General features: G+C 72.0%; 225 protein-coding genes and 6 pseudogenes (1 of these 231 running past the window's edge). 87 read left to right on the top strand and 144 right to left on the bottom strand.

All coding sequences use genetic code 11. The features are described from left to right. The first annotated feature begins 94 nt into the window (after positions 1–94). Positions 95–442, top strand: coding sequence for a DUF1330 domain-containing protein (locus ACZ79I_RS01610; RefSeq protein ID WP_471493337.1), 348 nt, complete (start codon positions 95–97; stop codon positions 440–442). Positions 443–732: 290 nt separating this feature from the next. Here the strand turns inward: ACZ79I_RS01610 and ACZ79I_RS01615 are convergent, their stop codons facing one another. Then, positions 733–2013, bottom strand: a complete 1281-nt coding sequence (locus ACZ79I_RS01615; RefSeq protein ID WP_471493339.1) for a S8 family peptidase — start codon at positions 2011–2013, stop codon at positions 733–735. A 280-nt stretch (positions 2014–2293) separates the two neighbouring features. Here ACZ79I_RS01615 and ACZ79I_RS01620 point away from each other — a divergent pair, with 280 nt between their 5' ends. Next, positions 2294–2812 carry an NUDIX hydrolase gene (locus tag ACZ79I_RS01620; RefSeq protein WP_471493341.1) on the top strand — a complete coding sequence of 173 codons (519 nt, stop codon included), beginning with the start codon at positions 2294–2296 and terminating at the stop codon, positions 2810–2812. Between the two features lie 9 nt (positions 2813–2821). Here ACZ79I_RS01620 and ACZ79I_RS01625 read toward each other — a convergent pair whose 3' ends face one another. Beyond that, positions 2822–3697 carry an LLM class flavin-dependent oxidoreductase gene (locus ACZ79I_RS01625; protein ID WP_471493343.1) on the bottom strand — a complete coding sequence of 292 codons (876 nt, stop codon included), beginning with the start codon at positions 3695–3697 and terminating at the stop codon, positions 2822–2824. A gap of 216 nt (positions 3698–3913) precedes the next feature. Beyond that, positions 3914–4933, bottom strand: a complete 1020-nt coding sequence (locus tag ACZ79I_RS01630) for an aldo/keto reductase (protein ID WP_471493344.1) — start codon at positions 4931–4933, stop codon at positions 3914–3916. A gap of 161 nt (positions 4934–5094) precedes the next feature. Here ACZ79I_RS01630 and ACZ79I_RS01635 point away from each other — a divergent pair, with 161 nt between their 5' ends. Then, a complete protein-coding gene (locus tag ACZ79I_RS01635; protein ID WP_471493346.1) occupies positions 5095–5685 on the top strand; it encodes a TetR/AcrR family transcriptional regulator in 591 nt (196 codons plus the stop codon). Between the two features lie 39 nt (positions 5686–5724). On the opposite strand, the gene ACZ79I_RS01640 is transcribed toward ACZ79I_RS01635, so the two are convergent. The 5 genes from ACZ79I_RS01640 to ACZ79I_RS01660 all read right to left on the bottom strand — a co-directional run bounded on the left by ACZ79I_RS01640 (position 5725) and on the right by ACZ79I_RS01660 (position 11276). After that, a complete protein-coding gene (locus ACZ79I_RS01640) occupies positions 5725–7890 on the bottom strand; it encodes a SpoIIE family protein phosphatase (RefSeq protein ID WP_471493348.1) in 2166 nt (721 codons plus the stop codon). 80 nt (positions 7891–7970) lie between these two features. Further along, the gene (locus ACZ79I_RS01645; RefSeq protein WP_471493350.1) at positions 7971–8762 is read right to left on the bottom strand and encodes an SDR family oxidoreductase; all 792 of its coding nucleotides are present in this window, start codon (positions 8760–8762) and stop codon (positions 7971–7973) included. Positions 8763–8914: 152 nt separating this feature from the next. Beyond that, the gene (locus ACZ79I_RS01650) at positions 8915–9373 is read right to left on the bottom strand and encodes a thioredoxin family protein (RefSeq protein WP_471493352.1); all 459 of its coding nucleotides are present in this window, start codon (positions 9371–9373) and stop codon (positions 8915–8917) included. A 138-nt stretch (positions 9374–9511) separates the two neighbouring features. Beyond that, a complete protein-coding gene (locus ACZ79I_RS01655; protein ID WP_471493354.1) occupies positions 9512–10474 on the bottom strand; it encodes an ACP S-malonyltransferase in 963 nt (320 codons plus the stop codon). Then, positions 10461–11276, bottom strand: coding sequence for an SDR family oxidoreductase (locus tag ACZ79I_RS01660; protein WP_471493355.1), 816 nt, complete (start codon positions 11274–11276; stop codon positions 10461–10463). Before ACZ79I_RS01660 ends, ACZ79I_RS01655 begins: the two co-directional genes overlap by 14 nt. 202 nt (positions 11277–11478) lie before the next feature. Here ACZ79I_RS01660 and ACZ79I_RS01665 point away from each other — a divergent pair, with 202 nt between their 5' ends. Continuing rightward, positions 11479–11724, top strand: coding sequence for a hypothetical protein (locus ACZ79I_RS01665; protein WP_471493357.1), 246 nt, complete (start codon positions 11479–11481; stop codon positions 11722–11724). Continuing rightward, a complete protein-coding gene (locus tag ACZ79I_RS01670; protein ID WP_471493359.1) occupies positions 11721–12842 on the top strand; it encodes an Mrp/NBP35 family ATP-binding protein in 1122 nt (373 codons plus the stop codon). The genes ACZ79I_RS01665 and ACZ79I_RS01670 overlap by 4 nt, the downstream gene beginning before the upstream one ends. Positions 12843–13455: 613 nt before the next feature. On the opposite strand, the gene ACZ79I_RS01675 is transcribed toward ACZ79I_RS01670, so the two are convergent. The 21 genes from ACZ79I_RS01675 to ACZ79I_RS01775 all read right to left on the bottom strand — a co-directional run bounded on the left by ACZ79I_RS01675 (position 13456) and on the right by ACZ79I_RS01775 (position 30966). After that, positions 13456–14088, bottom strand: coding sequence for a Rieske (2Fe-2S) protein (locus ACZ79I_RS01675; protein WP_471493360.1), 633 nt, complete (start codon positions 14086–14088; stop codon positions 13456–13458). Between the two features lie 88 nt (positions 14089–14176). Beyond that, positions 14177–14686 carry a DsrE/DsrF/DrsH-like family protein gene (locus tag ACZ79I_RS01680; RefSeq protein ID WP_471493361.1) on the bottom strand — a complete coding sequence of 170 codons (510 nt, stop codon included), beginning with the start codon at positions 14684–14686 and terminating at the stop codon, positions 14177–14179. A 96-nt stretch (positions 14687–14782) separates the two neighbouring features. After that, complete coding sequence (locus ACZ79I_RS01685) at positions 14783–14920, bottom strand: hypothetical protein (protein WP_471493363.1); 138 nt, start codon at positions 14918–14920, stop codon at positions 14783–14785. A gap of 28 nt (positions 14921–14948) precedes the next feature. Then, positions 14949–15404 (bottom strand): biotin/lipoyl attachment domain-containing protein, encoded by a 456-nt coding sequence (locus ACZ79I_RS01690; protein ID WP_471493365.1) that lies wholly within the window; start codon positions 15402–15404, stop codon positions 14949–14951. 6 nt (positions 15405–15410) lie between these two features. Next, complete coding sequence (gene gcvH, locus ACZ79I_RS01695; protein WP_471493367.1) at positions 15411–15851, bottom strand: glycine cleavage system protein GcvH; 441 nt, start codon at positions 15849–15851, stop codon at positions 15411–15413. Positions 15852–16133: 282 nt separating this feature from the next. Continuing rightward, on the bottom strand, positions 16134–16565 hold the full coding sequence (locus tag ACZ79I_RS01700) for a hypothetical protein (RefSeq protein WP_471493369.1): 432 nt from the start codon (positions 16563–16565) through the stop codon (positions 16134–16136). Positions 16566–16570: 5 nt separating this feature from the next. Further along, positions 16571–18790, bottom strand: a complete 2220-nt coding sequence (locus ACZ79I_RS01705; protein ID WP_471493370.1) for a (Fe-S)-binding protein — start codon at positions 18788–18790, stop codon at positions 16571–16573. Next, positions 18787–19749 carry an electron transfer flavoprotein subunit alpha/FixB family protein gene (locus tag ACZ79I_RS01710; RefSeq protein WP_471493372.1) on the bottom strand — a complete coding sequence of 321 codons (963 nt, stop codon included), beginning with the start codon at positions 19747–19749 and terminating at the stop codon, positions 18787–18789. Before ACZ79I_RS01710 ends, ACZ79I_RS01705 begins: the two co-directional genes overlap by 4 nt. 8 nt (positions 19750–19757) lie before the next feature. Next, positions 19758–20525, bottom strand: a complete 768-nt coding sequence (locus ACZ79I_RS01715) for an electron transfer flavoprotein subunit beta/FixA family protein (protein ID WP_471493374.1) — start codon at positions 20523–20525, stop codon at positions 19758–19760. A 14-nt stretch (positions 20526–20539) separates the two neighbouring features. Continuing rightward, positions 20540–21547 carry a radical SAM protein gene (locus ACZ79I_RS01720; protein ID WP_471493376.1) on the bottom strand — a complete coding sequence of 336 codons (1008 nt, stop codon included), beginning with the start codon at positions 21545–21547 and terminating at the stop codon, positions 20540–20542. Between the two features lie 95 nt (positions 21548–21642). Then, positions 21643–22755, bottom strand: a complete 1113-nt coding sequence (locus ACZ79I_RS01725; protein WP_471493378.1) for a lipoate--protein ligase family protein — start codon at positions 22753–22755, stop codon at positions 21643–21645. After that, the gene (locus ACZ79I_RS01730) at positions 22755–23741 is read right to left on the bottom strand and encodes a radical SAM protein (RefSeq protein ID WP_471493380.1); all 987 of its coding nucleotides are present in this window, start codon (positions 23739–23741) and stop codon (positions 22755–22757) included. The genes ACZ79I_RS01725 and ACZ79I_RS01730 overlap by 1 nt, the downstream gene beginning before the upstream one ends. Further along, complete coding sequence (locus ACZ79I_RS01735) at positions 23738–24223, bottom strand: glycine cleavage system protein H (protein WP_471493382.1); 486 nt, start codon at positions 24221–24223, stop codon at positions 23738–23740. Before ACZ79I_RS01735 ends, ACZ79I_RS01730 begins: the two co-directional genes overlap by 4 nt. Next, entirely contained in the window at positions 24220–25215 is a 996-nt protein-coding gene (locus ACZ79I_RS01740; RefSeq protein WP_471493384.1) for a lipoate--protein ligase family protein, read from the bottom strand. Before ACZ79I_RS01740 ends, ACZ79I_RS01735 begins: the two co-directional genes overlap by 4 nt. 10 nt (positions 25216–25225) lie before the next feature. Beyond that, positions 25226–26542, bottom strand: a complete 1317-nt coding sequence (locus ACZ79I_RS01745) for a (Fe-S)-binding protein (protein ID WP_471493386.1) — start codon at positions 26540–26542, stop codon at positions 25226–25228. A gap of 2 nt (positions 26543–26544) precedes the next feature. Further along, the gene (locus tag ACZ79I_RS01750) at positions 26545–27273 is read right to left on the bottom strand and encodes a hypothetical protein (RefSeq protein ID WP_471493388.1); all 729 of its coding nucleotides are present in this window, start codon (positions 27271–27273) and stop codon (positions 26545–26547) included. Between the two features lie 18 nt (positions 27274–27291). Next, the gene (locus ACZ79I_RS01755) at positions 27292–28356 is read right to left on the bottom strand and encodes an FAD-dependent oxidoreductase (RefSeq protein ID WP_471493390.1); all 1065 of its coding nucleotides are present in this window, start codon (positions 28354–28356) and stop codon (positions 27292–27294) included. Between the two features lie 60 nt (positions 28357–28416). Continuing rightward, complete coding sequence (locus ACZ79I_RS01760; protein ID WP_471493392.1) at positions 28417–29607, bottom strand: heterodisulfide reductase-related iron-sulfur binding cluster; 1191 nt, start codon at positions 29605–29607, stop codon at positions 28417–28419. Then, complete coding sequence (locus tag ACZ79I_RS01765) at positions 29604–30317, bottom strand: 4Fe-4S dicluster domain-containing protein (RefSeq protein WP_381081826.1); 714 nt, start codon at positions 30315–30317, stop codon at positions 29604–29606. The genes ACZ79I_RS01760 and ACZ79I_RS01765 overlap by 4 nt, the downstream gene beginning before the upstream one ends. A 10-nt stretch (positions 30318–30327) precedes the next feature. Next, positions 30328–30711 carry a DsrE family protein gene (locus tag ACZ79I_RS01770; protein ID WP_381081823.1) on the bottom strand — a complete coding sequence of 128 codons (384 nt, stop codon included), beginning with the start codon at positions 30709–30711 and terminating at the stop codon, positions 30328–30330. A 9-nt stretch (positions 30712–30720) separates the two neighbouring features. Next, a complete protein-coding gene (locus ACZ79I_RS01775) occupies positions 30721–30966 on the bottom strand; it encodes a sulfurtransferase TusA family protein (protein WP_381081820.1) in 246 nt (81 codons plus the stop codon). A 129-nt stretch (positions 30967–31095) separates the two neighbouring features. Here ACZ79I_RS01775 and ACZ79I_RS01780 point away from each other — a divergent pair, with 129 nt between their 5' ends. Then, positions 31096–31482: a hypothetical protein gene (locus ACZ79I_RS01780; protein WP_471493394.1), complete on the top strand. Its 387-nt coding sequence runs from the start codon at positions 31096–31098 to the stop codon at positions 31480–31482. Between the two features lie 824 nt (positions 31483–32306). On the opposite strand, the gene ACZ79I_RS01785 is transcribed toward ACZ79I_RS01780, so the two are convergent. Then, positions 32307–33224: a LysR family transcriptional regulator gene (locus tag ACZ79I_RS01785; RefSeq protein ID WP_471493396.1), complete on the bottom strand. Its 918-nt coding sequence runs from the start codon at positions 33222–33224 to the stop codon at positions 32307–32309. A gap of 691 nt (positions 33225–33915) precedes the next feature. Here ACZ79I_RS01785 and ACZ79I_RS01790 point away from each other — a divergent pair. The 6 genes from ACZ79I_RS01790 (at position 33916) to ltaE (ending at position 41743) form a co-directional block, all read left to right on the top strand. Continuing rightward, positions 33916–35271, top strand: a complete 1356-nt coding sequence (locus tag ACZ79I_RS01790; protein WP_471493397.1) for a 4Fe-4S dicluster domain-containing protein — start codon at positions 33916–33918, stop codon at positions 35269–35271. Between the two features lie 29 nt (positions 35272–35300). Beyond that, entirely contained in the window at positions 35301–38168 is a 2868-nt protein-coding gene (locus tag ACZ79I_RS01795) for a molybdopterin-dependent oxidoreductase (protein ID WP_471493399.1), read from the top strand. Between the two features lie 31 nt (positions 38169–38199). Then, complete coding sequence (locus ACZ79I_RS01800) at positions 38200–39324, top strand: Mrp/NBP35 family ATP-binding protein (protein WP_471493401.1); 1125 nt, start codon at positions 38200–38202, stop codon at positions 39322–39324. A gap of 336 nt (positions 39325–39660) precedes the next feature. Beyond that, positions 39661–40014: an ArsR/SmtB family transcription factor gene (locus ACZ79I_RS01805; RefSeq protein ID WP_471493403.1), complete on the top strand. Its 354-nt coding sequence runs from the start codon at positions 39661–39663 to the stop codon at positions 40012–40014. A gap of 227 nt (positions 40015–40241) precedes the next feature. Further along, the gene (locus tag ACZ79I_RS01810; protein ID WP_471493405.1) at positions 40242–40544 is read left to right on the top strand and encodes an ArsR/SmtB family transcription factor; all 303 of its coding nucleotides are present in this window, start codon (positions 40242–40244) and stop codon (positions 40542–40544) included. 89 nt (positions 40545–40633) lie between these two features. Continuing rightward, positions 40634–41743 (top strand): low-specificity L-threonine aldolase, encoded by a 1110-nt coding sequence (gene ltaE / locus ACZ79I_RS01815; protein WP_471493407.1) that lies wholly within the window; start codon positions 40634–40636, stop codon positions 41741–41743. A gap of 117 nt (positions 41744–41860) precedes the next feature. Here ltaE and ACZ79I_RS01820 read toward each other — a convergent pair whose 3' ends face one another. The 9 genes from ACZ79I_RS01820 to ACZ79I_RS01860 all read right to left on the bottom strand — a co-directional run bounded on the left by ACZ79I_RS01820 (position 41861) and on the right by ACZ79I_RS01860 (position 51269). Continuing rightward, on the bottom strand, positions 41861–43303 hold the full coding sequence (locus ACZ79I_RS01820; protein ID WP_471493409.1) for an aldehyde dehydrogenase: 1443 nt from the start codon (positions 43301–43303) through the stop codon (positions 41861–41863). Further along, positions 43296–43496, bottom strand: coding sequence for a 2-hydroxymuconate tautomerase (locus ACZ79I_RS01825; RefSeq protein ID WP_471493411.1), 201 nt, complete (start codon positions 43494–43496; stop codon positions 43296–43298). The genes ACZ79I_RS01820 and ACZ79I_RS01825 overlap by 8 nt, the downstream gene beginning before the upstream one ends. Further along, positions 43496–44296 (bottom strand): 2-keto-4-pentenoate hydratase, encoded by an 801-nt coding sequence (locus tag ACZ79I_RS01830; protein WP_471493413.1) that lies wholly within the window; start codon positions 44294–44296, stop codon positions 43496–43498. The genes ACZ79I_RS01825 and ACZ79I_RS01830 overlap by 1 nt, the downstream gene beginning before the upstream one ends. Continuing rightward, positions 44293–45357 carry a 4-hydroxy-2-oxovalerate aldolase gene (dmpG, locus tag ACZ79I_RS01835; RefSeq protein WP_471493415.1) on the bottom strand — a complete coding sequence of 355 codons (1065 nt, stop codon included), beginning with the start codon at positions 45355–45357 and terminating at the stop codon, positions 44293–44295. The genes ACZ79I_RS01830 and dmpG (ACZ79I_RS01835) overlap by 4 nt, the downstream gene beginning before the upstream one ends. After that, positions 45354–46298, bottom strand: coding sequence for an acetaldehyde dehydrogenase (acetylating) (locus tag ACZ79I_RS01840; protein ID WP_471493417.1), 945 nt, complete (start codon positions 46296–46298; stop codon positions 45354–45356). Before ACZ79I_RS01840 ends, dmpG (ACZ79I_RS01835) begins: the two co-directional genes overlap by 4 nt. Next, entirely contained in the window at positions 46295–47089 is a 795-nt protein-coding gene (locus ACZ79I_RS01845) for a 2-keto-4-pentenoate hydratase (protein WP_471493419.1), read from the bottom strand. The genes ACZ79I_RS01840 and ACZ79I_RS01845 overlap by 4 nt, the downstream gene beginning before the upstream one ends. Before the next feature lie 206 nt (positions 47090–47295). Beyond that, positions 47296–48270: a PEP/pyruvate-binding domain-containing protein gene (locus tag ACZ79I_RS01850; RefSeq protein ID WP_471493421.1), complete on the bottom strand. Its 975-nt coding sequence runs from the start codon at positions 48268–48270 to the stop codon at positions 47296–47298. Between the two features lie 435 nt (positions 48271–48705). Further along, positions 48706–50454, bottom strand: coding sequence for a PEP-utilizing enzyme (locus tag ACZ79I_RS01855; RefSeq protein WP_471493423.1), 1749 nt, complete (start codon positions 50452–50454; stop codon positions 48706–48708). Continuing rightward, complete coding sequence (locus ACZ79I_RS01860; RefSeq protein ID WP_471493425.1) at positions 50439–51269, bottom strand: IclR family transcriptional regulator; 831 nt, start codon at positions 51267–51269, stop codon at positions 50439–50441. The genes ACZ79I_RS01855 and ACZ79I_RS01860 overlap by 16 nt, the downstream gene beginning before the upstream one ends. A 70-nt stretch (positions 51270–51339) precedes the next feature. Here ACZ79I_RS01860 and ACZ79I_RS01865 point away from each other — a divergent pair, with 70 nt between their 5' ends. Both ACZ79I_RS01865 and ACZ79I_RS01870 read left to right on the top strand, forming a co-directional pair. Further along, complete coding sequence (locus tag ACZ79I_RS01865) at positions 51340–52140, top strand: IclR family transcriptional regulator (protein WP_471493427.1); 801 nt, start codon at positions 51340–51342, stop codon at positions 52138–52140. Between the two features lie 72 nt (positions 52141–52212). Continuing rightward, positions 52213–52347 (top strand): hypothetical protein, encoded by a 135-nt coding sequence (locus tag ACZ79I_RS01870; protein ID WP_471493429.1) that lies wholly within the window; start codon positions 52213–52215, stop codon positions 52345–52347. Positions 52348–52827: 480 nt separating this feature from the next. On the opposite strand, the gene ACZ79I_RS01875 is transcribed toward ACZ79I_RS01870, so the two are convergent. The 13 genes from ACZ79I_RS01875 to ACZ79I_RS01935 all read right to left on the bottom strand — a co-directional run bounded on the left by ACZ79I_RS01875 (position 52828) and on the right by ACZ79I_RS01935 (position 64866). Next, on the bottom strand, positions 52828–54249 hold the full coding sequence (locus ACZ79I_RS01875) for an arylsulfotransferase family protein (protein ID WP_471493431.1): 1422 nt from the start codon (positions 54247–54249) through the stop codon (positions 52828–52830). A gap of 371 nt (positions 54250–54620) precedes the next feature. Then, entirely contained in the window at positions 54621–55682 is a 1062-nt protein-coding gene (locus ACZ79I_RS01880; protein WP_471493433.1) for a 2Fe-2S iron-sulfur cluster-binding protein, read from the bottom strand. Positions 55683–55771: 89 nt separating this feature from the next. After that, positions 55772–56686, bottom strand: coding sequence for a catechol 2,3-dioxygenase (locus ACZ79I_RS01885; RefSeq protein WP_471493435.1), 915 nt, complete (start codon positions 56684–56686; stop codon positions 55772–55774). Between the two features lie 9 nt (positions 56687–56695). Further along, positions 56696–57049 carry a 2Fe-2S iron-sulfur cluster-binding protein gene (locus tag ACZ79I_RS01890; protein ID WP_471493437.1) on the bottom strand — a complete coding sequence of 118 codons (354 nt, stop codon included), beginning with the start codon at positions 57047–57049 and terminating at the stop codon, positions 56696–56698. A 10-nt stretch (positions 57050–57059) separates the two neighbouring features. After that, positions 57060–57380, bottom strand: a complete 321-nt coding sequence (locus ACZ79I_RS01895) for a phenol hydroxylase subunit P4 (RefSeq protein ID WP_471493439.1) — start codon at positions 57378–57380, stop codon at positions 57060–57062. 3 nt (positions 57381–57383) lie between these two features. Then, positions 57384–58901: a YHS domain-containing protein gene (locus ACZ79I_RS01900; RefSeq protein WP_471493441.1), complete on the bottom strand. Its 1518-nt coding sequence runs from the start codon at positions 58899–58901 to the stop codon at positions 57384–57386. Between the two features lie 13 nt (positions 58902–58914). Then, a complete protein-coding gene (locus tag ACZ79I_RS01905; RefSeq protein ID WP_471493443.1) occupies positions 58915–59265 on the bottom strand; it encodes an MmoB/DmpM family protein in 351 nt (116 codons plus the stop codon). Further along, entirely contained in the window at positions 59262–60287 is a 1026-nt protein-coding gene (locus ACZ79I_RS01910) for a ferritin family protein (RefSeq protein WP_471493445.1), read from the bottom strand. The genes ACZ79I_RS01905 and ACZ79I_RS01910 overlap by 4 nt, the downstream gene beginning before the upstream one ends. Before the next feature lie 85 nt (positions 60288–60372). After that, positions 60373–60801 (bottom strand): hypothetical protein, encoded by a 429-nt coding sequence (locus tag ACZ79I_RS01915; RefSeq protein ID WP_471493447.1) that lies wholly within the window; start codon positions 60799–60801, stop codon positions 60373–60375. 215 nt (positions 60802–61016) lie between these two features. Then, the gene (locus tag ACZ79I_RS01920) at positions 61017–61850 is read right to left on the bottom strand and encodes an alpha/beta fold hydrolase (protein WP_471493449.1); all 834 of its coding nucleotides are present in this window, start codon (positions 61848–61850) and stop codon (positions 61017–61019) included. A 174-nt stretch (positions 61851–62024) separates the two neighbouring features. After that, positions 62025–63059, bottom strand: coding sequence for a 4-hydroxy-2-oxovalerate aldolase (gene dmpG / locus ACZ79I_RS01925; protein WP_471493451.1), 1035 nt, complete (start codon positions 63057–63059; stop codon positions 62025–62027). After that, complete coding sequence (locus ACZ79I_RS01930; RefSeq protein WP_471504700.1) at positions 63056–64000, bottom strand: acetaldehyde dehydrogenase (acetylating); 945 nt, start codon at positions 63998–64000, stop codon at positions 63056–63058. Before ACZ79I_RS01930 ends, dmpG (ACZ79I_RS01925) begins: the two co-directional genes overlap by 4 nt. 17 nt (positions 64001–64017) lie before the next feature. Then, a complete protein-coding gene (locus tag ACZ79I_RS01935; protein WP_471493453.1) occupies positions 64018–64866 on the bottom strand; it encodes a 2-keto-4-pentenoate hydratase in 849 nt (282 codons plus the stop codon). 120 nt (positions 64867–64986) lie between these two features. Here ACZ79I_RS01935 and ACZ79I_RS01940 point away from each other — a divergent pair, with 120 nt between their 5' ends. After that, positions 64987–65712 carry an IclR family transcriptional regulator gene (locus ACZ79I_RS01940; protein WP_471504702.1) on the top strand — a complete coding sequence of 242 codons (726 nt, stop codon included), beginning with the start codon at positions 64987–64989 and terminating at the stop codon, positions 65710–65712. Between the two features lie 73 nt (positions 65713–65785). On the opposite strand, the gene ACZ79I_RS01945 is transcribed toward ACZ79I_RS01940, so the two are convergent. From ACZ79I_RS01945 to ACZ79I_RS01980, 8 genes are all read right to left on the bottom strand, one after another. Continuing rightward, positions 65786–65947 carry a hypothetical protein gene (locus ACZ79I_RS01945; RefSeq protein ID WP_471493455.1) on the bottom strand — a complete coding sequence of 54 codons (162 nt, stop codon included), beginning with the start codon at positions 65945–65947 and terminating at the stop codon, positions 65786–65788. A 246-nt stretch (positions 65948–66193) separates the two neighbouring features. Then, positions 66194–66865 (bottom strand): hypothetical protein, encoded by a 672-nt coding sequence (locus ACZ79I_RS01950; protein ID WP_471493457.1) that lies wholly within the window; start codon positions 66863–66865, stop codon positions 66194–66196. Further along, complete coding sequence (locus tag ACZ79I_RS01955; RefSeq protein ID WP_471493459.1) at positions 66862–67473, bottom strand: RNA polymerase sigma factor; 612 nt, start codon at positions 67471–67473, stop codon at positions 66862–66864. The genes ACZ79I_RS01950 and ACZ79I_RS01955 overlap by 4 nt, the downstream gene beginning before the upstream one ends. A gap of 428 nt (positions 67474–67901) precedes the next feature. After that, positions 67902–68774: a polysaccharide deacetylase family protein gene (locus ACZ79I_RS01960; protein ID WP_471493461.1), complete on the bottom strand. Its 873-nt coding sequence runs from the start codon at positions 68772–68774 to the stop codon at positions 67902–67904. After that, on the bottom strand, positions 68771–69724 hold the full coding sequence (speB, locus tag ACZ79I_RS01965; RefSeq protein ID WP_471504704.1) for an agmatinase: 954 nt from the start codon (positions 69722–69724) through the stop codon (positions 68771–68773). The genes ACZ79I_RS01960 and speB overlap by 4 nt, the downstream gene beginning before the upstream one ends. Beyond that, the gene (locus tag ACZ79I_RS01970; RefSeq protein WP_471493463.1) at positions 69721–70548 is read right to left on the bottom strand and encodes an SDR family NAD(P)-dependent oxidoreductase; all 828 of its coding nucleotides are present in this window, start codon (positions 70546–70548) and stop codon (positions 69721–69723) included. The genes speB and ACZ79I_RS01970 overlap by 4 nt, the downstream gene beginning before the upstream one ends. A 143-nt stretch (positions 70549–70691) precedes the next feature. After that, on the bottom strand, positions 70692–71417 hold the full coding sequence (locus ACZ79I_RS01975; protein WP_471493465.1) for an SDR family NAD(P)-dependent oxidoreductase: 726 nt from the start codon (positions 71415–71417) through the stop codon (positions 70692–70694). Continuing rightward, positions 71414–72952, bottom strand: a complete 1539-nt coding sequence (locus ACZ79I_RS01980) for an amino acid permease (protein ID WP_471493467.1) — start codon at positions 72950–72952, stop codon at positions 71414–71416. Before ACZ79I_RS01980 ends, ACZ79I_RS01975 begins: the two co-directional genes overlap by 4 nt. A gap of 197 nt (positions 72953–73149) precedes the next feature. Here ACZ79I_RS01980 and ACZ79I_RS01985 point away from each other — a divergent pair, with 197 nt between their 5' ends. Together ACZ79I_RS01985 and ACZ79I_RS01990 are read left to right on the top strand one after the other, a co-directional pair. Continuing rightward, complete coding sequence (locus ACZ79I_RS01985) at positions 73150–74691, top strand: PucR family transcriptional regulator (RefSeq protein WP_471493469.1); 1542 nt, start codon at positions 73150–73152, stop codon at positions 74689–74691. Positions 74692–74931: 240 nt separating this feature from the next. Then, entirely contained in the window at positions 74932–75093 is a 162-nt protein-coding gene (locus ACZ79I_RS01990; RefSeq protein WP_381081730.1) for a hypothetical protein, read from the top strand. 288 nt (positions 75094–75381) lie between these two features. Here the strand turns inward: ACZ79I_RS01990 and ACZ79I_RS01995 are convergent, their stop codons facing one another. Then, the gene (locus ACZ79I_RS01995) at positions 75382–75780 is read right to left on the bottom strand and encodes a hypothetical protein (RefSeq protein WP_471493471.1); all 399 of its coding nucleotides are present in this window, start codon (positions 75778–75780) and stop codon (positions 75382–75384) included. A gap of 181 nt (positions 75781–75961) precedes the next feature. Continuing rightward, a pseudogene (locus tag ACZ79I_RS02000) lies at positions 75962–76357 on the bottom strand (MBL fold metallo-hydrolase); the annotation flags it as partial. Between the two features lies 1 nt (position 76358). On the opposite strand from ACZ79I_RS02000, the pseudogene ACZ79I_RS02005 reads away from it, so the two are divergent. Continuing rightward, positions 76359–76568 (top strand): annotated as a pseudogene (locus tag ACZ79I_RS02005) (TetR-like C-terminal domain-containing protein); the annotation flags it as partial. A 133-nt stretch (positions 76569–76701) separates the two neighbouring features. On the opposite strand, the gene bla reads toward ACZ79I_RS02005, so the two are convergent. The 12 genes from bla to ACZ79I_RS02065 all read right to left on the bottom strand — a co-directional run bounded on the left by bla (position 76702) and on the right by ACZ79I_RS02065 (position 91618). Continuing rightward, entirely contained in the window at positions 76702–77613 is a 912-nt protein-coding gene (bla, locus tag ACZ79I_RS02010; protein WP_471493473.1) for a class A beta-lactamase, read from the bottom strand. 277 nt (positions 77614–77890) lie between these two features. Next, positions 77891–81325 carry a phosphocholine-specific phospholipase C gene (locus tag ACZ79I_RS02015; protein WP_471493475.1) on the bottom strand — a complete coding sequence of 1145 codons (3435 nt, stop codon included), beginning with the start codon at positions 81323–81325 and terminating at the stop codon, positions 77891–77893. A gap of 156 nt (positions 81326–81481) precedes the next feature. Then, positions 81482–82270, bottom strand: a complete 789-nt coding sequence (locus tag ACZ79I_RS02020; protein WP_471493477.1) for an SAM-dependent methyltransferase — start codon at positions 82268–82270, stop codon at positions 81482–81484. 112 nt (positions 82271–82382) lie between these two features. Then, positions 82383–82835, bottom strand: a complete 453-nt coding sequence (locus tag ACZ79I_RS02025) for a flavodoxin family protein (RefSeq protein ID WP_471493479.1) — start codon at positions 82833–82835, stop codon at positions 82383–82385. 135 nt (positions 82836–82970) lie between these two features. Then, positions 82971–83441, bottom strand: coding sequence for an SRPBCC family protein (locus ACZ79I_RS02030; protein ID WP_471493481.1), 471 nt, complete (start codon positions 83439–83441; stop codon positions 82971–82973). Between the two features lie 40 nt (positions 83442–83481). Beyond that, on the bottom strand, positions 83482–83817 hold the full coding sequence (locus ACZ79I_RS02035; RefSeq protein WP_471493483.1) for a DUF6191 domain-containing protein: 336 nt from the start codon (positions 83815–83817) through the stop codon (positions 83482–83484). Between the two features lie 135 nt (positions 83818–83952). Next, positions 83953–84657 (bottom strand): transglycosylase SLT domain-containing protein, encoded by a 705-nt coding sequence (locus ACZ79I_RS02040; protein WP_471493485.1) that lies wholly within the window; start codon positions 84655–84657, stop codon positions 83953–83955. A gap of 747 nt (positions 84658–85404) precedes the next feature. Continuing rightward, positions 85405–86577 carry a S1 family peptidase gene (locus ACZ79I_RS02045; protein ID WP_471493487.1) on the bottom strand — a complete coding sequence of 391 codons (1173 nt, stop codon included), beginning with the start codon at positions 86575–86577 and terminating at the stop codon, positions 85405–85407. A gap of 220 nt (positions 86578–86797) precedes the next feature. Further along, entirely contained in the window at positions 86798–88657 is a 1860-nt protein-coding gene (locus ACZ79I_RS02050) for a GMC family oxidoreductase (RefSeq protein ID WP_471493489.1), read from the bottom strand. Then, on the bottom strand, positions 88654–90015 hold the full coding sequence (locus ACZ79I_RS02055; RefSeq protein WP_471493491.1) for a hypothetical protein: 1362 nt from the start codon (positions 90013–90015) through the stop codon (positions 88654–88656). The genes ACZ79I_RS02050 and ACZ79I_RS02055 overlap by 4 nt, the downstream gene beginning before the upstream one ends. Positions 90016–90044: 29 nt before the next feature. After that, positions 90045–90761: a FadR/GntR family transcriptional regulator gene (locus ACZ79I_RS02060; RefSeq protein ID WP_471493493.1), complete on the bottom strand. Its 717-nt coding sequence runs from the start codon at positions 90759–90761 to the stop codon at positions 90045–90047. Between the two features lie 137 nt (positions 90762–90898). Further along, a complete protein-coding gene (locus ACZ79I_RS02065) occupies positions 90899–91618 on the bottom strand; it encodes a TetR/AcrR family transcriptional regulator (RefSeq protein ID WP_471493495.1) in 720 nt (239 codons plus the stop codon). 180 nt (positions 91619–91798) lie between these two features. Between ACZ79I_RS02065 and ACZ79I_RS02070 the strand changes: the two genes are divergently transcribed. After that, the gene (locus ACZ79I_RS02070; RefSeq protein ID WP_471493497.1) at positions 91799–93016 is read left to right on the top strand and encodes a saccharopine dehydrogenase family protein; all 1218 of its coding nucleotides are present in this window, start codon (positions 91799–91801) and stop codon (positions 93014–93016) included. A gap of 35 nt (positions 93017–93051) precedes the next feature. Here the strand turns inward: ACZ79I_RS02070 and ACZ79I_RS02075 are convergent. Together ACZ79I_RS02075 and ACZ79I_RS02080 are read right to left on the bottom strand one after the other, a co-directional pair. Next, a pseudogene (locus ACZ79I_RS02075) lies at positions 93052–93258 on the bottom strand (RNA-guided endonuclease TnpB family protein); the annotation flags it as partial. A gap of 492 nt (positions 93259–93750) precedes the next feature. Beyond that, positions 93751–93990, bottom strand: a pseudogene (locus tag ACZ79I_RS02080) (MerR family transcriptional regulator); the annotation flags it as partial. A 9-nt stretch (positions 93991–93999) separates the two neighbouring features. On the opposite strand from ACZ79I_RS02080, the gene ACZ79I_RS02085 reads away from it, so the two are divergent. Further along, a complete protein-coding gene (locus tag ACZ79I_RS02085) occupies positions 94000–94287 on the top strand; it encodes a hypothetical protein (RefSeq protein WP_471493499.1) in 288 nt (95 codons plus the stop codon). A gap of 85 nt (positions 94288–94372) precedes the next feature. Beyond that, the gene (locus ACZ79I_RS02090; RefSeq protein WP_471493501.1) at positions 94373–95545 is read left to right on the top strand and encodes an ISAs1 family transposase; all 1173 of its coding nucleotides are present in this window, start codon (positions 94373–94375) and stop codon (positions 95543–95545) included. A gap of 38 nt (positions 95546–95583) precedes the next feature. Here the strand turns inward: ACZ79I_RS02090 and ACZ79I_RS02095 are convergent, their stop codons facing one another. Next, the gene (locus ACZ79I_RS02095) at positions 95584–95868 is read right to left on the bottom strand and encodes a DUF7336 domain-containing protein (RefSeq protein WP_471493503.1); all 285 of its coding nucleotides are present in this window, start codon (positions 95866–95868) and stop codon (positions 95584–95586) included. Between the two features lie 104 nt (positions 95869–95972). Here ACZ79I_RS02095 and ACZ79I_RS02100 point away from each other — a divergent pair. Beyond that, positions 95973–96123: pseudogene (locus ACZ79I_RS02100) on the top strand (IS630 family transposase); the annotation flags it as partial. 185 nt (positions 96124–96308) lie between these two features. Here ACZ79I_RS02100 and ACZ79I_RS02105 read toward each other — a convergent pair. Then, a complete protein-coding gene (locus ACZ79I_RS02105; protein ID WP_471493505.1) occupies positions 96309–96890 on the bottom strand; it encodes a TetR/AcrR family transcriptional regulator in 582 nt (193 codons plus the stop codon). Between the two features lie 169 nt (positions 96891–97059). Here ACZ79I_RS02105 and ACZ79I_RS02110 point away from each other — a divergent pair, with 169 nt between their 5' ends. Beyond that, complete coding sequence (locus ACZ79I_RS02110; RefSeq protein ID WP_471493507.1) at positions 97060–97629, top strand: dihydrofolate reductase family protein; 570 nt, start codon at positions 97060–97062, stop codon at positions 97627–97629. 141 nt (positions 97630–97770) lie between these two features. Here the strand turns inward: ACZ79I_RS02110 and ACZ79I_RS02115 are convergent, their stop codons facing one another. Further along, positions 97771–98307: a DUF4760 domain-containing protein gene (locus ACZ79I_RS02115; RefSeq protein ID WP_471493509.1), complete on the bottom strand. Its 537-nt coding sequence runs from the start codon at positions 98305–98307 to the stop codon at positions 97771–97773. Positions 98308–98396: 89 nt separating this feature from the next. On the opposite strand from ACZ79I_RS02115, the gene ACZ79I_RS02120 reads away from it, so the two are divergent. After that, positions 98397–99113 (top strand): type 1 glutamine amidotransferase, encoded by a 717-nt coding sequence (locus ACZ79I_RS02120; protein ID WP_471504706.1) that lies wholly within the window; start codon positions 98397–98399, stop codon positions 99111–99113. A 102-nt stretch (positions 99114–99215) separates the two neighbouring features. On the opposite strand, the gene ACZ79I_RS02125 is transcribed toward ACZ79I_RS02120, so the two are convergent. Together ACZ79I_RS02125 and ACZ79I_RS02130 are read right to left on the bottom strand one after the other, a co-directional pair. Next, positions 99216–99812, bottom strand: coding sequence for a TetR/AcrR family transcriptional regulator (locus ACZ79I_RS02125; protein ID WP_471493511.1), 597 nt, complete (start codon positions 99810–99812; stop codon positions 99216–99218). A 59-nt stretch (positions 99813–99871) separates the two neighbouring features. Further along, complete coding sequence (locus tag ACZ79I_RS02130) at positions 99872–100570, bottom strand: NADPH-dependent F420 reductase (RefSeq protein WP_471493513.1); 699 nt, start codon at positions 100568–100570, stop codon at positions 99872–99874. Between the two features lie 367 nt (positions 100571–100937). On the opposite strand from ACZ79I_RS02130, the gene ACZ79I_RS02135 reads away from it, so the two are divergent. Next, positions 100938–101717 (top strand): SDR family oxidoreductase, encoded by a 780-nt coding sequence (locus ACZ79I_RS02135; protein ID WP_471493515.1) that lies wholly within the window; start codon positions 100938–100940, stop codon positions 101715–101717. A gap of 79 nt (positions 101718–101796) precedes the next feature. Here the strand turns inward: ACZ79I_RS02135 and ACZ79I_RS02140 are convergent, their stop codons facing one another. Beyond that, a complete protein-coding gene (locus tag ACZ79I_RS02140; RefSeq protein WP_471493517.1) occupies positions 101797–102984 on the bottom strand; it encodes a GDSL-type esterase/lipase family protein in 1188 nt (395 codons plus the stop codon). Between the two features lie 179 nt (positions 102985–103163). After that, the gene (locus tag ACZ79I_RS02145; RefSeq protein ID WP_471493519.1) at positions 103164–103733 is read right to left on the bottom strand and encodes a TetR/AcrR family transcriptional regulator; all 570 of its coding nucleotides are present in this window, start codon (positions 103731–103733) and stop codon (positions 103164–103166) included. 319 nt (positions 103734–104052) lie between these two features. Between ACZ79I_RS02145 and ACZ79I_RS02150 the strand changes: the two genes are divergently transcribed. The 10 genes from ACZ79I_RS02150 (at position 104053) to ACZ79I_RS02195 (ending at position 113786) form a co-directional block, all read left to right on the top strand. Beyond that, positions 104053–105060: a substrate-binding domain-containing protein gene (locus ACZ79I_RS02150; RefSeq protein ID WP_471493521.1), complete on the top strand. Its 1008-nt coding sequence runs from the start codon at positions 104053–104055 to the stop codon at positions 105058–105060. Between the two features lie 181 nt (positions 105061–105241). Beyond that, positions 105242–107629 carry a sensor histidine kinase gene (locus ACZ79I_RS02155; RefSeq protein ID WP_471493522.1) on the top strand — a complete coding sequence of 796 codons (2388 nt, stop codon included), beginning with the start codon at positions 105242–105244 and terminating at the stop codon, positions 107627–107629. 10 nt (positions 107630–107639) lie between these two features. Beyond that, complete coding sequence (locus ACZ79I_RS02160; RefSeq protein ID WP_471493524.1) at positions 107640–108068, top strand: roadblock/LC7 domain-containing protein; 429 nt, start codon at positions 107640–107642, stop codon at positions 108066–108068. A gap of 1 nt (position 108069) precedes the next feature. Beyond that, entirely contained in the window at positions 108070–108438 is a 369-nt protein-coding gene (locus tag ACZ79I_RS02165) for a DUF742 domain-containing protein (RefSeq protein WP_471493526.1), read from the top strand. After that, a complete protein-coding gene (locus tag ACZ79I_RS02170; protein WP_471493528.1) occupies positions 108425–109042 on the top strand; it encodes a GTP-binding protein in 618 nt (205 codons plus the stop codon). The genes ACZ79I_RS02165 and ACZ79I_RS02170 overlap by 14 nt, the downstream gene beginning before the upstream one ends. Positions 109043–109142: 100 nt before the next feature. Continuing rightward, the gene (locus ACZ79I_RS02175; RefSeq protein ID WP_471493530.1) at positions 109143–109892 is read left to right on the top strand and encodes a hypothetical protein; all 750 of its coding nucleotides are present in this window, start codon (positions 109143–109145) and stop codon (positions 109890–109892) included. A gap of 178 nt (positions 109893–110070) precedes the next feature. Then, positions 110071–110607: a (2Fe-2S)-binding protein gene (locus ACZ79I_RS02180; protein WP_471493531.1), complete on the top strand. Its 537-nt coding sequence runs from the start codon at positions 110071–110073 to the stop codon at positions 110605–110607. After that, positions 110591–111583 carry an FAD binding domain-containing protein gene (locus ACZ79I_RS02185; protein WP_471493533.1) on the top strand — a complete coding sequence of 331 codons (993 nt, stop codon included), beginning with the start codon at positions 110591–110593 and terminating at the stop codon, positions 111581–111583. The genes ACZ79I_RS02180 and ACZ79I_RS02185 overlap by 17 nt, the downstream gene beginning before the upstream one ends. After that, positions 111580–113442 carry a xanthine dehydrogenase family protein molybdopterin-binding subunit gene (locus tag ACZ79I_RS02190; RefSeq protein WP_471493535.1) on the top strand — a complete coding sequence of 621 codons (1863 nt, stop codon included), beginning with the start codon at positions 111580–111582 and terminating at the stop codon, positions 113440–113442. Before ACZ79I_RS02185 ends, ACZ79I_RS02190 begins: the two co-directional genes overlap by 4 nt. Then, positions 113388–113786 carry a molybdopterin cofactor-binding domain-containing protein gene (locus ACZ79I_RS02195; RefSeq protein ID WP_471493537.1) on the top strand — a complete coding sequence of 133 codons (399 nt, stop codon included), beginning with the start codon at positions 113388–113390 and terminating at the stop codon, positions 113784–113786. Before ACZ79I_RS02190 ends, ACZ79I_RS02195 begins: the two co-directional genes overlap by 55 nt. A 12-nt stretch (positions 113787–113798) precedes the next feature. Here the strand turns inward: ACZ79I_RS02195 and ACZ79I_RS02200 are convergent, their stop codons facing one another. Together ACZ79I_RS02200 and ACZ79I_RS02205 are read right to left on the bottom strand one after the other, a co-directional pair. Next, a complete protein-coding gene (locus ACZ79I_RS02200) occupies positions 113799–114572 on the bottom strand; it encodes a class I SAM-dependent methyltransferase (RefSeq protein WP_471493539.1) in 774 nt (257 codons plus the stop codon). Between the two features lie 110 nt (positions 114573–114682). Next, positions 114683–115126, bottom strand: coding sequence for an ATP-binding protein (locus ACZ79I_RS02205; RefSeq protein ID WP_471493540.1), 444 nt, complete (start codon positions 115124–115126; stop codon positions 114683–114685). A gap of 235 nt (positions 115127–115361) precedes the next feature. On the opposite strand from ACZ79I_RS02205, the gene ACZ79I_RS02210 reads away from it, so the two are divergent. Next, the gene (locus ACZ79I_RS02210; RefSeq protein WP_471493542.1) at positions 115362–116030 is read left to right on the top strand and encodes a hypothetical protein; all 669 of its coding nucleotides are present in this window, start codon (positions 115362–115364) and stop codon (positions 116028–116030) included. A gap of 36 nt (positions 116031–116066) precedes the next feature. Here the strand turns inward: ACZ79I_RS02210 and ACZ79I_RS02215 are convergent, their stop codons facing one another. Next, positions 116067–116489, bottom strand: a complete 423-nt coding sequence (locus ACZ79I_RS02215; protein ID WP_471493544.1) for a hypothetical protein — start codon at positions 116487–116489, stop codon at positions 116067–116069. Positions 116490–116630: 141 nt separating this feature from the next. On the opposite strand from ACZ79I_RS02215, the gene ACZ79I_RS02220 reads away from it, so the two are divergent. After that, positions 116631–117167 carry a GNAT family N-acetyltransferase gene (locus tag ACZ79I_RS02220; protein WP_471493546.1) on the top strand — a complete coding sequence of 179 codons (537 nt, stop codon included), beginning with the start codon at positions 116631–116633 and terminating at the stop codon, positions 117165–117167. A 3-nt stretch (positions 117168–117170) separates the two neighbouring features. On the opposite strand, the gene ACZ79I_RS02225 is transcribed toward ACZ79I_RS02220, so the two are convergent. The 3 genes from ACZ79I_RS02225 to ACZ79I_RS02235 form a co-directional block, all read right to left on the bottom strand. Then, complete coding sequence (locus tag ACZ79I_RS02225; RefSeq protein WP_471493547.1) at positions 117171–118040, bottom strand: HAD family hydrolase; 870 nt, start codon at positions 118038–118040, stop codon at positions 117171–117173. Positions 118041–118478: 438 nt separating this feature from the next. Beyond that, positions 118479–118901: a multicopper oxidase domain-containing protein gene (locus ACZ79I_RS02230; protein ID WP_471493549.1), complete on the bottom strand. Its 423-nt coding sequence runs from the start codon at positions 118899–118901 to the stop codon at positions 118479–118481. Further along, positions 118898–119326 carry a cupredoxin domain-containing protein gene (locus tag ACZ79I_RS02235; RefSeq protein WP_471493551.1) on the bottom strand — a complete coding sequence of 143 codons (429 nt, stop codon included), beginning with the start codon at positions 119324–119326 and terminating at the stop codon, positions 118898–118900. Before ACZ79I_RS02235 ends, ACZ79I_RS02230 begins: the two co-directional genes overlap by 4 nt. Before the next feature lie 451 nt (positions 119327–119777). Here ACZ79I_RS02235 and ACZ79I_RS02240 point away from each other — a divergent pair, with 451 nt between their 5' ends. Continuing rightward, positions 119778–120281, top strand: coding sequence for a TspO/MBR family protein (locus tag ACZ79I_RS02240; protein WP_471493553.1), 504 nt, complete (start codon positions 119778–119780; stop codon positions 120279–120281). Positions 120282–120312: 31 nt separating this feature from the next. Here ACZ79I_RS02240 and ACZ79I_RS02245 read toward each other — a convergent pair whose 3' ends face one another. After that, entirely contained in the window at positions 120313–121104 is a 792-nt protein-coding gene (locus ACZ79I_RS02245) for a DUF429 domain-containing protein (RefSeq protein ID WP_471493555.1), read from the bottom strand. Positions 121105–121398: 294 nt separating this feature from the next. Here ACZ79I_RS02245 and ACZ79I_RS02250 point away from each other — a divergent pair, with 294 nt between their 5' ends. Next, the gene (locus tag ACZ79I_RS02250; RefSeq protein WP_471493557.1) at positions 121399–122988 is read left to right on the top strand and encodes an MFS transporter; all 1590 of its coding nucleotides are present in this window, start codon (positions 121399–121401) and stop codon (positions 122986–122988) included. 98 nt (positions 122989–123086) lie between these two features. On the opposite strand, the gene ACZ79I_RS02255 is transcribed toward ACZ79I_RS02250, so the two are convergent. Further along, a complete protein-coding gene (locus tag ACZ79I_RS02255; RefSeq protein WP_471493559.1) occupies positions 123087–123944 on the bottom strand; it encodes an aldo/keto reductase in 858 nt (285 codons plus the stop codon). 424 nt (positions 123945–124368) lie between these two features. On the opposite strand from ACZ79I_RS02255, the gene tgmA reads away from it, so the two are divergent. Further along, complete coding sequence (tgmA, locus tag ACZ79I_RS02260) at positions 124369–124560, top strand: putative ATP-grasp-modified RiPP (protein ID WP_471493561.1); 192 nt, start codon at positions 124369–124371, stop codon at positions 124558–124560. A 16-nt stretch (positions 124561–124576) separates the two neighbouring features. After that, the gene (tgmB, locus tag ACZ79I_RS02265; RefSeq protein WP_471493563.1) at positions 124577–125554 is read left to right on the top strand and encodes an ATP-grasp ribosomal peptide maturase; all 978 of its coding nucleotides are present in this window, start codon (positions 124577–124579) and stop codon (positions 125552–125554) included. 58 nt (positions 125555–125612) lie between these two features. Here the strand turns inward: tgmB and ACZ79I_RS02270 are convergent, their stop codons facing one another. Further along, entirely contained in the window at positions 125613–126425 is an 813-nt protein-coding gene (locus tag ACZ79I_RS02270; protein ID WP_471493565.1) for an SAM-dependent methyltransferase, read from the bottom strand. A gap of 253 nt (positions 126426–126678) precedes the next feature. Here ACZ79I_RS02270 and ACZ79I_RS02275 point away from each other — a divergent pair, with 253 nt between their 5' ends. Both ACZ79I_RS02275 and ACZ79I_RS02280 read left to right on the top strand, forming a co-directional pair. Continuing rightward, complete coding sequence (locus tag ACZ79I_RS02275) at positions 126679–127917, top strand: PP2C family protein-serine/threonine phosphatase (protein ID WP_471493567.1); 1239 nt, start codon at positions 126679–126681, stop codon at positions 127915–127917. 119 nt (positions 127918–128036) lie between these two features. Further along, complete coding sequence (locus tag ACZ79I_RS02280; protein WP_471493569.1) at positions 128037–129227, top strand: hypothetical protein; 1191 nt, start codon at positions 128037–128039, stop codon at positions 129225–129227. A gap of 63 nt (positions 129228–129290) precedes the next feature. Here the strand turns inward: ACZ79I_RS02280 and ACZ79I_RS02285 are convergent, their stop codons facing one another. Beyond that, a complete protein-coding gene (locus tag ACZ79I_RS02285) occupies positions 129291–129773 on the bottom strand; it encodes an ATP-binding protein (RefSeq protein ID WP_471493571.1) in 483 nt (160 codons plus the stop codon). A gap of 299 nt (positions 129774–130072) precedes the next feature. Here ACZ79I_RS02285 and ACZ79I_RS02290 point away from each other — a divergent pair, with 299 nt between their 5' ends. From ACZ79I_RS02290 to ACZ79I_RS02305, 4 genes are all read left to right on the top strand, one after another. Then, the gene (locus tag ACZ79I_RS02290; protein WP_471493573.1) at positions 130073–130945 is read left to right on the top strand and encodes a helix-turn-helix domain-containing protein; all 873 of its coding nucleotides are present in this window, start codon (positions 130073–130075) and stop codon (positions 130943–130945) included. Further along, the gene (locus ACZ79I_RS02295) at positions 130942–131193 is read left to right on the top strand and encodes a DUF397 domain-containing protein (RefSeq protein ID WP_381076616.1); all 252 of its coding nucleotides are present in this window, start codon (positions 130942–130944) and stop codon (positions 131191–131193) included. The genes ACZ79I_RS02290 and ACZ79I_RS02295 overlap by 4 nt, the downstream gene beginning before the upstream one ends. 85 nt (positions 131194–131278) lie before the next feature. Next, a complete protein-coding gene (locus ACZ79I_RS02300) occupies positions 131279–132106 on the top strand; it encodes an SAM-dependent methyltransferase (RefSeq protein ID WP_471493575.1) in 828 nt (275 codons plus the stop codon). An 82-nt stretch (positions 132107–132188) separates the two neighbouring features. Beyond that, positions 132189–132449, top strand: coding sequence for a hypothetical protein (locus ACZ79I_RS02305; protein WP_471493577.1), 261 nt, complete (start codon positions 132189–132191; stop codon positions 132447–132449). Between the two features lie 18 nt (positions 132450–132467). On the opposite strand, the gene ACZ79I_RS02310 is transcribed toward ACZ79I_RS02305, so the two are convergent. The 4 genes from ACZ79I_RS02310 to ACZ79I_RS02325 all read right to left on the bottom strand — a co-directional run bounded on the left by ACZ79I_RS02310 (position 132468) and on the right by ACZ79I_RS02325 (position 136311). Further along, positions 132468–132863 carry a hypothetical protein gene (locus ACZ79I_RS02310; RefSeq protein ID WP_471493579.1) on the bottom strand — a complete coding sequence of 132 codons (396 nt, stop codon included), beginning with the start codon at positions 132861–132863 and terminating at the stop codon, positions 132468–132470. 91 nt (positions 132864–132954) lie between these two features. After that, positions 132955–133467 carry a hypothetical protein gene (locus ACZ79I_RS02315; RefSeq protein WP_471493580.1) on the bottom strand — a complete coding sequence of 171 codons (513 nt, stop codon included), beginning with the start codon at positions 133465–133467 and terminating at the stop codon, positions 132955–132957. A 173-nt stretch (positions 133468–133640) separates the two neighbouring features. Then, positions 133641–135158: an MFS transporter gene (locus ACZ79I_RS02320; RefSeq protein WP_471493582.1), complete on the bottom strand. Its 1518-nt coding sequence runs from the start codon at positions 135156–135158 to the stop codon at positions 133641–133643. A gap of 88 nt (positions 135159–135246) precedes the next feature. Continuing rightward, positions 135247–136311 carry an NAD(+)/NADH kinase gene (locus tag ACZ79I_RS02325; RefSeq protein WP_471493584.1) on the bottom strand — a complete coding sequence of 355 codons (1065 nt, stop codon included), beginning with the start codon at positions 136309–136311 and terminating at the stop codon, positions 135247–135249. Positions 136312–136639: 328 nt separating this feature from the next. Here ACZ79I_RS02325 and ACZ79I_RS02330 point away from each other — a divergent pair, with 328 nt between their 5' ends. Then, a complete protein-coding gene (locus ACZ79I_RS02330; protein ID WP_471493586.1) occupies positions 136640–137641 on the top strand; it encodes an NAD-dependent epimerase/dehydratase family protein in 1002 nt (333 codons plus the stop codon). A gap of 364 nt (positions 137642–138005) precedes the next feature. Here the strand turns inward: ACZ79I_RS02330 and ACZ79I_RS02335 are convergent, their stop codons facing one another. After that, complete coding sequence (locus ACZ79I_RS02335) at positions 138006–139118, bottom strand: sensor histidine kinase (protein ID WP_471493588.1); 1113 nt, start codon at positions 139116–139118, stop codon at positions 138006–138008. A gap of 2 nt (positions 139119–139120) precedes the next feature. Next, a complete protein-coding gene (locus ACZ79I_RS02340; RefSeq protein ID WP_471493590.1) occupies positions 139121–139873 on the bottom strand; it encodes a response regulator transcription factor in 753 nt (250 codons plus the stop codon). A 113-nt stretch (positions 139874–139986) separates the two neighbouring features. Here ACZ79I_RS02340 and ACZ79I_RS02345 point away from each other — a divergent pair, with 113 nt between their 5' ends. Genes ACZ79I_RS02345 through ACZ79I_RS02355 form a run of 3 tightly spaced genes read left to right on the top strand, consistent with a single transcriptional unit; the run spans position 139987 to position 142147 of the window. Beyond that, positions 139987–140700, top strand: coding sequence for a glycosyltransferase family 2 protein (locus ACZ79I_RS02345; protein ID WP_471493592.1), 714 nt, complete (start codon positions 139987–139989; stop codon positions 140698–140700). Next, positions 140697–141314, top strand: coding sequence for a TIGR04282 family arsenosugar biosynthesis glycosyltransferase (locus ACZ79I_RS02350; RefSeq protein ID WP_471493594.1), 618 nt, complete (start codon positions 140697–140699; stop codon positions 141312–141314). Before ACZ79I_RS02345 ends, ACZ79I_RS02350 begins: the two co-directional genes overlap by 4 nt. Next, on the top strand, positions 141311–142147 hold the full coding sequence (locus tag ACZ79I_RS02355) for a class I SAM-dependent methyltransferase (protein ID WP_471493596.1): 837 nt from the start codon (positions 141311–141313) through the stop codon (positions 142145–142147). The genes ACZ79I_RS02350 and ACZ79I_RS02355 overlap by 4 nt, the downstream gene beginning before the upstream one ends. A 352-nt stretch (positions 142148–142499) precedes the next feature. On the opposite strand, the gene ACZ79I_RS02360 is transcribed toward ACZ79I_RS02355, so the two are convergent. Continuing rightward, on the bottom strand, positions 142500–143717 hold the full coding sequence (locus ACZ79I_RS02360; RefSeq protein WP_471493598.1) for a molybdopterin-dependent oxidoreductase: 1218 nt from the start codon (positions 143715–143717) through the stop codon (positions 142500–142502). Between the two features lie 113 nt (positions 143718–143830). Between ACZ79I_RS02360 and ACZ79I_RS02365 the strand changes: the two genes are divergently transcribed. From ACZ79I_RS02365 to ACZ79I_RS02385, 5 genes are all read left to right on the top strand, one after another. Continuing rightward, positions 143831–145210, top strand: a complete 1380-nt coding sequence (locus ACZ79I_RS02365) for a hypothetical protein (protein ID WP_471493600.1) — start codon at positions 143831–143833, stop codon at positions 145208–145210. 187 nt (positions 145211–145397) lie between these two features. Beyond that, positions 145398–145970 carry a hypothetical protein gene (locus ACZ79I_RS02370; protein ID WP_471493602.1) on the top strand — a complete coding sequence of 191 codons (573 nt, stop codon included), beginning with the start codon at positions 145398–145400 and terminating at the stop codon, positions 145968–145970. A gap of 460 nt (positions 145971–146430) precedes the next feature. Further along, a complete protein-coding gene (locus ACZ79I_RS02375; RefSeq protein WP_471493604.1) occupies positions 146431–147357 on the top strand; it encodes a UTP--glucose-1-phosphate uridylyltransferase in 927 nt (308 codons plus the stop codon). A 62-nt stretch (positions 147358–147419) separates the two neighbouring features. After that, entirely contained in the window at positions 147420–148298 is an 879-nt protein-coding gene (locus ACZ79I_RS02380) for a DMT family transporter (protein WP_471493606.1), read from the top strand. Between the two features lie 138 nt (positions 148299–148436). Further along, positions 148437–148994, top strand: a complete 558-nt coding sequence (locus tag ACZ79I_RS02385) for an AAA family ATPase (RefSeq protein WP_471493608.1) — start codon at positions 148437–148439, stop codon at positions 148992–148994. Between the two features lie 288 nt (positions 148995–149282). Here the strand turns inward: ACZ79I_RS02385 and ACZ79I_RS02390 are convergent, their stop codons facing one another. Continuing rightward, complete coding sequence (locus ACZ79I_RS02390) at positions 149283–149456, bottom strand: hypothetical protein (protein WP_471493610.1); 174 nt, start codon at positions 149454–149456, stop codon at positions 149283–149285. Between the two features lie 173 nt (positions 149457–149629). On the opposite strand from ACZ79I_RS02390, the gene ACZ79I_RS02395 reads away from it, so the two are divergent. Further along, complete coding sequence (locus ACZ79I_RS02395) at positions 149630–150193, top strand: hemerythrin domain-containing protein (RefSeq protein ID WP_471493612.1); 564 nt, start codon at positions 149630–149632, stop codon at positions 150191–150193. An 83-nt stretch (positions 150194–150276) separates the two neighbouring features. Here the strand turns inward: ACZ79I_RS02395 and ACZ79I_RS02400 are convergent, their stop codons facing one another. Then, the gene (locus tag ACZ79I_RS02400; RefSeq protein ID WP_471493614.1) at positions 150277–150477 is read right to left on the bottom strand and encodes a hypothetical protein; all 201 of its coding nucleotides are present in this window, start codon (positions 150475–150477) and stop codon (positions 150277–150279) included. Between the two features lie 30 nt (positions 150478–150507). On the opposite strand from ACZ79I_RS02400, the gene ACZ79I_RS02405 reads away from it, so the two are divergent. Beyond that, on the top strand, positions 150508–151527 hold the full coding sequence (locus tag ACZ79I_RS02405) for a Ppx/GppA family phosphatase (RefSeq protein ID WP_471493615.1): 1020 nt from the start codon (positions 150508–150510) through the stop codon (positions 151525–151527). A 341-nt stretch (positions 151528–151868) separates the two neighbouring features. On the opposite strand, the gene ACZ79I_RS02410 is transcribed toward ACZ79I_RS02405, so the two are convergent. Further along, positions 151869–153050: a hypothetical protein gene (locus ACZ79I_RS02410; protein ID WP_471493617.1), complete on the bottom strand. Its 1182-nt coding sequence runs from the start codon at positions 153048–153050 to the stop codon at positions 151869–151871. Between the two features lie 72 nt (positions 153051–153122). Here ACZ79I_RS02410 and ACZ79I_RS02415 point away from each other — a divergent pair, with 72 nt between their 5' ends. Beyond that, positions 153123–153917 carry an N-formylglutamate amidohydrolase gene (locus ACZ79I_RS02415; protein WP_471493619.1) on the top strand — a complete coding sequence of 265 codons (795 nt, stop codon included), beginning with the start codon at positions 153123–153125 and terminating at the stop codon, positions 153915–153917. A gap of 63 nt (positions 153918–153980) precedes the next feature. On the opposite strand, the gene ACZ79I_RS02420 is transcribed toward ACZ79I_RS02415, so the two are convergent. The 3 genes from ACZ79I_RS02420 to ACZ79I_RS02430 form a co-directional block, all read right to left on the bottom strand. Then, positions 153981–156368 carry a M4 family metallopeptidase gene (locus ACZ79I_RS02420; protein ID WP_471493621.1) on the bottom strand — a complete coding sequence of 796 codons (2388 nt, stop codon included), beginning with the start codon at positions 156366–156368 and terminating at the stop codon, positions 153981–153983. 264 nt (positions 156369–156632) lie between these two features. Beyond that, on the bottom strand, positions 156633–157118 hold the full coding sequence (locus ACZ79I_RS02425; RefSeq protein ID WP_471493623.1) for a DUF2000 domain-containing protein: 486 nt from the start codon (positions 157116–157118) through the stop codon (positions 156633–156635). A 215-nt stretch (positions 157119–157333) separates the two neighbouring features. Continuing rightward, positions 157334–157825 carry an Lrp/AsnC family transcriptional regulator gene (locus ACZ79I_RS02430; RefSeq protein WP_471493625.1) on the bottom strand — a complete coding sequence of 164 codons (492 nt, stop codon included), beginning with the start codon at positions 157823–157825 and terminating at the stop codon, positions 157334–157336. Positions 157826–158146: 321 nt separating this feature from the next. Between ACZ79I_RS02430 and ACZ79I_RS02435 the strand changes: the two genes are divergently transcribed. Continuing rightward, a complete protein-coding gene (locus tag ACZ79I_RS02435) occupies positions 158147–158356 on the top strand; it encodes a hypothetical protein (RefSeq protein ID WP_381076675.1) in 210 nt (69 codons plus the stop codon). A 193-nt stretch (positions 158357–158549) separates the two neighbouring features. On the opposite strand, the gene ACZ79I_RS02440 is transcribed toward ACZ79I_RS02435, so the two are convergent. The 3 genes from ACZ79I_RS02440 to ACZ79I_RS02450 form a co-directional block, all read right to left on the bottom strand. After that, positions 158550–158816, bottom strand: a complete 267-nt coding sequence (locus ACZ79I_RS02440) for a DUF5133 domain-containing protein (RefSeq protein ID WP_471493628.1) — start codon at positions 158814–158816, stop codon at positions 158550–158552. Positions 158817–158935: 119 nt separating this feature from the next. Further along, entirely contained in the window at positions 158936–159376 is a 441-nt protein-coding gene (locus tag ACZ79I_RS02445) for an Lrp/AsnC family transcriptional regulator (RefSeq protein ID WP_471493630.1), read from the bottom strand. 43 nt (positions 159377–159419) lie between these two features. Then, on the bottom strand, positions 159420–160769 hold the full coding sequence (locus ACZ79I_RS02450; RefSeq protein WP_471493631.1) for a transaminase: 1350 nt from the start codon (positions 160767–160769) through the stop codon (positions 159420–159422). Between the two features lie 222 nt (positions 160770–160991). On the opposite strand from ACZ79I_RS02450, the gene ACZ79I_RS02455 reads away from it, so the two are divergent. Both ACZ79I_RS02455 and ACZ79I_RS02460 read left to right on the top strand, forming a co-directional pair. Then, the gene (locus ACZ79I_RS02455) at positions 160992–162251 is read left to right on the top strand and encodes a hypothetical protein (protein ID WP_471493633.1); all 1260 of its coding nucleotides are present in this window, start codon (positions 160992–160994) and stop codon (positions 162249–162251) included. Between the two features lie 213 nt (positions 162252–162464). Further along, positions 162465–162842: an STAS domain-containing protein gene (locus ACZ79I_RS02460; RefSeq protein WP_471504708.1), complete on the top strand. Its 378-nt coding sequence runs from the start codon at positions 162465–162467 to the stop codon at positions 162840–162842. Between the two features lie 234 nt (positions 162843–163076). On the opposite strand, the gene ACZ79I_RS02465 is transcribed toward ACZ79I_RS02460, so the two are convergent. Next, positions 163077–163553, bottom strand: coding sequence for a MarR family winged helix-turn-helix transcriptional regulator (locus tag ACZ79I_RS02465; protein ID WP_471493635.1), 477 nt, complete (start codon positions 163551–163553; stop codon positions 163077–163079). Between the two features lie 165 nt (positions 163554–163718). On the opposite strand from ACZ79I_RS02465, the gene ACZ79I_RS02470 reads away from it, so the two are divergent. Then, positions 163719–164873: a PP2C family protein-serine/threonine phosphatase gene (locus tag ACZ79I_RS02470; RefSeq protein WP_471493637.1), complete on the top strand. Its 1155-nt coding sequence runs from the start codon at positions 163719–163721 to the stop codon at positions 164871–164873. Positions 164874–165275: 402 nt separating this feature from the next. Beyond that, on the top strand, positions 165276–167045 hold the full coding sequence (locus tag ACZ79I_RS02475) for a PP2C family protein-serine/threonine phosphatase (protein WP_471493638.1): 1770 nt from the start codon (positions 165276–165278) through the stop codon (positions 167043–167045). Positions 167046–167096: 51 nt separating this feature from the next. Here the strand turns inward: ACZ79I_RS02475 and ACZ79I_RS02480 are convergent, their stop codons facing one another. Next, entirely contained in the window at positions 167097–167603 is a 507-nt protein-coding gene (locus ACZ79I_RS02480; protein WP_471493640.1) for a MarR family winged helix-turn-helix transcriptional regulator, read from the bottom strand. A 267-nt stretch (positions 167604–167870) separates the two neighbouring features. Between ACZ79I_RS02480 and ACZ79I_RS02485 the strand changes: the two genes are divergently transcribed. After that, a complete protein-coding gene (locus ACZ79I_RS02485; RefSeq protein WP_471493642.1) occupies positions 167871–168302 on the top strand; it encodes an ATP-binding protein in 432 nt (143 codons plus the stop codon). A gap of 10 nt (positions 168303–168312) precedes the next feature. Here ACZ79I_RS02485 and ACZ79I_RS02490 read toward each other — a convergent pair whose 3' ends face one another. From ACZ79I_RS02490 to ACZ79I_RS02505, 4 genes are all read right to left on the bottom strand, one after another. Next, entirely contained in the window at positions 168313–168492 is a 180-nt protein-coding gene (locus tag ACZ79I_RS02490; RefSeq protein WP_471493643.1) for a hypothetical protein, read from the bottom strand. Between the two features lie 108 nt (positions 168493–168600). Next, positions 168601–169065, bottom strand: coding sequence for an ATP-binding protein (locus tag ACZ79I_RS02495; RefSeq protein ID WP_471493645.1), 465 nt, complete (start codon positions 169063–169065; stop codon positions 168601–168603). A 368-nt stretch (positions 169066–169433) separates the two neighbouring features. Next, positions 169434–169799 (bottom strand): PRC-barrel domain containing protein, encoded by a 366-nt coding sequence (locus tag ACZ79I_RS02500; RefSeq protein WP_471493646.1) that lies wholly within the window; start codon positions 169797–169799, stop codon positions 169434–169436. Between the two features lie 120 nt (positions 169800–169919). Beyond that, entirely contained in the window at positions 169920–170393 is a 474-nt protein-coding gene (locus ACZ79I_RS02505) for a hypothetical protein (RefSeq protein ID WP_471493648.1), read from the bottom strand. A 423-nt stretch (positions 170394–170816) separates the two neighbouring features. Here ACZ79I_RS02505 and ACZ79I_RS02510 point away from each other — a divergent pair, with 423 nt between their 5' ends. After that, positions 170817–171047, top strand: a complete 231-nt coding sequence (locus ACZ79I_RS02510; protein WP_471493650.1) for a DUF397 domain-containing protein — start codon at positions 170817–170819, stop codon at positions 171045–171047. 98 nt (positions 171048–171145) lie between these two features. Next, entirely contained in the window at positions 171146–172066 is a 921-nt protein-coding gene (locus ACZ79I_RS02515) for a helix-turn-helix domain-containing protein (RefSeq protein WP_471493651.1), read from the top strand. Between the two features lie 37 nt (positions 172067–172103). On the opposite strand, the gene ACZ79I_RS02520 is transcribed toward ACZ79I_RS02515, so the two are convergent. Together ACZ79I_RS02520 and ACZ79I_RS02525 are read right to left on the bottom strand one after the other, a co-directional pair. Beyond that, a complete protein-coding gene (locus tag ACZ79I_RS02520; RefSeq protein WP_471493652.1) occupies positions 172104–172922 on the bottom strand; it encodes an SAM-dependent methyltransferase in 819 nt (272 codons plus the stop codon). Positions 172923–173299: 377 nt separating this feature from the next. Then, the gene (locus ACZ79I_RS02525; RefSeq protein WP_471493654.1) at positions 173300–173950 is read right to left on the bottom strand and encodes a DUF4360 domain-containing protein; all 651 of its coding nucleotides are present in this window, start codon (positions 173948–173950) and stop codon (positions 173300–173302) included. Between the two features lie 807 nt (positions 173951–174757). Here ACZ79I_RS02525 and ACZ79I_RS02530 point away from each other — a divergent pair. Both ACZ79I_RS02530 and ACZ79I_RS02535 read left to right on the top strand, forming a co-directional pair. Beyond that, positions 174758–174964: a hypothetical protein gene (locus tag ACZ79I_RS02530; protein WP_471493656.1), complete on the top strand. Its 207-nt coding sequence runs from the start codon at positions 174758–174760 to the stop codon at positions 174962–174964. Between the two features lie 1917 nt (positions 174965–176881). Further along, positions 176882–178585 (top strand): annotated as a pseudogene (locus tag ACZ79I_RS02535) (SpoIIE family protein phosphatase); the annotation flags it as partial. Positions 178586–178628: 43 nt separating this feature from the next. Here ACZ79I_RS02535 and ACZ79I_RS02540 read toward each other — a convergent pair. Continuing rightward, positions 178629–179159, bottom strand: coding sequence for a hypothetical protein (locus tag ACZ79I_RS02540; RefSeq protein ID WP_471493658.1), 531 nt, complete (start codon positions 179157–179159; stop codon positions 178629–178631). A 263-nt stretch (positions 179160–179422) separates the two neighbouring features. Here ACZ79I_RS02540 and ACZ79I_RS02545 point away from each other — a divergent pair, with 263 nt between their 5' ends. Next, complete coding sequence (locus tag ACZ79I_RS02545; protein ID WP_471493659.1) at positions 179423–179923, top strand: hypothetical protein; 501 nt, start codon at positions 179423–179425, stop codon at positions 179921–179923. A gap of 196 nt (positions 179924–180119) precedes the next feature. Here the strand turns inward: ACZ79I_RS02545 and ACZ79I_RS02550 are convergent, their stop codons facing one another. After that, the gene (locus ACZ79I_RS02550) at positions 180120–181544 is read right to left on the bottom strand and encodes a M1 family metallopeptidase (protein WP_471493660.1); all 1425 of its coding nucleotides are present in this window, start codon (positions 181542–181544) and stop codon (positions 180120–180122) included. Positions 181545–181707: 163 nt separating this feature from the next. Between ACZ79I_RS02550 and ACZ79I_RS02555 the strand changes: the two genes are divergently transcribed. Further along, complete coding sequence (locus ACZ79I_RS02555) at positions 181708–182652, top strand: Gfo/Idh/MocA family protein (protein ID WP_471493662.1); 945 nt, start codon at positions 181708–181710, stop codon at positions 182650–182652. Positions 182653–182682: 30 nt separating this feature from the next. Then, positions 182683–183648, top strand: coding sequence for an ATP-dependent DNA ligase (locus tag ACZ79I_RS02560; RefSeq protein WP_471493663.1), 966 nt, complete (start codon positions 182683–182685; stop codon positions 183646–183648). Positions 183649–183664: 16 nt separating this feature from the next. Here the strand turns inward: ACZ79I_RS02560 and ACZ79I_RS02565 are convergent, their stop codons facing one another. The 3 genes from ACZ79I_RS02565 to ACZ79I_RS02575 form a co-directional block, all read right to left on the bottom strand. Then, positions 183665–184036, bottom strand: a complete 372-nt coding sequence (locus ACZ79I_RS02565) for a DUF6479 family protein (RefSeq protein WP_471493665.1) — start codon at positions 184034–184036, stop codon at positions 183665–183667. A gap of 129 nt (positions 184037–184165) precedes the next feature. Further along, on the bottom strand, positions 184166–185476 hold the full coding sequence (locus ACZ79I_RS02570) for an MFS transporter (protein WP_471493667.1): 1311 nt from the start codon (positions 185474–185476) through the stop codon (positions 184166–184168). 160 nt (positions 185477–185636) lie between these two features. Next, entirely contained in the window at positions 185637–186497 is an 861-nt protein-coding gene (locus ACZ79I_RS02575) for a cache domain-containing protein (RefSeq protein ID WP_471493669.1), read from the bottom strand. A 385-nt stretch (positions 186498–186882) separates the two neighbouring features. Between ACZ79I_RS02575 and ACZ79I_RS02580 the strand changes: the two genes are divergently transcribed. Together ACZ79I_RS02580 and ACZ79I_RS02585 are read left to right on the top strand one after the other, a co-directional pair. Then, positions 186883–188079 carry an ABC transporter substrate-binding protein gene (locus tag ACZ79I_RS02580; protein WP_471493671.1) on the top strand — a complete coding sequence of 399 codons (1197 nt, stop codon included), beginning with the start codon at positions 186883–186885 and terminating at the stop codon, positions 188077–188079. Between the two features lie 487 nt (positions 188080–188566). Beyond that, positions 188567–189235 carry an AIM24 family protein gene (locus ACZ79I_RS02585; RefSeq protein ID WP_471493672.1) on the top strand — a complete coding sequence of 223 codons (669 nt, stop codon included), beginning with the start codon at positions 188567–188569 and terminating at the stop codon, positions 189233–189235. A gap of 99 nt (positions 189236–189334) precedes the next feature. Here the strand turns inward: ACZ79I_RS02585 and ACZ79I_RS02590 are convergent, their stop codons facing one another. Next, positions 189335–189565, bottom strand: coding sequence for a hypothetical protein (locus ACZ79I_RS02590; protein ID WP_471505517.1), 231 nt, complete (start codon positions 189563–189565; stop codon positions 189335–189337). A 50-nt stretch (positions 189566–189615) separates the two neighbouring features. Between ACZ79I_RS02590 and ACZ79I_RS02595 the strand changes: the two genes are divergently transcribed. Further along, positions 189616–190242, top strand: a complete 627-nt coding sequence (locus ACZ79I_RS02595; protein ID WP_471493674.1) for an alpha-ketoglutarate-dependent dioxygenase AlkB — start codon at positions 189616–189618, stop codon at positions 190240–190242. A gap of 6 nt (positions 190243–190248) precedes the next feature. Here the strand turns inward: ACZ79I_RS02595 and ACZ79I_RS02600 are convergent, their stop codons facing one another. The 4 genes from ACZ79I_RS02600 to ACZ79I_RS02615 all read right to left on the bottom strand — a co-directional run bounded on the left by ACZ79I_RS02600 (position 190249) and on the right by ACZ79I_RS02615 (position 194411). Next, positions 190249–190842, bottom strand: coding sequence for a TetR/AcrR family transcriptional regulator (locus ACZ79I_RS02600; protein ID WP_471504711.1), 594 nt, complete (start codon positions 190840–190842; stop codon positions 190249–190251). A gap of 155 nt (positions 190843–190997) precedes the next feature. Then, the gene (locus ACZ79I_RS02605; RefSeq protein WP_471493675.1) at positions 190998–192509 is read right to left on the bottom strand and encodes an MFS transporter; all 1512 of its coding nucleotides are present in this window, start codon (positions 192507–192509) and stop codon (positions 190998–191000) included. Between the two features lie 194 nt (positions 192510–192703). Then, on the bottom strand, positions 192704–193393 hold the full coding sequence (locus ACZ79I_RS02610) for a ribonuclease H family protein (protein WP_471493677.1): 690 nt from the start codon (positions 193391–193393) through the stop codon (positions 192704–192706). Continuing rightward, the gene (locus ACZ79I_RS02615) at positions 193374–194411 is read right to left on the bottom strand and encodes an ArsR/SmtB family transcription factor (RefSeq protein WP_471493679.1); all 1038 of its coding nucleotides are present in this window, start codon (positions 194409–194411) and stop codon (positions 193374–193376) included. Before ACZ79I_RS02615 ends, ACZ79I_RS02610 begins: the two co-directional genes overlap by 20 nt. A 177-nt stretch (positions 194412–194588) precedes the next feature. Between ACZ79I_RS02615 and ACZ79I_RS02620 the strand changes: the two genes are divergently transcribed. Next, positions 194589–195593 carry a zinc-binding alcohol dehydrogenase family protein gene (locus tag ACZ79I_RS02620; RefSeq protein WP_471493681.1) on the top strand — a complete coding sequence of 335 codons (1005 nt, stop codon included), beginning with the start codon at positions 194589–194591 and terminating at the stop codon, positions 195591–195593. Positions 195594–195627: 34 nt separating this feature from the next. Here the strand turns inward: ACZ79I_RS02620 and ACZ79I_RS02625 are convergent, their stop codons facing one another. Further along, positions 195628–196491, bottom strand: a complete 864-nt coding sequence (locus ACZ79I_RS02625) for a Cof-type HAD-IIB family hydrolase (RefSeq protein WP_471493683.1) — start codon at positions 196489–196491, stop codon at positions 195628–195630. A gap of 324 nt (positions 196492–196815) precedes the next feature. Next, positions 196816–197250, bottom strand: coding sequence for a protease inhibitor (locus ACZ79I_RS02630; protein WP_471493685.1), 435 nt, complete (start codon positions 197248–197250; stop codon positions 196816–196818). A 375-nt stretch (positions 197251–197625) separates the two neighbouring features. Between ACZ79I_RS02630 and ACZ79I_RS02635 the strand changes: the two genes are divergently transcribed. Beyond that, positions 197626–198177 carry a hypothetical protein gene (locus ACZ79I_RS02635; protein ID WP_471493687.1) on the top strand — a complete coding sequence of 184 codons (552 nt, stop codon included), beginning with the start codon at positions 197626–197628 and terminating at the stop codon, positions 198175–198177. A 49-nt stretch (positions 198178–198226) separates the two neighbouring features. On the opposite strand, the gene grpE is transcribed toward ACZ79I_RS02635, so the two are convergent. After that, on the bottom strand, positions 198227–198760 hold the full coding sequence (gene grpE / locus ACZ79I_RS02640) for a nucleotide exchange factor GrpE (protein WP_471493689.1): 534 nt from the start codon (positions 198758–198760) through the stop codon (positions 198227–198229). A 2-nt stretch (positions 198761–198762) separates the two neighbouring features. Beyond that, entirely contained in the window at positions 198763–200637 is a 1875-nt protein-coding gene (dnaK, locus tag ACZ79I_RS02645; protein WP_471493690.1) for a molecular chaperone DnaK, read from the bottom strand. Between the two features lie 326 nt (positions 200638–200963). On the opposite strand from dnaK, the gene ACZ79I_RS02650 reads away from it, so the two are divergent. Together ACZ79I_RS02650 and ACZ79I_RS02655 are read left to right on the top strand one after the other, a co-directional pair. After that, positions 200964–201140, top strand: coding sequence for a hypothetical protein (locus tag ACZ79I_RS02650; protein WP_471493692.1), 177 nt, complete (start codon positions 200964–200966; stop codon positions 201138–201140). Continuing rightward, a complete protein-coding gene (locus tag ACZ79I_RS02655; RefSeq protein ID WP_471493693.1) occupies positions 201140–201820 on the top strand; it encodes a cyclase family protein in 681 nt (226 codons plus the stop codon). Before ACZ79I_RS02650 ends, ACZ79I_RS02655 begins: the two co-directional genes overlap by 1 nt. 67 nt (positions 201821–201887) lie before the next feature. On the opposite strand, the gene ACZ79I_RS02660 is transcribed toward ACZ79I_RS02655, so the two are convergent. Next, positions 201888–203054, bottom strand: coding sequence for a PucR family transcriptional regulator (locus tag ACZ79I_RS02660; RefSeq protein WP_471493695.1), 1167 nt, complete (start codon positions 203052–203054; stop codon positions 201888–201890). 116 nt (positions 203055–203170) lie between these two features. Here ACZ79I_RS02660 and ACZ79I_RS02665 point away from each other — a divergent pair, with 116 nt between their 5' ends. Then, positions 203171–204340, top strand: coding sequence for a lactate 2-monooxygenase (locus tag ACZ79I_RS02665; protein ID WP_471493697.1), 1170 nt, complete (start codon positions 203171–203173; stop codon positions 204338–204340). Further along, a complete protein-coding gene (locus ACZ79I_RS02670) occupies positions 204337–205314 on the top strand; it encodes a 2-hydroxyacid dehydrogenase (RefSeq protein ID WP_471493698.1) in 978 nt (325 codons plus the stop codon). Before ACZ79I_RS02665 ends, ACZ79I_RS02670 begins: the two co-directional genes overlap by 4 nt. A 9-nt stretch (positions 205315–205323) precedes the next feature. Here the strand turns inward: ACZ79I_RS02670 and ACZ79I_RS02675 are convergent, their stop codons facing one another. The 6 genes from ACZ79I_RS02675 to ACZ79I_RS02700 all read right to left on the bottom strand — a co-directional run bounded on the left by ACZ79I_RS02675 (position 205324) and on the right by ACZ79I_RS02700 (position 212129). After that, complete coding sequence (locus tag ACZ79I_RS02675; protein WP_471493700.1) at positions 205324–207045, bottom strand: RICIN domain-containing protein; 1722 nt, start codon at positions 207043–207045, stop codon at positions 205324–205326. A 312-nt stretch (positions 207046–207357) separates the two neighbouring features. Next, complete coding sequence (locus tag ACZ79I_RS02680; RefSeq protein WP_471493701.1) at positions 207358–207735, bottom strand: toxin Doc; 378 nt, start codon at positions 207733–207735, stop codon at positions 207358–207360. A 4-nt stretch (positions 207736–207739) separates the two neighbouring features. Next, on the bottom strand, positions 207740–207985 hold the full coding sequence (locus ACZ79I_RS02685) for a hypothetical protein (RefSeq protein ID WP_381076766.1): 246 nt from the start codon (positions 207983–207985) through the stop codon (positions 207740–207742). Between the two features lie 196 nt (positions 207986–208181). Further along, on the bottom strand, positions 208182–210275 hold the full coding sequence (locus tag ACZ79I_RS02690) for a ricin-type beta-trefoil lectin domain protein (RefSeq protein ID WP_471493703.1): 2094 nt from the start codon (positions 210273–210275) through the stop codon (positions 208182–208184). A gap of 286 nt (positions 210276–210561) precedes the next feature. Continuing rightward, on the bottom strand, positions 210562–211554 hold the full coding sequence (locus tag ACZ79I_RS02695; protein ID WP_471493704.1) for an alpha/beta fold hydrolase: 993 nt from the start codon (positions 211552–211554) through the stop codon (positions 210562–210564). Between the two features lie 41 nt (positions 211555–211595). Further along, positions 211596–212129 (bottom strand): flavoprotein, encoded by a 534-nt coding sequence (locus ACZ79I_RS02700; RefSeq protein WP_471493706.1) that lies wholly within the window; start codon positions 212127–212129, stop codon positions 211596–211598. Between the two features lie 127 nt (positions 212130–212256). Here ACZ79I_RS02700 and ACZ79I_RS02705 point away from each other — a divergent pair, with 127 nt between their 5' ends. Further along, entirely contained in the window at positions 212257–212811 is a 555-nt protein-coding gene (locus tag ACZ79I_RS02705) for a TetR/AcrR family transcriptional regulator (RefSeq protein WP_471493708.1), read from the top strand. Here ACZ79I_RS02705 and ACZ79I_RS02710 read toward each other — a convergent pair. Next, positions 212802–213086 (bottom strand): hypothetical protein, encoded by a 285-nt coding sequence (locus ACZ79I_RS02710; RefSeq protein ID WP_471493709.1) that lies wholly within the window; start codon positions 213084–213086, stop codon positions 212802–212804. The genes ACZ79I_RS02705 and ACZ79I_RS02710 overlap by 10 nt on opposite strands. 62 nt (positions 213087–213148) lie before the next feature. On the opposite strand from ACZ79I_RS02710, the gene ACZ79I_RS02715 reads away from it, so the two are divergent. Continuing rightward, the gene (locus ACZ79I_RS02715; protein ID WP_471493711.1) at positions 213149–213829 is read left to right on the top strand and encodes a sigma factor-like helix-turn-helix DNA-binding protein; all 681 of its coding nucleotides are present in this window, start codon (positions 213149–213151) and stop codon (positions 213827–213829) included. 56 nt (positions 213830–213885) lie between these two features. Here ACZ79I_RS02715 and ACZ79I_RS02720 read toward each other — a convergent pair whose 3' ends face one another. Beyond that, entirely contained in the window at positions 213886–214101 is a 216-nt protein-coding gene (locus ACZ79I_RS02720; RefSeq protein ID WP_471493713.1) for a ferredoxin, read from the bottom strand. A 12-nt stretch (positions 214102–214113) separates the two neighbouring features. Continuing rightward, positions 214114–215301, bottom strand: coding sequence for a cytochrome P450 (locus ACZ79I_RS02725; protein WP_471493715.1), 1188 nt, complete (start codon positions 215299–215301; stop codon positions 214114–214116). 329 nt (positions 215302–215630) lie between these two features. Between ACZ79I_RS02725 and ACZ79I_RS02730 the strand changes: the two genes are divergently transcribed. Together ACZ79I_RS02730 and ACZ79I_RS02735 are read left to right on the top strand one after the other, a co-directional pair. Next, the gene (locus tag ACZ79I_RS02730) at positions 215631–216263 is read left to right on the top strand and encodes a LysE/ArgO family amino acid transporter (RefSeq protein WP_471493716.1); all 633 of its coding nucleotides are present in this window, start codon (positions 215631–215633) and stop codon (positions 216261–216263) included. Positions 216264–216442: 179 nt separating this feature from the next. Continuing rightward, on the top strand, positions 216443–216889 hold the full coding sequence (locus ACZ79I_RS02735) for a nitroreductase family deazaflavin-dependent oxidoreductase (protein ID WP_471493718.1): 447 nt from the start codon (positions 216443–216445) through the stop codon (positions 216887–216889). 115 nt (positions 216890–217004) lie between these two features. Here the strand turns inward: ACZ79I_RS02735 and ACZ79I_RS02740 are convergent, their stop codons facing one another. Next, entirely contained in the window at positions 217005–218129 is a 1125-nt protein-coding gene (locus ACZ79I_RS02740) for a cation diffusion facilitator family transporter (protein ID WP_471504713.1), read from the bottom strand. A 52-nt stretch (positions 218130–218181) separates the two neighbouring features. Here ACZ79I_RS02740 and ACZ79I_RS02745 point away from each other — a divergent pair, with 52 nt between their 5' ends. Then, positions 218182–218814, top strand: coding sequence for a glutathione S-transferase C-terminal domain-containing protein (locus ACZ79I_RS02745; protein WP_471493719.1), 633 nt, complete (start codon positions 218182–218184; stop codon positions 218812–218814). A gap of 39 nt (positions 218815–218853) precedes the next feature. Further along, positions 218854–219162, top strand: a complete 309-nt coding sequence (locus tag ACZ79I_RS02750; protein WP_471493720.1) for a DUF4235 domain-containing protein — start codon at positions 218854–218856, stop codon at positions 219160–219162. 31 nt (positions 219163–219193) lie between these two features. Here ACZ79I_RS02750 and ACZ79I_RS02755 read toward each other — a convergent pair whose 3' ends face one another. Further along, positions 219194–219586, bottom strand: coding sequence for a VOC family protein (locus tag ACZ79I_RS02755; RefSeq protein WP_471493721.1), 393 nt, complete (start codon positions 219584–219586; stop codon positions 219194–219196). Between the two features lie 134 nt (positions 219587–219720). Beyond that, positions 219721–219743: the final stretch of a hypothetical protein gene (locus ACZ79I_RS02760; RefSeq protein ID WP_471493722.1), read on the bottom strand. The gene runs 1474 nt beyond the window's last position; the window shows 23 of its 1497 coding nt (coding positions 1475–1497); its start codon lies beyond the right edge, outside the window — the gene reads right to left on this strand; the stop codon is at positions 219721–219723.

Below are 219743 nucleotides of genomic sequence, written 5' to 3' on the forward strand. Positions count from 1 at the left end.
AGGCCGGGGCTGCTTACCTGTCAGGTCATCGACCCCGGCCGGACCGGATGCCACGATCACCGGCGTACGGAGCCCGACCGACCGGAAGGACACCATGCCTGCCTACGCCATAGCTCACCTGCGGGAGGCCGCTCCCCACCCGGGGATCGCCGAGTACATCGAGCGCATCACCGCCACCTTCGAGCCGCACGGCGGCCGCTTCCTCGTGCACGCCGCGCAGCACGAGGTGAAGGAGGGCAGCTGGCCCGGACACGTCGTGGTCATCGGCTTCCCCGGGATCACCGAGGCTCGGGCCTGGTGGGACTCACCCGCATACCAGGAGATCGCCCCGCTGCGCTCGCGGCACATCGAGGGCGACATCATCCTGGTCGCGGGCGTCCCCGAGGACTACGACCCGGCCGCCACCGCGAAGGCGATGCGTGAGGCCCTGCGGGTCGAATGACCCTGGGGTCCGGGTCGGCGGCGGGCCACGCAGTGCCCGGCCGTCCAGGGGTCCGCGGAGATGCCCGGCCGCATGCGGTGTCCGCGTCTCCGACGTGGAGGGCCACCTCCCGGCGCAGCCTCGATGAGTCGTGCGACATGTTCGCGTCCTTGCGGTCCGGGCGGTGCGGGGAGCCGGTCGGCCCACGGCCTGTTCCTCCCGAGGGCTCCGCGGTCCGTGACCCGGCGCCAGGAGTGCTCGGCCGCCCGCTCCCCCGGCCCCGGCGGGCCGGCCCGGCCCGCCGGGAACCGTCAGAACGCGGAGACCCCGAGGAGGGGCTCCTTGACGGCGTCCCCGTCCTGCGACGGCCAGATCCAGTCCAGGCTGCCCGCCGACTGCAGAGCGGACTTGACCGTCTGGGGGGACGCGGTGGGGTGGGTGGCCCGGTACAGCGCCGCACCGCCGGCCACATGGGGAGCGGCCATGGACGTGCCGGACATGGTGGCGTAGCCGCCGTTGAGGTACGTCGAGCGGATGCATACTCCCGGTGCGATCAGGTCGACGTCCGGGCCGTAGTTCGAGAAGTCGGCGAAGGTGTCGTCCTGGTCGGTGCGGCACGTCGACCGGCCGAGGCCGCCGGGTTTCCCGTCGAAGTCGGCCAGGGCGCTGACGGTGATCACTTCGTCGTATGCGGCGGGCACGGTCTGCGCCGCGTCGGCGTGGTCGTTGCCGGCTGCCACGGTGTAGGTGACACCGCTGGCGACCGAGTTGCAGATCGCCTGGTGCAGGGCGTCGCCATTGGTTCTGCCGCAGTTGCCGTCGTCGGTGCCGGCGCTGCCCAGACTCAGATTGGCCACGTCGATGCGGTCGGCGTTCTGGGTGACGTAGTCGATGCCGCAGATGACGCTCGAGGTGCTTCCGACACCGAAGGGGCTGAGCACCTGCACCGGCCACAGCCGGACTCCCGGCGCCACGCCGACGACGCCGGTCCCGTTGTCCAGGGCGCCGATGGTGCCCGCCACATGGGTGCCGTGCCCGTGCAGGTCGGAGGGCGGCAGAAGGGGCATCCAGCAGTTCTTCCCTCCGGCGCGGTACACATTGAGGTCCGGGTGGTTCGGATCGATCCCGGTGTCGATGACGGCCACATCCGCATCGACGCGAGTGTCCGCACCGTCGATGGCCGCGGTCGGGCTGAGGTCGGCATCGACCCGGTCCACACCGGTCGGAACCACCTGACCTGTGGCGTGGACCCACTGGTCCTGCTGCACCGACTGCACCTGCGGGTCCTTGGCGAGCGCGGCCGCGGTGCGTGAACTCATCGACGCCACGTAGCCGTGGAGGGCGTGGCGATAGACGTCGTGCACCACGGCGCCCATGGTGGAGGCGTGCTCGACCGCCGCCGTCACCTGGTCGCCCGCGTCCTTGGTGGTCTCCTTGAGTGCAACGATGTACCGCCCGGGGATCTTGTCGGCCTTGACCGCCGCCGTGGTGGCTGCCGGCGGGGACCCGGCCGCGGTCGACGTGGCGGCGGTGCCCGCTGTACCGGCTGCCAGAGCCAGCGCAAGGAGGGTCGCGCCAAAGATGTTGGGCATCCTGGACCTTTCTGAAGAACGTCGGAGCGACGAGACAGCTCAACCGTGATGCGTGGGATGTCCGCATTTCTGCGGTCTCTACTGCTAGCAGGTCCGCGGCAGAGGGCAACGGCCGAAAACCGGCGACGCGTGATTTTCAACCGCCTGTCAGCCGTGTGGCCGTGCGACCTGCTTGCCGTAACGTTTCCTCCTCCGCCCCTTCGAACTGGCCGTCCTTCACTTCGCCATCGAAGACATACGAGCCGGACGTTCGCCGGAGCGGGGCGGGCATCATGTCGAGGTGGCTGCTCCTCCCCCTCCCCCGCTTGCCGTCGACGATCGCGGCAACGCCCTGGTCTCCTTCGCCGTGGGAGCGGAAGACAGGCCGCCAGGTGATGCGCCTCTGCCCGTTGCACTGGTGGCCCTGTGGCGCGGCCATCGCGTCCTGATGGCCTTCAACCGGTTCCGGCGGACCTGGGAACTGCCGGGCGGACGGATCGACCCGGGCGAGACACCCCGCCGGGCGGCCACGCGCGAACTGCTGGAGGAGACCGGCCATGTGCCCGACGGACGGCTCCGCTTCGTCGGCTTCGCGAGCTTCGCCCTCGCGCCTGACCGGCGCGCCGAATACGGCGCCCTGTTCACGGGCCGGGCTGCCGACGTCGCACGGTCGTTCCGGCCCAACGACGAGATCGAGGCCATCCGGTGGTGGGACCTTCGGGAGGCTTTGCCGGGGCCACTGCAGCCGCTGGACGCCTGCCTCGCAGAACTCAGCCGCAACCCGCCGCCGAGCACCCGCCACGGGACGGCCGGAGCTTGAAGTGGCCTGTCAGGCCGACGTACTGATGAGTTCGTCCGTGACCCACCGTGCTGTGCCGGCCGGGTAGGGCGCGGGCAGTCCGAGGACGATGTGCCGGAAGCCGGCTTCGAGCGCGTCGCCGATCGCGTTCCGGGTCAGGCCGGGCTGGTCGTAGGAGACGGGCAGATGGATCGAGCGGGTGACCGAGGCGGGGTCGCGGCCGGTCTCGGCGCAGTAGCGGTCCAGCAGTGCGCTGCGGCCGACGGCGTCGTCGATGTCACCGCCCGGGATGTTCCAGACGTCGGCGTGCTCGGCGACCACGCGCAGCGTCGCGGAGGAACGTCCGCCGATCAGGATCGGCGGATGCGGGCGCTGGACTGGTTTGGGGTTGCCGTACGCCCCGGTGAGCCGGACGTAGGCGCCGTGGAAGTCGAACGGTTCGGGCTCGGTCCACAACCGCCGGATCACCGTGCAGGCTTCGGCGAGGCTCCCCACCGCATGGGCGGTGTCGTGGAAGGGGAGGCCGTGTGCTTCGTACTCGCGCCGGGCCAGGGGGTGGCTGGGGCGCGAGCCGACACCGATGCCGAAGTCCAGCCGTCCGCCGGAGACGATGTCGACGGTCGTGGCGATCTTGGCCAGCAGGGCGGGTGGCCGGAAGCGGTTACTGGTCACCAGCACGCCGAGCCGCAGTCGTCGGGTGTGGGCGGCGAGGGCCGACAGCAGTGTCCAGCCTTCGTAGGCCGGGCCGTCCGGGGGGCCGCCGATGGGCATGAGGTGGTCGAACAACCAGGCATGCTCGATCTCCGGGATCGCGTCCGCCTCGCGCCAGACTCGCAGGACGTCGTGGTAATCGACCTGCGAGGGGGCGGTCATGATGCCGAAGCGAGGCCGGGGTGGGTGTGACATGGAGTCCTTGGTCCTCTCCGTTCCGCACCGGCGGCGCCGAACCGGACGTACTGCCGGGCTTCACACGGAACATGTCTGCGGAAGGGTGCGGGAGTCGGTGCGGTACGTCCGTCCCGGGGCCGCCGAGCGCGCCGGAGAACGGCTTCCGGCCGGCGTCTGCGGGATTCCCGCGGATCCGGGAGCCGCCGGAGGAGGTGGGGAGCCGCCCTCGGACGATCAGCGGCGTCGCAGTGACGGGTCGAGCAGCGCGGGCGGGGTGTCGTACTTCTCGTGCGCGGCCAGGTCGGTGCCGGGAGCGACGATCGCGTCGATCGCGTCGAGCACGTCGGCGGAGAGCACGGTGTCGGCGGCGGCGAGGTGCGAGCGCAGATGCTCCAGCGTGCGGGGACCGATCAGCGCGGTGGTCACGGCGGGGTGCGCGGTCACGAATCCGAGCGCGAGCTGGATCATGGTCAGACCGGCCTCCTCGGCGACCCCGGCCAACCGCTCGACGGCGTCGAGCCTGGCCCGGTTGGCGGGGATGGTGGTGTCGAAGCGTTGCGGCATGAACGTCGAGCGGTTGGTGGTGACGTCCCGGCCCTCACGGACCGCGCCCGACAGCCACCCGGAGGCCAGCGGGCTCCACACCAGCACACCGAGTCCGTACTGCTCGGTCACGGGCAGCACATGGGACTCGATTCCGCGCTGCAGGATCGAGTAGCTGGGCTGTTCGGTGACGTAACGGCTCACGTGGTGTTCCCGGGCGGCCCATTGGGCCTGCACGATGCGGTGTGCGGGGAACGTCGAGGAGCCGAAGCAGCGGATCTTTCCCGCGCGTTGCAGGTCTGTCAGGGCCGACAGCGTCTCCTCGTCGCCGGTGGTGGGGTCCCACCGGTGGATCTGGTAGAGGTCGACGTGGTCGACACCGAGCCGGCGCAGGCTGGCATCCAGTTCGGTGACCAGCCAACGGCGCGAGCTGCCCTGGTGGTTGCGCTCGTCACTCATGGGCATGCCCGCCTTTGTGGCCAGCACGATGTCGTCGCGGCGGCCGGCGATCGCCTTGCCGACCATCTCTTCCGACTCTCCGCCGCCGTACATGTCGGCGGTGTCGATGAGATTGATCCCGGCCTCGAGAGCGGCGTCGACGAGGGCGGTGGCCTCGTCCTGGGTGGTGCGTCCGATCGCGCCGAAGTTCATCGCGCCGAGCGCGAGCGTGCTGACCTGTACACCGGTGCGGCCCAAGGTGCGGTACTGCATGACCGTGTTCCTCCATCGCGGGTGAAGGGGGTGAAGCGTGGCGGCATTGCATGGCTCGTCGGCCCTCTGCTCTGGCATCATGGGCAAACGGAACCGCGTCCCGTTTGACGATACGGAACCGTGTCCCGTTTAGCAAACGCGGTAGTGGAAGGATCGGTGCGGTGAAGGACGACGGCGAGACTGCGGGGCGTGCGGCACGGCCCAGGCGGGCGGACGCCCGGCGCAACGAGAAGACCCTGCTGGACGCGGCCGCCGCGATCTTCGTCACGTCAGGCGTCGAAGCGCCCGTGCGCGACATCGCGGCCGAGGCCGGCGTCGGGACGGCTACGATCTACCGCCACTTCCCGACACGAGCGGACCTGATCATCGCCGTCTACCGGCACCAGGTGGAGGCATGCGCCGAGGCCGGCCCCGCCCTGCTGGCGAGCAGCGCCACTCCGTACGCCGCACTGCGGCAATGGATCGACCTCTTCGTCGACTTCCTGGTCACCAAGCACGGGCTCGCCGCCGTGCTGCAGTCCGACAGCGCCGGCTTCGACACGCTGCACGCCTACTTCCTCGACCGGCTCCTGCCCGTGTGCACCCAACTGCTGGGCGCCGCAGCGGATTCCGGCGAGATCCGATCCGGCCTGGACGCCTACGCGCTCCTGCGCGGCGTCGGAAACCTGTGCATCGGCGCGGACAGCGATCCCCGCTACGACGCACGTCGGCTGGTCGAGCTCCTCGTCGCAGGGCTCCGTCGACCGCGCTGACCCGGCCGGCCCGCGCCGGCGCGCCGGTGCGTTCCGAAGTCAGGCCGCCCCCCGGCCGCGGGCCGCCGTGGAGCGCAGGAGGAGCAGGGCGGTGTCGTCTGTGCGCTCGTTCGACGGCTGGGCTCGTGCGATGAGCCGGTCGGCGAGGGCGTCGAGGGGTCCCGCGCGCCGGGAGAGGGTGTCGGTGAGCGCGGCGGTCACGGCGTCCGTGTCGGTGCCGGGGGCTTCGACGAGCCCGTCGGTGTACAGCACGAGCACGGTGCCGACGGGAAAGGTGATCTCCGTGGTCGGGTAGACGGCCGTGGGCTCGATCCCCAGCAGCAGCCCGGGAGGTATCCCGAGGATCTCGGCACGCCGGCCGGGGCGGCACAGCAGCGGAGGGCAGTGGCCGGCGGTGGCCAGGTGGGCGCGGTGGCGGGCGAGGTCGATGTGTACGTACAGGCAACTGGTGAGCAGCGCGGGGTCGAGCTCGGTGAGCAGCCGGTTCGTCCGGGCGAGGACCTCGCCGGGCGGCGAGCCGGCGACGGCGTAGGCGTGAGTGGTCGTGCGGACCCGGCCCATGTGGGCGCTGGCCGCGACGCTGTGGCCCTCGACGTCGCCGATGACGGCGGCGACGTCGGCGGTGCCGGTGCGGATCACGTCGTAGAAGTCGCCGCCGATGTCCATGCCGTGGCCGGCCGGCAGATAGCGGGCGGCCACGTCCAGGCCCGGGACACGCGGCAGTGTCTGCGGCATCAGACTGGACTGCAGGCCGTGGGCGAGTCGGTGCCGTGCGTCGTAGAGCCGCGCACGGTCCAGGGCCTGGGCGATCAGGCTGCTGAGCGAGATGAGGAAGCCTCGCTCCTCGGCACTGAACGGGTGCGGCCGGTCGTAGCCGAACACGCAGGTTCCGATGGTGCGCCCCGACACGGTCAACGGGAGGAAGGCCCAGGCCGCCATGCCGTCGGGCAGGGCCGCTCGCTCGGGGCAGGACCGGCGCAGCTCTTCCCGGGAGGCGAAGAAGGACGGGACGCCGGCGGTGAGCCCCAGCACACCCGGAGTGCGCGAGGTCAGCGGCGTACCGTCGATGAGGGCGACGACGTCGTCGGGGAAGCCCCGATGCCCGATGACCCGCATGCGCCCGGCATCGGTCACGAGCAGGGCCACGGCCTGGGCGCCGAACGCGAGCAGGAAGCGGTCGGCCAGCAGGTCGACGACGTCGCGCACCCGGACGGCCTCGCTGAGGCCGCTGGCCAGGTACAGCAGATGGTGGATGGTCCCGAGCCGGCCGGGCGCCCCTTCCGGCGTGCCGCCGAGCGGCCGGTCACGGCGAGCGGACCGACCGGCGCGGGCGGGCACGATACGGACGCTGACCCCCGAAGGGTCCGGGTAGAGCTGGAAGAGCAGGGCCCGGCCCAGGGGCTGCACGGCGGTGAAGGACGTCGGCCGCTGGCTGAACACGGCTTCCCGGTACCGGTGCTCGTACAGAGGGTCCTTCAGCCACGGCACGGTCTCCCAGGGGCGCCGGCCCGTCAACTGCGCAGAGTTCCTGCCCAGCAATTCGGCCGCCCTGCGGTCGACGAACGTGATCCGGCCGTCCGGGTCCAGGGCGCAATGGCCTTCGGGAAGCCGATCGACGAACGCCGCCGCGGTCCGGGCGGCCGGCCTGGTCGGTTCGGTCCCCGAGGGGATCAGCAGACGAGGCCGCGCCGAGGGCCGCAGTCCGGCCTCGGCGGCGCGGTGCACCACCCACGCCAGGCTCTCGCCGGCCGCCGTGATCCGCGCGAGCTCGGCCCGGCCGGGGCGGGCGGACCGCTGGGGAGGCCAGACCAGCAGCAGGGCACCGCGCGGCGTGCCGCCGGTGATGAGCGGAACCACGGCCATCGCGAACCGGTGCGGGAACACCAGGGCCGCCTTCGGATATCTGCGGGCGAGATCCTGTTCCGGACCGATCCAGACCATACGTCGCGCTCGCACCGCATCGACCACGGGATCGCCGGCCGACTCCGAACCCGAGGCCGCCGGAAGCCTCAGCCGCGCCACGGGTTCGGCGAACCGTGGCGGCACCCCCGTCCCCACCTCCATGCACAGCACCTGGCCATGGGGCTCCACGAGATAGAGCGCTCCGCCGTGCGCATCCACCTGTCGCATGGCGTCGAGCAGCAGCCCGTCCAGCACGCGGCGCATCAGCGCCGCGTTCGCGTCTCCCGTGATCTTGCCTGGCATCTGAGACGACCACCCGAAGAGGAACGGGCGTAACGGGCATATACACCCACGCCTCACTTAACACTTCCGAGCAATGCATTTCAAGTTGTTGATGCAGTCGCGCCCCCGGAGCCGTGGCGCTCCCTGCCGGTCGCCCTCACCCTGGTCCCGCCGTCGACCAGCAGGTCCGCACCGGTGATCCACTCCGCTTCCTCCGAGACGAGCCAGAGCACGGCCCGGGCGACGTCCTCGGGCTCTCCGATGCGGCCGAGCGGAAGGCCCGCGGCGATGGCACCCTCTCCGCCCTCCCAGAGGAAGCGGGCCATCTCCGTGCGGACGAGGCCGGGCGAGACCGAGTTGACCCGCACCTTCGGGGCCAGCTCACCCGCGAGCTGCTGGGTGAGGTGCAGCAGGGCGGCCTTGCTGGTCCCGTACGCCCCCACGTTCGGACCCACGTGTGCGGCGCCCTCGGTGCAGATGTTGACCACAGCGCCGCCGTGTTCACGCATCCAGGCGTGCCAGGCGCACTGCACGAGCCGCAGCGGGGCCTCCACATTGACGGTGAACGCTTCGCGCCAGCGGTCGGGCGCGGCCTCCATGAGCGGCCCGTAGGGCTGATTGGTCGCGGCGTTGTTGACGACGATGTCGATCCGTCCGAGAGCGCTCAGGCCGAGCTCGGCGAGCTCCCGCAGATGAGCCGGGTCGGCGACACTGCCCGCGAGCCCGACGCCACCGAGTTCCCCGGCGACGCGTCGTACCGCGTCCGGGTCCCGGGCACTCACACACACCCGTGCACCGGCCCCCGCCAGCGCCTCGGCGACCGCCCGTCCGATGCCGCGCGAGGCACCCGTGACGATGGCGGCCCTGCCCTCCAGTCCGTACCGCGACCTCATCCGCACACCGTCTCATGACGGACCGTCAGACAACAGCCGCGGGACACCGCCGGACCGGCGGCGGGGGCAGAGGACGGCCGGGCCGCCGGGGGAGATCGCGGCCGCAGCGGCCGGCGCCCTCGCCGCCGGCGGCGCGGGGATCGGAGCCGGCGTCATCCACCGCGCCGGTCCGGCCCTCGGCATGACCGGCGGGCGCGCCGCTTCGCCCCGGGAATCCTCTCCCCCGGCGGCGCACGGCGCTCCGCGGGAGACGGCCCGCGAGCCGTCATCCGGCGGCGGAGGTCGTCCATGTCCACGGCGCTGACCTTGTCCAAAAGGCTTTCCAGGACGCGCTCGGGCAGCGTGCCGGGTTGCGTGTAGAGCACGATACGATCCCGCACGATCATCAGGTTCGGCACCGAGGCGACCCCGAAGGCATCGGCCAGCCTGGACTGCTCGGTGACGTCCACCGCGGCGAACACCATGTCGTCATGGCGGTCGGAGACCCGCTCGAAGAGGGATGCGAAGACGGCACAGGGCCGGCAGTGCGGGGACGAGAAGCCGATCACCATGGTGTCAGCACTCGAGCCGACCTCGGCGAAGTTGTCGTACGTCAACTCTATGGTCGTCACCCCGACCTCCCCTTCACGAGGCGCCTCTGCCGGCCGTACGGGCTGCCCCGGGGCCGTGAGCATCACCGCACGGACACTTTCGAATACCCCAGGGGGTATTCGAAAGGGGAATCTAGACCACCGATCGCCCCCCGACAACTACCCGTCGCGAGTTCCCCGCGGTGCGGGGCCGTCGACGAACTCGACCGCACAGCCGCGGCGGGCGAGCGAGCCCAGGACCCGGCCCGGGCCCGCCTCCCACAGTTGCTCGACACCCAGCCCCCGTACCGCCTCCAGGGTGTCCGGCCAGAGCACCGGCCGCACCAGGGCCGACTCCAGCAGGGCGCGGAACGCCTCCGGATCACGGTGGGGGCGGGAGTCGATACAGGAGACGACGGTGACCCGGCTCGGGCGGATGTCGAGCGACCGCAGCTCGCGCCGCCAGTGGGGCAGGGCTCCGGCCATGAGCGAGGAGTGGAACCCACCGCCGATCGGAAGCAGCACCCCCCGGGCCGACGAGGTCTCCAGGCGCGCGGCAACCGATGCCACGGCGGCCGGCTCCCCGGAGAGCACGATCTGCCGGCTGCCGTTGATCCCTGCGATCTCCAGCACGCCGTGCCCTTCGGCAGACACCTGCCGGCGCAACCGGTCTGCGGCCGCGAGGTCGAGCCCGATGACGGCGATCATCGCGCCGGGCCGGCGGAGTTGCTCGGCGTGGCAGATCCGCCCCCGGGCGAGGACGAGCCGCAGGCCGTCCTCCGGGCGGACAGCGCGGGCGTAGACGAGGGCCGTGATCTCCCCGAGGCTGTGCCCCACGACGACCGGCACGTCCGCGGCAGGGCCGAACCGGCTGTACGCCGCGACCAGACCGGCGACGTAGGTCGCCGCGGTCGACACCCTGATGTCCGTCAGGTCGAGCTCATCGACCGCGGACGAGCCCAGCCCGGCCAGCATCGCGTCGACCAGGGGGTGCTCCCGGTGGGCGTGCAGGACGGCCCTGATGGCGTCGGCCCGCACTCCCTGACCGGCGAAGGCGATGCCGGGCGAGCGCCGGCCCGCATGGACCGCCGGCGGCGCACCGTCGATCACCGAGACGGCGCTTCCCTCTTCACGCGTGCCCATGGGCCACTCCGTTCGCTGCGGCGGGAGCCACGGCTCCGGCGAAGGGCGCGGCCATGAGCGACAGGCCGCCGTCGGCGACGATCACCTGGCCGGTGATCCAACTGGCCGCGGGCGAGGCGAGGAACACGACGACCCCCGCCAATTCCCGCTCCGTGCCGAACCGTCCGAGAGGTGTCGCGGCGCGCATCGTCTCCCAGGCGGATGCCCGCGGCGCGTACTGCCGGACGGCATCGCCGTCGAGCGGGCCGGCGGAGGCGGCATTGACACGGACGCCCCGCGGCGCGTACTCCACGGCCAGGTAGCGGGTGAGGGCTTCGACCGCGGCCTTCGACGTCCCCACGGCCGCGTACCCGGGAGGCGCCGTGCCGGCCCCGAGCGAGGACAGGTTGACGATCGCTCCGCCTTCGGGCATCAGGGCCGCTCCCTGCTGCGAACACCACAGGGTGCCGCGCAGATTGGTGTCCAGCGCACGTGTCCAGTCCTTGTCGGTGAGGTCGCCCAGCATCCCGAACGCACCGGAAGCGGCGTTGTTGATCAGAATGTCCAGGCGGCCGTGGCGGGCGGCGATCGTCTCGAACATCCGGCCGACCTGGTCCTGGCGGGCCACGCTGCACCGGAGCAACTCGGCGGACAGCCCCCGGTCGGCCAGTTCCCGCAGCGCCTGCTGCGCCGCGGCTCCGGCCCGCAGGTAGTTGATGACCACATGGGCACCACGTTCGGCGAGTTGATCGACCACCGCGCGACCGACCCCGTGCGCTCCCCCCGTCACCAGGGCGATCCGGCCGGCCAAGTCCTCTCCCATGAACCCTCCACAACCGACGGGTGCAGCGTCGCGGCGGACGACAAGGGACGGCTCGTCACATGCCTTGCTGCCACCTATCCGCGATGCTAGCGTCTGCGCATATAAGCATATGCGCGTAGACGCATTTAGACAGTGCCCGCGAACACGCGAATACGCGTCCGTCGCCGGTCACGCCGCAACCGCCTCCGAGGAAAGAGGTCAGATGTTGTCGACCACCCCGCAGGAAGTGGCACTCGAAGTGGGCGGCGTCTCGTTCACTTTGCTTCTGTTTCCCGATCCGAGCGGACTGCGCGGCCAGGTGTGGCACGGCGACGAACGGATCGCCGGACTGCGCCTGTTCCACAGCTCCGATGCCGACCGGCTCGCCGAACTCGCGAGCCGCAACAGCGCCGTGCTCCGCGCGGCCGCACGACTGTCCGGCGCCGCCTCGGGCGGTGGGTCACAGTGACCGACCGCGACGACGTCCTTGAGGCACTGCGCGGTGTCGACGACCCGGAACTGCACCGGTCCGTCGTCGACCTGGGCATGGTGCGCGAGATCATCATCGAGGGCACCGAGGTGACCGTGCGTCTGGCGCTCACGATCGCCGGATGCCCCCTGCGGGAGTATTTCGAGCGCGAGGTGCCGCAGAAGGTGCGTGCGGCCTGTCCCGAAGTGACCGCGGTCCTCGTGGAACTGACCGCCATGACCGAGGAGGAGCGCTCGCGCGTCATCGGCGACGTCCGGGTGAAAGTGCCGCGCGTGGGCGACGCCGAGTCCCGTACCCGCATCATCGCGGTGGGCAGCGGCAAGGGCGGTGTCGGCAAGTCGACCGTCGCCGTCAACCTCGCTGCCTCCCTCTCCGCGCTCGGGCACCGGGTCGGCCTGCTCGACGCCGACATCTGGGGCTTCTCCGTGCCGCAGATGCTCGACGCCACCGGGCGGCCCACGGTGGTCGGCGACCTCATCATGCCGCTGGAGTCCCATGGGCTCTCCGTCCTGTCCATGGGCAACTTCGTGCCCGAGGACGGCCCGGTGGTATGGCGGGGGCCCATGCTGCACAAGGCCCTGGAGCAGCTGCTCGGCGACGTGCACTGGGACGACCGCGACTACCTGGTGATCGACATGCCGCCGGGCACGGGGGATGTGTCCATCTCGCTGGCACAGTTCCTCCCCCGCGCCGACTTCCTGCTGGTCACCACCCCGCACGAAACCGCCGAGCGGGTCGCGCTGCGCGCCGGGCGGATGATGACCAAGACGGGGATGAATCTCGTGGGCATCGTGGAGAACATGGCGGGCTTCGTCTGCGACGGCTGCGGCCACGAGCACGAGTTCTTCGGCAAGGGCGGCGGCGAGCGGCTGGCCGAACTGCTCGACACACCGCTGATCGGCCGTATTCCGCTGGACCCGGCGGTGAGCGCGGCCGGAGGCGACGGCGCACCGGCGGTCATCGCGCACCCGGACTCCACGACCACCAAGAGGTTCACCGAGCTGGCGCACACCGTCGTCAAGCGGTCACCACGTATCCGGCGGGCTCTGCCGTTGCTCACCACCGGGACCGAAGCCCGCGGGTGCGGCTGCGGATAGCGCCGGCGGTTCCGGCCGGAAGATGCCTGCCGGCGCGCCTCGCCTGACACGGAACGGCCGGCCGACGGCGAAGTCTTGCCGTCCGCCGGCCGTTGGCGCCGTGCCGGGAGCCGCGCCGGGCCCGATCGGCCGCGCCTGGCGGCGGACGGGAGCGTGAGCGGATCACGACACGCGCCCGCACCGTCCGTCACGTCCTCCGGGACGGGTGCGTCGCCGCACACCGAGAGGTGAACCAGCGTCACGCGGCCGGTCGCGCACGCCCTGCGGCGCGACCGGCCGCGGAGGAGCACCGGCCCGCCGGGCCGTGTCCGGCACCGGCCCTCGGGGCCGGTGGTGTTCCGCCACGGCCGGTGGCCCATCGGGACCGCGCGGTCCCCGGTCCGCGGAGGCGGCCCCGTGAGTGTCCCGCTGCGGCAGGTCCGGCACCCGATCCGCCGCAGCCGCCCTCTGCGGCCCGCGGAGTCCTGCGCCTTGGTCCCCCGCACCGTACGGACGGCACCGGTCCTCCGCATCACCGCGCGACCGGGCGCGGTCGTGCGGCCACCGCACACCGGAGGGCCGGCTGTCGTGGAGCGGACAGCCGGCCCCGGGGCCCGACGTGGCCGGTCACCGGTCAACGCAGCACCAGGAAGACCTGTCCTCCTTCCTGGACGAGGGTGAACGTGTCGATGTCGGTGTCGGACGGCCCGCGCACCCGCTCGCCGGTGCAGAGGTCGAACTGACTGCCGTGGCCGGGGCATGTCACCACCGTGCCCTCGACCTCGCCCCGGGACAGGGCCGCACCCGCGTGCGGGCAGCGGTCCGCCACCGCGTACAGCCGACCGCCCAGCCGGTACACGGCGAGCGGCCCGACCGGCGAGTCGCCGGTCCGGAAGACCAGGCCGAGACGCCCGGCGGCGTCGGCCGCCTCGAACAGCACGAACCGTCGCGCGCCCCGCCCTTCGGCGTCCTGCTCGGCCAACCGCGCCGCCAGGCGCAGGGGAAGCGCGCCGCGGTTGACCACGAGGTCGCATCCGGCGCGCTGCGCCTCGACCCACCGGCCGGGATCGGGTACCGCCGAGAAGCCTGCGATCAGTGAATCCGGCCAGCGGCCACGCCATCCGCGTACGATCTGCATGGCGTCGGGCTCGTCGATGTCGAGAACGGCCACCTCCGGCTGCCCTTCCACGGGTTCCGTCCGGGACACGGACAGGTTCCGCTCGTCCGCGATCCGGCCGAGCCGGGACGCCAGAGCGGTGCTCCCCATGGCGAGCACCATGGTGGGGACCAGAGGGCTGCTTTCGGATACCAAGGCCGCAACCTCTTCCGTACGGTAGAGCCGTTCGACGGCGGTGTCAGATGAAGAGCTGGATGTCCGCCTTGGCGGCCATGTCGATGAAGCTGGCGGCTCCCAGCGACGGCTGCAGGCCGTCGATGAAGTCCGACGACTTCAGACCGTACAGATCCATGGTCATCTGGCAGGGGTGCATCCGGACGCCGATGGCCATGGCCATCTCCATCAGCTCCGTCGGGCTGGCCACCTTGTAGTCGTTCGCCAGCTTTTTGATCATCTTGGTGCCGGCGCCGCCGAAATGGATCTTCCCCAGTTTGAGGTGGTCCGTGCCGCCCCGGTCCACCAGGGACTCGCCCTTCTGCATCCAGTTGGTACCGGTGATCCGTCTGTCGTTGCGCTGCAGGACCCGCAGGCCCCAGAAGGTGAAGAAGATGTCCACCTCGACATCGGAGGCAGCCGCCGTGGTGGCCAGAATCAAGGTCGGCCACACCCGGTCAAGGTCGCTGCTCCAACAGACCATGGCAAGCCTCTTCGGCTGCTCCTCCATGCCAGGCACCATGCCCTCGGCCATTTCACACCTTCCAGGTTCTCTCTGGTGGACAAAGCTGATCCGCGGAACCACCCGCGTGTGCGGGGTTCCCTGACAAACACTCCGGGGTGGTGAGGTTCAGGCATGCTCCACCAGCCAGCTCACCCCCTGTGCCACGCGGAACACGAGGTATCCGACGAAGACGACGGCGAGGAAGACCCAGAACCTCGATACACGGACCCGGCGGTCTCCCGGTCCTTCCGGAACGGCGCCCATCGGCGTCTCCCTTCTTCTGCGGCTCCGCTCAATTCGCGCAGCGGTAGCACCGGATGTCGTGTTCGGCGATGAACGCCTTGTACTGCTCGAACGCGGTGCGGCCGTCGACAAGACGAGACCGCTCGTCCTCCATGTGCGACGGCCGCAGCCGCGCCATCCAGCCGGCGCCGTACGGGTCCCTGTTGGCCACCGCGATGTCCTCCTCGAACGCCGCTTCGTTGATCGCCAGCAGTTCCCCGGTCAGCGGGGTCGGGAAGGGGCCGACCCACTTGGCGCTCTCGATGACCGCGAGAGGCCGGCCCCGGGTGAAGGTCCTCCCCACGCGCCGCCAGGTGATCTGGACCATCCGGCCGCCCATCGTCTGCGCCACATCGGTCATGCCGAGGACGACCTCGTCGCCCTCGGCCCGTACCCAGACGTTCATCCCCACGTCGTACAGGAGGTCGTCCGGCACCGCGCATCCGTACCAGACCTGGTCGGTCATTGCCCGTCAGCCTCCGTCGCAGACGATTCCCTCGGCATCGAGAAAGCTCTGGTACGCCTCCAGGCCCGCCGCTCCCGTGACCAGGTCGGCCGAGTCGGTCTCCCAGTCGGCGGCGCGGATCTTCGCGACCCAGCCCGCCTGGTAGGGATCGCTGTTGATCAGGCTGGGCGAGCTGACCAGTGTCTGATTGACCTCGACGATCTCTCCGGACACCGGTGCCGGCACCGGGCCGACCCATTTGCCGCTTTCCACCGTCGCGACGTTGCGTCCCTTCCTGACGGTCTTCCCGGCGCCCTTCAGCGTCACCGAGATGATCGTCTTGGCGAGGTTCTGCGCCACGTCGGTCATTCCGACGACGACCAGGCCGTCCTCCTGACGGGCCCACACATGCCGCTCGACGAGGTAGTACAGATCGTCGGGGAGGTTACATTTCTTGACCAGTGCCACCGCTCGGGCTCCTGTTTTCTGTGACTTCGTGTTCTGCCATCAGGTGATGGACGAGCATGTCGAGTGCGACCATGCGGATTTCGCGATCGAATTCCTCGAGAAACGTCGGGTCGCGTTTCCCTTTCCGGAGACTGTGCTCGTACCGGTCTCCGCACACCGGGCACGTCACCTCGTAGAAGTGGTTGCCCCGCCGTTCCGTGGTCTGGACGGCATCGCGGTGCTGGTCACCGAGATGCGCGTGCAGACCCCGGACGGTGCCGTCGAACTCACACCACGGGCACTTCATGCCTTCACCGCTGTCGCCGCCGCGTCCGCGATCCCCTCGACCAGTTCGAGGATCCCCTCGCCGGCCGCGGTGATCGCCACACGGTCTCCGTCAAGTTCCCTGCCGGCCAGGCCCGCCTGCAGCAGATCGTTCACCTTCTCCCAGGCGACGATCCGCGGACAGGCGAGCACCGCGCCGAGTTCCACGGTCGTGGCTTCTCCCTCGCGCAGCCGGGCGAGCACCTTCCAGCCCTCCGGATCGCAGGCCACGCGCAGGGCCCGCCGCACCAGGGCCGCGGCCGCGACCGACACGTCGTCCTCCGGGAGCCGGCCGTCCGCGGGCCCGGCGGCCTCCCAGGACCGGAACACGAAACCGTCGTAGCGGCGCAGCGTGACGGCCAGGGTCTGCAACCGCCTGCCGATGTCGGCCCCGATCGTCTCCGGACTCACGGGCCTCACACCCCGGCGACTTCGGGTACGCCCGGCGACGCCGGCTTCAGCTGCGCCTCCTTGACCAGTTGGATGATGTCGAGCACCGTCATCGCGTCCTCGTTGCCGGTGGTCTTCACCGCGTCCGAGAACATGGTCATGTCCTTCGGACAGGACACGATGAACTTGTCGACCCCGACCCGCACGGCCTCACGGATCCGGTTCTCACTCGGCCGTTCGTCCAGCATGGAGTCGTCCATCCAGATGCGACCGCCGCCGGCGCCGCAGCAGAAGGTGTCCGCACGGTTGCGGGGCATCTCGACGAGTTCGCAGCCGAGCGCCTTCAGCAGCCGCCGCGGCGCGTCCACGACGCCGTTGTAGCGGGCGAGGTAGCACGGGTCGTGGTACGTCACCCGGTAGCCGAGCGGCTCGACCTTGAGGGCACCGGACTCGACCAGGTCGGCCAGCAGCTCCGTGTAGTGCCACACCGTGTACGTCGCACCGCGCTCGGGGTACTCGTTGCGCAGGGTGTTGAGCGAGTGCGGGTCCGTGGTGAAGATCTCCTGGAACTGCGCCGCTTCCAGCGACGCGATGTTCTGGTCGGCGAGCATCTCGAAGAGACCTTCCTCGCCCACGCGCCGCACGTCGTTGCCCGCGTTGCGCTCACCCTCGTAGAGCAGCCCGAAGTCGACGTCCGCGTCGTGGAGGATCGACGCCAGCGCCTGCGAGTTGCCCTGCAGCCGGTCGTCGAAGCTCGCGAAGTCGCCTACGAACCACAGGTACTTCACGGGCTCCTTGCGCGCATCCTTGATCTTGAAGTCGAGGCCCTTGGTCCACCGCGACCGCATCCGCGCCGACTTGCCGAACGAGTTGCCCTGCTTCGACAGGTTCTGCAGGGTCTGCTGCAGGGTGGCGTCCATCGTGCCTTCGTCGACCAGCCCGCGACGCAGCTGGACGATGGTCGGCACATGCTCGATGCCCACCGGGCAGACCTCGACGCAGTGCATGCACGTCGTGCAGGACCACAGCGTCTGGGCCTTGACGACATCGCCGGCGAGGGCGGTGTCCGCACCGGTGGCCAGCGGGCCGGTGGCATCCGCACGGGTCTCCCGGTCGAGCAGCGTGATGCCGGACGACTGGGTGTCCGCCCACTGCCGCAGGTCCAGGATCAGGTCCCTGGGCGAGAGCGGTGCACCCGCGGTACGGGCCGGGCACACCTCGTGACAGCGGCCGCACTTGGTGCACGCGTCGAGGTCGAGGAGTTCCTTCCAGGTGAAGTCGGAGATCTCCTTGTACCCGACGTGCTCCGCGTCCTCGGGGGGCGCGGGCAGCCTTCTGGCCGTGGACCGGTCGTGCACCAGCAGGTTCACACCGTCCACGATCATGTGCATGGCCTTGGAGAAGGGGATGTACACCACGAACCCCAGGGCCAGCAGCGAGTGCACCCACCAGTCGGCCAGGTGCGCCGTCTCGGCCGTGGAGGACGACATGCCCGCCGCTTCGAACCCCCGGGCGAGCAGCCAGCCCAGCGGCGACCACACCTCGAAGGCGGGGAAGTGGCTCCCCAGGATCCGGAACGCCTCCAGCAGGTAGCCGGTGACCAGGATCCCCCCGAACAGGTAGATGAACGCCCAGTCCCCCGCGACGATCCTTGCCCGGGAATAGCCGCCTTCCGGCTTCTCCGCACGGGTGTAGTCCAGCTTGGCGGGCCGCCTGACGCCGCGGCGCAGCGCCATGTACGCCAGGCCCAGTACCGCGGTGAACCCCATCGTGTCGAGAACGACCGAGTACACCAGGTAGAAGGTGCCCTTGAAGAAGCTGACCTCGTGCCCCAGGAACAGCGTCCCGGCCTTCCGGACGATGTCGAAGTCGATCGTCAGGATGACCGTTCCGATGAACAGGGTGATGAAGCCCCAGAAGATGAAGAAGTGCGCGATGCCCGCTGCCCGGTCCCTGCGGAACACCGAGGAGTTGGTGGCGACCGCACCGACCGACCAGTTGTCCTCACGGTGCCCGACGCCCTTCGCGGGCCTGCTGACCAGGGACTGCCACAGGACGGCCTTTCTGCCTGCCGCCCGGCCGCGGCGGTACTTGCGCACCCGCCGCCAGAAACCCCAGAAGAACACGCCCATGGTGACGAAGGCCAGGACGTAGAACGCGATCTCGCCCACGGCGGAGAAGCCCTGGAAGACCTCCCGGGTCTCCTCCGCCGCCGTGACGGGCATGTCCGATGACGCCACGGTCACCCCTGAACCCTTTCGGCCAGTGCGGGAACCAGGTCGAACAGGTCCTCGGTGGTGCCGAAGTGCGCGACGTCGAAGATCGGCGCGTTCTCGTCCGTGTTGCACGCGATGATCAGTTCGGCGTTGCGCATGCCCTCGAGGTGCTCGGGTGCGCCGGAGATCCCGAACGCGAGGTACGCCTTCGGCTTGACCTTGAGGCCGGACTTGCCGACCTGACGGGTCTTGGGCAGCCAGCCGGAGTCGATGACCGGCCGCGAGGCCGACAGCGGGGCACCCAGCGCGTCGGCGAGTTCCTGCACCAGCTCCAGGTTCTCCTGCGACTCGATGCCGCGCCCGGCCGACACCAGGACGTCGGCCGCCGTGATGTTGACGTCGCCGCCCTGCGGTTCGAGGACCTGCCGCAGGGTCGTGGCCAGGCCGCCGAACTCGTCGGGGGCCGGGACCTGTACGACCTCGTGGGCGCCGGCCTCCTGGCCCGCCGCGGACGGGAAGCTGCCGCCCACGACGGTGCAGATGCCGCGCTCGCCGGTGATCTCGACCTCGGCGAGCACCTTGCCGCCCAGGATCTGAGAGGTGGCGACGACCGCGTCCCCCTCGGCCTTGAGGTCGGTGACGTAGGCGGCCAGCGGGGCCTCCCACAGGACGGACAGCGCGGCACCCAGGTCCAGGCCGATCGTGGCGTTGGACAGCAGCAGCAGGCGCGGTGAGCGCTCCCGCAGCACATGCCGCAGTGCGGCCTCGTACGCCTCGGGCACGTACTCCGCCAGCGCGGGGTGGTCGATGGAGACGACGGCGTCGGCGCCTTCGAGCTGTGAGCTCAGGTCGGCGGGTCCGAACACGGCCACCTCCGCCGTGCCGCCCCAGCCGGCCGCGAGTTCCTTGGCCTTGCCCAGGAGCTCGTGGGTGATCTCGGCGATCTGCCCGCCGGTGTGCTCGGCGAGCACAAGAACGTTGCCACTCATGCTTTCCCTCATCCCTTGATCAGGCCGCGCTCGCGCAGCAGCTCGACGATCTTGTCCGCGATCTCGTCGGTGCTGCCGGTGAGCATCTCGGCGTGGCTGGTCTGCTCGGGCCGGTACATGCGTCGCACCGACAGACCCGAGCCCGCGGTCTCCTCCGGGACGGAGACCTCCCGCAGCTCGCCGGCCTGCATGGCCTGACGGATCCGGGTGATCGGGGCGTAGCGCGGTGTCTCGCGGGAGGCCTGGAGGCCGATGACCGCGGGTACCGGCAGCTCCAGCTCGTGCGACCGGCCCCCGGCGAACTCCTGGCGCACCACGAGCCTGCCGTCCTGCGCCTCGACGCCGATCACCACCGAGATGTGGCGCTGGCCCAGGCGTGCGGCGAGCATCGGAGCGAGCTGTCCGTCCAGGTCGTCGGGCGCCTGCACACCGGTGATGACGACGTCGGCCGGCTCCTCGGCGAGGTAGGCGGCGAACGCGGCGGCGCGGGCGTGGGTGTCGGGGCCTCCGCCGTTCAGCTTGACCGCACCGTCCGCGCCCTTGGCGATGGCGGTGTAGAGGGCCTGATCGATGTCGGGGTCCTCGCCGAGGCCGACGGCGACGACCTCGGCGTCACCGGTGGCGTCCTTGATCAGCAGCGCCTCCTCCAGCGCCTGGTCGTCCCACTCGTTCAGCACGAACTTGAGGTATTCACGGTCGATGTCGGTCTCGTCGGGAGTCAGCTCGATCTCCTCGACAAGGTCCGGTACTGCCTTCATCGCAACGACGATGCGCATGTGTACATGTCTCCCTAGCTCAGGACTTCATCGAGACGCATCTGCTGACGGATCTCGACCAGATCGTCCGCGGTCGGAACAAACGGGTAGTCGCGGAAGGGCTCTGCGGGTCGGTAGGAGCCGTAGGGCCTGGTACACCCGGGCTCGCCGTTCTCTCCGGGACATCCGTTGGTGACGAAGGGGATCCCGGTGTCGACGATCGCGTCCACCGTGGTCCGGTCGGCGTCGATGGTGAGCAGGTTTCCCTCGTCGTCGAAGTGGAAGCTGTCCAGGCCGTAGCCCTCGGTCTCGATGAGGTGCTTGGCCAGCTGGACGCGCCGCCACCGCTGGATCGGCGACTTGGGGTGGTCGGCCATCCGGGAGTCCTGCTCGGGGTTGAAGCAGAACAGGTAGGAGAAGATCTCCTGGTCCCGCAGCTGCACGAAGAGCCGGACCAGATCCTCGTCCGCCTCGCCGAGTCCGACGAGGGTGTGCACGTTGACCTTCCACGGACCGAAGATCTCGCGGGAGTCGGTGATGACCTCCCAGTACTTCTCCCACTTCAGCCCACCGGCCGGGACGTCGGTGCGCAGACTGCGGAAGAGTTCCTCCGTCACCGCGTCCAGTCCGATGCCGATCATGTCGACGCCCAGCTCCTTGAAGCGCTCCAGGCGCTCGCGGTTGAGGGTGGGCGGCGCGGCCAGGATCGACAGGGGAGCACGCACGGCCTTCACGATGCGCTCGGTGATGTCGCAGGTGTCACGGTAGGCGTGACCGTGCGTCACCATCGAGATGCACAGTCTCGTCATGCTGCTTTCGAACTCGGCCATCCGCTCGACCAGTTCGTCGGTGCGCACCAGCGGCCACTCGACCCGGATGAACGACTTGTCGTCGTAGGCACCCGGGCGCGTGCGGGCGAGGCCGCAGTAACCGCAGTCCGACTGGCAGCCGTCGCTGTAGTTGAGCAGCAGGTTGATTCCGCCGAAGTCGAAATCGCGGCTGAACCGCCCGGAGCGGAACCGCAGTGCGATCGCGCTCGCCATCGAGATGCGAACCCATTCCGGGCTGGTTTTCCGTTCCGTCGCCTCCGTCGGCGACGGGAGAAGGGGAAGCTGTCGGCCCATCTCGTCTGTGCCTCTCAACTCTGCTCGGGGAAGTAACACGAGCCCGCGGACCGCACGGGCGCGGCGGTGGCCAGCCGTGCCGCCCGCTGTCCGGCGGTCAGGACGGCGGTGGTGATCTGCTCCGCACCGACCTGCAGCGCCTGGTCGGCGCCCGTGGCCGACACGACCTTGGTGACGGTGTCCCTGCTCAGCCGCTGCCAGCGCAGGTCGGACTCCAGCTGCACCACGGCCGCCGGCAGTTCGGCGAAGTCGCCGACGATGACGGCGCTCTTCACCAGGTCTCCGTGTGTGGACAGGTACAGCCGCATCAGTCCGGCCGGCGTCTTCAGCACGGCGGTGCCGCTGCCGTCCGGGACGGCGCTCCGTTCGCCGAGCCAGGACGGCGCCCGGTAGCGTTCCTCGGCGAGCACCGCGGCCCGGGCCAGTTCGCCCTCCTCGGGCACGCTCGGCTCGAACTCGGCTCCGAACGTCCGGGAGAAGCCGTGCCGGATGGAGTCCCGCAGCGCGGCGCCGTCGTAGGACCTGCCGGTCTCCCGGGTCACGGTGGTCACCCGTTGCCGTACGGCACCCGCGGCCTTGTCCGCCAGCTTGGCCGCGGGGATCCGCAGCACACGGAGCATGAAGTCCACGTCGAGGTCGGCGAGGATGCTCGCGTGGAAGAGCATGCCGCCCCGCTCGTCGACGTACAGGCCCAGGCCGGCGATCTTGCGCCCCTCCACCTCCAGGTCGTTCTTGCCCCGGAAGCCGGCGGTGATCCCGAGTTCGGCGAGCCCTGCCACGATGGCCGTCGAGCACTCCTCGATGATCTCCCGGGGGCGTTTGTCGGCGGGAGCGCGGTCGACCAGCGCCAGGCCAAGCTGACCGTCGCCCATGATGATCGCCCCGCCGCCGGTCGGCCGCCGGCTCACCTCGGTGCCGGTGCGGCTGCACGCCTCGAGATCGACCTCGGCCTCCAGGAGCTGGTAGCGGCCGATCAGCGCACACTGGCTGCGGTAGGTGTACAGCCGCAGGGTGGGCGGCCGGTACGGCGCACCGCGCGCATAGCCGTCCATCAGTGCCTCGTCGAGTGCCAGGCCGTCCGCGGCACGTGCGCCGTCGTCCGTGAGGAGGCGCCACCGGGCCGGCATCAGGCCACCTCGACCGTCTGGTAGGAGACGTCGTCGTCGCCGGTCCAGGTCAGTGAGCAGCAGTACTCGAAGAGCCGGGGCTCCAGCCCCCGTGAGCGGGCGTACTCGATCGCGCCGTCCGCCGGGTAGGCGATCCCGTTGAGGCCCAGGTCGACGGCCGCCTGGTCGAGGTCCTTCTTGGCGTCGCCGAGCGGCCGTGCGCAGCCGAGGTTGATGGTGGTCGCGGGGGCCGCCAGCCGCGCGGTACGGAAGAAGTCCGTGACGTCGTCGACGGGCGGGGGCGGGATGTGCGCCATCGGCGTGCCCACCAGGGGCACCAGGACCACCAGGATGATCGTGGACACGGGGTACTTGGTGATGATCTCCAGTGCCCGGTGCTCGCCCAGGAACTTCCCGTAGTGCAGGCCCAGAACGATGTGCGGGATGATGCTCAGCCCGTTCTCGGAGAGCAGCGCCAGCGCACGGTCGAAGTCGGAGACCTTCAGATCCAGGTGGTAGACGTCCCGGATGGTCTCGTCGGCGCCGATGATGTCGAGCATCACCCCGTCGACGCCCGACTTCGCCAACCCGGCGGCAAGTTCGGGGGAGACCACGCCCGAGTGGACGATGACCTTCATCCCGAGTTCCTCGCGGATCCGCGGGATGTGCCGCAGATGCGGCAGCAGCGGGACGCCGCCGCCGCGGGTGGACCCGCCGGAGACCAGCAGGCCCTCGCTGCCCTGCGACTTCAGCCGCTTGGCCAGGGCGAACAGGTCCTCGTCGGCCTTCACCGACACCATGCCCTCAAGGACCTTGGACTGGCAGTGGTCGCAGCTGAGCGCACAGGCCGACCCCGTCACCGACACCGGCAGGAACCGCTGCGGACTGGTCGGTGCCCACTCCGAGGTCTGCCACCGCTTCAGGCCGGGGGCGTAGAAGTCCATGACGTCGGGGAAGTTGGCCCGTCGTATGTCCAGGGCCGTCGTCGACGCTGCCGGGAGACTCATCGTGCGATCACTCCCTTGAGGCGGTACTCGTCGGCCTTGGCGGCGAACCAGGCCGTGATGTCGTCCGGTGCCGAGAGCAGGTCCGCGAGCCTGGCGTCCTCCTCGCCGAGCGACATCTCGATCAGCCAGCCCCCGCCGTACGGGTCCCGTTCGACCAGGCCGGGGTCCCCCAGTGCCTCGTCGTTGACCGTGAGCAGCGTGCCGGACAGCGGGCTGATCAGCGGGCCGACGAACTTCGCCGCCTCCAGCTGGCCGATCGGCCGGCCCCGTACGATCTCGGCACCGGGCTCGATGAACGACAGCTGCGCCAGCGTGCCGTTCGTCTCCACCCCCAGGGCGTCGAAGCCGACCCGCACGGTCCCCGGCCCCGACGGTTTCACCCACATGTGGATGTCCCGGTCGTAGCTGCGGTCCAGTGCAAGCCCGAAGCCCCTCACCTCCACCAGGTCGCTGTGGTGGATGGACTCAACGTGTTCCGTCACAGGCTCTTCCCATCCGATGCCGCGAAAGCCGCGGCGAATTGGCGTCCAAGGTCCCCGTATGCGCCGAGCACGTCCGGCGCTTTCGCCAGCGGGACTCCCGCAAGTGCGTTCTCGGCCTCCCGCATCTCCCCGCCGGGGATGAGGGTGGACAGCCGGGCACGCTCCACCGAGTCGTCCACCACGCTCGCCATGACCAGGGCCTGTTCGTGCTGGGCCGCGAACACCCATACGCCGGCACGCACCTTGACCTCCCGGGTCCGGCGTCGCGGCCGGCGTGCCGGTCCCGCGATCCACTCGTCGCTTGTGAAGCGCTCGTCGAGTTCGACCAGCGCCTCGCGTTCCACTCCGGTGAGGTCACCGGGCTCCGGCTGGAGGCCGAGCGCGGTCGCATAGGCGTCGACCGCGGCTCGCCGGAACGTCTCCGGGTCGGCGGGTGTGGCACTGACATAGCGCCGCATCAGCCGCAGTACCTCCGAGCGCATTCCCTCGTCGGGAAGGCGCAGCACCCTGGCGGCGCGTTCGTGGTCGAACCCCTCGATGAGGTTGCCGCAGACCACCACCGCGTCCTCGATCTGGCCGGCGCCGTGCCCGCAGATCTTGCGGTCTTCGACCGCGATCTCCATGTTGCGGTCCAGCGATGCGTCCACCCCGGCGGCCCGGTAGGCGGCAACCGCCGGAGAGAGCATGTCGTGCAGGGCTCTGACCCGTGACGGCGAGACATCGGCGGCGGGCAGGGCGATCTGGAAGAACAGCTGGTCGCTGTCCAGGTAGACCGGCCCGCCGCCGACCATCCGCCGGTAGACGGGCAGCCCCTGCGCCGCGCAGTACGCGAGGTCCACCTCCTCGATGCTGCGGTGGTATCCGAGGCACACGTACGGCTCGGCGGGCCGAACGAAGGACAGGGTGGGCGGCGCGCCCGCAGACACTCCGTAGGCGATGGCGTGCCAGAGCGTCTGCGAGCGCAGGGCCGAGGCCCGCCCGAAGTCGATCACTCTCAGAGAGCTATGAGGCAGCCGGTCCATGCCCCATCGCCTCGTCGATGATCTCGATGATGTCGCGGATCTTCAGGTGGTCGTTGCCGGTCGACTTCGCGGCGTCCTCGAACCGGGACACCTCGTAGGGGCAGCAGACGACCAGCGTGTCGGCACCGGTCGCGGCCGCCTCGCGGACCCGCCGCTCGGAAAGCCGTTCCGTGGTGTGGTCCCTGGTGAAGCCGTCCAGCCACATACCGCCACCACCGCCGCCGCAGCAGTAGCCGTTCTCCCGGCAGCGGCCCATCTCGACGAGTTCGATGCCCGGGATGGCGTTGATCAGCGTGCGGGGCGCGTCGTACTCGCCGTTGTGCCGGCCGAGGTAGCACGGGTCGTGGAAGGTCACCGTGAGGTTCAGCTCGCGCTGCCACTCGATCCGGTCCACGAGCGGGGCCAGAAGCTGGGTGTAGTGCAGCACCTCGAAGGTGTGCCCCCGCTTCGGGTACTCCTTGACCAGTGCGTTGAAGCCGTGCGGGTCGGGGGTGACGATCCGGTTGAACTCGTACTTGGACAGGGTTGCCGTGACGTCCTCGATGAGCGCGTCGAACAGCCCCTTCTCCCCGGCGAGCCGCTGGGAGTCGCCGAGGGTCTTCTCCTCGTGGCCGAGGATCCCGAAGTCCACCCCGAGCGCGGTGGCCACACGGGCGAACGCCCGGGCGGCCTCCTGCCCGCGGGGGTGGTAGCTCCAGTAGTCCTCGACGTAGAACAGCACGTCGACCGGGGAGGGGTCCTTGGGCAGGACCTTGACCGGCACACCGGCGTCCCGCGTCCACTGGGCACGCTTGCGCGGGTTCTCCCCGAGCGCGTTGCCGTAGCGGAACGTCTTCTGGAAGACGTCCTGCAGTTCCGAGGGCACATTGCCCTCGGTGAGCGCGCCCTCCCGCGCCTCCGGCATGATCTGGATCATGTCGACTTCCTTGGGGCACACCCTCAAGCAGTTCCCGCAGGTGGTGCAGAGCCACAGGTCGGGGTCCTCGAGCAGGTCCACACCGGTCTGGACCTTACGGTGGATCTTGCGCGGACCGTACTCGCCGACGAGGTCGACGGGGCAGACCGGCACGCACTTGTTGCACCCGTAGCACCACTCCAGCGACTCCGTGCCACCGCCGCCGACCATGTCGCGCAGTCTGGCGAAACCGTCCGGACCGTAGTCGCTGAGCACACGCGGCTCGAACATCCGGTTCCACATGGCCGGGAGTTCGACCTCGCGTCCGGAGATCGGTGAGGCGACGACCGCCGACTCCTTCTCGACAGCGGTCGGAGATACCTTGCGCCCTCCGATGGGCATGTTCAAACCTCCAGGTGGTAGACGCCCAGTAGGCGGCGGATGAGATCGGGCATGGGCGGCACCACCTGGTTGAACTGCTCTGTCATGCGCATCCGCAGGATGGTGTACATGTAGACGCCGTAGACGGCGGCAAGGAACACATCGGTGCCGAACCGATTCCGGCCGTCGGTGGTGAGTCCGGCCGATCTACCGAGGTCGTCGACGAAGTCCATGGCCTGCCCGACGGCCGTATAGGTCTCCCCGCGGGACGAACCGGCCGCGAGATCGACGTCCTCGGTGGTGACCAGGCGGAGCGCACCGGTCTCGGTGCGGGGATCCCAGATCCACCGGGTCCACAGCCAGTACCGTTCGGGGGAGGTGAAGTGCAACAGCTCCCCCGGCAGGTCGAAGGCGGTGTCGGGGAACTCGGTGAGCACCGCGTCGAATCGGCCGATGCGCTCCGGCAGCCCGTCCTGGGCGTGCAGCAGGTCGGTGATCGCGGCTGCCAGGCGCTCGGAGGAGACCGATTCGATGATCCGGTCGGCGCTGCGACGGGTCGAGAAGACCCATCGCAGAACCGCCCGCAGTCCCTCGCGGTCGAGTTCTTCCGGTGTCTGCAGCAGCGTCTGCAGGGCCAGGGACTTGCGTTCCAGGTCTCCGGCTATCGCACCCAGTTCCTCGGTGGAGATCCTGTCGACGATCTCGCGCATGAACTCCTGGGCGCTGGGGGTGTCGACGACGGGTCCGAGCATGACGAGCCTCCGCGGGTCTCAGTTGGCGGCGGCCGCGGCCTGGGAACGGACGAACGCCATCGCCTTCATCGCCGCGTTGGAGGCGGACGAGACCGTGTCCTCCAGATCGGCGGGGCCCAGTGCCGCGCCGCAGGCGTAGATGCCGTCGCGGTCCGTGGAGACCGGGTCCAGCGGGGAGCCGGCGGCCTCGATGAAGCCGTACTTGTTCTGCTGCACCCCGAGTACCCGGGCCATGGTGCGGGTGCCGACCGAGGGCTCCATTCCGACGGACAGCACCACCATGTCCATCGGAATCTCCATGGGCCGGCCCATGGTGGTGTCCTCGCCGCGGATGAGCAGGCCGTCGCCCTTCTTCAGGACCTCGGTCACCATGCCCTTGACGTACTGGACGTGGTGTTTCTCCTGCGCGGGCCAGTAGATCTGGCTCTCCCAGTAGCCGTACATCCGCATGTCGATGTAGAAGATGTAGACCTTGCAGTCGGGGAGCAGCTCGCGGACCTCGATGGCCTCCTTGGAGGCGATCCCGCAGCAGACCTTGGAGCAGTACTCGTTGCCGATCTGCCGGTCGCGGCTGCCCACGCACTGGATGAAGCACAGGCTCTTCGGCGCCTCACCGTTCGACGGCCGCACCACCTGGTGCTGCTTGAGCATGGCCTCGAGGTCGGTCAGGGTGAGCACGTCCTCGTACTCGTAGTACCCGTAGAACTGTGTCTCGCGTCCCGGGTCGAAGTGCTGGAACCCGGTCGCGACGATCACCGCGCCGACGTCCACCGACTCCTCGCCGTCCGGTCCTCGCAGTGTCATCGAGTACGAGCCCGGCTCGCCGGCGAACCCCACCACCTCGGTGCTCAGCCGCACCTGGGCGTTCGGGTTCGATGTGACGGCCTCGGCCATGCTCTGCATCTGCGGTTCGGCCTCGGCCCCGTAGGGTGTCAGGCCGGCGTAGTTCTCGGCTACGGGAGTACCGCCGAGGAAGTCGCGCTTCTCGATGAGAAGCACTTTCCCTCCGATGTCAGCGATGCTCTGCGCCGCGCGCAGCCCGCCCGGGCCGCCGCCGACAACGGCCACCGTGTCGAATGCCATCTGTCCTTCCCTCTGCTCTTTCCTGCTCACCGCGGTTCGGCTTGCGCCGTTCCGGCACGGTCAGTTGTCGACGTCGTCCCAGTCGAGGAAGCGCTTCTCGCCGTTTTCGAGCCGCTTGAGGTCCTGCTGGAACTCGGCCCATGCCTGCTGCCAGTCGATGCCCATCTTTTCCAGCAGCGGCCGGTAATCGGCCGAGTGCCAGTGCAGTTGGCACACCTTGTACGGGTGGGCGCCCATCGCCAGAGCGGCGAACTGGGCCTCGCTCATCACGGCCACGCCGACGTTGCGGTCGTGCGCCTTGGCCGCGAACTGGCTCTTGTCGAGGGTGGTCACGCAGCCGGTGTCGTGGGTGAGGACGACATCCGGATCCGCTTCCTCCTTCATCACCTCGATCTTGCGCATGGTGGCGAAGGAACGGGTGAAGTCGCGCTGCACCAGGATGTGGCGGAAGCCGAAGCCGCAGCAGTCGTACCAGGTGGAGTACTCGCGCACATCGGCGCCGAGCCGCTGGGCCAGACCGGTCACCACGGCGGTGCGCTGACCGCCGTAGACCTCCGGGTCGAAGATCGCGTCGCCCTCCACCAGCTTGTAGTAGTGGCAGGCGGGGTGCACGGTGACCTTGACCGCGGACATGTCGCGGACCTGGTGCGCCGCGATCTCATGGCGCAGGGCGTAGAGGTACTCCGAGTAGTGGACGATCTCCTCGGGCAGCACCAGCGGCTTGCCCAGCTTGGCCATGACCTCGCGTACCTCGGCGCGCAGGCCGGCGTGGTGGATCAGCTCCTCACGCACGTCCTTGTAGTGGCCGAAGGAGGTTCCGCAGTGGATCATGGGGAAGGCCCCGGTCTCCGCGGCCGCGGCGAAGTTGCGGACCGCGACGGCGGCCTGTGCGGCGGCGTTGGACGTCGCACTGGCGTAGTAGTTCCACGCCGTGCACGAGGTCTGGTCCTTGGGGTCGATGTAGTCGTACCCCAGCTTGCGCATGATCCAGAAGATCGAGGTGGAGTAGCCGGGAATGTGGCCACACTGCCCGCAGGACTTGTGGTGCCACAGGTTCGCCTTCTGGATGCGCTTCTCCCGGCCGTACTTCGTCGGCACGGTGATGGTGTCACCGGTGATCTTCTGTACGACGAGTTCGCCGGCTTCTTCCAGCTTCAGGAGCTCCGCTCGCGGGTCCAGCAACGAGCGGCGGTCCTCGCCGCGTTCGAAGGTCTGCTTTTTGTTCTTCAGAGCTTCGATCGGAATGGTCATACCTCGATTCCTTCCTCTTCGAGGCGGTCTTCCATGACTTCCTGGAGGATCGCGTGCAGACCGCTGTCGACGTCCTTGATCAGGTCGAGCGACCCGGTGTGCAGCCAGATGAGGTAGAGCTCGACGAGGGTCTTCTCCGCGACGTCCCAACCGGTGGATGTGGTGTGCAGGGTCTCCGAGGGCAGAGCCCGCCGCCACAGGTCGAGGTTGTGCGAGACGTCCGCGGTTTCCGGCCCCCAGTCGGGGAAGGCGTCGGCCTGGAGCATGTCGGGCGAGACCTGGGTACCCGTCGACATGATCTTGTAGATGATGCGGGTGTAGCCCGCCAGCGCCTCTTTCGCCGATGGCAGCCCGTTGTTGACGGCGACCTCGCGCATGATCGTGATGATGCCGCCGGGGTTGTTGCCGCGGGGACAGCGCAGACACGAGAAGCACTGCGAGCAGTCCCAGATGTCTTCCTGCATCTGCTGATAGATCAGCTCGACGTCCTCCCGCGCCGCGGCCTGGGCGATGCGCCGGGGGCTGAAGTCGTAGAAGCGCGCGGAAGGACAGGCCGCCACACAGATTCCGCATTCGTAGCAGCCGTAGAGGTAGCCGGAGTATCGAGGGTCGGCCTTGACCTCGTTGACGAGCCGTTCCTTCTCCGCGTAGGAGACATCGGCGTATCCGGCGACATCCGGCGCCTTGTAGTAAGCGGCCGTGTCAGTCACAGTCCACTCCCTAGAAGCTGATCACTGCGTCGGCGTTGAGAGCGAGATCGTTGAAGGCGGCGCCGCCGATCATCTCGACACCGTCGATGAGGTCTTCGATCTTCAGGTCGTTGAGGTCGAGCGACGGCTGGCAGACCAGCAGTCGGACGCCGAGGCCGGTCGCCTGCTCGATGAAGCGGCGCAGGGGCTGACCGCTGTCGCCCTTGGGGCCGATCTTGTCGACGACGTCACGGCGCAGCAGCGTCGCGCCGTACATCGTGAAATAGATCATCACTTCGGCGTCCATCGCCGCTGCCGAGGCGGCGAGGAAGAACGGTGTCGCAGATCGCGCGGGGTCGTTCACCCCGTGGGTCTGCACGTAAATGATCTTGCTGTCGTACTCGTTGGTCCACATCGCGGCGCCTCACTTCTCCCGGCGCAGAAGGACGTGGAAGACGTCACCGTCCTTGCGGATGTCGAGCAGCGCGTTGCCGGTGCGCTCGGTCCAGGCCCGCATGTCCGGTTCGACTCCCGGGTCGGTGGCCAGCAGTTCCAGGACCTGACCCTGGTTCAGGGCCTTCATGGCCTGGGAGGTCTTGATCACCGGCAGCGGGCACATCATGCCGGCACAGTCGATGACTTGGTCGGGTGCGGGTAGCGGCTCGGCCACAGGATCCCCTCTCGAAGGGCGGGCTCATATTCACAGGTTCGCATATAGTTATATGCGTGCCTGGATCTGTCCAGAGGTCGGACCAGACCTGTCACAGCGATCTGTTCGGACAGCCCGGACCGGAGGACCATGACCATCTCTGACCTGCACTGCGACGTCTGCAAGACGTTCGTCCCCGGTTTGACCGGCAGTTCGGATCCGGTGGACGAACCGGGGCCGGCCGGTGGTGTGCGCTTCGTCTACCACCCCGGCCGACCGCAGTTCCGGGACACCTCGGGGCTGATGTGCGGGCGCTGCTGGGCCGAGGCCGAGCAGTGGCTCGGTGCGCGCCGTTCCCGCCGATGCGCGGTCTGCGGCGCGGCGGTGGAGCGCCACGGCAGCCTGCATGTGCACCGCTTCGACGAAGCGTCGGCCTGGCGCCTGTGCGCGCAGCACTCCGTGGAGTTCCTCAACCGCCTCCGGACGGTCCAACCGAAGCTGGACCCGGCGACGTTCAGGTTCCCGTCCTCCGGGTAGAGGCCGTCCGACGACGGCACTTCCGCCCGTCGGGCGAGGCCGTCCGGTGCCGCGCGGCCCGGTGTGAAGACCGGGCCGGTGGCCGGTTCTTCCCGTCGTGGGGCCGGGTGCCGCGCGTTCCTGTCGTCAGGTCGCCGGCCGCGCCGTGCGGCCGGTCGGCGGCACGGCGTCGGCGGGCGTCTCGAACGGCGTGCGCCGCCTCACCTCCACCGGAGGCGTTCCCCTGCTCGACGCAGATCCCCGGCCAAATGTGACGAGCCCTCAGCCACCGCCCCGCGAGCCCAGTCGTGCGTTTTGCCAGGCCCCGTGGGCCTGAGGCGGGTGACACGGGCGTCGATGCCCGCCGCCGTGCCCGATCCGCAGACCGGCATCGTCTCGCACGGACGGAAAGGGCGCTCTCCGGAACCGCTCCCGGCCCGGACCGGCGGGTCACGTTCCGGGATCAGCGGGTGACACAGGCGTCGATGCCCGCCGCCGTGCCCGATCCGCAGACCGGCATCGTCTCGCACGGACGGAAAGGGCGCTCTCCGGAACCGCTCCCGGCCCGGACCGGCGGGTCACGTTCCGGGATCAGCGGGTGACACAGGCGTCGATGCCCGCCGCCGTGCCCGATCCGCAGACCGGCATCGTCTCGCACGGACGGAAAGGGCGCTCTCCGGAACCGCTCCCGGCCCGGCGGCGGGTCACGTTCCGGGATCAGCGGGTGACACGGGCGTCGATGCCCGCCGCCGTGCCCGATCCGCAGACCGGCATCGTCTCGCACGGACGGAAAGGGCGCTCTCCGGAACCGCTCCCGGCCCGGACCGGCGGGTCACGTTCCGGGATCAGCCGGTCTGCGCGTTCGCGGCGATCGCCGCCAGGTCCCGGGCGGGCCCCTGCAGACGCTGTCCCGCGGGCCAGATCACGCGCAGGTCCCGCGTGAGGTTGACGCCTTGTATGGGCAGGCGCACCAGGGTTCCCGCGGCGAGCTCCCCGGCCACGGCGTTGGAACTGAGCACGGCGGGCCCCATGCCTTCCATGACCGCGCTCTTGATCGCCGTGGTCGAGGACAGTTCGAGCAGGGGTGGGGGCAGCGTGACCGTCGAGGTCCGGTTCAGGGCCGTCTCCAGTGCCCGGCGCGTTCCGGAGCCCTGCTCCCTGCTGATCAAGGGCGTCCGGGCAAGCTCGGACGGCTGGATGGGCTGCTTGCGGCGCGCCCATGGGTGGCGCCGGGCGACCACCAGGACAAGGTGGTCGTGAGCGATGATCTGGGCCTCCAGCCCCGGGGGAAGATCCGGACCTTCCACAAAGCCGAGGTCCGCTTTTCCGTTCAGCATGGCGTCGGCCACGTCGGCGGAATTCCCGGAAACGAGTGCGACCGCGATATGCGGATCCCGCGCCCGGAGTCGGACCAGCCACCGCGGGACGAAATACTCCGCCACGGTAAGACTGGCCGCAACCCGCAGCCGGGCATCCTTCTGCCCGCGCAGTGCCGCGATGCCCGCCTCCAGGTCCCGCGCGGACTCGACCGTCTTGCGCGCCCAGTCCGCGATCAGCAGCCCTGACTCGGTGAGCTGTGAGCCGCGCGGAGATCGCGTGACAAGCGGAATCCCGATGCTGGACTCCAGCCGGTGGATGCGCTCGCTCGCCGCGGGCTGGGAGATGCCGTGGGCCGAGGCGGCACGGCCGATGCTGCCCAGCGTGGCAATGCTGAGCAACAGCTCGAATCCGGACAGCTCGGTCACCCGGCGCGGCAGGGGCATGGCGCAATCCTATGACTCGGCCGAAGGGATCGCGAAACCATCGCGCCCGAGCCGCGCCCGGCGGCGGCCGCGGCGCGGTGCAGGGCGTTAAACCCACCCCTTCCGGACACGGGCACCGCCGGCCCCGACACCGCTCGCCGCCGGCGTGCGCGAGCGCCGCCACATCGGCATGGCGGCCCTCGCGCACGCGGTCAGGAGGGTACGTGTCCCTGTCGGCCCGGTCGGACAGGGAGCGGCTCCGGTGATACCGGCCGCCGGCCTCAGGGATGAAAACACGCCGGTTCCGCGGCGGCGCGCCGGCCGCCCCGACGGCACCGTCGACAGCCGCCCTCAGGGTGTCGAGCCCGAAGACCGGGGGGCAGCGCCGGGAGGCGCGCCGGGCCTTCACGTCCACCCATAGGCGCACCCTATGTGCCCATAGCGCACTGGCGTCTACCGGTCCTCACAGCTCCGAGGCACCCTGGGCCGGACTGAGTCGTGGACTTCTCGGGCGATGTATTAAGCCCCACCCGCATCTGGAGAGCCGTGCATGAAATATGGCTTCGCAATCGATCAACGTACGTGTATCGGCTGTCACGCCTGTACTGTCGCGTGCAAGACTGAACACGAAGTTCCATTGGGGCAGTTTCGGACATGGGTGAAATACGTCGACAAGGGAGAATATCCATCGACCACCCGTGAGTTCGGAGTCATGCGGTGCAACCACTGCACCGACGCCCCGTGTGTGAAGATCTGCCCGACAAAGGCACTCAACAAGCGCGATGACGGGATCGTCGACTTCGACAATTCCCGTTGCATCGGCTGCAAGAGCTGCATGCAGGCCTGCCCGTACGATGCGATCTACATCGACGAGGACACCCACACCGCCGCCAAGTGCAACTTCTGCGCCCATCGCATCGACGAGGGCCTGGAGCCGGCGTGTGTCGTCGTGTGCCCCACCCACTCGATCTGGGTCGGCGACCTCGACGACCCGACGAGCGGCATCAGCCGCCTGGTGAACGAGAACCAGACCGCCGTGCGGTCGCCGGAGCAGAACACCGGGCCCAACGTCTTCTACCTCGGTGCCGACCGCGCGGTCCTCGACCCGCTGAACGCGCCGGTGGACGACACCTACATCTGGGCCAAGCCGGACGAACACCGGCTGGCGACCGCCGGCGACCTGCCCGGTGACCCGGTCACCAACGCCCGCACCACCCTCAACACCGCCCACCCCCGCCCGTGGGGCTGGCGGGTGACCACCTACCTGTGGACCAAGGCGGTCGGCGCCGGCGCCCTGATGGTCACGGCCCTCGCCCTGATCCTCGGGATCGACCTCGACACCGCGAGCCTCGCCACCCCGCCGGCGATCGGCCTGGCCATGGCCGGTATCACCGGTGTCCTGCTGGTGTGGGACCTCAAGCGGCCGGAGCGGTTCCTCTATATCTTCCTGAAGTCGAACTTCTCATCCTGGCTGGTCATCGGCTCGTACTTCCTGCTGGCCTTCGGCGGCGTGGCCACCCTCTGGCTGGCCGCGGTCATCTTTGACGTCGACGGAGCCCTCGACATCCTGCGCTGGCTCGCGATCCCGGCGGGCGCGATGGCCGCCGGCTACACCGCCTACCTCTTCGGCCAGGCCGAGGGACGCGACCTGTGGCAGTCCGCGGTGCTCTTCTGGCACCTGCTCGCCCAGGCGGTCATGGTCGGTGCCGGTGCGCTGGCCGTGCTCGCCCCGCTCGTCGACCTCTCCGAGGACGCCAGCCAGCTGCTGGCCCGCTCGTTCGTGATCGCCATTGCCGCGCACCTGCTCATCACCTGGGTGGAGTTCGGCGGCAAGCACGCCTCGCGCAACGCCTCCGTCGCGGCCCACGTCATCACCCACGGCCGGTACGCCAAGACCTTCTGGCTGGGCGGGATCGTGCCGTCCGTCGTCGCCGGCGCCCTCGCCGCGACCGGCTGGTCCGGTGGCTCGCAGGCCGCCCTCGTGGTCGCCGGGCTGGTGGCGCAGGCCGCCCTCCTCTCCCACGAGAGCGTCTTCGTCCGGGCCGCGCAGGACGTGCCGCTGTCCTGACGGCAGCCGAACCAAGGAGCTTAAGAGCCATGACCACAGCCCCCAAAAAACCCACCGCGAACGGTGGTGCACCCTCCGCGCCCATGCCCGGAGCCCGCACCCACGAGCACCTGCGGAACTACCCGCCGGTCGAGAACTGGGACAACCACGTCCAGTACGACGCCAAGGCGCACTCCGCGGGCAAGAAGGTCCCGCACACCTACTCGCTGATCCCCACGATCTGCTTCAACTGCGAGTCCTCCTGCGGCCTGCTGGCCTACGTGGACCACGACGACCTGTCGATCAAGAAGTTCGAGGGCAACCCGGCCCACCCGGGCTCCCGCGGCCGCAACTGCGCCAAGGGCCCTGCCACGATCAACCAGGTCAAGGACCCCGAGCGCATCCTCCACCCGATGAAGCGGGTCGGCGAGCGGGGATCCGGCAAGTTCGAGCAGGTCTCCTGGGAGGAGGCGCTCAACGACATCGCGGCGCGCATCCGGAAGGCCATCGTCGAGGACCGCAAGGACGAGGTCATGTACCACGTCGGCCGGCCCGGCGAGGACGGCTTCGCCGAGCGCGTCCTGCAGGCGTGGGGTGTCGACGGCCACAACAGCCACACCAACGTCTGCTCCGGTGGCGGCCGTACCGGCTACACCCACTGGATGGGGTATGACCGGCCGTCGCCGGACTACGCCAACGCCAAGACGATGGTGCTGCTCTCCGCCCACCTGGAGACCGGCCACTACTTCAACCCGCACGCCCAGCGGATCATGGAGGCCAAGCAGAACGGCGCCAAGATCGTCGTGCTGGACCCGCGGCTCTCCAACACCGCCTCCCACGCGGACCTGTGGATCGCGCCGTGGCCGGGCACCGAGGCGGTGATCTTCCTCGCGGTCGCCTCCTACCTGCTGCGCACCCGGAAGATCGACGAGGCGTACATCAAGCGCTGGGTGAACTGGGACGTCTACATGCGGCGCCTGCACCCCGACGCGCCGATGGACTTCGAGGTCTTCCTCGAGCGGCTGACCGAGGACTACGCCCAGTACACCTTCGAGTACGCGGCGAAGGAGGCGCACATCTCGGTCGAGCAGGTCGAGGAGCTGGCGCGGCTCGTCGCCGACGCGGGGACCCGGCTGGCCACCCACACCTGGCGCTCGGCTCCCGCCGGCCACCTCGGCGGCTGGCAGATCACCCGCAGCCTGTTCTTCCTGAACGTGCTCACGGGCAGCGTCGGCACCGTCGGCGGCACCCACCCCAACGGCTGGGACAAGTTCATCCCGCACTTCCCGGAGATGCCGGAGGCGAACGAGATCTGGAGCGAGTTCCTGTGGCCGCAGGAGTACCCGCTCACCACCAACGAGATGTCGATCCTGTTGCCGCACCTGCTCAAGGACGGCCGCGGCAGCGGACGGCTGGAGGTCTACTTCAGCCGGGTCTACAACCCGCTGTGGATCAACCCGGACGGGTTCACCTGGATCGACGTCCTCAAGGACGAGAAGAAGATGGGCCTGCACGTGGCCCTCACCCCCACCTGGAGCGAGTCGGCGACCTTCGCCGACTACGTCCTGCCGATGGGGCACGCCTCCGAGCGGCACGACACCATGTCGTTCGAGACGCACGCCTCCAAGTGGATCGCCTTCCGGCAGCCGGTCACCCGGGTCGCCATGGACAAGAAGGGCATCCCCTACCAGGACACCCGGGACGCCAACCCGGGCGAGGTCTGGGAGGAGAACGAGTTCTGGTTCAACCTCTCCTGGAGGATCGACCCGGACGGCTCCCTGGGGATCCGCAAGTACTTCGAGTCCAAGGCCCGTCCGGGTGAGATGATGACCCAGGACGAGTACTACGAGATCCTCTTCGAGCACAGCGTGCCCGGGCTGCCGGAGGCGGCCAAGGAGCTCGGCATGACTCCGCTGCAGTACATGCGGAAGTTCGGTGCCTTCGAGGTGGCGAAGAACGTCTACCGCCTCGACGAGCGCAAGCTGAGCGAGGCCGAGCTGGACGGGGCGTTCCCCGACTCCAAGGGTGTGCTGCGCAAGCCGGTCACCCTGGAGACCCAGCCGCCGCTGGTCGGCGAGGCCGGCGTGGTCGGTGTCGAGCTCTCCGACGGCTCCAAGGTCCAGGGCTGGCTGTCGCCGTCGCGCAAGCTGGAGCTCTACTCCGAGACGCTGGCCGACTGGGGCTGGCCCGAGCACGCCACTCCCGGGTACATCGAGTCGCACGTCGGCCCGAGCAAGATCAACCCGCAGCAGGACCAGTTCGCGCTGATGCCGAACTTCCGTCTGCCCACCCTGATCCACACCCGGTCCGGCAACGCGAAGTACCTCAACGAGATCGCCAACACCCACCCGCTGTGGATGAACAAGGGCGATGCCGACAGGATGGGCGTCAAGACCGGCGACCTGGTCCGGGTGTCGACCGAGATCGGGCACTTCGTGGTCCGCGCCTGGGCGACCGAGGCGATCCGTCCCACGGTCGTCGGCCTCTCGCACCACATGGGACGCTGGATGCAGGACGGGCACCCCGGCAGCCGCTGGGTCATGGGCAAGGTCGACCTCGACCGGTCCGCGGACGGCGTCTGGAAGCTTCGCTACAAGGAGGGTGTCAAGCCCTTCAAGAGCGAGGACCCCGACTCGGAGCGGATCTACTGGGACGACCCGGGTGTGCACCAGAACCTCGCCTTCCCGGTCCAGCCGGACCCGATCTCGGGTATGCACTGCTGGCACCAGAAGGTGACCATCGAGCGCGCCCGCCCCGGCGACCAGTACGGGGACGTCGAGGTCGACGTCAACAAGTCCCGTGAGGTCTACAAGCGCTGGCTCGGCATGACCCGTCCGGGCCCGGGCCCGGACGGCAGCCGTCGGCCGGAGTTCATGATGAGGCACGTCACGCCGAAGCGTTCGGCGTACCGGGCCTGAGCACCAAGGGAAACACAGGAGGAAGACAACGATGGTCCTGCGGCAGTCTCGCATCTCAGCGGACGTCGACGCAGTGCGCGCCGCGCTGTCCACCGTCGAAGACCCGGAGATCCACCGGCCGATCACCGACCTCGGCATGGTCTCGGCGGTCAGAGTGGGACGTCGCGGGACCGTCGACGTCGAGATCTCCCTCACCACCGCGTCCTGCCCGCTGAAGAACACCCTGCGCGACACGGTCGTCGCGGCGGTGCGGGAAGTTCCCGGCGTCAAGGAGGTGAATGTCGCCTTCGGGGTGATGAACGAGCGACAGCGGATGGAAGTCGCGCGCACCCTGAACGACGGGCGCGCGAGCACCCCCTTCTCCAGCCCTGAGTCCACGGTCCGCATCTACGGCGTCGCCAGCGGCAAGGGCGGCGTGGGGAAGTCGTCGGTGACCGCGAACCTCGCGGTCGCCCTCGCGCAGACCGGCAGAACCGTCGGCCTGCTGGACGCGGACGTGTGGGGCTACTCGGTCCCGCAGCTGTTCGGCGTCCGGCGGGCCCCGGTCGCCCTCAACGGCACGATGATGCCCATCGAGGCGCACGGCGTACGGCTGATGTCCACCGGGTTCCTGGTGGAGGACGAGACCCCGGTCGTGTGGCGGGGACCGATGCTGCACAAGGCGCTGGAGCAGTTCCTCGGCGATGTGCACTGGGGCGATCTCGACGTGCTCCTGCTCGACCTCCCGCCGGGGACCGGTGACATCACCCTCTCCCTGGCCGAACTCCTGCCCGCCATGCAGATGGTGGTGGTGACCACCCCGCAGGAGGCCGCGCAGACGGTGGCCACGCGGGTCGGACGGATGGCGCGCAACCTGCGTCTCCCCGTCGCCGGTGTCATCGAGAACATGTCCCGGCTCGCCTGCGGCACCTGTGGATCGCAGACCGCGTTGTTCGGCTCCGGCGGCGGAAGCCGGCTGGCAAAGGCACTCGACACCGATCTGCTCGGCGAGGTGCCGCTCGACCTGGCACTGCGCGAGGCGGGCGACATCGGCGTGCCGGTCGTGGCCGGCACCCCGGACGCGCCGTCGGCACGGGAACTGGCCCGCATCGCCGCCGAGCTGCCCGTCGTGCGCCGCAGCCTGGTCGGCATGCAGCTGCCGCTGTCGGTGGTCTAGCCGCAGCGCAGACCGGCGTCACACATGGCGCACCACTTCCCGGGGGGATGCCGATCGGCTTGACCGGCATTCCCCCGGGAACATTCGCGGTTTCACGGCTGAGGATTTCCACCTGCCGCGGGGTCCTGTACATATTGATTCCTCTTGGTGACAGGACCCTGGCTCCAGCCCCGCCTCCCAGGTAGTGTGTCGGAATGCAGCGTGATGGCTCGAAAAAAGATCACGCGAGGTCATGCGGCTATTGACGGGTTCCCCCTGCAGAGCGGCTGGGAATTCGTCCAGTCCGGCGCAGTGTCCGCGAGCCCGGGCCTGTGCCTGCCCGACAGAGGAGCCAGTGTGGCACAGATCGATCCGGCGGAGATCAGTGAACTGCATGCTCGCGTCTGCAAGGCTCTGGCGGATCCTACGCGCCTGCTGCTGATCAACGAGTTGCGGGACGGCGCGCGTTCGGTGGGCGAGGTGGCCGAGGCGCTGGACATCCCCCAGCCGAATGCCAGTCGGCATCTCTCGATACTGCGCGACCGGGGGGTTGTGACGATCGAGCGGGTGGGAAGCAACAGCTTCTACAGGCTCAGCAGTGACAAGGTGCTGGCTGCCGTGGACCTGCTCCGGGAGTTCATGGCGGAGGAGCTCGGCTGGCGCGACGATGCCCGCCAGGAACCCGGGCCGGAACTCAAACCGATTCGTTGACCGGCCCGGAACCGGTGCCGCCCGTGTGCCGTCGGAGGCTCCAGGGCACATCAGCCGTCGAGATCTACGTCACCCGCCGTCCGGAGGAACGCGCGCACATGACGTTCTCGCAGGTCAAGGCGGTAGTGACGGCATAGGTATGCCATGGCCCCGACTACCCTGGTGATACGCTGGACATGTGATGAGTCTGGGAGAGGGTCACGATGGAGCGCGCTGACGCATCTGAGATGTACCAGCTGTATGCGCGCGTTTGCAAAGCGATCGCCGACCAGAAGCGCTTGTTGATCATCAACGAGTTGCGGGAAGGCCCCCGAACGGTGGGTGAGATCGTCGCCGCTCTCGGAATCTCCCAGCCCAACGCCAGCCAGCATCTCGCGATGCTGCGCGACCGGGGCATCGTCCGTACGCGCCGAGAGGGCAGCAACGTCTACTACACCCTCACGAGTGTGAAGATCCTCCAAGCTGTGGATCTGCTCTGCGAGTTCATGGTGGAACGTACCTCCGGGACCGGGGGCATGCTCGCCGGCTGAACCGGCAGCCGTCCGCGGCAGGGGCAAACCTGCGGACGCCGGCGGCCCCACACTCCGGCGGCCGTCGTGCCGCATGGCAGGGTGAACCCATGCCGACCACTGATGCCACCCATGACACCGATGCCGCCGACGCGAGCGATGTCGCCCAAGAGCAGCCCCGACGGCTCATCGACCTGCGCAGTGACACCGTGACCCGGCCCGGCGAGGCGATGCGCCGGGCGATGGCCGAGGCCGAGTTGGGCGATGACGTCTTCGGCGATGATCCCACCGTCAACGCCCTGCAGGAGCGGATCGCCGGGCTGCTGGGGTTCGAGGCCGCCTTGTTCGTCCCGTCGGGGACGCAGAGCAACCTGTGCGCGCTGCTGACCCACTGCGGCCGCGGGGACGAGTACATAGCCGGCCAGTTCGCCCACACCTACCTGTGGGAGGGCGGGGGCGGGGCCGTGCTCGGCGGCATCCAGCCGCAGCCGCTGCCGCACCGCGAGGACGGGACGCTGGACCCGGCGCTCATCGCGATGGCGGTCAAGCCGGACGACCCGCACTTCGCCCGCACGCGGTTGCTGTGCCTGGAGAACACCACCGGGGGCCGGGCCGTGCCGGTGGACTACCTCAAGACCGCCACGGGCGTCGCCCGCGACCACGGGCTCGCCACGCATCTGGACGGGGCGCGGCTGTTCAACGCGGCGGTCGCCGGCGGGGGCGACCCCTATGAGCAGGCGCGGCTGATCGCCGAGCCCTTCGACAGCGTCTCGGTGTGCTTCAGCAAGGGCCTGGGCGCGCCGATCGGTTCGGCGCTCGTGGGATCACGGGACTTCGTGGCACGGGCACGGCGCTGGCGGAAGGTCCTGGGCGGCGGGATGCGGCAGGCGGGCGTACCGGCGGCCGCGGCGCTCCACGCGCTCGACCACCATGTGACGCGGCTCGCCGACGACCACGCGCACGCCGCGCTGTTCGCCGAGGGCATCAAGGACGTGGCGGGCCTGACCGTGGAACCCGCCCGGACCAACATGGTCTTCGCGGCGCCGGCACCGGGCCTCGGCACCGAGGAGGTGTGCGACCGGCTGGCGCGGCGCGGCCTGCTGTGCGCGGGGTATCCGGGGCAACTGCGTTTCGTGTTCCACCTGGACGTGTCGCGTGCCGACGCGGAACGCGCCGTGGACATCGTGCACGAGGCCTTCGAGGACGCGGCAGCGCGCTGAAGGCGGCGGGGTGACCCACCGTCTCGGCAGGATGCGGACCGACGCGGACCCCGCCGCAGAACCCCTGTGGCTCCCTCCCGGAGCCGGGAGGGAGCCACAGGGGGCGTTGTCCGCCGGTCAGGCTGGGGCGATCTGCATGACGACGGCCTTGGGTTCGGTGAAGAACTCGCGGCTGAAGTTGCCGCCCTCGCGGCCGACGCCGGAGTCGCCGACGCCGCCGAAGGGTGCCCGCAGATCGCGGACGAAGAAGCAGTTGACCCAGACGGTGCCCGCCGTGAGCGCGGCGGAGACGCGATGGGCGCGGTGCAGGTTCTCGGTGAAGAGCATCGCGTTGAGGCCGTAGGGGGTGTCGTTGGCCAGCCGCACCGCCTCCGCCTCGGTGTCGAAGGGCTGGACGACGACCACCGGGCCGAAGATCTCCTCGCAGACCTGGCGGGAGCCGAGCGGCATGTCGACGAGCACGGTCGGCTTGACGACCCAGCCGTCGCCGGGGCCGCCGGTGAGCATCCTGCCGCCCTCTCCCCCGACCGTGTCGACATAGCCGCGGACCTTGGTGTAGTGCTCCCGTGAGGCCAGCGGGCCGAACTCCGTCTTCGGGTCCTTGGGGTCGCCGATCACCAGGGCCTCGGCCGCGGCGGTGAACCGGGCGAGGAACGCGTCGTAGATCTCCCGCTGCACATACAGCCGGCTGCCGGCCAGGCAGACCTGGCCCGCGTTGCGGAAGATGGCCTGGATCGACCAGTCCACCGCGTTGTCCAGGTCGGCGTCGGCGAAGACCAGGTTGGCGCCCTTGCCGCCGAGTTCCAGACTGACCGGGGTCAGATTGGCCGCCGCGGCACGGGCGATGACGCGGCCGGTGCCGGACTCACCGGTGAAGGTGATCCGGTCGACGCGGGGGTCCTCGGTCAGGGCCTGCCCGGCCGAGTCCGGGCCGTAGCCGTGGACCACGTTGAGCACGCCCGGGGGCATCCCCGCCTCCAGTGCGAGGCGCGCCAGGACGGTGGCCGACACGGGGGTGTCCTCCGCGGGCTTGAGGACCACGGTGTTGCCCCACGCCAGGGCCGGCGCGACCTTCCAGGTCTCCAGCATCAGCGGGAAGTTCCACGGCGCGATGGCCGCGACCACGCCGGCGGCCTCGAACCGGGTGTAGCTGTGGTGGCCCGAGTCCATCGGCAGGGCCTCGCCGGTGGCCAGCCGCGCGTGGTCGGCGAAGAAGCGGAAGTTGAGCGCCGAGCGGGCCACGTCGTGCCGCGCCTGGACCAGCGGCTTGCCCATGTCGCGGGTGTCGGCCAGCGCCAGCTCGTCGGTGTGCTCCTCCATCAGGTCCGCCAGCCGGTGCAGGATCCTGCCCCGCTCCGCGAACCCCATCCGCGGCCACGGGCCCTCGTCGAAGGCACGGCGCGCCGCCGTCACCGCGCGGTCGGCGTCCGCCGCACCGCCCAGGGGCACTTCGGCCCATGCCTCACGGGTCCATGGATCGACGGTGTCGAAGCGGGCGCCGTCCAGGGACTCCACCTCCGCCCCGTCGATGACATGCCCGTAGAACTCCGTGTCAGCCATGGGGCGACTCTCTCTCTGCGATCGTCACGTCTCCTGCCGCGAAGTGCGTCTTGGGCACCTCGCGCACCACCACCCGGACGTTCTGCTTCGGCGCGCCCACCGCGCGCACCACGGCGTCGGTGAGCTCGCTGATCAGCGTGCGGAGCTGCTCGGGGGTGCGGCCCTCGGTGAGGGTGATCTCGACCAGTGGCATCAGCCGTCCGCCTCCGTACCGCCGTTGAGGAACACCGAGCCCAGGTGGGTGAAGTGGCAGGCGATCCCGGCGCCGGGCGGCGCGAACACCGCGTCGGTCATTCCTCCGGTCAGCACCACCCAGCCGGGCTCGATGGCCAGGCCGCGGCGGCCGAGGTCGTTGGCCGCCAGTGCCAGGGCCTCGGCCGGGTGGCCCTGGACCGCGGCGCCGGTGGCGGAGTCGACGATCTGGCCGTCCACCTCCACCAGCACCGCCTCCAGTGCCAGGTCGAGGGTCCGCGGGTCAAGGCCGACCGGCCCGGTGACATAGGCGCCGGAGGAGGCGTTGTCGGCCACCACGTCCGGCAGGGTGAACCGGAAGTCCCGGTAGCGGCTGTCGATCACCTCGGCCCCGCCGTGCACCGTGCCGACCGCCGCCAGCGCCTGGGCCGCCGTGACGCCCGGGCCGGCGAGCCGGTCCTTCATCACGAAGACGATCTCCGGCTCCACCCGGGGGTGGATCAGCTTGTGCTGCGGGACCGGCTCCCCGGCGGGCAGCGCCATGGCGTCGGTCAGCCACGCGGTGAGCGGCGAGTCCACGCCCATCCGCTTCTGCTTGGCCCGGCTGGTCAGGCCCAGCTTGACGCCGATCAGCCGCTCCCCGCGGTCCCGGCGGCGCCGCAGCGTCTCGTCCTGGATGCGGTAGGCGGTGGCCAGGTCGAGCTCCGGCCACTCGTCGGTGAGCGGCGGATGGTCGCTGCGGGCGTCCTCGCAGCCGAGCAGCACCCCGGCCGCCCTCCCGACGTCCCAGGTCGTGCTCATCGGCGCACCCCCTGCGCGGCCGGGTCGCCGAGATCCCGCTCCTCGGCGAGCTGCAGGGCGATGTCGATGATCATGTCCTCCTGGCCGCCGACGTACCCGGCCTGCCCGACGCGCTCCAGGATCTCGTGCGCGGGCACCCCGTACCGCTGTGAGGCGCGCTCGGCGTGCAGCAGGAAGGAGGAGTAGACGCCCGCGTGGCCCTGCACGATCGCGGAGCGGTCCATCCAGGGCAGCCGGGGGATGACCGGCTTGACCACGTCCTGGGCCGCGGACATCACGCGCTGGACGTCGATGCCCGCGTTGATGCCCATCCGGTCCAGGGTGGCGGCCAGCACCTCGGTCGGCGCGTTGCCCGCGCCTGCGCCCAGGGCGCACAGCGCGCCGTCGATCTGCCGGGCGCCGGCCTGGTAGGCCAGCACCGAGTTGGCGACGCCGAGGGAGAGGTTCTGGTGGCCGTGGAAGCCGACCTGCGCCTCATCGCCGATCTCGTCGAGCAGCGCCCGCACCCGGGCCTGGGCGTCGGAGAGGACCAGCGCCCCGGCGGAGTCCACCACGTAGACGCACTGGGCACCGGCGTCGACCATGATCCGGGCCTGCTTCGCGAGCGCCTCGGGGCCGGTCCGGTGGGAGAGCATCAGAAAGCCGACGGTCTCCATGCCGAGGTCGCGGGCCGCGCCGAAGTGCTGCACGGACACGTCCGCCTCGGTGCAGTGGGTGGCGATCCGGGCCACCGACGCGCCCACCGACCGGGCCCGCCTGAGGTGCTCGACGGTGCCCAGGCCGGGCAGCATCAGCACCGCGATACGGGCCCGCTCGGCCTCGTCCACGGCGGCCGCGATCAGGTCGAACTCGTCCTCCAGCGAGAACCCGTAGTTGAAGCTGGACCCGCCGAGGCCGTCGCCGTGCGCGACCTCGATGACCTCGACGCCGCTGGTGTCCAGGGCGTGCACGATCGCCCGTACCTGGCCCTCGGTGAACTGGTGGCTCATCGCGTGGGAGCCGTCCCGCAGGGTCGAGTCGGTGATGCGCAGGTCGCGTGGCTTCTCGGCAGGGGCACTCATGCCGACACTCCTTGCTCGGCGAGGCGGGCGGCGGCCAGCAGCTCGCCCACCCGGGCGGCGGAGGCCGTGATGATGTCCAGGTTTCCGGCGTAGTCGGGCAGGTAGTCGCCGCGCCCGCGGACCTCCAGGAACACCGCGACGCGGGCCATCCCGCGCCACTGCGCCCGCGCCGGGTCGTACTGCGGTTCGGCGCGCAGCGTGTAGCCGGGCACGTACTGCCGCACGGCGGCGACCATGGCGTGGATGGACCCGGTCACCTTGTCCTGCAGCGCTCCGGGCTCGGCGGCCTCGGCGGGCACCGAGCAGAACACCGTGTTCCGCATGATCATCGGCGGTTCGACCGGGTTGAGGATGATGATGGCCTTGCCGCGCTCGGCGTTGCCGATCCGCTCGATGGCGGTGGAGGTGGTCTCGGTGAACTCGTCGATGTTGGCGCGGGTGCCCGGCCCGGCGGAGCGGGAGGCGATCGAGGCGACGATCTCCGCGTACTCCACCGGCACCACCGAGGACACCGCCGACACGATCGGCACGGTGGCCTGCCCACCGCACGTGATCATGTTGACGTTCATCGCGTCGAGGTTGAGGTCGAGGTTGACCGGCGGGCAGACGAACGGCCCGACGGCGGCCGGGGTGAGGTCCACGGCCACGATGCCCGCCTCGGCGTACCGGGGCGCGTTGGCCCTGTGGGCGTGGGCGCTGGTCGCCTCGAAGACGATGTCCGGCAGCGGGTCCTGGCGCAGCAGCCAGTCCACGCCCTCGTGACTGGTCTCCAGACCCATCCGCCGGGCACGGGCCAGGCCGTCGGAGGCCGGGTCGACGCCGACCATGAACCGCGGCTGGAGGACCTCGCTGTGCCGCTTCAGCTTGAACATCAGGTCGGTGCCGATGTTTCCGGGGCCCACGATGGCGGCGGTGGCGCGCCGCTTCCCGTTGCCGCTCATGAGTTCTCCTTCGCGAAGCACGCGGTCACCGAGCCGAGGCCGGCGAACGTGGCGGTGAACGAGTCGCCCGGGCGGACGGCGACCGCCGCGGTCACCGAGCCGGGCAGGATCACATGGCCGCTCTCCAGCACGACGCCCCGTGCGCCGACCGTGTTGGCCAGCCAGACCAGCGAGTTCAGCGGGGAGCCGAGTACGGCCCCGCCGGCGCCGGTGGCCACCAGCTCACCGCCTCGGTGCAGCGTGCACCCGGACAGGCGGAGGTCCACCCGGTGCAGCGGGGTGGGCCGGCTGCCCAGCACCACTCCGCCGGAGGAGGCGTTGTCGGCGATGGTGTCCAGGATGCCGATCTTCCAGTCCCTGATCCGGCTGTCGATGAGCTCCAGGGCGGGGGTCACGAAGTCGACGGCGGCGGCCGCCTCGGCCACCGTGACGCCGGGGCCCCGCAGCGGGCGCTTGAGGACGAACGCGATCTCCGGCTCGACGCGCGGCTGGAGGTAGTCCGAGGTACGGATCGGCTGGTGCTCCGGGTGGAACATGTCGTCGAGGAGGTGGCCGTAGTCGGGTTGGCCGACACCCATCTGACGCTGCATCGCCAGGGAGGTGAGGCCCACCTTGTGCCCCTTGATCCGGCCCCCCGCGGCCAGTCTGGAGCGGATCTGCAGGAGTTGGATCTCGTAGGAGTCCTCCAGGGTCATGCCGTCGTACGTTTCACTGAGCGGCTCGACGGGCCTGCGCGAGGCGTACGCGGCCGCCAGGAGGCCGGCCGCCTCGGCCCGGGACACCACTTCCACGTGAGACCTTCTTCCAGTTCGGCACTCGGATGCGGACCGGCGCGGGTTCGGTCACCGCGGCGGTACGGGGCGCGGTGCAGCGGTGCACTCCGGTGGGGTACCGGTGCGGTCCGATGCGGTGCGCCTGCCGACTGACGCTAAGGGGGGCGCGGCGGGCGGCGCCCTTCACGTTCCGTGGTCCGGAACGGTCGCGGGGACGGGGTGGATCACAGGTCGCAGAGGAAGGCGGCCGGGTCCCAGCGGGTGTCGTCGTCCCGCGGGGCGGTGCCGGTCACCGGGCGGGCCTGGAGCAGCCACACCCGGTCCTCGGGGTCGATGGCCCATTCGATGTCCACCGGGTGGCCGAGCACCTCCTCGGCGCGGTAGGCCATCGCGGCCACGCGGGTGAGGTCCTGGCCGGACAGCAGGGGTTCGCGGTGGGCGGGGGTGCCGGGAGCGGCGGGGTCGTGCCGGAGCACCCGGCCGTCGGTGCGGGCGATCTCGGCCCGCTCCGGTGCCGGTCCGCCCGCCACGGCGCCGCCGGCGCCGGGGGCGGCCTCCACCACCGCCCGGTCCCGGAGGCCGGTGACCGGGTGCATCGAGAAGGCCACCCCGGAGACGCGGGCGGGCACCATCTCCATGACGCCGACCCCCATCGCGAGGGCGTCGACCGGCAGGCCGGCGTGCATCCGGTAGGCGAGGGACCGGTGGGTGAAGAGGCTCGCCCAGCAGCCCTGGACCGCGGCCGCCACGGCGTCGGGACCGTGGACACCGAGGAAGCTTTCGAACATCCCGGCGAAGCTGTGGTCCGTGCCGTCCTCCGCGACCGCGGAGCTGCGGACGGCGACGGGGCCGCCGCGGCGGAGGGCGAGGGAGGACAGTGCCCGGACGATCCCGGCGCGCAGGGGCCGCGCCACTGGGGTCTCGCGCAGCAGCCGGCGCAGTCCGGCGGAGGCGTCGGCGAGGGCGGTGTGGTCCAGCGGGTCCGGTACGGCGCCGAGGTGTTCGGGGAGTACGGCGGCCAGGCCGGAGGCCGCCCTGTGGCGGTGGAACGCGTCGGCGGTGACCGCGAACCCGTCGGGCACCCGCAGCCCGGCCCGGGCCAGCAGTGCGAGGCGGGCGAGTTTGGCCCCGGCGACGGCCGCCCCGTCGGGACCGGCCAGGCGGTCGAGCGGGACCACGCAACGGCTCTCGGCGCTCATCGGGCCACCCGCCTCCTTTCCCCGGTCATCACCCTCCGGCAACCGCCGGACACAGCCACGGCCACGCACCGGCTGCCGCCCGCCACCGCCGTCACGGCACGCCGGCCGCCCCTCGTGCCTGCCGTCGCCGGCCGCCGCCGTTGCCGGTCACCGCTGTCATCACCCTCCGGCAACCGCCGGACACCGCCACGGCCACGCACCGGCTGCTGCCCGCCACCGCCGTCACGGCACGCCGGCCGCCCCTCGTCACCGCCGTCGCCGGCCGCCGGCCGTTGCCGGTCGCCGTGGCCGGGCTTCTCTCCGCCGTGGCGCGCGGAACGCCTGCCGAGGGGGTGCCGTTCGGGGCGCCGCCTCCGCCCCGCGGCGGTGGGAAGCCCTGGGGGCAGACGCCGGCGGCGGCACCGGCCCGGCTTTCCGGAACCCTCGACGCGGTCGTCATCGGCGCAGGACCCGGACGGTGCCGTGGGTGCCGTCGACCTCGACTTCGTCTCCGTCGCGGATGGCGTGGGTGGCCGTGCCGACCGCGGTGACGGTGGGGACGCCGTACTCGCGTCCGACGATCGCCGCGTGGGAGAGGATTCCGCCCGCGTCGCACACACAGGCCGCGATCACCGCGAAGGCAGGAGTCCAGTTGGGCGAGGTCGACTCGCAGACCAGGACGTCCCCCGGTCTGAGAAGGTGCAGCGCCTCCGCGTCGGTGAGCACCCGGGCCCTGCCCCGGGCGGTGCCGCGCGCCGCGGGCACCCCGGTGAGCCGGCTGACGGTGCGTGTGGCGTCCGCCCGGATGTTGCCGAGGAAGGTGCGGTCGATCCCGAAGACCTCGGCCAGCACCGGGTCATGGGCGTCCTCGTCGGGCACCGTGCCCAGCGCCTTCGGCAGCGTGGACCGCCGGGCCCGCCACCGCTCGAAGTAGTCCCGCCGCTCCCCCACCAGCCCGCGCAGCGCCGGGTACGCGGAGCGCGCCTCGGCGACCGCGACCAGCTCGGGCCAGAACAGGAACATGGCGTCGTCACGGCGGTCCGCCCCGGCCCGCTCGGCGATCTCCAGGCTCGCCCGGCGCAGCGGCAGCGCGACCCGCAGATCGATCGAGACGTTGTGGTCGTCCTGCCACTTCGGCAGGTTCGCCGCCCGGCAGGACGCGAGGGCCGAGTCGAACACCCGCTGCTCCCGGCCGGTGAGGCGGCCCCGCACCTCGTCGGCGGCGGCGTCGCGCTGCTCCCGGGCCCGGGCCAGCTCGGCGTCGAAGTCGTGCTCGGCGGGCAGCTGGAGAAAAGAGGCGATCATCCCCAGGGCCGGGGAGGGATCCTCCAGCCAACTGGGCAGCGCGACGTCCGAGGTGCCCTCGGTCCGGTGGCCGTACACCTGCAGGAAGTCGCCGAACCGGCCGGCCCACCGCGCCTCCGCTCCCCCGGCCGCGGCCAGGCCGGCCAGCACCCGGTCGCCGGGAGCGGCGGTGAGCCGGGCGGCTGCCAGCCCCGCACGCCGGGCGGCCCCGGCCAGCTCCCACAGCGCCCGGTCGGTCTCCATCACCTTGGTGTGCTCGCCCTGGAGCAGCACACCGACCAGCGCCGGGTCCACGCCCAGTGAGCCGCACAGGCGGCGGAAGGCTACATGGTTGGCCAGCAGCGGGTACATGACCTCGAAGTGGATCTCGAAGGCGCGGCGGTGGAAGCGTCGTGCCTCCCCGAGGTGGCCGACGAGCTCCGCGGTGTCCAGCCGCGCCGGGTCGACCGACCGCAGCCGCTGCCACCACTGCTCGATCTCGTCCTCGCGAGCCGCCCAGATCTCCGGGAACGCGTCCAGGAACCGGTTCAGGCCGGCGCGCAGCCGGGTCGCCCGGGCCCGGCGCTCGAACTCGGAGGGCACCTGGATCGCCGAGGCGTAGGTGTGGGTGCCGACGAGGCGCTGGGTGATCCCGCGGCTGCCGGGCAGCGGCAGGCACTCCGCGGCCAGCTGGGAGGCCCAGCTGTAGCCGTCCTGGTTGGCCAGCAGGCCGAGCGGGGTCAGGCCGCGCGGCCAGTGGAAGTCCAGGAACCAGAAGCGGGACTCGTCCTCCTTGCCGAAGGGCCGGAACGGCTCCACCGCGTAGGCCGACTCGGCGTACTCCGGGCGGAAGCCCGGGTAGCACTCCGCGCCGGCGAACTCGGCCGTGCTGTCCGTGGGCGTGCTCAGGCTCCCAGGCACTGGGCGACCTTGCGGGCGGCGATGGTCACCAGCTGGGCCTGGCGGCCCAGGTCCCTGGCGATCTCGGCCGCGGGGCCGACCAGGGAGATGGCGGCCCGGGACCTGCCGGAGCGGTCCAGCACCGGGGCGGCCACGGAGGCGGCGCCGTCCTTGGCCTCGCCGAGGTTGGTGGCGAAGCCGGTACGACGGACCTGGCCCAGCGCCCGGTCGAACTCCTCCGCGCTGCGGATGGTGCGCTCGGTGCAGGCGGGGAAGCCGGCCGCCTTCCGGGCCGCCGCCAGCTGGGGGTCGAAGGCCGCGATCACCTTGCCGGAGCTGGTGGCGTGCACGGGCCAGCGGCGGCGGACGCGGGCCATCAGCGGGATCGCCCGGATGCTTTCCAGCCGTTCGATCTGGAGCACGTCGACCCCGTCGGCGATGGAGAGGTGCACGGTGCATCCGCTGACCTCGCGCAGCTCCTCCAGCATGGGGAAGGCGGTCCGGCGCAGCTCCACCCGGCTGTGCGCGATCTGGCCGAGTTCGACCAGGTGGAGGCCGAGCCGGTACTGGCGGGTCGCGGGATCCTTCTCGGTCAGTCCGCGGGCGCACAGCGCGCTCAGCAGCCGGTGCGCGGTGCTCTTGGCCACGCCCAGGCGGCGGGCGACGTCGCTGACGCCCAGCTGCTCCTCGAGCGCGAAACACTCCAGTACGTCGAGGGCCGCGCCCACCGACCTCAGGCCACCGTCCTTCAGAGCGCCGTCGGAGCCTTCGGGGCGTTCCCCCACGGTCCTCGCCGGGCCCCGGGCGGACAGAGCCGGTTCGGTGATCGCAGTCATAGGGGGACCTCCACGTTGAGAGCCGCGCAGTGCCTGGACTGTGACTCAAATGTCCCTAACAATGCAACTGATGTTTCCCATTGAGCGGGACGGTCCCGCACCCTCCGTACTGGCCCGTGCCATGTCGGTGCTCGACGCCTTCTCGCCGGCCGACACGACGGTCTCCGTCTCGGAGCTGGGGCGTCGCACGGGGCTGGCCAAGTCGACCGTGCACCGGCTGGCCGGGGAGCTGTGCCGGCTCGGTCTGCTGGAGCAGACGCCGAAGGGGCTGCGGCTGGGGCTGCGCCTGTTCGAACTCGGCCAGTTGGTGCCCCGGCAGCGCGATGTGCGGGAGGCGGCGCTGCCGCTGATGGAGGACCTGCGCGAGGTCAGCCGCGCCACGGTGCACCTGGCGGTGCGGGAGGGGGTGGAGGTGGTCTACGTCGAGATCCTGGGCGGCAAGGCGTCCCCCAGCCTGCCCTCGCGGGTCGGCGGGCGGATGCCCGCCCATGCCACCGGGGTCGGCAAGGCGATGCTGGCCTTCTCTCCGCCCGAGGTGACGGCCGAGCGGATCAAGGCGGGTCTGCCACCGTGCAGCCCGTTCACCATCGTCACTCCCGGTTCCCTGCTGCGGGAGCTGGAGCAGGTCCGCCGGACCGGGATCGCCTACGACCGGGAGGAGTCGGGCGTCGGCACCGTCTGTGCCGCGGCGCCCGTGCTGGGCGCGGGCGGGCTCCCGGTCGCGGCCCTGTCGGTGACCGGCCGGAGCACTCAGCTGGACATCGAGCGGATGGGACCGGCGGTACGGACCACCGCGCTGGCCCTCGGGCGTCAGCTGGTGGCCAAGGGCAGGACCGGAAAGGCCCCCGCCACCCGCAGACAGCCCGCGTGACGGGGGCCGTCGGGCCCTCTCCGGTGCGGCCCGCGGAGGAGGGCCCCTACGACGCTCGTTCGGCATCTCTGTGTGTTCCCGCTCCAGTTCGTCGGCCTCCTTGTCCAGGGCCGTGGCGGTGACCCCGGCCGCAGCGCGGATCCTGTTGCGGGCCGCGAGACCGAGCGCAGCGGCTCCGGCGCGGCGTACGCGCCGGTGCGCGAGTGAGGCGGCGGTTCCACTCTCCCGCGGCGGATGCCGGGTCGGCCGGCTTGCTGGTCTTCAACGGCGACCGGGTGCCCTCGCCGTGCGGGGCCGGCGAGCGCGTAGAAGCCGGGCGAGGCGCACCCGGCCTCCCGCATCGCGGAGGCTGTGCCGGCGCTCCCCGGCCAGGATCTGCGGGCCCGCCCGGACGACGAAGAGGATCATCAGGGCGGGAACGAGGAGAACAAGGTGGATCACGGCACGTCCCGTCGGTCGGCGGCGACTGGTGGGGGCGTTGTCAGGATGCGGCCGCGGGCCGGACCGCGCATGTCGTGGTGCTGGCCGGACCCGGCCGACCGCAGAAGATCACCCCTACGGTCGATCAACGAGGTGGAGGTCACCGCGCGGGCATGGGGCCCCTGGGATCGCCTGCGCGGCCTTGCGGCACACCGCGGCCGCCGGTGACCGGTCGTACGGGGTGCCTCACGGGACGCGCGGCCCGAGTCATGGGGACGGCCGGCCGGAGAGTGTCACGACGCGGGAGACTCCGAGGACCTTGCCCCGCGCATCCAGCGCCTCCACCTTGAAGTACGGTCCGGGGGCGTTCGTGGTGACGGCCGTCTCGAACCCGGACCGGGCGACGTGTGCGGCGACGACGGACAGGGAATCGGGGTCGGGTCCGGCGAGCACCCGCCATGCTCGGGTCTGTGTCGAGCCGTTCCAGGACGCGTGGACGACACGGCTCCCGCCGCTGGATCGTGCCGCCGCTCTCGGGGGGTAGTACGGAGTGCCGGTCCATTCGTTCCGAAAGGCTCGGTAGGAGATGTCGGAGCCCGGCAGCTTCGCCTCGTGGAGCAGGTTCTGCGAGCCGGTGCCCTGGGTGTTCCCCGCACCCGCGTACTCCGAGTAGTAGGGGCTGTGCCCCCAGCCGACGAACGCGTTGCCGTTGGGAAGGACCTGGGTGTTTCCCTGGGTCGCCGACTCCAGCGGCGGCTGGTGGTAGTACGTCCTGTCCACGGTCGCCGTCCGGTTGCGGAAGTCGAGGTCGAGGACCAGTCCGCGCGACACCTGTTCCGGGGCGCCGTCGGGCAGGTCGCAGCAGCCGTTGTCGAACAGGCTGATCCGGTTCCCCGGCCGGAACCGGGCGTCGTGCTGCCAGAAGAAGCCCGCGTTCGGGCCGAAGGTGAAGTCGCTCTTCTTCCCTCCGAGTTGCCAGCGGATCCTGCCGGACTCCTTGGAGACGTCGTAGATCGCCCACATGCTCCGGGACGAGATCAGCCACTGGCCGCGCGGCCCCTCGTCAACCGAGTTGATGTGAAAGGGATCCCACACCCCGCCGGACGCCGGCGCGCTGGAGGCCGGCACCTCGGAATCGGCGGGGTCGAGGTGGTCCAGCGCGTTCCACGCATGCAGAAGTCTTCCCGTGGCGGGGTCGACCTCCTGGATCTCGCTGTCGAGGATGGCCCCGTCCGCGGGCCCCCCGTAGGGCGTGAGGTCCACGGGCACCGGTTGGGAGGCGATGAACAGCGCGGTACCGCTGCGGGTCAGGATGAACTCGTGCTGGTCCGGGTGGTAGCCGTGATGCGCGAAGACCGTCCGGAGCAGTCGGTAGTGCCGGTCGTAGATGTAGTAGCACCCGCCCGGTTCCGGAGCGCCCGGTGGCAGGTTCGTGTACCAGGGCGGCAGGGCGACGCTTCCCTGCCACCAGGTCAGCACCGGCTGTCCCCGATCCCGTCGTCGGGCGTCGTAGTACGTCTGGACCCTGACGTCGGCGTTCTGGAGGTTCGTGGAGGGCAGCGGGCGGAACCAGACGGGATCGCCGGACTCGTCGTTGATCAACGCCCCGGTCTGACCGATCGTCCTGTCCACGCCGTACGGGCCCAGGAAGACGTCTCCGCGGGCCGTTCCCGGTCGGTCCGTCGTCACGGCCACCCTCATGGGGTGCAGGCCCGGTTCGGTGACGAAGCTCCAGACATCGCTGCCCGAGAGGATCGGGGGCGGAGTGGGCCGCGACGGCGGGTAGGGCTCCGTCGCGCAGGGGCGGGGTGGGCGCTGGGGCGGACTCGCCGCAGCCGGGGGTACGCAACCTGCGACGACGCACGCCGCAGCGAGCATGCGGGCCCCAGCGGTGCGACGGACCCTTCTCGGCGTCCTACGGGCCCACGACACACGCGTCGCCATTGCCGACCTCCTTGCCTCCCGGCAGCACACCCGGCGTACCACCTCCCCCACCTGCTGCTGCGGCCCTGCACCCGCGAGCGCCGAGAATGTCATCCAGGCAGCTCAGCTCCTGTGCCTCACCTCTTGATCAGGGGTGAGCGGACGGCGCCCGCCGCCCTGTCGCCCTCGCTGAAGAAGTCCTCCCGGTAGATGTCGCGGGGGAAGAGCCTCTTGCTCATCAGCGTCTTCAGGGCGGCCTCCACCATCGGCGGCGGACCGCAGACATAGCCGACGTGTCCGCGCAGCGAGGCGTGGTCGGCGGCGAGGACGTCGGTGACCAGACCGGTGGCGAAGCCCTCGGCCTCCTCCTCGGACAGACAGGGCCGGTAGCGGAAGCGGTCGGGGTGGCGCTCCTGGAGGCCGCGGAAGAAGTCGACGTCGTAGAGCCACTGCCGGGTGCGGGCGCCCTGGTAGAGGGTGAGGTGGGCGCGGTGGGCGTCGTTCTCCAGGGCGTCCAGGATCATCGCCTTGATCGGCGCCAGACCGGTCCCTCCGGCGACCATCACCGCGGGCTCGTCACGCGAGGTGCGCAGCACGAAGCGCCCGTACGGTCCGCAGAGCGGGATCCGGTCGCCGACGCGCAGGGTGCTGAAGATCCAGCCGTCGGTGGCGGCGCCGCCCGGCGTACGCCGGATGTGGAACTCCAGGGTGCGCGGCCGGGACGGCGGGTTGGCGATCGAGTAGGTGCGGTCCGCTCCGCTGCCGGGCACGGTGAACCTCAGGTACTGCCCGGGGTTGAAGGCGAGGTCGCGGTCGAGTTCGACGGTCAGCCGCAGGGTGTCGAGGGCGATCTCCTCGACCGCGGTGACCGTACCGGTGAAGTCGGTCACCGGATGGACCGGGACGTCCTCGTCCACGTCGACGTCCGCCTCGATCACCACGTCGGACCGCGGACGGGCGCAGCAGGTGAGGGTCTTGCCCTCGTCGCGCTCGAAGTCCATCAGGGCGAACGCGGACGCGTCGCCGTGGTCCACCTCGCCGTCGAGGACCTCCGATTTGCAGGTCGCGCAGGTGCCGTGGGTGCAGGAGTGGGGCAGCCAGACGCCGGCCCGCAGGCAGGCGTCCAGGATGGTCTGGTCCTCCCGGCACTCGACTTCGCGCCCGATCGGTTCCACGGTGATGCGGTGGGTCTGGGTCATGCAAACAACTCCGGGCTGGGGTGGGGCCGTGCGCCCGCGTGGGCGCGGACGCACGGCTGCGCTGGCTGGGGCTCTGTGCCGGGGTGGCCTCAGGTGAGGGCGCTGGTGAAGCGCTCGTTCAGCTCCCGCCCGACGTAGAAGATGCCCTTGGCGAGCTGGTCGGGGGTCCAGGTCACGCAGGGACGGTCCGGGTAGGACCGGTAGCCGCCGGCGAAGACCTCGTTGCGGTTGCCCGAGGGGTCGAAGAAGTAGATCGTCTTGCCCCGGGTGATGCCGTGCCGGGTCGGGCCGACGTCGACGGAGACGTCGTCCATGGCGAACAGGTCGCCGGCGTGCAGCACATCGGCCCAGTCGCCGAGTTCGAAGGCGAAGTGGTGCAGTTTGCCCTGCGGACCCTTGATCACGGCGATGTCGTGGACCTTCTGACCGGCGCTCATCCAGGTGCCGATGTACTCGGCGTCGTCGTCGAGCGAGGTGGCCACCCGCTCCGTGGTGTAGAAGTCCAGCACCTCCGCGAAGAAGCGGTCCATCAGGTTGACGTCCTCCGCGGTGATCAGCGCGTGGTCGATGTTGGGCACGCCGACGCCGACCAGGTGCCGCGGGAACACCTCGGGGTTGACGGTGCCGACCTCGGTGCCGACCAGGGTCATGTCGTGGTACAGCTCCAGGACGTGCTCGGACGGCGTGAAGATCCGTATGCCGTCGCCGACCTCGGGGTTCTCGCCCTTGCTCATCCGCTCCACGCGGCAGCCGAACTGCTGGGCGCGCTTCTCGAACCCGTCGAGGTCCGACGGGTCCTCGACCTTGTAGCCGAGCCTGCCCAGGCCGACCCCGCCCTCGTCGAGGACGACCGAGTGGTGGTCCCACTCGTCCCAGCCCTTGAGCAGCAGCCGTCCGGGCTCCTCCTGGACGGGGTACAGGCCCAGGGTGTCGACGTAGTGGCTCCTGGCGTCGCTGAGGTCGGTGACTCTCGCGTGGACGTATCCCAGGCGCATGACTGCCATGGCTGGCTCCTAATTCTCGGTGCCGGTCCCGCCGGCGGACGTGCTGCTCGGCCGGAACGCCGGCAGCGGGTGGACGGCGCGCAATCTGTCGTTGCGCAGGGTGATGCAGACATCGCCGGTGGGGACGGCGCGGCAGGTCAGGCAGGTGCCCGAGCCGCGCTCGGCCGCGGGCAGGACGGTGTCGGCGACGGGTTTGCGGTATTCGACGTCGCCGGCCACCAGGTCCGCCTTGCAGACCCCGCACCCGCCGCGTCGGCAGCCGATCCGGTAGGCGTAGCCCGCGCGGTGGAGACCGTCGAGGACGGTCTCCCCCTCACGCAGTTCCACGACCACTCCTTCGGGCTGCACGGTCACTGTGGGCATCGGGGCGCTCTCAGCGGTGGAAGGAGACCAGGCTCTTGTGGCCCACGCCGAGGGCGTCGAGCGTCTGGTCGTCGGACGGTTCGACGGGCCTGCCGTCGACGCTCCAGTGCCAGGCGGTGGCCGGGTCGTAGTCGGGGTCGGCGGACGCCCAGGGGTCGACGACCGTGGAGCGGAAATCGGCCCAGGTCATCGCCCTGGGGGTGCGGAAACAGGCGGCGGCTCCGAACCACATGTTGTCCTTCCACCACAGGTGGACCAACTGGTCGTCTCCGTACAGCTCCTGACGGGAGCTCGACGGGAAGTCGTACGGTGCGATCGCGCGGACCGGCATGGCTCAGCTCCCCACCGGAGCGCCGGAGTGCCAGCGCTCCCAGTTCGTGTCGTCGGCGGACCCGGTGTACTCGCCTCCGTCGCCCTCCTGGATGCCGTACCAGGCGAGGACCTCCGGCACCGAGGGGCCACCGCAGTTGCCCTGGTAGATCTGGTGCACCGGCAGCCATGCCTGGACGTATTTCTCGGGCTCGCGCTCGAAGACCCACTGGCAGCCGTCCGAGCAGAAGTCGAACCGCTCGCCCTTGTACTCGCTGCTGCGCTGGCAGATCGTGGTGGGATCGCCCGGCTCGGTGAACAGCATCGGGATCTGGCACACCTGGCACAGCTGGGGCAGCCCCGGGTAGAAGAAGCGCCCGCCGCCGTCCACCACCCGCTGGGCCTTGTCCCACAGCGGCTTGTAGTACTTCTCGAAGGTGTCCGGGTAGTTGGCCGCCAGCCACTCCTGGTCCTCGGCGCCCGGGACCGAGGTGGTGAACGCCGCGGCGAAGCTGAACTGGTGGAGCACCCAGTAGACCTGGTGGCTGAGGGTCTCCTTCTCGTCGATCGCCTGCTGCACGTGGCGCGGCGGGCGGATGCCGTAGAACTCCAGGTCGGGGAAGAGTCCGTTGAGCATCTGCTCCTCGAAGTAGAGCTCGAACGCCTCCTTCCAGCTCATCACCTTGCGCGGCAGCATGTAGTCGAGCATCTGCGCGATCAGCGCGGTGACGCGGTAGCCGCGCCAGAACCACTTGTCGATCCATGCCTGCACGATCGGCACGTTGGCCTCGTCCTGCTCCAGCAGGAACTTGATGGCCTCAAGACCGAGGGTCATGTGCCGGCTCTCGTCGCTCTGCGCCGAGAACCCGAAGGTCATGGTGGGCAGGTCGCCGTTGAAGCTGGCGCCGGACATGAACGGTACGAACAGCAGGTTCGTCAGCAGGTACTCGAAGGAGAAACCGATGGCGATCAGGAACTCGAACGGGCCGGCGGACAGGGCGTCGTCGAAGTAGGACTTCGGGACGCTGAGGTACCACACCCGGTCGTGCATGGTGTTCCAGGAGTGGAAACCGCCGTAGTACTTGTTGTACGTCGACAGGGTGTGGATCTCGGTCTGGGTGTGCCGCAGTTCGTCGACCGACTGGCACAAGGCCGCGAACCGCGGGCCGGGGCCGTTGAGATGGCGGGCGAGGAAGGCGAAGTTGCGGTGCGCCTGGTATTCCAGCGGGGTGACTCCCTGGAGGAACAGCTTCATCGCGTTCAGGTACCTGGCGTCCGACAGGGACAGGTGTCCCTGGCTCTGCGCGGCGCCGTCGAGCACCGCGTACAGCCGCTTGTCCTTCTCGGCCTGGTACTTGTAGTAGGCGTCGACGGTGAGCCGGAAGGGGTCCTCCCACTTCGACCAGTCGTGGATCTTGATGCCCTCGAAGGAGGTGTACGGGAAGACCTTCTCCGGGTCGACGTACGAGGGCTCCCAGTCCAGGTCACGGGTCAGCGCCGAATAGCGCTGTTTCATCGACAGCTTGCGCGGGTTGGCGGCCATGTCGTTGGTCTCCTCAGTGGTCCCAGGCGATGACGATCTCGTCGTCGTCCCACTCGGCGAAGTGGCCGGAGTAGGAGACGATGGCGAGCTGGAACTCGTGGGTCTCCCACGGGCGTCCCAGCCGTTCCTCGACGCTCTCCCGGGTGATCACCAGCCGTCCCGGGGACTGGATCTTCACGAGACCGGGCAGCCGGAGGACCGTGAGATCCCGGTTCACGGACTCGATCGCCTCCACGAGCGCCCGGGTGTCCTCGTTCTCCTGGAGGTCGACGCCGACGTTGCGGACCCTCCGTCCGGCGCCGGGGGCGGCCGTACCGGGGTTCTGCGTGTTGGGGCTTCGGGTGTCGGGCCCGGTGGCGGTCATGCGTTCTGCTCCTTGATCGGCGCGCCGAGGGCGCTCAGGGCGGTCCGGACCGCGGCGGCGGCCTCGTCGACGGCGGCCCGGCAGTCGGCTGCGACCAGGCCGTCCGCGGTGGCGGCCAGGGCGTTCACCGCCTCGACCGCGGCGGGCAGCCGGTGCTCCACCGCTGCGGCCAGCGCGGCGCCGTTGGCGGTGCCGTGCCCGGGGTCGGCCAGCCATGCCTTGTACAGCGCGTCGACCCAGCGGCACTGGTCGGCGAACCAGCCGTTCAGGTGCTGGGCCACCAGGCTGTAGCCGCCCGCGCCGCCCAGCAGCGCCGCCTCGTCGAGCCTGCGGTACAGCAGGGCGTAGAGCAGCCGGTCGGTCAGGTCCTGGCCGATCACCGCGACCGCCCAGTCCTCCTCGACCAGCAGCTCCTCCACGTATCGGCGCAGCGGCTGCAGCGAGGGCTGGTCGAGCCAGGACCGCTTGGCGTCCTCCAGCAGGGTGGCGGTGCCGCCGCCGAGGGCGATCCCGACCCGGCTGAGGATCTGCGCGTTGCCCACCCGGTCGAAGGCGGCGAAGGCGCAGCACTGGGCGATGCTGGCGCCGTAGCAGAACCGGGCCGCGGCGGTGCCGACCATCTGGGCGCCGGACTCGTAGTGCCGCAGGGGCAGCACCACGTGGGCGATCAACTCCCGCCAGGGCTCGGGGAGCCGGCCCAGCAGGTCCCGGCTCTCCAGGTACTCCAGGGTCCGGGCGAAGGCGTCGTGCAGCGAGGCACGGGTGGTGACGTAGGGGGCGTAGTAGTACTGACGGGGGTCGGTGAAGGAGTACGGGTCGGTGAGCCGGAAGGTGCTCCAGCTCTCGTCGTAGAGCTCCTTGTCGGGCGCCCACAGCGGCCGGTAGTGGAAGTGCTCGGTGGCCTGGACGTCGATGGTGCCCTCTTCGTACCGGGATGCCGGGCGGTCGCCGTACCGGTCGATGAGGTACTGGAAGGTCTTGCGTCTCGGTTCGATGACCTGGGTACGCAGTTCGTACTGCAATGTGGTCTCCTCGGGTGCTTGCGAGGACTGTGGCCCGTGCCACAGGAAGGGGGCCAGCGCCGTTCCGCAGCCGGGAACAGGCTGGTCAGACGGTGGCGGGACGGCGGGGCACGTCCGACTCGACCAGCAGCAGAAGAAGCAGGTCGGTCAGCGCCTCGGGGCCGTCCAGCTCGCGGGGCCCGGTGGCGGTGAGGCCGTCGCCGACCAGCCGCCCGTAGGCGACGCCGTCCGCGAAGCGGGTGGACACCCGGGCGCGCCGGCCCCGGTAGTGCACCGAGAACGCCAGCTCGCCGCCCGACAGTTCGTCGGTCAGCGCCAGATGGTCGTCCGCCCCCGCGAGTACGGCGTTGGCCTCGCAGACGAGTTGTTCGGCCAGGGCCCGGACGGCCACCTGCCGGTCGGCCCCGGTTCCCGCCGTCGCGGGCGCGCTGGGACGGGTCCCCGGGACGGGGCGCTCGCCGGATCCGGGGTCCTGCCCCAGGATCTCGGCGACGCGGAGCATGAATGGGGTCACGTGAACACTCCTCCTGGCCGGTCCTGCCGCGGCCTGCGGACGAGGCTGCGCCGGACCCGGCCAGGGGCGCCACCGGCGTTCCTCACGCCGGAACATGCGGGGGTGCCGGCGGGGCCGAAAAGCTCCGAACACGGCTGCGGGCAGCGGCGATTCGGGGGTGTGCGGACGGTGGGAACGGGGGCCCGGGGCACGCGGCCCCGCGCCGCACCCACCGCTCAGGAGGTCAGGAAGTCGCCCACGAGTTCGTTGAACGCGTCGGCCCACTCGATCTGGGTCCAGTGCCCGCAGTGGCCGAAGACGTGCAGCTGCGCGGCGGGGATCAGCTCCAGCAGCCGCAGCGAGTTGGCCGGCGGAATGACCTGGTCCTCCCGGCCGTGGACGATCAGGGTCCGGTGCGGCAGGGCGCTGATCTCCTCGTCCGGGGTGACCAAGGCGTCGGCCCAGCGCTGCCGGGGCGCCGGGAACATCGCCGAGAACGCCTCCTGGAAGCCGGGCTGCACACTGGCCCGGTACCGCACCTCGGCCAGCTCGTCGGTCACCAGCTCCCGGGAGTGGGCGAAGATGTCGAGCAGCCGGCGCATGTTCTCGATGGACGGCTGATAGCCCCAGACCGCGTCCAGCCCCTCCCCCTCGGTGAGCTGGAAGGGAACGCCCGCGCTGCCCATCAGCACCAGGCGGTCCACCCGCTCGGGGTGCCGGGCGGCGGCCCGCAGGGCGATCGCGCCGCCGAAGCTGTTGCCGACGATCGAGGCCGAGGGCAGCTCCAGGGCGTCCAGGAAGCCCACCAGCTGGTCGACCCACAGGTCCAGGCCGTAGCTCACCCCCTCGGGACGCTCGCTGAAGCCGAACCCCGCCATGTCCGGCGCCAGCACCCGCATCCGCTCGGCCAGCGCCGGGATCGTCAGCCGCCAGTTGGCGTACGCGGTCACTCCGGGGCCCGAACCGTGCACCAGCACGACCGGGCTGCCCGTCCCCTCCTCCAGGTAGTTGGTGCGGATCCCTCCCGCGACCACGTCCGCGCCGATCTCAGGCCGCTTCTCCCTGTCCATGCACACTCCTCAGCGGTTGTCAGCAGTCCCTGCGATCCTGCTGCCACCACCCCGGCCCCGCGCCTGGCGTTCCCTCCACGGGAACGCGGCGGACACCGCGCGGCGGGCGGACATATGGCGCGCAGGTGTCCTGGCCGCGGGCCGGACACCTGCGCGTGACGGAGCGTGCGGGTGTCAGTTCCGGGCGGCGGCCGCGGCGGCGAGGTCGAGCGCGATGTCGGTGATCATGTCCTCCTGGCCGCCGACCATCTTCCGGCGGCCGACCTCCACCAGGATGCTGCGGGTGTCCAGGCCGTAGCGGGCGGCGGCGTTCTCGGCGTGGCGCAGGAAGCTGGAGTACACGCCGGCATAGCCGAGGGTGAGGGTCTCGCGGTCGACGCGGACCTCGCGGTCCTGCAGCGGCCGTACGAGGTCGTCGGCGGCGTCCATCAGCGGGAAGAGGTCGCAGCCGTGGTCCCAGCCCATGAGGTCGGCGACGGCGATGAACGCCTCCAGCGGGCAGTTGCCCGCGCCCGCCCCCTGGCCCGCGAGGGAGGCGTCGACCCGGGTCGCCCCGCCCTCCACGGCGACGACGGTGTTGGCGACGCCGAGGGCGAGGTTGTGGTGGGCGTGGATGCCCGTCCCGGTCGCCGGGTCCAGGACGTCGCGGTAGGCGCGGAACCGTTCGCGCACCCCGTCCATGGTGAGGCGGCCGCCGGAGTCGGTGACGTAGACGCAGGTGGCGCCGTAGGACTCCATCAGCTTGGCCTGGCGGGCGAGTTCGGCCGGCTCGGCCATGTGGGACATCATCAGGAACCCGGCGACGTCCATGCCCAGCTCGCGGGCGGCGGCGATGTGCTGGGCGGAGATGTCCGCCTCGGTGCAGTGGGTGGCGATCCGCACCGAGCGGATGCCCAGCGAGTGCGCCTGCCTCAGGTCGTGGAGGGTGCCGATCCCCGGCAGCAGCAGCGTGGTGGGCACGGCGTTGCGGGCGGCGTCGGCGACGGCCTCGATCCACTCCCAGTCGGTGTGGGCGCCGATGCCGTAGGTGATGCTGGAACCGGACAGGCCGTCGCCGTGGGCTATCTCGATCGCCGCGACACCGGCCGCGTCGAGGGCGGCGGCGATGGCGCGGGCCTGCCCGACGGTGTAGCGGTGGCGGACGGCGTGCATACCGTCCCGCAGGGTCACGTCCTGGACGTACAGGGCGGGGGGCTGGCCGGCGGTCATCGGGACGCCACCTCCGGGGTGTGGTGCGTGGCCATGCGCTCCGCGGTGCGCAGCGCGGCCGAGGTCATGATGTCGAGGTTGCCGGCGTAGGACGGCAGGTAGTGCGCGGCGCCCTCGACCTCGAGGAAGACGGACACCTTGGCCGCCTGCCCGCGGGTGCCGGGGGGCAGCAGTGAGCGCAGCGGGTCGTCGTCGGCGACCCGGTCGAACTGGACCCTCTGCTTGAGCCGGTAGCCGGGCACGTAGGTCTGGACGCGGGCGACCATCTCCTCCACCGAGGCGGTCACGGCCGCGTCGTCGCAGTCGCCGACCAGGCAGTAGACGGTGTCGCGCATGATCAGCGGCGGCTCGGCGGGGTTGAGGACGATGATCGCCTTGCCGCGGGTGGCGCCGCCGACCTTCTCGATGGCCGCGGAGGTGGTCTCGGTGAACTCGTCGATGTTGGCGCGGGTGCCGGGACCGGCGGAGCGCGAGGAGATGGAGGCCACGATCTCCCCGTAGTGGACGGGGGTGACCGCGCCGACGGCGGCGACGACAGGGATGGTGGCCTGGCCGCCGCAGGTGACCATGTTGACGTTGGCGGCGTCCAGGTGGGCGTCCAGGTTGACCGGCGGCACGACGTACGGGCCGATGGCGGCCGGGGTGAGGTCCACCACCCTGCGGCCGAGGGCGCGCAGCACCCGGTCGTGGTGGCGGTGGGCACCGGCGGAGGTGGCGTCGAAGACGATCGAGACGTCGGCGAACTCGTCCATCTCCACCAGGCCGTCGACGCCCTTGTGGGTGGTGGCGACCTTGAGGCGGCGGGCGCGTGCCAGTCCGTCGGAGTCCGGGTCGATGCCGGCCATGGCGCCCATCTCCAGGACGTCGGAGGTCCGCAGCACCTTGATCATCAGGTCGGTGCCGATGTTGCCGGAACCGATCACCGCGACCTTGGTGCGCACCGGGTCGGTGGCGCTGCTCACTGCTGTTCTCCTTCTTCCGTCGCCGCCGGTTCCTCCGGCGCGAATGCGACACGTACCGAACCCAGGCCGGAGATCCGCGCCTCGAACGAGTCGCCGGGCCAGGCGTCCGCCATGGGCCCGAGGGCGCCGGTGAGCACGATGTCGCCGGCCCGCAGCGGATCGCCCGCCGCGGCGAGGGCCGACGCGAGCCAGACGGCCGCGTTGAGCGGGCCGCCGAGGCAGTCGGCCCCGGTTCCCGAGGAGACCTTCTCGCCACGGCGGGTCATCGTCATCTGCACCAGCCGCGTGTCCACGGCGGTCAGCGGCACCGGGCTGGTGCCCAGGACGAACAGACCGGAGGAGGCGTTGTCGGCGACGGTGTCGACGATCGTGATGTCCCAGCCGGCGATCCGGCTGTCCACGATCTCCAGGGCGGGCAGCGCGAAGTCCACCGCGCGCAGCACGTCGGCCACCGTGCACCGGGCGTGCGGGAGGTCGTCGCCGAGGACCAGGGCGACCTCCGCCTCCACCTTGGGCTGCAGCAGCCGGCCGGCGGGCACGGTGCCGCCGTCGGGGACCGCCATGTCGGACAGCAGTGCGCCGAAGTCCGGCTGGTCGACGCCGAGTTGCCGCTGGACGGCCGGGGAGGTCAGACCGATCTTGCGGCCGACCACCCGGAGGCCGTGCGCGTCGAGGGCCCGTTCGACGTTGAGGCGCTGCACGGCGTACGCCTCCGCGATGCCCCCGTCGGGGAGCAGACTCCGCACCGGCGGGCAGGGCACCCCGGTGCGGGCCGCGTCGGCCAGGGCGTCGGCGGCCCTGACCACCGCCGCGGGCGGGGAATCGGTGGGCGGGGGTGTCGGCATGCGAGCACTCCAAGGGAAAGTACGGGGGAACGTACGAGGGTGTGACGAGGTCCGGTATAGACGCGGCCGCACGGCAGCGGCAATTATTGTTCCGTGACACGGAACACGGATCAGGGCAACATGCTGGAGAAGGCAGCGGTCATCCTCGACTGCTTCCGCCCGGACGGCGGTTCGTACCGTCTGACGGAACTGGCGGAGCGTACGGGCTTGAGCAAGACCACCACGCACCGGCTGGCCGCCGATCTGGTGCGGCTGGAGTTCCTGGAACGTGACGGCGCGGCCTACCGGCTCGGCGGCAGGCTCTTCGAGCTGGGCACCCTGGTGCCCCGCCGCCAGGGACTGCGCCAGACGGCGCTCCCCTTCGTCCAGGATCTGTACGAGGCCACGCACGAAACGGTGCACCTCGGCGTGCGGGACGACCGGCACGTCGTCTACCTGGAGCGCGTCCACGGCCACGACCCGCTGCCGCTGCCCTCCCGCGTCGGCGGCAGGCTCCCGCTCACGTGCACCGGTGTGGGCAAGGCCCTGCTGGCCTTCTCCGGCCCCGAGCTCACCGAGCAGGTGCTCGCCGAGCCGCTGCCGGGCCTCACCCCGTACTCGGCCACGGACCCCGACCGGCTGCGCACCGCCATCGAGCAGGTGCAGGTCTCCGGCCTGGCCTACGAGGAGCAGGAGGCCGCACTCGGGGTGTGCTGCATCGCCGCGCCGGTGTTCGACGGCGGCGGCACGGCCGTCGCCGCGCTCTCGGTCGCCGTCCCGCAGGCCCGCTTCCGCCCCGCCCAACTCGCCCCGGCGGTCCGCACCGCCGCCCTCGGCCTGTCCCGGACCCTGCGGCAGGGCGGCTGACGGCGGCGTGCGGACCGCCGGTCGGAGTGTGCATCCGTCCGGCCGGTGCGGACGGCCTCCCCGGGGGCGGCGGTCAGCGGCGGGTTTCCCACCACAGGACCAGCAGGGTCACGGCGCCGCTGCCGAGCTTGTACGCCGCCCCGCGCAGGAACTCCCCCGGGACTCCGCTCCGCTGCCGGTCCGCCCGTCGCAGCAGCCGACGGACGGCTTCTTCGCGCCACCTCTTCCCTCGCACCAGGTGCTTCCGCCTGTGCTGCGCGTTAGTCTTCACTGTACGGAGTTCCTCTCGTTCGTAGGCGTGCCGGAACACCGCGCAGGGAGCCCTCCCAACACCGGGGCCTGAGAAACCCGTTGGGATCCAGGGCTCCTGTTGCGCTGTCCGGCAGCTTATCGGCGGTACGCTCAGAAGGATTGTCGACTTGGCGTCATTCATCTGAGCCTTTCCTGAGCGCCCCTCGTTCCGGCCCCCGACCCGCGCGGATCAGCGGCCTGCGGTGAACTCATGCAGCCGGGCCACCAGTTCGCGGTCGGGCCGGGCGACGATGACCGAGGAGCCGGGCACCCGCGCGGCGAGGCGGTCGACTTCGCTCTCCAGGCGGCCGGTGGGGGCGATCGCGCGGGAGCCGTTGGTGCGTACGTACCGCGCGAATATCTCCAGTCCCTCGAGGAACGCGGCGTCGGGCGGGGCGGTGTCGGCCATGGAGTGGGTGAGCTGGTGGAACCAGTGCCGCGCCCGCCTCGACTCGCCCAGGGACAGGTGGTGCAGGTGCAGGCAGTACGCGGCGGCGCGGCTGCCGGCGCCGGCGGCGAGCTGCCACCAGAACTGCGCGGACTCCGGGTGCCCGGTCAGATAGAGGAGGCAGGCGAAGACGAGCGCACCGTCCACGTCCATCTGCTCCTCGGTCAGCGGTCCCCGGTCGGGGCCTTCGGCGATCTTGTCGACGTGCTGGGCGGCGTCGGGCTCGTTGAGCACCCACCGGCACACCACGTTCAGCCGCTGCCTGGCCTGCGCGGCGCGGGCGATCTCCGCCGTCGGGGTGCGCCGGGACGCGTCGGCGGCGAGCCTGCGCAGGGCGGCGGCGACGTCGAAGCCGTGTGCGGTGGAGACGGGCAGCCGTGCGTCGGCCAGGAGGGCGTCGATGGTGGTGGTCACGGTCCTTCCCCTTTCTGCTTCGGCTTCTTGCGGTCGTCGGGCAGGTCGAGCTTGATGCGCAGGCGTTCCTTGCCGCGCCGCAGATGATGGCCCACCGTGCGCTCGTCGATGCCGACGAACCAGGCGACCTTGGAGGTGGGGTAGCCCAGGACGTAGCGCAGCACGATCACCTCGAACTGCCGGTTCGGGAGTTCCGCGATCGCCTCGTACAGGCCGCTGCTGGACTCCATCTTCTGCAGCTTGTCCCGCGCGGCGGCCAGCGCCTGGACGATGGGGCCGTTGATGACGAACGCGGGCGCCCGTCGCTCCCGTTCGAGCCGGTCGTGCACGGCCCTGCGCACGATGGCCCACGCGCCCTGTTCGAGGTTCCCCGTGCTCAGCAACTGCGTCCAGCCGGCGTGGATCTCCAGGAACACCTCGTGGATGACCTCCTCGGCCACGGCGCGGGTACCGAAGTGCACCTCCGCGTACGCGTGGAACACCTCCTGGTGCCCGAGGTAGAAGGCTTCGAAGTCCAGCGGGAGCTCCAGCGGCAGGTACATGGACTGGGACAGCCCGGCGCCGTACTCCGGAGGCGGGGCGCCCTCCGGGGCGTCGTAGTGACTCACGCGAGCCTCCCGTCGACTGGGGACATGACGGTGATCCTCTCCCTTGAGGGCCCGGCACAGGTCGGCGCCAACTCGCTTCTGCGGCAGGGCCGTTGGGTCTGATCCCTACCTAAGTGCTTCGCGGCCCGGATCACTCACCCCACCCCGGGAAAATCACCGACCGTCCCCGGTCGGGCACTCTGTGCATGTTTCAACAAGCAGCGCTAGTCACCTTCGGGTGCCTGTTGACCAGGCGTAACCCGGCAGAGGGAAGAGGCGAACACCTCTCCGGATCCTCATCGTGTTCTGCGTCACACCGCGGGCTACCCGCGCACACCGTCACACACCGGCGCGCACGCCCCATCGCGCGCCCCCCTCAGGCCACCTGCCACAACCGCCGGCGCCCGGGTGAGACGCCTCCGCGTCCGCTGTCCCGCCGCCGGCCCGCGTCACAACCGCGGGTCGGGCCGGTCCACCACGCGGGGCGGCAGCGCGAGCGAGCGGGTGTGGCGGGCGATGTCGGCCAGCGGGGCGAGCCAGGTGTCGGCGCAGCCCGCCACGCGTTCCACGAGTTCCTCCAGCGCGGCGGCCCTGGACGGGCGGCCGCTCAGGAAGGGATGCGTCGTGAGGACGAAGCAGCCGCCCTCCCTTCTCATCGCCTCGAACTCCAGGGTCCAGATCTCCAGCGCCTTGCGGGGGCTCTCGATCAGCCCCGTCCCGGAGACGTCCGGCAGGTAGCAGTACTGCTCCCAGTCGTCCAGCGCCCACTGGACCGGGACCTCCACGAGGGAACGGCCGCCGGGGACGGCCAGTTCGTAGGGCGTGTCGGCGTCCATGAGGCTGCTGTCGTAGAGGAACCCGCGGTCCGCGAGCAGGCCGGGCGACCGGTGGGTGAGTTCCCACATGGGCGCCCGGTAGCCGACGGGCCGTACCCCCGCGACCTCTTCGAGCGCGTCCAGCCCCTTGTCCAGGAAGGACGCCTCGGTCGCGGTGTCCGTGCCGGTGAGCGGTTCGTGCAGATAGCCGTGGTGGGCGATCTCGTGTCCCGCCGCGGCGATGGCACGCACACTGCCGGGGTGGCGGCGCGCGGTCCACCCGGGGACGAAGAACGTGGCCCGGACGCCGTGCCGTTCCAGCATGCGCAGCAGACGGGGTACGCCGACCAGCGGGCCGTACGACTGATGGCTCATCAGCGACATCCGGTCGGCCGCCTGCGGATGCGTGCTCAGCACGGCCGATTCGGCGTCCACGTCGAAGGTGAACGAGGCGGCGGCCCGCTTGCCCGCGGGCCAGGTGACCGGCGGCGCGGGGGTGAGGCTCACTCGCCGGCCCCGGGGCGAAGGGCGGCCAGGGAGACGAACTCATAGGCGAGGTTGGCGGCGGCGACGCAGGTGATGTCGGCGTGATCGTAGGCGGGTGAGACCTCCACGACGTCGGCGCCCACCAGGTTCAGCCCGCGCAGGCCGCGGATAATGCCGAGGAGTTCGCGGCTGGTCAGCCCGCCGGCCTCCGGGGTGCCGGTGGCGGGGGCGTGGGCCGGGTCGAGTACGTCGATGTCGACGGAGACGTACAGCGGCGCGTCGCCGATCCGCTCGCGCAGCAGCGCCACGACGTCGGCGACGGTGAGCCGTTCGAAATCGGCGCAGTGCACGATGGTGAAGCCCAGTTCGGCGTCGTCCACGAGGTCCCGGGGGTCGTAGAGCGAGCCCCGGATGCCGACATGGGCGCTGGCACCCGGCAGGAACAGCCCCTCCTCCGCGGCGCGGCGGAAGGGGGTGCCGTGCGTCAGGGGGGCGTCGTAATAGGTGTCCCAGGTGTCGAGGTGGGCGTCGAAGTGCACCAGGGCCACCGGGCCGTGGACGCGGTTCATGGCCTTGAGCAGCGGATAGGCGATCGTGTGGTCACCGCCGAGGGTCACCAGCCGGGCTCCGTCACCGATCAGTGCGTGGGCACTGTCCTCGATCTCCTTGGAGGCGGTGGCGATGTCGAACGGATTGCAGGGCAGGTCGCCCGCGTCGACGACCTGCTGCCGGCCGAACGGCAGCACGTCGAGCGCGGGGTTGTAGGGCCGCAGCAGGCGTGACGCCTGGCGGATGGAGGAGGGGCCGAAGCGGGCGCCCGGCCGGAAGGTGACGCCGGCGTCGAAGGGGACACCGGCGACCGCCACGTCGTAGCTGTCGACGTCCTCCAGCCGGGGCAGCCGGGCGAAGGTGGTCAGGCCCGCGTAACGGGGGCTGGTCTGGCCGTCGGTCTGGCCGACGGGCGGGGTCATGCGCGGCACCGGGTGGTTCCTCCGTTGATCTGCAGTGTCTGGCCCACCAGGGAGCCGATACGAAAGTCGGTCAGAAGAGCGACGGCCGCCGCGATCTCCTCCGGGCGCCCGATCCTGCCCAGCGGGATGCCGGAGGCGTAGGAGCGGCGCATCTCGTCCAGCGACAGGCCGGCCGCGTCGGCGTCCACGCGCAGTTGCGGGGTGTCGGTGACGCCCGGGGCCACGGCGTTGACCAGGATGCCCTGGGGGGCCAGTTCACGGCCGAGGCTCTTGGTGAGGGAGATCAGCCCGGCCTTCGAGGCCGCGTAGGCGGTGGCCCCGGGCCAGCCGGTGACCCCCCACTCCGAGGACACCACCACGATGCGGCCGCGCCCGCGGCGCCGCATCCCCGGCAGCACGGCCTGGACGAGGTGGAAGGTCCCGGTCAGATTGGTGTCCACGACCTTCCACCAGTCGTCCTCGTCGTGCGTGGCGAGCTCGCCCATGGTCATGTATGCGGCGTTGCACACCAGGACGTCGATGTCGCCGATCTCTTCGCTCAGCCGCGCCACGAGGTCCCGGACGTGTGCGCGGTCACTGACGTCGGCGGGCGCGCGCACACCGCCCACGGCATCCGCCACCTCGTCCAGACGGGGCCCCGGAACACGGTCGTTGACGGCGACCAGGGCCCCGTCGGCGGCCAGCCGTGCCGCGACGGCACGGCCGATGCCCTGCGCCGCCCCCGTCACCAGGGCACGGGTTCCGGCGTGCGGCCGCAGGTGCCCGGCCGACGGGGTCACGGCCGACGGGTCCGCAGCCGACGGGTCCGCGGCCCACGGGTTCACGGCCGAAGGGTTCACGGCCGACGGGTCTACGGCCCACGGGTTCACGGCCGAAGGGTCCGCGGCCGACGGGTCCGCGGATGTCCGGGCCCTGCCGGACGGGGTCCGGTCGGGCGGGTTCGCGTCCTGCGGGGTCCTGGGCGGCATCAGATCACCGCTCCGCTGTTCGGGGAGAGCACTTCTCCGGTGCAGAACGTGCCCTCGTCGAGCAGGAACAGGACGCAGGCCGCGATCTCCCGCGGCCGGGCGAGGCGCCGGGCGGGCAGCGTCTCCAGATAGGCGGGGGCGCGCCAGGGCGAGTCCGGGGCGAGCAGCGGCGTGTCCGTGGGACCGGGCGCGACGGCGTTGACCCGGATGCCCCGGGCGGCTGTCTCGGCGGCGAGGCTGCGCACGGTTCCGATGACGGCGCCCTTGGCGGCCGCGTAGTGGGCTCCGTCGTCGCCGCCGCCGATGGCGAGTTCGGAGGTGATGGCGACGACGGAGCCGCCCCCGCGCTCCACCATGCCGGGCAGCAGCGCGCGTACCGGGTTGACCAGCCCCCCGAGGTGCACCCGGAGCATCCGGGTCCACTGCTCGGGTGTGATGTCGTCGACAGCCGTGGCCTCGTAGTGGCCGGCGGCGGTCACCAGGGCGTCGACCGGGCCCAGCCGGGACTCGGCCAGGCGGACCGCGTCCCTCACGGAGGCCGGGTCGGCCACGTCGGCGGTGAGCGTCAGAGCGGTGGAGTCCCCGGAGGGGCGTTGCCGGTCGAGGCCGGCGACGAGCCATCCGGCCTCCGTGAGGGTGGCCGCGCAGGCCGCTCCGATACCGCTCGCCGCTCCGGTGACCAGCGCGGTACGGCGCCGGGGTGGTTCGAGGGGTGCTGAGATCATGGCTGCGCGGGCTCCCCGGCGGTGGACGGTCCGGCGACGGGGGACGCCTGCCCGGGAACCACGGCGAAGTCCGAAGCGGCGGCGAGGCGTTCGGCCAGCGGCTCCCTCATACCGGAGCGGACCGCCAGGAAGACGACCGCTCCCACGACGGTCAGGACCCCGGTGGTGAGGACCATGCTCCAGCGCAGGTACCACTCCTGCCCCATCGACGCGCGGGGCCAGGCGATGTTGACGGTCTGGGCGATCGCCCACAGCGCGGCGAGCAGCGTGACGGGGGTGCCCCACCGGCCGAGGCTGAAGGCGCCGGGCCGCCAGGTGCCGCGCAGCCGGGCGATGAGGGCTCCCACGACAGGGATGGCGAAGGAGATCTGGAAGCCCATGGTGGTGAAGTTCACCAGCACGCTGTACAGCTCGGATCCCGCGACGAGGATCAGGACGCCGGCGACCAGGGCGGTCAGCGCGATCGCGTTGACGGGCAGGCGCTCCGGGCCCGCGAGCCTGGCCAGCCGGCGCGAACCGGGCAGCGCGTGGTCCCGTGCGGAGCCCCACAGGCAGCGGGAGACGGCGGCCTGCACGGCGAGGAAGCTGGAGACGAAGCCGATGACGAACATCAGCAGCAGGGGCCGTCCGACGGCCTCACCGAGATGGCTGGTCAGCGTGTACGTCACCGGGTCACCGGTCTTCTCGGCCATCACCCTTCCCAGGTCGGGGATCGAGAGGATGATCGCCATGCTGGAGAACATCACCAGGGCGGCGACGGCCAGCAGGGACAGGATGATCGCCTTGGGCACGTTGCGCCCGGGGTTCTCCACCTCCTCGGCGATCGACCCCGCCGACTCGAAGCCCACGAACGACCAGCCGACGAAGGCGATCGCGATGAGCATGGGGCCGCCGAGCCAGGAGCCGGCGCCCTGGGTGCCGAACCCGTCGAAGAGCACGCTGACCGGGTTCACCCGGTGGAAGAGGAGCAGATAGGCGCTCAGGCCCAGCGAACCGGCGATCTCGCACAGGATGCTGGCGATCACCATGACCTTCAGCACCTTGCGGCCGATCATGTTGGCCAGGCTGCCGATCGCCAGGATGGCCAGCGCCGTACCCGCCGTCTGCGCGCGGCCGGGTGCCTCCGCCCCGAGCGCCGCCAGGAGGAACCCGGAGGCGCCGTAGGCGAGGGTCGACAGGGCGATGGTCAGTCCCCAGGCATAGGCCCACGCGGCCGCCCAGCCCCAGGACGCGCCCCGCACATGCCGGGCCCACTGGTACACGCTGCCGGCGAAGGGCCAGCGGGAGGCCATCTCCCCGAAGACCAGGGCGATCAGCAGTTGGCCCGCCAGGACGATGGGGAACGCCCAGAAGAACGCCGGGCCCGCGGTGAACAGACCGAGGGTGAAGATCGCGTACAGGGCGACGATCGGCGACACGTCGGCGAAGGCCAGCGAGAACGCGGAACGGAAACTGAATCCACGGTTGAGCCGCTGCTCTCCGCCGGGCGCCGGGGCGCCGTCGGCGCCCGCCACCGCTGGTGGTCTGTTGCTCATCTGGTCGCTCCTCGTGTCGTCACTGGTCCTCGGTGCGGGAGGTGGCCTGCGGTGGTGAGCAGTGTGATCGTGCGGGGCCGTCCGATCCACGAGGCGATCGCAAAGTCCGGGGATTGCTCTTTGAACGATCGCATAAGAGTATTTCGGCGAAGAAACAAGCCGAGCGGAAGCCGGCGGTGGGCAGGAGCGGGCCGGGGGTGACCGTGAGGACGAGCGTCGCGGACCTCCTGCGGCTGCCCCACCTGCGCCTGAGCCTCTTCGCCGGCGGTGAGGGACTCGGCCGCACCGTGTCCTGGGCGCACGCCTCCGACCTGGACACGGCGCGGGACTGGATGGCCGGCGACGAACTGCTGATGCGCAACGGGTTCACCCTGCCCTCCGACGGTGCCGACCAGGCCGGGCTGCTCCAGGGGATCGCGGACGCCGGGGCCAGCGGCCTGGTCATCGGTGAGGATCCGCGGACGCCCGTGCTGCGCAACGAACTGGCCGCGGCCGCGGAAGCCTGCCGTGTGCCCGTCCTGGTCGCCCCGTACTCGGTGAGCTTCGCGGCGATCTCCCGGGCCGTCGCCGACGCCAACTCGCGCGCGGACGCGGCACGGGTCGCCCAGGTGGAGCGCGTGTACGCCGCGGTGCGCGACGCGCTCGGCGGCACCCCCAGCGAATCACCCGTCGTCCGCGTGGCACGGGAACTGGGCTGCCGGTTGCACCTGCTGGATCCCCGCACCGGCCACCCCCTGGGCCCCTCCCGGCCCGAGCCCGCACCCGGGCTGGTCCGGGCCGTGCTCGACGCCGTGCGGGAGAGGGACGGGCGGATACCGGGCGTGGTGCATCTGCCGCTCTCCGGCGGGGCCAGGGCGCTGATGGTGGAGATCCCCGCCGCGGAGCCCACCGTGCTGGTCGCGGTGGACCTGCCCGCACCGGCGTCGGACACCTCGCTGCTGCACCACCTGGCGACCGTCGCGGCCCTGGAGGTCGCGCGGCACAGCATGACGATGGAGCACCGGAGGCGCATCGGGGCCGAGTTGCTGGCCCACATGCTCGATGCCCGGACCGACGAGGCGACCGCGGAACGGGAACTGGCGGACTTCGGACTCGAACCGTCCGGCTGCGTGCTCGTGGCCGTACGGCGCGGCGACTGGGCCGGGCAGCGCGATCTGCACCTCACCCTGGAGCGGCACCGGATCCCCTGGCTCCTGCTCAGCCGGGCCCCGCTGCTGTACGCGCTGCTGCCGGACGAGGACGCCGCCCTGGCCGCCGTGCGCGGCAAGCTCGGGAACGCCGCGGTCTTCGGCATCAGCGACCCCCTCGGCACCGCCCGGCGTACGCCGGCCGCACAGCGCGAGGCCGTGTGGGCCCTGTCCGTGGCGGCGTCCCGGCCCGACCGGAGCGCCCGCTACGGCGACGACCACGGGTACACCGTGCTGCGCGGCGTCGACGAGGCGCGCCGGCAGGTGGAACGGACCCTGGGCCCGCTGCTGGCGTACGACGAGCGGCACGGCACCGAACTGGTGGCCTCCTTGGAGGCGTTCCTGCGCTGCCGCCGGTCGTGGCAGCGCACGGCGGCGGCACTGCGCGTGCACAAGCAGACCGTGATGTACCGGATGCAGCGGGTCGAGCAGATCACGGGCCGCGCCCTGGCCGAGACGGCGGACCTGGCGGAACTGTGGCTCGCGCTGCAGGCGCGGGAACTGCTGGAGGGCCCCTCCCGGCAGTGGCCCGCCGCGGACGAACCGGACTGAACCGGCGGCCCCACCCGCCCCGCCGACCCTGGCCGCCTCCTCCCGGGGGCCAACTTGCTTCGCGCCGGGTCCATGTGACGGTCCGTCACGACGAAGGCGGCACATCGTACGTCATCGTGCCGGGTGGAGGTGCGAACCCGGGGAGAGTGATCGCGGATGCCCGCGCACCCCGTACACTCGTCCACCGCCTCCGGTATCACCGGGAAACAGGACACAGCCGTAGGGGAAAGGCACTTCGACGTGAGCTTCGCACCCAGGACCGACGCGCCCATCTACGACACCCTGGTGGGCGAGCGGGGAGACGTCCCCGCGGAGACCCGCAGGGTCGCTGAGCAGACCCAGCGAGAGGTGGCGCGGGCACTGGACTTCCGCTCGGTGCACACGCCTCTGGGACAACGGTAGGCGCCGCGCGGCGGCCGGTGCCGGCGGCGCCCTCGCACCGCCCTCCTCGCTCCACCGGCGCACCCCGGGGGCCGAAGGCCGCACGTCGGCCTTCGGCCCCCGGCGCGATGCGACGGCCGGGCCGCTCGGAGAAGAACCCCGAAGCCGCGGGCGGACCCGCCGATCGGCGGACGCCGAGAATGCCACCGTCACCCGGTCCGAAGCGCGTCGAGGAGAACGCAGGCGCCGCCGACATCGCCAGGCAGCGTATGACACCGGGTGACCGCCCGGGGATCCAGACGAAGCCCCTCAGCCGCGGCCGAAGAAGTGGTGGTGGTGATGATGATGATGACGCCGGTGCCACATCCGGTACCAGCCTTGGTGCCGGTCCCAGGCACCGGCGCGGTCACGGTCCCGATCGCGGTCGCGGTCGCGGTCGCGGTCGCGGTCGCGGTCCCGGTCGCAGTCCGGAACCTGCGCACGGGCGCGGTCGCGGTCCCGATCGCGGTCCCGGTCACGGTCGCAATCCTGGGCACGGGCGCGGTCGCTCCCGATGGTCTCCGGACGGTGGCTGCCGAAGTGGCTTGCCCTGGTGTCGCGGCCATGGCCGGCCCCGTCGGCGAGGGCCGGCACGGCAGCCGCTCCGACGAGGGCGCCCGACGCCACACACGTGGCGATCAGGCGGACCGCGGTACGAGAAACAGACATGAAGCTGTCCCCTCACGTTCGTGCGAGCCCGCCCCGGGTGGGGCCGGCGCGCGATCCGAATTCCCGGCCGGGCGCCGAGGACCGGCACTCCGGCCCGACTGGACGGTACGAGATCGCCACCGGGATTCGCGCCGCAAAACGCGGACATGTCGGCAACTATCCCTTGTAGGCACCATCTCGCTCACCGCGCCGGACGCGCGGCGGGGACCGGCGACAGCCGGCAGGCGTCTCCGTGGGTGATCACGCGGCCGGCGGTGGGGGGCGGGAAGTGGGTGCCCAGCACGAGCGTGTCCGTGTCAGCGAGGGAGCCGAGCAACGAGCGACGCGTGGCCTCGGACCGCTCGGGGTCGTTGTCCACGCAGCCGCCGATGGAGGGGTGCGCGAACGGGACGGGGTGGTGGATGCAGTCTCCGGTGATGAGCGCTCTTTCGCCGCCGCTGCTGATCTGCAGGGCCATATGGCCGGGGGTGTGGCCGGGCGTGGGGAGCAGGCGCACCCCGGGGGCGACCGGCGTGCCGCCGGCCGGGACGTCGGCGAGGTCGAGCAGCCCCGCCTCCTCGACCGGGATCACGGAGTCGCACGCCGGCCAGTGCTCGGACTACGCGGCCGAGCAGATCGGCCTCCTCGCCCGGGCGGCGGCCCGCGGGGAGAACGCGCCCGGCGTCGAGACGGTGATCGACCGCGTCGTCGCCCCGGTGATGTACCGCGTTCTCTTCCGGCCGGCCGGGCTCGACGCCGCGTACGCCCGTCGGCTCGTGGCAGGGGTCCTCGGCACGGCGGGCCGGTGATGCTCCCCGACGACCGCGACCGCCCGCGTAGGGACGGCCGGGGACACGGCGGCCCTCGTCCGGAAGGCCACCGGGAACCCGTCGCTGCCCGCAGGGGCATGGCCGGCGCCCTTCCGTATGACGCGGCGGCAGGTCAGAGGGCCGTCACCAGGGCCGCGGCGGTGCGGGCGATCAGGGCCTCGTCCACGCGTGCGCCGATGCCGGGCTTCGTCGACAGCACCGCCATCACGACGGGTGCCCCGCCCGGCGGCCACGCGATTCCCACATCGTTCGTGGTGCCGTAGCCACCCGTCCCGGTCTTGTCGGCCACGACCCACTCCGCCGGCAGGCCGGCCCTCAGGCGTTCGCCACCCGTCGTGTTGCCGAGCAGCCACCGCTTCAACAGCCCCCGGTCGGCCGGCTCCAGCGCGTCGCCGAGGACGAGCCGGGCATAGGTCCTGCCGATCGCCGCGGGGGTGGTGGTGTCCGTCGTCCGCCCCGGCTCCGCGGAGTTCAACCCGGGCTCCCAACGGTCGAGGCGGGTGACGCCGTCACCGATGGAACGGCAGAACCGGGTGACCGCCGCGGGCCCGCCGAGCCGTCGCAGCAGCAGATTGGCCGCGGTGTTGTCGCTGTAGGAGACGGCCGCGGCGCACAGGGCCTCGGCGGTCATACCCCGGGCGACGTTGTCGGGTAAGCCCGTCACGGGCGCGTAGCCGGAGCGCTCGACGTCCGCCGCACCGTACCTGATCGTGTGCGCGAGGAACGTTCCGTCCCGGTCGAGATCCCTCAGCACCGCCCCGACGGCGACCGTCTTGAACACCGAGCACAGGGGAAAGAGTTCGTGGCTGCGGTACCGGACCGTCCTGTGGGTGGCCGTGTTCCAGGCGAACACTCCCAGTCGGGCGGTGTGCTCCCGTTCCAGCGCGCGCAGTTCCCCGGTCACCGGGCACCCGGGCACGGCGGCCCGTCCCGTCGCCGGCATGAGCGGCACCGGCGCGGCCGCCCCCGCGCAGGCGGCCAGCACCGAGCGGCGGGAGACTGACCCCTCGTCGGTCGATCGCACGTCGCCGTCCTTTCCTGCGGTCCGCCAGCACCTGAGTACACCGGATCCGGTCTTGCCGACGCGCGGGAGGCGGCCCCGGCGGCACGATGGGGCGCGGAACGGGTCCGAACGGCTCAACGCGCCCGGGCCCGGCTCGGTTCCAGGACGCCGATCGGTCCGGTCGAAGGACGCGGGTCCCCGTCGGTGGGCACGGCGGGCCGCTGTGGGTGCGGGAGCCGCCGTCGTGCCCCCAACGGGCCCGCGCGGGGCCGACCGGCTCCCCGCGCGGGCGCGTGGCTCACGCGTCGTTGATGGGGCCGGTGCCGAGGCGGACGTTGTCGATCGCCCAGAACCAGTTGTTCCCCGCGTTGTGGAGCCGGAAGTTCACCTTGACCGAGGTGGCTCCGGACGGGACCGCGAAGGAGAGGTCGACCAGGCGGTTCTGCTGGTCCTGGCCGTTGTTGGTGTTCCCCGAGGTCGCGCTGGAGTAGTGCAGCACGCGGGTCACCTGGCCGGAGTCGAACTCGACCGTGACCTCGGCCTCCTGCGGGCTCTCCTGACGGTAGTGGGAGTCGAAGCCCAGGTGGAGGGCCGAGGTGCCCGGCGGGATGGCGACCGCGGGAGTGGTCAGCGTCGAGTCGAACCGTCCGCGGCTCGCCGGGTTGCCGGTGTCGTCCCAGTCATCGGGGTCGGCGACCGCGACGATCCCGAGGCTCCGGCCGAAGCCCGGCCGGTCCTGCCCTGCCGGGAACCAGAACTGCTTGGAGAGGAAGGACCAGCCCTGCAGTTCCCTGGTGCCCTGCGGCATCGTCGGCGCGTCGGTGACCGTCCAGCCCTCGGGCGTGGTCCGCGTCCAGCCCACCAGGCCGGGACGGCTGAGGTCGGCGGCCGGCGCCAGGGACGGGGCGACGGACTCGAAGTCCTCGGCGAGCAGGTAGCCGGTCATGACGGGGCCCACCCCGGCGGTCAGGGACGCCGTCTGCTCCTTGGTCCGCCCGCCCAGGCTCGCGGTGACGGTGGCCTTGACCGTGGCGGACGTACGGGCGGCCGACACGGGCGCGACGACATCCCACGTGAGCGCGACGGACGAGCGGGCCGGCACCGTGGCCGGCACGGGGGCCGACGGGGTGGCGGTCCAGCCGTCCGGCAGGGTGAGCGTGCCCGCCAGGCCGGTGAGCGGGGCGCTGCCGGCGTTGGTGACGGTCGCGGTCACGGCGAGCGGTCTGCCCGGGGAGAGCACCGTGCCGTCGGTCTTCGGCGAGGCCGACGGACCGGTCAGGGCCACGCTCATCGCGGGGGCGACCTTGGTCCGCACGCGCGCGTCGGCGATCTTCAGCAGACCGTCGCCGTCGGCGTGCGCGGCCACGACCAGGCTGCCGACGGTGGCGTCGGCGGCCGGGGTGACCGTGAAGCGGACATCGGCGGATTTCCCGGCGGCCAGTGACCGCGGCGCGGACCCGGACCGCTCGACCGTCCAGCCGTAGGGGGTGAGCAGGGTGGCCGTGAGGCGAGCCAGCTCGGCCGCGCCCCGGTTCGTCAGGGTGACGACGACCTCGGCCGGACTGCCCTGGGCGAGCGGGGTGTCCAGGGGCGGCAGCGGCTCGGGCAGGGTGATCGAAGCGGCCAGCGCCGGGAGCGTGCCGGTGGCCGGGTCGGTGACACCCCGTCTGCCGTCGGCCAGGCGGCCGGTCATACGGCGCAGAAAGCCCGGGTCGCGCTTGTCGACCACGACGATGTCGTACCAGCCGTGGCGGGAGAGACGGACCGGCACGATCCGCTTCTGTCCGGGCGCAAGCGTGACGGTCCGTACGTGGTCGCCGGCGTCGCGCGGGTAGACCGACTCGCCGACGAGGAGCGTCCGGGGCGTCGAGGAGGGATTGGCGCAGTGGACCATGATCTGGCCCGGTCCGGCCTGCTCGACCAGGTACGCCTCGGCGCCCTCGCCGGCGCCGCGCAGTTCCCACGTCGACCAGCCGGGGCCGCGCACCTGGAGGTCGTAGCCGTCGGAGCCGTGGGCGACCGTGTCCACGGTGCTTCCGCCCGCGGCGACCGTCCAGGTCCGCGGCTCACCACCGTCGCCGGGGTACGCGGTGACCGTGGCGGCCGCGGTGCCGGTGTTGCCGAGCCGCAGCCGGACCCGGCCGTCGGTGACGTCGGCACGCAGCGACAGGCGGTACGGCAGGGGACGGGTGGGGCGGGTGCCCGCCTCCTGCTCCGGGAGCGCCTGCTCCTTGGGCGGCACGGGGTTCCATCGGCCGACCGGCGCCGGTACCGGGCCGGGCTGCTCCACCTCGGGCTGCGGATGGCTGCGGTGGAAGTCGAAGACGGAGGTGAGGTCGCCGAAGACACTGCGGCGCCAGGAGCTGATGTTGGGCTCCCGGACCCCGGTCAACCGCTCCAGGAAGCGGATCACGGAGGTGTGGTCGAACGCCTCGGAGGAGACGAAGCCCCCCACCGTCCACGGCGAGACGACCGTCATCGGCACGCGCGGACCGGGGCCCACCGGGCGGCCGTTGAACCAGTCGTCGCCGTTGCCGGAGTCGGGCCTGGGCGCGACCGGGGCGGGCACGTGGTCGAAGTAGCCGTCGTTCTCGTCGAAGTTGATGAACAGCACCGTCTTCGACCAGGTCTCGGGATCGCTCGCGAGGGCGTCCAGCAGATCGTAGACGAGGTTGGCGCTGCCGACCGGGGTGGAGGAACCGGGGTGCTCGGAGAGCGCCGCCGTGGGTACCACCCAACTCACCCTGGGCAGGGTGCCGTTCTTGATGTCCGCCGTCAGCCGGGAGATCAGGGTGTCCGGCTCGGAGCGGTAGGCACCGCGCAGGAAGAGCCGGCGCTCGGCCTCGGTCAGGGAGTCCACGCCCTGCTGGAACCGGGCGAGGGCCTCCTGCCGCTGCGCGGAGGTCTTGTCCCAGAGGCCGTCGTAGAACTGCTCGGTGGTGGAGTACTGTCCGCTGACCTTGGAAAGGATCTTCCGGCCGATCTGCTTCCACGGCCGGAAGTACTCGACCGCGTTGTCGGTGAAGTTGTCCCACTCCTGGTAGATCTGCCACGAGACCCCGGCCGCCTCCAGGCGCTCGGGGTAGGTGGTCCAGTCGTATCCGGCGTGGGTGTAGGAGTAGGCGGCGTTGGTGACGGCTCTGTTCACGCCGTCCGGCTCGAAGCCCGTGGTGCCGGTCCACAGGTAGTTGCGGTTGGGGTTGGTGGAGCCGTACACGGAGCAGAAGTAGGAGTCGCAGATGGTGAAGCGGTCGGCCAGTTCGTACTGCAGGGGTATGTCCCGCCGGTCGTAGAAGGCCATGGTGCTCTGCCCCTTGGCGGCGATCCAGTCGTCCCACCAGCCCTTCGCCCATGCCTGGGTGCCGTCCGGGAAGCCGTGCGGGAGCGAGCCCAGGTACTGGATGTCGCTCTCTGGGCGGCCGGCGTCGACCGCCGCCTGGCGGGCCGAGAAGGGAAGGACGTCGCCGCCGGCCCTCGGCTGTTTGAAGACGTCGGCGCCGCCGGGCAGGCGCAGGGGGGTGCGGTCGCCGAAGCCGCGCACACCCTTGAGGGTGCCGAAGTAGTTGTCGAAGGAACGATTCTCTTGCATCAGCACGATGACGTGCTCGATCGCGTTCATGCCGCCGCGCGGCATCGGCGCGGCCATGGCTCTGAGGAGCGAGGGGGGCAGGAGGGACACCGCGGTGCCACCGGCGAGAGCGCCGAGGATCCTGCGGCGGGAGATGTCGGACATGGTGCGGAGGCTAAAGCTCCGGCACAGCGGTCAAGAACCCTCTGCGACAGAGCTTCGCTCACTGTTCATGCCGAAGCATCCGGCGTTCGCACTGGTCACACGGCCGCGTTGGGCAGACGGTGCGCAGGACGGCGGCAACGCGGCCGAGCGGGGCGGTCAGGGAACGCGGGCGACGGCGGTGTAGATGCCGCTCCCCTCGGACGGTGGCGCGGGAGGGCTCTTGAACCACTCCGTCGCCGTCACCAGCCCGGGATCGACGAGCTCCAGGCCGTCGAAGAAGCGCGCGACTCCCGGGCGGGTGCGGAAGCCGAGCCGGATGCCGCCCTTGGCGTACTCGGCGGTGACCTGCTCCGCGAGTTCCGGGTAGACGTCGGACGCGGCGTGCGACAGGACGAGGTGACTGCCCGACGGCAGCGCGGCGAGGAGGGAGCGCACGATCCCGTAGGCGTCCTCGTCGTCGGGGATGAAGTGCATGAGCGCGATCAGCGACAGCGCGATGGGACGTTCGAAGTCGAGCACTCCGCGGGCATGCTCGATGATCTCTCCCGGCCGGCGCGCGTCGGCCTGGATGTAGTCGGTGGCCCCCTCGGGGTGGCTGACCAGCAATGCCTCCGCGTGCCGCAGCACGATCGGATCGTTGTCCGTGTACACGACCTTCGCGGTCGGCAGGATGCCCTGGACGACCTGGTGGAGGTTGGGTTCGGTGGGGATGCCGGTGCCGATGTCGAGGAACTGGTCGATGCCCTGCGTGGCGAGCCAGGCGGCCGCCCGGTGCATGAACTCACGGTTCTGACGAGCGGCGTCATGCGCCTCGGGGGGCAGCTTCTCGCCCACGGCCTCGTCGATGGGGTAGTTGTCCTTGCCGCCCAGCAGCCAGTCGTACACCCGCGCGGGATGCGCCTTGCCGGTGTCGATGTGCAGAGGGTCGGGTGTGTCGGTCGTCATGACGGACTCCCGTCGCGCGAGTGGTCGAACGGTACGGTCGATCACCGCAGTCTCGCACACCATGTCCCTTGCCGAGACACGGAATTGACGGGCCCCGCGACCCGGGCCGCGCTCAGCCCGTCAGTCCGGCGGCCACCGTCGCGCCCAGTTCCCAGCACGCCTCGGTGTCGGCCTTCCCCGGCTCACCGGTCGCGGTGACCGCCTCTGCCACGCGACGCCAGCCGAGCCCGGTCGTGATCGACTCGATGCCCCGCACCGCCCCCGTCACATCGCTGCCGCCGTGCACCCAGAAGCCGAAGGGCCGGCCGCGCGTCTCGTCCAGGCAGGGGTAGTAGATCTGGTCGAAGAAGTGCTTGAGGGCTCCGGACATGTAGCCGAGATTCGCGGGAGTGCCGAGCAGATACCCGTCGGCGGACAGCACGTCGGACGCCGTCGCGGACAGCGCCGCCCGCCGTACGATCCGTACGCCCTCGATCTCCGGCGCCCCCGCGCCGGAGACCACGGCCTCGAACAGTGCCTGGCAGTTGGGGGACGGGGTGTGATGCACGATCAGCAAGGTGGCCATGGCCCGAAACCCTGCCGCGAAGCCCGGTGCGGCCGCAACCGGCGACGCAGCCGGCGGCCGTCATCCTGTGGCCCCCGCTGCTCGTCCCGGCGGTCGGGCAGGACACCGCGCGCTCGCCGGAGGGCACTGGACCGGTCACCCGGAACGCTGGTCCGCCTCGACGAGCCGGGCGAGGTTCGCCAGCGCCATGCGTGTGCCCGCCTCGTTGTCGGCGGCGGGCACGGCGTCGGGAACGCCTTCGTGCACCACGAGCACATCGGTGCCGCCGTCGGCATCGCTCAGCGTGGTGGTCATCGTCATCGTGCCGCGAAGCGCGGGGTCCGCGGTCTCGAACTCGAGTGCCTCGACCACCCGCTCGTCCGGCACGAGCGTCACGAAGTGGCCGTGGTACGTGTCGGTGCGGGAGGTCGTCTTTCCGGTGCCGGCCGGAGCGTCGTAGGTGAGCGAGACGCGGAACCTGCCGCCCTCGCGTGCATCGAAGTCGTGCACGTGACATGTCATGCCCGCCGGCACCCGCCATGCCGCGATCGCGTCCGCGTCCACCAGAGCCCGGTAGACGGCCGCACGTGAGGCGTTCACGTGCCGGGAGACCTGGGTCGAGTACATGGGGGCACCGTAGCCTCCCGGTTCCCCGCGCGGCTCGTGTTCACCGCTCTTGCCGGCCTGGGTCATGGCCTGGGAGACGGACGACCGCGATCCCTCCCTCCAGGTCCACCGTCGTCCGGTTCGGCGGCGCCCCGTCTTCCTCGTCGTCCCGCATCACCAGGGCCGACTGCCGCTCCTTGAGTTCGTTCTGCTTCCCCGGCGAGAAGCTCGCGTGGAGCTGCTCGAACCCGGTCGCCGATATCTGGCCCTGCCGGACGCTGTTCCGCCAGGGGAGCAGTCCGGCCCGCCCGGCACGGAGGAGCAACTGATCGGTGAAGGCCATGGCGGTCAGCAGGATGACCAGGCCGGGCAGGGTCATGAAGACGGCGAATCCCATGTCCCCATTATCCGGACCGGCGGACGTCGCCCGCCGCCGCGGTGGCGGCCCCGGCTCTCCTCCCGGGACCGCCACCGCGGCGGGCTGTCCGCCCGCCGTCGGGTGGGCCGGCCGAACGGCAGGCCCACCGGCCGGTCAGTAGGGGCCGTTGACGTTGTCGATCGAGCCGTAGCGGTGGTACGCGTAGTTGCAGGCGGCGGTGATGTTGGCGACCGGGTCGTAGATGTCCCACGAGGTGCCCGGCACGTGGTACGTGTCGAACGTCGGCTGGATCACCTGCAGCAGGCCCTTGGAGGGGTGTCCGGCGGCGGCGTTGGAGTCCCAGAGGTTGATGGCCTTCGGGTTGCCCGAGGACTCCCGCATGATGTTGCGGTAGATGCCGTTGTAGCTGCCCGGGATGCCGTTCTTCGCCATGACCGCCAGCGACTGCTTGATCCAGCCGTCCAGGTTGTTGGCATAGGTCTGGGTCTGGGCCTGGGTCTGGGCCTGGGTCTGGGTCTGGGCTCCGGCGACGGAGGGGGACCCGCCGGGCAGGGTCAGGACCTGACCGGGCCGGATGATGTACGGGCTGGAGATCTTGTTGGCCGCGGCGATGGCCTGCCAGCCGCCCGGTACCTTCCGGGCGCGGGCGATCCCGAACAGGGTGTCGCCGGACTTGACGGTATAGGTGGCCGTACCCGTGGCCTGCGCCGCGGTTCTCGCGACGGCCGGGGTGCCACCGGCCGCCTGGGCCGTCCCGGGCATGGCCGTACAGGCCAGGGCGAACGCGCCGGCGACGACGGCACCCCCCACGGAGAACCGGCGTGCCCGGGCCGAACGGTTGAAGGCGGGAATACGCATGGTGCGGACCTCGTTCCAAAATTGCATGTCCGCAGTTGCCGGTTCCCCTTCGACAATCGCCCCCGCGTTTCATTGAGCGGCGCGCTGCGGCGGGGACATTGTTAGCCGCAAAAAAATTACTCGACAATTACCCTTTTTACTAAGTGCGCTAGTGGAGCCGTACCGCCGCACGCAACCGGACTCCCAGAAATCGGCGAGTTAAGGCGGCATAAAGCACTAAGCCGCTTCGTAAGTGAGTTACGTCACGTTCCGGTCATTGATCCACACATCCGCCATGAGATGACAATGACGCTTTATAACGGACCTTAAGCAATGATAGGCCGCTAAATTCCCTAATTAACTAAACAGCTATTTAGCCTCACATCTGGACCTAACGGATTAAATCCGACACGGCCTCGACGGCTCCCGGAAGGGGAGAGACCACGGGAGTCCGCCCCCGGCACCGGCGGTGCCACCGTCCGGCCGGGCCGTGAGAGGTGAAGTTGCCACAGGGTTCGGCGAATTCACGCTCGCCCTCGGACGCCTGTTTCAGGCCGCACCGCCCAAAGGGGCGCCCACTCTCGCGAGTTCGTCCGGCAGAGCGATTACCGAGACGACGAGGAACAATGCGGCTCCCCCACCGCCCTGCCGTTGTCGGGTGACGAATTCTCGCGGTCTCCGGCACGGTCGACCGAGCCGGTCCGTGAAAACGGCGACGGTGCCGCGGGCCTCACGCCAGGACCCGCGACACCGCGTGAGGACGGACGCTCAGGCCGTGTGGAGGGTGAGTCCGTAGCGGTTGAGGATCTCATTGACCGGCTGGTACCAGGTCTCGCCGCCGGAACTGCAGTTGCCCCAGCCGCCGGAGGTGACCCCCTGGGCCTGGTCGCCGCTGATGAACGAGCCGCCGGAGTCGCCGGGTTCCGCGCAGACGTTCGTCTTGGTCATCTCGTGCACCGCGCCCTGGCTGTAGTTGACGGTCTCGTTCTTGGCGAGCACCGTGCCGCAGTGCCAGTGGGACGTCGAACCGGAGCGGCAGATCGAGGCGCCGATGGGGGCCTCGGCCGAACCGCGCACCAACTGGTCGGAAACGGTGCCCCAGCCGAGCACCACGGGAACCGTCCACCAGCCGCTGCCGACGTTGACCCACGCGTAGTCGTTGTCCGGGAAGGACGAGCCCTGGAAGGCACCGATGTAGGAGCCGTCCCAGCCGTTGACGCCCATACCCGGCTGCCCGCAGTGGCCGGCGGTGACGAAGCCGCCGTAGACGGAGAAGCCGATGGAACAGCGCACGTTGCCGGTGTAGTACGGATCCCCGCCCACCGTTCCGGCGGCCAGGGTGCGGGGGGTCCGGCGCGTCTCCCGCACGGTCACCGGGCCGGCCCTGCGGGCGCGGGCCACGAAGGCGGTGACATCGTTGTCGCTCTTGTGCGCGGACACCACGGTGACGACGACCGCGCCCGCCTTGGGGTCGACGTGCCATCCGCCGACGCCTGCCGGGGCTCTCAGGGCGTCGATCTTCTTCATCGTGGCGTCGAGCTGCCGCTCGCTGTGGGCGGTGGGTGCGACCCGGGCACCCGTCGCCTCGACGGCCGCCGTGCGGGATGCGTCGGTGAGGGCGACCACGAGTCTGCCGCTCTTCGCCTCGAACCACGAACCGCCGTAGGCGGCACCGGCGGCCCGGCGCGCCCGGCGCTCGACCCTGCGGGCCGCCGTCTCGGCCGCGAGTCTCGTGACGGCCTGCCCCTTCGTCAGGTGCAGGTCCCGTTGCAGGGCGGCGATCAGGGCCGGGGACGCCGCGGCGCCGGACGGCGCGGCGGTCGCGGAAGCCGTGGTGGTCCCGGGTGCGGAGGGGGCGGCCGAAGCCTGGGGCAGGCCGGCGACCGCACCCAGGAGCAGGGCTGCGGACAGGCCGGCGCACAGCACCGTCATGCGTCTCATGTGGGGGTTTGCCTTTCGTCGTTCCGGTCACGGTGGATGGAGCGGAAGGGCGTGATGAGAGCGCTCTCAGTCGAGTACGGGGTCGAGGGTAGCCGCCACCGGGCAATCAGGTCCATGCCAAGTACCTCTTTGGTACGTGCCAACTTCGCCGCGCGGTAGGGACGTTGCCTGGCGATGAGGGTGTGAAGGGTGCGCCGGGACCCCGATGGGCCCCGGCGGTTCACAGCACCTTCGTCGCAAAGCGCTGGGAGATCGCGAGGGCGGCCGCCATGATGCTCAGCTGCGGATTCACCTCCGGACAGCTGGGCAGTACCGAGCCGTCGGCGATCAGCACGCCCTGCACACCACGCAGGTGCCCGTCCGGATCCGCCGGTGCCCGTTCCGGATCACCGCCCGCGGCCGCCGTGCCCGTGGGATGGAACGCGGACACATGGAGGCGGCTCGCGGTCATCGTGTCGAGCAGGGCTTCCAGTTCGGCCGGAGTGCGGGCGCGCGGGGCCTGGGGCACGCCGGTCAGCACCTCCTCGGCTCCCGCGGCGAACAGCAGGCGGCCCATGGCCCGTTGGGCGTCCAGCAGGCGACGGGCGTCGCGCTCTGCCAGGTCGTAGCGGAGCACGGTGCGCTCCCGGCCCATGACGCGTCCCGAGGGCAGGTCCGCGATCATGGCGCCGAGTGTCGCCAGCCGGTCCGTCTCCTCCAGTTCGCGGCGCAGTTCACGGCCGACGCCCGGCAGGACGAACGAACTCATGCCCGGGGGCGCCGCGGTGGCCTCGATCAGGATGCCGCCGGCGCGCAGATGCTCCACCCCTACGCTCTGCAGGACGCCCTTCCAGCCGGTGACCGGCCGGTCGAAGCGGCCCGCGACGCTGATGGCCGGGTGCACACTGAGGTTGCGGCCGAGCCGGGGGTGTCCGCCGAGGCCGGAGCGGCGCAGCAGCGGCGGGGTCTCAAGGGCTCCGGCGGCGACCACGACCAGCGGACTGAGGATCTCCAGTTCGCTGCCGTCGGGGCGGCGGACCAGCACCCCCGCGGCCCGGGGACCGCCCGGCCGGTCGGGGTCGGTGAGGATGCGCCGCACCCGGGCGCCGGTCACGATGCGCGCGCCGACCGCGCAGGCCTGCGGAAGCACGGACAGCTGCACGCTCTGCTTGGCGCCGGTGGGGCAGCCGACGATGCACTGGCAGGAGCCCTTGCAGCCCGAGGCGTTGCGCAGCAGGGGTGCCGCGGCCCAGCCCAGTTCCTCCGCTCCGGCCAGGGCGAGCAGCCCGTTGTTGCCCAGGACGTCCAACGGCTGCCGCCCCACATTCAGGGTGAGCTCGACCTCCTCGAGATGGGCGTCGAAGCCGTCGGCGGCCGCGAACCCGTAGCGGTCCCGCCAGCGGGTGAGGACGTGGTCGGGAGTGCGGTAACAGGTCCCGGAGTTGACGACGGTGGTGCCGCCGACGGCACGGCCCACGGGCAGGACGAGCGGCGGGTTGCCGACGGCGATCGTCGCGCCCGCGTCCCGGTAGAGGTCGGTGAAGCGGTCGAGCGGGGTCCGCCGCCCGAACGACGCGGTGGTGTGGTGCTCCCCCTCCTCCAGGACGACGACGCGCATACCCACGCGCGCGAGCGTCCTGGCGGCCATGGCGCCCCCGGCCCCCGATCCGACGACGACGGCATCGGCGGTGGAACGCGTGGGCCAGTCCCGGGAGGGCGTGCAGTCGAGCGGCGGATCGTCGGGGACCGGCAGCGCGGAGCCGGGGTCCCGGTGCAGCGTCCGTTCGGTGGCGGCCGCCAGCAGCAGGGGCACCTTGACCGCGTCCAGGAGGGGCAGCAGGGCGCGGCGGGAGCGGAGCGAGGTCACGACGTTCTCGCGTTCCGCCGGGGTGAGGGCGGACAGCCGCCTGCCGGTGCGGGCCACGGCGTAGGCGTCGATCACCGTGGCCGCGCCGCGCACCGCGGTCCGAGCCGGGCCCGGCATGGCGTCGAGTACCGTTTCCAGCCGCCGCGGCACGGCCCGGGTCCAGTCGGCGGTGCCGTCGTCCGCGAGCAGCGCGGCGGTGAATCCCGCCAGGGCGGCGGCGGTTCGGGGGCTCATCGGTCACCGACTTCCGCGTGGGCGGTGCCCGACAGCCGCCATGCGGCCTCCTGCCGCCATGTGCCCCACCAGCGTTCCAGCCGGATCTCCGCGTCGGCCGCCTCGCTGTTGCGGCAGACCGCGGGAGAACCGTCGGGGTCGGTGTAGTCGAGAGCCAGCGTCCTGTCCTGCGGCTGGGTCACGGTCACCCGGATGCGGCGCAGTCCGGCGCGGCCCCGCACCCGCCACTCGGGCAGGCCGATGTCCGCGCGGAACCTGCCGATTCCGGCCCAGCCCACGGCGGAGCGTTCCACACGACGGGGCCAGGTGCGGCCGTTTCGGTGCAGGCGCAGGAAGACGAGGGGCGGCAGCCGGTCGAGTCCGCGGCGCATGGACACGGCGGCGACGATCTCCAGGATGTCGCCGCCGCCCAGGTCGGCGTGGAGCCAGGACCAACGGCGGGCGTTGCCGTGGCCGTAGATGCGGGCGCTCGCGCCGGGGGCACCGTCGAGCAGCAGTTCACCGGCGCCGTACCGGACGGTCCCGCTGTAGCGGGCCCGGGCTGCGGGCAGCATGTGGGAGGCCGGCAGCAGGGGGCGTCGCCAGGACCAGCGGGGGAAGGTGTGCAGCGGCCGGCCCTCGGGTTTCTCGGTGAGCTTCCAGGTGAACGGCCCCGCGGAGCCCTCCAGCCGGCCGGGCACCGCGGAGCCGGCCTCGGTGGTGAACCCTTCCGGATGTCCCTTCCACGGGAGGGGGCCGAACCGTGCGTGCTCGACGGGGCCGTCCTTGGGGAAGACGGCCGCCCAGCCGTGGGCGTAGGCGTCGGAGCCGTCGGTGGGCGCGACGATTTCGTGGTGCAGCCAGACCCCGCTGCCGGTCGCCGGATCGGTCAGGGTCGTGTACCAGACCTCGGTCCGTCCCGGTTTCCCGTCCCAGCGCGGCGCCAGGTGCTCGTCCGCTGCGGGCGGGGCCGCACGGGGGAACCGGAAGCTCGCGAGGAACGGCAGCAGGCCGGTGGCGAGGGGGAAGCGCAGCGTGCCGTCACCGACGTGCTCACCGTTCTCGCACAGGACGTACGGCAGTACCGTCATCGACGTGAGCGGGCGCTTGGGCGACACCGACTTCCAGCCGTCCAGTGTGAGGCTCCGGCCCTCCATGGCGAAGGTGATCCGGTAGCGGATCCGGCGGCGGGCGAGGGGCGAGATCTCCAACTCGCCCACGGCGTCGGGGTCGTCGGCCCGCCCCGCTATCCGTACCCGTCCGGTCAGCCGCGCCTGCGTGGTGCGATGGGGCAGCATCATGCCCTCGGCCTCGGCCCGGAGATCGAGCCGCAGCGGGCGGTCGCGGTCCTCGTCGGCCAGGCGCACACTGCCCAGCATCGTTTCCCTGAACGCCGTTCCTCGCGGGGTCACCGGGCACCGTCCCGGCGTCCCTCGGGGCGTGCCAGCCCTTCGAGCATGATGCGTTCCGTCGTCGACAGGTAGTCGCCCGCGGCGGCACGCGCCGCTTCCGCGTCGCGGGCGGCCACGGCCTCGACGACCGGCTCCAGCCGGTCGTGAGCGGTCCTGGGATCCTGGAAGGGCCCGACCAGTGCCGCGCGCACCGGCAGGTACGCGTTGAACAGGGTGTTGGTCAGCAGGACGTACACCCGGTTGCCCGTTGCGCGGGCCAGTGCCCGGTGCACCTCGGCGTCCGCCAGTTGCACGGGGTCGCCGCCGTCCGCGTTCCCGACGGCCGCCAGCAGGGAACGCAGTTCGGCGACCTGGGCCGCCGTGGCACGGGCCGCGGCGCGTTCCGCGATCAGCGCACCGATGCTGCGGCGCACTTCGAAGATCTCACCGATCCAGTCGGGGCTGTGGCGCACGAGCATCGGCAGGAGATCCGCGCCGCCCAGACGCAGGAAATCGCGGACACGGGTACCGACTCCGTGCCGCGTCTCCAGCAGCCCGGCGTGCACCAGCCGGCCGAAGGCATGCTTCAGCGTGGTGCGGGTGACTCCGAACCCGTGGGCGAGTTCGCGTTCGGGAGGCAGATAGCTCCCGGCCGGATGGCGCCCGGCGAGGATGTCCTCACGCAGCCGTTCCTCCAGGACGTCGACGATCGTCTCGCGTGGCAGTGCTTCCACCCGGGCCCCCAACGGATCAGTGGTTCAGTGGCTGAGCCACTGAACCACTGAAGCGATGCGACGTCAATGAGCAGGGCCCGGTCCGTGCGGAGCCGTGGTACCGGGCACGGCCGCCGGCCCGTGCCCGCAGCGCGGCATCAGGCCCCCTCCGGGCCGTGCAACCGCTCCAGCAGGACGGCCGCGCTCTCCAGCAGCATGTCGAGCGCTGCCGGATAGGCGCTGGTCACCATCCGGGTGGCCAGGAGGGGGGCCGCCTCGGCGATGCGCGGGTGGGTCGAGGCGGGCAGGCGGGCGTACGTCGAACGCCACATGTCCTCGTCGGCGAGCAGCGCGGCACGGGGCAGCGCCAGGGAGGCGGCGTCGAGGGCGGCGAAGGCGAGCGTCTGGTCGATGAAGGCATGGTAGATCCGTACGGTGTCGGGCAGCGGGAACCCGGCCCCGCGCAGTACCTCCAGCACCGTCTCGTCCGCCGCCAGTTCGTTCGCCCGGCCGGTGACGCGGCCTGCGGTCAGCTGGGCCGCCTGGGGATGAGCGACGTAGGCGGCATGGATGCGCAGGCCGATGGCACGCAGGTCGGCCTGCCACCGCCCCGTCGGCTCCCAGCCGCGCAGGGCCTGCCCGATGAGGGCGTCACCGATGGCCAGGGTGAGGTCGTCCATGCCGCGGAAGTAGCGGTAGAGGGTGCTCGGGTCGCAGTCGAGCGCCATGCCCAGGCGCCGTGCGGTGAGTCCGGTGCTGCCGTGTTCCCGCAGCATCCGCAGCGCGGCCTGGACGATCAGGGTCTCGGACAGCACGGTGCCGCTCCTGGTGGGGCGGCGCCGTCGCCGCTTCTCCTCGGGTACCACCTGCTTCGGCACGACGATCTCCTCGCCCGGACGCCGGGTCCGTCTGGGCCCGGTCCGGTCCGGCCCTCACGCTTACGCCAACGCCATTGACCTTACACAGGGAGCGGGCGTTGTATCTGCGGCCGAGGGCGCGCCTCGTTTCCCCAGGGCCGGAACGGCCGAGAGACACAGAGAGCGACAGGAGTTCTTGCCATGCGCGTACTGCTCGTGGGAGCCGGCGGTGTGGGCACCGCGATCACCCGGATCGCCGCCCGGCGTGCCTTCTTCGACACGATGGTGGTGGCCGACTACGACCCGGCCAGGGCCGAGGCCGCGGTCACGGCCCTCGGCGACGACGGCCGTTTCGTCGCGGACACCGTGGATGCGGGCGACGAGGCGGCGGTGGCCGCCCTGCTGGCACGGCACCGTTGCGACGTGCTGCTCAACGCGACGGACCCGAGGTTCGTCATGCCGCTCTTCCGGGCGGCGCGCACGGCCGGCGCCACCTACCTCGACATGGCGATGTCGCTGTCCCGGCCGCACCCGCACCGCCCGTACGAGGAGTGCGGGGTCAAGCTGGGCGACGAGCAGTTCGCGCAGGCGGCCGACTGGGAGAAGGACGGCGCGCTGGCGCTCGTCGGCATGGGCGTGGAGCCGGGGCTGTCGGACGTGTTCGCCCGGTACGCGGCCGACGAACTCTTCGACGACATCGAGGAGATCGGCATCCGCGACGGCGCCGACCTGACCGTGGACGGCTATGACTTCGCGCCGTCCTTCAGCATCTGGACCACCATCGAGGAGTGTCTGAACCCGCCCGTCGTCTACGAGGCCGGGCGCGGCTGGTTCACCATGGCGCCGTTCAGCGAGCCCGAGGTGTTCGACTTCCCCGAGGGCATCGGCGAGGTCGAGTGCGTGAACGTGGAGCACGAGGAGGTGCTGCTGGTCCCGCGATGGATCGACGCCCGCCGTGTCACCTTCAAGTACGGGCTCGGCCGTGAGTTCGTCGAGACGCTGAAGACGCTCCATCTGCTGGGCCTGGACCGCACCGACCCGGTGACCGTACGCAGCGCCGGTGGCCCGGTCGCCGTCTCGCCCCGGGACGTCGTCGCGGCCTGTCTGCCGGATCCCGCGACCCTGGGCGAGCGCATGCGCGGCAAGACGTGTGCGGGCACCTGGGTGCGCGGCAGCAAGGGCGGTGCGCCGCGCGAGGTGTACCTGTACCACGTGGTCGACAACCAGTGGTCCATGGCGGAGTACGGCTGCCAGGCGGTCGTGTGGCAGACCGCCGTCAACCCCGTCGTCGCGCTGGAACTCCTCGCCGCGGGCACCTGGTCAGGCTCCGGCGTCCTCGGCCCGGAGGCGTTCCCGCCCCGGCCGTTCCTGGACCTCCTGACGGCGTACGGCTCACCGTGGGGCATGCGCGAGCATTGACATCCTCCCCTCCCCGAAGGGAGGGGATTCCTGGCTCAGGCTGCCTCCGGGAGCGGCGCTCCCGGAGGTCTTACGCCCTCGACACCAGCCGGGTTGAGACCAGCCCGGACGAGCATCACGCGGGCGGAGTTCTTGTCCCTGGGGGACACCACTTTGCGCGCGGTGCAGGTGTAGGTGCGTTCCGAAAGAGGGAGTGCGTGCTTGGTTCTCGCTCCGCACGACGCGCAGTCCATGGTGGTGTTGTGCGTCGTCGGTGGTGGTGGCGGTCTCCTTGACACCCCAGTCGACACCGAGGACTGCGCCGGTTGCGGGGGCTGCGTGTGGGTTGCGACGACGAACGACGACGCGTACCAGTGGCCGATGCTGTCCCGGTCCCGGGGGTCATCGGCGTCGAGGTCGTGCGCGCGGTCGTAATCGAGGAAGAGCTGCCGCAGTGCAGGGTCGGCCAGGATCTCGTTCTGGTCCTGAAACAGTGTGATCGCTTGGTCCGGGTGGGTGGCGAACACGAGGATCCACAAGTCGCGTTGCAGGTCCACCCATCGAGGGGTGAATCCCCAGCATGCCAGGTGCTCCAGAAGGAGACCGACCTCGGCGGGCAGCGGTGCCAGCTGCCCGGCGGCGAGCCGGCGCAGGCGTCCTTGGGTTGCCTGCAGGCCACGGATGCGGGCGGTGAGGTCGTCGTCGATCTCGCGCAGCGCCTGCTGGAACTTCTCGTCGGTCGCTGATCTCAGGTCCCGGATGCGAGCCAGGGGGACTCCGGCTTCGGCGAGGGTCCGGATCTTGATCAGGTCGATGGCGTCGTTCGCGCCGTAGCGCCGATAGCCCGACGCATCGCGGTCGGGTTCGGGGAGCAGCCCCTTGTCGTGATAGACGCGAATGGTCTTGATCGAAACTCCGACGTACCTGGCCAGTTGCCCGATGGTGATCACACGGCCATCGTCCCACTTGACCTTTCCCCAGGGGCAGGGTTGCACCCTGGCGTCATGGCGAACACGAACATCGATCGGGAGACCTTGCGTGAGCTGGCAGATGCGGGCAACGAGACCGCTCTGGACCGGCTGGCCGACCTCGCCGACGCGGCCGACGACCTCGGAGAGCTGAGCGAGCTGTTGGACGAGGGATCCATGCGCGCCGGGTTCCTCCTCACTCGACGCGCGGTAGCGACGGGGGACGTGCGCGAGCTGCAACGGATTTGCGACGCCGGGTATGACGACGCCGCGGACGAGCTGAACCGACTGCTGAAAGCACCAGCCGATGGGCATCGGGATTGAGGAACCAAGCGCCCGTAGCAGCCATCCAGGCTGCGGGTAGTCAAGTTCGCCCCGCACACGGCAGGTTCGGGCCGGTATGTTGGGCATGGCCGAACCGGTACGCGTGCGCGAGATCGATGATGACGAGGGCCGCAGGCTGCTGCGGATCGTCCGCAGAGGTAGCGGGTCGGTGGTGACCTGGCGGCGAACCCAGACGGTACTGCTGTCCGCGCAGGGCATGCCCGTGACCAAGATCGCCGAGGTGACGTTCACCAGCGCGGACCGAGTCCGCAAAGGCGGCCGGCCGAAGACCTTCACGATGCCCGAGCGGCGCGAGATCATCGCCGACGCCCCGGCCCACGTGCTGGAACAGGTCGGCGCCCGTCGCGATCCACTTCCGCCCCGGCGGGTCCTGCCCTCGGAGACAACGATCCGTCGGCTGCTGGCCCGCATCGACGGCGACGCGCTGGACCGGGCGGTCGGACACTGGCTCGCGGACCGCCGGCCGAAAGAGACCTGGACCGCCCAGCTCCGCGGCGTGGCCAGGGCGAAGGGCCGGAAGATCCATCTGCTTGCCGCGCTGGAGCACGCCACCGGCCTGGTTCTCGCCGAGTTGGACGTCGGCGAGAAGACGAACGAGATCACCTGTTTCCAACCGCTGCCGGACACCGTGGCCGAGCCGGCTGGAGTCGTTGTCACGAGCGACGCGATGCACACCCAGCGCGGGCACGCTGGTTACCTCCTCGAACGCGGGGCCCGCTACATCGCGATCGTCAAAGACAACCAGAAGAAGCCGTGCAGACAGCTCAAATCCCTCCCCTGGGGGGACGTCCCGCTCCAAGGCCACACCAGGGGCACCGGCCACGGCCGCTCGGAGATCCGCAGGATCAAGGCCGCCACCGTGAACAGCCTCCTCTTCCCCGGAGTACGCCAGGCTGTCCAGCTCAAGCGCCGCCGTACCGACCACAAGACCGGCAAGACCACTTTGAAGACCACCTGCGCCGTCACCAGCTTGACCGCCGAGCAGGCCACCTCCGCTCAACTGGCGAAACTCGACCGCGACCACTGGAAAGTTGAGGTTCTGCACCACATCAGAGACACCACGTTCGCCGAGGACGCCTCTCAACTGAGAACCGGCAACGCGCCCCGCGCGATGGCCACCTGGCGCAACCTCGCCATCGGAGCCCTACGGCTCAACGGCGCCCGCGACATCGCCGCCGGCCTGCGGCGCAACGTCCGCGACGTGACCCGTCCCCTCGCTCTCCTCGGGCTTATGTGACCAGGAACCGGCATCCCACCGAAGCTGCGCCCACGGACCTACTCGCCCGGCGGAACTCGAACGAAGCCCTCGGTCCAATCGTCCTCATCGAGCTCGCAGGGATCGAAGTAGAAGCACTCCGGTTCATCACGGAAGCCCGGTAGCAGTCGAGCCTGCCGCACACGCTCCTCCACCCGCTCGAGGGTTGAGTAGATACCAAGCAGTTTTACGTCGTCGCCGTCTGACTCGTCGCAGAACACGCCGCTTTCATCGGCGTGCACGGTCGAGCCATCATCGCCGGCTTCGTTCTGGTGGCCGACATGCCACAGCGGATACACGATCACGGGCGCGAAACTATCAGCACTCGTGGAGCCTGCCCCGTTCGACGCCCCTCACCTCCTGGAGCTCCAAGACCACGAACCGGGCATCACGCGACTTCGCCGAGGCCCTGCTACAGGAGGGCGTGTCCTTTCAACGGATAAAGACCTGGAAGACCTCCCCCGACCCCGGCTACGCCACCAAGAAGGCACGTGTCGAGCCTCCATGCAATTGCCGACGGCGAGGTCATACCCGAGGACGGCGAGCCCGACGTGGTGTTTCGCGCTCGGGCTGGTGCGCGGAGACGCCGAATCGCCCTGACAGCGATTCAACTTTCCCTGACCTGCTCCACAGGCGTCCGGTTCTTCCCCGCAAGCGGGAGGTACCCCCACCCCGGCCTGAAGGCCAGGGGCATCCTCGGAGGAACCCGGTGACCTCGTCCGGGCGCTGGGGGCGGGCCGCCTCCTCAGGCGGATTCCGCCGGGAGGAGGCGCGTCACCATGGCGTCGACCAGGGCGTCGAGGCGGTGCGGCGCGAGGAGTTCGGGGACGGTCAGGTCGTCGACGATCAGTCCCAGCATGGCCAGGTAGAGCAGGACCACCCCGGTACGGTCGCCGGGCAGGCCGTACCCGAGGTGGAAGTCGATGTTGGCGTCGAGCTCGGCGGTGAAGAACCGCGTCAGCTCCGCGTGGAGTTCGGGCCGCCGGGTGGCCTCCAGGCGCAGTTCGAGCATGGCCAGGTGACTGCTGCGTTCGCGGCGCATGCGGTCGACGAGCTGCAGCAGCAGGGTCTTGACCAGGTCGTGTGAGGGCTCGGCGGTCATGGTGCCGGCCAGCTCGGCCGGATCGGGGGTCAGGCGCTCGCGGGTGCGTCCCATGACCTGGGCCAGCATGTCGGCGCGGTGGGCGAAGTAGTTGGACGCCGTCCCGGTGGGCACGGCCGCCTCCTTGTCGACGGCGCGCAGCGTCAGGCCCCGGGAGCCCTCGCGGGCGAGGACCTCGATGGCGGCATCGAGCAAGGCGGTACGGCGGGCCGGGTTCTGACGCATCGGCAGCTCCTGGAAACGCGTTGACTCACTGCAAGTGCAGTACTACATTCAAACCACTGCAAGCACAGTACAGCAACCGTCGTGCCACCGTCGTGCGGCCGGGGTGTGCGGCCGCCCGGGCGCACACCTGCGGCGGCACCGCCGCACCGCCGCAGGGAAGAGAGACCGTATGCGCAAGCTCACCTACTACGTCGCCGTCAGCCTCGACGGCTACATCGCCGGCCCGGACGGCAACTGCGACTTCTTCCCTTTCGAGGGGGAGGTCCGGGAGGCGATCCTCGCCGAGTATCCGGAGACCATGCCGGTGCACGTCCGCGGGCCGCTCGGCCTGACCGCCACCCCGCACCGGCACTTCGACACCGTGATCATGGGGCGCGGCACCTACGAGCCGGCCCTGAAAGCGGGCATCACCAGCCCTTACGCCCACCTGGAGCAGTACGTCGTCTCGCGCACCCTGACCTCCGCCGACCCGGAGGTGCAGATCGTCTCCGACGACCCGGCCGCGCTGGTGCGCGACTTGAAGAAGCGGGACGGCATGGGCATCTGGCTGGCCGGCGGCGGCAAGCTGGCCGCCGCACTCCGCGACGAGATCGACGAACTGGTCATCAAGCGCAATCCGGTCGTCATCGGCGCCGGTGTCCCGCTGTTCGACGGCCCGTTCGCCCCCATCGGATTTCTGCCGACCGCACGCCGCGGCTTCGACTCCGGCGTCAGCATCGCCACCTACAGGAGGAAGTGACGTGAGGGCACCGTAGACCTCACGGATGTCAGGCGGTCATGGCGCCGTGCACCCGGTCGAGGCCGCCGCGGCGGTGGGTGCGTCGCCGACGTGCGAGTCCGCACCCGGCCGGAACGGGGAGCCGGCGCTGAGCGCCGTCGGCTACGCCGGGGCGCTGTCGCGCCTGTGGGTGCGTCTGCGGGCCGCGTTGTAGACGTCCCGGCTGGATCTTGTGCGGGTCATCTGGGCCAGGTCCTCGAAGAAGTTGAGGTAGGAGTAGGGGTCGCCGCGCAGCCGGCGTTCCGCGACGGCGTAGGGTCGTACGGTGTCCCAGGTGCGCAGGAGCCGGTAGTGGGTGGCCAGGAACACCAGGTCTTCTTCGACGACGCGGAACGCCACCAGGTAGGCGAGCATCTGATAGAAGGCGCACACGTGGTAGACGTCGTCGCGGATGGGTGGTTCGAGACCGCTGATGCCCTGGTCGGCGCCCTCTCCGGTGGCGAGGAGGGTCCATAACCGCTCTTCGGTGTGGACGAATTCGGTGGACCGCCACTCCTTGAAGAGATCGAGCACGAGGGGCAACTGGTTGGAGTTGTTCATCAGCCGGATCTGACGCAGGGTCAGCAGGAGGGTCACGCCGATGGCGGCCGTCGAAAGGACCAGTGTCACCGCATTGATGAGCAGCGTCTCGGTGTCCATTCGCCAAGGCTGGCACTGGCATATCAGTGGCGACAATGGCGTGCATGACCTGGCCGCCCGAAACGGCCGGGAGAAGGGCGGGCTCGGGCATGGGCGGTGCGGCGACGGCGCTGGTGGTGCAGAACAGCGCGCACGGAGGGCCGGGACGGTGGGGTGGCTGGCTGGCCGAGGGCGGGGTCGAGGTGGAGGTGGTGCGCGGGGATGCCGGGGAGGCGCTGCCGGAGCGGCTGGAGCACCGGGCTCTGATGGTGCTGGGCGGGGCGTATCTCCCGGACGACGACGAGCGTGCGCCGTGGCTGGCAGGGGCCCGAGCGCTGATGAGGCAGGCGCTGGACGGCGGGGTGCCGGTCTTCGGGATCTGTCTCGGGGGCCAGATGCTCGCGCAGGTGGCGGGCGGACGGGTGGAAGGCGAGTACGGCGAGCCGGAGTTCGGGAGCACGGTGCTGACGCTTCGGCCGGAGGCGGCGCGGGATCCGCTGTTCCACGGGCTGCCCGGGCGTCCGACGGCGATCGAGAACCACGTGGACGCCATCGTGCGGCTGCCGCAGGGGGCGCGGTGGCTGGCCAGCAGCGAGCGGTGCCCCTATCAGGCGTTCCGGGTGGGCGACGCGGCGTGGGGCGTGCAGTTCCACCCCGAGACCGGGCCGGAGCGCATCGCGCACTGGCCCGAAGACCGGCTGGAACGCTACGGGGTGGAGCGGGAGGAATTGCACCGGGTGGCGCTGCGGGAGGACCCGTCGGCCGCCCCGGTATGGCGTGAGGTGGCGTTGCGGTTCGCCGCGCGGGTGACGGGCGGCCAGGCGTAGGACGGCCGGCCGCCCCGGTCATGCGATGCCGGCCCCCGCCCCCGGTCTCGTCGCGCCCAGGGCGTGAACGAGGACTTTCCCACCGGCCCGGACGCGGCGTGGTCAGGGAGCGGGTGTGCGCAGCCCTGCGAGGACCAGGTCCGCGGCATGGCCGGCCCACGCGGGGTCGCCGCCGCGGCCGGCCATGTGGTCCGCGTAGAACGGGCCCAGCAGCGCCGACACGGCGGCCTCCGGGTCGAAGTCCTGCCGGATCTCCCCCCGGTCCCGGGCCCGTTCGAGCACCTCGCCCAGCAGGGCCCGGCGCGGCAGCACGGTCCGCTCACGCAGCAGGGCGAGCAGTTCCGGAGTGTGGGCCTCCTCCGCCAGACAGGTTCCGATGAGGGCCATGCCGCGCACACGTTCCACCGTGGACGCGAAGTCCTCCAGGATCGCCACCAGGTCCGCTCGCGTATCGCCGCTCGGGGCCGGGGCGTCGGCCATGCGCATGGCCTCCAGCGCGGCGGTGACCAGGTCCGCCTTCGTCTTCCAGCGCAGGTGGATGGTGGACTTGCTGACCTGGGCCGCCGCGGCCACCTGACTCAGGCTCATACGGGTGTAGCCGTGGGACGCGAGCAGTTCCAGCGCCGCACGGAGGATCGCCGCGTCCTTCTCCGCGGACCGCGGCCGCCCTGCGCCCTTCCCCGTGTTCCTCTGCTGCATTGTTGCAGGATAAGACCTTTCCCGAACCGGCCGGTTCGGTCCGGGGCGAGGGCCGCAGGTCAGGCGGCGGTGCGGGCTCCCTGGATGTGGAAGTTGAAGTCGGCGTGGCCCAGCGCGCCCCACAGGCGCAGCCAGAGCGGCAGCAGCATCTCGGTGCCGCGCGCCGTGCTGATGCCGCCGAGGTCGATCACGCTCTGCTGGGGCCAGCCGAAGTCGACGAGGCACTCGACAACCAGCTTTTTCGCGTCGGCATCGTCGCCCGAGACGAAGACGTGGTGCTCACCGGGCACCCTGGACGGCTCCACCATAACCTGGGCGTTCATGGTGTTGAGCGCCTTGACGACCTTCACGTCGGGGAAGGCGCGCTGGATCTGCTCGCCGAGGCTGTCGGTGTTGACCGGGTCCAGCGAGGGTGGCATGCCCTGGGAGAAGTCCAGCGGGTTGGCGATGTCCAGCAGGACCTTGCCCGCCAGGTTGTCGCGGCCCGCGGCCCGAAGGGCCTGCAGCGAGGCGGCTCCGGCCGTGGTGTTCACCACCGACTCACCGAAGGCCGCGGCGTCCGCGAAGTCCAGCAGGCGCACCCGGAGGTGCTCGGCGAGCCACGGTCCGATCGGCGGGTTGCCGTAGGAGTCGGGGTCGGTGCGGGCCAGGGTGGCCTCCGGGTCGCGGGTGCCGATGGCGACCTCATGGCCCAGGCCGACCAGCTTGCCGGCGACGGTCCGGCCGACGATGCCCGTGCCGAGGACTGCGTAGCGCATGTGAGGGGTCCTTTCGGGGTGCTGGTGACGACGCTTGCGGGTCTGTCGCCACCTGCCGAAAAAGTAAACCGAGTGGTTCGGTATTTCAAGTGCCCGAGGGACGTGTCGCCGCCGGCGGACCGCGGCGGGTTCGCGGCCCCTCTCGCCCGCACCGCGCCGAGGGGGCTCCCGCGCCGCAGGTCCGGCACGGCCTCTCAGGACCGCTGACCCTGTGCGTGCCCGTCTCACGGGCCCACCGGGGCCATGAGGACACCGGGAATGACCGGTTTGGTGGATATGCCCCTCGGGTACTCCACCTGCCTCGTCCGAAAGCAGGCGCACGACCGGAGGTCCCCCATGTCCACCCCCTGCCCCGTCCGCACCCAAGGTGGCCGTGGTCACCGGCTCCGACTCCGGGATCGGCCGCGCCACCGCCGTACGCCTCGCCGAGGCGGGGATGGACATAGGCGTCACCTGGCACAGCGACCGCAAGGGCGCCGAGAGGACCGCCGAGGAGGTACGCGGCAAGGGGCGCCGGGCCGCCGTGGCCCGGTTGGACCTCACCATGCTGCCCGCCGCCGCGGACACGTTCGACGGGCTGTGCGAGGAACTCGGCCGCCTCGACGTCCTGGTCAACAACGCCGGTACGGGCACAGCCACGCCCTTCCTCGACCTGGAGCTGCACGACGTCCGCCAGGTCCTCGACGTCGACCTGGTCGGCCCGTTCCTGTGCGGGCAGCGGGCGGCACGGCGGATGATCCGGCAGGGCGACGGCGGCCGGATCGTCAACGTGACCTCCGTGCACGAACACCAGCCCCGCGTGGGCGCCGCCCCGTACTGCGCGGCCAAGGGCGGCCTCGGCCTGCTCACCCAGGTCATGGCGCTGGAACTGGCCGAGTACGGCATCACCGTCAACGCCGTGGCACCCGGCGAGATCGCCACGCCGATGACCGGCCAGGAGGACACCGACGTGCACGGCGAGCACCGGCCCGGGGTTCCCCTCGGGCGCCCGGGCGACGCCCGCGAGGTCGCCGCCGTGATCGCCTTCCTGGCCGGCCCCGACGCCTCGTACGTCACCGGCGCGTCCTGGAGCGTGGACGGCGGCATGCTGCGGATGGGCCCGATGGCGGGCTCACATCTGACCGGTGATGACTGGCGGCGCCCCTGAGCCGCGGCCGCAGGGGTGCCGTCCGGACGGCGAGCGGCCGAGCACGAGGACCGGCCGCCCCGCGCGGCGGAGCTTGGGGTCAGGCGCCGCGGTGCGCCAAGGGGGCCCCGGCGGTGAAGGCCAGTTCGGCGAATCGTTCGCCGATGCGGCGGTGGGTGGCGGCGTCCGGGTGCAGCCGGTCGGGCAGCGGCAGCTGCGCGGCGTCGGCCTCGCCGTACAGGGCACGGCCGTCGAGATGGTGCAGGTCGGGGTCCTCGGCCGCCCGCTGTGCCACGATCCGGGCCAGCTCTTCCCGGATGACGCCCAGGGTCAGTTTCCCGCTCGCGCGCTCCGCCGGATCGCCCGCGGCCCGGAACCGCAGGCGTCCGTCACCGAGCGCGGTGAGGTCCGGCAGGCTGGGGCCGGGGGTGTCCTCGTGGATGGGGCACAGGAGGGGCGAGACGACCAGCAGCGGTGTGGTGGGGTGGCCCTCGCGAATGGTGTCCAGGAAGCCGTGGACGGCCGGGCCGAAGGCGCGCAGGCGCATCAGATCGGTGTTGACCAGGTTGAGGCCGATCTTGACGCTGATCAGGTCGGCGTGGGTGTCCCGCAGGCCCCGGGCGGTGAACGGGTCGAGCAGGGCGCTGCCGCCCAGTCCCAGGTTGATCAGTTCCACACGGCCGAGGGAGGCGGCGAGCGCGGGCCATGTGGCGGTGGGGCCCGCGGCGTCGGAGCCCTGGCTGATCGAGCTGCCGTGGTGCAGCCACACGGGGCGGCTGCGGTCGGGTGCGGGCTCCACGGGGGCGTCGGTGCGCAGGGCGACGAGTTCCGTGGTCTCGTTGTGCGGCAGCCAGATCTCGACGTTCTTGACGCCGTCGGGCAGTCCGGCGAAGCGGAGAGTGCCGACCGGGCCGGGCCGGGTCTCGGCGGTCCCGGTCGTCATGTCGATGACCAGGGTGTTGCCGCCGGTCACACCGGCCCGGCCGGCGAGACGGCCGTCGACGAGCAGGTCGTACACGCCGTCGGGGCGGGGCGGGGCGCCCGCGTAGACCCGCTTGGTGGGCAGCGTGTCCAGTTCGACGGCGGTGGCCCGGGTGCGGAAGACCAGCCGTACGCCCGAGGGCTGGGCCTCCGCCATGGCGAGTTGTGCGTCGGCGCACTGGGCGCGCGCCCGGACGGGCAGCCGGTGCGGCAGCACCCCGCGCGCGGTGTGCTCCAGGTCGAGGGCGCCCCGCAGGAGGTCCGCGGTGACGGGTGTGGTGATCCAGTCGTGCTCGGTGGGGCGCATGGCGTCAACTCGGTGATCAAAAGGTGTGGACTGTTCAGATGTTCGGATACGCGGAGCGTCGTGCGGGTGCGGAGCGTCGTGCGGGGCGCGGAGCGTCGTGCGGGTGCGGAGCGTCGTGCGGGGCGCGGAGCGTCGTGCGGGTGCGGCGGGCGGGCGGGCGCCGATCGGTGCGGGCCGGGTCAGGGCGCGGGCCAGTTCCGCAGCAGGGCGTCGAGGGCGTCCAGGATCCGCGACCACGTCTGCTGCGTGTCGGGGGCGCTGTGGCTGAACCCTCCGCCCATCTCCAGGCTGACGTAGCCGTGGAAGACGCTGCCCAGCAGCCGGACCGCATGCGTCTGGTCCGGCTCCGTCAGGTCGTAGCCGCGCAGGACCGCCCGCGTCATCTGTGCGTGGCGGCCGCCGGCACTGGCGGCCGCCGTCTCCGGGTCGAGACGGAACTGGGCCGCGGCATAGCGGCCGGGGTGCTCCCGGGCGTAGTCGCGGTAGACGTTCGCCAGGGCTGCCAGGGCGTCCTTGCCGGCCCGCCCGGCCAGGGCGTCGACGGCCCGGTCGGCGAGTTCCTCCAGTGCGAGCAGGGCGATCCCCGTCTTGAGGTCGTGGGAGTTCTTCAGATGCGAGTAGAGGCTCGCGACCTTGACGTCGAACCGCCGGGCGAGCGCCGAGACGGTCACCTGGTCGAAGCCGACCTCGTCGGCCAGGTCCGCCCCCGCCCGGGTCAGACGTTCCCTGGTCAGTCCTGCACGCACCATGCCTTCATGCCTTCCTCCCATTCGGCAGAACTGATTGTGCAGTTGCCTAATAGCTTTAGGCAAATTCCATGGTGATGTATGTGGATGCCGGCCGGGCAGGAGATCCCGAGGGGAGGCGCGAACTGCGCGCTATCGCGCAGTTCATCACAATGGGGCAGCAACAACTCACTACCAGCGGTAGCTCACTTGACTACCGGCCGTCACACACGATTGGCTCCCGCCCTACGAGAGCCGCCGAGCCGGTGCACGGCGTCGCGCTTCCGCGCTCTCGTCGTTCCTCCCGCCACTTGCTCGGCTGCACAGTGAGGTGCCGCACCCCATGAACACTCCTCCCCCGCCGCACACGTGCCGCACATCCACGCCCCGTACGACCCTGGCCGCCGCCGTGGCGGTCTGCCTGCTCCTGGCCGGCTGCTCCGGCAGCGGCGGCGCGCGGTCCGGATCCGCGAAGGCGTCCGGCGCCACCGGGCTCAAGGTCGCCCTGGTCACCCATGGGGCGAAGGGTGACGCCTTCTGGGAGCTGGTGCGGAAGGGCGCCGAGGCGGCCGCGGCCAAGGACGGTGTGGAGTTGACCTACGCCAACGACTCCGACGCGGCGGCGCAGGCGGAGTTGGTGCGCGACGCGATCCGGGAGCGGGCCGACGGCATCGCGCTGACGCTGGCCAAGCCGGATGCGATGAAAGGCCCGATCGCCGATGCCAGAGCGGCCGGCATCCCGGTGGTCGGGCTCAACTCCGGAATCGACGCCTGGCGTTCGGAGGGCGTGCTGGAGTACTTCGGGCAGGACGAGAGCGTCGCGGGCCGGGCCGTCGGCGACAAGCTGGACGGCCTCGGGGCCAAGCACGCCCTGTGCGTCATCCACGAGCGGGGGAACGTCGCCCTGGAAGCGCGCTGTGCCGGTGTGAAGAAGGCGTTCGACGGCCGGACCGACATGCTCTACGGCGACGGCACCGACATGAAGGCCATGACCGATGCCGTCACGGCCCGGCTGCGGCAGGATCCGGGCATCGACGAAGTCGTCACGCTGGGGGCGCAGTTCGCGCTCACCGCGGTCGACTCGGTGAGGAAGGCGGGCAGCACGGCGCACGTCGCCACCTTCGACCTCAACAAGGACCTGGTCGGGGCCGTGAAGGACGGGGACGTGCAGTTCGCGGTGGATCAACAGCCCTACCTGCAGGGATATCTGGCCGTGGACGCGCTGTGGCTCTACAGGTCCAACGGCAATGTGAGCGGTGGCGGCGTCGCTCCGGTGCTCACCGGTCCCGCCTTCGTGACCAAGGCGAACATCGGCACGGTCGCGACGTTCGCGGCCAACGGCACCCGCTGAGCGGATGCCCGCTCCTTGAGTGCCGGCGGCCATTCCGCGTGTTCGATTCGGCTCTTCCCTGTGCGGTAGGTCACATGTGCGGATAGCATCCTGCGCACCTCCTGTGCCGTACCGGACACGCGGTCACCCCTCGCACTCGTCCCCCAAGTCCCCGTCCCCTGTAGATCGCTCTAGGACGACGATGTCTCGAAGGACACCGACAGGTCCACGGCGCCGTCTCGGCTCCATCCGGCTCTCCCTGATCCTGCTGGCCCTGGTACCCAGCGTCACCCTGGCGGCCATGTGGGGTGTCACGACGACTCAGATGTTCTCGGAGGGCCTGCGGTTGCGCTGGCAGACCGAGCTGAGCAGATCGACCGGCGCCATGGGCACCGAGGCGGCGCTCGCCCTGCAGAAGGAGCGCAGTCTGTCCGCGGCCTGGCTGGCGTCGCCGCACGGCTCCAGGACCGCCCTGGACGCACAGCGGAGGAAGACCGACGCGGCGGTGGCGAAGCTGGCCGGCCAGACCGACACGATCAAGCAGGCCCCCGCCCGCATCAAGGACCGGCTGTACTCGGTCGTCGCGTCGGTGGCCAGCCTGGAGTACTACCGGGGCCAGGTGGACCACCCGACGGACATCACCGCCCAGCAGGCTCTGGACCAGTACACGGCGATCATCGACGACCAGGTCCACGCCTACCGGGAACTCTCCCAGGTCGACGACGGGGACCTCACCTCCCAGGCCGGCCCGCTCGTCGCCCTGGAGCAGGCCGCGGAGCTGATCTCCGAGGAGGACGCCCAGCTGACCCTGGCGTGGCCGTCCGGACGCATGGACGAGGAGACGTGGGACCGGTTCGCGCAGCTGGTCCACGCCCGCCGCTGGCTGGTCGAGGACCAGATCGTCCCCTCGGTCGAGGGCGGCGCGAAGGCGCAGACGGAGCACATCCTGCGGTCGCCTCAGTGGCAGACCCTGCAAACCGTGGAGGACCAGGTGCTGTCGGCCCGGGCGCCGAAGGGCGGTTCGCACGGGACCGCGCTGCCGGACGCCCGCGGGCGGTGGGACGCCGCGATGGCCACGCTCTCCGCACAGTACTCGGCGCTGATCCGGCAGCAGACGGGGGCACTGCTCGACCGCGGCGCGCAGAACGCGCACGGACTGCTGGTCAAGGCCGGCTCCCTGAGCGCGGGCGGCCTGGCCGCCCTGCTGCTGTGCGTCGGCATGTCCTGGCGGATCACGCGGTCCCTGTCCCGCCGGATGCGGGGGCTGAGGATCGCCACGCTCGGCCTGGCGCAGCAGCGGCTGCCCGACGTGGTGGCCCGGCTGAACAGGGGCGAGAAGGTCGACGTGGAGTCGGCGACGCCGCCGTTGGACTACGGCGGCGACGAACTCGGCCAGGTCGCCCAGGCGTTCAACACCGCACAGCGCACGGCCGTGCACACCGCCGTCGAACTCGCCGACACCCGGCGCGGTTTCCAGAAGGTGATCCTCGGCATCGCCCGGCAGAGCCAGAACCTGGTCAACCTCCAGCTGAGCAAGCTGGACGCGCTGGAGCGGCGGCACCAGGACCCGGACGTGCTGCAGGGCCTGTACGAACTGGACTCCACGGCGAGCCAGTTGCGCCGCTACGAGGAGAACCTCGTCATCATCAGCGGCGAGCAGCCCCGGCGCAGCTGGACCGAGCCGGTGGCGCTGATCGACATCCTGCGCAGCGCCGTCGGGGAGGTCGCCGAGTACCAGAGGGTGGAGGTGCACACCGACGAGGACGTGTACCTGTCCCCGCCCGCGGTGGCCGATGTGATCCATCTGCTGGCCGAGCTCATCGACAACGCCACCGTGTACTCCCCGGCCCCGAGTCCCGTCGCCGTGGGGGCCGCGATGGTGGCCAAGGGCCTCGCCGTCGAGATCGAGGACCGCGGCCTGGGCATGGCGGAGGACGACTACGCCCAGCTCAACGCCCAGTTGGCGGCGCCCCCGCAGTTCGACGTGGTGGCACTGGCCGACGATCTGCGGCTCGGCATGTTCGTGGTCGCCCGTCTCGCCACCCGGCACGGCATCGCCGTGACCCTGCGTCCCTCACCGTACGGCGGCACCACGGCGATCGTGCTCCTGCCGCACGACATCGTCGTACGCGAGGCCCCCGGGTCCCGGGAGACGGCGCCCGCGGAACCCCTGCGAGGTCCCCGTCCCGCCGCGTCCACACGGACCGCCGAGACCCCCGTCCCTGTCCCCGCCCCTGTCCCCGCCCCCGCCCCTGCTCCCGCCGTCGAGGACTCACGGACGGCGGACGGCCTGCGCGGGGGCGGGCTCCGTCCGCTGCCGCGCCGGGTGCCGCAGACCAGCCTGGTCGCCGAGTTGCGCGAGGATGCCGTGTCCGTCGAGGAGGACGCCCTCCTCGACGACTTCACCGCCGAACGCGCCGCCTCCTCTCTGGCCGGTTTCCAGCGCGGGACGCTCCAGGCGCGTGACGACGGCGCGCAGGACCGGTACGGCCAGGAAGGGGCCGCCGCACCGGACGACCGCGGCGCCCGGGTTCATCCCGCCGGCACCCCCTCCCCCGAACTCTCGACCCCGCCCGCCGACCGCGCGTAAGGACACCGCCATGACACGTCCCACCCCCGCCACGCACACCCAGCTCGACCAACTGCTGACCGGACTCGTGGACCGGGTCGCCGACGTCCAGCACGCCGTGGTGCTCTCCGAGGACGGGCTGGTCGTCAGCCACTCCACGGGATTCGTGCGGGACGACGCCGAACGGCTGGCGGCGACCGCGTCCGGTCTGATGAGCCTCAGCAAGGGCGCCAGCATGGACTTCCGCGGCGGGCCGGTGCGTCAGGCGCTCATCGAGATGGCCCACAGCTACCTGATCCTCGCATCGGCCGGCCCCGGCGCCCATCTCGTCGTCCTCACCGGCCCGAACGCCGATGTCGGCGTGGTGGCGTACCAGATGAACATGCTGGTGAAGAAGATCGGCGAGCATCTGAGTGCGGCACCACGCACGGGTGCCGTCGCCTCCGACAGCGGCGAGTGAGGTGAGCGGAGGCGACGGCGACGCGGAGGGCCGGCTCGTCCGCCCGTTCACCCTGACCGGTGGACGGACCCGGCCCAGCCGCGCCGACTTCACCCTCATCACGACGGTGACGGCGGTGGACCCGCCACCCGCGTGGACCGCCCGGCCGCAACCCGAGCACACGCGGATCCTGAAGCGGTGCGCGGAGCCGATCGCCGTGGCAGAGCTCGCGGCCCATCTCGACCTTCCGGTCAGCGTGGTCGTGATCATGCTCTGCGATCTGCTGGAGGCGGGCCGTATCACCGTCCGTCCGCCGCGCCCCGCCTGCCCCGCCCCCGGCCTCGACCTGGATCTGCTGAAGAAAGTGAGGGACGGCCTTGGACGACTCTGACACCGCCGCACGGCCGACGCCGGCCCCCGACACGGCGAAGATCCTGATCGCCGGCGGCTTCGGCGTCGGCAAGACCACCATGGTCGGATCCGTCAGCGAGATCGTCCCGCTGCGCACGGAGGAACCGCTGACGGCCGCGGGCCTTGGCGTCGACGACCTCGACGGCATCGAGGAGAAGCAGGCCACCACCGTGGCCCTGGACTTCGGCCGGATCACGATCAGTCGGGACCTCGTGCTGTATCTGTTCGGCACACCCGGTCAGCAGCGGTTCTGGTTCATGTGGAACGACCTGGCCGTCGGCGCACTCGGCGCCGTGGTCCTGATCGACGTCCGCCGGCCGGAGACGAGCTTCGCCGCCATCGACTTCTTCGAGCGGCGGGACATCCCCTTCGTCGTCGGCGTCAACGGCTTCCACGGACACCACCCGTACGGGCCCGAGGAGATCCGGGACGCCCTGGCGCTGCCCGACCACACACAGGTGCTGCTGTGCGACGCGCGGGAACACGACTCGTGCCGGGACGTCCTGATCGCCCTGGTCGACCAGTTGATCGCATCGGCCGTCCGCGTCCACGGCGCCGGACCGCCTGCTCCTCGGGCACGGTGAACGCTCGTCAGAGTGGTTCGCATCCGTCATCCGTACTATCTGTCTCTGCGCGGGCCGCAGGCCCTCGTCCCCGGCAGGGGACCCAAGGAAAGGTCGACACATGTCAGAGATCACCACTCCCGGCACCGACTTGACATCTCAGTACGCCGCCCAGGTCACCGGCGACCTCGAGCGCAACATCAAGGAGCAGGAACGCGTCAGTGCCGAAATCGTCGCGCTGCAGGAGCAATTGGCCGCCCTCCATCATGACCACGCGGTTCTGGTGACCATGCAGCAGGCGCTCGGCATCGCGCCGGCCCCTGCCGCACCGGCGCTGACGGCCTCCTCGGAAACCGAGGCCGAGGCCGAGGCCGAGGCGGAGGCGGAGGCGGCGACCGAGACCGAAGTGGAGACCGGCGCCGAGAGCGCGACCACGGCCGGACCCGCAGCCGGCAGCGCGAGCGTGCCCGCGCCGCGGAAGGAGTCCGCCGCCCCGTCAGGTACGAGCAGGCGGACGCGTACGAAGAAGGCCACCGCCGCACGCGGCGCCACCGGCGCACGCGGAGCCACCGGCGCACGCGGAGCCACCGGCGCGGGCAGGACCGCGGTCGCGAAGGGGGCCCGGCCCACGCTGGTCGAACTCGTCCGCCGGCACCTCGCCGAACAGGGTGAACCGCGCTCCACCGCGGAGATCACCGCCGCGCTCGGCGAGGCCCACCCCGAGCGCGGTGTCAAGCCCACGGTGGTGCGCACCACGCTCGAAGGGCTGGTGGCCAGGAACCAGGCCCAGCGCACCAAGCAGGGCACGTCCGTCTTCTACACCGTCCCCGGGGCCGGGGCGCGGTCCGAGGAGTCCGAGGAGTCGCAGTAGGCGCCGCACACGAGGCCCCCGCCTCCGGGGCGCCGTCCCCTCCCCCTCGGCGGCATGATCGAGATGAGCCGCCCGCCGGCGCGTGCAACGATCGACGCAGCGCAGGCCGCACACGCAGCCGGGCATCCGGTGCGCGTCGCAAGAGCCGGCACTCGCCCAGGCCGTCCGGAGGGACCCGATGGTGGACACAGCCGGTACGGGAGGGGCCGCGGATCCGACGGTGCAGGTCCTGGCTCTCCGCGTCAACGGCAGAACCCGCAACCTGGTCCTCGACTCGCGTGTCACCCTGGTGGACGCCCTGCGCGACCACCTCGGGCTCGTCGGCACCAAGAAGGGCTGTGACCAGGGCGCCTGTGGTGCCTGCACGGTGCATGTGGACGGCAAGCGCGTGCTGTCCTGCCTGACCCTGGCCGCCCAGTGCGAGGGGCGTTCGGTCACCACCGTCGAGGGACTCGCGGGGCCCGCGGGCCCGCACCCCGTCCAGGCCGCGTTCCTCGAACACGACGGCCTCCAGTGCGGCTTCTGCACTCCGGGGCAGATCATGTCCGCGGTGGCGCTGCTCGCGGAGGGACGAGCCGGCTCCGACGAGGAGATCCGCGAGTACATGAGCGGAAACCTGTGCCGCTGCGGTGCCTATCCGCAGATCGTCGCGGCCATACGCGAGGTGGCGTCGAGCGGGGCGGCATCGGGGGGTGGTCGTGGTGCGGGCGCTTGAGTACGTCCGCGCCGCGGATGCCGCGCAGGCCGTGGACCTGGTCGCCGGGGATCCCACCGCGGCGTTCCTCGCGGGTGGCACGACGCAGCTCGACCTCATGAAGGACGGCGTGCTCGATCCCGCGCGGCTCGTGGACATCACCCGGCTGCCGCTCGGCACGATGGAACGCGACGGCGACGTCCTGCGGGTCGGTGCGCTGGTCACCATGGAGGAGCTGGCGGCCCATCCCACGGTGGTGGACCGCATTCCCCTGGTCCGGGAGGCGTTGCTGTCGGGCGCGTCCACGCAGTTGCGGAACATGGCGACGATCGGCGGCAATCTGCTGCAGCGCACCCGCTGCCGCTACTTCCGGGATCCCGACGTCGCCCGGTGCAACAAGCGGGATCCCGGATCGGGGTGTGCGGCGGTCCACGGAACGGCCCGCATGCACGCGGTCCTGGGCGTGAGCGAACGATGCATCGCCCTCCACGCCTCCGACCTGGCGGTCGCCCTGGTGGCCCTCGACGCCGCGGTGCACATCCAGGGGCCGGCGGACCGACGGCAGGTCCCCCTGACGGAGTTCTACCTCCCGGCGTCCGACAGCCCGGACGTGGAGAACGTCCTCCAGCACGGCGAGCTGATCACGGCGGTCGACATCCCGCTCCTGCCGAGCGGTGCCGGGTCGGGCTACCTGAAGGTGCGGGACCGCAGGTCCTACGAGTTCGCCCTGGCGTCCGCCGCCGTGAGCCTGGTGCTCTCGGGCGGCACGGTCCAGGAGGCCAGGATCGGCCTGGGCGGGGTCGGCTCCACCCCCTGGCGGGCCTGGGAGGCGGAGCGGGAGCTGGCCGGCGCCTCCGCGGCCGTCGAGAACTTCCGCAGGGCAGCGGCCTCGGCCGTGCGGGGCGCGTGGACCGTACCGGGTACGGCCTTCAAGGTCGAGCTCGCCCAGCGCACCCTCGTTCGCGCGCTGCAGACCGTGGCGGGAGCGGCGGTATGAGCGCGGTCCGCAGCCGGCCGGCCATCGGTGCCGGCGTCGACCGCGTCGACGGCCCCCGCAAGGTCACCGGCGCCGCGCCCTACCCGAGCGATGCCGACGTCCCCGGGCAGACGTACGCGGCGCTCGTCCAGAGCACGATTCCCGCGGGCCGTGTCCTCCGCATCCACACCGAGGCGGCCGAGGTTTCGCCCGGTGTCCTCACCGTGCTCACCCACGCCAACGCGCCCCGGCTGGAGCGGGCACCGGTGAACAGACTGGGCGTCTCGCCTCCCCCTCCGCTCCAGGACGACCGCATCCTGCACCACGGCCAGCACATCGCCATGGTCGTCGCCGAGACGCAGGAGCAGGCCACCGCGGCCGCGCGTCTGGTGTCGGCGCAGTACGAGACGGCCGAGCCCCTGCTGGACCTGATGGACCCCCGGGCGCCTCAGATCGACGACCCGTGGGAACTCGACCACAGCCGCGGGGATGCCGCCGCCGCCCTGGCGGCCGCCGAGGTCACGGTGGAGGCGACGTACACGACCGCGGACAACACCAACAACCCGCTGGGTCCGTTCGCGACGCTGGCCTCCTGGGACGGTGACCGGCTCACCGTCCATGACAGCACCCAGTGGCCGTTCGGGGTGCGCAGCGCCCTGGCGGCGGTCTTCAAGGTGCCGGAGAGCTCGGTGCGCGTGCTGGCGCCGTACGTGGGCGGAGGCTTCGGCGCCGGGCTGCGCGTGTGGCCCCATGTGATCCTCACGGCGGCCGCGGCCCGCCTGCTGGGCCGGCCGGTGAAGCTGGTGCTCACCCGGCCCCAGATGTTCACCTCGGTGGGGCATCGGCCCAAGAGCGTGCAGCGCATCGCGGTCGGCGCCACACGCGCCGGTGATCTGGTCGCCCTCGACCACCGCAGTGTCTCCCCGGTGGCGATAGAGGACGAGGACTACGAACCGATCGCCTCCGGCACCGCCTCCGCCTACCGGTGCGACAACGTCCGCACACGGGACCGGCAGGTCCGTCTGAACATCCCCAGCCCCGCCTCGATGCGGGCCCCGGCCGAGTCGCAGGGCAACTTCGCGCTGGAGTCGGCGCTGGACGAGCTGTCCTACAAGCTGGGGATGGACCCGCTGGAACTGCGTCTGCGCAACTACGCCGAGCTGCACCCGGTCCATGGGCTGCCGTGGTCCGGCAAGGCGCTGCGCGAGTGCTACGAGGTCGGCGCGCAGCGCTTCGGCTGGTTCGCCCGCGACCCTGCGCCCCGCTCGATGCGGGACGGGCACTGGCTGATCGGCTACGGCATGGCGGGGGTCGGCTATCCCTGGTACGCGATGGACTGCCATGCGCAGGCCACCCTCCACAGGGACGGAAGCGCTCTGGTACGCAGCGCCGCCACCGACATCGGCACGGGCACGTACACAGTGATGACGCAGCTCGCCGCGGAGTGCCTCGGCCTGCCCGTGGAGCGGGTGCGTGTCGACCTCGGTGACTCGGACATGCCCGTCGCGCCGCCGGCCGGTGGGTCCGGACTCACCGTGGCGCTGGGCAACGCGGTCGTCGACGCCTGCTCCCGGCTCGTCCGGCGGTTCGTGGAGCTGGCCGCCCCGGACGGCGACTCTCCCCTGTCCGGTCTCTCCCCCGGGTCCGTCGGCGTGACCCGGGGCCGTGTCCATCCGGTGGGACGGCCCGAGCACGGCGAGACGTTCACCGGCCTCCTCGACCGGCACGGCCTGGTGGAGCTGACGGCGAACGGCCGCAGCCCCCCCGGTCCCAGGACGAGCTGGGCATGGCCTTGTCGGGCGCCTTCGGCGCCAGATTCGTGGAGGTGCGGGTCGACGCGGACCTGGGGCTCGTACGCGTCGCCCGCGTCGTGTCGGTGATCGACGGCGGCCGCATCCTCAACGAGAAGACCGCCAGGAGCCAGATCGTCGGCGGGACCGTCGGCGGCATCGGGATGGCCCTGTTCGAGGACACCGTCACGGACGCTCCCAGCGGGCGGATCGCCAACGGCACCTTCGGTGACTACCTGATCCCCGTGAACGCGGACGTCCCCGACATGGACGTGGTGTTCGTGGGGGATCCCGACCGCGGCAGCCCGCTCGGCACCAAGGGGGTCGGGGAGATCGGCCTGGTCGGTGTCGCCGCCGCCGTGGCGAACGCCGTCCACCACGCCACCGGACGCCGTGTCCGGTCGCTGCCCCTCACGCTCGACGCGCTGTTGTGACGTGCTCTCCGGCTACTCCCCGGCGCGTGCCACGAGCAGCGGCTGGAAGAACCCGGTGTCATGCGGCATACGCCACTCGCAGTCCACGAACCCCGCGTCGGCGGCGAAGGCGGTCAGCCGCTCCCGGCACAGCGCCCAGTACGCGGTCCGGCGGACCCGGACACGCCACTCCCCGCCCGCGGGCACGAGTTGGAAGTGCTCCAGCTCGTAGTGGTCGTCGTCGTGCCAGTGCCAGAGCTGGAAGGTGACGGCCCGCTCGCCGCCCTCGGCGCGGCCGGCGGACCGGTGGACCTGCACGGGGGTCGCGGCGGGGCGGTCGCGCAGCAGCTCGTCGTAGGGGCGGGTGCTGATCAGCAGCCGGCCTGCGGGCCGCAGCACGCGGCGCATCTCGGTCAGAGCGCCGCGCACGTCCCGCTCCGTCAGGAGGTGGGGCAGCGCGTTGTCGGCGCAGACGACGGCGTCGAACCGGCCACCGGGAAACGGCAGGCGCCGCATGTCGGCGGCGGCCGTGCGCAGTGTCAGGCCCCGGCGGGCGGCCTCGCGGGCGGCGCGGGCGGCGGCGCGGGGGCTGAGGTCGGTCCCGGCGACGCGGTGCCCGTGCAGCGCCAGGCCGATCGCCTGGGTGCCGATGCCGCAGGAGCAGTCGAGCACCGCGGCGTCGTCCCGGCCGATCAGGGCGTCCAGGGCCGTACCCTGCCGGCGGAGGCTCGCGTCCCAGTCCGCGTAGATCAGGTGGTAGTCGTCGGCCAGCTCGTCGTAGAAGCGCGCCACCGAAGCCTCGGGCATGGCCCGAGGCTAGACACAGCGCAGGCGGACCGCCAGAGGGCCACAGGAACGGGCACCCCGCGCGGTGCCGACGTGGCAGCGCCGATCCGGCCTGCCGCGTCGGCGCCGTCTCAGGCGGTGATGACGTCCGCCCAGTAGGTCACCCGGTCTTCCTGATGACGCTCGCCGTGGGCGAGGGTCACGCGGTCGATGATGTCGAGCCCGCGTCCGTGTTCGCCGTCACCGCAGCTGACGGCCCAGTCGCCCTCCCTGGCGGCCGGTCCCCCGTCGGTGACCTCCACGTGCACCTGGGCCGTCTCGGCGTCCCGGTGAAGGTGCAGCGCGAGGGGCGGTGCGGCGTGTTCGACGGCGTTGGTGACCAGTTCCGAGACCACCAGCACCAGGGCGTCGGCCTCGTCCCGGGCCAGACGCCAGGAATCCAGGAGATGTTCAGTGATCTGCCGGGCCTCTCGGGCAGCCGCCGGCTGGTGCGCCAGATCCCAGGTACCTGCCTCCGACGAGGAGGCAGGTGCCGCGGCCTGCCCGGAGCGAAGCGTTTCGATGAGGTCTTCCACAGCCCCTCCTCTCGGTGCCGCCCCCGTGAGCGCCCATCTGAGTCCAGGCGCGCTCAATAGTAGTCAACGACGAGGGCCGATGTGTGATTCCCCCGAGCCGTCCTGGAGTGCTTCCCGTCGCACCGCCCTTCCCCGCGGGGGCCGTGGCGGTGGCGGCTGCGGCGGCCACGATCGCCGTGCGGTGCGACTATGACATATACCCACAGAGCAGGGCCGGAACACCGGCAGGTGACGAATGAACGACGGGCATCTCCCGCCCCCTGCACGGCGGACGCCCCCGACACGCGTACGGGTGCGTCTGGAGGGCCGCATCGCGGGCGTCGGGACGTCCTCCGGCACGCGTGTGGTGCTGGGGCACTGGGCACGATCGCCGTTCGGGGCCTTCAGCGACGTGATGCTCGAACGGGCGGACGGGCATCGGCTGCTGCTCGCGCCGTCCCGGGAGACGGCGGACTTCATCGCCGGCACGTACGCCTTCGACGAGGTGCGGGTCGTCCCGGTCCAGGTGAGCGTCGACGGACGGAACTGGTCCGTCGGGGCGGGTCCTCTGGAGCTGCGCTTCGCCACGGGCCGGCGTGGTCTCGTGGGGCTGCTGCTGAGGGCCGTGCCGTCCGTGCTCGCCGTCCGTCCGGCCTGGATCGCGCTGGTGGATCTCCCGGCCCGGGTCCTTCGGGGCGTGCGGACCCGTGGCACTGCCGGCGGGGGGCGGCGCGAGTGGTACGGGGCTCGGGACCTGCGTCGGGTCACCATCGCCACGGCCGTCTACGAGGGCGGGAGCCTCGGTGCCCTCGCCCCGGTCGAGCCGCCCGTGCGTTTCGGTTTCGGTTCCACTCCCCGCAGGCCCTGCGTCGTCCGCGTCACCACCATCGTGGAGCTGGGCACCGACGCCCTCGGCCCGGCTTGACGCCGGTCCGCGCGGGCGTCCGGCAGCCCCTCGGGGTCAGGCGGTCCAGTCGATCTGCACGCTCGTGCTGTCGCCGAACTTCCACCATCCGCTCCCGGTGTGGGTCCATCTCTTCGGGATGCCGCTGTAGAGGCCGTAGTACGCGGTGCCGCTCGGAACGTAGAAGGCGTCGACGTCCTTGAGCTGCGGCACTCCGTAGACGGCGTAGGGCCTGATGTAGGCGACCGATCCGCAGTGGTCCTCGGGCTGGTACGCCTGGTCGGCTCCCCGGAAGTCCCAGCTCAGGCAGATCTTCAGCGAGCGCGTCGTGTTGTTCTGGAGGGTCCCGCAGAGGACCTTGAACCGGCAGCTGCCCCTGGGGTGGGCGGCGAGCGCGTGCAGGTGGCCGGAGGCGGTGAGCGCCGTGACGAGGAGGACGGCGGCACCGAGCGCGGTGCCGGCTCGGGTGCGCAGGTGCATGTCCGGCCTCTCGTCCTGTGACCGCGCCCCCGCCGGGGCGGTGCGGCTCGTTGCCCCCGTGGATCCATGCCCAGCTTGGCGCCCGCTCAGGGTCCTCGCACGCCGGCGAGGGCCACGCCCCATCGCTGTACCGTCTTTCGTATGACAGGTCCTCGCGGCGCCCCCGACTTCACCGCCCAGGCGATCGGCACCGCGCGGCTGGACCTGCTGCCGCTTCTCGTCGGGCACGCCGGTGAGATGGCCGCGGTGCTGTCCGACCCTGCCCTGTACGCCTTCACCGGCGGCGGTCCCGAGCCCGTGCACACCCTGCGCTCGCGCTACCGGCGCATGACCGCGGGCTCGCCCGACCCGGCCGTCTCCTGGCTGAACTGGGTCATCAGGCTCCGCGACGAGGACCGTCTGACGGGTACCGTGCAGGCGACGATCAGTGCCTCCGGCCACGGCCCGGTGGCCGAGGTGGCCTGGGTGGTGGGGACTCCCTGGCAGGGCAGAGGCATCGCCGCCGAGGCGGCCCGGGGGCTCGTCGACTGGCTCGGCCGGCATCGGGTGCGGACCGTCGTCGCACACATCCACCCCGGCCATCTCGCCTCCGCCGCCGTCGCCACCGCCGCGGGGCTCACGCCCACCGGCGACCGGCACGAGGGCGAGGTCCGATGGCTGCGGATCATGGGCGGCTAGCGGTCAGGACCTGGCCCCGGTTTCGGAGTCCGCCGGTCCGCCCTGCGGGGGGACCGTCGGCTGTGCCGTGCCGGACGAGGCGGCGCCGTCGGCCTCCTTCCGGTGGGCGGCGGGCCCGCCGTCCACCCAGGCCAGCAGCCGTGGATCGTCCAGTGTGTCCACCCACAGATCGGCGAGGGCGAGTGCTTCCTCGCTGGGCCGCCGGCCCACTCCGATCACGCGGAGCCCCGCGTCGACGGCGGCCTTCAGCCCGTTGACGGAGTCCTCCACGGCCAGGGCACTGCCGCAGTCCACGCCGAGACGCCGCGCGGCCTCCACGTAGGCGTCCGGGCGCGGTTTGGGAAGGACCTTTGCGCCCGGCACGACGATGTGCCGGAAGTGGTGCCGTAAGCCGACCGACTGCAGGCAGAACTCGACGACGTCCGCAGGGCAGTTGCTGGCCACGGCCAGCGGTGTGGACCGGCCCAGTCTCGTCACCAGCAGCTGCGCCCCGCGTACGGCCACGGGGTGCTGCGCGACGAGGGCGCGGAACGTCGCGAGAAGCTGCTGTGTGATCTCCTCGCTCGCGTCCGGCCGGCCGGCGAGGCGTGCCATGAGGGCACCGCACTCGGCGTAGTGCAGCCCCTTGCTGCGCGCCGCGAACTCCGGGTCGGGCACGGCCCCGTGGTCGCGCAGCACGATGTCACGCGCCTGCTCCCAGTGCCGTTCGGAGTCCACCAGAGTGCCGTCGCAGTCGAAGACGACGGCTTGCGGTGTCCAGTCGAAAATCCGGTGGGCTGTCATGTGGTTGCCGTTCTGGTACAGGACGGAGCCGCCGATGGATGGCGAGGTCCGCCAGTCAGGGTGCCGGTGCGCCCGCTGTATTCCCTTCACTTTGGGAAAGCACGACGTCACAGCCCACGATGGCTGGTCCGTACATACAGTGGTCACTCACCGCAGACTGCGGTGGTCCCAGGCGCATCCGGAATGGGGAACAGGATGAACGCTACGCTCCACCCGGGAAATCTTGAGGCTTTGCCATCGCAATACGCACGTGTGGGTGACAAACCCGCCAAGCACATACCTGCTCGGGGCCGTTTCACCCTTGGCCCACCGAAGAAAACGTCGATCCCGTGCGGCCGTACACGAATAGTGAAGTACGGCGGCGTACGCGGCCGCAAAGATTGGTACGCGTCGTTCCGGCGTATGCGAGCCGCACGCCGCCGTGCGCTGGGGCGGGCGGTCGCAAGCGCGGCGCGCGGCGGCGAGCCGGCAGCTTCGGCCGGTGCGCGGCAGCCGCCCGGCGGATACGCGAGCCGGCGGGAACCGCGGCTATCCGACGATCTCCTGAACCGCCATCATCCCCTTGTCCTCGTGGTTGAGGATGTGGCAGTGCAGGACCGTCTTGCCGGTGTAGTCGGTGAAGCGGACCCGGATGACGATCCGCCCGCGGGGGGCGACGTTCGCGGTGTCCTGGAGGCCGTGACCGTGACGGGCCCGGCCGTCGCTGCTCATCAACTGGAAGTGGTTGGTGTGCACGTGGAAGGAGTGCTCCTCGTCGCTGTCGTTGCGGACGGTCCACTCCTCCACGGTGTTCAGCCTGGACCTGATGTCGACCCGGTTCGGATCGAACTGCCTGCCGTTGACGAAGAACTCGGTCCCCGCCTTGTTCTCGGAGAACACGATGGTGCGCCGGGCGGCGACGGGGAGGCGACTGAGATCCTCGGGCGGGGCGAAGTCGGTGGGCAGGGTCACCGGCCTTTGGGGTTCGTCTGGCCGTTGACCGTGCGGTGGGTGGGCGCGCCGATGTGCAGTCCCTGGGTTCTGACCGTGTCCCCCTGGAGCTGGAAGTCCTTGAGCGCGATGACGTGCTCGGTGACATGGCGCAGACCGGGCGGCAGGTACCGCTGCAGCCCGTCGACGACCATGATTCCCGACAGTCCCCCGGCGACCTGGGCGGCCGAGACGGGATGGGGGCCCAGCCTGTTCACGAAGTCCAGTTCCACCCTGTCTCCCGGGCGGATGCGGAGCGTCGGGGGCATGTAGCGGTCGTTGTGGGTGAGGGCCCACAGCCGACGGCCGGCCACCTCGACCTTGCGCCGCTCCACCACGAGCCGTGCCCTCAGGATCCCGTTGCGGCTCACCAGTTCGGCGGGGTCGCGCAGGGGCGTGCCCCGCACCGCCCCTCCCGGCGCCCGCGGTCCCGCGGTCGGCGACGAGGCGGGCGGATCGTCGCCACACCCGGACAGAGTCGTGGCCGCCACCAGGAGAGCGGCAGCAGCACGGCAGCTCAGCTTCAGCCGGGATCTCATCAGTCTCTCCGCGTGTCGGCCGGGGAGGATCCGAATCGCGGCACCGCCGGAGCCGGAACTCGATCGTTGCCCTGCTCATCCCACCCCGCGTCCAGGGCCGTCGCATCCTCGGACGGCCGATCGGGCCCCTCCCCACGTGCCGGCGCGGGGGCAGCCGCCACGTCCTCCTGGCACGGCCCCGGCCGGCCGGGCGAGCGGCGGTGCGGCTCCTCACCGGGCGAACGCCGTTCCTCATGTGCGGGAGACCCGTGGGCCCACCGGCGTGACGTCCCGGACACACGGTGGGACGCAGCGGCGGCCTCGGGGCAGGCATGACGGCATGGGACGGACGACGACACATGAGGGCCGGCGGGCCGCCCGGCCGTGGCCGTACTACGCGGCCACCGCGCTGGGAGTGGCGGCCGCCGCGGTGACGGGGGCGCGCTCCGTGGATCCGGACAGCGACTGGTACCGCGGGCTGAGCAAGCCGCCGTGGCAGCCGCCGCCGTGGGTCTTCGGCGTGGTGTGGCCCCCGTTGTACGCGTCCGTCGCCTGGGCCGGAGGCCGCGCCCTGGCCCGGGCCCGAGGCGGGCGACGCCGCGCCGTGGCCACCGGCCTGGCGGCGAACCTGGCGCTGAACGCCGGCTGGAACCGGCTGTTCTTCGGCTGCCGCAGCCCCAAGGCCGGCGTGGTCGGCACGCTGCTGCTGGACATCAGCAATGCCGAGCTGATCCGCCGCAGCGCGCGGGCCGACACCACGGCGGCCCTCGCTCTCGTTCCCTACGCCGCCTGGTGCGGGTTCGCGACCGCGCTCAGCCTCTCCGTCGCCCGCCGCAACCCCTGAGCCGGCAGGCGACCGGGCCGCGGCCCCGGCGTCAGCCGTGGAGGGCGGCGAGGTCCGTTCCGGGCAGGTGGATCCAGCCCTCCGTCCGGGCGGCGGCACGCTCGTCGTCGGTGCCCGGCCAAGCCGTGTCGCCGACCTGCACGGCGCGGGCGACCAGGGCGCAGAGCAGGGCGTCGAGATGGTCGTGGCTGTCGGCGCACCGTGCGCGCACCGGCTCGGGCAGGGGCAGCCCGAGGCCGGCCTCGAGCGAGCCGGTGATGCGCTCCCTGACGGTACGCGCCTCGGGGGTGGCGTTCTTGTAGCTGCGGGTGACGAGGATCCCCCAGCGTCGCAGGGCGGCGGCGGGGTAGACCTCGGCGACCGGTCCTGATCCGTCCCGGGGCACGGGCGTGCCGGTCGCCGTAAGGACATCGAGCAGATGGGCGGCCCTGAGCGCCACGACGCCCAGGAGGTCGGTGGACACCGACAGCGGGGGCCGCATCCCGGTCGCCTTCCAGGTGAGGTCGTCGGTCAGCCGGAACCGCAGCGCGTCCAGACCGGGCCTGCCGTCCGCACGTTCCCGGAACCTGGCGGGAGGCGGCAGCCGCTCGCCGCGGTGATGGGCCACCACGGTCGCCACGAAATCCGACGGCCAGCCGAGCGGACAGTCGAGCCCCGTCTTGCCGGCCGACCGGACCAGCCCCAGCAGATCCTCGTCGCTCTCAGGCACGACGAACTCGGCCGCCAAGAGGTCCCGGCGTCCCCAGTCCACGCGGCACACAGCCGTGCGTCGCGCGCTCGCGGCGAGGTCGACGCCGACCGTCACCGCCTGCCGTTGCGTCATGGCGCCATCCTTCCGCAGCGCCCCCGACGGCCCGGCCACCACGCGGTGACCGCGGACGGCGCACCGGGCCCGGCCCGCCACCGCGCCCACGAGGACAGCCGGGCCGCGCACGGCCGGGTGGGTGGCTGCCGCTGCCCGCGCGGCGGGCGGGCTGGCCCGAACGCGGGCAGCCCGCGCGCGTCGTCCGTCAAACGCCCGTACGCGCGAGGCGGCCGGGCTAGCGTCGGTGGCCTCGGCGGAGTGCGGACGCGGGAGATGCTGTGGTCGGGGACGTGCTCGGCGGGCGGGGTGCCGATGGGAACCGATGACGGCGCCGAGGGCACGAAGGGGGTCGCCGAGGCGCGGCCGAGGATGACGGCGGCGCTTGTGCTGACCGTTCTCGGACCGTCCATCGCCTTCTCCGTCACCGCGGTCGACCCGCTCATGCTGAGCCTGAACCTTCCCCTGGTCAGCCGGGCCCTCGCGGTCCCGCCCCAGCTGATCGGGTTCCTGGGCGGGGCCGCGACCCTCGTCGTGGCCTCCGCCGTCCTCGCCGTGGGCGGCCTCGGAGACGCCCATGGACTCAAGCGGCTCCTGGTCGCCGGTCTCCTGGCCAACATCGTGGCCAACCTGCTGTCCGCGCTCTCGCCCGGGTTTCCGTTCCTCCTGGCGATGCGCCTCCTCGACGGGCTGACCATGGCCGCGATGCTGGGGCTGTCGCTGGCCCTGCTCACCGTCTCGGTGCCTCCGAAGACCCGGCCCGCGGCCATCGGGATCTTCATGGCCACCGACATGCTGCTGTACGGGGTGACCCCGGCGGTGGGCGGGGTGGTGGCCGACGTGCTCGGCTGGCGGGGAATCTTCCTCCTGGCCCCGCTGCTGTCGGCGCTGGCCCTGGTGCTGATCGTGCGGTACGTCTCCGTGCCGCCCGTAGGGCACGCCGCCGCCCTCGACATCGCCGGAGTCGTCCTGTTCGGCATCGCCCTGCTGACCTTCGTCCACGGGATCGGCGCGGCACAGAACGGCATCGGCCGCCCCGCGGCATGGGCGCCGCTGGCCGTGAGCGTGCTGGCCTCGGCCGCGTTCGTGCGGCACGAGCGCAGGACACCGCACCCCGCGATGCCCCTGGCGCTCTTCCGCGGTCCCGCGTTCGCCGTCGCCGTGCTGGCGGCCCTGACGCTGAACCTCCTCTCCGCCGGGTTCGGCGTCGTCCTGGGGCAGTTCGGCAGCAAGGTACTCGCGCTGCCGGCAGGGCAGATCGGACTGCTGTACCTGCCCGGCACCCTGGCGATCGTGGTCTGCGGCGTCCTCGCCGGGCGCATGACGGGCGCGTACTCCCCCCGGCCGGTCCTGCTCACCGGTCTGCTGCTGCTCCTGGCGAGCGGTGTGCTGATGGCGGCCACCGCCGCTCCCGCCATGCCGCTGTGGCTGCTCGTCCTGGCCACCTGGCTGTGCAACCTCGGCACCGTGGTCACCTCGGCACCGGCGTCCGAGACGATCCTGTCCCACGCGCCGCCCGGCAAGTCCGGAACCACGGCTGCCGTTCAGCCCGCGTTCGGCATGACGGGGTGCGCCCTGGGCCCGACCGTGTATCTGCTGCTGCTGGACCTCTTCTTCCAGCGCAGATGGATGGCGGACGCCGAGGCGCGCGGCGTGTCACTGGGCCGGGCCCGGCAGGCCGTGGACACGGTCACGAGCTCGATGTCCACCAGCCCGGGCGCGGCGGGGTACGACCCGAACCTCCTGCGGCAGTCCTCCGGGCTGTCCCTGGGGCTCGACTACACCGACGGCCTGCGGCTGACCATGCTGACCGTCTCTCTCCTGCCCCTGCTGCTGCTGGTCGCGGCGTACGTGCTCATGCCGCGCCGGCCCCCGCGGCGGGGCCCGGCCCCGGCAGGCACCTGAAGTGCCCGGAGCGTTCCGCCGGGGGCCGCCGGGGGCCGCCGGGGCCGCCGGGGGGTGCGCCGTCCAGTCCATACCACCGGGCGGCGCGTGTCCGGAGGTCACACGGCGTCGAGTTCGGCGCGTTCCCCGGCCGTGAGACCGAGTTCGGCGGCCGCCACGGAGTCACGGATGGTCTCCGGGCGGCTGGCGCCGGGGATCGGGACGACGACGGGCGACTTGGCGAGCATCCACGCCAGGCACACTTGCTGCGGGCTGACCCCGTGGGCCTCCGCGACCCGCGCGAACGGCGCGTAGTGCGAGCCGAGTTCACGCGCCCGGGAAATACCGCCCAGCGGGCTCCACGGCAGGAAGGCTATGCCGAGTTCGTCGCACAGCCGAAGCTCGGGCTCGCTGGAGCGGAAGGCCGGCGAGAACTGGTTCTGTACGGAGACCAGGCGGCCGCCGAGGATCTCGTCGGCCTGGCGGATCTGGTCCGGACCGGCGTTCGAGATGCCGGCCATACGGATCTTGCCCTCGTCGAGCAGCTCGCGCAGCGCGCCAATGGAGTCCGCGTAGGGGACCTCGGGGTCGGGGCGGTGGAACTGGTAGAGGCCGATGGCCTCCACGCCCAGGCGGCGCAGGGAGGCTTCGCAGGCTTCCTTGATGTGCCGCGGTGAGCCGTCCAGTGTCCAACTGCCGTCGCCGGGGCGCAGATGTCCTCCCTTCGTGGCGACCAGGACGTCGGCGCCCCGGTCGTGGGAGGCGAGGGCCTTGGCGATCAGGGTCTCGTTGTGGCCGACTTCGTCGGCGTCCCGGTGATAGGCGTCCGCGGTGTCGATCAGCGTCACGCCGGCGTCGAGCGCGGCGTGGACGGTGGCGAGGGACCGTGCCTCGTCCGGCCTGCCCTCGATCGACATGGGCATACCGCCCAGGCCGATCGCGCTGACCTCGACGTCACCGATGCGGCGGGTGTGCATGGGTTCTGGACCTCTTTCGGCTGTCGCGCGGAACCGGAACGGGGCCGGCGCCGGCGGGAACGGCCCGGCGGCGGCGACGCGTCCCAGCCTTGTCGGCCCGCGGCCGGAGGTCCAATAGAAGAAGGAGAACGCATTCAGCGACGTCTCATCTGAATGGGCGACGGTGCTCCCTGCGGTGACCGTGACCGGATCCACAACGTCGGGTCGCACGTCCCAGAGCATCGAAGGGCATGTGAACGGAAGGCGGATCGTGGATGCCGGAAGGGAAGAGCGTCCGGGCGGGCTCCGTGGTTACCGAGCGTGAGGCAACCATTCACTCGTTCGATTCGTATAACTCCGTGGAAGCAGAGCGACCCGACAGGTGGACATGATGCCGGAGCGTTACGGTCCGCTTGCGCGTGAAGGCACGGAACGAGGAGAGACGATGCGACTGTTCGCCCTCAACTATGCTCGGCCTGCCGAGGAGTTGGAGATCAGCGCTCCGTACAGCTACGACTCCGCACTGCAGTTGAACGTGCTCCCGGACGGCCGGATCGCCGCACACGATTACGCAGTGTTGCGAGAAGTCGGGGCGACGACCTCCACGGCGGGCTCGAAGACGCACTTCGACGACTGAACGCGGACCGGCGACGATGACCGTGCTGATCCTGACAAGTGAACAGGATGTGACGGCCGACATGGTGGTGGCCGAACTGAACGACGCCGGTGTGCCGGTGGTCCGGCTCGATCCCGCCGACCTCCCCGGCGGGGTGGCCCTCTCGGGCGAGTACGTGCACGGCACCTTCCGCGGGCACCTGTCCGCCGGCGGCCGCCTGGTGAGCACGAGCGGACTGCGCTCGGTGTGGGTGCGCAGGCCCGGGGTTCCGGCGGCCCGGGTCGCCGAGCCGTCCGCCTGGCTGACCGAGGAGTCCTCACAGGCCCTCTACGGGATGCTGCACGGCACTCACGCGCGCTGGATGAACCGCCCCGACGCCGCCCGCCGGGCCCGTCGCAAACCGTGGCAGCTCCGCCTCGCCCAGCGCAGCGGACTGCCGGTGCCGGCCACCTTGATCACCACATTCCCGCAGGCCGCCCGGGAGTTCGCCGAGCGCTTCCCGGACCTGGTGGTCAAGCCCGTCTCCGGCACGCACCCGCAGGAACCGCCCCGGGCCATACCCACGACCCGCATCGCTCCGGACGCGGATTTCACCGCGGTCGCGTTCGGCCCGACCCTGCTGCAGCGGCGGATCGCCAAACTCGCCGACATCCGCCTCACGGCCGTGGGTGACCGGCTCCTGGCCGCCCGCAAACCCGCCGTGCCGGACGCCGACGACGTCGACGTCCGCTTCGCCCCGTCCACCGGCCCCTGGCAGCCCGCCGACGTGCCGCCGCGCATCGCCGCGGCCGTCCGCGCCTATCTGCACCAGGCCGAACTCGCCTATGGCGCCTTCGACTTCGTGGAGGACGCCGACGGGATCTGGTGGTTCCTCGAGTGCAACCAGGCGGGGCAGTTCGGATTCGTGGAACTGGACACGGGCCAGCCGATCGCCCGCACCATCGCGGAATGGCTGGCACGTCACGGACCCGGTCCGGAGTCACGCCCCGCCGGGCCCGCGCCGGTGACCCCCTGAGCCGGGGGCGCCCCGGCCGCGAGAAGCCGCGCCACGCGCCACGCGCCGCGCGGTCCGCTCACGGACGCTTGCGGCCCAGGCCCGCGTACACCCAGTACTCCGACGGGTCGCCGGGAATCCGCTCCTGCGGGTCCGGGCGCCACAGGGGGACGTGGACCAGACCGGGCTCCACCATGTCGAAACCGTCGAAGAACGCGAGGATCTCGTCCCGGGAACGTGCGGTGACCGGCGAGGTCGCCCTGGACCGGTAGAGCTGGCCCACGGCGGCGGCCGTGTCCGGGCGATCCTGGTTCGTGGCGTGCGTCAGCGCCAGCCAGCTCCCCTCGGGAAGGACGTCCCGGAAGTCGGCCACGACGCGCCCCGGGTTCTCCTCTGCCGTGATGAAGTGCAGGATCGTGATCATCAGTACGGCGACGGGCTGCTCGAAGTCGATCAGCTTCCGCACCTGCGGGGACGTCAGGATGTCGGCCGGCCGCCGGATGTCGGCGTCGACGATCTCGGCGTCCGGGTTGTCGGCCAGCAGGGACGCGCTGTGCGCCACGGCGACGGGGTCGTTGTCCACGTAGACCACCCGTGCCCCCGGGCTGGCGGCCTGGGCGACCTCGTGGACGTTGCCCTGGGTGGGAATGCCCGAGCCGAGATCGATGAACTGCCGCACCCCCGCGTCGACCAGGAAGCGCACGGCCCTCCCGAGGAACGCGCGGTTGGCCCGCGCCAGCATGCGTACCTGGGGGTCGATGGCCGTGAAGGCCGCCAGCGCCTCGCGGTCGATGGCGAAATTGTGTTCGCCCCCCAGCATGGCGTCATACATCCGGGCGACGCTCGCCTTGTTCGGCTCGACGCCCTTCGGGAGACCTTCGCTACCGTGCACCGCAACTCTCCCATCGGCCGGTGATCTTGATACCCCATCATATAGTTGCCGTGACCGGCAGCGAGGCGAAAGGCCGTGCTGCGGGATCACGACCGGCCCCACCCGGAAAGGCACGACCCTGCGGAACGAAGCGCTCAACGATCCCGACGACGCACCCTCCACCGCACATCCGGGCGGCCTGCGCCCCGTCATTCCCCCCGCGGCCGACGTCATCGGCTCGGAACTCGATCTGCACCTGACGGGCCGCCATATCGTGGACGCGCTCACGCCCGGTTTCTGCGACGCGGCCTCGGTCTACCTGCTGGAGCGCTGGCTCGTCGAGGAGAACGCCTACGTCGCCGCGGAACCGTCCGAGATCGAGGCCCGCCGGCTGGCCCTGCGCGCGGGACAGCACGACGGCATGGACTGGGAGGGAATGCTCCCGGTCGGCGAGGTGATCGTCTTCCCCCGCGAGACGCCGTACGCGCGCTCCCTCGCCACCAGGCGTCCACAACTCCTCGAGGAGGTCGACGCCCACACGTCCGAACGGCTGAGCGCCTCCGGGGGCGACGACGCCCGCATCGGCCGTCTCCTCCGGCACGCCTCCTTCCTCATCGTGCCGCTGCATCTGCGGGGCACCTCCGCCGGTTTCATCGTCTGCAGCCGTGGCGCGGGCCGCGCCGCCTTCCTGCCGGAGGACGCGGCGGTCGTGGAGTCGCTGGCCGCGCGGGCCTGTGTGGCCCTCGACAACGCACGCCGGTACGAACGGGAGCGCCGCACCGCGCTGGCCATCCGCCGCAGTCTGCTCCCGGCCACCGCCCAGTCGTTCGAGGGGTGCCGCATCGCCCACGGCTATCTGCCCGCCGGGCAGGACAACATCATCGGCGGTGACTGGTTCGACGTACTGCCCAGGCCGGGCGGCCGTATCGGACTGGTCGTCGGTGATGCCATGGGGCACGGCCCCGAATCCGCCGTCGCCATGATCCAGTTGCGCACGGCCGTGCGCACCCTGGCCGGCATCGACATCACCCCGGGCGACCTGATGCGCCGGCTCGACGACCTGGCCTGCGACACTCCGGGAGCCTCCTTCGCGACCTGCATGTACGCCGAGTGGGACGCCCAGAGCCGCACCTGCACCTTCGTGGGCGCCGGCCACCCTCCCCCGCTGATCCGGGGCCCGGACGGGCACTGCGCACCGATCACGCTCCGCAGCGCGGGCCTGCCCCTGGGGGTCGGCTCGGGCACCTACGAGCCCACCGTGCTGCTCGTGCCCGAGCCCACCCTTCTGCTGCTCTACAGCGACGGCCTGGTCGAGTCCCGCCACACCGACATCGAGCAGGGCATCTCGCTGCTCGCCGGGCTCCTCGACACGGACGCCGCCGAGTCCGCCGACGCCGCGGGACCCGGCACGCTGCAGTCCCGGTGCCAGCGGCTCCTCCACCGCGCGTCCGCCGGCGCCGGCACGGACGACCGGACGCTCCTGCTCGCGGAACTGATCCCCGCGAAGGAGTGAGCGACACGGCCGCCGGATTGCGGCGGCGGCAGAACCTTCCCTCCCGTTCCTCCATCTCCAAGGAGGGGCCCCGGCATCCGGGGCCCCTCCGCAAGGGACAGGAACCGAAGGGAAGGCACGTGCCCGTCATCAGGCAGCGGGGGCACCTGGCGCTGCTCGCCGTCTGGACAGTGCTCTGGTTCGCCCTGGTGGAGCCGCACGGCGGCTTCTCCTGGCACTATCTGCGCACCGGCGGAAAGCTGATCTACGAGGGTGCCTCGGGCAGGGGCGACGGCGGGCTGAACCTGTACGCCCACCACCCCGAACTGCAGATGGGGCCGGTGAGCTTCCTGGCGGCGGGCCTGTTCAACCCCTTCCCCGAGGCCGTCGGGCAGATGCTGGCCGCCGCCGTGATGTCCCTGCTCGGCCTGGTGATACTGGTGCTGGCCGGGCGCAGCGCCGCCTGGCACTTCCTGGGCACCGGGACCAACCACCAGCGGCTGCGGCAGCGCGTGCTCATCGCGGGCCTGGCCTTCATCCCCATGTGGATCGAGGTGGCGGTCCGCTTCGGGCACCTCGACGACGTCCTGGCGCTCTTCTTCACGGCCCTGGCCGTACGCTCCGTCACCCTCGGCCACGCGGCTGCGACCGGCGTCTTCCTGGCCCTCGCCATGGACTCCAAACCGACCGCCCTCGCCTTTCTGCCGCTTCTCCTCGCCCTGCCGAGGGACCGGTGGCCGCGCGCGGGCCTGTGGTGCGCGGGCCTGGTCGCGCTGGCCTGGCTGCCGTTCTTCGTGGGCGCCCCGCACTCGTTCGCCGCGGCCGAGTTCACCATCCCCAACCAGCCGGCGTCCGCCCTGCGCTGGCTCGGCGTCGGCGATCCCCAGACCCCTCCCTGGGACCGCCCGGCCCAGGCCGCGCTGGGCCTGGCCCTCGGCTGCCTCGCCGTCTGGCGCGGCCGCTGGTCCGCGGTCGTCCTGCTCGGCGCGAACGCCCGGATCGCGCTGGACCCCAGCGTCTACACGTACTACACCGCGTCCGTCCTGCTGGGGACCCTGCTGTGGGATGTGATCGGGCAGCGGCGCCTGGTTCCCTGGTGGAGCTGGATCGCCCTGATCACGCTGTACGGCAGTGTCTTCGTCGTTCCCGACGACTCGGCCCGTGGGCTGATCCGCCTGGGCTTCGTGGCCGTCTCGACCGCGTACGTCCTGTTCTGGCCGGTCCGTGACCGCGGCGAGCGCCGGCCCCGCCCCTGGAGCCGTGGGCGACGGCCCGCGCCCCCGGCGCAGCGCGCCGGGACGGGACACCCGCCGAGCGGCGCCGTCACCTGACCCTCGTGCACGGCCGGGCCGGCGCCGCGCGACGGCGCCCCACCGGCGTCCGTCCGGCCGTGGTCACGAGGGCAGGGCGAACGGCCAGGACACCGGGCCCGCGGTGCGCCATGTCAGGGTCGCCCACACCGCGCTGCCCCCCGTGAGCCCGGAGGGGCCGGTTCCCCAGCTCTCCGCGAGTTCCTCCACGAGGAGCAGGCCCCGGCCGCTCTCGTCGTCGGTGCCCGGCCGGCACGGCGGCAGGCCGCGGCGCCCGTGGCCCTGGTCGTGCACCTCGATGCGCAGGTGCCTGTCCATGACAAGTTCGGCGCCGCACAGGACCCGTGCGCTGAGCGTGTGGACGACGGCGTTGGTGACCAGTTCGGAGACGAGGAGGACGGCGTCGTCACGGATCTCGTCGGGCAGGCGCCAAGAGGCCAGCCAGGCGCCCATCGAGCGCCGGGCGACGCCGACGCTGGACCGGTGCGCGGGGAGGTCCAGCCGGTGTGCCCGGTGCGGGCCCGCGGCGTCTAAGAGCTGGGTGGAGGGGGTCGTGTGGGGGGACACGGTGGTCGCCTTCCATGGGGGCGGGAGACGGGGAAGGTGAGCAGCGGACCCGTCCGAGGGGGGCGTTGCGGTACGGCCTGCGGCTCGGACACCTGGGCGCGCCGACTCCGCGGGGTGCGCGCGGGGTTGACGACGGTGTGCTCGCGCCGGCTGATTCGCTCACACAACTAACTATGCTCATGGCGCAGTTCACGCTGCAACCGGCTCCCTGATAATTTCAAGAAGACGATACGCATCTGGTGACATCATCAAGTCGCTGTCAGACTGGTGCTGGTGACTGTCCCTCAGGAGGTTTGGGCGTGAGCGAGGCTCGTTCGGGTTCCGGCACCGGTGCACCCACCGTTCTGCGTATGATCCTGGGCCGGCGGCTGCAGGACAGGCGGCAGGGTGCGGGGGTGTCGCTGGACGACGCCGCCAGGGCCCTGCGGGTGAAGCCCTTGACCATCCGCCGTCTGGAGAAGGCGGAGGTCGGCCTCAAGCCTCTTTACGTGGAGAAGCTGCTGGAGACCTACGGGGCCGACCGGCAGGAGATCGACGAGTTCGTCGCCCTCGCCGAGCAGGCCAACGAGCCCGGCTGGTGGCATGCGTACCGTGACGTGCTGCCCGGCTGGTTCACCGCCTATGTGAGCCTGGAGTCCGGCGCGAAGACCCTGCGGACCTATGAGCCCCACTACGTCACGGGGCTGCTGCAGACGTACGCGTACGCGCGCGGCGTCCTGCGCGGGGGTTTCCCCAACGAGAACGAGGAGGACCTGGAGCGGCGCGTGGGTCTGCGGCTGCGCCGCCAGAGCCTGCTGGAGAGAGCGGACGCTCCCACGCTGTGGGTGGTGATGGAGGAGGCCGTGCTGCACCGGGTGGTGGGCGGCCCCGAGGTGATGCGGGAACAGATCGACCGGCTCCTTGAGGTCTCGGAGCTGGACCACATCAGCCTCGACATCGTTCCGTTCACCGCGGGTGCCCACGTCGGTGCGTGCGCGCCCTTCACCTATTTCCGGTTCGAGGAGCCGGAGCTGCCCGACATCGTCTACAGCGAAATCCTCTCCGCCTCCGTGTACCTGGACCAGCGCTCGGACGTCGTCGCCCATCTCGAGGCGCACAACCGGATGTCGCTGCTGACCTCGTCCGCGGGCAGCAAGGCGATCTTGAACCGCATGCGCAAGGAGTACTCATGACCGCCACCGACGGCCTTGTCTACAACGGGATGCCCGCCTCGGACCTCGGCGAGCAGGGGTGGGAGTGCCCGTGGAGCGGCCCCAACGGGGGCCAGTGTGTGGAGACCAAGCAACTGGCCGACGGGCGGGTGGCGGTGCGCCAGTCGACCGACCCCGCCGGTCCCGCTCTGATCTACACACCGGAGGAGATGGCCGCGTTCGTCGCCGGCGTCAAGAAGGGCCTGGCCGACCATCTGATGGCCGGCTGAACCAACGCACGAGCGGGAAGGATCCGGGTCGGTCCCGGCTACGACCTGCCCCGCACAGCCGATGTACACCATTGAAGGGGAGATGATGACCAACTCGCACGCCGCGCGGGGCATCGACACCAGCAGGCCGCATTCCGCGCGCATGTACGACTACTACCTCGGGGGCAAGGACCACTTCGAGATCGACACGAAGGCCGCGGAAACCGTCGCGGCCGCCTACCCCGGCATCTTCGTGTGCGCCCGGGAGAACAGGGCCTTCATGCACCGGGCCACCCGGGTCCTCGCGCAGGAGCACGGCATCCGGCAGTGGCTGGACATCGGCACCGGCATCCCCACCGAGCCGAACCTGCACCAGGTGGCCCAGTCCGTGGTTCCGGACGCCCGGGTGGTCTACGCCGACAACGACCCCCTCGTCCTCAAGTACGCCGAGCGCCTGATGCGCAGCACCGCCGAGGGCCGCACGATGTACATCGAGGCCGACGTCAACGAGCCCGAGACACTGCTGGAGGCGCCGGAGCTGGCCGAGGTGCTGGACCTGAACCGGCCCGTGGCGCTGTCCCTGAACGCCCTGATGCACTTCGTGACCGACGCCCAGGACCCGTACGGCATCGTCAACCGGCTGCTGGACGCCCTGCCTTCGGGCAGCGCCCTGGCCCTGAGCCACTGCACGCCCGACTTCGACCCGCCCACCTGGGAGAAGGTCACCGACATCTACACCAGCGCGGGCACACCCGTGCAGTTCCGCTCCCAGAAGGATGTCGCCCGCTTCTTCGACGGGCTGGACCTGCTCGACCCCGGCATCGCCGTCGGCCACCGCTGGCGTTCCGACGCCTCGCCCGAGGACGGCTCCGCGGCCGAGCAGCCGACGGACGCCGAAGTCAGCCTGTGGACCGGAGTGGGCATCAAGCCCTGACACCAGCGTCTGCCGCCGTACGCGCGGTGAGCGTCCATGCCGTCGCGCGTACCCGGCCCCGGCCCGGAAGGGGACGTGGCACATGTCGTCGAAGAACCCGGTGCGCCCGCGCACCCGTCACGGGGTGGCGGTGCACGGCGCCGCGGAGCGGCATGACGTGCGGGAGCGTCGTGTCCCTGCGGATCTGGAGAGCTATCGGGCCTATGTGGCCCATGTGTCGTACTGCAGGCAGTGCCGGCCGTACCGCTGCCCGGTCGGCGCCGCGCTGTGCCGGGACTACCTCGCGGAGGTCAACAGGCCCTCGCGCGACGGCGGCGCCGTTCCGGGGACCGGGTGCGGATGAGCCCCGCCCGCTCCGGTGTCAGGTGGTGCCGCCACCGGACGGGCGACGGTTGCGGGTGGTCGCGCCGACGGATTCCTGTTGTCCGCCGGCCCCGGGGCTCGCATGCTGGTTCAGCACCTTCATGATCTCCACGGCCAGTGCGTCCGCCAGGGCGGGTGCCAGGGATTCCGCCAGCGCTTTCGCGAGGGCCTGCGCGAACAGCACCCTTTCCAGTTCCGACGCCCCTGAGGGCGCGGGCTGGGACAGCGAGGCCACAGCCGCTTCGACCAGGGCTGCCGCCAACGGGTCCTTTCCGTGTTTGACACCGGCGCCGGCATGCGGAATTCCAGCCTCGCGCACCATTTCCTCGAATACCTCGTCGATGAATGCCTCTACGGGATCCCGTTCCGATTCTCCGCCGGACTCAGCTGCCATGGTGGTTCCTCAAGTGGTTGATCGATGTGCGGGGCCTGCCCTCCGGCATCGGGATGCGCCGCCGTCGGAGGGCAGGAGGGCTCGCCACGTCCTAGCAGTTGCGGGCGAGGGCGGCCAGCAGCAGCGGATGCTCGATCAACGACTCACCACCGCGCTCCTCACGACGACGCATCAGAGCCGCCAGCAGCAACGGATGCTCGACCAGCGACTCACCGCCACGCTCCTCACGACGGCGCATCAGGGCCGCCAGCAGCAGCGGATGCTGGATGATGGACTCGCCACCGCGCTCCTCACGACGACGCATCAGAGCCGCCAGCAGCAACGGATGCTCGATCAACGACTCACCACCGCGCTCCTCACGACGACGCATCAGAGCCGCCAGCAGCAACGGATGCTCGACCAGCGACTCACCACCGCGCTCCTCACGACGACGCATCAGAGCCGCCAGCAGCAACGGATGCTCGACCAGCGACTCACCACCGCGCTCCTCACGACGGGCGAGCAGTGTCGCCAGCAGGATCGGGCCGATGGCGGATTCGCCACCGATTTCTTCCTCGCCCGTCCCTGCCCGTTCGCGCGTGGCGCTTTCCGTCGTTGCCGTCATGGTTCCCTCTTTCTCCTGTGCATGATTCAGCGGAGTTCCCGGCTTTCACGAAGCTCGCCCTCCGCTCTTGATCGCCATCCTCACGCGGTGCCGTGAATGCCGCACTTCGATCTTGCTGTATTCCGGCAAGGGTGCGGCGAAGGCTCGCGCGAGCATGAAGAGGGATGTGCGCCTCAGCACTGGGCCGCATGGGTGTGGCTGTGCGCGACCTCGGGCGGGCACGGCCGGGCGGGGTGGGCGGCACCGCCGTCGCGGCGCCAGTCCGCCGCGGCGATGCCGAGGGCCGCGGCGATGGCGACCAGCGCGACCCCGATGGCCGCCGCCACCGCCGCCCGGAAGTCGTGCCTCGTCGATCCCAGCACCACGTAGTACAGGCCCGGAAGGACAGCCGTCCCCACCGCTCCTCCCAGCCGCTGTCCCGTCTGCAGCGCACCGCCTGCCGCGCCCGCCATCCTGACCGGGACGTCCCGCAGGGTCATGGTGACGTTCGGCGAGATGACGAAGCCGCTGCCCATTCCGCCCACCAGAAGGGCGGGTGCCGCCGCCCAGACCGCGATGTGCGTCGGGGCGAAGCGCAGCAGCAGCGCCGCCGCGCCCAGGCCCGCCATCACCGCGGTCAGCCCGCACACGGTCAGCAGCCGGCCCAGGCGCTCCACGAGCCGTCCCGCCACCACGGCCGCGCCGGCCGAGCCCACCGCGAACGGCGTCACCGCCAGGCCCGACTGCAGCGGGGTGAAGCCCAGCCCGTTCTGGAAGAACAGGGCGAACACGAGCCACACCCCGCTGAAGCCGATGAAGTACAGGGTGGCCACGCCCGCGCCCGTGGCGTACCCGCGGGTCTCGGTGATCAGCCGCGGGTCGAACAGGGGTTCCCTGCCATGGATGAGGATGTGCCGTTCCCAGCCGGCGAAACCGGCCAGCAGGACCAGGGCCAGCGGGAACAGCCACCACAGCCGGGCGATGCCGCCGGAGTCGGCCTGCACGAGCGGGAACATGAGGGCGAGCACTCCGGTGCCCAGGAGCAGCACGCCCGGCAGGTCGAGGTGTCCCCTGCGGCCGGGCTCGACGCGGGGCAGCAGCCTGCGGCCGAGCAGCACGGCGGCAGCTCCGATGGGCACGTTGACGTAGAAGATCCAGCGCCATCCCTGCGGTCCGGTGGCCAGGGCCAGGATGAGCCCGCCGGTGATCGGTCCGACGGCGGCGGACAGGCCGACCGTGGCGCCGAAGAAGCCGAAGGCGCGGCCCCGCTCCTCTCCGGAGAACAACTGCTGGATGAGGGCGGAGTTCTGGGGTGCCAGGCAGCCGGCGGCCAGGCCCTGCGCGAGACGGGCCACCACGAGCAGGGTGACGGTGGCCGCGGCACCCGCGGCGGCGCTGCACATCACGAAGGCGGCGAGTGCCAGCAGGAACACGCGGCGCCGGCCGACCGCGTCACCGACGCGTCCGGCCAGCACGAGCGCCAGCGCGAACGTCAGCGCGTATCCGGAGACCACCCACTGCACCTGGGCCGGCGAGGCGTGCAGCTCCCGCTGCATCGACGGCAGGGCGACCGCCACGATGGTCACATCGAGCAGGATCATGAAACCGGCCACGAGGGTCACCCACAGGGCCCGCCACCGGTTGGGATCCGGCCCCTCCGCGGGCGTGTTCGCGGCCGGGCGTCCTCCACCGGGTCGCGAGGACGATGTCACGACGAACTCCTTTCGGCCAGGTCACAGACAGGGCGAGTACCCATGGCCCGGCCCGGCATCGCGGATACGCGCGTGTCGCGTGACCGGCTCACGGGGGAAGCGGCCGGGCGCGGGCGAAGGTCAGGTGCGACAGGTCGTCGGGCACCGGGGTGCTGTGCGGCCACAGAGGAGCGGGCTCGCCGTCGGCGACCGCGGCCGGGGCGTCCGTGAGGTTCATACGGTCACGCAGCCGGCCGTAGAAGTCGGTGGCCTCCAGCCGCACGGCGCGCAGTCGCTGCGGAGCGCGATAGACGCCGATCCAGTCGCCCGGCTCCAGCACCCCGCGCAGTTGGCCGTCGATGCTGACCGCGGCCCGCCCCGAACGCTGCAGCAGACGCATCGCGACGGGTTCGTCCGGGCCGACCACGACCGAACGGTCGAATGCCATGTGCGGTGCGACCGGGGTGAAGACCAGAGCGTCCGCCCGGGGGGAGACGACGGGGCCACCGGCCGCGAAGCTGTAGGCCGTCGACCCGGTGGGGGTGGCGACCAGCAGCGCGTCGGCGGAGTAGGACGCGAGGAGCTGTCCGGCCAGATACACCGCGGCCGACACCTGGCGGTCGTGCGACAGCTTCTCCAGGACGATGTCGTTGAGCGCGGTGACGTGCAGCGCGATGCCCCAGTCCGCGGCGGTCTCGCAGTCCGTGCGCACCCGCGGAGGGGGAAGCAGGGGCCCACGCCCGTAGCGCAGCAGCGCCTTCATGTCCCCGGGCACGTCGAGTCTGCACGAGGCCCGCATGGTCAGCAGCATGCGGCGGTCCACCGTGACCCGGCCCCCGTCCACCGCGTCGAGGGCCTCGTGCACCATCGTGGCGGGAACCTCGGTCAGGAAGCCCACGCGCCCGAGATCGACGCCCAGGAGCAGGGCGTCGTGGTGGGCGGCCAGTCGCGCGCCGCGCAGGAAGGTCCCGTCGCCTCCCAGGGTGACGACGAGATCGGGATCGCCCGCTGCCTCGACCTCCTCGCGGGCGCTGCGCCGCTTCCCCTCACCCCACACGTCGATGACCGTGCAGGGCACCTCGTGGTCACGGCACCACGTACGCACCTCCCGTGCGGCATGGGCGGCCTCCGCGCGGCCCTCGTGCACCACCAGGCCGATCCGGCTCACGGTCACATCTGCCTCCTGGGTAGGGGGTGGGAGGGCGCGGGGCACAGCGCCCTCGTGCCGGCCGTCTGCCAGCATCACCGACCCTCTTGCCGCGGTGGCGCAGGCGGCGACGGCGTCGCGCACAATCACGTGTTCGGCGGCCGATCGCACGGGGTGAGGGCCCGGCCGCCCAGGCCGCCCCGGCCGGCCCGTGGCCGTCCAGGCGTGCGCGATCGTCCGTCGGCCCGACCGGGGACACAGCCGTGAGGTGACCGGGCGCCCGGGTTCCTTACGGACCGGTGACGTGGGGGGCCGGACATGCGGGTGGGCACGGTCAGCGGCCTAGCGTGGACGCATGCGTGTACTGGTCACCGGCGGTGCCGGGTTCATCGGGTCCCATGTGGTCGAGACGCTCCGGGAGCGCGGGCACGAGCCCGTCGTGTTCGACGTACGGGCGGACGCCGGATCGGACGTGCGGGACCGTGAGGCGGTCGCCCGTGCCCTGACGGGTGTGGACGCCGTGTGCCACCAGGCGGCGATGGTCGGCCTGGGAAACGGCTTCGCCGACGCCGCGGAGTACGTCTCCCGCAACGACCTCGGCACGGCCGTGCTGCTGACCGCCATGGCGGAGGCGGGCGTGCGGCGACTGGTGCTGGCGGGGTCGATGGTGGTGTACGGGGAGGGCCGCTACACCTGCGCACGGCATGGTGGGGTGCGGCCGGGGCCGCGGTCGGTCGCCGCTCTGGAGGCCGGGCGCTTCGAGCCCGAGTGCCCCGTGTGCGGAAGGGCGCCCGCGCCCGGGCTGGTCGGCGAGGACGCCCCGGTGGATCCGCGGAACGTGTACGCGACGACGAAGCTCGCCCAGGAGCATCTGGCCGCCGCATGGGCGCGGGCCACGGGCGGGGCCGCCGTGTCACTGCGCTACCACAACGTCTACGGCCCCCGGATGCCCCGCGACACCCCGTACGCGGGAGTCGCCTCCTTCTTCCGCTCCGCCCTCGCCCGGGGTGAGGCCCCGCGGGTGTTCGAGGACGGCCGCCAGCGGCGGGACTTCGTGCATGTGCGGGACGTGGCCGCGGCCAACGCCCTGGCGCTGGAGGCGGATCCGGCCCCCGGCAGGCTCGCGGTGTACAACACCGGCAGCGGCGAGCCGCACACGGTCGGCGAGATGGCGCGGGTCCTCGCCGACGCGTACGGCGGCCCCGGGCCGGTCGTCACCGGGGAGTACCGGCTGGGGGACGTGCGTCACATCACCGCGGACTCGTCGCGGCTGCGGGCCGAGCTGGGCTGGAAGCCCGAGGTCGGCTTCGAGGAAGGCATGGGGGAGTTCGCGCGGGCCCGGCTGCGCGGGGAGTGAGCCCGCGGGGCGCGAGCCCACGGCGCGAGCCCTCGGGGCGGGAGCCCGGGGGGGCGGGAACCCACGGGGCGGGAACCCACGGGGCGGGAACCCGGGGGCGCGAGCCCGGGGAGGGCGAGCGCGCGCGGCGGGAACCCGGGGGGCGCAAACCTGCGCGGCGGGAACCCGGAGGGCGCGAGCCCACGGGGCGCAAACCTGCGCGGCGGGAACCCGGGGGGCGCGAGCCCACGGGGGGCGCGAGCCCACGACGCCCGAACCCACGACGCGAGCCCGGGGGGCGCGAGCCCACGGGGCGGGAACCCACGACGCGAGCCCGGGGGCGAGCCCGGGGGGCGGGAGCGAGCCCGTCGTGTGGGCGCGGGGCTCATGCCTCGGTGGCGGGGAGCGTGACCTCGAAGCGGCAGCCGCCGGGGATGTTGTGCACGGCGGCCCGGCCCTGGTGGGCCTCGACGATCCCGCGGACGATGGCCAGCCCCAGGCCCGCGCCCGCCGGTGGGGTACGGGCGTGGCTGCCGCGCCACCCGGTGTCGAAGACCCGCGGCAGGTCGTCCTCCGGGATACCGCCGCAGCCGTCCGTCACGGACACCACGACGCCCTCGGGCCGGCGCTCGGCGGCCACCGCGACCGTGCCGTCGGCGGGCGTGCGGCGGATGGCGTTGACGAGGAGATTGCCCAGGACGCGGCTCATCTCCTTGCCGTCCACCTCGACCGGCACCGGTTCGACGCGGTCGCCGACGAGGCGGACGCCCAGTTGCCGGGCCAGCGGGTCGGCCCCGGCCAGGGCGTCGCCGACGAGGTCGTACAGGGAGATCCGGGACGGGGAGAGGGCGAGGGCGCCCGCGTGGATGCGGGAGAGCTCGAAGAGGTCGCCGACCATGTCGTTGAGGCGCTCGACCTCCGTGCGGATCTGCTTGAGATAGCGGTCGGGGGCGGCGGCGACGCCGTCCTCCAGTGCCTCCGCCATCGCGCGCAGTCCGGCCAGCGGCGTGCGCAGGTCGTGGGAGATCCAGGCGACGAGTTCGCGGCGGGAGGACTCCAGGGCGCGTTCGCGGTCGCGTGACTCGGCGAGCCGGGCACTGGTGGAGGCCAGTTCCCGGCTGAGCGCCTCCAGTTCGGCGGTGGCCGGCCCGTCGGGGGCCGCGAAGGCGCCGCCGTCGCCGAACGAACGGGCCGCGAGGGCCAGTTCGCGGCTGCGGGCGACGACCCAGCGCCCCAGCACCAGGGCGGTGGCCAGCGAGACGACGGCCGCCATCGCGACGACCGTCGTGACGACGCTCAGGTCGTGCGGGGACAGGAACATCGCCCACGCCACGGCCAGGGTGCCCGCGAGCATCGCGGTCACGGCCACCGCCGCGACGACGGTGAGCGAGGCGGTGAGCGAGCGGCGGCGCAGCAGCCACAGCGCCCCCGCGCCGAGCAGCCCGGCGGCGGCCGCGCCGAGGAAGGCGAACAGGGCGATGAGCAGGGTGTCGCGCATGGTCACTCCTCGCCGGCTGCGGCGTCGAACCGGTACCCCACGCCCCACACGGTCTGGATCAGGCGCGGTCTGGCCGGGTCGTCCTCCACCTTGCCGCGCAGCCGGCGGACATGGACGGTGACGGTCGACAGGTCGCCGAAGTCCCAGCCCCACACCTCGCGCATCAGGTCCTCGCGGCTGTACGCCCGGCCCGGATTGCGCAGGAAGAATGCGAGAAGGTCGAACTCACGCAGCGTGAGCGCGAGTTCGGTGCCGTTCTTGGCCGCGCGCCGGGCGGCGGGATCGACGCGCAGGCCCGCCGCGTGCAGCGGGCCCGTTCCCGCCCCCGGCCTGGCGGGGCGGGTGCGGCGCAGCACCGACTCCACCCGCAGCACCAGTTCCCGCGGGCTGAACGGCTTGGTGACGTAGTCGTCGGCGCCCACCTCCAGGCCCAGGATCCGGTCGTCCTCGTCGCCGCGCGCGGTGAGCATGATGACCGGCACGGGGCCCCTCTCGCGCATCCGGCGGCAGACCTCCAGGCCGTCCATCCCGGGCAGCATCAGGTCCAGGACCACCAGGTCCGGCCAGTGGGCGGCGGCCCGGGCGAGAGCGCCCGGGCCGTCCCCCGCCCGGTCCACTAGGTGGCCGGCGCGGTCGAGGTACCCGGAGACGATTTCGGCGACGGTGGGGTCGTCCTCCACGACGAGGACACGGGTGGCCTCGGCCGGCCCGCGCCCGGCGGACCCGGCCCCCATCGGTTCGTACGGCTGCTGCATGCGTCCAGCCTGGCACCCCGTCCCGGCTCCGGCCGCCGCGCTGCCGCTCCCCGCTCCCGACGTCCCTGTTTCGTAAGGAGCGAGGCCCGGAATGCCCCTTTCGCGCTCGTAGGGTGAGAGCCGTGACCTCTCCTGCCCCCTCGGACGTCGACGTCGTCCTCCCCTGCCTGAACGAGGCCGAGGCCCTCCCCTGGGTACTCGACCGCATCCCGCCCGGCTGGCGCGCCCTGGTGGTGGACAACGGGTCCACCGACGGCTCGGCCGGCATCGCCCGTGAGCTGGGCGCGACCGTGGTCCACGAGTCGCGCCGCGGGTTCGGCGCCGCCTGTCATACGGGGCTGACCGCCGCCCGCGCCGAGATCGTGTGCTTCTGCGACTGCGACGCCTCGCTCGACCCGTCGCTCCTCGTGCCCTTCGTCGACCGGCTGCGCCGCGGCGACGCCGACCTGGTGCTCGGGCGGCGCCGGCCGCGGGGGCGGGGCGCCTGGCCCGCCCATGCCCGCGCCGGCAATCTCGCGCTCGCCCGGATGCTGCGCCGCCGCACCGGGCTGCGGCTGCACGACCTCGGCCCGCTGCGCGCCGCCCGGCGCGCACCGCTGCTCGCCCTCGGGCTCACCGACCGGCGCAGCGGCTATCCCCTGCAGATGGTCGTGCGGGCCGCCGACGCGGGCTGGCGCATCACCGAGCACGACGTGCCGTACCTGCCGCGCACCGGTGCCTCGAAGGTGACGGGCACCTGGCGCGGTACCTGGCAGGCGGTGCGCGACATGAGCCGGGTGCTGGCCGAGCCGGCCGCACCGGACGCAGGAGGAGGAACCCCCCGGTGACCACACTGCTCGTCATCGCCAAGGAGCCGCGGCCGGGCCGGGTGAAGACCCGCCTGACCCCGCCCTTCACCCCCGAGGAGGCGGCGGTGCTCGCCGAGGCCGCGCTCGCCGACACACTGCGTACCGTGGCGGCGGCCCCCTCGTCCCGGCGCGTCCTCGTCCTCGACGGGACGCCCGGCGACTGGCTGCCGCCCGGCTTCGACGTCGTGGCGCAGCGCCCGGGCGGCCTGGACGAGCGCCTGGCCGACGCGTTCGCCTGCGTCGAAGGTCCGGCGCTGTTGATCGGGATGGACACCCCGCAGGTGGCACCGGACCTGCTCACGGTGGACTTCGAGGGGTACGACGCCTGCTTCGGCCCCGCCGAGGACGGCGGCTTCTGGGCTCTGGGGCTGGCCGAGCCCGATCCCGGTCTGCTGCGGGGGGTGCCCATGTCGACGGCCGTCACGGGCGCGGTCCAGCGAAGGCGCCTCACGGCGGCCGGACTTCGGGTACGCGATCTGCCCCGCCTGCGCGACGTCGACACGGCCGCCGACGCGCGGTCGGTCGCCGCCGCGGCCCCGCGCGGCCGGTTCGCCGCGGAACTGGCCCGCCTCGGGGCGGTCGCCGGCCGATGAGCACGGCACACGACCTCGCCACGGCGGTCGCCGCGACACGGACCGCGGCACGGACCACGGGCATCACCGCGCCTGCGTGGGCCGCCGCCGATCCGTACTCCGACGCCCTGCGGACCGGCCGCGGCCCGCTGTTCCTGCGGCGGGCCGACGGCTGGCTGCTGCCGCTGGAGGTGGAACGGTGGTGCGCGGCCGCCGACCCGGTCGACCTGGAGGCGCTCGAACGCTGCGAGGGCGCCGTCCTGGACGTGGGATGCGGGCCGGGCCGGCTGGTCGCGGCACTCGCCGCACAGGGGCGGCGCGTCCTCGGCATCGACGTCAGTGAGGCGGCCGTCGCGCGGACGGTCGGCCGCCTGGGGCACCGGGAGCGTGGGGAGGGCCCGGCGCTGCTCCGCTCCGTCTTCGACCCGGTCCCCGGCGAGGGCGGCTGGGGCACCGCCCTCCTCATGGACGGCAACGTCGGCATCGGCGGCGACCCGCGCGCCCTCCTGCGTCGTCTGGTCCAGCTCCTGGTCCCTGGTGGGCTGTTGATCGCCGAGACCGTGGCCCTGGACATCGACGAACGGGTCCGCGTCCAGGTCGTCCACGGCTCCGACGACCGGCACAGTGCGGGCGCCCCGTTCCCCTGGGCCCGCCTGGGCACGCCGGCCCTGCTGCGCCATGCGCGCCGCACGGGCTGGCGTGCCGTCGGTCAGTGGACGGCCGGCGGGCGCTGCTTCGCCGCCCTGCGCAGCCGCAGTACGAACAGCAGCGCCGAGCCGCCGAAGAGCACGGCCGTGATCAGCAGCCAGCGGCCGAGGAAGCCGTCCGCCGACAGCCCGGTGGCCGATCGGTAACGGCTCGTCACCTGGCCGCTGATCAACGGGAACCAGACGAGCAGGAGCAGCCCCGACAGGGCGGCCGGTACGCGGACGTACCCTGCCCACTCCCGGCGCCCGACCGCGCCCAGCGCCCTCACGAGCGCGCGGTCCCCCGTCGCGTACAGCGGCAGCAGCACGAGGTCGTGCAGCAGCGCCGCTCCCACGAACCACAGGGCGACCGCGGCCCGGTCGCCCCCGAGCAACCGCACGCCCGCGTACCAGGCGAGTGCGAACGAGCAGACCAGCAGCAGGATCGGCAGCGGGCTGCCGAGGACGGGCCGACGAGGTGTCGCGGCACCTCTCGTGGCTGTTCTTCTCACAGCGCTCCTCACAGGTCGCCGAAGGTCAACCGGGCCACCCACTTGGTGTTGAGCACACCGGGCGCCGCGGGGACGATGATCCGGGCGGGGTAGCCGTGGTCGGGGGTGAGATCCTCGCCGTTGACGTACAGGGCCAGCAGGGAGCGCGGGTCCGCCACCTGGTTGGCGCGCAGGGCGGCCCGGCGGAAGGCGCCGTGCCGCTGGAGGGACTCCACGAGGACGTCCGGGGGAGTGGCGTACCCGGCGAGCGCCGCCAGGTCGCTCAGCCGGACCCCGCGCCACCACTGGTCGGAGGTTGCCCAGCCCTCCACACAGGCGATCGGCAACGCCGCGCTGTGCAGGGGTAGTTCGAGCAGCCCGGCCCGGCTGAGCCGAACGGTGCCGGTGCGCCCGGTGACGATCAGCCGCCACGCCTCGCCGCTCGTCTCGGCGGCGCTGATCCCCGCGTACGCGGCCGTCTTGTTGATCTGGAAGCCTCCGGGGCCGCCGGCCGGGTCGGCGCCGCCGTGCGGCGCGAGGAGGGCCGTCCGCCGCAGCGGCCCATCGAAGCCGCGTCCCGCCGTCGTGCCGAACAGCAGCAGCGAGCCGGCCCCGACCAGTCCCAGCGCGCCGCGCCGCGACACGGTCGGCGGTGCGGGTGCCGGGGACACCAGCTCCCCCTCCTCGCGTGGACGGCGCAGATTGCGCACGGCCGCCGGCGCCTTGAGCGCGGCGTGCGCCACGAACGCGGCGAAGAAGACCCAGGCTCCGTAGAAGTGCAGCGGGTAGAAGGAGCCGGGGAAGACATAGTCGAGCTGGACGTTGAGCACCCCGGTGGTGAACTCGAACAGGGCACCGCCGACCAGCAGGAGCAGCGAGACGCGCTCCAGCGCGTGCGCGAGCGACCGGGCGGGCGGCAGGGCGAACAGCTTCGGCACGACCGACCACAACTTGGCCAGCACGACGGGGATGAGCGTGATCCCCAGCGTCACGTGGACACCCTGGGTGAGCCGGTACAGCCAGGGCGGGTCGGTCGGCCAGGGGAAGAGGTAGAAGCCGAGCAGGCCCTTGCCGGGAGTCTTGTCGTTCACCGGCGACAGACCGGGGTTGTAGGCGGCGTACGACAGCAGTCCGGTCACGAACAGCACCGTGATCCCGCCCAGCAGGACGAGTCCGAGCAGCGAGGTGAACCAGGGCCCGCGCAGCGGGCTGCGCCAGAACGAGGGAGAGAAGGGAGACCGTGGCATGCCCCGACCGTAGGCAGGGACCACCCCATGGAGGGGTTCGCAAGCCATGACGAAACGCTGACGTCCGCACCGCGCGGCCGCCGCTTCCCCGCCCCCGGACCTAGCGTTCCGCTGTGACCCGCCCCTCTCTTCGTGATCTGATCGCCGCCCTGGCCGCCGCCTCGCTCGTCGTGGCGGCGGTGTCGATCGGCCGCCACATCCAGGACGTCCACCACACGCTGTTCGTGAACTGGCCACCGTTGCTGGCGAGTTGGGACCCCCACGTCGGGCCGGGCACCCCGGCTGCACTGACGGTGGCCATCGTCGTGGTGGTGTACGGCCCCGCAGTGGCCGCGCGGCTGCCGTGGCGCCCGCTGCTCGCTGCGGTCTGGGTCACCGCCACGGTCTGGACGTTCTCCCTCGCCCTCGTCGACGGCTGGCGGCGGGGCGTGGCGGTCCGCCTCACCACCCGCTACGAGTACCTCCAGGTCATCGACCGCTTCCACGACATCCCGGCCGCCCTGCGGGACTTCACCCACCACATCCTGCTCCACTCCCCCGGCCACTGGCCCGCGCATGTCGCCGGGCATCCCCCCGCGTCCACCCTCACGTTCGTCCTGCTGGACCGTCTCGGACTGCGCGGCGGGGGCTGGGCCGGGGTCTGGTGCATCACCGTCGGCGCCACGGCCTGCGTGGCGGTCCTGGTGGCGGTGCGGGCGCTGGCCGGGGAGGACCTGGCGCGGCGCGCGGCACCGTTCCTGGTGGCGGCGCCGGCCGCCGTGTGGATGGGCACCTCCGCCGACGGGTACTTCGCGGCGGTGGCCGCCTGGTCCGTGGCGCTGCTCACCTCCGCGATGACCGGGCGGACGGCGGGCGGCAGGCGGGCGGCCGCGTTCGGCTCGGGACTGCTGTTCGGTCTGACCTGCTATCTGTCGTACGGGCTCACGCTGTTCGCACTGATCCTGGCGGGCGCCGTGGTGCTCGGGCGCAACCGCCGCCGTCACCTGGCCGAGGGGTTCCCGCTCCTGATCGGCGGACTCCTCGTGGTGCCGCTGCTGTTCACCCTCTCCGGCTTCGACTGGTGGGAGGCCTACCGCCTGCTGGTCCGGCGCTACTACCAGGGCGCCGGGGGAACCCGGCCCTACGGCTACTGGGTGTGGGCGAACCTCGCCTGCACGGTGCTCATCGTCGGCCCGGCGACGGCGGCGGGTCTGCGGCGCGCCGGGCCCGCACTCGCCCGGCGGCGCGCGGGCGGCCTCACTCCGCCGGGTCCGTCCGGCCCGTCCGGCCCGTCCGCCGAGACACGCCTCGCGGTGCTCGTGCTGTCCGCCCTGCTCGCGCTGCTCGTCGCCGACCTGTCCGGCATGAGCAAGGCGGAGACGGAACGCATCTGGCTGCCGTTCGCGATGTGGCTGCTGCCGGCCTGTGCGCTCCTGCCCCGGCCCCGCGCCTGGCTCGCCGCGCAGGCCGTCCTCGCGCTGCTCCTCAATCACCTGCTCGCGACCGGTTGGTGACCGGCCGGCACTTCGGGCCCCGCGGGCGGGACGGCGCCGGAGTGACGGCGTGTCAGCGTCACCGTTACGCCAATCGGATTGGTCATCACATTTTCGGTATGTCCGATATGACAGATTTCGAGATCATCTGTACGTTCAATCACGCATCGGCTCTCACAGCCGACGTCTCTCAGAGAGGAGAAGTGACATGGCAACGCGTTCCACCGCTGTCACCGCCGCATTCGCGGCGGCGGCAGCCCTCGCGGCCACAGGCATCACGTATGCCTCGGCCGCCTCCGAGCCGGCCCAGGCGGCTGCGGTCTCCCAGCCGGCCGCCGCGCCGGCCGCCGCCCCCCAGGCCCCTGCCGCCGCCCCCGAGGGCGGTGGCGGCAAGGGCAACGAGGGCAAGGGCGACTACGGCCACGGCAAGCGCCGGCACTACATCGGCCTCGTCCACATCAACGAGCGGACGTACACCGCTTTCCCGGGCGGCTGCATCACCGTCGTCAGCGGACTCGGCTCCAAGAGCCTCAACGTCCGCAACGACAGCTGGAAGACCGTCGAGGTCTTCAACGGCGCCACCTGCGACAACGGTTCGCCCATCGCCACCGTCGGCCCGCACAGCTCGAGCAACGGGCTGTACCCCCGGCACGTCCGGGGTGGGCTGAAGGTCCGCCACGGAGTGGTGGGCAGCTTCCGAGTCGTCGAGGACTACCGTCACGGCTACGGCCGCGGCTTCGGCGGCTACGGCGGCGGCGACTACGACGGCTACGACAAGTAACCGAGTCACTCATGTGACCTGTCGAAGGGGAACCCCGGCCCGCCGGAATCGGGCCGGGGTTCCGGTCTGAGGCGTGTCGTCCGCGGCTGCCCGGCACCAGCCGGTCCAGTCGTCAGGAGTGGTCGTCAGCACGTACGGCCCACGGAGGGCGATCACACGCTCGATGCCGATCAGGAACCCGGCAGCGTGCCCGTGCGGCGCACGCTGCCGGGTTCCACGCTGCCGGGCACCCGGTCCCCGTCCACAGGCCCCGCCCCGGGGCCGGGAGCCGGCGCCCGCGGAAGGAGGTCATGCGTCCGGACGAACCTCTCACCCGCCTCGGTGAATACGCCGCGGAAGACCGGCCATGGCGCGTTGCCGGGTGATGGGCGACCGTTCCCCCCGGCAGCCCCGCGCGTTGGTAACGTCGGCGGATGCCGTGCCGCCCGGCGCGGTGCGCCGTCCGACCGAGAGAGACCCGATGTCCCCGACGATCCGCAGGGCCGTGATCCCCGCTGCCGGTCTGGGCTCCCGCCTGCTGCCTCTGACCAAGGCCACGCCGAAGGAGATGCTGCCCGTCGGCGACAAGCCGGTGATCGAGCACACCGTGCGCGAACTGGTGGACTCCGGCATCACCGACATCACGATCGTCGTCTCCGGCGGAAAGTCCCTCATCCAGGACCACTTCCGGCCCAACCCCGCGCTGGTCGCGCAGCTGCGCGCCGACGGCAAGGCGGCGTACGCGGACGCGGTGGAGGAGGTCGCGGAGCTGGCCCACAAGGGACACATCACCTACCTCGACCAGCACGGCCCGTACGGCAACGGCACGCCCGTGCTGAACGCCGCCCGGAACATCGGGGACGAGCCGGTGCTGGTGCTGTGGCCTGACGACGTGTTCGTGGCCGAGGTGCCCCGCGCGCAGCAGCTGATCCGTGCCTACGAGCAGACCGGCTGCCCGGTGCTGGCCCTGATGCCCATGGACCCGGCCGACTCCCGGCGCTACGGCGTGCCCATCGTCAAGGAGGACCTCGGCGAAGGGCTGCTGCGCATCACCGGTCTGGTCGAAAAGCCCAAGCCCGCCGACGCGCCGTCCTCGTACGCGGCCATCGGCGGCTATGTCGTCACGCCCGGCATCATCGACGAACTGCGCGAACAGACCCGGCGGTGGTACGAGCACCGGCAGGGCGAGATCTACCTGACCGACGCCATCAACGCCTACGCCGCCACCCGCGCCGTGTACGGGCAGGTCATCCAGGGCCGCTGGTACGACACCGGCAATCCCGCCGACTACCTGGTCGCCCAGATGGCCTCCGCCCTCGCCCACCCCGAGTACGGCCCCATCCTGCGCCGCCTCGTCCACGACCTCGACGTGCCCGTGGACTCCGGCGAGGACACCACCGCGGACTGAGACGTCGTCCGCGGCTCCCCGGCCGGGGAGCCGCGGACGACGTCCCGGGGCATGCTGGAGGGGTGATCGGGCTCGCCGCGCTGTTCGCCGTCATGGGGGCCGCCAGCAACGCGGTGGGGACCGCGTTCCAGCGCAAGGCGGCGTCCACCGTGCCGCGCGGCGGGGGGCTGCGGCTGGTGCTCGACCTCGCGCACCGCCCCGCCTGGCTGATCGGTGTCGCCGGGGTCGTCGGCGCCGCGCTCTTCCAGGCGCTGGCCCTGGTGAACGGACCGATGGCGCTGGTGCAGCCCCTCTTCGTCCTCGAGCTGCCCTTCGCCCTGCTGATCGTGGCCCGGCTCATGGGCCGGCGGCTGCCTCCCGCCGTCTGGTGGGCGATCACCGGGGTGGTCACGGGGCTGGCCGTGGTGCTGGGGGCGGCCGCGCCCTCCGGAACACGGCACGACGCCCCCATGGACCGATGGGTCCCGGCGCTGGCGGTGTGCCTCGGGGCGATGGCCGCGGCGGTCGCCCTGGCCCGCCCGGGCCGCCCGCCGCTGTTCCGGGCCGCTGTGCTGGGGACGGCCGCGGCCATCGGCAACGCCCTCACCGCGGCCCTGCTGAAGTCCGCCACGGGCACGTTCGCCGACCGGGGGCTGACGGCCTTCCTCGGGTCCTGGCAGACCTACGGGTTCGCGCTGACCGGCATCGGGGCGGTGCTGCTGCTGGAGAACGCGCTGCAGGCGGGCTGGCTGGCCGCGTCGCAGCCGGCGCTGACCATCGGTGACGCCACCGTGAGCCTGCTGCTGGGCGTCACGCTGTTCGGAGAGCGGATCCGCACCGGGTGGTGGCTGCTGCCCGGGGCGATCGGGGTCGGGCTCATCGTGTGGGGCGTGGTGACGCTCAGCCGTGTGGTGCCCGCCCTCCCCCAGGCACGCACCGCCCCCGTCACCGGCGACGCCTGAGTCCGCGGGCGGTGCCCATGCGGTCTCGGCGCCCAGGGGCACGCGGCTGGTGTGCGCGGGCCTGAGTGCCGTCGCGGTGGCAGACTGGCTGCAGTACGCCCGGAACGGCACGGCGCAGACGGTGGAGGACTGATCGCGATGGTCGGGCTGGCGGTGCTGGTCGGCCTGCAGGCCTCGGGGAAGACCACCTTCTACCACCGGTGTCTGCGGGACCGCTACGCCCTGGTGAGCAAGGACCTGTTCCCGCGCGGAGCGCGCCGCAAGCAGGAGCGGCAACTGCGGCTGGTGGAGGAGGCACTGGCCGAGGGGCGTTTCGTCGCGGTCGACAACACCAACCCCTCCCACGAGGAGTGGCGCCCTCTGCTCGGCTGCGCGCGCGCTCACGGCGCGGCCGTGGTCGCCTACTGGTTCCCGCCCGACCCGGCGGCGTCGCTGCGGCGCAACGCCGCACGGGTGGGGCGCGCCCGTGTGCCCGAAGCCGGGATCCGCGCCACGCTCAGCCGGCTGCGCCGGCCCTCCCGCGATGACGGCTTCGACGCGGTGTTCGACGTCCGGTTCGACGGGCGAGGAGGGTTCGACGTCAGGCCGGCGGACGCGCCGGGGGCGGCGTCGGCCGATGACGCGTCTGCCCGGCCGCGACCGGTGGCACCGGACGGACGCGCCGCGAGGGCGGCTGCCCGGGCCACCGGACGCTGACCGGCGCGGCGGTGGCGGCCCTCGCCTGCGCCGCCCTGCGCACGCCCCGGGCCGCCGCGGTCTCCGCCGCCGCACGGCCGGCCGGGACCGCGGTTCGCCCCGGCCCGCATCGTTCCGGGGCCGCGCACGCGCGACGAACCCTTGCGCGCCCGCGCGGCACGCTGCGCGGCGGTGTGCCGAGGCCGGAGTCCGGGTCCACCCGGACCGACCGCGCCGCGCCCTCCCGGCTCGTGCGGACCGGGACGCGGGTGCCGGGCCCGGCACCGGCCGCGTCCCGGCGGGCGGGGCCTAACGGTCCTCGAAGTCCTCCCGCTCGATCCCCGCCTCCTCCATCGCCTCGCGCAGGGTGCGGCCCACGGCCCCCTGGGTGGCACGGGACTCCTCGGACTCCGCCTCCGCGGGCCGTGTGACCACGTCGTCCGTGGTCCTCGTCTTCGGCCGGTTCTCCTCGGGAACGGTCATCGCGGTATTTCCTCACATGTGCCTGTCGTTTCGTGCGTGACGGCGAGTACCCGACGGCCCGCCCGGAACACGCGTCGCGGAGGGAGTCCGTTAACGGGCGGGCGGCCCGGGCACCCGGAGTGCCGGGCGGCCCCGCCGGAGGGCCGCCGCAACGGAACACGGAGGTGCCGGACATGGGACACGGAGGAAACGTCGTCGAGGAGCTGATAACGGATCATCGGGAGGTCGAGGAGTTCTTCGGCCGGATCCGGTCACTGCCGCCCGGGGACAAGGAGCGCAAGGTCCTGGCCGACCAGGCGACCAAGGAACTGGTACGCCACTCGGTCGCCGAGGAGGCGTATCTGTATCCGGCCGTGCGCAAGCACCTGCCCGACGGGGACGCGATCGCGGACAAGGAGATCGACGACCACTCCAGGGCCGAACGGATCATGAAGGACCTGGAGGGCTGCGACGCGGACGATCCCGAATTCGACCGGCTCCTCGGCATGCTCATGAGCGAGATCCGGTCGCACATCGCCGACGAGGAGGCGAACCTCTTCCCGAAGCTGCGGGCGGCCGCTCCCGCGGAAACGCTCGACGAGCTGGGCGACAAGGTCAGGCACGCGAAGAAGACGGCACCGACCCGGCCGCACCCGTCCGCACCGGACCGGCCTCCGGCGAACAAGCTGCTCGCACCGGGGGCCGGACTCGTGGACCGGGTGCGCGACGCGCTGACGGGGCGCGGCAAGAAGGACTGAGGGGCCCGCGCCGCGCCCGCGGCGGCGCGGTGACGCGTTCGCCAACCCACGCAGCGGTGAGCGAGGCGGTCCGCGGGGACGAGTCACGCGGCCTGTGTCGTGTGGCACAGGGCCGACGGCCATGGACGGCGCAGCCAGGTGAACCAGAGGGCGTTGCGCAGTCCGAGGACGCGGCGCTCGGGGCTGTCCCGGACCGCCAACGCCGCGTGATGGACGGTCAGGTCCGGCGCGTAGCTCAGCGGAGACCGCTGCAGGAGTTCCCGAAGGATCCCCGGGTGAGGCATCCTCCGGTCCGGCCTGGGTACGTCCGGCCCATGCGGATGAGCGTGATTGACGTCGGTTCGAACACGATCCGCCTCATGGTGGCGGACGCGGAGCGCGGTGTGCCGTTACCCGTGCACACCGCGAAGTGGAAGCAGCGGCTGTCGGAACAGGCCGACGAGGACGGACGTCTGGGCGAGGCCGCGGTGGCGCACCTGGTCCGGGCGGTCGCCGCCGCCGCGGCGACCGCCGAGCGATGGGGGGCCGACGCTCCCCTCGCGTTCGCGACGGCGGTGGTCCGCGGCGCACCCAACCGGCAGGAGATCCTCCGGGCCGTACGGAACGAGACCGGGGTGGCCCTGTGCACGCTGCCGGGCGAGGTGGAGGCCGATCTGACGTTCCTGGCGGCCCGGCGCTGGATGGGCTGGCGTTCCGGGCCCGTGGCGTTGATGGACATCGGCGGCGGTTCCCTGGAGGTCGCCTTCGGCCGGGGGCGGCTGCCGGACTTCGCCGCGTCGCTGCCGCTGGGGGCGAACCTGCTGACCCGGGAGTACTTCGCGGAGACCGATCCGCCCTCCGCCGCGGACATCAGGGCCCTGCGCCGCCGGGTGCGTCACGAGCTGCGGGACGTCGCCGCGCGGATCCGCTGGGAGCGCCCCTGCACCACCGTGGCGACCTCGCGCACGTTCCAGCAGCTGGCACGGCTGTGCGGTGCCCCGGCGGGGCGCCGCGGCCCCTTCGTGCCCCGCCGGTTGCGCCGGGGTGATCTGCGCCGTGCCATCGACGAGCTCGCCGCCCTGCCCGCCGCCGAACGATCGCAGCTGCCGGGGATCTCGGCTCCCCGGGCCCGCCAGAGCCTGGCCGGCGCCATCGTGGGGCACACCGTCATGAGGCTGGGCAACGTGAAGACGGTGACCATCTGCCCCTGGGCCCTCAGGGAGGGGGTCCTCCTGCGTTCCATCGAGGACGGTTCGGGGTGGTGGTCCGAGGCCGTGCGGGACGGCTCCGCCGGCGCACCTCGGCGTGCCCGTCCGCTGCACGTCGCCGCCCCAGAGGGATGCGGGGCGTCATGACTCCCGCTCCGGAAGCAACGCCCCACTGCGGTGCCGGGCGGTGCCTGCGCGGTGATGTCCAGAAGGGTCTTGCGACGCGATCTCTCCGACGGGAATCGCATCACGCCGACGACGAGCAAGGCACAGCAGACGGACCACGGGAGCATGGGCAGCCCGGAGGCTGCCCACTCAACCGCCCACCCTCGCAACGGGTCTGTGACGACGTTCATGCCTACTCATCTCCCGCCGCGGGGGCCCTCGCGGCGGCCCGCGCGGCGCCGGCGAGGTGACTCGCCGCGGCCACCGCCCATGGCCGGCGGCGTCACCCGGCACGGCAGCAGCAGCGCCCGTGGCCCGGGCCCCTACCCGTCGTGCTCCCGCGCTCCGCCGCGCCGGCCGGTCACCGTGGTCCAGCCCCGGGGGGTGCGGGTGCCGCCGAGTTCGACGGTGCCGTCGGCGATCCGCGACACCGTGATCCGCCGGCCGGGGCAGTGGGCGCAGAGCCAGGCGGCCAGTTCCGGTGTGGTCAGCGGTGCGGGGTCCACCGTGACCGTCCATGCCGCCGGCCCGCCGAAGACGGCCGCTTCGATCCGCCGGAGCCAGCGGGTGAGTCGGCGGCCGGCGGAGGACGGCACGTCCTCGTGGACGGCGGGTTCGAGCAGGGGGGCCGCCCAGCGCGTGACCTCGGCCGGCGGGCCCTGCACCGTCAGGGAGCCCACCGTCTGACGGCCGATCAGCAGCATCGCGGCTCCGTGCGCGAGCTCCCACACCTGGGCCCGCTCCCCGCGCGGCAGGCGTGCCGCCCGCGCCCGTCGGCCCGGCTCGGGCGGCGCACCGCCTCCCCATGCGCCGGACAACTCGCCCAGCCAGCCGGCGATGTCGCGTACGTGCGCCGGCCGCCGGCTCTGCAGGACCGCGGACGACCCGAGCAGCCGCGCGTGTTCGGCGAGCCGTTCGGGGCCCGCGCGGACCAGCAGCTGACGGGTGCCGTCGCCGGGGAACCGCTGTCTCGACTCCAGGGTGTCGATGCTCAGCATGACCTCCTCCCGCCGGTGCAGGAAGACGGCCGCGAGCGGGTCGGCGAGCGCGCTCGCCGGCCACCGCGGGGCGTCGGCGCCCCCGGGCAGCAGCGGTGACAACCGGCCGAGCCACAGGGCCAGTTCCGCCGTGCTGTGGAGCGCCGTGGAGAGCGGGACGCGGCCTGCCGGGGTGCCCGCCGGGACGGCTTCGGCGAGCGGGACGGTGCGGTTCGGGCCGCGGTCCTGCCAGGTCAGCGGTTCGAACCGCACCCGCGCCTCGCCGGGCGTGCCGCCGATATCGGTGAGCGCGCACAGGCCGTCGATCCGTGCGGCCGTGAGCACCTCGGCGAGGTCCGGCAGGCCGAGCCCCCGATGGGTGATGCGGCCGTACGGCTGATCGGGCCAGTGGATGTCGCCGCGCACCTGGTACCCGTCGGGCTGCGGCCCGACGAGCAGGTCCGCCGTACGCTCCAGCCACGCGGCCATCGGGCCGTCGCCCCGCCGCCACACCAGGGGATCCCCCACCGCGGTGCTCCCTCCTCGTCTTCGGCCGCCGGCGGGTACGGTCACCTGGTCACCGCAACGGAAGGAACCGCCATGTCCCGCGCCGCCGCACCCTTCGAACTGCTGCCCGGTGCCGGCGACTCGCCCGTGATTCTCCATGTGCCGCACTCCGCACGCCAGATTCCGGCGGCGGTGCGCCCGGGCATCCTGCTCGACGACGCGGCCCTGTCCCGCGAACTGGACCACATCACGGACGCGCACACCGCCGAGCTGGCCCGTCTCGCCGCGGGGGCAGCCGCGGTCGCGCCCTGGCGGTTCGTCAACCGGCTGTCCCGGCTGGTGGTCGACCCGGAGCGGTTCCCCGACGACCGGGAGGAGATGCTGGCGGTGGGCATGGGGGCCGTGTACACCCGCACCACGCACGGTGTTCCGCTGCGGCCGGCCGGCACGGACCCGCAGCCGCTGCTGCACCGCTACTTCCATCCGTACGCGCGGGCGATGACGGCGGCGGTGGCGGACCGGCTGGCCGTCGCCGGGCGGGCCGTCGTCCTCGACGTCCACTCCTATCCCACCGTCCGCCTGCCCTACGAGCTGCACGGCGACGGCCCCCGGCCGCCCCTCTGCCTGGGCACCGACGCCTTCCACACACCGCCCGAGCTGGTCGCCGTGGCGCGTGAGGTGTTCGCGGAGTTCGGGGGGACGGGCCTCGACAGCCCGTTCGCCGGGGCCTATGTGCCCCTGGAGTTCCACGGTACGCAGCCGCGGGTGACCGCCTTGATGGTGGAGATCCGGCGCGATGTCTACATGACGGAACCGGGCGGGCCTCCGGGGCCCGGGCTCACCCGTGTGGCGTCGGCGCTGGCCGCCCTGGTGGACTCCGTGTCCTGACGAGCGCGGACACGGCGTGGGGGCCGCCCGGGTGGACGGCCCCCACGGGAGGGAGAGATCGGGTCAGCCGGTCGTCAGGGCCGTGTCGTCGACGACGAAGCTGGTCTGCAGCGAGGAGTCCTCCACCCCGCTGAACTTCAGCGTCACCGTGGAGCCCGCGAACGAGGACAGGTCGAAGGACTTCTGGGTGTACCCGGAGGCGGCGTTCAGGTTCGAGTACGTCGCCAGCGTGGTCGATCCGGCGGTCACCGTCAGCTTGTCGTACTGCGTGCTGCTGGTGGTCTCCGCGGTGTCGATGTGCAGGTAGAAGGTCAGCGTCGCCTTGCAGCCGGACGGGATCGTCACCGACTGGGACAGCGTGTCGGTGTGGGAGGAGCCGTAGCCGTCGAGCCAGGCCTTGTAGGAGCCGCCGTGCGCGGCCTCACCGGTGCTGTTGGTGATGACGCCGCTCGTGGCGGTCCAGGTGGTGTTGCCCGACTCGAAGCCCGGGTTGCCCAGCAGCTGCGTCGCGCTGCAGCCACCGCCGGCCGAGGCCACGGTCCAGGTGAAGCTCGCGGTGCCGGTGGCGCCCGTGCTGTCGGTCACCGTCACCGTGGTGCTGTAGGTGCCCGCCGTCGTCGGGGTGCCGGAGATGACACCGGTCGAGCTGTTGATCGACAGGCCCGAGGGCAGGCCGGTGGCCGCGTAGCTGAGCGTGCCGCCGTTGGTGCTGGAGGCCGAGATCTGCAGGCTCACCGCGGTGCCCACGGTGGAGGACTGGCTGCCCGGGTTGGTGACCGTCACACCGGAGGAGGGCGGCGTGATGTGGCTGCCGACGTTGATCCCGGCGAACGCGTTGCCCACACCGGCGTACTCGGCGGAGCCGCTGCCGTACAGCGCCGCGGCCGCGTTCAGGGCGGCGGTGCGGGCACCGGCGTAGTTGGTGCTGGACGTCATGTACGTGGTCAGCGCCTTGTACCAGATCTGCAGCGCCTTGGCGCGGCCGATGCCGGTGACGGCGACGCCGTCCGAGGTCGGGCTGTTGTACGTGACGCCGTTGATGGTCTTGGTGCCGCTGCCCTCGGAGAGCAGGTAGAACATGTGGTTCGCCGGGCCCGAGGAGTAGTGCACGTCCAGGTTGCCGATGCCCGAGTACCAGCTGTCCTTGGACCCGCCGTCCTTGCTGGGCTGGTCCATGTAGCGCAGCGGGCTGCCGTCGCCGTTGATGTCGATCTTCTCGCCGATGAGGTAGTCACCGACGTCGGAGCTGTTGTTGGCGTAGAACTCGACGCCCGTGCCGAAGATGTCGGAGGTCGCCTCGTTCAGCCCGCCGGACTCACCGCTGTAGGTGAGGTTCGCGGTGTTGGAGGTGACGCCGTGGCTCATCTCGTGGCCCGCGACGTCCAGCGAGGTCAGCGCGTGGGTGCCGCCGGAGCCGTCGCCATAGGTCATGCAGAAGCAGGCGTCGTCCCAGAACGCGTTGACGTACGCCGTGCTGTAGTGGACACGGGAGTAGGCCGCGACACCGTCGTTCTTGATGCCGCTGCGGCCGAAGGTGTTCTTGTAGAAGTCCCAGGTCTCCTGGGCTCCGTAGGCGGCGTCCGCGCCGGCGGTCTGGGTGTTGGACCCGGCTCCGGTGCCCCAGACGTCGTCGGAGTCGGTCATCAGGGTGCCGGTGCCCGACGTGCCGTTGTTGAGGCTGTACGTCTTGTGCCCGCCGCGCGTGGTGTCGTACAGCTGGTACGTCGAACCGGACAGCGTGGTGCTCAGGCTCACCGTGCCGCTGTACTGGGTGTTGCCGGTACCGGTCTTGACGTCCTGGAAGCGGTGGAGCTCCTTGCCGGTGGTGGCGTCCGTGATGACGTGCAGCCGGCTGGGCGTGCCGTCGTCCTGGAGCCCGCTGATCACCGTCTCCCAGGCGAGCTTGGGGGTGCCGTCGCCGGCCCAGACGACCTTGCGGGCGCTGTCCGTGGAGGGCTGCCGGGCGTCGAGGGCCTTCGCGACCTTCAGCGCCTTGCCCTCGGCGGCCGCCTTGGCGAAGGCGGGCGTGGTGGAGGGAACCTTGATGGCCCGCTTGGTGTTGAAGGTGGTGCTCACCGTGCCGGTGGCCTGGGAGGCCGGCGGCGTGTGCACGATCAGGTCGCCGCCGAGGACGGGCAGGCCCGCGTAGGTGCGCTCGTAACGGGTGTGGAGCGTACCGTCGTTGTCCTTGACGACGTCCTTGACGACCAGCTTCTCCTTCGCCCCGAGGCCGAGCGAACGGGCGGTCTGCGTCGTCTTCTGGCTCGCGCTCTTGATCAGCGCGGTGTGCTGGGCGGGGGTGAGCTTGGCCTCCAGGCCCCCGGTGCGCAGGGTGCCGGCGTGGGGGGCCGGTTTGGCGGCCGCGGGGACCGCCTGGATGCCGAGGGCGAGGAAGGCGGCGGTGGCCACCAGAGCGCCTGCCGCCGTCGCCTGACGGGGGATACGTCTCACTCGTACTCCTACTGCTGCGGCCGTGAGTCCTACGGCCGGTGACAGACCGGACAGACGGGACGTGCTGTCCGGAGTGAGCTGAGCAGTGCGGGACCGTGACCGTGACCAGGCCGGACGCGGCCTGCACACGGCTGCAGGCAGGTTGCCAGTATTGATCGGTCCATGTCATTCATAGAACGGGGATTCGAGGGTTATCCCTCGGCCACCCCGCACCGGCCCCGCACGCCCCGTCACCAGAGGGCCGGGCGCGGGCCCCGTCCCGGGTCAGGCCAGCAACGGCAGCCTTCCGGCGATCTTGCTGATGCGGTTGCGCGGGCCGACGATACTCACGGCGCAGTAGGCGAGGTCCTCGGCGGGGGTCTTGCCCACGACGGCCCGGTAGTCGGCGTAGACACGCGTCTCCTGGGCCGCGGCCGGCATGTCGGCGACGAACGTGTCGGCGTACGCCGCGGCCTTGGCGCGGACGGCGCGGAGCGCGGCGGCGTCCGCGGCGAGGACCGAGCAGCCCGCCCAGGGCAGCCCGGGATGCACGGCGCCCTCGGCGTCGGCGACGTCGTCGCCGAGGAGACCGCCGACCGCCGACTGCGTCGCCGCGGCGACGCAGACCGCGGCGTTGACTGCGCGGCCCGGCGGCAGGTCTCGGTCGACGATCACGACCCATTTCAGCCGCGCCGCGCGGGTGGAGACCGTGGGGTCGCGCTCCTCGGGCGCGAATCCGATCCCGGTGCGGGGTGTCGTGGCGTCGGCCATTTCCTCATCTCCTGCGTCTTTCTGCGACTCGGCAAAGAGATGGTAGGCATCCGTGTGGAAGGAGCGGGGAGCGGCCGAATCTTCTTCGCACACCGCCTCCGTCGGCCCGCCGGTGCCGTACTTCGTGCGGTGATCCGAGCTGACCGAGGCCGGACGTACGGCCGGTGGAGGACACCTGGGGCAGGGCGACCGCGCGGCGGGCGTCCGCCCCGCCGTCATCGGGACGTGCGACGGACCCGCGCCCGTTCGGCCGCGGGTTCGACGCGGCGGGACTGGACGTGTTCGTACGCCATGGTGGTCTGCACGTCGGCGACCTCGCGGCGCTCGGTGAGACGGTCGATGACGAACGCATAGACGCCGTTGACGTCCGGAACGGCGATGTGGATGAGGAAGTCGTGCGCCCCGGAGGTGACGAACAGACCGATGGTCTCCGGCAGCCGGGCCGCCCACTCGCGAAACCCCTCGATGACGGGCCGGGCCGGCGGCCGGATGCGGACCGCGATGAGGGCCTGGACCGGGCGGCCCACCGCCTCCAGGTCGACCGCCGCGTGAAAGCCCGTGATGACTCCGCGCTCCCGCAGTGAGCGCACCCGCTCCAGCGAGGTGGACGGGGACACGCCCGTCTTGGCGGCCAGGTCCCGGTTGGTCTGCCGTGCGTCGTTCTGCAGTTCCCGCAGCAGGGCGCGGTCCAGTGCGTCCAAGTCCATGGCGCCAGCCTACGCCGCACGATGTTCGGCGATCACCGGCATACTCCGGACATGTGCCGGTTCCACGCGGTCCGGTTCCACTCGGTCCGCCCCCTGTGGCCGCGGGAGCACTCGGCATGACGTTCCGTGGTCATGTGTGCGGCGGCCGTGTCTCATCTCCCGCAGGAGGGCGGGGTTCGCCGAATCCGCGGCCGGAGGGCCTGTCTCCCCCGGGATGCGCGCGGCATCATCTCATTGAAAGGTGATGTGAAGGGTGGTGTCCCGCCCGCACTTGTGATCTGCGGGTGCCACCACCGCGGACCGACTCGCGGAGGAGACATCATGTCGACGTCACAGCCTGAAGCGTCCCGTCGTCCGTCCGATGACCGGGCCACGCCGGACCGCCTGCTGCACGCGGCTCCGGCCTCGGAGCCGTCACCGGAGGATCTGGTCCTCGCCTCGGGCAAGGACATCACCCCCGAGACCCTGGCCTGGGCGCAGCGCAAGCTCGCGTCCGAAGGGCAGGCCGCGCTCGACAAGCTGCTGCCGTAGCCGCCGCCCCGATCCGGGATCACCGCGCCGGAGACGGCGCGCGTTCCGGTGCGGTGATCCCGGATCGGCGGGGGCAGACCGGCCGCGGTGACGCACGTCAGACAGGTACCGGCAGGCCGTTCCCGCCGTCCGCCTCCTGCGCCCCGGCCGCGCCGCCCGCGCGCCGCCCCCGCCTCCGCACGCCCGGCGCGTTTCACGATTTTCCCGCGCGCTCTCCGTGTCCCGCGCGCTCTCCGTTTCCCGCGCGCTCTCCGTTCCCCGGGCCTTCCGCGACGAGCAGCGCGTCCGCCGCCGCCACCGCCTCGTGCACGGTCCGGGTGCCCGTCATCACGCACAGTGTGTAGCCGACGTCCTGTAGTTCTCGTGCCCTTTCGGGTGTCTCCCTCTCGGCGAGCGCGATCCGCAGGGACGCGTACCGGGTCAGCAGCCCTCTGACGGCCTTCGCATCCGGAACCAGCACAGGGGGCCTCCCTCTCGTGTTTCGGCCCGTGTGCCCCTTCACGGGCGGGCCATGCACAACTCCCCTTCCGTGCACGTCCCTTCGCCACGAGCGCGACGGCGGCCGCGCCCGTCCCGGCGCTACCCCACGTTCCAGAGGAACCGGTGGGTGTGGATGCCGAAGTACGGGAACGACTGCACGCGCTCCACACCGTCCACGGTCCGGACCACGTCGTTGACGAAGTCGAGCAGTTCACGCGGTCCGGCGCAGACGACCTCGACGAACAGGTCGAAGCCGCCCGAGGTCAGGACCGAGTAGACGACTTCGGGGTGCGCGGCCAACTCGTCGGCGACCGCCCGCGGATCACCGTCGACTCCGACGCCGAGCAGGGCCATGGCCTGGCCGCCCATCCGCATCGGATCGGTGACCCCGACCACCTGGACCACCTTGGTGTCGAGGAGCCGTTGCAGTCGCTGACGGGCCGCGGAGGCGGAGAGGCCGACCTTCGGGCCGAGGTCGGCGTAGGCGACACGGCCGTCGGCCTGCAGCTCACGCAGGATGGCCCGGTCGATCTCGTCCACGTTGTTCCTCCCCGGCGGTGGGTGCCCAGCCTACCGACGCGGGTCAGCCCGCCAGCTCCGCCAGGGCGGCGTCGAACACCTCGGTGTGGGTGTCGACGTCCCGCTCGGTGGTCGCCGGGCACATCAGTGCCATGCTGTGGAACGGGGTGAGCAGCACACCCCGGTTGGCCAGGTAGAGGTGGAGGTAGTCCTCCAGCTCGGCGTCCGCGGCGGCCGCGGACCGGGTGCCGGTGCGCGGGGCGGGGTCCGCGAACCGGTATTCGGTACGGGCGCCGAGCCGGCTGACCGACCACGGCAGGTTCCGTCGTTCGACGCAGGCCCGCACACCGGCCTCGAAGCGCTCGGACAGCTTCGCCATCCCGGCGAACGCCTCGTCCGTGAGGACGTGCTCCAGGGTCGCCCGGGTCGCGGCGACCGACAGCGCGTTGCCCGCGAGGGTGCCTCCGACGCCGCCCATGTCGACGAGGTCCAGGTCGTCGCGGCCCAGCAGCAGTTCCGCCAGTTCGGCCGACAGCCCGTACGCGCCCGCAGGGATGCCGCCGCCGATCGCCTTGCCGATGGTGACCATGTCCGGTTCCAGGTCCCAGGCGGCGGTGCAGCCTCCGGGGCCGGCCGAGAAGGTGTGCGTCTCGTCGTTGACGAGCAGGGTGCCGGACCGCCGGGTCAGCTCGCGCACCCCCGCGAGATAGCCGGGCTCGGGAAGCACGATGCCGATGTTGGTGAGCGCGGGCTCCATCAGGACCGCGGCCACATCACCGTGGGACAGCTCGCGTTCGAGCTGGTCGAGATCGTTGAACTCGGCCACCCGGCTGGTCAGGGTGACGTCGCAGGGCGCGCCGACGTTGCCGGGCCTGGCGGTCCCTCGCCCGTCCGGCCCCACCACGATCAGCGACTCGTCGACACTGCCGTGATAGCAGTAGCTGTTCACCAGGATCTTCGGACGGCCGGTGACCGCCCGCGCGAGCCGGATCGCCCACCGGTTGGCGTCGGTCGCGGTGAGCGAGAAGCTCCAGCGCGCCAGGCCGAAACGACGGGTCAGTTCCGCGCCCACCCACTCGGCGTCCTCCGTCGGCAGCATCGCGGTCGCGCCGCCCAGTTCGGCGAAGCGCGTGTGGACGGCCGCGGCGACCGCGTCCGGGGAGTGACCGGCCATGGCGCCGGTGTCGCCCAGGCAGAAGTCGATGTACTCGTGTCCGTCGACGTCCGTGACACGGGCACCGCGGGCCGCTGCGAGATAGCGGGGGAACGCTCCGGCGGTCTTGTTCATCCACGTCATCGGCACCCGGCCGAAGAGGTGGTCGGCGCGTGCGTAGGCGGCCCTCGAACGCGGGTTCCGCCGCTCGGCCTCGGCGCTCTCGCGGGCGAGGAGCTCTCGCAGACGGCTGCGGTCCATGGTGTACCCCACTTTCAGCGACGCATGATGACGAAGACTGTACGACTGAAATGAGCCCTTCATCAATGTTCTACGATTGGATCTGTTGCGCTGACGCTCGAATCGAGCGCGCCCTTGCGCCGGTGCAGAACAAGGGATCAAGCCCGGACCTCGCCTCCGGGCGGATGACATGCGCGGACCATACTGGGAGGCACACCTCACCCCGATCCTCCAGAGTGATCCATGCCAAAGTCCTCCACCGCCCGCGCGACCGCTCCCGACACCGTGTGGCTGGCACGCGGGCGGCACCTCGGCCCGGGTGCCGAACAGGCCGTCCGGCAGCGACTGCGGGACCTGAAGAGCGACGCGGTCATCCAGGACCACCTCGAATTCGACGGTTCCTGCGACGGCCCGTCCGACGCGCCCGTCACGTCCGACGCGCCCGGCACCGCAGACCACGTCTTCGAGGCCCGTTGGCTCGTCGGCGACCAGGTCGTCGTACGCGCCCGTCTGACCCTCGGGGCACCCGGGGGCAGGGACGACGCGCGGGACTGGGTGCTGGTGGCGGAGGCGGAGCGGCCCTGGGACCTCGGCTGGCCCTCACCCGCCACCGTGTTCTGGCCCGAGGACTCCGGGGTGCCCTGGGACCATGACGTGGTCCCCGGCCTGCGCTTCCGCGGGACGAACCGGCTGCCCGCGGACGACCGGGCGCTCCGTCGACTGCTCAAGGACTGCGCGCGCCGCTCGTGGAGCATCCATGTGATCGTCCACGAGGCGATGACCCCCGACGAACGCGGGCGGCTCCCGCTGGCGCCGCTGCTGCCGCCGGGGGTACGGCACCGCGTCGTGGAACACCGGGCCGCGCCCGGGCAGTTCCAGGTGGTGAACTGGGCGCTGGACGACCTGGGCGCGCGGGTGCCCCGCGGAGGTGCCGTGGTGCTCCCCGCGACGCCGGGCGGGCCCGGGGACCGGCCCGGGGACGACGGGCACGCCTTCGCCGTACGCACGGTGTTCCTCGACGGGTCGCGGCCCGCGGAACTCATCGACGCCGTGCGGCGCTGCGCCGAATCGCCCCGCCCCCTGCCCGAGGGCGCCGAGGCGGCGCTGACCGGACTGCGCGAGCGGTGGCACCTGATGACACCGGAGGAGGAACTGGCCCAGGCGCGCCGTCAGATCGCCGCCTACGCCGAGGCCCTCGACGCCATGACGAAGTCGCGCGACCTGTACCGGGAGGCGGCCGAGCTCGCCCACGAGGCGCTGGCGGCCTACCGGGAGTCCTCCGGTCCGCTGCCGGCATCGCGGCGCGCACCCGGCGAGCGGGAAGGTTTCTCCTTCCGGGACCGCCTGGCCATGTCCCTGGACCGTGTGCGCGAGGGCGCCCGGCTCCTGCGCGCGCCGGCCTCGGAGGGTCACGCACCGGGTGGCGCCGGCGCGGACGGGGCCGCGGAGTCCGGGGAGGCGCCCTCCTCGGCCGAGCCGCCGGAGACACGGGACCGCGCATAGCGGTCGTACACGCCGGCCCGCGCGTGGTGTTCGTGCGGGCCGGTGCGGAAGTTCCGTGTGTGGCACGCGTTTTGGGGGGTACCCCGAGCCGTACTCGCCGCCGGGGGCGCGCTCCGGAGGCGAGTGGCCGGTCGCCTCCGGAGCGCGGACCGCGGTGCATCGGACCGCCGCCGCGGGGTAGGCGACCTCCGCACACCGTAGCCATGGGAGGACATCGTGTCGGCTGAGACCCCCCTGTCCATCGATGTGACGACGCCCCGGGAGGACGTCGCGCTGGTCGCCGTGAAGGGCTTTCTGGACGTCGGCACCGCGACGGAGCTGCACCACCATCTCGCCAACCAGGTGCACCACGGGCGACGGCATCTGCTGCTCGACCTCTCGGCGGTGCCGTTCATGGACTCGTCCGGCATCAACATCGTCCTCAGGGCCGGCAAGGAGACCCGCCAGGCCGGCGGCTCGGTGGGCCTCATCGATCCGGCCCCCGCCGTACAGCGGATCCTCGACCTGACCGGGGTGAGCCTGACGGTCCCGTCCTATAAGAGCACCGACGACGCGCTCGGCGCCACGGGCGATGCGATGAGCCGGCCGTAGCGGAGGGGGCGGATCCCGGACGTCGCCGTCCCCGCGCGGCTCCGCGCGCACGGGAGCGGCCACCCGCCACCAATACTTGCCGTTTGACAACTATAGCCTTGAGGCAACAAAGCGTGAGGGCGGAGAACGCAGGGAAGGGACGGGAATGGTGCGGTGGGCGGAGCCGGCTGCCCGCGCCGACCGGCCGTGGCACGGGCCGGGCACACCTGCCGGGGCGGTGGGCCCCTCCGCGGCTCACGCCGTCCGGGCGTCGGTTCCCCCGGCCTCGTGGATCTGCGCCGCCGCGGCGGCGCAGAACGCCTCCAGCCCCTGCAGCAGCGCCGCCCGCTTCGCCGTCGGCATCCCGGCCAGCACGGACTCCAGAGCGCTCTCCCGCCGTGCCCGCAGCTCGGCCAGGAACGACCTGCCGCGACGGCTCAGGTGCAGACGCAGCTCACGGCGGCTGATCGCGCTGGGCGCACGCTCGACGTACCCGACCGCCTGGAGACGGTCGCACAGCCTGCTCGTCGAGGGCGGGGTCGACCCCAGGGCGTCGGCGAGCGTGCGCAGGTTGATGCCCTCGTTGTGCTCCAGGATGAAGAGCACCCGCAACTGGGAGGCGGACACGGGAGCCGTGGAGGCACGCCCCCACAGGACCTCCAGCAGCTCCGCCGCCTCTGAGGTCACACGCGCCACCTCGCTGGGCTCGGTACGCAGGCTGGAGGAAGACATGGTCTCACTCTCCCAGACTTGTCGGATCCGGTCGGCCTGCCGGGATGACAGCCCGCCCATAACGATAGATACGGGCACCGGCACACCGTCGCACGACCTCTTCGGGGCGTGAGTCCGCAACCGTGCCAGTGGAAGAATGGTGTATCCGACATCGTGAACAGATTCATGGCAGCCGAGAGGGCCCTGCGCACCGCGGCTCCCCACCGGTTGGTGGACGCGCTCCGCGACGTACTGCGCAGCCGCTACGCGGCCGAGTCCGCCCAACTCCTGATGGCCGACTACGGGCTCTTGGTCCTGCAGCCCGTCTCCGCGCGGCCCCACGCCTCCGACGCCGTGCCGGTGCACGGCAGCACGGCCGGCAGGGCCTTCGGCTCGCAGGAACCCGTCGTGGAGGAGCACGGCGGCCTGGCCCGCGTCCACCTGCCGGTCACCGTACGGGGAGACCGGCTCGGCGTACTGACGGTCACCCTGCCGTCCGGGAGCACCGCGGAGGCCCTTCCCGAACTCTCGGACATCGCCGGGATCCTGGCTCACGAAGTGATCGTGGCCGAGCGGGACACCGACGTCTACCTGCGGGCCAGACGCCGGGACCGGCTGACGCTCGCGGCCGAGATGCAGTGGCAGCTGCTGCCGGGCCGCTCGTGCGTCCGGCCCGAGTACGCACTCGGTGCGCAACTGGAGCCCGCCTACGCGATCTTCGGGGACAACTTCGACTGGTCCGCCGGCCCCGACCGTCTGATGCTGTACGTCACCAACGGCATGGGCGAGGGCATCGAGGCGTCGCTGCTGACCAACCTGGGGATCAACGCGCTGCGCAACGCGCGGCGCGCCGGCATTCCGATCGAGGACCAGGCCGCCCTCGCCGACCAGGCGGTCTACGCCCAGTACCGGGGCGCCTCCTATCTGTCCGTGCTCCTGCTCGACCTCGAACTGTCCACCGGTCGTGTGAAGGTCGTCGACGCCGGGTCGCCCCGGATGCTGCGGCTGCGCGCCGGAGGCGTGGAACGGGTCGGCTTCGAGGCCCAGTTGCCCCTCGGCATGTTCGAGGAGACCGACTACACGGCACAGGAGTTCCGTGTCGAACCGGGCGACCGGCTCGTCTTCGTCAGCGACGGGGTCCACGGGGTCGCCGCTCCGGGAGGCGAGACATACGGCGAGAAGTCGCTGGCCAAGGCGATCGCGTCGACGAGGCTGCTGCCGGCCGCCGATGTGCCCGGCGCCGTGCTGAGAGAGCTCTCGGGCCATCGCGGCAGCCCGGAACCGGGGGACGACGCGCTCGTGGTGTGCCTGGACTGGTTCGGGCCGCGACGCGCCGCATGAACCGGGCGCCCGGTCCGCCGGGCCGTCGTCCGGTGGACGGCCAAGGGTGCCGGGTGCCAGGTTCCTTGCCGCATGCTTACAGTTGTCGCACAGCAATCGATTTCGCTCTTCAGGAAGAACCCCGCACGGTCGCGGAAGCCTACGCACGAAGGAGACGGTGACGTGACGGACCATGAACCGGCGGCGCAGCAGGGGGCGTCGGCATGCGTCGTCGCGGACTTCCTTGCGCCGACCGGCGGTCCCGAAGGCCGGGCGACCGCCCACGTCCCCGTCCGCCCCGGACCGCCCTCCCGTCCTGCACAGCACCGGCCTTCCCAGCCGGTGGTCGCCGCGCGCCCCCATGCCCGTCCGCGGCGACACCACGGTGGGCCCTACCGCCCACACACCGTCGGATTGTGAGCCATGACCCACACCTGGCACATCACCGGCGTCCTCGACGCCGCCCGGGCCCGTATCGCCGTCGCCCGGATCGCGGCCGAGCACGGCGTCTCCGTTCTCGACCGCGCCCGGCTCGTCACCTCGCTCACCGCGCAGTTGCGCCAGTGCCTCACCAAGGGCGGCACCTGGCGGCTGACCCTTCGGGCCACTCCCCCGCCCGGACGCGGGCAGCGGCCGCAGCTGCGGATCGGCATCCGGCCCGGCCCGGACGACGGTCCGGGCGGCCGAGCGACATGGCGGGCCGTGGTCCGCGCCACGGAGTGGGCCGGCCCCAGCGGCGCCGTGGCGGACCGCACCGATCCGGCGGCCCTGGCCGAGGCGCTCTTCAGCGCGGACGAGGACGCCGCGCGGATCCTCGACGCCCTGACGGAGCAGGAGGCACTGGTCGCCTTCCACCGTGAGGAACTCCATCAGACGAATCAGGGTGTTCTCGCCCTGCATGCCGACCTGGGGGCCGCCGGCCAGGCACAGCGCGAGCTGTTCGCCGCCGAACGCGCCGCCCGTACCGAGGCGGAGGAGGCACGCCGGCGGCTGACGTTCCTCGCCGACGCCAGCGCGGCGCTGACGGCGTCCCTCAACCACGGGGAGATCGTGCGCCTGCTTCCGGAGCTGCTGATCCCGGCCTACGCGCACAGCGTCGACGTATGGCTGCTCGGCGACGAGGACGAGCGGCGGCGGCCGGTGCCCCGTCCCGCCGCGGCCGTGGTCGCCGCCCGCACCGGCCGCCCCCAGTACGCGGCGGACCACCCCGGCGGCCTGCCCGGCGTGGAGGACCGCCCGCCCTCCGCGCTCCACCCCGACCGCCCCTGCCTCTGCGTCCCCCTGTCGACCCGGCGGGCGCCCGTGGGCGTGCTCACCCTCACGCCGCCCGGCGACCGGTGGGCCCCGGACGACGCGGTCATGCTGATCGAACTGGCCCGCCGGGCCGGGACCGCGATCGACAACGCACAGCGCTACGAGCACAACCGGGACATCGCCGAAACACTGCAGCGGGCGCTGCTCACGGACCTGCCCATGACCCCGGGGCTGCGGCTGGCCGCCCGCTACCTCCCGGCGACCCACGGCCTCAACGTCGGCGGAGACTGGTACGACGCCTTCCGCCAGCCGGACGGGAGCCTGATCGCCGCCGTCGGCGACGTCACCGGCCACGGGCTGCGCGCCGCGGTGATGATGAGCCAGCTGCGCACGGCGCTGCGGGCGTACGCCGTCGACGGCGGCAGCCCGGGCCAGCTCCTCACCCGGCTGCACCTGTTCCTGCACCATCTGCAGCCCGATCTCTACGCCACCGCGGTGATCGCCCGCTTCCGGGCCGACGAGCCCGTGCTGACCTGGGCCGCCGCCGGGCATCCGCCACCCGTGCTGCGCACTCCCGACGGCCGGGTGCGCACCCTCGACGCCAAACCGGGTGCCATGCTGGGCATTCCGCTGCGGCAGAAGATCGCCGACCACACCGTGCCGCTGCCGGCGGGGTCGACCCTCGCCCTGTACACGGACGGTCTGGTGGAGCGGCGGGCCCAGGGCATCGACCCGGGCATCGAGCGGCTCACGGGGGCTCTCTCGGTGCTCGCCGTGCCGGACCTCGGCGGCGACCTCGAGGCGGCCGCCGACCGTGTGCTCGACCCGATGCTGCACGATTCGGAGCGCGACGACGACGTATGCCTCCTGCTGTGTCACGTCGGCGGCGACGGGCCGGCTCCGCCGTCGCGCGCGCCGTCGGTGTCGGGACATCGCTGACGGTGCTGCCGGGCCGGCCGTTCGTCCCGTCGTGCCGGTGCCCGGGCTCCGCTACGCCTCGGGGTCCGGCAACAACGCACGCGCTGCGTGGAAGGCGTGCAGTCCCTGCTCCAGCGCGGTCCGCTGCGCGGGCGTCATCGCGGTGAACACGGCGGCCAGGCTCGCGGATCTGCGGTCGGCGACCTCGGAGAGCACCTTCCTGCCCCGGACGGTGACCCGCAGCTGCAGCTCCCGCCGGTTGCGGGGATGGACCACCCGCTCCAGCAGCCCCGCGGCCTCCAGCCGGTCGCAGAGCCTGCTCGCCGCGGGCAGCGCGATGCCGAGGGTCTCCGCGAGCGCCGTGAGATTGAGCTCCGCGCGGTGCCGGACGGCGGTCAGCGCCCTCAACTGATGGGTGGACAGGCGCGGAGTGACCGTCTCGGCCGCCGCGCTCCACAGCGTCACCAGGCTCTCCACCGCGTCCGCGACCTGCCGGGCCAGCGCCCTCGCACGCCTGCCCGCCTCGTCTGCCTCCGTCACCTCACCGTCATCTCCCACCACGCGCCTCACGCCATCCATGTCGTCCGCCCCGGCTGGTCCGGGGACCGGCCGACACGGCCGATCCGATCGGCGCCCTACCCGGAGCGCCCCTGAGTACGCCGCCGGAGACCGGCCTTCTTCGCGGGAGCGCCGCACCGCACGCCCCGTCGGGGGCAGCGCGGCCGATGGGTGTGCCGTGATTCCGGAGGCGTAGCCCTCGGCGTTCTGGCAACGGTGAAGGAGGGGGCCGGGTGACGCACGACAACGACGACAACCGGCCGGCGTGCCGGCCGGGGGAAGGGCGGCATGGCAACCGAGCCGCGGTGGGACAGGGCCTGGCCCTTTGAAACGGTCGAGATGCTCATAGCCGGCTTCACCGGCGAGCTGCACGACGTGACGGACGCGCGCCTGGCCGCCGAGGGATTTCTGCGGCGGCTGGCGCGGGCCTCCCCTCCGACGAGTCCGGAGCACTGGAACGACATCCTTCTCGTGGTCGACGAACTGGCCGCCAACGCCGTCCAGTACGCGCCGGGCCCGTTCGGCCTGCGGATGCGTCCGACGTACGACGGCGTCCATGTGACGCTGCACGACACCAGCAGGACACCTCCTTCGCCGCGCCCCTTCCGCCCGGGCCGCGTCGGCGGCATCGGCTGGCACCTGGTGCACACGCTGTGCGATCAGGTCAGCGTCGTCGTCCAGCCGGAGGGAAAGGAGGTGCATGTGTTCCTCCCCTGGTAGGGCGCTCTCGTCAGGCAGCGCGTGGCCCGGTGTCCCGGGCCGGTTCGTGCACGGTGAGCAGCCGGCGGCGGTGCCGCGCGCGGGCGGCTTCCGCGGTGCCGGCGGGGTTCGGCATCCGCTCCTCGTTGCGTCCCAGGGCCGGCAGCAGGCACAGCAGGAACACCGGCGTGAGCAGGGCCACGACGATCATCCGGGCTCCCTTCGCAGGGTTTCCCGTTCCGCGCAGCCGGGTTCTGCCGGGGAAAACACGGTCGTCCTGCGCATGTGCGCCGAGCCGCCGTCCGCCGGGCGCGGGCGGTCAGCGGAGCGGCACCAGGACACTGACGGTCTTGCCGCCGTCCGGGCACCGCTCGACGACGATGTCGCGCGCCAGCTTGATGATCAACGGCCAGCCGTACCCGCCGCCCTCGTGCGCCGTGGGAAGCGCGCCCGAGCCGTAGGCCTCCGGCGGGATGTGCGCGCTGCGGTCGTGCACGGTCAACCGGACCCCGTCCCGCGCCGGCGTCGCCTCGAAGGCCACGAGCCCGCCCCCGTGGCGCATCGCGTTGGACACCAACTCCGATGCCACGAGCAGCAGATCGGTCACTGCCCGGTCGGCCGGCGGGCGGGCCGCGGCCGCCCGGTGCTCCCGTACGACGGCCAGCACGTGCGCGCGCGCCGTCGCCGCGCCGGTGACCGGACGGCTGGGCGGCGACGGCCCTTCGTGCCGTGCACCGGCGGCCCGGTTCCCGCCGTCCCGGGAAGGGACTTCCGCCGGTCTCATCGCTCGCTCGGGGCACGGAGGACGGCAACGGCGCGGGAGGCACCCTCGAGGGACGGGACGCGCGGCGCCGTTGGCGGCGGCGGAGCGCACACGCCGAGGGCGCGCACGCGGATGTGCGGTGTCCGTCCGCGGGGCTCCGGGGCGGGGCCCACGCCGTCGGGGTGCCGACCACCGGCGGACGGGCAGCGTCCGTCCGGAGGGCGGCGGCCGGTCTCCAGGCGGGCGAGGGCCGCCGTAGTGGGGTCTCGTCCGTTCATCGCTCCTCGCCTACCCGTTCACGCGCGAACCCATGGGCCCGACCGCTCGCCGCTCGCCCGTCTGCGGGCCGCACCGTGCCGACGCGCACCGTCCGGGCGTCCACGGTACGGTCACTCGGCCCGCCCGCCCGGCAGGGCGCGGTAGTACGCGCCGACCGCGGCCAGGTAGTCGGGCTCCAGGGTCTCGCGGTCGGTGCGGAAGCGCGGCGCGGCCTTCACTTCGTCCTTGGAGCAGGCCAGGGTGATCTGCCGCGCCGCGGTGTCGATGGTGGTGATGACACCCGCGGGGACGAGGACGCCCCTGCCGAAGACCCACGCCCCGGTGTCGACGATCAGATGCCGCATGCCCGAGCCGTCGGCCTGCCGGTCGACCTGCCCCACGAAGCCGTCCGTCGCCTCGACGGTGAAGCCGGTCAGGACCTGTCCCTCGATGTGACCGCTGCCGGGTCGGTACGTCCACGGGCTGTCGATGGTCACCTGGCTCCCTCCCTCGGTGGGTGTGGAGCAGCGGATACCCGCGTCCGCGAGGGACATTCGAGGTCGTGGCCGGCCGCCGGCGCGGACCGTGCGGGCCTCGGGGCCGGCGGCCGCGGGCTCTCAGCGGGCCAGCGTGGAGGCGAGTTCGGTCGCGGCCTCGACGAGGGCGACATCCGGTTCGGTGAGCAGCTCGCACAGGACGCTCCGGTCGGCGTGCACGGCGCGGCGCGCCTCCCGCTCCCAGCCCACGTAGTCGTGGTGGTGGTTGAGCAGCTTCGGGTAGACGGAGGCGGTGCTCTCCCACTGGCGGGCGTCGGCGATGTTCTTGAGCAGATGGACGATCTGCACCCGGCAGGTCACCTGGGGAAGCCGGGCCAGCTCCCACAGGAAGGGGACGGTGGCGGCCGTCGCCTGCTCGACGACGAAGCCGTACTGGCAGATGCGCTCTCTGAGGTCGCCGAGCGCCGCCCGGGCCGTGGCCTCGTCACCCCAGGCGACGCTGTGGAGCAGGAAGGGGATGGCTCCCGCCGATCCGCTGGAATCCTTGATGGCGTCCCACGGCACCTTCCCCAAGTTCTTCAGTGGCGTTGCCATTTCCGCTCCCCGCAAACAGTGTGGGCCCCGGGCCCCCGGTCGTCCCTTCCCTCGCAGCGGCGCCCGTGGTGTCCTCGCTCTTCGCGGCCCTTCCGGCGGGCACGTGGAGCGCTCGACACCACGCTCGTCGACACCGCGCCCGGGGGGCCGGCGCGGGCGGTCGTCCCTGCCCGGGCCGGGGCCTCGGCGTGGCGGTCTGACACTCGGTGCGCATGTGCTGATGACACGGCATCTCCCTGATGCGAGGTCAGCATGCGGTGTCAATACTGCGATTGACGCCCCCGCTATTATCCATGCTGTCAGCACCGTCGTGCAATTGCATGGGAAATTGCACGACGGGTAGGGGTACAGGGGACCGATGTGGTGCACTCCGCCCGCGCGTGCCCGTTGCCACCGTGGCGGAATGTCAGCAAGGAGACTGTGGTGCCATCAGTGCCGAACGGGATACGGGCCAGCGCCCTGGAGGCCCGCTGGATCAAGAGCCGGCACAGCAATGCCGAGGGCAACTGCGTCGAGGTGGCCGCCCTCGCCGACGGGGCGGTGGCCCTGCGCAACTCGCGCGATCCGGACGGACCCGCCCTCGTCTACACGCCTGCGGAGGTGGCTGCCTTCCTGGCCGGCGCCAAGGACGGGGAGTTCGACCACCTGGTGTGACGCGGGCCCGTACGGCGCGGTGCTGCCGGCGCATGCGGCAGGACCCCCCGGGATGCGACAATGCAGACCCGTTTGCCGTCGGCCGGCTGGGAGCCAGGATGTCCGCAGAACCGCACCGCATCTCCCGCCTCGAACCGTATCTGAAGCGGACGGAGCCCGCACCGACTCTGCTGAAGATGCTGGTCGGCGTGCAGCTGGCGGGTATCCGTGAGGACGCGGGACTCTCCCAGGAGCAGGCGGCGCGGGCCCTCGGCTTCAGCCCCGCGAAGCTGTCCCGCATCGAGGCGGGGAAGAGCCGGCGTCCGCCCAGGGAGGGCGATGTCCTCGCGCTGCTGCGGCTGTACGGGGCCGACGCCTACGAGAGTTCGGTCCTGGTCGAGTTGCTGCGGCGCGCCGGTGAGCCCGGGTGGTGGCAGCGCTACGACAAGCGGCTGATGCCCGAGTGGTTCGACCGCCTGGTCGGGCTTCAGGAGGCGGCGGCCGCCATCCGCACCTTCGAGATCCAGTACGTCCCGGGGCTGTTGCAGACCGCCGCCTACACCCGGGCGGTGGTGGAGCGCGGCCTGCCGACGGCGTCGGCCGCCGAGGTGCAGCGCCGGGTCGAGCTGCGGATGCGCCGACGGGAGCTGTTGCTGCGTCCGGACGCTCCCCAGTTGTGGGCCATTGTCGACGAGTCGGTCCTCATGCGTGTGCTGGGCGGTCGCGAGGTGATGCGGGAACAGCTGGAGCACCTCGTCGAGATGGCCCAGCGCCCACAGGTGACCGTGCAGATCGTCCCGTTGGACGTGACGAACGCGTCGGCACCCGCCATCCCCGTCACCTACCTGCGCTTCGGCGGACTCGATCTGCCCGACATCGTCTATCTGGAGCACATCCGCAGCGCCAACTTCCTGGAGGACCGGGACGAGACCGAGGAGTACCGGGTGGCGCTGGACCGGCTCGCCGACGAGGCACTCGATCCCCGCGAGTCGCTCGCGCTGCTGCACAAGACGCTCGAAGAGCGCTACTCCGCCCGGTGACGGGCCGGGGTACCTTCGTCAGCGGGCGGCACCTGGGTCAGCGCAGGCGCCCCACTCCGCCGAACTCGATCCACTCCTTGGTCAGTTGACGGGGTGCCACATCTGAGTCGGGCCGCCAGGTGGACACCTCCACCAGACCCGGTTCGAGGATGTCCATCCCTTCGAACCAGGCCGCCACGTCCTTCTCCTGGCGCACGCGCCCCCAGTGTCCCTGCGTGGCCTGATCCATGAAGTCGGTGACGAAGGCCCGGACTTCGGGATCGTCGCTGACCAGCTGGCACATCACCATGAAGCTGCCGGGCATGAGCCGTTCGGCGACCCGGCGGACGAGGGCCGGCGGCCCGTCGGTCTCGCTGTCCGGAATGCAGTGCATCACCGAGTTGAAGAGCACGGCCACCGGCTTCGAGAAGTCGATCAGGCGCCGGGTCTCGGGCCGGGAGAAGATCGTCTCCGTGTCCCGCATGTCGGCCTGGATCACGGCCGTGCGCTCGTCCTGCTCCAGCAGGGCGCGGCCGTGCACCAGAACCATCGGGTCGTTGTCCACGTACACCACGTGGGAGGCGGGGTCGACGCGCTGGGCGACCTGGTGGACGTTGTCCTGGGTGGGCAGTCCGGAGCCGTGGTCGAGGAACTGCCGGATGCCGTACTCCGCGGCCAGCGTCCCGACCACCCGCTGCAGGAAGCGCCGGTTGTTCAGGGCCAGCGCCCGCGTGCTGGGCACGACCTTGTCCAGTTCCTCGCATGCCGCCCGGTCGGCCGCGTAGTTGTCCTTGCCGCCCAGGTAGTGGTCGTACATGCGGGCGGCCGTCGGCACCGAGGCGTCGATCGACGTGGATAACCGCCTGCCAGGCTGCATCGTTCCCCCAGATCCCAGTCGTTCCGCCGAGACCGCTCGACGGGCAACCCATCCTAGAGATACGGCGTTTGCAGATGCCAGTCCTCGAACGAAGGACGTGGTCACAGCGCACGACGGTCGACGGCCCGAGGAGGAAGGCGCGGTGCCAAGGAGCCGTAGCGGCACGGCGGCGGCCGGCCCGGTGGCCGGCCGGGTCGAGGTGCGGCCGGCCGTCCACCCGGAGGTCCGGGGGCCGGGCGCCGGGGTGTTCGGGGTCGCGAACCACGCGGCCGAGGCCGTCCCCGCTCCCGGCCGCCCTCGGCCTCACCCGCGCCACGGCGGTACGGGGTGTCCCGTACCGCCGTCGCCGAGCCCGGCGGACGCGGGGAAGGCGGCCGTCAGGACGCGGGGCACTCCTTCCAGGCCAGGTGGTAGACGGTGCTGATGTCACCGTCGGTGGAGTCCATCGTCATGAAGCTGGTGCTGCCCGGCGCCGAGGTGCCGGCACTGACGCGGAGTTCGGTGTTGATGTTGAAGTTCCGCTGCACGCCGCAGGGTGCCCAGACCAGCTGGGCCCAGTCGGTGCTGTCCGTCGCCTGCCAGTTGTCGTCGTACGGCCCGTTGAACGGGTGGGTGATCGCCGCGGTGTTCGGCGAGCCCTGGAAGTAGTACGACGCCTTCTCCGTGCTGCCGGCGCCCGGCTGGAGGGAGGCGAAGCCCCGGTAGTCCGCGCTGGCGATGGCGTAGGTGAAACCCTGCGGCACATGCACGATCAGGTTGAGCTGGCAGTTCTTCCGGAACGCGGTGGGGTCGGAGTTCCCGCCGACCTGGGCGAGGTAATCGCTGTAGGTCACGGTGAAGGCGGTGTTGTCCGGGGAGACGGCGACCGCGGCGGTGCCCTGGGGGCAGCCGGAGCCGTTCACCGTGGCGACCTTGATGACGATCTTGTCCGGGGGCGGGTCGACGATCCCGGAAGAGGGGTCGTGCGCCGGCAGCACGGTGGTGAGCAGCGCCGCGATCGCGCCGCTCAGGAGCAGTCCTCCAGCCATGGTTCTCCCATCCGTTGCTTCGGTGTCCCGGCGGTGGGCACCGCCGGGTGTCGGGGGGTGCGGTCCCGCACATCCGTGCGGGACCGTCGCGGACCAGCTGCGTTGGATCAGGTACCGAGCCGTGCAACGACGCCATGCGCATGCCAAATTCGCATGCGGACGCCCCTCCCCACCTGTGAAGGACCTGTGAAGGCGGGGGCGACCGCATCGTACGAACCGCAGCGAAGGAACGGAACGGCCTTCTCCGGCCAATCACCGCGAGCACACCAGGGCCCACGCGACGCGACCCCCACGAGGGGGCCCACTCGTACGCACGTCCGAGCGGGGGCGCCTTGGCCCCGAGCTCCCGGTCGGGGCACCATCACCGGGCATGGCAACGACCGCGCACCCGCGCACCCGCTCCGCCCTCCGGACGACCCCGTGAACCCGGCCCGCATCCCCGGCCTGATCGTGCCCCTCGTCCTTCTGTTCGCGCTCGTGGCCGGCGCGGTGTGGTACTGGCACCACCGCAACGACTAGCCGGAACTCCACACAGCGGATCTTCACTCGCAGGAGTGAAGATCGCGGTATGGGAGCAGACCCGCTCGACCATGACCGGCGCATCGGCCCCGGGGCGCACCCCATCCATGATCCGTTGGTGCGCCGCGGCACCGTGGCGGTTCGACGAGGTAGCGGGCGTCTCGGTGCCGTGTTGGACTGAGTGGGCAGAGTGCTCGTCACTACGGCGCCGATCCACGCCGTGGTACGACATCGGCCAGATGCAAGGGTACGTCGCAGAGCGTGACATTGAGGATGCGGAGGCGGCCCATGGCGGAGTCGCGGGACGACGAGCAGCTCAGTCTGCGCCTGGCGGCCGTAGCGGCGTTGGGGTTCGTGCTGATCGTTCCGCCGTTCTTGGCGCGGTTCGATCGCATGGGCCAGGTCTTCGGTGTCCCGATCCTCGCGGCCTACCTGTTTCTCGTCTGGGCGATCGTGATCGTTCTGGTCGCCGTGATCGGCGGCAGATCGAGGTAGGCCGTGCTCCAGACCTGGTTCATCGTCGCTGTTTCGGCCGGGTACCTCGGCCTGCTCTTCGCCGTGGCCTCCTACGGTGACCGGCGGGCGGACTCCGGTCGGAGCGTCATCAACAACGCGACGGTCTACGCGCTGTCCTTCGCGGTGTACGCCACCTCGTGGACGTACTACGGCAGCGTGGGCTGGGCCGCCAGGGCCGGAGTCAGCTTTCTGCCGATCTACCTGGGGCCGACGCTCATGCTCGCGCTGGGCTGGCTGGTGCTGCGCAGAATCATCCGGATCAGCCACCGGCACCGGGTCACCTCGCTGGCCGACTTCGTCTCCGCCCGCTACGGCAAGAGCACCGCGCTGGGGTGTCTGGTGACGATCATCGCCGTGGTGGGGGTCGTGCCCTACATCTCGCTGCAGCTCAAGGCGATCTCCATCACCTTCGCGGTCATTCGGCGGCACCCCGAGGTCACCTCCACCCCGGAACTGAGACATATCCCGCTGTTTCAGGACACCGGGCTGTACGCGGCGCTGGTGCTCGCCGCGTTCACCATCGTCTTCGGCACCCGTCATCTGGACGCCACCGAACGCCATGAGGGCATGGTCGCCGCCATCGCGTTCGAGTCCGTGGTCAAGCTCGTGGCGTTCCTCTCGGCCGGGATCTTTGTGGCCTTCTGGATGTTCGGGGGGCTCCACAACCTGTTCTCCCGGGCCGCGGACGCCGGCCTGACCACGCTGTTCACGCTGCGGGAGCAGACCGGCTACGGCATGTGGGTCTGGCTCACGGTGCTGTCCATGCTGGCGATCGTGCTGCTGCCCCGGCAGTGGCAGATCAGTGTCGTCGAGAACGTCGACGAGAGGCACCTCAAGAGGGCCATGTGGTTGTTCCCGCTCTATCTGCTCGCCATCAGCATCTTCGTGCTTCCGATCGCAGCCGGCGGGCTTCTGCGGTTCGGAAAGGCCGTCGACGCCGACACCTATGTGCTGACCCTGCCGATGGCCGGAGGGCAGGAGGCACTCGCACTGCTCGTCTTCATCGGCGGCCTCAGCGCGGCCACCAGCATGGTCATCGTCGAGACGATCGCGCTCAGCACCATGGTGTCGAACTCACTCGTGATGCCGCTGCTGCTGCGCAGCAAGTCCCGGCTGGCGCACCGGGACAACCTCGCCGGGCTGGTGCTGGGCATTCGCCGGGCGACCATCGTGCTGGTCCTGCTGCTCGGGTACGCCTACTTCCGGCTTGCGGGCGAGGAGACGGCACTGGTGTCGATCGGCCTGGTGTCGTTCGCGGCTGTGGCACAGTTCGCGCCCGCCATCCTGGGCGGCCTGTTCTGGAAGGGTGGTACCCGCCGGGGCGTGCTGGTCGGCCTGGTGGCGGGTTTCGCCGTGTGGGCGTACACCCTGGTGCTGCCGACCTTCGCCGACGCCGGATTGCTGTCCGCTTCCTTCTTGCGGGAGGGCCCGCTCGGCATCGGGCTGCTGCGGCCACAGCATCTGTTCGGCGTGGCGGGAATGGACCCGATCAGCCATGCGATGTTCTGGAGTGCACTGCTGAACTTCGGCGGGTATGTCGCAGTCTCCCTCGCGGACCGGCCGGGCGCTGCCGAGCGGGCGCAGGCGGTGCAGTTCGTCGAGATCCTCGAAGGGCCGGTCAGGGGGCGGCGCTGGCAGGTCCGTGCCACGGTCGGCGAACTGCAGACCCTGCTGGAGCGCTTCCTCGGGCGGGAGGGCGCCCAGCGGGCGTTGCGCTCCTACCCCGGAGAAAGACCCGACTCACTGGCGGCCGAAGCGCCCCCGGAGCTGGTCCACCACGCGGAAGCCCAGCTCGCCGGTTCGGTGGGCGCCGCGTCCGCGCGGCTTGCGGTCGCCGCGGTGGCCGGAGAGGAAGAGGTCGGCAGCAATGAAGTGATGGAGATGATCGGCGAGGCGTCCCAGCGGGTCGAGCTGGTACGACGGCGGCTGAAGCTGCTCTACGACGCGACCGGCGGCATCGGCACCACCCTCGATGTGACCCGTACGGCCGAAGAGCTGACGCAGGTCGCCGTTCCCAGCTTCGCCGACTACGTCACCGTCGACCTGGCCGAGTCCGTGCTGCGCGAAGAGGAACTGGGGATGAACGGCATCAGCACCGGCAGCAAGCGGATGCAGCGCGCGGCCCTCAGCGGCATCCGCGACAACGCTCCCTTCTTCGCCGTCGGCGACGTGATCACTTTCGGGCCGTCATCACCACAGGCGCGCAGCATCGAGAGCGGGCAGGCGGTCCTGGTGCCCCGGCTGCGTGATTCCACGCTGTGGCAGGCGATGGATCCCGAACGGGGCTCCCGCATCATCGACTACGGCGTCCATTCGCTCATCTCGGCGCCGCTGTCCGCCCGCGGCGTGCTCCTGGGCGTCGTCCACTTCTGGCGCTCCGAGAAGCCCGAGCCCTTCGACCAGGACGATGTCTCCCTCGCCGCCGAACTGGCCACCCGGGCCGCCGTGTCCCTCGACAACGCACGCCGCTACACCCGCGAGCACGGCCTGGCCGTGGCGCTGCAGCGGAGACTGCTGCCCCGCGCGCTGCCCGAACAGAACGCCGTCGAGGTCGCTTCCCGTTACCTCCCCGCGCAGGAGGGGGTCGGCGGCGACTGGTTCGACGTCATCCCGCTGCCGGGCGCCAGGGTCGCACTGGTCATGGGCGATATCGTCGGGCACGGACTGCATGCCGCGGCCACCATGGGGCAGCTGCGCACCGCCGTGCACAACTTCTCCACCCCCCTGGACCTGCCGCCCGACGAACTCCTCAGCCACCTCGACGAGTTGGTCGCCCTCATCGACCAGGACGCGATCGCGGCCGGCGACAAGACCACCGTCACCGGCGCCACCTGCCTGTACGCGGTCTACGACTCCGTGTCCGGCACCTGTGCCATCGCCAGCGCCGGCCACCTGGCGCCCGCGCTCGCACACCCCGACGGGAGGGTGGAGTTCCTGGACGTGCCGTCCTGCCTTCCCCTCGGCATCGGCGGACTGCCCTTCGAGGCCGCCGAGTTGCGGCTGCCCGAGGGCAGCAGGCTCGTCCTGTTCACCGACGGACTCATCGAGCGCCGCGACCTGGACATCGACGCCGGGCTCCGGCTGCTCCGCGAGACGCTGGCGCGCGCGGACCAGTCGCCCGAGGAGACCTGCGACGCCGTGCTCGACGCCCTGCTCCCGGAGACCCAGAGCGACGACATCGCGCTGCTCGTCGCCCGTACGCGGGTGCTGGGGGCCGGGCAGGTCGCCGAGTGGGACGTGGAGGCCGACCCCGCGGCCGTTCGGCGGGTACGCGCTGCCGTCTCCGCCCGGCTCGTGGAGTGGGGGCTGGAGGACCTCGTGGACACCACGGAGCTGATCTGCAGCGAACTGATCACCAACGCCATGCGCCACGCCACAGGGCCCATCAAGGCGCGGCTGATCCGCGACCGTGCGCTCATCTGCGAGGTCTCCGACCACAGCAGCACCTCCCCGCATCTGCGCTATGCGGCCAGCACGGACGAGGGCGGACGGGGCCTCTTCCTCGTGGCCCAGTTCGCCGAGCGCTGGGGCACGCGCTACACCAAGGACGGCAAGGTCATCTGGGCCGAGCAGGCGGCGCCGGGGACGCTCGGCGGCTGACCGCCGGGCGATCCGGGCGTCATGACCGGCGGCGGCCAGGCACTCAACCCCGCCCTCGCTCCGCCTCCTCGCGCAGGAAGGTGCTGATCTGTCCGGCCAGGCCCTCGCAGACGCCGTCGGAGCGGGCACCCGTGCCGGGCAGGGCGTCCCGCACCGTCATGTCGCCGGACCACAGATAACGGTCGGCCCATTCGTCGTCCACCTTCAGCTGCACCTGGATGTCCACCTGATCCAGGCAGGATTCCGGGGCGGCCGCATACAGAACGGCGGTCGCGCGGCGCAGCGGATAGAGATCGAATCCCTCGATGAATTGCGAGTTGCGCCAGTCGAGGAATGCACTCTCGCCCTCGGAGCCGGTACGGATGTCGAGGTGGCCGTCTTCGAGGTGGATACCCGCGGGTTCCCCCATCCGGTTTTCGACCGTCACCCGGAAACGGAAATAGACCAGCTGCTGAGCGGCCTCGTCACGACCGCGCGGCGGCTCCGCTTTTTCCAGGCCGTGGACCCGGACGCGCAGCCCGGCATGCTCGTCTGCGCATTCCTGCCAGTCGCCGATCACATTGGGCTCACGCACCAGTACACCTCTCCCGCTTCGCGTCATGTTTCCTATCCGCGCGCGCAACAAAGTGTCAAATGCGGAGAACACCCCATGGCCGGGAGGTTTGCCGTGCTTGATCACCGATCAAGCCGTGCCCAGCCACAATCCCCCCGCAGGCACACCCACGACGGCCGGGCACGTGTCGCACATCACGTCCGCCCCCGCCCTCGGTGGGACCTTCCCGGGTGGCTTCCCGAAGGCCGTCCCGCGGCACAGCGGCTGCTGGCACACTGCCCCGCATGGCCCCGATCACGCCCACCCGCGCCCTGCTGCTGCTCGTCAGCGGGCTGGTCTGTCTGATCACCGCGAGCGGCGCCCTCGTCGGCTCGCTCTTCGGGGGCGTGCGGGTCGCACTCGCGGTGGCGGTGTGCGCGGGCGCGGCGGCCGCTCTCGGCGCCTTCCTCGTGCGCCGACGTGCCCTGGCGCACTTCGCCGCGGCCCGGCGGCAGGCCGGGATCCGCGGCTACGCCGAGGGCATCGCGCACGGAGTCCTGCTCCACGTCGCCGTGTACGAGGCCGCCGTCTTCCCGCGCACCGGCGTCACCGGAGTCACCCCGGAGGAGCGTGCCGCGCGGCGGACCGTCGCCTACCGGATGGCCGCTCTGGAGGAGGTGCCCCGGCCGGTCCGGGAGGCCGCGGCCGACGCGCTCGCCCTGCTCGACGCGGCCGACCGCACCGGCGCCGAGGAGGCCGTGGCCCAACTCGCCTCCGTGGTACGGCAGGAGTACGCCCGCCCCTGAGCGGCCGGGAGGTCTGCCGCCGTGTGTCACGGTCCGGGCCTGAGCGGCCCGGAGTCACGGCACCCTCGCGCGCGGATGGGGTTCGCCATGGTGACGACGGCGGTGGAGCACACCCCGACGGCCTGCGTGCCCTGCCGCTCGACTCGCTGCCCCTCCCGGACGCCCACCGCAACGGGATCCGCGACCGGGTGCACGCTCATGGTGTGGGGGGCTTGCCCGCCGTGCCGGTCCAGGTGCGGAACAGCGCGTCGAGGTCCTTGCCGGACAGCCGTTCCGAGAGGCGGACGAACCCGGGTGTGGTTCCGTGGCCGCCCCGGTGTTCGGCCGCCCAGGCGCGCAGGATGCGGAGGAAGGCCGCGTCGCCGACGGTGGTGCGGAGCTTGTGCAGGGCCATGGCGCCGCGGGTGTAGACGGGCGTGCCGAAGATGTGGGCCCCGTCTCCGGGGTCGGCCGGCGGGAACGCCCACAAGCCGTCGCTCGCCGGGCGGGCGTAGTTCGCGTCGAAGATCTGCTGGGCCGTCCTGCCGCCGTGCTGCTCGCTGTAGAGCCACTCGGCGTACGTGGCGAAGCCCTCGTTGAGCCAGATGTCCTGCCAGCGGGTCAGGCTGACGGAGTCGCCGAACCACTGGTGGGCGTTCTCGTGGACGAGGACGCCCAGGGAGGGCGCCCGGTCGTACAGGGGCCGGGTCTGGGTCTCCAGCGCGTACCCGACGTCCGGGGCCCTGTCGACGACGGATCCGGCGGCGCGGAAGGGGTACGGTCCGAAGACCGTGCTCTCCCAGGCGAGGACGGACGGCAGCTTCGCGAGCACGGGGGCCGCGGCGGACGCCTCGCGCGGGTCGACGGCGTTGTAGACCTGGATGCCGTCCCGGGTGGTGTACCGCTCGACCCGGAACGTCCCGATGGTCGCCGTCGCCAGGTACGACGCCATCGGTTCCGCCTGGCGCCAGTGGAACGTCGTGTGCCCGTGGGCGGTCCTGCGGCCGACGAGGACGCCGTTGGACACGGCCGAGCGGCCCTGCGGGACGGTGACGGCGATGTCGTACGACGCCTTGTCCTTCGGGTGGTTGTTCGCGGGGAACCACGTCATGGCGCCCTGCGGCTCCCCCGCCACGAACGCGCCGTCGTCGGTGGGGATCCAGCCGTCGGTGGAGCCGTCGGGGTCGGTGACCGGCCGGGGCTCGCCCCGGTAGCTCACGGCGACACGGAAGTCCCGGCCGGCGCGCAGCGTGTGCCGGGGCGTGATCACGAGTTCCTGTCCGTCGCGGCGGAAGGACGCCTTGACGTGGTCGACGGTGACGCCGGTGACCGTCAGCCCGTTGAGGTCGAGGTCGAAACGGGTCAGGCGCCGGGTGGCGCGGGCGCGCAGGACGGCCGTGGCGTCGAGATGGCGGGTGCCGGGGTCGTAGCCGAGGGCCAGGTCGTAGTGGCGCACGTCGTAGCCGCCGTTGCCGGCGAGCGGAAAGTAGGGGTCGCCCGCGCCGGAGGAGCCCGCGGTGCCGGCCGCGACCGGGCCGGCGGCCGCGAACAGAGCGGCGAGGGCGAGGGGGACCGCCGCGGTGACGGCCTGTCGGGGAAGGACGGTGCTGCGTCCGGCGGTCTGCCCGCGGGGTGGCGTCACGGTGGCTCCTGTGGAGGGGGGTGATCGCTGCGCGGCCAGCCTAGGGGGCCGCGCCGTCCCGCCATCGCCTCCGTTCGGCCAAGTTCCCCGGTGTCGGACGGGGTTCCGCCGGCGCGGAGGGCGCATCTGGTCAAGCCGGTGGAGTCGTGATGGAGTTCCGTCCATGACGGACATCACGCTGCCGTGGGCCGGGGAACCGGTGAGGGTCGGGCTGGTGGGAGCGGGCCCCTGGGCGCGGGCCGTGCACGCGCGGGTGCTCGCCGCGGGGCCCGAGACCCGGCTGACGGCGGTGTGGGCGCGCCGCGAGGAGGCGGCCCGCGAGGTCGCGGCCCCGTACGGCGCACGGGTCGCCGCACGGTTCGAGGACCTCCTCGACGGATGCGAGGCAGTCGCGTTCTCGGTTCCCCCGGCGGTGCAGGCCGACCTGGCGGGCCGTGCGGCGAAGGCGGGCCGGGCCCTGCTGCTGGAGAAGCCGCTCGCGGCGGATCTGCCCTCGGCGCGACGGCTCGCCGACACGGCCGCAGAGGCCGGGGTCGTCTCGCAGCTCGTGCTGACCAACCGCTACCACCCGGCGGCCCGGCGGTTCCTGGCGGCCGCACGGGGCCTGGAGGTGACCGGTGCGCGCTCCAGCGGGCTGAGCGGCGCCTTCCTGGGAGGCGCCTTCGCGACCCCCTGGCGCCTGGAACACGGCGCACTGCTCGACATCGGGCCGCATCTGCTGGATCTGCTGGACGCGGCGATCGGCCCCGTCGCCCGGGTGCGGGGCACCGGGGACCCCCGCCGCTGGATCGAGCTGACCTGCGAGCACACCAACGGCGTGGTCAGTCAGTGCTCGCTGTCCGGCACGGTGCACGTCGCGCGGGGCGGCACCCGCATCGAGTTGTTCGGGCCGCAACCGCCGCTGGTGTACGAGACGGACGGGCTCGACCACGAGGAGGCGTGGCCGGTGCTGCGCCGAGAGTTCGCCACCGCGGTGCGCACCGGGGTGTCCGGCGCGCTGGACGCCCGGCGCGGGCTGCGGCTCCAGGAGCTGATCGCGCAGGCGCAGGCCGCGCCAAGCCGGGGAGGCGGCGCCGTTCAGGGGAAAACGCCCGGCCGGGACGCGTGAGGGCGGGCACCACCGGCGACAACTGACCGCGTGAGACTGCCGCTGATCGCTCCGATGCTCGCCACCCCCGGCACCCTGCCGCCCGCCCGCCAGGACGCGCAGTGGGCGTACGAGACGAAGCAGGACGGCCAGCGGGTGGTGGTCTATCTGCCCGGTGACGGTGGGCTGGAGCTGCGCGCCCGCTCGGGGGAGGTCATCACCGGCGCGTACCCCGAACTGCGTCCGCTGGGCGGCGTCCTGGGCGCGACGCCCGCGGTGCTGGACGGGGAGGTGGTGGCGCTGGACGAGCGGGGCCGCGGTGACTTCCAGCGGCTGCAGTCCCGTATGGGGCTGGCCCACTCCCCCGCGCTGGCGGCGCGCCGGGCGGCACGCGCGCCCGTGCATCTGGTGCTGTTCGACGTGATGTTCCTGCAGCAGGACATCACGTCACTCCCCTATGCCCGCCGGCGGCGGGAACTGGAGGGGCTCGCCCTGGCCGGGCCGCACTGGTCGGTGCCGGGCGCGATCGTCGGACACGGCGCACAGGCCCTGGAGGCGACCCGGCTCAGCGGGCTGGAGGGGCTGATGTGCAAGAGGCTCGACTCGGTCTACGAGCCGGGGGTGCGCTCCCGGTCCTGGATCAAGATCCGCAATGTGCGGGCCGTCGATGTGATCGTGGGCGGCTGGCTGCCCGGTCAGGGACGGCTGACGGGCCTGCCGGGGGCTGTGCTGGTGGGGCAGCGGGGGGCTGGGCGGCTGCGTTACGTCGGCCGGGTCGGCACGGGGTGGAGCGAGCGGGAGCGAGCGGAACTGGCCCGGATGCTCCGGGCGCTGCACACGCAAATCTGCCCCTTCGACCCGGCCCCTCGGGTGCCGGGCGCCCGCTGGGTCCTGCCGAGACTCGTCGGCGAGGTCGGCTACAGCACCCGCACCCGGGCCGGTCTGCTGAGGCAACCCTCATGGCTGCGCCTTCGTCCGGACCTGGCACCGGAGGACTCGGCGGCGGATCTGCCGTGAGCGGCGCCGGCACGTGTCACACGTGGCCGGGGCCGCCGCTGCCGAACGCGCCGCTGGAGCCCGGGAGCCAGCGTCTGCGCTTCTGGTCCACGCTCCGTCTGCTCGCCTGGTGGTGGATCTCGTAGGGCATGAGCCGCTCGCTCTCCTGCATCGCGTGCGGCATCTCGTCGGGCTCCCTGACCTCGGTCTCTTCCATGACCGCACCACCGTCGGGCAGGTGGGGCTGCTCGTCCGGGCCGGGCGGTGCGGGTTCCCGGTCCCGTACGGACATGCCGAATCGCACGGCCCAGATCAACGCCCCCGCGACGAACATGCCGCCGATGAAGGCGAAGAACACATTGAGTTGCTGTTGTGATACCGCCAGTACCACATGGCTCGCCGTATTCATGTATGGACGATACCCCGATATGTCCCGAATCACCCCTTGGAGGAATTCCCTCGGAAATGGGGATTCGGCTTTCGCCCGGCCATGGCGCGCATTCCGGTGCCTCCCCGGCCGCCGTACCGCGGGGCGCCGTCAGATCCGGTACTCCCGCAGGGCCGGTGTCGCCAGGGCCAGGCCCAGGGTGGCCACGACGACGAGGAGGCCGCCCCCGGCGATCGCCGCACGCACGCCGAGGACCGAGCCGACCGTGCCGTGCAGCGCGTCCGCGAGCCGCGGGCCGCCCGCGACGACGACCGTGAACACCCCCTGCAGCCGCCCGCGCATCTCGTCGGTGGCGGCCGAGAGCAGGATCGCGCCGCGGAAGACCATGGAGACCATGTCGGCGACCCCGGCGGCGGCCAGGAAGGCGACGGCCACCCAGAGGTTCGTGGTCAGTCCGAGGCCGGTGACGGCCGCTCCCCAGGCGATCACCGAGACGATGACCATGAGGCCGTGGCGGCGGGCGCGGGAGAACGTGCCGGACATCAGGCCGCCGAGCACCGCGCCGACCGGGATCGCCGCGAACAGCAGGCCGAGCGCCAGGCCCTCCCCGTAGGGCGCGTACGTCCGGGCGGCGAGCTGCGGGAACAGCGCGCGGGGCATGCCCAGCACCATGGCGATGATGTCGGCCAGGAAGGACAGCAGCAGCACCTTGTGCAGCGCGAGGTAGCGGAAGCCCTCGGCTATCGCCTGCCGGCCCGCTCCGCTGCCCGCCGCGGCCGCGAGGGGCGGCAGGGCGGGAAGCCGGACGACGGCCCACACCGTCGCGCACAGGGCCAGGGCGTCGATCAGATACAGCTCGGGCAGGCCGAGGACGGGGATGAGGGCGCCGGCCAGGAGCGGTCCCGCCACCAGGCCGGTCTGCATGACCGTGGAGCCGAGCGCGTTCGCCGCCGGCAGTTCGTCCGCCGGGACCAGGCGGGCGATGGAGGCGTTGCGGGCAGGCGAGTTGAGCCCGAAGAAGGCCTGCTGAAGGGCGAGCAGCACCATCAGGACGAGCACCGAGCCGAGACCGGTGGCGGCCTGGAGCCAGAAGAGGAGGGAGGTGACGGCCATGCCGGAGTTGGTGATCAGCAGCAGCCTGCGGCGGTCCATGCTGTCGGCGATCGCGCCGCCCCACAGCGCGAAGAGCGCGAGCGGCAGGAGTCCGGCGAGGCTCGCGTAGCCCACCCACGCCGAGGAGCCGGTGATGTCGTAGATCTGCTTGGGTACGGCGACCGCGGTGAGCTGGCTGCCGACGGAGGTGACGATGGTCGAGGACCACAGTCGGCGGTAGGCGGGGCGGCGCAGCGGCCGTGTGTCCATCGCCCAGCGGCGCCACCCCCGCCCCTTCGCCTCCACCGCGTCCGGTCCCCCGCCCTCCGGTGCCGTCTCGTTGCCGGTCGTGCTCTCACTCGTGTCCACGGACTTCCTGACTGCCTCGTCCACCGTTCGGTCCGGGTTCACTATCACCGATCGGCGAGCGGCAATGCAGGTGACGCCTTCGCCGCACCCGGCCGTGGCGGCCGGGGGCCGTCGTGACTTGGTACCGGGGGGCACGACCGGCCCGGCGGCACGGGCGCGTTCAGCCCGCCGCCACCACGAGTGCCAGCGGGATGTCGTCGCACGGGACCAGCCGCAGCCCGTCGTGGTGGCCGGGCCGTCCCCGGGCGAGCAGCGCGCCGAAGTCGGGTCCCTTGGTGAGCGAGCCCACCAGGTGGGCGGGGTCGGTCGAGGCCGCCACCCGGCCGCGGGCGTTGACGAGATGGGCGGGTCCGGACAGCCCTTGCAGCAGCGGCATCACCGCTGCCTCGAAGTGCCGCAGGTACACGTCCGCCGCGGCGACCCCCGCGAACCGCCCCTCGACATGGACCGGCGCGGACAGGGTGAGGCTGTACTCGTCGGAGCAGAGGTAGTCGACGTACGGTCCGGCCACCGCGCGGCGGCCCGTGTCACGGGGCAGCGCGAACCAGTCCCAGTGCGTGTAGTCGGAGTACGCGGAGTGCCGCGGATCGAGGTCCAGGAGCAGCGGCCGTACGGCCCCGTCGGAGCCGGTCTGCCACCACTCCAGCCAGGCCGGTACGTCGCCGAGCAGACCCGGCGCGGCCACGAAGCCGACGCCGGAGACCAGTTCCTGCCGCGTGAGGTGGAGGTGGAGGCCGGGGCGCAGCGCGGCGAGGTCGGCGGTCGCCGGGCGCCGGCCCTCGGCGGCGACACGGGTCAGCAGCGCCGTGGTGTCCTCCCGGACGCGGGCGACGGTGTCGAAGACGGCCTCCAGGGTGGAGCGCACCCGGGCCGCCACGCCCGCTTCCGTGACCGGGCCGATCGTCGCCGCCACCGCGCCCGGGCGACCGCTTCCGGCTCTCGGGACCGCACCCTGCGCCGGCGGGGCGGGGCGGGGGACGAGGCAGGGCGAAAGCCCGGGCTGCTGTGGGGAGTCGGCCATGACCGCGACGGTATACGCCCTCTTGACTCCACCGCATCTTGACCAACCTTCAACGTGCTACTCACCGGTTGAAGTTGATCGGAATGGCGACGCTCCGTAAGGTGTTGGCCACGAAGTCCGTCCGACGACGCCACCCTGTTCTGTGGGCGGACGCCTGGGCGACGCCCGCCCGGCCCGCCCGCCGGCCCGGAGTCCCGTCCGAGTGCGCCGCAATCCGCGGTGCTCTCAGCGGCTCCGGTCACCACGCCGCCCCTGACACGGGTGTCGTGCGCGGCCTCGTTCCGCGCCCCTCACCCGCGTTGGATCCGGTACGTCACACCCGCCGCCACCCGCCGTTACACCTTGCCCCTGATTCCCCCCACTCCCATACACGGTGGAGATTCCCTTGCACCTCAACAGAGCCCTCCAAGTCACGGCTGCCGCCAGTTCCCTCCTGCTCGTCAGCGGCTGCGGGCTGTTCTCCGACTCGACCGCGTCCACGTCCGGCTTCAACCCGCCGAACATCAAGATGCAGTCGGAACTCGGTCCGGCCGAGGGACAGGTGAACCTGATCGCGTGGGCGGGCTACGTCGAGGACGGGTCCAACGACCCGAAGGTCGACTGGGTCACCCCCTTCGAGAAGGAGACGGGGTGCCAGGTCAAGGCCAAGGTGGCGGCCAGCTCGGACGAGATGGTCAAACTGATGAAGACCGGCGCCTACGACGCCGTCTCCGCATCGGGTGACGCCTCCCTCCGCCTCATCGCCGGCGGCGAGGCGGCACCGGTGAACACCGACCTCATACCCAACTACGAGGACGTCTTCTTCGGTCTGAAGAAGCAGAGCTGGAACTCCGTCAACGGCAAGATGTACGGCGTTCCGCACGGCCGCGGCGCCAACCTCCTCATGTACAACACGAAGGAGGTCTCGCCCGCCCCCCTCTCCTGGTCCGCGGTCTTCGACGACGCCTCGAAGTACAAGGGCCACGTCACCGCGTACGACTCCCCGATCTACATCGCGGACGCGGCGCTCTACCTGCGCGAGACCCGGCCCGGCCTGCACATCCAGAACCCGTACGCGCTCGACCAGGAGCAGTTCAACGCGGCCGTCGACCTGCTCAAGGCCCAGCGCGCGAACGTCGGCGAGTACTGGGGCGACTACCTCAAGGAGATCGCCGCCTTCAAGAGCGGCGACACGGTGATCGGCACCACCTGGCAGGTCATCGCCAACCTCGCCGAGAGCGAGGGCGCCAAGGTGAAGGCCGTACTGCCCCAGGAGGGTGCCACCGGCTGGTCCGACACCTGGATGCTCGCCGCCAAGGCCAAGCACCCCAACTGCGCCTACAAGTGGATGAACTGGATCATCTCGCCGAAGGTCAACGCCGAGGTCGCCGAGTACTTCGGTGAGGCGCCCTCCAACATCAAGTCCTGCGACGAGACCAGTGACCCGGCGTTCTGCGACACCTTCCACGCCACCGACGAGAGCTACTGGAAGGACGTCGCGTTCTGGACCACGCCGATCGAGCAGTGCCTCGACGGCCGTACGGACGTCAAGTGCGTGCCCTATGCCAAGTGGGTCCAGGCCTGGACCGAGATCAAGGGCTGAGCAGGCCCGCGCAGGGGAGCCCTCCGTGCCGCCCGGCACGGAGGGCTCCCCTGCGCGCGGCCCACACCTCTTCGGGTGCCCGCGTCGCCGGCAACCGCAGGGCGTTGTGCGCCGGCCGTTCCGCTCCCGCCCGCCACCCGGAGGCGGTGCGCTCGTACAGCGCCACGCCCCACTCGGGCGAGTTCCTGCCCCGGCCGGTCACCACGACGGCCCGACGGGCCGCGGCGGGTATCTCGGCACGGGTCCCCGGACCGAGACGGGCGGCTCCCGGGGAGCCGTGCCGGACGGGACAACCCGGGGCCGGGGCGTGGGCCTCCCCCCGCCGGCGGACACGCCCGCGCGCTCCTCCGCCGTCCCGCCGACGGCCGCGCACCCGGCCGGCAGGAGCGCGGCGGCGAGGCTTGTCCGCCCCGCCGTGAGGAGTTGTTGCCGTTTCAGGACATCGGCGATCTTGGCGGAGCCCGGTCCTCCGGGACAGGATGCGCTCATGAAGGGTGACCTCTTTTCCAGTGACCACGTGGTGCAGCCGGCCGCCGGGCCGGGCATGTCCGTGCAGAACGCCAAGTCGATCCGGTACGTCGTGAACGGCGAGATGTTCGCGCGGCAGGGGGCGATGGTCGCCTACCGGGGGAACCTGCAGTTCGAGCGCAAGGGCCAGGGCGTGGGCGGGATGCTCAAGCGGGCGGTCACCGGCGAGGGACTGCCGCTGATGGCCGTGCGCGGACAGGGCGAGGCGTGGTTCGCGCACGAGGCGCAGAACTGCTTCATCGTGGAGGTGTCGGGCGACGAGTTCACCGTCAACGGGCGCAATGTGCTGTGCTTCGACGCGACCCTGGCGTACACGATCAGGACGGTGAAGGGTGCGGGGATCACCGGCGGCGGCATCTTCAACAGCGTGTTCACCGGGACCGGCAGACTGGGGCTGATCTGCGAGGGCAATCCGCTCGTCATACCCGTCTCGCCGCAGCAGCCGGTGTACGTCGACACCGACGCGGTGGTGGGCTGGACGGCCCGGCTGCACACCTCGCTGCACCGGTCGCAGTCCATCGGGTCGATGCTGCGGGGCGGTTCGGGTGAGGCCGTCCAGCTGAAGCTGGAGGGCGAGGGACATGTGGTCGTACGGCCCAGTGAGCTGACGCCGCAGAAGGAGCACTGACCCCCGGGCCGCGCCGGCCGGCGAGGGGCCGGCGGCGGAACGATACGACCGTGCCGCATCGCCTCCGGCCCCGCGTTCCGGTGCCGGAGGCGAGGGGTGTCAGACCGTGCGCCCGGCCAGGCCCGCGAGCAGGACGCGCAGCGCGCCGGTGGCCTGCGGCGGTGCCGGGACCAGGTCCAGGAGGACGTCCGCGGCGGCGAGACGGCGGCGCGCCTCGGCGAGCAGTTCCAGGGCGCGCCCGGTGTCCCCGTCGCGCCCGGTGTCCCCGTCGCGGACGGAGAGGATGTCTGCGAGGCCCCGCAGCGCCCAGGCGTGGACAGGGGCGCGCACCCAACCCGCAAACAGAACACGCTTTCGAACAACGGGGTACGCTGCCTGGTATGGGCGTGCATCTCCAGGGCTCCCTGTTCGACCAGACCGACGACCTCCGGCTCGGTCCGCTCGACGGGCTGCGGCGCACCCGGCTGGGCGCCGGGGCCTGGATCGATCTGCTGCCGGGCTGGCTGAGCGGGGCCGACGCGCTGTTCGAGAAGCTGGCCGCCGAGGTGCCCTGGCGCGCCGAGCGGCGGCACATGTACGAGCAGGTGGTCGATGTGCCTCGGCTGCTCGCCTCCTACCGCGCAGGCGAACCGCTGCCGCACCCTGTCCTCGGGGAGGCGCGCGAGGCCCTGTCGGCCCACTACGCGGAGGAACTGGGCGAACCCTTCGTCACGGCCGGGCTCTGCTACTACCGGGACGGACGCGACAGCGTCGCCTGGCACGGGGACCGGATCGGCCGGGGCGCGCGCGAGGACACGATGGTCGCCATCCTCTCGGTGGGCGCTCCCCGCGATCTGGCGCTGCGGCCGCGCGGCGGCGGGGAGACGATCCGCCGCCCGCTCGGGCACGGCGACCTGATCGTGATGGGCGGTTCATGCCAGCGGACGTGGGAGCACGCGGTCCCCAAGAGCACACGGGCGACCGGGCCCCGGATCAGCATCCAGTTCCGGCCGCGGGGCGTGGGCTGACCCGCGTCAGGGCGTCAGGTACGCCTGGATCGACGGTGCGTACCGTTCGACGATGTCGCCGAGGTCCGCGGCGCGCAGATGTGTCCCGCGTGCGATGCCGAACATCACCCCCAGGCCCAGCAGGGTGCCCACCGCGAGTTCCGCGCGCAGTCCGGCGTCGGGGCCGTTCAGGCGCGCGGCGAGACGGTCACTGACCTGGGTCCGGAAGTTGGCGCGCAGGATGTCGCCCTGCTCGCCGTGCAGCGGCGCGAACACGATGCGCAGCAAGGGGTCCGCGCCCTGTTCGGTCTGGCTCACCAGCACATGGCGGACCATGTGGCGGCCCAGGTCCCCGAGCGGAGCGTCCAGAAGTGCGGTGGCGTCCGCCTCGAAGGACATGACCTGGGAGAAGAGCGTGTCCTTGGTGCCGAAGTACTTGAGGATCAGCGGGGGGCTGACCCCGGCCAGGTCGGCGACCGCCTTGAGGGTGATGTCCGCGTGGGCGTGCCGGGCGAGGAGATGGCGCGCGGCGCGCAGGATGCCTGCCTTGGTCGTCTCGGCGTCACGGCGCGCCGAGGCCCTGGTCGTCTCGGCGTCACGGCGCACCGAGGCCCTGGTCATCTCGGCGTCGGCGGCCGGAGACCGCACGGCGGCCGAAGACCCGGGGGCCGGAGCCGGTCGGGGCGTCGGTCCGGGTTCGGGAGCCGGTCCGGGTTCGGGAGCCGGTCCGGGCGGGCGGCCCGTGGGGACGGTGGCGCGCGGCGGGGTCACGGCGCTCACGCTCCTTCCAGTGCCTCGTCGTGGGACGCTTTCGTACGCCCGCCGGCCCGGTCGGCGGCGCCGGGTACCCGGTCGCCGGGGATGGCGAGGGCGGTGGCACAGGCCACCAGGGCGACCGTACCCGCCATCGCGAACGTCAGCAGATAGCCGTGCAGCGTGGGTACGGGGGCGCCCGCGACGAGGCTGGTGTGGTGGACCAGGACCGCGGCCACGGCGGCGCTGCAGGTGGCCTGGCCGATGGTGCGCATGAGCACGTTCACGCCGTTCGCGGAGGCGGTCTGCCCGGCCGGTACGGCGCGCAGGATCAGCGTGGGCAGCGCCGAGTAGCCGAGGGTCGTCCCGGTCGCCACGATCGACGCACCGAGAATGATCATCCATAGATGGCGGCTGTCCGCGATGCGCACGGCGTAGCCGAGGGCGAGGACGGCCGCGCCGAGGGCGAGCGTGACGCGCGGACCGCGGGCCGCCGAGATCCGGGCGGAGAGCGGCGAGAACAGCAGCATGATCACGCCGCCGGGCAGCAGACACAGACCGCTGGCCACGATGGACAGGCCGAGTCCGTAGCCGGTGGCCACCGGGGCCTGGACCAGTTGTGCCGTCACGAGGGAGTTGGCGTAGAAGGCGAAGCCGAGCAGGAGGGCGGTGAGGTGGGGCAGCGCGATGCGTGGACGGGCCGCCAGCCGCAGGTCGACGAGGGGCCGCCCGGCACGCAGTTGCTGCCGCCGCCACAGCGTCAGGACCACTGCGCAGGCCGTGAACAGTCCCAGGATCCGCGGGCTTGTCCACCCCCACTGGCCGCCCTGGGAGACACCCAGCAACAGGCAGACCAGCCCGGCGGCGAGCCCCAGCGCGCCCGGCACGTCGAAGCGGCCCGGGTGGCGGACGGGTGACTCGCGCACCGCCCACCAGGCCAGCAGCAGACCGACGGCGCCGATGGCGCTGGTCGCCCAGAACATGGCGTGCCAGTTCGCGTACTGCACGACGAGCGCGGCCAGCGGCAGGCCGAGCGCCGCGCCGATGCCGACGGTGGAACTCATGAGCGCGACCGCCGAGCCGGTGCGCTCGGGAGGCAGTTCGTCACGCAGGATGCTGATCGACAGCGGGACGACCGCGGCGGCCGCGCCCTGCAGGGCCCGTGCCGCGATGAGCACCCCGATGTCGGACGAGAGCGCGCACAGCACCGAGCCCAGCGTCATCAGCCCGAGGGCGGCCAGCAGCACGCGCCGCTTGCCGTACATGTCGCCCGCCCGTCCCAGCACCGGGGTCAGCACCGCTCCGGCCAGCAGCGTGGCGGTGACCATCCAGGAGACGGCGCCCGCGGAGGCACCGGTGAGGCGGGGCAGGTCGGGCAGCAGCGGGACGACGACCGTCTGCATCACGGCCATGAGGATCCCGCCGAAGGCCAGTACCGGGACCGTCAGCCGGTCCCGCAGTCCCGTTCGTCCCGCCGGTCCGCCCGTCCCTGCGGGTACGGCGGAGCGGTCGGACGAGCCGGGTATCGGGGCCATGGTCGCTCCAGCGGTAGGGCGGTGGGGGACGGCGAACCAGCGGAACGGCGGATCGGCGGATCGGCGGATCGGCGGACCGGCGGACCGGCGGACCGGCGGAACGCAAAGGAGGTGAACGGCCATTCACCATAGCGGGTGAATGGCCGTTCACCAAGGGGCGTACGGGGGCGGCGGCCCACGCCGCAGGGACGGTCCTAGTCGTCTGCCGCCGGGCGGCACTCGGGGTGGCCCCAGCCCTGGGCGTTCTTGGCGATGGGGTCGCCTGCCGCGTACGGACGCCCGCAGACGCAGCGGCCCGGGAACTTCGCCTTGATCGTGCGGGCGGAGGCGCGCTTCCGCGCTGGGGCGCCGCGGCGGGACGAGGCGGAGGCGCGCGGCTGCGGGGACGACGGCGGCTCCGGGGAGCCGTACGCGCTGCCCGCCGGTTCCTGGACGGTGGCCGCCTGGCTGGCGGCGCGGTCCGCGAAGTCGTTGAGGCGGTCGCCGTCGGCCTGGTGCGCCGGGACGTAGCGGAACTCGACCTCGCGGCCGTCCAGCAGCGCGTCGATGCGCACGACCAGGTCCTGGTTCGCGACGGGCTTGCCCGCGGCGTTCTTCCAGCCGTTGCGCTTCCAGTTGGGCAGCCAGGTCGTGACGGCCTTCATCGCGTACTGGGAGTCCATCCGGATCTCCAGCGCGACCCCCGGGTCGACGGCGCTCAGCAGGCGCTCCAGCGCGGTCAGTTCGGCGACGTTGTTGGTCGCCCGGCCCAGCGGGCCGGCCTCCCAGCGGCTCGGGATCTCGTCGTCGTCGGCGACCACCCAGGCCCATCCGGCAGGTCCGGGGTTCCCCTTCGAAGCCCCGTCGCAGGCGGCCACAACACGTTCAGGCATGGCTCCGATCATGCCACGCCCCGGCCACCGCTCCGGTCGCGGGCCGGGCGCCCGTGCCGTCCAGGAGGCACAGGCCGAGGGGGGTCGCGGTGTGCAGGACGTACTTGCCGTCGCGCCGGCTGACCACCAGGCCGCCGTCGCGCAGGACGCCGATCTGGTAGCTGGCACTGGGCAGGGCGAGCCCCACCGCCTCGGCCACCTCGCCGGTGGTGCGGGCGCCGCCGGCGGCCACCTCGGTCAGGACGGCCGCCCTGGTGCGGCCCAGCAGCCGCTGCAGCCCGTCCTCGCTCGCACGCACGACGTCGAGCGGCTGCTTGGCCACCGGATAGACGAGGACGGGGTCGAGCCCGGGATCGGCGAGCGCGGTGGGGCGGCGCCAGCAGAAGTACGAGGGGACCAGGAGCAGTCCGCGTCCCTCCAGACGGAGGTCGCGTTCCACCGGGTAGTCCACCTCCAGGACGGGGGCGTTCCAGCGGGCCAGCGGGAGCAGCCCCTCCAGCAGGGCGCGCGTCCCGCCGTCGAGGAGGGCGCGGGAGCGCAGCGCGACGTCGTTGCCGACGGCGGCGCGGACATGGGCCCAGTGCGGTTCCAGCAGGGTCCGGAAGGAGCGGCCGAGTGCGTTCGTCAGGGATGCGAGGCCCTCCCCGCCGGGTCCGCCGAGCGCGGTGGCCCAGCCGGGGACGGGCCGGGAGGACGCCAGCAGGGTCAGCTCGTGTGCCAACCGGGCGCGGGGTGTGCGGCGTACCAGGTCGAGTCCGGCGTCCAGGCCCTCTCCCGTGACCGGCGGGGTGAGGAAGTCCGGGATGTAGCCGACCGGAGGGATCAGGTCGCGCAGGGGGCGCAGCGCGTGGCCCGCGCGCGGGTCCCGGGCGAGTGCCGCGCGCACGGAGCGCCGCCAGTGCCCGAATTCCAGCGGCCCCTGTCCGGTCTCCAGGCGGCAGACGGCGCAGACGAGTTCCCACAGCGGATCGGGCTGCCGGGCCAGGCGGATGTTCTGCAGATCCTGCGGGGTGAAGTGGATGCGGAGCATGCGTCCTCTCTCGGGCGCCCGAACCGTGGGGGGCGGCCGCCGGGAAGCGCGGCGGCCACAACAGGAGGACGACCGCCGCACCCGGCGTGGTTGCCGTCGTGCGGACCTGGCACGCGGGGCGGCCGGTGATGTCCGACACTGGGAGGCGGACGGTCGTCGACGGGACGGGGCGCAGGCATGCACGCATGGGTGGTGGACCGGCCGGGTCCCGTCGAGCGCGAACCGCTGCGGTTCGTGGAGAGGCCCGTCCCCGTGCCGGGGCCGGACGAGTTGCTGGTGCAGGTGCGGGCGTGCGGTGTGTGCCGTACGGATCTGCATGTCGCCGAGGGCGATCTGCCGGTGCACCGTCCGGGGGTGACACCCGGGCACGAGGTGGTGGGCGCGGTGGCCGGCATGGGGGCTGAGGTGCGCGGGTGGACGGCCGGCGACCGGGTGGGGGTCGCGTGGCTGCGCCGCACCGACGGTGTCTGCCGCTACTGCGCGCGGGGGGCCGAGAACCTGTGCCCCGCCTCCGAGTACACCGGCTGGGACGCCGACGGCGGATACGCCGAGTACACGACCGTACCGGCCGCCTTCGCCTACCGGCTGCCCGCGGATGTGGACGACGTCGCGCTGGCACCCTTGCTGTGCGCCGGGATCATCGGCTACCGGGCGCTGCGGCGGACGTCGCTGCCGCCGGGTGGGCGCCTCGGGCTGTACGGGTTCGGCGGCAGCGCCCATCTGTGCGCGCAGGTCGCGTTGGCGCAGGGCGCCACCGTGCACGTCCTGACCCGGGACGAGGCGTCGCGGCGGCTCGCGCTGGAGCTGGGGTGCGCGTCGGCGGGCGGCGCCTACGACCGGCCGCCGGAGCCGCTGGACGCGGCGATCCTGTTCGCGCCGGTCGGCGACCTCGTGCCGGTGGCGCTGCGGGCGCTCGACCGGGGCGGCGTGCTGTCCGTCGCGGGCATCCACCTCAGCGACGTCCCGGCCCTGCACTACGAGAGCGAGCTGTTCTACGAGAAGGAGCTGCGCAGCGTCACCTCGAACACCCGCGAGGACGGCCGGGAGTTCCTGGACCTTGTGGCCCGGTACGGCGTACGGGCGACGACGCACACGTATCCGCTGTCGCAGGCCGGGCGGGCCCTCGGCGATCTGAAGGCCGGGCGCTTCGAGGGTGCGGCCGTGCTGGTCAACGATCTGTGAGCGCGCCGCTCGGCGGTCGCGGGCGCGCCATGGATCAGGGGGTGGGCAGGTCCAGCATGCGTGCGAGCGTGCGCAGGACGCCGTGCTCGGTGTTGGGCGGCGCCAGGTAGCGGGCCCGCCGGATCACCTCCGGGTGGGCGTTGGTCATGGCGAAGGACCACTCGGCCGCGTCGAGCATCTCCAGGTCGTTGAGGTAGTCGCCGAACACCACGGTCTGCGCGGGCGTGATCCCGAGGTCCTGCTGGAGCCTGCGGATCGCGGCGCCCTTGTTGGCGGCGGCGTTCATGATGTCGGCCCAGTGCTCGCCCGAGACGACGACCTGGTGGGTCGAGGCGAGCGGCTCCAGGGCGGGCGCGGTGGTCCGTTCGACCGGCCCGAAGTCGAAGAGGGCCACCTTGAGGAACTCGTCGTCCACCGCGGTGAGGTCCTCGACGGTGCGCAGCAGGGTGTAGTACTTCCCCGCCTCGGCGAGGAAGGCCGCGTCGGCCCGCTCCACGTAGGCCGACTTCTTTCCGCACAGGACCGCTCCGACGTCCACACCGGCGGCCGCGAGCCGCCGGGTGGTGCCGACGACGCGGGCGGCGGTCGCGCGGTCCAGCGGGTCGGAGCTGAGTTCCACGCCGTCGCGCACGACATAGGTGCCGTTCTCGGCGACGAAGACCATGCCGTCGGCCGCCTCGGCGAACTGCCCGGCGAGTGTGGCGTACTGGCGGCCGCTGGCCGGGCTGAAGAGCACTCCGCGTTCGCGCAGGCGCGCCAGGAGGGGCCACAGGTCCTCGGGGATGCGCCCGGCGCCGTCCAGGAGCGTGCCGTCCATGTCGGTCACGACCAGCCGGACGTCGACGGGTCCGCTCGGCGGCTCGGGGGTGGTCAGGAGGCACGAGGGCGTGGCGGTCATGTGCTGCTTTCCGTGCGGGGGGCGGGACGGATCCACGCGGGCCGGGAGCGGGACGGCTGCCATGGTAAAGGGCGGTGGCCCCTCGCCGGCCGGCGACCTCGGAAGGGCGAGCGGCCGCCGGCCCGTACCGGTGTATACGACGTTGAGCACCGCGGAGCGGGGCGCCGGTGCGTCGCGGGCGGGTCATGATGCCGGGGGCCGGCCGGACAGCCCCACTCTGTCCGGCCGGCCCCCGGTGCGAGATCGCATGGCGCCCGTGACAGGGCTCGCGCTCCCCAGCCACGACCCCCTCGACATCCACGGGGGCCTCGCGATCCCGGGCTCTCAGAAGGTGAGTACGGCACTCCCGTAGGAGTTCTTCACGCACTCGTTGGCGAAGGTGCGCTCGTAGGAGACGCGTTGGCCCTGCCAGACGCCGTCGACCGTGACGACCACGGGGGCGTACTGCTTGGTGCACAGGGCGCCGTTCCTGACCGGGAGGGCGTCGAAGTCCCCGCCGACGCCCTTGAGTTCGGCGCAGGCGCCGACGGGGTCCGGATGGGTTCCGGAGGCGGTCGGGGCGCAGTTCAGGGTGACCGCGCGCTCCGGGGTGGCGAGGGCGGCGTATTCGCCGTGGCCCACGGTCATGACGAGCGCCGAGGGGGCGTAGAGCCCGGAGGCGGCGGTGTGCGGGGCGGCGAGCGCGGATCCGGTGAGGGGACCGCAGACGGCGGTGGCCGTCAGGGTGAGGGTCGCTGCCCAGCGCGCGGTGTTCGGCATTGTGTGCATCCTTCCGCTCGTGTGTCGGGACACGGTCCGGTTCCGGTCGTACGTGGGCCGAAGCCGGTCCGGTTCGGTTGCCGGTTCGGCGAGCGGGAGTCTGCCGAGTCCGCGCACGGAATTCACATCGACCCTCCACGTTTCGGTAACTTTGAGTATTGAATCAGTGGCGTGAAGTCACGGACCTCGAACGGCCGGCACCCGCAACCGCACGGTCGGCGATCGTCCGGGGCCATCGACTGGCCGGATTCACGCGGTTCGGCAATCGGCCTGAAACGTTCCGGTTACCTGACGCGGTAAGCGCTGTCTTCAGCTGTGGGGCGAACCGCCGCGGAAGCCCTTGTCTTTGCCGGGCAGCGGAGTAATCGTGATTACATGATTACTTCGGAGCGGCACGAGAGACTGCGCGGGTGGTTCGCCGGGCGTCTGCCCGACGACCTGTTCGAGACGCTGGTGGAGGTCACCGTCGACCGGGAGGAGATCACGGTCGTGGGCCGCATCCCCGAGCCGCGGCTCGCCGGGGGTGCCTCCGCCGGCGAGAAGGAGGCGGCCGTGCGGGCCAGGATGCGGGAGTTCCGCGAACGCACCCGCGAGGACCGCGTCGCGGTGGCACGGGAGGCGGAGCACCGGTTCCGCAGAAAGGTCTCGTGGGCGGTGGAGTGCGGCGGCGAACGCGCCCTGTTCACCCATGTCGCGGCGCCCGTGATGACCCGGCTGCGCCAGCCCGAGCGCCAGGTGCTGGACACGCTCGTCGCCGGCGGTGTGGCCCGCAGCCGCAGCGACGCACTCGCCTGGTGCGTGCGCCTGGTGCACCGGCACACCGACGAGTGGCTGACGGAGCTGCGCGAGTCGCTGGACGATGTGCGGCGCGTGCGGGCGCAGGGGCCGGACGCCGAGCCCGAGCACGCCCCGGCCCCGGAGGAGTGAGCCGGTCCCGGCGGTACTGCCCCTCTCCCCCACCGGCCCACGCGGCGCCTCACGTCGGCCGGCCGGTCTCCTCGCGGCATCCTCGGCCGCCGCGGTCCTCTTCTCCGGTCCGCTCCCCCTCCCCGGCCCCGCCGGACGGGGGCGGGCCGGTGACCGTGACGCGCGCGGGACGCAGCAGCCGCTCGCCGACCCGGTAGCCGGGACCCAGTATCTCGGTGCAGGTCAAACGGGTCGCGTCCGGCGAGACCACATGGGTCACGGCCTCGTGCCGGGCGGGGTCGAAGGGCTCGCCCTCCTCGCCGAACACCTCCAGTCCCAGCGAGCCCAACTGGGTCTCCAGGACCTCGGCGACGGCCTTCAGGCCGGGTGTCATCGCCTCCTGCCGACGGGCCGCCTCGACGGCGTCCAGCACCGGCAGCAGCGCCCGCAGCACGTTCTCCGCCGCGATCTCACGCACCGCCATGCGGTCGCGCCGCACCTGCTTGCGGTAGTTGTCGTACTCGGCCTTCACCCGCTGCAGGTCGCCCGTGCGCTCGTCGAGCAGACGCCGCAGCTCCGTGCTCAGCGGCTGGATCCGGTCCATGGTCAGCCCGTCCGTGACGTACCGTCGTCGTCCACGATCTCGGCGTCCACGACCTCCTCCTCGTCCCGGGCGCCCTGGCCGGCCGCGCCCTGGCTCGCCGCGCCCTGCGACGCCGTGGCGCCCTCGGTGTGCGCCTGCTCGTACAGGGCGGTGCCGATCTTCTGGGCCGCGGCCGTCGCCGCTTCCATGGCCCGCCGGACCGCCGCGGTGTCCTCGCCCTTGAGGGTCTCCTTCAGCTCGCCGACGGCACGCTCCGTCTCGCTCCGCAGATCGCCGGGGATCTTCTCCCCGCTGTCCCCGATGAGTTTCTCGGTCTGGTAGACGAGTTGTTCGGCCTGGTTGCGGATCTCGGCCGCCTCCCGCCGCCTGCGGTCCTCCTCCGCGTGCTGCTCGGCCTCGTGGACCATGCGGTCGATGTCGTCCTTCGGCAGCGCGGAGCCGCCGGTGACGGTCATCTTCTGCTCCTTGCCGGTGCCCAGGTCCTTGGCGGAGACGTGCATGATGCCGTTGGCGTCGATGTCGAACGTCACCTCGATCTGCGGCACCCCGCGCGGGGCGGGCGGCAGACCGGTCAGTTCGAACATGCCCAGCTTCTTGTTGTACGCCGCGATCTCCCGCTCGCCCTGGTAGACCTGCACGGTCACCGACGGCTGGCTGTCCTCCGCGGTGGTGAAGACCTCCGAACGCCTGGTGGGAATCGTGGTGTTGCGCTCGATCAGCCTGGTCATGATGCCGCCCTTGGTCTCGATGCCGAGCGACAGCGGCGTGACGTCGAGCAGCAGGACGTCCTTGACCTCGCCCTTGAGCACACCGGCCTGCAGCGAGGCGCCCACGGCCACCACCTCGTCGGGGTTGACGCCCTTGTGCGGATCCTTGCCGGTCAGGTCCCGCACCAGTTCGGTCACCGCCGGCATGCGGGTCGAACCGCCCACGAGGATCACATGGTCGATGTCGGACACGTTGATCCCGGCGTCCTTGACGGCCTGGTGGAACGGCTTCCTGCAGCGCTCCAGCAGGTCGGCGGTCAGCTGCTGGAACTGGGCGCGCGTCAGCTTCTCGTCCAGGTGCAGCGGGCCCTCCGACGACGCCGTGATGTAGGGCAGGTTGATCGTCGTCTCGGACGAACTCGACAGCTCGATCTTGGCCTTCTCGGCGGCCTCGCGCAGCCGCTGCACCGCCATCTTGTCCTGGGACAGGTCGACGCCGTACCCGTTCTTGAACTGCTTGACCAGGTGGTCGACGATCCGCTGGTCCCAGTCGTCGCCGCCGAGGCGGGTGTCGCCGTTGGTGGCCTTGACCTCGATGACGCCCTCGCCCATCTCCAGCAGCGACACGTCGAAGGTGCCGCCGCCGAGGTCGAAGACCAGCACCGTCTGGTCGTTCTCCTTGTCGAGTCCGTACGCCAGCGCGGCCGCCGTCGGCTCGTTGATGATCCGCAGGACGTTCAGCCCGGCGATCTCCCCGGCCTCCTTGGTGGCCTGCCGCTGGGCGTCGTCGAAGTACGCGGGCACGGTGATCACCGCGTCGGTCACGTCCTCGCCCAGGTAGGTCTCCGCGTCCCGCTTGAGCTTCTGCAGCACGCGCGCGGAGATCTCCTGCGCGGTGTACCTCTTGCCGTCGATGCTGCCGGTCTCCGGGAAGCGCCACTGCTGGTCGCCCATGTGGCGCTTGACGGAGCGTGCGGTGCGCTCGACGTTGGTCACCGCCTGCCGCTTGGCGACCTCACCGACCAGCACCTCGCCGTTCTTGGCGAAGGCCACGACCGACGGCGTGGTACGGGCGCCCTCGGTGTTGGTGATGACGGTGGGCTCGCCGCCCTCCAGGACCGCGACCACCGAGTTCGTGGTACCGAGGTCGATACCGACCGGACGTGCCATGGGGACTCTCCCTCCTCGTCGTCCCTCGTTGTCGTTCTCGTCAGCGGGTCTCGTCCGTCCGGGTGGCCGGTTCCAGCCGGAGCGCCGGGCGCCGGTACGCCGAAGTGGTCCGCCCGGCCGGGGCCGGGGGGTCCGCTCCCGGACGTCCTACGGGTCCGGGGAGCGGCCCCGCCGATGACGCCGGTGACGGCATCTGCCGGCCGACGGCACTTTCATCGTCCGCTGGGATCCACCCGGCGTCGATTCGGGGCGGGACACCGCCGGCGTCCGCGGGCGGCACGGTCGCCGCCCCGCGCATCGTCTTCGGCCGTTCCGGGGTGAATCCGATGCGGTCGATCTCCTCCTTTGCGACGATGATCACCACCTGTACCACTCCGTGGATGGTCGTGATGATGCCCGGCTTCTGCACCCGGCGCGGCCGGTACGCCCCGCACGCGCCCCGCGTCCTCGACCGCGCCGTCCTGCGCCCGGCGCCGGTGCGGCTCCTCCCCGGGGGCGGCTGATGGAGTACTGGCTCGACCTGTCCGTGCCCTTGGTCTCCGGGATGCCCGTGTATCCCGGGGACCCGCAGGTCGACGTGGAACGGGCGCTCCGGGTGGCCACGGACGGGGTCAACGTGCTCAGCCTGCATCTGGCCTCGCAGTCCGGGACGCATGTGGACGCGCCGTACCACGTCGACTCCTCGTGGCCCGCGCTGGACGCGCTGCCGCTAGAGCGGTTCACGGGTCCCGCGGTGGTGGCGGACGTCCGCGGCCTGCCGGCGCGGGCGCCGATCACGCCGGATCTGCTGGCCCCCGCCCTGAGTCTGCTGTGGCTCCAGCCGGGCGCGATCCTGCTGGTGGCCACCGGCTGGTCGGCGTACTGGGGTACCGACGCCTACCTGGCCCATCCCTGGCTGACGCCACAGGCCGTGCAGGCGGTCGTCGACGCGCGCGTCCGCACGCTCGGGGTGGACGCCCTGAGCGTGGACCAGACGGGTGACCCGGACCGTCCCGCCCATCGTGTGCTGTGCGGCGCGGGCGGCGTGATCGCCGAGAACCTCACCGGCCTCGACCGGGTTCTCGCGGCCCAGCGGGCGGGCCGCCCGGTGGAGGTGTACCTGTTCCCCCTGCACCTGCCCGGAGCGGACGGCGCCCCGGCCCGGGCCGTGGCCCGCGTCGGCCCCCCGCCGGGATACGTGTAGGTCCCGGCGACCGGACCCGGCGACCGCTGTCGGCGACCGGCACGTCCCCGCACAAACGCGCGGCCGCTCACGGCCGGATCGTGCGGGCCACGTCCAGTGTCAGGCGCTGCCACGGATCGCGTGGATCGCGGGACGTCAGGGCCCGGACGCGGCGCAGCCGGTAGCGCAAGGACTGCGGATGCAGGTGCAGCGCGCGGGCGGCCGCCGTCGCCGAGCCGGCGTCGATGTACGCGGACAGGGCCTCCAGCAGATGCCGCTGCTCCGGATCGGTCAGCGGGCCGAGGACTAGGCGGGCGATGTGGTCCGCGGTGGCGGCCGGATGCCCGGTGAGCAGGGCGAGGACGTGGGCGTCCGCGTCGGTGAGGACACGGCCGGGACGGTGGGCGTGGGCGGGTGCGGTGTCCAGGGCGTCGGCGGCGAGGCGGTGGGCGGCGGCGACCCGGTCCAGCCCCTCCCCCGTGATCGCGCAGCCCCGCCAGCCCCGCGCGCCGAGGAGGGCCGGAGCCCGGCCGGCGGCCGTCGCGGGGAGCAGCAGCACGGCGCGGGAGCCGCGGACCGTCGACAGTGCCGTACCGCCGTCGCCGAGCGCGCCGAGCAGTCCCGCGGCGGCCTCGTACGGCATGTCCGGGCCGCCGCCGGCCACCGGCTCGGCCACCAGCAGGCAGTACGGCTCCGGCAGCTGCACGCCCAGCCGGGCCGACCGGTCCGTCAGCGCGCCCACCGAGGCGTGCCGGCCCGCGATCAGGTCGTCGAGCAGCAGCCGCAGCGCCCGGTCGCGGTCACCGGCGAGGTCCTCCATGGTCGCCGCGTACGCCGCGGCCATCTCCTCCGAGAGCGTGTCCAGCGCCGTCACCAGCATCCGGGCGAGCGCCAGGCCGTCCGCCGCCGTGAGACCGGAGGCCCGGCCGGCGACCTCGTCGGTGAGGACGGTCGCCGCGACCCGATAGGCGCGCAGCACCGCCTGTACGGGCCGGCCGTCCGCCGCGCGGGCCGCCGCGATGCCGCGGACCCTGCGCAGGTCGGCGGCATCCCATGTGCCGTCGGTGGCCCACAGGTGCAGCAGCCGGTCCACGCCCCAGGCGGCGATGGCCCGTACCTCCGGCAGCCGGCTGTCGTCGAGCGCGGCGTACACCGGCACCTGCGCGTGGACGGCGGCCACGACCGCCTCCACCACCCGCGGGTCGGCGGCGAGCTGCTGCCGGATCCGGGCCCGGACCGGCGAGGGCTGGTTCATCACAGGGTGATGATTCCAGCCGCGCGGTGTGCGCACCACGGTGGACGGGTCTTGTCACCGTCGCAAGGATCGTCGCGTACAGCGCGGTCTCAGGGACGAGAGGCGGGACGTACGGGATGACGAAGCACTGGGCGGACTTCCAGTACGAGATATATCTGAACGGCATGACGGGCGCCGTGCCGCGGCTGCCCACCGATCCGACCCGGCTGGAGGAGCTCGCCGAGCAGCGGCTCGGACCCGGCCCGGTCGGCTATGTGGCGGGCAGCGCGGGCTCCGGCAGTACCGCGCGCGCCAACCGGGCCGCGCTGGAGCGGCGCCGGATCGTCCCGCGCATGCTGCGGGACGTGCACGAGCGGGACCTGTCCGTCGAGGTGCTGGGGAGCCGGCTGCCCGCCCCGCTGGCGCTGGCGCCCATCGGCGTCCTGTCGATCATGCATCCGGAAGCGGAGCCGGGGGCGGCGCGCGCGGCCGCGGCGCAGGGTGTGCCGTACATCCTGTCCTCGGCCTCCAGCACGCCGATGGAGCAGGTGGCGGAGGCGTCCGGCGACGGTGAGCGCTGGTTCCAGCTGTACTGGGCCAGGGACCGCGAGGTCACCCGCAGCTTCCTCGCCCGGGCGAAGGCGGCCGGTTTCACGGCCCTGGTCGTCACCCTGGACACCCCGCTGCTGGCCTGGCGTCCGCGCGACCTCGACCAGGCGTATCTGCCGTTCCTGCACGGGGTGGGCACCGCCAACTACTTCACCGACCCGGCGTTCCAGGCGGGTCTGGCGAAACCGGTGCACGAGGACCCCAACGCCGCCGTGCTGCACTTCGTCAACATGTTCGCGGATCCCGGAAAGACCTGGCCGGACCTGGCGTTCCTGCGGGAGAACTGGGACGGGCCGATCGTGCTGAAGGGCATCCTGCACCCGGACGACGCCCGCAGGGCCGTCGACGCGGGGATGGACGGCGTGGTGGTCTCCAACCACGGCGGCCGGCAGGTGGCCGGTTCCGTGGCGGCGGCGGACGCGCTGCCGCGGGTGGCCGAGGCCGTCGGGGACCGGCTCACCGTGCTGTTCGACAGCGGGATCCGCACCGGGGACGACATCTTCAAGGCACTCGCGCTGGGGGCGCGGGCGGTGTTCGTGGGACGCCCGTACGCGTACGCGCTCGGGCTCGACGGGCAGCCGGGCGTCGAGCATCTCATCCGCTGTCTGCTCGCCGAGTTCGACCTCACCCTCGCCCTGTCCGGACACGCCGGCCCCGCCACCGTCGGCCCCGCCGACCTGATCGAGGAAACCGCATGACCGACACCACGAACGTCCTCGCCGTCGTCTCACCGCACGTCGGGGGCCGCGCGGCCGGGGCCGCGCTCGCCACCCTCTTCCCCGGCGAGGCCGAGGTCACGGTGGTGGAGAGCACGGACGAGGATCCGGCGGCACTGCGCGCGGCGCAGGTCATCGTCACGGGCCTCGGCCCGGTCACCGCTGAGCACATCGCCGCGGCACCGGACCTGAAGCTGATCCAGTGCGCGAGCCACGGCTTCGACTACGTCGACCTGGACGCGGCCCGCGCCCGGAACGTCCCCGTGTGCAACATCGGTTCCAGCGGCGCCGAGAAGCAGAACGTGGCCGAACAGACCTTCGCGCTGATGCTGGCCCTCGCCAAGCAGCTGGTGCCGGCGCACACCGCGCTCGTGGACGCCGACTGGGCACTGCCGCGGCTGCAGCAGTCCATCACCGAGCTGTCCGGCAAGACCCTGGGCATCGTGGGACTCGGCCACATCGGCGAGGAGGTCGCGCGCCGCGCCGTGGTCTTCGACATGACCGTCGTGTACACGGGCCCCGAGCGGGTGGCCGCCGAGACCGAGGCACGCCTCGGCGGCGCCCGGTACGTCGGACTCGACGAACTGCTGCGCGCGTCGGACTACGTGACGCTGCACGCGCCGCTGACGGAGGCGACCCGGCATCTGCTGGACGCCGAGCGGCTGGCGCTATTGAAGCCGACCGCGTTCGTGATCAACACGGCGCGGGGCGCCCTGATCGACCAGGACGCCCTCGCGGACGCTTTGGAGCGGGGTGCGCTGGCCGGTGCGGGGATCGACGTCTTCGACCCCGAACCCCCCACCCCGGCCCTCCGGCTGCTGAAGGCCCCGAACGTGGTGCTGTCCCCGCACGTCGCCGGGGTGACCCGCGAGACCCTCGTGCGCATCGCTCTGGCCGCGGTGCAGAACGCGGCCGACTTCGTGGCGGGGAAGGAGCCGCGGGACATCGTCTCCTGACGGCGCGCCTCAGACCGTGACCGCCGGGCGGCCGGTCGCCTCCGGCCGCCCCTCCCGCCTCCGCTCCGCCGGTACCGGCGGGTTCGCGGCTCGCCGCGGCCGGACGACCGGTGTGCTCGACGGCCCGGCCGTCCCGGCGGACAGCGACTGGGGGGCGGCCGACTGCCCGTCGGCCGCCCACCGCTGGGTGTCGGAGCCGTCGCGGGCCTTGACGACGACGGCGGCGTCCGGGTCGGTGTCCGCGGGCGCCACGGCGAGGCCCTCGTTCCACCGCGGCAGCAGATCGCCCCGCACGGTGAGGTCGTAGCGCACATCGGCGGCGTGCGGCTGGCCCGCGTCGGTGCACGGGGCGAGCTCGACGGCCCCGTCGGTGGAGTGGGAGCCGAGGCACAGTCCGGGGTCGGCGACACTGCGCAGCAGGCCGTCGCTCTCGTACGACCACTGCTGGGTCCACGCCCACGAGCAGGTCGCGAGGCGGGTGCCCGCCCCGGGCCGCACGGTGCCGCGGATGTCGAGGCAGAGGTCCGCGGCGACGTTGCGCAGTCTCGTCTGCTGTGGGGCCGTGGGCAGTCCCGCCGCGCCGGAGGACGAGGAGGGGCCCTGTGGTGGCTGCCCACCGGGGCCGGGCGAGAGGACCGTGCGGCCGCCGCCGGCGCTGGTCGAGGCGACCGGGTCGGTGCCGTCGTCGTCCGGCCACACGCCGGGGACGAGGAGCGTCGCGAGGACGGCCGCCGTCGCGATGCCCGCACCGGTCAGCAGCGCCTTGGTGTTGCGCTCCAGTGCCAGGAGGCGACGGCCCGGTGAGGGGATCTGGGTGAGCAGCCGGTGGCGTCCGCCGCCGCCCCGGCGTCCGGTGCCGGAGCCCGGCTCGTCCCGGCCGCGGGCGCCGTACGGGGTGCGGCCCGGACGGGAGTCGAGGTAGCGCCGGGCACCCCAGCCGAGGACCGCCTCGGCGAGCAGTCCGCCCAGCCCGTCCTCGACATGGCTGAGTTGCTCGGCGGCGAAACGGCAGTGGCCGCACTCCAGGAGATGCCGCTGTACGTCCGGCAGCAGTGCGCCGCCCCGGCGAATGGGGATGTCGAGAAGCCGGTTGTGGTAGCGGCATTCGTCGCTGGGTGCGAGTTCCCGGTGTGCGCGCACACAGCCCGCCCGGAACTGCTCGCGCGCCTGCTCCAGGGTGGCCGCCGCGGTCTCGGCGTCCATGCCCAGCAAAGCGGCAGGAACGGATATGGGCTCGGCCTCGACCTCGGTGTGCCACAACAGGCATTGGGCGAGTCCGGGCAGTGCCTGGAAAGACCGTTCGGCGAGGCCGCGGTTCTCGGGCGTCAGATGCTTCGCCGCGCGCATACCGCGGCCGCCCGCGGGCTTCCTCAGCTCCGGCAGGACGCCGGATATCCGTTCCTCGGCAGACCACTCCCGCGTGGTGTCCCGCACCGCCACGAGGAGCCGGGGCCGCAACGCGGTCCCGGACCCGGCGCCCTGGAGCCGGCCGAGTGTCCGGTGGAAGGCGGTGGCGGTGACCATGGAGGCGACGCTCGACGAGGAGGCGAGGCAGATGACCGCGTAGTCGTACACCGACTGCCAGTGCCGGGCCATGAGCAGGGCGACGGGCTTGGTGACCTCGCCCGCGGGCCTGCCTCTGAGGCGTGCGGCGAGGCTTTCGTCGGATTCCTCGGGGACCGTGCCCGCACGAGGGGGGTAGGGGGGACGCGGGGGGTGGGGGGTGTGCACTGAGCGGTTTCCTTCCAAGGCGCAAGGCGGCACAAGGAGTTGTTCACCGAATGGGGCCGGATTGGTGTGGACCTTTTCGGCGGGGAGCGCCGGGGAAGGCACGGGGGAAGCACACCCGGCGGCTGCCGGCGAATGAGCCTTGTGAGCTCGCCGACAGCCCGGAACAGCGAGCGGCGATTCGGACCCGGCCCTGCCCACGGGCGGGAAGGCAACCCTTGCACAGGTCACCGAGGCCCAACAAGGCACTTGGAGAACATCGGCACCCTGTGAAAGGGGGGACCGCCTTCGAGATGTCATGCGCCCCGTGCGGGGTCAGATCTGCCAGGACCTCAGCCGGTCGGCGGCGCCGTAGACATCGGTCTTGCCGGAGATCAGGTCGCGGGTGAGATCGACCAGGGCGCCGTACGGCGGGTCGATGCCGACGCCGCTGACGAACATGTAGGCGACCGCGGTGGCACAGGCGAAGCGCGCGTTCGCCGACGGCAGCGGCTTGAGCAGTGCCAGTGTGTGCAGCAGGGCGGCGGCGCGCCAGGCCGGGTCGGAGTCCACCCCGAGGCGGGGCGGGTCCACGCGGTGGCGGGCGACGGCGGCGACCAGTGCGGAGAAGTCGTTGATGACCGGCTGGTCGGGCAGGACCTCTTCGTGGCGCTGGAGCAGCCAGGGCACGTCGATATGGAGGGCGGAGGGCATCGGGTCAGGCGCCCCGCCCCTCGCTCGTGGCGGATGGCTCGTCATCGGGGAAGGCGGCCGCGAACTCCTCCGCGTGCGTGGCGAAGAACCGCCGGAAGGCGTCGGCGCCTTCCTGCAGGGCCCGGTGCCGCGCGATGTCGGCGGCGGCGGCCTCACGCACCAGGGCCTTCATCGACGTACCGCGCTCCTTGGCGATCTGCCGCAGGTCCTCTAGCTCCCGATCACTGAACTCCACGTTGAGGGCTGGCATGCCCTTCACGGTACCCCGAGGGTACTTACCCGTAAATACCCCCAGGTCAGATGCGGGGGAGAGCGGTACCGGAAGAAGGCGGCCAGGCAAGGGAGTCCGTCGCGGACGGCTCCATGGAACGAGACGCACGTCACGTTCCACGGGCCTGTAGCAGTGGATCTCCCGGGCCCTCAGTGGTGAGCGCGGCCGCCCGGGGTCAGCGCCGGCCGCCGCCGGCGGCGTCGTACTGCCCGCCGCCGTATCCGCCCCAGCCGCCGTAGCTCCCGTACCCACCGTAGCTCCCGTAACCGCCGTAGCTCCCGTAACCGCCGGACCCGCCGTATCCCCCGTACTCGCCGCCGTATCCCCCGTACTCGCCACCGTATCCCCCGTGCCCGCCGCCGTATCCGCCGTAGCCCCCGTGGCCGCCCTGGCCGTCCGGTGGGCAGTACGGGGACGAGCAGGTGCCGGGCGGATGCGCGGAGGGCGAGGACGTGGTGGGCCGTGACCCGTTTCCGGTGCTCCGGGAGGAGGCGCCGTGCGACCCGGTGGCGCGGGGCTCCGGGGCCGCGGACTCGGCCGTGGTCCCCCAGTTCACGGACTGCATCCGCAGGGTGTTCGAGGTGTCGGCGAGCCAGCGCTGGGTGTCGTCCTCGGTGCGGGGCTTGAGCACGAGTCCGGCGCCCCGGGCCGAGGAGGCGGGAGTCAGGGCCAGATCCTGGTCCCAGCGTGGGACGAGCGCGCCCTGGAGGGTGAAGTCGTACCGGACGTTCCTGGTCTCCGGCCGCGACTGCCCGGCGCACGGGGCGAGTTGGACGGAGTAGCCGAGGTGGGAGTCGAGGCACAGGTCGGGGGCGGCGACACTGCGCAGCAGGCCGTCGGCCTCGTAGGCCCACTGCTGGGTGATGGACGAGGTGCAGGAGACGAGCACGGCCTCCGCTGCTGCGACGGCCGTCTTCGCGTCGAGCCCGATGCAGAGCCCGCTGTCCTGGTTGCGCAGCCGGCCCTCGAAGGCGCCGGTGGGCACGTCGGCGGCGGCGCCCACCCAGGAGGGCGATCCGGAGCCGCTCCCCTTCGCTCCCGGACGGGGCTCACCGGACGGTACACCCGTGCGGGACCGGCCGTCCCCGCCCGACCGGGCGCCGGACCACAGGGCCAGCGGGATCAGGACGAGCGCGCTCACCGTCGCCACGGCGAGGGTCAGTTGACGCCGGTGCGGCGAGGGGCGCCGGGGGGCCTTGTGTGCGGCGGTGGAGCGGGGGCCGGGGGCACCCGACGCGGCACGCGGGGCACGGCGGCGGCCGCCCGGGGGAAGGGCCGCGGCCACCGGGGCGGGAGGAGCGCCGCTCGGTTCGGCCGGGTCGGCCGGCACCTGGGGCCCGGCGGCCGGGAACTCCTGACGCACATCGGCCGGGTCGATCAGCGGCTCCCCTCCGACGGGTACGGCCATGGGCTCCTTCGCCGCCCGAACCGCCTCGGTCCGTGGGGCCTTGGTGGCGAGGTACGTCTGTGCCCCCCAGCCGAGCACCCCCTCCGCGAGGAGGAGCGGAAGCCGCTGGTGGAAGCCCTCCAACTGCTCTGCGGTGTGGTGGCAGTGGAGGCAGCCGTCCATGTGACGGCGCAGGTCGGGATCGAGGACACTGTCGCCGCGGTGCAGTGACACGTCCAGCAGGCGCGCGTAGCGACGGCACTCCTCGTCGGGCGCGAACTCGCGGTGCACGTCGAGGCAGACCGCCCGCAGCAGTTCACGTGCCCGCTCCAGCCTGATCTCCGCCTCGGCCGTCTCGATCCCCAACAGGGCCGCGGGAGCGGCGAGTTCCTCGCGCTCGACCTCGGCGTGCCACAGCAGACAGCGGGCGGGCTCGGTCAGCCGCTGGAAGGCGCGTGACACCAGTCGCCGGTTCTCGGGCGGCAGCAGCCGTGCCGCGGCATGCCCGCCACCGCCCGGGCGGGACCGGAGTTCGGGGTGCAGAAGCGTGCGCCGGTGGTCGGAGTCCCACTCCGCCGCCAGCCGCCGTACCGTGACGAGGAGGTGGGGCCGCCATGCGGCCGTCGGTCCGCCCTGCCTCGCGGATTCCTCGAAGAGCCGGGTGAACGCCGCAGTGGTGAGCATTCCCGCGGGATGCGCCCCGTCCGTGCACAGACGGGCATAGGAGAACGCGGCCTCCCAATGCCGGTCGAGCAGTTCGCCCACCGGGTGGTGTACGGGTCTCCTGCCGCCGGACTTCTTCAGTTCGGCGGCGAGCTCTTCGTCCGTCGCGTCGTACGCGGGAAGGGGGGTGGGGGAATTCTGCGGGACCCCGTCTTTCACGTCCACGTTCCTCCAAAGCCCACGGCAGTTCTTCGTACAGCAACAGGGGGCACAGCTCGGCCGACAGCACGCGGGGAGGTGGTCTTGGGAGGGTCGCCCGGTATGTCGTCCGTCGACCCGGATCAGCTCTTCCGAAGCACGCGGAGAAGGACAACGCCCTTATGCGCCACGGCGAAAAGTAATGATCCGTGTGCCGTCGGTGACACCTTTGCACAGGTCACCGAGGCCGAACAAGAGACTTCCTCACTTTGCTTTTCCCGGTGCGCGCCGCCCGTTCGACGGAGAGTCAATAAGGGCGTCGCGATGCCGGGAATTCCGGGTCCGTCCCGCTCTCTGACCCCGGGAATTCCTCCGGCGGCGCCGCACCGGAGGAGTTGCCGTTCGAAAAGGCGAGCGAAGTGAAGGTGAGGATCGCGTCCGCGACCGCCCTGGGGTTCTCCAGCAGCATCGCGTGCGTGGCGTCGATCTCCACGACCGCCACCCCGGGCCGTTCCTCGGCCAGTGCGGCGAGTTCGCGGGCGAGCCCCTGTGCGCCGGCGGCCGCCATCGCATCGGTACCGTCCGGGCCGGGGACGGGCGGCGCGGGCCGCCGGGCCCGGCCCAGCAGCAGGGGCGAGGGCATCGCACGGAACAGGGCGAAGGGGTCGAGCGCGTCGACGGCCGCGAGCATCTGCCGGCCGTGCTCCCGTCCGGGCCGCATCTCCAGGACCCCGTCGTTCCGCTCCCGCACGGAGCGCAGCGCGCCGGCCTCCAGGAGTTCGTAGGGGATGCCCAGGCGGTCGGACATCGCGCGCTGCTCGGCGAGCAGGCCCCCGAGTCCCTCGGCGGGCAGCTCCCGCCCCAGGCCCTCGGCGCTCAACTCCTTGAGCCGTGCCAGGTGTTGTGCTGCACGGTGCGGATCGAGGCCCACGTACCGCTCCGGTCCTCCCCAGCCGAACCCGTCGAGGTCCACGGCGCCGGGGGTGGAGTCCGGGTGCTCCAGCGCGTACAGCACGGCGAGGAGGCCGCCGGCGGCGTGCCCGACGGGAAGGGCGCCCGGGATCCCGTGGGCCGTGAGGACCTCCTCGATGTCGCCGAGCACCTCGGGCAGGTGCCACGGTCCCGAGGGGGAGCGGCCGTGGCCCCGCAGATCGACGGCCAGCACCCGGTGGCGCGCCACGAGGAGGGGTGCGACGGCAGCCCAGTCGGCGAGCGTGCGCCCCGCGCCGTGCAGGAGCAGCAGGGGCGGTCCGTCGCCCCCGTGGTCGCGAACGGCCGGCGCGATGCGGTCGGCGGTCATGGCACGACAGTAGAGCGTCGGACCGGGGCGGGGACGGTCCGTCACCTGCGCGGCGGAAGCAGCTCCAGGACCCGCTCCCAGCCGAACGCGGGGTGGGTACCGCCCTCACCCGCGTCCCCGGCGTACGGGTCGCCGAACCGGACGCCCATGCCGCTCAGCCGTTCGAGGCCGGCGCGGTAGGCGGGGTGGGCCGCCAGCGCCTCGCTCACGCAGGGCAGGACGGCGATCGGGACGCCGAGCCCGTACGCCTCGCACAGGGTGCCCAGCGCGAGGGTGTCGGAGATGCCCGCGGCCCACTTGTTGAGTGTGTTGAAGGTGGCCGGGGCCACGACGACCGCGTCCGGGTCCGGGAACGGCCGCGGATCGCCGGGGAGGCGCCAGGCGGAGCGGATCGGGCGGCCCGTCCGCGCCTCGACCGCCTCCGTGTCGAAGAAGCGCAGGGCGAGCGGCGTGGCGATGACACCCACCTCCCAGCCGCGCTCCTGGGCGGCCGCGATCAGCGTGCCCACGTCCCGGGCGACCCCGGCGGCGCAGACGACGACGTAGAGGAAGGGCCGGGAGGCGTGTTGGGTCACGTGCGCACCCTAGTGAACCGCGGCCTCGGCGAACCGGCGGACGGCGGCGAGCGCGCTCCCGCCGCACGGCTGCTACCGTAGAGAACGCTGGTTCTCCCCGTCGAGGATGCCCAGGAGGGGCGCGCACATGGACAGCGGACTCGCCCGCGACCGGGCGCTGGACGCCGCGGAGCGGCTGTTCTACGGCCGCGGCGTCCAGACCGTCGGGATGGACGACATACGCAGCACGTCCGGGGTGTCGCTCAAGCGGCTGTACCAGCTGTTCCCCGCCAAGGAGCAGCTGGTCGAGGCCTATCTGGAGCGGCGTGACGTGCGCTGGCGGCAGCAGCTGGCCGACCATGTGGACCGGCACGCGGACCCCGTGGAGCGGATCCTGGCCGTGTTCGACCGGCTGCGCCAGTGGTTCGGCGAGCCCGGCTTCCGCGGCTGCGCCTGGATCAACTCGTACGGCGAGCTGGGCGCCACGTCACCACGGGTGCTGGCCCAGGTCCGCGCCCACAAGCAGGCGTTCAAGGCGTACCTGGCCGGCCTGGTGGCCGACGCGGGGCTGCCCGCGCCCCTCGCCGACCAGCTGTATCTGCTGGCCGAGGGCGCCATGGTGACCGCCGGCATAGAGGGCACCACGGAGCCCGCCGAGCAGGCGGGCAGGGCCGCCGGGCTGCTGCTGGCGGCCTACCGGTAGAGCGGGGCCGGCGGGCGGGCGGCCAGCTCGGTCAGCTCCGCACGGGCCGCCGCGAGCGACGCGTCCGCGAGGTCCCGGAAGCGGGCCGTCCGGGGCACCACGGCGGCGAGGGCCATCTCGGCCTGCACGAAGTGGAGGTTCTCCTCGGCCACGCCGTGTTCGGTGAAGTAGGCGCGCAGATACGGCCGCTGGAAGTCCATCGCCTCACGGGGCGTGCCCGGTCCGCAGGCGCCGCCGCGGGCCACGGCCACCACGACCCGGGTGGTCCGCAGCACGCTGCCGCCGGTCCCGGGATCGAGAAAGGCTCCGGGGAAGGTGACCCGGTCGATCCCCGGACATGCTGCGCTCGCGCGCTTCCCGGCGCGAGGAGGCGTACGGCGGTCAGGTGCCCGACGAGGTGGGGGCGGACGGCCGGGCATCCGCTCCCGAGGAGGAGGCGCTGCTCGCGGACTCGGTCGGGCCGGGGCTGCTGGTCGTGCTCGACCGGCTCTCCCCCGCCGAGCGGATCGCGTTCGTGCTGCACGACTCGTTCGCCGTGCCCTTCGAGGACATCGCACCGATCGTGGGCCGCTCGGCGGTGGCGGCGAAGAAGCTCGCGAGCCGCGCCCGGCACAAGGTCCGCGGGACCTCGGCGCGGCCGGCGGCGGTGCGGGAGGGACACCGGCAGGTCGTCGAGGCCTTCCTCGCGGCGGCGCGCGGCGGTGACATCGACGCGCTGCTCTCGGTGCTCGCCCCCGATGTCGTACGGCGGGCCGACGCCGCGGCGCTGCCGCCGGGCGGGGCCGCGGAGCCGCGCGGGGCACGGGCCGTGGCGGAGCAGACGGCGCTGCTCCGCCGGCGAGCACGGTTCGCCGAGGTGGCGCTGGTGGACGGGACCGTGGGTGCGGTCGTGGCCCCGCGCGGGCGGCTGCGTCTGGTGCTGAGGGTGACGGCGGGGAACGGCAGGGTCACCTCGTACGAGGCGATCGCCGACCCGGTGCGGCTGCGGCGGCTCGATCTCGCCGTCCTCGGCGTATGACGTGCCGCCGAGGCAGCCGCTCCTCCTTCACCGTGCCCCCCTCCACCGTGTTCCCCTCACCGTTCGTCCTCCGTGACGGTGATGGCGCCCACCGGGCAGGCCCGTGCGGCCTCCCGCACCAGCGGGTCGCCGCCCTCCTGCCCGCCGGGCAGCAGTTCGCTGTAGCCGTCGTCGTCCTGGGTGAAGACGCCGGGCGCGGTGAGGGCGCACTGCCCCGCTCCGATGCAGACGTCCTTGTCGATGGAGATGGAGATGGAGATGTCGCCGGTCATGGGCCCAGCCTCTTACCAGGTCACGGGGAGTTCCAGCATCCCCTGGATCGTGTCTCCGGGTTTGAAGGGGATCTCGTCCGCCGGGGCGGCCAGCCGCAGACCGGGCAGCCGTGCGACGAGGGAGCGCAGGGCGATCTCCAGCTCGGCCCGGGCCAGGTTCTGTCCGAGGCACTGGTGGATGCCGAACCCGAAGGCGACATGGTGGCGGGCCGGCCGGTGCCAGTCCAGGGTGTCGGGCTCGGGGTAGGCGGCGGTGTCGCGGTTGATGACGGAGGTGGAGAAGAGGACGCCCTCGCCGGCCCGGATGGTCGTGCCCGCGATGTCGATGTCCTCGGTGGCCACCCGCAGCAGACCGTCCGCGATGGACAGGAAGCGCAGCAGTTCCTCGACCGCCGCGGACGTCAGGCCAGGATCGGCGCGCAGCTCGGCGAGCCGTTCGGGATGCCGGAGCAGGGTGAACGTGCCGAGGGAGATCATGTTGGCCGTCGTCTCGTGCCCGGCGACCAGCAGGAGCGTGGCCAGGGAGACCAGCTCGGCCCGGTCCAGCCCTCCCTCCCGCACCTGCTCCCGGATGAGCTCGTCGAGCAGCCCGTCGCCCGGCTCCTCACTCTTGCGGTCGATCAGCTCCCCGAGGTAGGCGTCCAGCCGGTTGCGGGCGTCCTCGGTGTCGGCCGGTGCCGGGCCGCGCAGCAGCCTGCGCGACTGCTCCTCGAAGAACTCGTGATCGGCGTAGGGGACGCCGAGCAGCATGCAGATCACCATCGACGGCAGCGGCAGCGCGAAGGCGCTCACCAGCTCGGCGGGCGGACCCGCGGCCTCCATGGCGTCGAGGAGCCGGTCGACGGTCTCCTGAATGCGCGGGCGCAGCGCGGTGGCCCGCTTGAGGGTGAAGGTGGGAACCAGCATGCGGCGCTGTGTGTGGTGCTCGGGGTCGTCCGCGCCAAGCAGCGCCACCCTTCGGTTGCGGGCGGCGGCGAACCGTTCGGTGGTCGCCGGGAACGCGGGCCGGGTCCGGTCGGAGGACAGCCGGGGATCGGCCAGCAGATCACGGGCTGCGGAGTGCCCGGTGACCACCCAGACGTCGCGCCCGTCGTACAGGGTGACCCTGGTCAGGGGCCGATCCGTGCGCAAGGGGTCGTAGGCGGCGGGCGGGTGGTAGGGGCAGGTGCGGTTCTGCGGGAAGGCGACGGGCTCTGACATGGCCGTACCGGGTTTCGTCATGGATGACCTCGCACGCGAAGATTCGCTCTTGCCGATCATCAATTAGATGCCCCAGGCATCTACAGAACCACCCGAAGTTCGGCCAGTTCCGCCGGATGCCGGATATGGCGGAACACCGTCGTCCGGCCGCACAGGCCGCGGGGTCACGCCGCGGCCATCGTAATCCGGTTGCCTCGCAGCCGCCCTTCCCCCCAGGATCGGCGCATGCCGATCACCGAAGCCTTCCTGCTGCCGACCTGCGCCGACGTCCGTCCCGTGCGGGTCCAGCAGCAGCCCGGCCGCCGCCGGAGGCCCGGCCTGCCCCGATCGTGACCGCCGCGGTCGTGGCGGGGCTGCTCGCGGGCTACGGCATCGCCGTGCCCGTCGGAGCGGTCTCGGCCTATCTCCTCTCCCTCACCGCCCGCACATCCCTGCGCACCGGGGCCTGCGCCGCGCTGGGCGTCGCCACCGCGGACGGGGTCTACGCCCTGGTGGCGACCCTGGGCGGCACGGCGCTCGCCGCCGTGCTGCAGCCGGTGCTGGTGCCGCTGCGCCTGCTGTCCGCGCTCGTGCTGATCGTCATCGCGGTGGCCGGCGCGGCCGCCGCCCTTCGCCGGTACCGCTCCCCCGCGACCGACGCCACGACCCGCGCGGCGCCGTCGGGCCCGGCGCGGGCCTACCTCGGGCTGCTGGGCATCACGCTGCTCAATCCGACCACCGTCGTCTACTTCACCGCCCTGGTGCTGGGCGGCCGCACCACCGACGCCGTACGGCCGCTGGAGCAGGGCACGTTCGTCCTCGCGGCCTTCGCGGCGTCGGCGAGCTGGCAGCTGACGCTGGCCGGCGGCGGCGCACTGCTCGGCCGCGCGCTGACCGGACCGCGCGGGCGCCTGGTGACGGCGCTCGCCTCCAGCGTGGTGATCGCGGCGCTGGCGGTGCGGATGACGACGGGGCCGGTGTGACGCAAAAGCCGCCCCCGCCCCGAGAAGCAGCTGGCCGGTCCTGGCCCCCGGCGCGCGGTGAGGATGAACGGCGCAACGGCTGGTGTTGAATCATGAAGCGGGCCGCCCGCGGCCGAGGCCGCGGGACGCGCCCGCACCGACGAGAACAGCAGCCGTACGCGACGATGGGACGGAATGCCATGCCTCTTGAGGGCGAGTACGAACCCAGCCCGACGCAGTGGGTCCGCGAACAGGTCGAGTTGTACGAGAGCTCGGGCGGCACCGAGGGCACGACCCTGCTCGACACCGGGCTCCCGGTGGTCATCCTGACGAGCCTGGGCGCCAGGAGCGGCAAGATCCGCAAGACACCGCTGATGCGCGTCGAGCACGAGGGACGGTACGCCGTGGTGGCCTCGCAGGGCGGAGCGCCCCGGCACCCGGTCTGGTACCACAACATCACCCGCCATCCCGCCGTGGAGATCCAGGACGGGCCGGTGCGCCGGGAGATGACGGCCCGTGAGGTGACCGGCGAGGAGAAGGCGGTGTGGTGGGAGCGGGCGGTCGCGGCGTATCCGCCGTACGCCGACTACCAGAAGAAGACCGACCGGGAGATCCCCGTCCTCGTCCTGGAGCCGACCGGAAGCTGAGCGTCACCCCGCCCCGGGGCCGGGTGAGCTGTGGTCCTCGCCCTGCCGGGCCTCGACCCGGCGGTTGCGGTGACGATCCGCGTGCATGATCCGCCCTCGGCCGGGCACCTGCCCTTCAGGCCCCGCCGTGGTCCCCCGTCGCGGCGGGGCCGTCCCCGTGCCCCGGCCGCCGGGCCTGCGCGCGGGTGGCGGCGTCCGTGATGTCGAGGAAGATCTGATCGGCCTCGGGGACGGTCCGCGCGACCGAGCGTTTGATGCGCACCGCCACGTCCTCGACCTCCTCGCTGTCCAGGCCGGGGGCCAGGTCGACCCGGGCGGCCACCAGGGTGGACTCCAGCCCCAGCTGCATGGTGAGCAGCGCCTCCACACTGTCGATCTCCGGCTGCGCCTCCAGCAGCGCATGGATCCGGCGGCTGTGCTCCGGATCGGCGGCGTGGCCGATCAGCTGGTCGCGGGCGTCGCGGCCGAGCCGGTAGGCGACGTACACGAGCAGCGCGCCGATCGCGAGTGAGGCGGACGCCTCGTACGCGACCTGTCCGGTGACCATGTGGAGCACCATGCCGACGATGGCGAGGAGCACCCCGAGCACCGCCGTGCTGTCCTCCGCCAGGACCGTGCGCAGCGCCGGGTCCCGCAGTGCCCGCCCGTGGGGACCGGGCTGCCGGCGCACCTGGTGGAGGGCGCGCAGCAGGGAGGCGCCCTCCGACAGCAGCGCGACCCCGAGCACGACGAGCCCCGCCACATAGCCGCTGTGCGATTCGTGGGCACCGCCCTTGAGCGCCTCGAAGCCCTGGAAGAACGAGAAGCAGCCGCCCATCACGAAGATGCCGACGGCCGCCAGCAGCGACCAGAAGAACCGCTCCTTGCCGTACCCGAAGGGGTGGCTGCGGTCGGCCGGGCGGCGGCTGCGGCGCAGGGCGGCCAGCAGGAAGACCTCGTTCAGGCTGTCGGCGACGGAGTGCGCGGCCTCCGACAGGAGGGCGGGCGAGGCCGCGGCGATTCCGCCCACGGCCTTCGCCGCGGCGATCAGCAGATTCGCTCCGAGTGCCACGAGCACCGTGACGCGTGTCCTGCGGTCCGGGGTCCCGCGGGGTCGTACGGGTTCTCGTCCCGGCGGGTCGCCGTGGGAAGGCGCCGGACGCGACGGCGCCCGGTTCGCCGGCTGTGCGCTCGAGGATGTCCCGCTCACGTGGCCCGACTGCCCCCGTGCCGGCGTCTCACACGGTGTCGGGACGGAAATCCGGGAAACCCGACCGGCGTGCGGGCGGACGCCCGGGTCAGGAGCGGCAGTGATGGTCGAGGGCAACAGCGCGTACGGCGGGACGCGGTTTCGGCGGTCCCCGAGTCACTTCGCCGACCGCATCACGGCCGACGGCCGCGACGGCTGGCCCGTGGCGGCCGGACGCTACCGGCTGGTGGCCGGCAGGGCCAGCCCGTGGGCGAGCCGCGCCGTGATCGCGCGGCGGCTGCTCGGTGAGTACGAGGAGGCGTACGGTGATGTGTTCCGCCGGCCGGGGTGGCTGTCGGAGCGCCTGGCGGGGCGGCGCTGTCTGGTCGGCGACACGATCACGGCGGCCGGCATCCGGCTGTTCACCACGCTGGTCCGCTTCGATCCCGTCCACCACGGCCACTTCAAGCGCAACCGCCACAAGCTCACGGAGGACCGGGTGCTGTGGGCGTACGCCCGGGACCTCTACCAGACGCCCGGATCCGGTGACACCGTCGACTTCGACCACATCAAACGGCATTACCACCGGGTGCACACGGGCATCAACCCGACCGGCATCGTGCCGCTCGGTCCGGACCTCGCCGGCTGGCTCACCTCCCACGGCAGGGAGCGGCTCGGCGGGCGCCCGTTCGGTGACGGCACCCCGCCGGGACCGGTGCCGGCGGACGAGGAGGTTCCGGCCGCCGGACGGCCCTGAGCGGGCACGGAACCACGAGAGACGAGAAAGGAGAGGGACGTGGCCAGGGACAAGAAGAGCAAGCCGAAGCTTCCACTCGTCTACAAGCCCGTGGGGTTCGCCCTCGGCTGGGCGAGCGGAGCCCTCGCGGGGGTCGCCTTCCGCAGGACCTGGAAGGCGCTCCGCCACGAGGACGACGCGCCCGACGCGCTGGACAGGGACCGCGGTTGGGGAGAGATCCTGCTCGCCGCCGCCGTACAGGGTGCCCTCTTCGCCATCGCCCGCAGCGTGGCGGACCGCACGGGGGCGAAGGCCATCGAACGCTCGACGGGTGTGTGGCCGGCCGCCGCGAGGGGCGGCCGGGACTGAGCGCCGCCCCGCCGCGCGCCCGCCCGCCGTCTCACCCCTGCTTCGGCGCGATGCTCCTCGTACGGCGCAGGATGAAGGAGTGCCCCGCGGGATCGGCGCAGCCGCGTTCCTCGTACGGTCCGGGCGCGTTCTTGGCGTCCAGCGGGCGGCCCCCGAGAGCGACCACCCTGCGCTCGGCCGCGTCCAGGTCCTCCACCAGGAAGTCGAGGTGGGCCTGGAGGGAGTTCTCGGGGCGGGGCCAGCTCGGCGGGGCGGCGTTGACGTCCCGGCGGAACGCCATCCGTACCCCGTCGGCGCCCCGGATCTCCACCCGGTTCGCGGTCGTGTCGGTCTCCTCGCCGTCGAGCAGTTCCCGGTAGAACGCGGCGAGTTTCTCGGGTTCGGCGCAGTCCAGGACGACGACGCCCGCCACCACCAGTGCCATGCTTCCTCCGTGGGGATCGGGGGGCGGGCGCCGGCCCGCCCGCATCCGCTGCCCGGGTATCCCCGTCCCCGGGTTTCAGTCGGTCACGGGCCACGCCCAGGACGACGGGGCCGGTGCGACTCGCGGGACAGGGCCTAGGCCCGCCGCAGAATGCGGT

The sequence above is a fragment of the Streptomyces sp. PSU-S4-23 genome (assembly GCF_055632315.1).

Excerpts from the sequence above, each read along its gene's own strand:
- ACZ79I_RS01610 (WP_471493337.1), top strand. The coding sequence starts at position 95 with ATGCCTGCCTACGCCATAGCTCACCTGCGGGAGGCCGCTCCCCACCCG.
- ACZ79I_RS01615 (WP_471493339.1), bottom strand. The coding sequence starts at position 2,013 with ATGCCCAACATCTTTGGCGCGACCCTCCTTGCGCTGGCTCTGGCAGCC.
- ACZ79I_RS01625 (WP_471493343.1), bottom strand. The coding sequence starts at position 3,697 with ATGTCACACCCACCCCGGCCTCGCTTCGGCATCATGACCGCCCCCTCG.
- ACZ79I_RS01630 (WP_471493344.1), bottom strand. The coding sequence starts at position 4,933 with ATGCAGTACCGCACCTTGGGCCGCACCGGTGTACAGGTCAGCACGCTC.
- ACZ79I_RS01640 (WP_471493348.1), bottom strand. The coding sequence starts at position 7,890 with ATGCCAGGCAAGATCACGGGAGACGCGAACGCGGCGCTGATGCGCCGC.
- ACZ79I_RS01645 (WP_471493350.1), bottom strand. The coding sequence starts at position 8,762 with ATGAGGTCGCGGTACGGACTGGAGGGCAGGGCCGCCATCGTCACGGGT.
- ACZ79I_RS01655 (WP_471493354.1), bottom strand. The coding sequence starts at position 10,474 with ATGGGCACGCGTGAAGAGGGAAGCGCCGTCTCGGTGATCGACGGTGCG.
- ACZ79I_RS01660 (WP_471493355.1), bottom strand. The coding sequence starts at position 11,276 with ATGGGAGAGGACTTGGCCGGCCGGATCGCCCTGGTGACGGGGGGAGCG.
- ACZ79I_RS01665 (WP_471493357.1), top strand. The coding sequence starts at position 11,479 with ATGTTGTCGACCACCCCGCAGGAAGTGGCACTCGAAGTGGGCGGCGTC.
- ACZ79I_RS01675 (WP_471493360.1), bottom strand. The coding sequence starts at position 14,088 with ATGGGGAGCACCGCTCTGGCGTCCCGGCTCGGCCGGATCGCGGACGAG.
- ACZ79I_RS01680 (WP_471493361.1), bottom strand. The coding sequence starts at position 14,686 with ATGGCCGAGGGCATGGTGCCTGGCATGGAGGAGCAGCCGAAGAGGCTT.
- ACZ79I_RS01685 (WP_471493363.1), bottom strand. The coding sequence starts at position 14,920 with ATGGGCGCCGTTCCGGAAGGACCGGGAGACCGCCGGGTCCGTGTATCG.
- ACZ79I_RS01690 (WP_471493365.1), bottom strand. The coding sequence starts at position 15,404 with ATGACCGACCAGGTCTGGTACGGATGCGCGGTGCCGGACGACCTCCTG.
- ACZ79I_RS01710 (WP_471493372.1), bottom strand. The coding sequence starts at position 19,749 with ATGAGTGGCAACGTTCTTGTGCTCGCCGAGCACACCGGCGGGCAGATC.
- ACZ79I_RS01715 (WP_471493374.1), bottom strand. The coding sequence starts at position 20,525 with ATGCGCATCGTCGTTGCGATGAAGGCAGTACCGGACCTTGTCGAGGAG.
- ACZ79I_RS01720 (WP_471493376.1), bottom strand. The coding sequence starts at position 21,547 with ATGGCGAGCGCGATCGCACTGCGGTTCCGCTCCGGGCGGTTCAGCCGC.
- ACZ79I_RS01725 (WP_471493378.1), bottom strand. The coding sequence starts at position 22,755 with ATGCCGGCCCGGTGGCGCCTCCTCACGGACGACGGCGCACGTGCCGCG.
- ACZ79I_RS01730 (WP_471493380.1), bottom strand. The coding sequence starts at position 23,741 with ATGAGTCTCCCGGCAGCGTCGACGACGGCCCTGGACATACGACGGGCC.
- ACZ79I_RS01745 (WP_471493386.1), bottom strand. The coding sequence starts at position 26,542 with ATGCCCATCGGAGGGCGCAAGGTATCTCCGACCGCTGTCGAGAAGGAG.
- ACZ79I_RS01750 (WP_471493388.1), bottom strand. The coding sequence starts at position 27,273 with ATGCTCGGACCCGTCGTCGACACCCCCAGCGCCCAGGAGTTCATGCGC.
- ACZ79I_RS01755 (WP_471493390.1), bottom strand. The coding sequence starts at position 28,356 with ATGGCATTCGACACGGTGGCCGTTGTCGGCGGCGGCCCGGGCGGGCTG.
- ACZ79I_RS01760 (WP_471493392.1), bottom strand. The coding sequence starts at position 29,607 with ATGACCATTCCGATCGAAGCTCTGAAGAACAAAAAGCAGACCTTCGAA.
- ACZ79I_RS01770 (WP_381081823.1), bottom strand. The coding sequence starts at position 30,711 with ATGTGGACCAACGAGTACGACAGCAAGATCATTTACGTGCAGACCCAC.
- ACZ79I_RS01780 (WP_471493394.1), top strand. The coding sequence starts at position 31,096 with ATGACCATCTCTGACCTGCACTGCGACGTCTGCAAGACGTTCGTCCCC.
- ACZ79I_RS01785 (WP_471493396.1), bottom strand. The coding sequence starts at position 33,224 with ATGCCCCTGCCGCGCCGGGTGACCGAGCTGTCCGGATTCGAGCTGTTG.
- ACZ79I_RS01790 (WP_471493397.1), top strand. The coding sequence starts at position 33,916 with ATGCGGTGCAACCACTGCACCGACGCCCCGTGTGTGAAGATCTGCCCG.
- ACZ79I_RS01795 (WP_471493399.1), top strand. The coding sequence starts at position 35,301 with ATGACCACAGCCCCCAAAAAACCCACCGCGAACGGTGGTGCACCCTCC.
- ACZ79I_RS01800 (WP_471493401.1), top strand. The coding sequence starts at position 38,200 with ATGGTCCTGCGGCAGTCTCGCATCTCAGCGGACGTCGACGCAGTGCGC.
- ACZ79I_RS01810 (WP_471493405.1), top strand. The coding sequence starts at position 40,242 with ATGTACCAGCTGTATGCGCGCGTTTGCAAAGCGATCGCCGACCAGAAG.
- ltaE (WP_471493407.1), top strand. The coding sequence starts at position 40,634 with ATGCCGACCACTGATGCCACCCATGACACCGATGCCGCCGACGCGAGC.
- ACZ79I_RS01820 (WP_471493409.1), bottom strand. The coding sequence starts at position 43,303 with ATGGCTGACACGGAGTTCTACGGGCATGTCATCGACGGGGCGGAGGTG.
- ACZ79I_RS01825 (WP_471493411.1), bottom strand. The coding sequence starts at position 43,496 with ATGCCACTGGTCGAGATCACCCTCACCGAGGGCCGCACCCCCGAGCAG.
- ACZ79I_RS01830 (WP_471493413.1), bottom strand. The coding sequence starts at position 44,296 with ATGAGCACGACCTGGGACGTCGGGAGGGCGGCCGGGGTGCTGCTCGGC.
- dmpG (WP_471493415.1), bottom strand. The coding sequence starts at position 45,357 with ATGAGTGCCCCTGCCGAGAAGCCACGCGACCTGCGCATCACCGACTCG.
- ACZ79I_RS01840 (WP_471493417.1), bottom strand. The coding sequence starts at position 46,298 with ATGAGCGGCAACGGGAAGCGGCGCGCCACCGCCGCCATCGTGGGCCCC.
- ACZ79I_RS01850 (WP_471493421.1), bottom strand. The coding sequence starts at position 48,270 with ATGAGCGCCGAGAGCCGTTGCGTGGTCCCGCTCGACCGCCTGGCCGGT.
- ACZ79I_RS01860 (WP_471493425.1), bottom strand. The coding sequence starts at position 51,269 with ATGACTGCGATCACCGAACCGGCTCTGTCCGCCCGGGGCCCGGCGAGG.
- ACZ79I_RS01865 (WP_471493427.1), top strand. The coding sequence starts at position 51,340 with ATGTTTCCCATTGAGCGGGACGGTCCCGCACCCTCCGTACTGGCCCGT.
- ACZ79I_RS01880 (WP_471493433.1), bottom strand. The coding sequence starts at position 55,682 with ATGACCCAGACCCACCGCATCACCGTGGAACCGATCGGGCGCGAAGTC.
- ACZ79I_RS01885 (WP_471493435.1), bottom strand. The coding sequence starts at position 56,686 with ATGGCAGTCATGCGCCTGGGATACGTCCACGCGAGAGTCACCGACCTC.
- ACZ79I_RS01890 (WP_471493437.1), bottom strand. The coding sequence starts at position 57,049 with ATGCCCACAGTGACCGTGCAGCCCGAAGGAGTGGTCGTGGAACTGCGT.
- ACZ79I_RS01895 (WP_471493439.1), bottom strand. The coding sequence starts at position 57,380 with ATGCCGGTCCGCGCGATCGCACCGTACGACTTCCCGTCGAGCTCCCGT.
- ACZ79I_RS01900 (WP_471493441.1), bottom strand. The coding sequence starts at position 58,901 with ATGGCCGCCAACCCGCGCAAGCTGTCGATGAAACAGCGCTATTCGGCG.
- ACZ79I_RS01905 (WP_471493443.1), bottom strand. The coding sequence starts at position 59,265 with ATGACCGCCACCGGGCCCGACACCCGAAGCCCCAACACGCAGAACCCC.
- ACZ79I_RS01920 (WP_471493449.1), bottom strand. The coding sequence starts at position 61,850 with ATGGACAGGGAGAAGCGGCCTGAGATCGGCGCGGACGTGGTCGCGGGA.
- dmpG (WP_471493451.1), bottom strand. The coding sequence starts at position 63,059 with ATGACCGCCGGCCAGCCCCCCGCCCTGTACGTCCAGGACGTGACCCTG.
- ACZ79I_RS01935 (WP_471493453.1), bottom strand. The coding sequence starts at position 64,866 with ATGCCGACACCCCCGCCCACCGATTCCCCGCCCGCGGCGGTGGTCAGG.
- ACZ79I_RS01940 (WP_471504702.1), top strand. The coding sequence starts at position 64,987 with ATGCTGGAGAAGGCAGCGGTCATCCTCGACTGCTTCCGCCCGGACGGC.
- speB (WP_471504704.1), bottom strand. The coding sequence starts at position 69,724 with ATGACCCCGCCCGTCGGCCAGACCGACGGCCAGACCAGCCCCCGTTAC.
- ACZ79I_RS01975 (WP_471493465.1), bottom strand. The coding sequence starts at position 71,417 with ATGATCTCAGCACCCCTCGAACCACCCCGGCGCCGTACCGCGCTGGTC.
- ACZ79I_RS01980 (WP_471493467.1), bottom strand. The coding sequence starts at position 72,952 with ATGAGCAACAGACCACCAGCGGTGGCGGGCGCCGACGGCGCCCCGGCG.
- ACZ79I_RS01995 (WP_471493471.1), bottom strand. The coding sequence starts at position 75,780 with ATGTCTGTTTCTCGTACCGCGGTCCGCCTGATCGCCACGTGTGTGGCG.
- ACZ79I_RS02015 (WP_471493475.1), bottom strand. The coding sequence starts at position 81,325 with ATGTCCGACATCTCCCGCCGCAGGATCCTCGGCGCTCTCGCCGGTGGC.
- ACZ79I_RS02020 (WP_471493477.1), bottom strand. The coding sequence starts at position 82,270 with ATGACGACCGACACACCCGACCCTCTGCACATCGACACCGGCAAGGCG.
- ACZ79I_RS02025 (WP_471493479.1), bottom strand. The coding sequence starts at position 82,835 with ATGGCCACCTTGCTGATCGTGCATCACACCCCGTCCCCCAACTGCCAG.
- ACZ79I_RS02030 (WP_471493481.1), bottom strand. The coding sequence starts at position 83,441 with ATGTACTCGACCCAGGTCTCCCGGCACGTGAACGCCTCACGTGCGGCC.
- ACZ79I_RS02035 (WP_471493483.1), bottom strand. The coding sequence starts at position 83,817 with ATGGGATTCGCCGTCTTCATGACCCTGCCCGGCCTGGTCATCCTGCTG.
- ACZ79I_RS02040 (WP_471493485.1), bottom strand. The coding sequence starts at position 84,657 with ATGCGTATTCCCGCCTTCAACCGTTCGGCCCGGGCACGCCGGTTCTCC.
- ACZ79I_RS02045 (WP_471493487.1), bottom strand. The coding sequence starts at position 86,577 with ATGAGACGCATGACGGTGCTGTGCGCCGGCCTGTCCGCAGCCCTGCTC.
- ACZ79I_RS02050 (WP_471493489.1), bottom strand. The coding sequence starts at position 88,657 with ATGAGCCCCCGAACCGCCGCCGCCCTGGCGGGATTCACCGCCGCGCTG.
- ACZ79I_RS02055 (WP_471493491.1), bottom strand. The coding sequence starts at position 90,015 with ATGCTGGGCAGTGTGCGCCTGGCCGACGAGGACCGCGACCGCCCGCTG.
- ACZ79I_RS02070 (WP_471493497.1), top strand. The coding sequence starts at position 91,799 with ATGCGCGTACTGCTCGTGGGAGCCGGCGGTGTGGGCACCGCGATCACC.
- ACZ79I_RS02085 (WP_471493499.1), top strand. The coding sequence starts at position 94,000 with ATGGCGAACACGAACATCGATCGGGAGACCTTGCGTGAGCTGGCAGAT.
- ACZ79I_RS02090 (WP_471493501.1), top strand. The coding sequence starts at position 94,373 with ATGGCCGAACCGGTACGCGTGCGCGAGATCGATGATGACGAGGGCCGC.
- ACZ79I_RS02105 (WP_471493505.1), bottom strand. The coding sequence starts at position 96,890 with ATGCGTCAGAACCCGGCCCGCCGTACCGCCTTGCTCGATGCCGCCATC.
- ACZ79I_RS02110 (WP_471493507.1), top strand. The coding sequence starts at position 97,060 with ATGCGCAAGCTCACCTACTACGTCGCCGTCAGCCTCGACGGCTACATC.
- ACZ79I_RS02115 (WP_471493509.1), bottom strand. The coding sequence starts at position 98,307 with ATGGACACCGAGACGCTGCTCATCAATGCGGTGACACTGGTCCTTTCG.
- ACZ79I_RS02120 (WP_471504706.1), top strand. The coding sequence starts at position 98,397 with ATGGGCGGTGCGGCGACGGCGCTGGTGGTGCAGAACAGCGCGCACGGA.
- ACZ79I_RS02125 (WP_471493511.1), bottom strand. The coding sequence starts at position 99,812 with ATGCAGCAGAGGAACACGGGGAAGGGCGCAGGGCGGCCGCGGTCCGCG.
- ACZ79I_RS02130 (WP_471493513.1), bottom strand. The coding sequence starts at position 100,570 with ATGCGCTACGCAGTCCTCGGCACGGGCATCGTCGGCCGGACCGTCGCC.
- ACZ79I_RS02140 (WP_471493517.1), bottom strand. The coding sequence starts at position 102,984 with ATGCGCCCCACCGAGCACGACTGGATCACCACACCCGTCACCGCGGAC.
- ACZ79I_RS02145 (WP_471493519.1), bottom strand. The coding sequence starts at position 103,733 with ATGGTGCGTGCAGGACTGACCAGGGAACGTCTGACCCGGGCGGGGGCG.
- ACZ79I_RS02150 (WP_471493521.1), top strand. The coding sequence starts at position 104,053 with ATGAACACTCCTCCCCCGCCGCACACGTGCCGCACATCCACGCCCCGT.
- ACZ79I_RS02155 (WP_471493522.1), top strand. The coding sequence starts at position 105,242 with ATGTCTCGAAGGACACCGACAGGTCCACGGCGCCGTCTCGGCTCCATC.
- ACZ79I_RS02160 (WP_471493524.1), top strand. The coding sequence starts at position 107,640 with ATGACACGTCCCACCCCCGCCACGCACACCCAGCTCGACCAACTGCTG.
- ACZ79I_RS02175 (WP_471493530.1), top strand. The coding sequence starts at position 109,143 with ATGTCAGAGATCACCACTCCCGGCACCGACTTGACATCTCAGTACGCC.
- ACZ79I_RS02180 (WP_471493531.1), top strand. The coding sequence starts at position 110,071 with ATGGTGGACACAGCCGGTACGGGAGGGGCCGCGGATCCGACGGTGCAG.
- ACZ79I_RS02190 (WP_471493535.1), top strand. The coding sequence starts at position 111,580 with ATGAGCGCGGTCCGCAGCCGGCCGGCCATCGGTGCCGGCGTCGACCGC.
- ACZ79I_RS02200 (WP_471493539.1), bottom strand. The coding sequence starts at position 114,572 with ATGCCCGAGGCTTCGGTGGCGCGCTTCTACGACGAGCTGGCCGACGAC.
- ACZ79I_RS02210 (WP_471493542.1), top strand. The coding sequence starts at position 115,362 with ATGAACGACGGGCATCTCCCGCCCCCTGCACGGCGGACGCCCCCGACA.
- ACZ79I_RS02215 (WP_471493544.1), bottom strand. The coding sequence starts at position 116,489 with ATGCACCTGCGCACCCGAGCCGGCACCGCGCTCGGTGCCGCCGTCCTC.
- ACZ79I_RS02220 (WP_471493546.1), top strand. The coding sequence starts at position 116,631 with ATGACAGGTCCTCGCGGCGCCCCCGACTTCACCGCCCAGGCGATCGGC.
- ACZ79I_RS02240 (WP_471493553.1), top strand. The coding sequence starts at position 119,778 with ATGGGACGGACGACGACACATGAGGGCCGGCGGGCCGCCCGGCCGTGG.
- ACZ79I_RS02245 (WP_471493555.1), bottom strand. The coding sequence starts at position 121,104 with ATGACGCAACGGCAGGCGGTGACGGTCGGCGTCGACCTCGCCGCGAGC.
- ACZ79I_RS02250 (WP_471493557.1), top strand. The coding sequence starts at position 121,399 with ATGGGAACCGATGACGGCGCCGAGGGCACGAAGGGGGTCGCCGAGGCG.
- ACZ79I_RS02255 (WP_471493559.1), bottom strand. The coding sequence starts at position 123,944 with ATGCACACCCGCCGCATCGGTGACGTCGAGGTCAGCGCGATCGGCCTG.
- tgmA (WP_471493561.1), top strand. The coding sequence starts at position 124,369 with ATGCGACTGTTCGCCCTCAACTATGCTCGGCCTGCCGAGGAGTTGGAG.
- tgmB (WP_471493563.1), top strand. The coding sequence starts at position 124,577 with ATGACCGTGCTGATCCTGACAAGTGAACAGGATGTGACGGCCGACATG.
- ACZ79I_RS02295 (WP_381076616.1), top strand. The coding sequence starts at position 130,942 with ATGACCGCCACCGACGGCCTTGTCTACAACGGGATGCCCGCCTCGGAC.
- ACZ79I_RS02300 (WP_471493575.1), top strand. The coding sequence starts at position 131,279 with ATGACCAACTCGCACGCCGCGCGGGGCATCGACACCAGCAGGCCGCAT.
- ACZ79I_RS02305 (WP_471493577.1), top strand. The coding sequence starts at position 132,189 with ATGTCGTCGAAGAACCCGGTGCGCCCGCGCACCCGTCACGGGGTGGCG.
- ACZ79I_RS02310 (WP_471493579.1), bottom strand. The coding sequence starts at position 132,863 with ATGGCAGCTGAGTCCGGCGGAGAATCGGAACGGGATCCCGTAGAGGCA.
- ACZ79I_RS02315 (WP_471493580.1), bottom strand. The coding sequence starts at position 133,467 with ATGACGGCAACGACGGAAAGCGCCACGCGCGAACGGGCAGGGACGGGC.
- ACZ79I_RS02330 (WP_471493586.1), top strand. The coding sequence starts at position 136,640 with ATGCGTGTACTGGTCACCGGCGGTGCCGGGTTCATCGGGTCCCATGTG.
- ACZ79I_RS02335 (WP_471493588.1), bottom strand. The coding sequence starts at position 139,118 with ATGCGCGACACCCTGCTCATCGCCCTGTTCGCCTTCCTCGGCGCGGCC.
- ACZ79I_RS02340 (WP_471493590.1), bottom strand. The coding sequence starts at position 139,873 with ATGCAGCAGCCGTACGAACCGATGGGGGCCGGGTCCGCCGGGCGCGGG.
- ACZ79I_RS02355 (WP_471493596.1), top strand. The coding sequence starts at position 141,311 with ATGAGCACGGCACACGACCTCGCCACGGCGGTCGCCGCGACACGGACC.
- ACZ79I_RS02360 (WP_471493598.1), bottom strand. The coding sequence starts at position 143,717 with ATGCCACGGTCTCCCTTCTCTCCCTCGTTCTGGCGCAGCCCGCTGCGC.
- ACZ79I_RS02370 (WP_471493602.1), top strand. The coding sequence starts at position 145,398 with ATGGCAACGCGTTCCACCGCTGTCACCGCCGCATTCGCGGCGGCGGCA.
- ACZ79I_RS02375 (WP_471493604.1), top strand. The coding sequence starts at position 146,431 with ATGTCCCCGACGATCCGCAGGGCCGTGATCCCCGCTGCCGGTCTGGGC.
- ACZ79I_RS02385 (WP_471493608.1), top strand. The coding sequence starts at position 148,437 with ATGGTCGGGCTGGCGGTGCTGGTCGGCCTGCAGGCCTCGGGGAAGACC.
- ACZ79I_RS02390 (WP_471493610.1), bottom strand. The coding sequence starts at position 149,456 with ATGACCGTTCCCGAGGAGAACCGGCCGAAGACGAGGACCACGGACGAC.
- ACZ79I_RS02395 (WP_471493612.1), top strand. The coding sequence starts at position 149,630 with ATGGGACACGGAGGAAACGTCGTCGAGGAGCTGATAACGGATCATCGG.
- ACZ79I_RS02400 (WP_471493614.1), bottom strand. The coding sequence starts at position 150,477 with ATGCCTCACCCGGGGATCCTTCGGGAACTCCTGCAGCGGTCTCCGCTG.
- ACZ79I_RS02405 (WP_471493615.1), top strand. The coding sequence starts at position 150,508 with ATGCGGATGAGCGTGATTGACGTCGGTTCGAACACGATCCGCCTCATG.
- ACZ79I_RS02415 (WP_471493619.1), top strand. The coding sequence starts at position 153,123 with ATGTCCCGCGCCGCCGCACCCTTCGAACTGCTGCCCGGTGCCGGCGAC.
- ACZ79I_RS02425 (WP_471493623.1), bottom strand. The coding sequence starts at position 157,118 with ATGGCCGACGCCACGACACCCCGCACCGGGATCGGATTCGCGCCCGAG.
- ACZ79I_RS02430 (WP_471493625.1), bottom strand. The coding sequence starts at position 157,825 with ATGGACTTGGACGCACTGGACCGCGCCCTGCTGCGGGAACTGCAGAAC.
- ACZ79I_RS02435 (WP_381076675.1), top strand. The coding sequence starts at position 158,147 with ATGTCGACGTCACAGCCTGAAGCGTCCCGTCGTCCGTCCGATGACCGG.
- ACZ79I_RS02450 (WP_471493631.1), bottom strand. The coding sequence starts at position 160,769 with ATGGACCGCAGCCGTCTGCGAGAGCTCCTCGCCCGCGAGAGCGCCGAG.
- ACZ79I_RS02455 (WP_471493633.1), top strand. The coding sequence starts at position 160,992 with ATGCCAAAGTCCTCCACCGCCCGCGCGACCGCTCCCGACACCGTGTGG.
- ACZ79I_RS02465 (WP_471493635.1), bottom strand. The coding sequence starts at position 163,553 with ATGTCTTCCTCCAGCCTGCGTACCGAGCCCAGCGAGGTGGCGCGTGTG.
- ACZ79I_RS02470 (WP_471493637.1), top strand. The coding sequence starts at position 163,719 with ATGGCAGCCGAGAGGGCCCTGCGCACCGCGGCTCCCCACCGGTTGGTG.
- ACZ79I_RS02475 (WP_471493638.1), top strand. The coding sequence starts at position 165,276 with ATGACCCACACCTGGCACATCACCGGCGTCCTCGACGCCGCCCGGGCC.
- ACZ79I_RS02480 (WP_471493640.1), bottom strand. The coding sequence starts at position 167,603 with ATGGATGGCGTGAGGCGCGTGGTGGGAGATGACGGTGAGGTGACGGAG.
- ACZ79I_RS02485 (WP_471493642.1), top strand. The coding sequence starts at position 167,871 with ATGGCAACCGAGCCGCGGTGGGACAGGGCCTGGCCCTTTGAAACGGTC.
- ACZ79I_RS02490 (WP_471493643.1), bottom strand. The coding sequence starts at position 168,492 with ATGATCGTCGTGGCCCTGCTCACGCCGGTGTTCCTGCTGTGCCTGCTG.
- ACZ79I_RS02495 (WP_471493645.1), bottom strand. The coding sequence starts at position 169,065 with ATGAGACCGGCGGAAGTCCCTTCCCGGGACGGCGGGAACCGGGCCGCC.
- ACZ79I_RS02505 (WP_471493648.1), bottom strand. The coding sequence starts at position 170,393 with ATGGCAACGCCACTGAAGAACTTGGGGAAGGTGCCGTGGGACGCCATC.
- ACZ79I_RS02515 (WP_471493651.1), top strand. The coding sequence starts at position 171,146 with ATGTCCGCAGAACCGCACCGCATCTCCCGCCTCGAACCGTATCTGAAG.
- ACZ79I_RS02520 (WP_471493652.1), bottom strand. The coding sequence starts at position 172,922 with ATGCAGCCTGGCAGGCGGTTATCCACGTCGATCGACGCCTCGGTGCCG.
- ACZ79I_RS02525 (WP_471493654.1), bottom strand. The coding sequence starts at position 173,950 with ATGGCTGGAGGACTGCTCCTGAGCGGCGCGATCGCGGCGCTGCTCACC.
- ACZ79I_RS02530 (WP_471493656.1), top strand. The coding sequence starts at position 174,758 with ATGGCGGAGTCGCGGGACGACGAGCAGCTCAGTCTGCGCCTGGCGGCC.
- ACZ79I_RS02545 (WP_471493659.1), top strand. The coding sequence starts at position 179,423 with ATGGCCCCGATCACGCCCACCCGCGCCCTGCTGCTGCTCGTCAGCGGG.
- ACZ79I_RS02555 (WP_471493662.1), top strand. The coding sequence starts at position 181,708 with ATGACGGACATCACGCTGCCGTGGGCCGGGGAACCGGTGAGGGTCGGG.
- ACZ79I_RS02565 (WP_471493665.1), bottom strand. The coding sequence starts at position 184,036 with ATGAATACGGCGAGCCATGTGGTACTGGCGGTATCACAACAGCAACTC.
- ACZ79I_RS02575 (WP_471493669.1), bottom strand. The coding sequence starts at position 186,497 with ATGGCCGACTCCCCACAGCAGCCCGGGCTTTCGCCCTGCCTCGTCCCC.
- ACZ79I_RS02585 (WP_471493672.1), top strand. The coding sequence starts at position 188,567 with ATGAAGGGTGACCTCTTTTCCAGTGACCACGTGGTGCAGCCGGCCGCC.
- ACZ79I_RS02595 (WP_471493674.1), top strand. The coding sequence starts at position 189,616 with ATGGGCGTGCATCTCCAGGGCTCCCTGTTCGACCAGACCGACGACCTC.
- ACZ79I_RS02600 (WP_471504711.1), bottom strand. The coding sequence starts at position 190,842 with ATGACCAGGGCCTCGGTGCGCCGTGACGCCGAGACGACCAGGGCCTCG.
- ACZ79I_RS02605 (WP_471493675.1), bottom strand. The coding sequence starts at position 192,509 with ATGGCCCCGATACCCGGCTCGTCCGACCGCTCCGCCGTACCCGCAGGG.
- ACZ79I_RS02610 (WP_471493677.1), bottom strand. The coding sequence starts at position 193,393 with ATGATCGGAGCCATGCCTGAACGTGTTGTGGCCGCCTGCGACGGGGCT.
- ACZ79I_RS02615 (WP_471493679.1), bottom strand. The coding sequence starts at position 194,411 with ATGCTCCGCATCCACTTCACCCCGCAGGATCTGCAGAACATCCGCCTG.
- ACZ79I_RS02620 (WP_471493681.1), top strand. The coding sequence starts at position 194,589 with ATGCACGCATGGGTGGTGGACCGGCCGGGTCCCGTCGAGCGCGAACCG.
- ACZ79I_RS02625 (WP_471493683.1), bottom strand. The coding sequence starts at position 196,491 with ATGACCGCCACGCCCTCGTGCCTCCTGACCACCCCCGAGCCGCCGAGC.
- ACZ79I_RS02630 (WP_471493685.1), bottom strand. The coding sequence starts at position 197,250 with ATGCCGAACACCGCGCGCTGGGCAGCGACCCTCACCCTGACGGCCACC.
- ACZ79I_RS02635 (WP_471493687.1), top strand. The coding sequence starts at position 197,626 with ATGATTACTTCGGAGCGGCACGAGAGACTGCGCGGGTGGTTCGCCGGG.
- grpE (WP_471493689.1), bottom strand. The coding sequence starts at position 198,760 with ATGGACCGGATCCAGCCGCTGAGCACGGAGCTGCGGCGTCTGCTCGAC.
- dnaK (WP_471493690.1), bottom strand. The coding sequence starts at position 200,637 with ATGGCACGTCCGGTCGGTATCGACCTCGGTACCACGAACTCGGTGGTC.
- ACZ79I_RS02650 (WP_471493692.1), top strand. The coding sequence starts at position 200,964 with ATGCGGTCGATCTCCTCCTTTGCGACGATGATCACCACCTGTACCACT.
- ACZ79I_RS02655 (WP_471493693.1), top strand. The coding sequence starts at position 201,140 with ATGGAGTACTGGCTCGACCTGTCCGTGCCCTTGGTCTCCGGGATGCCC.
- ACZ79I_RS02660 (WP_471493695.1), bottom strand. The coding sequence starts at position 203,054 with ATGAACCAGCCCTCGCCGGTCCGGGCCCGGATCCGGCAGCAGCTCGCC.
- ACZ79I_RS02665 (WP_471493697.1), top strand. The coding sequence starts at position 203,171 with ATGACGAAGCACTGGGCGGACTTCCAGTACGAGATATATCTGAACGGC.
- ACZ79I_RS02670 (WP_471493698.1), top strand. The coding sequence starts at position 204,337 with ATGACCGACACCACGAACGTCCTCGCCGTCGTCTCACCGCACGTCGGG.
- ACZ79I_RS02680 (WP_471493701.1), bottom strand. The coding sequence starts at position 207,735 with ATGCCCTCCGCCCTCCATATCGACGTGCCCTGGCTGCTCCAGCGCCAC.
- ACZ79I_RS02685 (WP_381076766.1), bottom strand. The coding sequence starts at position 207,985 with ATGCCAGCCCTCAACGTGGAGTTCAGTGATCGGGAGCTAGAGGACCTG.
- ACZ79I_RS02695 (WP_471493704.1), bottom strand. The coding sequence starts at position 211,554 with ATGACCGCCGACCGCATCGCGCCGGCCGTTCGCGACCACGGGGGCGAC.
- ACZ79I_RS02705 (WP_471493708.1), top strand. The coding sequence starts at position 212,257 with ATGGACAGCGGACTCGCCCGCGACCGGGCGCTGGACGCCGCGGAGCGG.
- ACZ79I_RS02715 (WP_471493711.1), top strand. The coding sequence starts at position 213,149 with ATGCTGCGCTCGCGCGCTTCCCGGCGCGAGGAGGCGTACGGCGGTCAG.
- ACZ79I_RS02720 (WP_471493713.1), bottom strand. The coding sequence starts at position 214,101 with ATGACCGGCGACATCTCCATCTCCATCTCCATCGACAAGGACGTCTGC.
- ACZ79I_RS02725 (WP_471493715.1), bottom strand. The coding sequence starts at position 215,301 with ATGTCAGAGCCCGTCGCCTTCCCGCAGAACCGCACCTGCCCCTACCAC.
- ACZ79I_RS02735 (WP_471493718.1), top strand. The coding sequence starts at position 216,443 with ATGCCTCTTGAGGGCGAGTACGAACCCAGCCCGACGCAGTGGGTCCGC.
- ACZ79I_RS02745 (WP_471493719.1), top strand. The coding sequence starts at position 218,182 with ATGGTCGAGGGCAACAGCGCGTACGGCGGGACGCGGTTTCGGCGGTCC.
- ACZ79I_RS02755 (WP_471493721.1), bottom strand. The coding sequence starts at position 219,586 with ATGGCACTGGTGGTGGCGGGCGTCGTCGTCCTGGACTGCGCCGAACCC.